This is a genomic window from Ktedonobacter robiniae, assembly GCF_016587375.1.
GTDB classification, from domain to species: Bacteria; Chloroflexota; Ktedonobacteria; order Ktedonobacterales; family Ktedonobacteraceae; genus Ktedonobacter; species Ktedonobacter robiniae.
In genome coordinates this window covers 1,495,397-1,726,082 of the sequence record NZ_BNJG01000002.1, presented here as the reverse complement: position 1 = coordinate 1,726,082, position 230,686 = coordinate 1,495,397, and the positions used below count along the sequence as shown (strand labels likewise).

At 53.0% G+C, this 230,686-nt stretch carries 205 protein-coding genes and 3 pseudogenes (1 of these 208 only partly in view); 107 read left to right on the top strand and 101 right to left on the bottom strand.

Annotation, left to right across the window (positions count from 1 at the left end; all coding sequences use genetic code 11):
* From JMJ04_RS28240 to JMJ04_RS28220, 5 genes are all read right to left on the bottom strand, one after another.
* On the bottom strand, positions 1 to 460 hold the 5' portion of the coding sequence (locus JMJ04_RS28240; protein ID WP_201373750.1) for a DinB family protein. 35 nt of this gene lie to the left of the window's left edge; 460 of the gene's 495 nt are visible here — the first part of the coding sequence; the start codon lies at positions 458 to 460; the stop codon falls past the left edge of the window.
* Between the two features lie 359 nt (positions 461 to 819).
* The gene (locus tag JMJ04_RS28235; protein ID WP_201373749.1) at positions 820 to 2,388 is read right to left on the bottom strand and encodes a flavin-containing monooxygenase; all 1,569 of its coding nucleotides are present in this window, start codon (positions 2,386 to 2,388) and stop codon (positions 820 to 822) included.
* A 71-nt stretch (positions 2,389 to 2,459) separates the two neighbouring features.
* Complete coding sequence (locus tag JMJ04_RS28230) at positions 2,460 to 2,888, bottom strand: nitroreductase family deazaflavin-dependent oxidoreductase (protein WP_201373748.1); 429 nt, start codon at positions 2,886 to 2,888, stop codon at positions 2,460 to 2,462.
* Between the two features lie 34 nt (positions 2,889 to 2,922).
* Positions 2,923 to 3,549: a TetR/AcrR family transcriptional regulator gene (locus JMJ04_RS28225; RefSeq protein ID WP_201373747.1), complete on the bottom strand. Its 627-nt coding sequence runs from the start codon at positions 3,547 to 3,549 to the stop codon at positions 2,923 to 2,925.
* 109 nt (positions 3,550 to 3,658) lie between these two features.
* Positions 3,659 to 4,276 carry a TetR family transcriptional regulator gene (locus JMJ04_RS28220; RefSeq protein WP_236038446.1) on the bottom strand — a complete coding sequence of 206 codons (618 nt, stop codon included), beginning with the start codon at positions 4,274 to 4,276 and terminating at the stop codon, positions 3,659 to 3,661.
* Positions 4,277 to 4,604: 328 nt separating this feature from the next.
* Here JMJ04_RS28220 and JMJ04_RS28215 point away from each other — a divergent pair, with 328 nt between their 5' ends.
* The 5 genes from JMJ04_RS28215 (at position 4,605) to JMJ04_RS28195 (ending at position 10,531) form a co-directional block, all read left to right on the top strand.
* Positions 4,605 to 5,537: an aminoglycoside phosphotransferase family protein gene (locus tag JMJ04_RS28215; RefSeq protein ID WP_201373745.1), complete on the top strand. Its 933-nt coding sequence runs from the start codon at positions 4,605 to 4,607 to the stop codon at positions 5,535 to 5,537.
* Positions 5,538 to 5,960: 423 nt separating this feature from the next.
* Entirely contained in the window at positions 5,961 to 6,911 is a 951-nt protein-coding gene (locus JMJ04_RS28210) for a GNAT family N-acetyltransferase (RefSeq protein WP_201373744.1), read from the top strand.
* Between the two features lie 287 nt (positions 6,912 to 7,198).
* Positions 7,199 to 7,768 (top strand): dihydrofolate reductase family protein, encoded by a 570-nt coding sequence (locus tag JMJ04_RS28205; RefSeq protein ID WP_201373743.1) that lies wholly within the window; start codon positions 7,199 to 7,201, stop codon positions 7,766 to 7,768.
* A gap of 11 nt (positions 7,769 to 7,779) precedes the next feature.
* Positions 7,780 to 8,646 (top strand): LLM class flavin-dependent oxidoreductase, encoded by an 867-nt coding sequence (locus JMJ04_RS28200; protein ID WP_201373742.1) that lies wholly within the window; start codon positions 7,780 to 7,782, stop codon positions 8,644 to 8,646.
* Between the two features lie 637 nt (positions 8,647 to 9,283).
* Positions 9,284 to 10,531: an outer membrane protein assembly factor BamB family protein gene (locus JMJ04_RS28195; RefSeq protein ID WP_201373741.1), complete on the top strand. Its 1,248-nt coding sequence runs from the start codon at positions 9,284 to 9,286 to the stop codon at positions 10,529 to 10,531.
* 93 nt (positions 10,532 to 10,624) lie between these two features.
* Here the strand turns inward: JMJ04_RS28195 and JMJ04_RS28190 are convergent, their stop codons facing one another.
* On the bottom strand, positions 10,625 to 11,263 hold the full coding sequence (locus tag JMJ04_RS28190; RefSeq protein WP_201373740.1) for an NAD(P)-dependent oxidoreductase: 639 nt from the start codon (positions 11,261 to 11,263) through the stop codon (positions 10,625 to 10,627).
* Positions 11,264 to 11,309: 46 nt separating this feature from the next.
* On the opposite strand from JMJ04_RS28190, the gene JMJ04_RS28185 reads away from it, so the two are divergent.
* The 3 genes from JMJ04_RS28185 to JMJ04_RS28175 all read left to right on the top strand — a co-directional run bounded on the left by JMJ04_RS28185 (position 11,310) and on the right by JMJ04_RS28175 (position 14,790).
* Positions 11,310 to 11,519 (top strand): response regulator transcription factor, encoded by a 210-nt coding sequence (locus JMJ04_RS28185; RefSeq protein ID WP_201373739.1) that lies wholly within the window; start codon positions 11,310 to 11,312, stop codon positions 11,517 to 11,519.
* A gap of 305 nt (positions 11,520 to 11,824) precedes the next feature.
* A complete protein-coding gene (locus tag JMJ04_RS28180; RefSeq protein WP_201373738.1) occupies positions 11,825 to 12,964 on the top strand; it encodes an epoxide hydrolase family protein in 1,140 nt (379 codons plus the stop codon).
* 263 nt (positions 12,965 to 13,227) lie between these two features.
* Positions 13,228 to 14,790, top strand: a complete 1,563-nt coding sequence (locus JMJ04_RS28175; RefSeq protein ID WP_201373737.1) for an MDR family MFS transporter — start codon at positions 13,228 to 13,230, stop codon at positions 14,788 to 14,790.
* 93 nt (positions 14,791 to 14,883) lie between these two features.
* Here the strand turns inward: JMJ04_RS28175 and JMJ04_RS28170 are convergent, their stop codons facing one another.
* A complete protein-coding gene (locus JMJ04_RS28170) occupies positions 14,884 to 15,300 on the bottom strand; it encodes a hypothetical protein (protein WP_201373736.1) in 417 nt (138 codons plus the stop codon).
* A gap of 133 nt (positions 15,301 to 15,433) precedes the next feature.
* Here JMJ04_RS28170 and JMJ04_RS28165 point away from each other — a divergent pair, with 133 nt between their 5' ends.
* On the top strand, positions 15,434 to 17,359 hold the full coding sequence (locus JMJ04_RS28165) for a serine/threonine-protein kinase (protein WP_201373735.1): 1,926 nt from the start codon (positions 15,434 to 15,436) through the stop codon (positions 17,357 to 17,359).
* Positions 17,360 to 17,442: 83 nt separating this feature from the next.
* Positions 17,443 to 17,775, top strand: coding sequence for a hypothetical protein (locus tag JMJ04_RS28160; RefSeq protein WP_201373734.1), 333 nt, complete (start codon positions 17,443 to 17,445; stop codon positions 17,773 to 17,775).
* Between the two features lie 55 nt (positions 17,776 to 17,830).
* On the opposite strand, the gene JMJ04_RS28155 is transcribed toward JMJ04_RS28160, so the two are convergent.
* Positions 17,831 to 18,118: a COG4705 family protein gene (locus JMJ04_RS28155; protein ID WP_236038445.1), complete on the bottom strand. Its 288-nt coding sequence runs from the start codon at positions 18,116 to 18,118 to the stop codon at positions 17,831 to 17,833.
* Positions 18,119 to 18,128: 10 nt separating this feature from the next.
* Positions 18,129 to 18,668, bottom strand: coding sequence for a hypothetical protein (locus JMJ04_RS46925; protein WP_236038444.1), 540 nt, complete (start codon positions 18,666 to 18,668; stop codon positions 18,129 to 18,131).
* A gap of 77 nt (positions 18,669 to 18,745) precedes the next feature.
* On the opposite strand from JMJ04_RS46925, the gene JMJ04_RS28150 reads away from it, so the two are divergent.
* The 7 genes from JMJ04_RS28150 (at position 18,746) to JMJ04_RS28120 (ending at position 24,882) form a co-directional block, all read left to right on the top strand.
* Positions 18,746 to 19,114: an ArsR/SmtB family transcription factor gene (locus tag JMJ04_RS28150; protein ID WP_374226822.1), complete on the top strand. Its 369-nt coding sequence runs from the start codon at positions 18,746 to 18,748 to the stop codon at positions 19,112 to 19,114.
* Positions 19,092 to 19,541 (top strand): SRPBCC family protein, encoded by a 450-nt coding sequence (locus JMJ04_RS28145; RefSeq protein WP_201373732.1) that lies wholly within the window; start codon positions 19,092 to 19,094, stop codon positions 19,539 to 19,541. Before JMJ04_RS28150 ends, JMJ04_RS28145 begins: the two co-directional genes overlap by 23 nt.
* A gap of 208 nt (positions 19,542 to 19,749) precedes the next feature.
* The gene (locus JMJ04_RS28140; protein WP_201373731.1) at positions 19,750 to 20,184 is read left to right on the top strand and encodes an SRPBCC family protein; all 435 of its coding nucleotides are present in this window, start codon (positions 19,750 to 19,752) and stop codon (positions 20,182 to 20,184) included.
* 120 nt (positions 20,185 to 20,304) lie between these two features.
* Positions 20,305 to 20,691 carry a hypothetical protein gene (locus JMJ04_RS28135; RefSeq protein WP_201373730.1) on the top strand — a complete coding sequence of 129 codons (387 nt, stop codon included), beginning with the start codon at positions 20,305 to 20,307 and terminating at the stop codon, positions 20,689 to 20,691.
* Between the two features lie 291 nt (positions 20,692 to 20,982).
* Entirely contained in the window at positions 20,983 to 22,557 is a 1,575-nt protein-coding gene (locus JMJ04_RS28130; protein ID WP_201373729.1) for an IS1182 family transposase, read from the top strand.
* Entirely contained in the window at positions 22,505 to 23,080 is a 576-nt protein-coding gene (locus JMJ04_RS28125; protein WP_201373728.1) for an Nmad3 family putative nucleotide modification protein, read from the top strand. The genes JMJ04_RS28130 and JMJ04_RS28125 overlap by 53 nt, the downstream gene beginning before the upstream one ends.
* 941 nt (positions 23,081 to 24,021) lie before the next feature.
* The gene (locus tag JMJ04_RS28120) at positions 24,022 to 24,882 is read left to right on the top strand and encodes a COG4705 family protein (RefSeq protein ID WP_201373727.1); all 861 of its coding nucleotides are present in this window, start codon (positions 24,022 to 24,024) and stop codon (positions 24,880 to 24,882) included.
* Between the two features lie 402 nt (positions 24,883 to 25,284).
* On the opposite strand, the gene JMJ04_RS28115 is transcribed toward JMJ04_RS28120, so the two are convergent.
* From JMJ04_RS28115 to JMJ04_RS28090, 6 genes and pseudogenes are all read right to left on the bottom strand, one after another.
* Positions 25,285 to 26,448 (bottom strand): RNA-guided endonuclease InsQ/TnpB family protein, encoded by a 1,164-nt coding sequence (locus JMJ04_RS28115; protein WP_201373726.1) that lies wholly within the window; start codon positions 26,446 to 26,448, stop codon positions 25,285 to 25,287.
* On the bottom strand, positions 26,408 to 27,058 hold the full coding sequence (locus JMJ04_RS28110; RefSeq protein ID WP_201373725.1) for an IS607 family transposase: 651 nt from the start codon (positions 27,056 to 27,058) through the stop codon (positions 26,408 to 26,410). The genes JMJ04_RS28115 and JMJ04_RS28110 overlap by 41 nt, the downstream gene beginning before the upstream one ends.
* A 170-nt stretch (positions 27,059 to 27,228) precedes the next feature.
* Positions 27,229 to 27,702, bottom strand: a pseudogene (locus JMJ04_RS28105) (COG4705 family protein); the annotation flags it as partial.
* 148 nt (positions 27,703 to 27,850) lie between these two features.
* Positions 27,851 to 29,539, bottom strand: coding sequence for a serine hydrolase domain-containing protein (locus JMJ04_RS28100; RefSeq protein ID WP_201373724.1), 1,689 nt, complete (start codon positions 29,537 to 29,539; stop codon positions 27,851 to 27,853).
* Between the two features lie 101 nt (positions 29,540 to 29,640).
* Complete coding sequence (locus JMJ04_RS28095) at positions 29,641 to 30,198, bottom strand: hypothetical protein (RefSeq protein ID WP_201373723.1); 558 nt, start codon at positions 30,196 to 30,198, stop codon at positions 29,641 to 29,643.
* Positions 30,199 to 30,479: 281 nt separating this feature from the next.
* Positions 30,480 to 31,427: a DUF6220 domain-containing protein gene (locus JMJ04_RS28090; RefSeq protein WP_201373722.1), complete on the bottom strand. Its 948-nt coding sequence runs from the start codon at positions 31,425 to 31,427 to the stop codon at positions 30,480 to 30,482.
* A 454-nt stretch (positions 31,428 to 31,881) separates the two neighbouring features.
* Here JMJ04_RS28090 and JMJ04_RS28085 point away from each other — a divergent pair, with 454 nt between their 5' ends.
* From JMJ04_RS28085 to JMJ04_RS28065, 5 genes are all read left to right on the top strand, one after another.
* Positions 31,882 to 33,318, top strand: coding sequence for an FAD-binding oxidoreductase (locus JMJ04_RS28085; RefSeq protein ID WP_307811750.1), 1,437 nt, complete (start codon positions 31,882 to 31,884; stop codon positions 33,316 to 33,318).
* A 50-nt stretch (positions 33,319 to 33,368) separates the two neighbouring features.
* On the top strand, positions 33,369 to 34,148 hold the full coding sequence (locus JMJ04_RS28080; protein ID WP_201373720.1) for a PIG-L deacetylase family protein: 780 nt from the start codon (positions 33,369 to 33,371) through the stop codon (positions 34,146 to 34,148).
* 19 nt (positions 34,149 to 34,167) lie between these two features.
* Positions 34,168 to 35,325 carry a beta-galactosidase gene (locus tag JMJ04_RS28075; RefSeq protein ID WP_201373719.1) on the top strand — a complete coding sequence of 386 codons (1,158 nt, stop codon included), beginning with the start codon at positions 34,168 to 34,170 and terminating at the stop codon, positions 35,323 to 35,325.
* Between the two features lie 237 nt (positions 35,326 to 35,562).
* Positions 35,563 to 36,357, top strand: coding sequence for a PhzF family phenazine biosynthesis protein (locus JMJ04_RS28070; RefSeq protein ID WP_201373718.1), 795 nt, complete (start codon positions 35,563 to 35,565; stop codon positions 36,355 to 36,357).
* 256 nt (positions 36,358 to 36,613) lie between these two features.
* Positions 36,614 to 37,012 (top strand): DUF3224 domain-containing protein, encoded by a 399-nt coding sequence (locus tag JMJ04_RS28065; protein WP_201373717.1) that lies wholly within the window; start codon positions 36,614 to 36,616, stop codon positions 37,010 to 37,012.
* 84 nt (positions 37,013 to 37,096) lie between these two features.
* On the opposite strand, the gene JMJ04_RS28060 is transcribed toward JMJ04_RS28065, so the two are convergent.
* On the bottom strand, positions 37,097 to 37,714 hold the full coding sequence (locus JMJ04_RS28060; protein WP_201373716.1) for an AAA family ATPase: 618 nt from the start codon (positions 37,712 to 37,714) through the stop codon (positions 37,097 to 37,099).
* A gap of 520 nt (positions 37,715 to 38,234) precedes the next feature.
* On the opposite strand from JMJ04_RS28060, the gene JMJ04_RS28055 reads away from it, so the two are divergent.
* Positions 38,235 to 38,738, top strand: coding sequence for an AAA family ATPase (locus JMJ04_RS28055; protein WP_201373715.1), 504 nt, complete (start codon positions 38,235 to 38,237; stop codon positions 38,736 to 38,738).
* Positions 38,739 to 38,766: 28 nt separating this feature from the next.
* A complete protein-coding gene (locus tag JMJ04_RS28050; protein WP_201373714.1) occupies positions 38,767 to 38,907 on the top strand; it encodes a hypothetical protein in 141 nt (46 codons plus the stop codon).
* A 301-nt stretch (positions 38,908 to 39,208) separates the two neighbouring features.
* Here the strand turns inward: JMJ04_RS28050 and JMJ04_RS28045 are convergent, their stop codons facing one another.
* From JMJ04_RS28045 to JMJ04_RS28030, 4 genes are all read right to left on the bottom strand, one after another.
* Positions 39,209 to 39,817, bottom strand: coding sequence for a transglutaminase-like domain-containing protein (locus JMJ04_RS28045; RefSeq protein WP_201373713.1), 609 nt, complete (start codon positions 39,815 to 39,817; stop codon positions 39,209 to 39,211).
* A gap of 61 nt (positions 39,818 to 39,878) precedes the next feature.
* Positions 39,879 to 40,400, bottom strand: a complete 522-nt coding sequence (locus JMJ04_RS28040) for an AAA family ATPase (RefSeq protein WP_201373712.1) — start codon at positions 40,398 to 40,400, stop codon at positions 39,879 to 39,881.
* Between the two features lie 73 nt (positions 40,401 to 40,473).
* Complete coding sequence (locus tag JMJ04_RS28035; RefSeq protein WP_201373711.1) at positions 40,474 to 41,103, bottom strand: hypothetical protein; 630 nt, start codon at positions 41,101 to 41,103, stop codon at positions 40,474 to 40,476.
* A gap of 104 nt (positions 41,104 to 41,207) precedes the next feature.
* Positions 41,208 to 41,957, bottom strand: a complete 750-nt coding sequence (locus JMJ04_RS28030; protein WP_201373710.1) for a DUF2182 domain-containing protein — start codon at positions 41,955 to 41,957, stop codon at positions 41,208 to 41,210.
* 224 nt (positions 41,958 to 42,181) lie between these two features.
* Between JMJ04_RS28030 and JMJ04_RS28025 the strand changes: the two genes are divergently transcribed.
* The 5 genes from JMJ04_RS28025 (at position 42,182) to JMJ04_RS28005 (ending at position 48,355) form a co-directional block, all read left to right on the top strand.
* A complete protein-coding gene (locus tag JMJ04_RS28025) occupies positions 42,182 to 45,334 on the top strand; it encodes a winged helix-turn-helix domain-containing protein (RefSeq protein WP_201373709.1) in 3,153 nt (1,050 codons plus the stop codon).
* A gap of 192 nt (positions 45,335 to 45,526) precedes the next feature.
* Positions 45,527 to 46,042 carry a DinB family protein gene (locus tag JMJ04_RS28020; RefSeq protein WP_201373708.1) on the top strand — a complete coding sequence of 172 codons (516 nt, stop codon included), beginning with the start codon at positions 45,527 to 45,529 and terminating at the stop codon, positions 46,040 to 46,042.
* A gap of 128 nt (positions 46,043 to 46,170) precedes the next feature.
* Positions 46,171 to 46,989, top strand: coding sequence for an alpha/beta fold hydrolase (locus JMJ04_RS28015; protein WP_201373707.1), 819 nt, complete (start codon positions 46,171 to 46,173; stop codon positions 46,987 to 46,989).
* A gap of 210 nt (positions 46,990 to 47,199) precedes the next feature.
* Positions 47,200 to 47,751 carry a non-canonical purine NTP pyrophosphatase gene (locus tag JMJ04_RS28010; protein ID WP_201373706.1) on the top strand — a complete coding sequence of 184 codons (552 nt, stop codon included), beginning with the start codon at positions 47,200 to 47,202 and terminating at the stop codon, positions 47,749 to 47,751.
* A 178-nt stretch (positions 47,752 to 47,929) separates the two neighbouring features.
* Positions 47,930 to 48,355 (top strand): GlcG/HbpS family heme-binding protein, encoded by a 426-nt coding sequence (locus JMJ04_RS28005; RefSeq protein WP_201373705.1) that lies wholly within the window; start codon positions 47,930 to 47,932, stop codon positions 48,353 to 48,355.
* A gap of 361 nt (positions 48,356 to 48,716) precedes the next feature.
* Here JMJ04_RS28005 and pabB read toward each other — a convergent pair whose 3' ends face one another.
* Positions 48,717 to 50,582 (bottom strand): aminodeoxychorismate synthase component I, encoded by a 1,866-nt coding sequence (gene pabB, locus JMJ04_RS28000; protein ID WP_201373704.1) that lies wholly within the window; start codon positions 50,580 to 50,582, stop codon positions 48,717 to 48,719.
* Positions 50,583 to 50,718: 136 nt separating this feature from the next.
* Positions 50,719 to 51,684 (bottom strand): CPBP family intramembrane glutamic endopeptidase, encoded by a 966-nt coding sequence (locus JMJ04_RS27995; protein ID WP_201373703.1) that lies wholly within the window; start codon positions 51,682 to 51,684, stop codon positions 50,719 to 50,721.
* 440 nt (positions 51,685 to 52,124) lie between these two features.
* Between JMJ04_RS27995 and JMJ04_RS27990 the strand changes: the two genes are divergently transcribed.
* The 5 genes from JMJ04_RS27990 (at position 52,125) to JMJ04_RS27970 (ending at position 57,990) form a co-directional block, all read left to right on the top strand.
* A complete protein-coding gene (locus JMJ04_RS27990; RefSeq protein WP_201373702.1) occupies positions 52,125 to 53,129 on the top strand; it encodes a LacI family DNA-binding transcriptional regulator in 1,005 nt (334 codons plus the stop codon).
* Positions 53,130 to 53,233: 104 nt separating this feature from the next.
* Positions 53,234 to 54,517 carry an ABC transporter substrate-binding protein gene (locus tag JMJ04_RS27985; protein ID WP_201373701.1) on the top strand — a complete coding sequence of 428 codons (1,284 nt, stop codon included), beginning with the start codon at positions 53,234 to 53,236 and terminating at the stop codon, positions 54,515 to 54,517.
* 30 nt (positions 54,518 to 54,547) lie between these two features.
* A complete protein-coding gene (locus JMJ04_RS27980; protein ID WP_201373700.1) occupies positions 54,548 to 55,480 on the top strand; it encodes a carbohydrate ABC transporter permease in 933 nt (310 codons plus the stop codon).
* Between the two features lie 25 nt (positions 55,481 to 55,505).
* Positions 55,506 to 56,339: a carbohydrate ABC transporter permease gene (locus JMJ04_RS27975; protein ID WP_201373699.1), complete on the top strand. Its 834-nt coding sequence runs from the start codon at positions 55,506 to 55,508 to the stop codon at positions 56,337 to 56,339.
* A gap of 307 nt (positions 56,340 to 56,646) precedes the next feature.
* The gene (locus JMJ04_RS27970) at positions 56,647 to 57,990 is read left to right on the top strand and encodes an Nramp family divalent metal transporter (RefSeq protein WP_201373698.1); all 1,344 of its coding nucleotides are present in this window, start codon (positions 56,647 to 56,649) and stop codon (positions 57,988 to 57,990) included.
* Between the two features lie 109 nt (positions 57,991 to 58,099).
* On the opposite strand, the gene JMJ04_RS27965 is transcribed toward JMJ04_RS27970, so the two are convergent.
* Both JMJ04_RS27965 and JMJ04_RS27960 read right to left on the bottom strand, forming a co-directional pair.
* Complete coding sequence (locus tag JMJ04_RS27965) at positions 58,100 to 58,741, bottom strand: hypothetical protein (RefSeq protein ID WP_201373697.1); 642 nt, start codon at positions 58,739 to 58,741, stop codon at positions 58,100 to 58,102.
* A gap of 336 nt (positions 58,742 to 59,077) precedes the next feature.
* Positions 59,078 to 59,566: a hypothetical protein gene (locus JMJ04_RS27960; RefSeq protein ID WP_201373696.1), complete on the bottom strand. Its 489-nt coding sequence runs from the start codon at positions 59,564 to 59,566 to the stop codon at positions 59,078 to 59,080.
* Between the two features lie 236 nt (positions 59,567 to 59,802).
* Between JMJ04_RS27960 and JMJ04_RS27955 the strand changes: the two genes are divergently transcribed.
* From JMJ04_RS27955 to JMJ04_RS27945, 3 genes are read left to right on the top strand one after another with little or no spacing between them, the layout of a single operon-like run.
* The gene (locus tag JMJ04_RS27955) at positions 59,803 to 60,348 is read left to right on the top strand and encodes a ribonuclease FAU-1 family protein (RefSeq protein WP_201373695.1); all 546 of its coding nucleotides are present in this window, start codon (positions 59,803 to 59,805) and stop codon (positions 60,346 to 60,348) included.
* A gap of 34 nt (positions 60,349 to 60,382) precedes the next feature.
* Complete coding sequence (locus tag JMJ04_RS27950; protein WP_201373694.1) at positions 60,383 to 60,988, top strand: HAD-IA family hydrolase; 606 nt, start codon at positions 60,383 to 60,385, stop codon at positions 60,986 to 60,988.
* Between the two features lie 55 nt (positions 60,989 to 61,043).
* Positions 61,044 to 61,352, top strand: coding sequence for a nucleoside triphosphate pyrophosphohydrolase family protein (locus tag JMJ04_RS27945; protein ID WP_201373693.1), 309 nt, complete (start codon positions 61,044 to 61,046; stop codon positions 61,350 to 61,352).
* Between the two features lie 42 nt (positions 61,353 to 61,394).
* Here JMJ04_RS27945 and JMJ04_RS27940 read toward each other — a convergent pair whose 3' ends face one another.
* Both JMJ04_RS27940 and JMJ04_RS27935 read right to left on the bottom strand, forming a co-directional pair.
* Positions 61,395 to 62,432, bottom strand: coding sequence for a Gfo/Idh/MocA family protein (locus JMJ04_RS27940; protein ID WP_201373692.1), 1,038 nt, complete (start codon positions 62,430 to 62,432; stop codon positions 61,395 to 61,397).
* Between the two features lie 49 nt (positions 62,433 to 62,481).
* Positions 62,482 to 63,015, bottom strand: a complete 534-nt coding sequence (locus tag JMJ04_RS27935; protein ID WP_201373691.1) for an NUDIX hydrolase — start codon at positions 63,013 to 63,015, stop codon at positions 62,482 to 62,484.
* A 304-nt stretch (positions 63,016 to 63,319) separates the two neighbouring features.
* Between JMJ04_RS27935 and JMJ04_RS27930 the strand changes: the two genes are divergently transcribed.
* From JMJ04_RS27930 to JMJ04_RS27910, 5 genes are all read left to right on the top strand, one after another.
* Entirely contained in the window at positions 63,320 to 63,850 is a 531-nt protein-coding gene (locus JMJ04_RS27930) for a MauE/DoxX family redox-associated membrane protein (RefSeq protein WP_201373690.1), read from the top strand.
* Positions 63,851 to 63,887: 37 nt separating this feature from the next.
* Complete coding sequence (locus tag JMJ04_RS27925; protein ID WP_201373689.1) at positions 63,888 to 64,475, top strand: TlpA family protein disulfide reductase; 588 nt, start codon at positions 63,888 to 63,890, stop codon at positions 64,473 to 64,475.
* Positions 64,476 to 64,564: 89 nt separating this feature from the next.
* Entirely contained in the window at positions 64,565 to 64,822 is a 258-nt protein-coding gene (locus JMJ04_RS27920) for a hypothetical protein (RefSeq protein WP_201373688.1), read from the top strand.
* A gap of 131 nt (positions 64,823 to 64,953) precedes the next feature.
* Entirely contained in the window at positions 64,954 to 65,478 is a 525-nt protein-coding gene (gene lepB, locus JMJ04_RS27915) for a signal peptidase I (protein WP_201373687.1), read from the top strand.
* A gap of 1 nt (position 65,479) precedes the next feature.
* On the top strand, positions 65,480 to 67,348 hold the full coding sequence (locus JMJ04_RS27910) for an ABC transporter ATP-binding protein (RefSeq protein ID WP_201373686.1): 1,869 nt from the start codon (positions 65,480 to 65,482) through the stop codon (positions 67,346 to 67,348).
* 39 nt (positions 67,349 to 67,387) lie between these two features.
* Here JMJ04_RS27910 and JMJ04_RS27905 read toward each other — a convergent pair whose 3' ends face one another.
* From JMJ04_RS27905 to JMJ04_RS27890, 4 genes are all read right to left on the bottom strand, one after another.
* Positions 67,388 to 69,637: a helix-turn-helix transcriptional regulator gene (locus JMJ04_RS27905; RefSeq protein WP_201373685.1), complete on the bottom strand. Its 2,250-nt coding sequence runs from the start codon at positions 69,635 to 69,637 to the stop codon at positions 67,388 to 67,390.
* Positions 69,638 to 69,821: 184 nt separating this feature from the next.
* Complete coding sequence (locus tag JMJ04_RS27900; RefSeq protein ID WP_201373684.1) at positions 69,822 to 70,139, bottom strand: AzlD domain-containing protein; 318 nt, start codon at positions 70,137 to 70,139, stop codon at positions 69,822 to 69,824.
* Complete coding sequence (locus JMJ04_RS27895; RefSeq protein WP_201373683.1) at positions 70,136 to 70,912, bottom strand: AzlC family ABC transporter permease; 777 nt, start codon at positions 70,910 to 70,912, stop codon at positions 70,136 to 70,138. The genes JMJ04_RS27900 and JMJ04_RS27895 overlap by 4 nt, the downstream gene beginning before the upstream one ends.
* 47 nt (positions 70,913 to 70,959) lie before the next feature.
* Positions 70,960 to 71,820, bottom strand: a complete 861-nt coding sequence (locus JMJ04_RS27890; RefSeq protein ID WP_236038441.1) for an AraC family transcriptional regulator — start codon at positions 71,818 to 71,820, stop codon at positions 70,960 to 70,962.
* Positions 71,821 to 72,074: 254 nt separating this feature from the next.
* On the opposite strand from JMJ04_RS27890, the gene JMJ04_RS27885 reads away from it, so the two are divergent.
* Positions 72,075 to 72,521 (top strand): hypothetical protein, encoded by a 447-nt coding sequence (locus tag JMJ04_RS27885; protein ID WP_201373681.1) that lies wholly within the window; start codon positions 72,075 to 72,077, stop codon positions 72,519 to 72,521.
* 159 nt (positions 72,522 to 72,680) lie between these two features.
* On the opposite strand, the gene JMJ04_RS27880 is transcribed toward JMJ04_RS27885, so the two are convergent.
* From JMJ04_RS27880 to JMJ04_RS27855, 6 genes are all read right to left on the bottom strand, one after another.
* Complete coding sequence (locus tag JMJ04_RS27880) at positions 72,681 to 73,058, bottom strand: response regulator (protein ID WP_201373680.1); 378 nt, start codon at positions 73,056 to 73,058, stop codon at positions 72,681 to 72,683.
* On the bottom strand, positions 73,048 to 75,294 hold the full coding sequence (locus tag JMJ04_RS27875) for a PAS domain S-box protein (RefSeq protein ID WP_201373679.1): 2,247 nt from the start codon (positions 75,292 to 75,294) through the stop codon (positions 73,048 to 73,050). Before JMJ04_RS27875 ends, JMJ04_RS27880 begins: the two co-directional genes overlap by 11 nt.
* Before the next feature lie 91 nt (positions 75,295 to 75,385).
* Positions 75,386 to 75,649: a hypothetical protein gene (locus JMJ04_RS27870; RefSeq protein ID WP_201373678.1), complete on the bottom strand. Its 264-nt coding sequence runs from the start codon at positions 75,647 to 75,649 to the stop codon at positions 75,386 to 75,388.
* A 142-nt stretch (positions 75,650 to 75,791) separates the two neighbouring features.
* Positions 75,792 to 76,751: an NAD-dependent epimerase/dehydratase family protein gene (locus tag JMJ04_RS27865; RefSeq protein ID WP_201373677.1), complete on the bottom strand. Its 960-nt coding sequence runs from the start codon at positions 76,749 to 76,751 to the stop codon at positions 75,792 to 75,794.
* 47 nt (positions 76,752 to 76,798) lie between these two features.
* A complete protein-coding gene (locus tag JMJ04_RS27860) occupies positions 76,799 to 77,842 on the bottom strand; it encodes a hypothetical protein (RefSeq protein ID WP_201373676.1) in 1,044 nt (347 codons plus the stop codon).
* Between the two features lie 17 nt (positions 77,843 to 77,859).
* A complete protein-coding gene (locus tag JMJ04_RS27855) occupies positions 77,860 to 78,498 on the bottom strand; it encodes a sigma-70 family RNA polymerase sigma factor (protein WP_201373675.1) in 639 nt (212 codons plus the stop codon).
* 296 nt (positions 78,499 to 78,794) lie between these two features.
* On the opposite strand from JMJ04_RS27855, the gene JMJ04_RS27850 reads away from it, so the two are divergent.
* Positions 78,795 to 79,346, top strand: coding sequence for an AAA family ATPase (locus JMJ04_RS27850; protein ID WP_201373674.1), 552 nt, complete (start codon positions 78,795 to 78,797; stop codon positions 79,344 to 79,346).
* A 162-nt stretch (positions 79,347 to 79,508) separates the two neighbouring features.
* On the opposite strand, the gene JMJ04_RS27845 is transcribed toward JMJ04_RS27850, so the two are convergent.
* The 3 genes from JMJ04_RS27845 to JMJ04_RS27835 all read right to left on the bottom strand — a co-directional run bounded on the left by JMJ04_RS27845 (position 79,509) and on the right by JMJ04_RS27835 (position 80,640).
* Positions 79,509 to 79,664: a hypothetical protein gene (locus JMJ04_RS27845; RefSeq protein ID WP_201373673.1), complete on the bottom strand. Its 156-nt coding sequence runs from the start codon at positions 79,662 to 79,664 to the stop codon at positions 79,509 to 79,511.
* Positions 79,642 to 80,016: a hypothetical protein gene (locus tag JMJ04_RS27840; RefSeq protein ID WP_201373672.1), complete on the bottom strand. Its 375-nt coding sequence runs from the start codon at positions 80,014 to 80,016 to the stop codon at positions 79,642 to 79,644. The genes JMJ04_RS27845 and JMJ04_RS27840 overlap by 23 nt, the downstream gene beginning before the upstream one ends.
* 147 nt (positions 80,017 to 80,163) lie before the next feature.
* Complete coding sequence (locus tag JMJ04_RS27835; RefSeq protein ID WP_201373671.1) at positions 80,164 to 80,640, bottom strand: hypothetical protein; 477 nt, start codon at positions 80,638 to 80,640, stop codon at positions 80,164 to 80,166.
* A gap of 216 nt (positions 80,641 to 80,856) precedes the next feature.
* On the opposite strand from JMJ04_RS27835, the gene JMJ04_RS27830 reads away from it, so the two are divergent.
* From JMJ04_RS27830 to JMJ04_RS27820, 3 genes are read left to right on the top strand one after another with little or no spacing between them, the layout of a single operon-like run.
* The gene (locus JMJ04_RS27830; RefSeq protein ID WP_201373670.1) at positions 80,857 to 81,429 is read left to right on the top strand and encodes a PadR family transcriptional regulator; all 573 of its coding nucleotides are present in this window, start codon (positions 80,857 to 80,859) and stop codon (positions 81,427 to 81,429) included.
* Between the two features lie 48 nt (positions 81,430 to 81,477).
* Positions 81,478 to 81,927, top strand: coding sequence for a nuclear transport factor 2 family protein (locus JMJ04_RS27825; RefSeq protein ID WP_201373669.1), 450 nt, complete (start codon positions 81,478 to 81,480; stop codon positions 81,925 to 81,927).
* Positions 81,924 to 82,391 carry a DIP1984 family protein gene (locus tag JMJ04_RS27820; RefSeq protein WP_201373668.1) on the top strand — a complete coding sequence of 156 codons (468 nt, stop codon included), beginning with the start codon at positions 81,924 to 81,926 and terminating at the stop codon, positions 82,389 to 82,391. Before JMJ04_RS27825 ends, JMJ04_RS27820 begins: the two co-directional genes overlap by 4 nt.
* Before the next feature lie 3 nt (positions 82,392 to 82,394).
* Here the strand turns inward: JMJ04_RS27820 and JMJ04_RS27815 are convergent, their stop codons facing one another.
* From JMJ04_RS27815 to JMJ04_RS27800, 4 genes are all read right to left on the bottom strand, one after another.
* Positions 82,395 to 83,024 carry a hypothetical protein gene (locus JMJ04_RS27815; RefSeq protein ID WP_201373667.1) on the bottom strand — a complete coding sequence of 210 codons (630 nt, stop codon included), beginning with the start codon at positions 83,022 to 83,024 and terminating at the stop codon, positions 82,395 to 82,397.
* Positions 83,021 to 84,859, bottom strand: coding sequence for a glycoside hydrolase family 76 protein (locus tag JMJ04_RS27810; RefSeq protein WP_201373666.1), 1,839 nt, complete (start codon positions 84,857 to 84,859; stop codon positions 83,021 to 83,023). The genes JMJ04_RS27815 and JMJ04_RS27810 overlap by 4 nt, the downstream gene beginning before the upstream one ends.
* A 77-nt stretch (positions 84,860 to 84,936) precedes the next feature.
* Complete coding sequence (locus tag JMJ04_RS27805; protein WP_201373665.1) at positions 84,937 to 88,269, bottom strand: GH92 family glycosyl hydrolase; 3,333 nt, start codon at positions 88,267 to 88,269, stop codon at positions 84,937 to 84,939.
* A 459-nt stretch (positions 88,270 to 88,728) separates the two neighbouring features.
* Positions 88,729 to 89,223: a MarR family winged helix-turn-helix transcriptional regulator gene (locus JMJ04_RS27800; RefSeq protein WP_201373664.1), complete on the bottom strand. Its 495-nt coding sequence runs from the start codon at positions 89,221 to 89,223 to the stop codon at positions 88,729 to 88,731.
* 343 nt (positions 89,224 to 89,566) lie between these two features.
* Here JMJ04_RS27800 and JMJ04_RS27795 point away from each other — a divergent pair, with 343 nt between their 5' ends.
* The 6 genes from JMJ04_RS27795 (at position 89,567) to JMJ04_RS27770 (ending at position 95,514) form a co-directional block, all read left to right on the top strand.
* On the top strand, positions 89,567 to 91,030 hold the full coding sequence (locus JMJ04_RS27795) for a catalase (protein ID WP_201373663.1): 1,464 nt from the start codon (positions 89,567 to 89,569) through the stop codon (positions 91,028 to 91,030).
* Between the two features lie 327 nt (positions 91,031 to 91,357).
* A complete protein-coding gene (locus JMJ04_RS27790; RefSeq protein ID WP_201373662.1) occupies positions 91,358 to 92,179 on the top strand; it encodes a MetQ/NlpA family ABC transporter substrate-binding protein in 822 nt (273 codons plus the stop codon).
* Positions 92,180 to 92,299: 120 nt separating this feature from the next.
* Positions 92,300 to 93,280: a methionine ABC transporter ATP-binding protein gene (locus tag JMJ04_RS27785; protein WP_201373661.1), complete on the top strand. Its 981-nt coding sequence runs from the start codon at positions 92,300 to 92,302 to the stop codon at positions 93,278 to 93,280.
* Positions 93,280 to 93,933 carry a methionine ABC transporter permease gene (locus JMJ04_RS27780; RefSeq protein ID WP_201373660.1) on the top strand — a complete coding sequence of 218 codons (654 nt, stop codon included), beginning with the start codon at positions 93,280 to 93,282 and terminating at the stop codon, positions 93,931 to 93,933. Before JMJ04_RS27785 ends, JMJ04_RS27780 begins: the two co-directional genes overlap by 1 nt.
* Before the next feature lie 386 nt (positions 93,934 to 94,319).
* Entirely contained in the window at positions 94,320 to 94,559 is a 240-nt protein-coding gene (locus JMJ04_RS27775) for a hypothetical protein (protein ID WP_201373659.1), read from the top strand.
* A gap of 19 nt (positions 94,560 to 94,578) precedes the next feature.
* Entirely contained in the window at positions 94,579 to 95,514 is a 936-nt protein-coding gene (locus JMJ04_RS27770) for a PhzF family phenazine biosynthesis protein (protein ID WP_201373658.1), read from the top strand.
* A gap of 11 nt (positions 95,515 to 95,525) precedes the next feature.
* On the opposite strand, the gene JMJ04_RS27765 is transcribed toward JMJ04_RS27770, so the two are convergent.
* Both JMJ04_RS27765 and JMJ04_RS27760 read right to left on the bottom strand, forming a co-directional pair.
* On the bottom strand, positions 95,526 to 96,185 hold the full coding sequence (locus JMJ04_RS27765; protein WP_201373657.1) for an HAD-IA family hydrolase: 660 nt from the start codon (positions 96,183 to 96,185) through the stop codon (positions 95,526 to 95,528).
* 107 nt (positions 96,186 to 96,292) lie between these two features.
* Positions 96,293 to 97,252, bottom strand: a complete 960-nt coding sequence (locus JMJ04_RS27760) for an LLM class flavin-dependent oxidoreductase (RefSeq protein ID WP_201373656.1) — start codon at positions 97,250 to 97,252, stop codon at positions 96,293 to 96,295.
* Positions 97,253 to 97,415: 163 nt separating this feature from the next.
* On the opposite strand from JMJ04_RS27760, the gene JMJ04_RS27755 reads away from it, so the two are divergent.
* A complete protein-coding gene (locus tag JMJ04_RS27755) occupies positions 97,416 to 97,946 on the top strand; it encodes a TetR/AcrR family transcriptional regulator (RefSeq protein ID WP_201373655.1) in 531 nt (176 codons plus the stop codon).
* Positions 97,947 to 98,136: 190 nt separating this feature from the next.
* Positions 98,137 to 99,384: an RNA polymerase sigma factor gene (locus JMJ04_RS27750; protein WP_201373654.1), complete on the top strand. Its 1,248-nt coding sequence runs from the start codon at positions 98,137 to 98,139 to the stop codon at positions 99,382 to 99,384.
* Between the two features lie 82 nt (positions 99,385 to 99,466).
* Here the strand turns inward: JMJ04_RS27750 and JMJ04_RS27745 are convergent, their stop codons facing one another.
* Positions 99,467 to 101,743 (bottom strand): DEAD/DEAH box helicase, encoded by a 2,277-nt coding sequence (locus JMJ04_RS27745; RefSeq protein ID WP_201373653.1) that lies wholly within the window; start codon positions 101,741 to 101,743, stop codon positions 99,467 to 99,469.
* Positions 101,744 to 102,229: 486 nt separating this feature from the next.
* On the opposite strand from JMJ04_RS27745, the gene JMJ04_RS27740 reads away from it, so the two are divergent.
* The 3 genes from JMJ04_RS27740 to JMJ04_RS27730 all read left to right on the top strand — a co-directional run bounded on the left by JMJ04_RS27740 (position 102,230) and on the right by JMJ04_RS27730 (position 105,682).
* A complete protein-coding gene (locus JMJ04_RS27740; RefSeq protein ID WP_201373652.1) occupies positions 102,230 to 103,165 on the top strand; it encodes an MBL fold metallo-hydrolase in 936 nt (311 codons plus the stop codon).
* 171 nt (positions 103,166 to 103,336) lie between these two features.
* Positions 103,337 to 105,184, top strand: a complete 1,848-nt coding sequence (gene asnB / locus JMJ04_RS27735; RefSeq protein WP_201373651.1) for an asparagine synthase (glutamine-hydrolyzing) — start codon at positions 103,337 to 103,339, stop codon at positions 105,182 to 105,184.
* Positions 105,185 to 105,205: 21 nt separating this feature from the next.
* Complete coding sequence (locus tag JMJ04_RS27730) at positions 105,206 to 105,682, top strand: MarR family winged helix-turn-helix transcriptional regulator (protein ID WP_201373650.1); 477 nt, start codon at positions 105,206 to 105,208, stop codon at positions 105,680 to 105,682.
* Between the two features lie 28 nt (positions 105,683 to 105,710).
* Here JMJ04_RS27730 and JMJ04_RS27725 read toward each other — a convergent pair whose 3' ends face one another.
* A complete protein-coding gene (locus JMJ04_RS27725; RefSeq protein ID WP_201373649.1) occupies positions 105,711 to 106,055 on the bottom strand; it encodes an antibiotic biosynthesis monooxygenase family protein in 345 nt (114 codons plus the stop codon).
* A gap of 244 nt (positions 106,056 to 106,299) precedes the next feature.
* Here JMJ04_RS27725 and JMJ04_RS27720 point away from each other — a divergent pair, with 244 nt between their 5' ends.
* Positions 106,300 to 108,588, top strand: a complete 2,289-nt coding sequence (locus JMJ04_RS27720) for a sensor histidine kinase (protein WP_201373648.1) — start codon at positions 106,300 to 106,302, stop codon at positions 108,586 to 108,588.
* A 30-nt stretch (positions 108,589 to 108,618) separates the two neighbouring features.
* Here the strand turns inward: JMJ04_RS27720 and JMJ04_RS27715 are convergent, their stop codons facing one another.
* The 7 genes from JMJ04_RS27715 to JMJ04_RS27685 all read right to left on the bottom strand — a co-directional run bounded on the left by JMJ04_RS27715 (position 108,619) and on the right by JMJ04_RS27685 (position 117,479).
* On the bottom strand, positions 108,619 to 109,785 hold the full coding sequence (locus JMJ04_RS27715) for a methyl-accepting chemotaxis protein (RefSeq protein ID WP_201373647.1): 1,167 nt from the start codon (positions 109,783 to 109,785) through the stop codon (positions 108,619 to 108,621).
* A complete protein-coding gene (locus JMJ04_RS27710) occupies positions 109,782 to 111,032 on the bottom strand; it encodes a serine/threonine protein kinase (RefSeq protein ID WP_201373646.1) in 1,251 nt (416 codons plus the stop codon). The genes JMJ04_RS27715 and JMJ04_RS27710 overlap by 4 nt, the downstream gene beginning before the upstream one ends.
* A 216-nt stretch (positions 111,033 to 111,248) precedes the next feature.
* A complete protein-coding gene (locus JMJ04_RS27705; RefSeq protein ID WP_201373645.1) occupies positions 111,249 to 111,389 on the bottom strand; it encodes a hypothetical protein in 141 nt (46 codons plus the stop codon).
* A complete protein-coding gene (locus tag JMJ04_RS27700; protein WP_201373644.1) occupies positions 111,386 to 112,309 on the bottom strand; it encodes a class I SAM-dependent methyltransferase in 924 nt (307 codons plus the stop codon). Before JMJ04_RS27700 ends, JMJ04_RS27705 begins: the two co-directional genes overlap by 4 nt.
* A gap of 25 nt (positions 112,310 to 112,334) precedes the next feature.
* Positions 112,335 to 112,988, bottom strand: coding sequence for a hypothetical protein (locus JMJ04_RS27695; protein ID WP_201373643.1), 654 nt, complete (start codon positions 112,986 to 112,988; stop codon positions 112,335 to 112,337).
* 900 nt (positions 112,989 to 113,888) lie between these two features.
* Positions 113,889 to 114,113, bottom strand: coding sequence for a hypothetical protein (locus JMJ04_RS27690; protein WP_201373642.1), 225 nt, complete (start codon positions 114,111 to 114,113; stop codon positions 113,889 to 113,891).
* A gap of 105 nt (positions 114,114 to 114,218) precedes the next feature.
* On the bottom strand, positions 114,219 to 117,479 hold the full coding sequence (locus JMJ04_RS27685) for an ATP-binding protein (protein ID WP_201373641.1): 3,261 nt from the start codon (positions 117,477 to 117,479) through the stop codon (positions 114,219 to 114,221).
* Between the two features lie 367 nt (positions 117,480 to 117,846).
* Between JMJ04_RS27685 and JMJ04_RS27680 the strand changes: the two genes are divergently transcribed.
* From JMJ04_RS27680 to JMJ04_RS27640, 9 genes are all read left to right on the top strand, one after another.
* A complete protein-coding gene (locus JMJ04_RS27680; protein WP_201373640.1) occupies positions 117,847 to 119,406 on the top strand; it encodes a hypothetical protein in 1,560 nt (519 codons plus the stop codon).
* A gap of 150 nt (positions 119,407 to 119,556) precedes the next feature.
* Positions 119,557 to 121,572 (top strand): hypothetical protein, encoded by a 2,016-nt coding sequence (locus JMJ04_RS27675; protein WP_201373639.1) that lies wholly within the window; start codon positions 119,557 to 119,559, stop codon positions 121,570 to 121,572.
* A gap of 142 nt (positions 121,573 to 121,714) precedes the next feature.
* Positions 121,715 to 123,649, top strand: coding sequence for a hypothetical protein (locus JMJ04_RS27670; protein WP_201373638.1), 1,935 nt, complete (start codon positions 121,715 to 121,717; stop codon positions 123,647 to 123,649).
* Between the two features lie 24 nt (positions 123,650 to 123,673).
* A complete protein-coding gene (locus JMJ04_RS27665) occupies positions 123,674 to 125,323 on the top strand; it encodes a CHAP domain-containing protein (protein ID WP_201373637.1) in 1,650 nt (549 codons plus the stop codon).
* 164 nt (positions 125,324 to 125,487) lie between these two features.
* Complete coding sequence (locus JMJ04_RS27660; protein ID WP_201373636.1) at positions 125,488 to 125,877, top strand: pilin; 390 nt, start codon at positions 125,488 to 125,490, stop codon at positions 125,875 to 125,877.
* 18 nt (positions 125,878 to 125,895) lie between these two features.
* Positions 125,896 to 126,291 (top strand): PrgI family protein, encoded by a 396-nt coding sequence (locus JMJ04_RS27655; RefSeq protein ID WP_201373635.1) that lies wholly within the window; start codon positions 125,896 to 125,898, stop codon positions 126,289 to 126,291.
* 17 nt (positions 126,292 to 126,308) lie between these two features.
* Positions 126,309 to 129,008: a VirB4 family type IV secretion system protein gene (locus tag JMJ04_RS27650; protein WP_201373634.1), complete on the top strand. Its 2,700-nt coding sequence runs from the start codon at positions 126,309 to 126,311 to the stop codon at positions 129,006 to 129,008.
* Positions 129,009 to 129,016: 8 nt separating this feature from the next.
* The gene (locus JMJ04_RS27645; RefSeq protein ID WP_201373633.1) at positions 129,017 to 130,294 is read left to right on the top strand and encodes a hypothetical protein; all 1,278 of its coding nucleotides are present in this window, start codon (positions 129,017 to 129,019) and stop codon (positions 130,292 to 130,294) included.
* Positions 130,295 to 130,732: 438 nt separating this feature from the next.
* Complete coding sequence (locus JMJ04_RS27640) at positions 130,733 to 131,017, top strand: helix-turn-helix domain-containing protein (RefSeq protein WP_201373632.1); 285 nt, start codon at positions 130,733 to 130,735, stop codon at positions 131,015 to 131,017.
* 133 nt (positions 131,018 to 131,150) lie between these two features.
* Here JMJ04_RS27640 and JMJ04_RS27635 read toward each other — a convergent pair whose 3' ends face one another.
* Positions 131,151 to 131,816 carry a class I SAM-dependent DNA methyltransferase gene (locus JMJ04_RS27635; protein WP_201373631.1) on the bottom strand — a complete coding sequence of 222 codons (666 nt, stop codon included), beginning with the start codon at positions 131,814 to 131,816 and terminating at the stop codon, positions 131,151 to 131,153.
* Positions 131,817 to 132,391: 575 nt separating this feature from the next.
* On the opposite strand from JMJ04_RS27635, the gene JMJ04_RS27630 reads away from it, so the two are divergent.
* Positions 132,392 to 132,853, top strand: a complete 462-nt coding sequence (locus JMJ04_RS27630) for a DUF5946 family protein (RefSeq protein WP_201373630.1) — start codon at positions 132,392 to 132,394, stop codon at positions 132,851 to 132,853.
* Positions 132,854 to 132,901: 48 nt separating this feature from the next.
* Here the strand turns inward: JMJ04_RS27630 and JMJ04_RS27625 are convergent, their stop codons facing one another.
* Complete coding sequence (locus tag JMJ04_RS27625; RefSeq protein ID WP_201373629.1) at positions 132,902 to 133,354, bottom strand: DinB family protein; 453 nt, start codon at positions 133,352 to 133,354, stop codon at positions 132,902 to 132,904.
* A gap of 252 nt (positions 133,355 to 133,606) precedes the next feature.
* On the opposite strand from JMJ04_RS27625, the gene JMJ04_RS27620 reads away from it, so the two are divergent.
* Both JMJ04_RS27620 and JMJ04_RS27615 read left to right on the top strand, forming a co-directional pair.
* Positions 133,607 to 134,404 carry a class I SAM-dependent methyltransferase gene (locus JMJ04_RS27620; RefSeq protein WP_201373628.1) on the top strand — a complete coding sequence of 266 codons (798 nt, stop codon included), beginning with the start codon at positions 133,607 to 133,609 and terminating at the stop codon, positions 134,402 to 134,404.
* 231 nt (positions 134,405 to 134,635) lie between these two features.
* Positions 134,636 to 135,496, top strand: a complete 861-nt coding sequence (locus JMJ04_RS27615) for an ADP-ribosylglycohydrolase family protein (RefSeq protein ID WP_201373627.1) — start codon at positions 134,636 to 134,638, stop codon at positions 135,494 to 135,496.
* Positions 135,497 to 135,724: 228 nt separating this feature from the next.
* Here JMJ04_RS27615 and JMJ04_RS48925 read toward each other — a convergent pair whose 3' ends face one another.
* Together JMJ04_RS48925 and JMJ04_RS48150 are read right to left on the bottom strand one after the other, a co-directional pair.
* Positions 135,725 to 136,033, bottom strand: coding sequence for a DUF1294 domain-containing protein (locus JMJ04_RS48925; RefSeq protein WP_420799512.1), 309 nt, complete (start codon positions 136,031 to 136,033; stop codon positions 135,725 to 135,727).
* Positions 136,034 to 136,154: 121 nt separating this feature from the next.
* Complete coding sequence (locus JMJ04_RS48150; RefSeq protein ID WP_268887378.1) at positions 136,155 to 136,283, bottom strand: hypothetical protein; 129 nt, start codon at positions 136,281 to 136,283, stop codon at positions 136,155 to 136,157.
* 571 nt (positions 136,284 to 136,854) lie between these two features.
* On the opposite strand from JMJ04_RS48150, the gene JMJ04_RS27605 reads away from it, so the two are divergent.
* Entirely contained in the window at positions 136,855 to 138,036 is a 1,182-nt protein-coding gene (locus JMJ04_RS27605) for an MFS transporter (protein ID WP_201373625.1), read from the top strand.
* Positions 138,037 to 138,186: 150 nt separating this feature from the next.
* On the opposite strand, the gene JMJ04_RS27600 is transcribed toward JMJ04_RS27605, so the two are convergent.
* Both JMJ04_RS27600 and JMJ04_RS27595 read right to left on the bottom strand, forming a co-directional pair.
* Positions 138,187 to 138,927: an N-acyl homoserine lactonase family protein gene (locus JMJ04_RS27600; protein ID WP_201373624.1), complete on the bottom strand. Its 741-nt coding sequence runs from the start codon at positions 138,925 to 138,927 to the stop codon at positions 138,187 to 138,189.
* Positions 138,928 to 139,104: 177 nt separating this feature from the next.
* Entirely contained in the window at positions 139,105 to 139,767 is a 663-nt protein-coding gene (locus JMJ04_RS27595; RefSeq protein WP_236038440.1) for a dienelactone hydrolase family protein, read from the bottom strand.
* A 236-nt stretch (positions 139,768 to 140,003) separates the two neighbouring features.
* On the opposite strand from JMJ04_RS27595, the gene JMJ04_RS27590 reads away from it, so the two are divergent.
* Positions 140,004 to 141,071 carry a dipeptidase gene (locus JMJ04_RS27590; RefSeq protein ID WP_201373623.1) on the top strand — a complete coding sequence of 356 codons (1,068 nt, stop codon included), beginning with the start codon at positions 140,004 to 140,006 and terminating at the stop codon, positions 141,069 to 141,071.
* Positions 141,072 to 141,093: 22 nt separating this feature from the next.
* Here JMJ04_RS27590 and JMJ04_RS27585 read toward each other — a convergent pair whose 3' ends face one another.
* The 5 genes from JMJ04_RS27585 to JMJ04_RS27565 all read right to left on the bottom strand — a co-directional run bounded on the left by JMJ04_RS27585 (position 141,094) and on the right by JMJ04_RS27565 (position 146,345).
* Positions 141,094 to 141,702 (bottom strand): histidine phosphatase family protein, encoded by a 609-nt coding sequence (locus JMJ04_RS27585; protein ID WP_201373622.1) that lies wholly within the window; start codon positions 141,700 to 141,702, stop codon positions 141,094 to 141,096.
* A 125-nt stretch (positions 141,703 to 141,827) separates the two neighbouring features.
* Positions 141,828 to 142,700, bottom strand: a complete 873-nt coding sequence (locus JMJ04_RS27580) for a carbohydrate ABC transporter permease (RefSeq protein WP_201373621.1) — start codon at positions 142,698 to 142,700, stop codon at positions 141,828 to 141,830.
* On the bottom strand, positions 142,697 to 143,677 hold the full coding sequence (locus JMJ04_RS27575; protein WP_201373620.1) for a carbohydrate ABC transporter permease: 981 nt from the start codon (positions 143,675 to 143,677) through the stop codon (positions 142,697 to 142,699). Before JMJ04_RS27575 ends, JMJ04_RS27580 begins: the two co-directional genes overlap by 4 nt.
* Before the next feature lie 72 nt (positions 143,678 to 143,749).
* Positions 143,750 to 145,087, bottom strand: a complete 1,338-nt coding sequence (locus tag JMJ04_RS27570; protein WP_201373619.1) for an ABC transporter substrate-binding protein — start codon at positions 145,085 to 145,087, stop codon at positions 143,750 to 143,752.
* A gap of 187 nt (positions 145,088 to 145,274) precedes the next feature.
* Entirely contained in the window at positions 145,275 to 146,345 is a 1,071-nt protein-coding gene (locus tag JMJ04_RS27565; RefSeq protein WP_201373618.1) for a LacI family DNA-binding transcriptional regulator, read from the bottom strand.
* A 379-nt stretch (positions 146,346 to 146,724) separates the two neighbouring features.
* Between JMJ04_RS27565 and JMJ04_RS27560 the strand changes: the two genes are divergently transcribed.
* Together JMJ04_RS27560 and JMJ04_RS27555 are read left to right on the top strand one after the other, a co-directional pair.
* Positions 146,725 to 147,270 (top strand): COG4315 family predicted lipoprotein, encoded by a 546-nt coding sequence (locus JMJ04_RS27560; protein WP_201373617.1) that lies wholly within the window; start codon positions 146,725 to 146,727, stop codon positions 147,268 to 147,270.
* A 277-nt stretch (positions 147,271 to 147,547) separates the two neighbouring features.
* On the top strand, positions 147,548 to 148,855 hold the full coding sequence (locus JMJ04_RS27555) for an RNA polymerase sigma factor (RefSeq protein ID WP_201373616.1): 1,308 nt from the start codon (positions 147,548 to 147,550) through the stop codon (positions 148,853 to 148,855).
* Between the two features lie 180 nt (positions 148,856 to 149,035).
* Here the strand turns inward: JMJ04_RS27555 and JMJ04_RS27550 are convergent, their stop codons facing one another.
* Positions 149,036 to 149,779 (bottom strand): ThuA domain-containing protein, encoded by a 744-nt coding sequence (locus JMJ04_RS27550; protein WP_236038439.1) that lies wholly within the window; start codon positions 149,777 to 149,779, stop codon positions 149,036 to 149,038.
* Positions 149,780 to 150,236: 457 nt separating this feature from the next.
* Here JMJ04_RS27550 and JMJ04_RS27545 point away from each other — a divergent pair, with 457 nt between their 5' ends.
* From JMJ04_RS27545 to JMJ04_RS27525, 5 genes are all read left to right on the top strand, one after another.
* Positions 150,237 to 152,450 carry a PAS domain-containing sensor histidine kinase gene (locus tag JMJ04_RS27545; protein ID WP_201373614.1) on the top strand — a complete coding sequence of 738 codons (2,214 nt, stop codon included), beginning with the start codon at positions 150,237 to 150,239 and terminating at the stop codon, positions 152,448 to 152,450.
* Between the two features lie 190 nt (positions 152,451 to 152,640).
* Positions 152,641 to 153,219, top strand: coding sequence for a GrpB family protein (locus tag JMJ04_RS27540; RefSeq protein ID WP_236038438.1), 579 nt, complete (start codon positions 152,641 to 152,643; stop codon positions 153,217 to 153,219).
* Between the two features lie 144 nt (positions 153,220 to 153,363).
* Positions 153,364 to 154,245: a UTP--glucose-1-phosphate uridylyltransferase gene (locus JMJ04_RS27535; RefSeq protein ID WP_201373612.1), complete on the top strand. Its 882-nt coding sequence runs from the start codon at positions 153,364 to 153,366 to the stop codon at positions 154,243 to 154,245.
* A 333-nt stretch (positions 154,246 to 154,578) separates the two neighbouring features.
* The gene (locus JMJ04_RS27530) at positions 154,579 to 156,240 is read left to right on the top strand and encodes an ABC transporter ATP-binding protein (protein WP_236038437.1); all 1,662 of its coding nucleotides are present in this window, start codon (positions 154,579 to 154,581) and stop codon (positions 156,238 to 156,240) included.
* Entirely contained in the window at positions 156,237 to 157,991 is a 1,755-nt protein-coding gene (locus JMJ04_RS27525) for an ABC transporter ATP-binding protein (protein ID WP_201373610.1), read from the top strand. The genes JMJ04_RS27530 and JMJ04_RS27525 overlap by 4 nt, the downstream gene beginning before the upstream one ends.
* Positions 157,992 to 158,041: 50 nt before the next feature.
* On the opposite strand, the gene JMJ04_RS27520 is transcribed toward JMJ04_RS27525, so the two are convergent.
* Entirely contained in the window at positions 158,042 to 159,034 is a 993-nt protein-coding gene (locus JMJ04_RS27520; RefSeq protein WP_201373609.1) for a phosphotransferase, read from the bottom strand.
* 492 nt (positions 159,035 to 159,526) lie between these two features.
* Here JMJ04_RS27520 and JMJ04_RS27515 point away from each other — a divergent pair, with 492 nt between their 5' ends.
* Positions 159,527 to 159,868 carry a cupin domain-containing protein gene (locus JMJ04_RS27515; RefSeq protein WP_201373608.1) on the top strand — a complete coding sequence of 114 codons (342 nt, stop codon included), beginning with the start codon at positions 159,527 to 159,529 and terminating at the stop codon, positions 159,866 to 159,868.
* Between the two features lie 596 nt (positions 159,869 to 160,464).
* Positions 160,465 to 161,718 (top strand): MFS transporter, encoded by a 1,254-nt coding sequence (locus JMJ04_RS27510; RefSeq protein WP_201373607.1) that lies wholly within the window; start codon positions 160,465 to 160,467, stop codon positions 161,716 to 161,718.
* 105 nt (positions 161,719 to 161,823) lie between these two features.
* Here JMJ04_RS27510 and JMJ04_RS27505 read toward each other — a convergent pair whose 3' ends face one another.
* Entirely contained in the window at positions 161,824 to 162,333 is a 510-nt protein-coding gene (locus JMJ04_RS27505; protein ID WP_201373606.1) for a DoxX family protein, read from the bottom strand.
* A 226-nt stretch (positions 162,334 to 162,559) separates the two neighbouring features.
* On the opposite strand from JMJ04_RS27505, the gene JMJ04_RS27500 reads away from it, so the two are divergent.
* From JMJ04_RS27500 to JMJ04_RS27490, 3 genes are all read left to right on the top strand, one after another.
* The gene (locus JMJ04_RS27500) at positions 162,560 to 162,880 is read left to right on the top strand and encodes a winged helix-turn-helix transcriptional regulator (RefSeq protein ID WP_201373605.1); all 321 of its coding nucleotides are present in this window, start codon (positions 162,560 to 162,562) and stop codon (positions 162,878 to 162,880) included.
* Positions 162,881 to 163,179: 299 nt separating this feature from the next.
* The gene (locus JMJ04_RS27495) at positions 163,180 to 163,998 is read left to right on the top strand and encodes a PhnD/SsuA/transferrin family substrate-binding protein (protein WP_201373604.1); all 819 of its coding nucleotides are present in this window, start codon (positions 163,180 to 163,182) and stop codon (positions 163,996 to 163,998) included.
* A 259-nt stretch (positions 163,999 to 164,257) separates the two neighbouring features.
* On the top strand, positions 164,258 to 165,175 hold the full coding sequence (locus tag JMJ04_RS27490) for an aminoglycoside phosphotransferase family protein (RefSeq protein ID WP_201373603.1): 918 nt from the start codon (positions 164,258 to 164,260) through the stop codon (positions 165,173 to 165,175).
* A gap of 231 nt (positions 165,176 to 165,406) precedes the next feature.
* Here JMJ04_RS27490 and JMJ04_RS27485 read toward each other — a convergent pair whose 3' ends face one another.
* Positions 165,407 to 166,396 (bottom strand): universal stress protein, encoded by a 990-nt coding sequence (locus tag JMJ04_RS27485; RefSeq protein ID WP_201373602.1) that lies wholly within the window; start codon positions 166,394 to 166,396, stop codon positions 165,407 to 165,409.
* Between the two features lie 14 nt (positions 166,397 to 166,410).
* Positions 166,411 to 168,126, bottom strand: a complete 1,716-nt coding sequence (locus JMJ04_RS27480; protein ID WP_201373601.1) for an FAD-dependent monooxygenase — start codon at positions 168,124 to 168,126, stop codon at positions 166,411 to 166,413.
* A gap of 348 nt (positions 168,127 to 168,474) precedes the next feature.
* On the opposite strand from JMJ04_RS27480, the gene JMJ04_RS27475 reads away from it, so the two are divergent.
* The 3 genes from JMJ04_RS27475 (at position 168,475) to JMJ04_RS27465 (ending at position 170,519) form a co-directional block, all read left to right on the top strand.
* Positions 168,475 to 168,927: an RDD family protein gene (locus JMJ04_RS27475; RefSeq protein WP_201373600.1), complete on the top strand. Its 453-nt coding sequence runs from the start codon at positions 168,475 to 168,477 to the stop codon at positions 168,925 to 168,927.
* A 354-nt stretch (positions 168,928 to 169,281) separates the two neighbouring features.
* Positions 169,282 to 169,491, top strand: coding sequence for a hypothetical protein (locus tag JMJ04_RS27470; RefSeq protein WP_201373599.1), 210 nt, complete (start codon positions 169,282 to 169,284; stop codon positions 169,489 to 169,491).
* Positions 169,492 to 169,697: 206 nt separating this feature from the next.
* On the top strand, positions 169,698 to 170,519 hold the full coding sequence (locus tag JMJ04_RS27465) for an MOSC domain-containing protein (protein ID WP_201373598.1): 822 nt from the start codon (positions 169,698 to 169,700) through the stop codon (positions 170,517 to 170,519).
* Between the two features lie 79 nt (positions 170,520 to 170,598).
* Here the strand turns inward: JMJ04_RS27465 and JMJ04_RS27460 are convergent, their stop codons facing one another.
* The 9 genes from JMJ04_RS27460 to JMJ04_RS48920 form a co-directional block, all read right to left on the bottom strand.
* Complete coding sequence (locus JMJ04_RS27460; protein WP_201373597.1) at positions 170,599 to 171,498, bottom strand: VOC family protein; 900 nt, start codon at positions 171,496 to 171,498, stop codon at positions 170,599 to 170,601.
* Positions 171,499 to 171,762: 264 nt separating this feature from the next.
* The gene (locus JMJ04_RS27455) at positions 171,763 to 173,541 is read right to left on the bottom strand and encodes a S53 family peptidase (protein WP_201373596.1); all 1,779 of its coding nucleotides are present in this window, start codon (positions 173,539 to 173,541) and stop codon (positions 171,763 to 171,765) included.
* Positions 173,542 to 173,987: 446 nt separating this feature from the next.
* Positions 173,988 to 177,155, bottom strand: coding sequence for a winged helix-turn-helix domain-containing protein (locus JMJ04_RS27450; protein WP_201373595.1), 3,168 nt, complete (start codon positions 177,153 to 177,155; stop codon positions 173,988 to 173,990).
* A gap of 168 nt (positions 177,156 to 177,323) precedes the next feature.
* Entirely contained in the window at positions 177,324 to 178,124 is an 801-nt protein-coding gene (locus tag JMJ04_RS27445; RefSeq protein ID WP_420799529.1) for an ABC transporter permease, read from the bottom strand.
* A gap of 37 nt (positions 178,125 to 178,161) precedes the next feature.
* The gene (locus JMJ04_RS27440) at positions 178,162 to 178,962 is read right to left on the bottom strand and encodes an ATP-binding cassette domain-containing protein (RefSeq protein WP_201373594.1); all 801 of its coding nucleotides are present in this window, start codon (positions 178,960 to 178,962) and stop codon (positions 178,162 to 178,164) included.
* Between the two features lie 7 nt (positions 178,963 to 178,969).
* Positions 178,970 to 179,389, bottom strand: coding sequence for a MarR family winged helix-turn-helix transcriptional regulator (locus JMJ04_RS27435; protein WP_201373593.1), 420 nt, complete (start codon positions 179,387 to 179,389; stop codon positions 178,970 to 178,972).
* 307 nt (positions 179,390 to 179,696) lie between these two features.
* Positions 179,697 to 181,199 carry a PAS domain-containing sensor histidine kinase gene (locus JMJ04_RS27430; RefSeq protein ID WP_201373592.1) on the bottom strand — a complete coding sequence of 501 codons (1,503 nt, stop codon included), beginning with the start codon at positions 181,197 to 181,199 and terminating at the stop codon, positions 179,697 to 179,699.
* Between the two features lie 341 nt (positions 181,200 to 181,540).
* A complete protein-coding gene (locus tag JMJ04_RS27425; RefSeq protein ID WP_236038434.1) occupies positions 181,541 to 183,100 on the bottom strand; it encodes an N-acetylmuramoyl-L-alanine amidase in 1,560 nt (519 codons plus the stop codon).
* Positions 183,101 to 183,624: 524 nt separating this feature from the next.
* Positions 183,625 to 183,717 (bottom strand): hypothetical protein, encoded by a 93-nt coding sequence (locus JMJ04_RS48920; RefSeq protein WP_420799528.1) that lies wholly within the window; start codon positions 183,715 to 183,717, stop codon positions 183,625 to 183,627.
* Positions 183,718 to 183,766: 49 nt separating this feature from the next.
* Between JMJ04_RS48920 and JMJ04_RS27415 the strand changes: the two genes are divergently transcribed.
* Complete coding sequence (locus JMJ04_RS27415; RefSeq protein ID WP_201373590.1) at positions 183,767 to 184,456, top strand: O-methyltransferase; 690 nt, start codon at positions 183,767 to 183,769, stop codon at positions 184,454 to 184,456.
* A gap of 448 nt (positions 184,457 to 184,904) precedes the next feature.
* Positions 184,905 to 185,912 carry an ornithine carbamoyltransferase gene (gene argF, locus JMJ04_RS27410; protein ID WP_201373589.1) on the top strand — a complete coding sequence of 336 codons (1,008 nt, stop codon included), beginning with the start codon at positions 184,905 to 184,907 and terminating at the stop codon, positions 185,910 to 185,912.
* 65 nt (positions 185,913 to 185,977) lie between these two features.
* Here the strand turns inward: argF and dnaE are convergent, their stop codons facing one another.
* On the bottom strand, positions 185,978 to 189,499 hold the full coding sequence (dnaE, locus tag JMJ04_RS27405; protein ID WP_201373588.1) for a DNA polymerase III subunit alpha: 3,522 nt from the start codon (positions 189,497 to 189,499) through the stop codon (positions 185,978 to 185,980).
* Positions 189,500 to 189,863: 364 nt separating this feature from the next.
* Positions 189,864 to 191,339, bottom strand: coding sequence for a GAF domain-containing sensor histidine kinase (locus JMJ04_RS27400; protein ID WP_201373587.1), 1,476 nt, complete (start codon positions 191,337 to 191,339; stop codon positions 189,864 to 189,866).
* 471 nt (positions 191,340 to 191,810) lie between these two features.
* Here JMJ04_RS27400 and JMJ04_RS27395 point away from each other — a divergent pair, with 471 nt between their 5' ends.
* Both JMJ04_RS27395 and JMJ04_RS27390 read left to right on the top strand, forming a co-directional pair.
* Positions 191,811 to 192,446 carry a hypothetical protein gene (locus tag JMJ04_RS27395; RefSeq protein WP_201373586.1) on the top strand — a complete coding sequence of 212 codons (636 nt, stop codon included), beginning with the start codon at positions 191,811 to 191,813 and terminating at the stop codon, positions 192,444 to 192,446.
* Positions 192,447 to 192,451: 5 nt separating this feature from the next.
* Positions 192,452 to 193,240 carry a PhnD/SsuA/transferrin family substrate-binding protein gene (locus JMJ04_RS27390; protein WP_201373585.1) on the top strand — a complete coding sequence of 263 codons (789 nt, stop codon included), beginning with the start codon at positions 192,452 to 192,454 and terminating at the stop codon, positions 193,238 to 193,240.
* Between the two features lie 148 nt (positions 193,241 to 193,388).
* Here JMJ04_RS27390 and JMJ04_RS27385 read toward each other — a convergent pair whose 3' ends face one another.
* Complete coding sequence (locus tag JMJ04_RS27385) at positions 193,389 to 194,387, bottom strand: CHAP domain-containing protein (RefSeq protein WP_201373584.1); 999 nt, start codon at positions 194,385 to 194,387, stop codon at positions 193,389 to 193,391.
* Between the two features lie 281 nt (positions 194,388 to 194,668).
* Here JMJ04_RS27385 and JMJ04_RS27380 point away from each other — a divergent pair, with 281 nt between their 5' ends.
* From JMJ04_RS27380 to JMJ04_RS27365, 4 genes are all read left to right on the top strand, one after another.
* A complete protein-coding gene (locus JMJ04_RS27380; RefSeq protein WP_201373583.1) occupies positions 194,669 to 195,340 on the top strand; it encodes a response regulator transcription factor in 672 nt (223 codons plus the stop codon).
* Positions 195,291 to 196,889 carry a HAMP domain-containing sensor histidine kinase gene (locus JMJ04_RS27375; RefSeq protein ID WP_201373582.1) on the top strand — a complete coding sequence of 533 codons (1,599 nt, stop codon included), beginning with the start codon at positions 195,291 to 195,293 and terminating at the stop codon, positions 196,887 to 196,889. Before JMJ04_RS27380 ends, JMJ04_RS27375 begins: the two co-directional genes overlap by 50 nt.
* A gap of 65 nt (positions 196,890 to 196,954) precedes the next feature.
* A complete protein-coding gene (locus JMJ04_RS27370) occupies positions 196,955 to 197,914 on the top strand; it encodes an aminoglycoside phosphotransferase family protein (protein ID WP_201373581.1) in 960 nt (319 codons plus the stop codon).
* A 155-nt stretch (positions 197,915 to 198,069) separates the two neighbouring features.
* Positions 198,070 to 198,294, top strand: coding sequence for a hypothetical protein (locus tag JMJ04_RS27365; RefSeq protein WP_201373580.1), 225 nt, complete (start codon positions 198,070 to 198,072; stop codon positions 198,292 to 198,294).
* A gap of 52 nt (positions 198,295 to 198,346) precedes the next feature.
* Here the strand turns inward: JMJ04_RS27365 and fgd are convergent, their stop codons facing one another.
* Positions 198,347 to 199,360, bottom strand: coding sequence for a glucose-6-phosphate dehydrogenase (coenzyme-F420) (gene fgd / locus JMJ04_RS27360; protein ID WP_007915232.1), 1,014 nt, complete (start codon positions 199,358 to 199,360; stop codon positions 198,347 to 198,349).
* Positions 199,361 to 199,613: 253 nt separating this feature from the next.
* On the bottom strand, positions 199,614 to 201,407 hold the full coding sequence (locus JMJ04_RS27355; protein WP_201373579.1) for an N-acetylmuramoyl-L-alanine amidase: 1,794 nt from the start codon (positions 201,405 to 201,407) through the stop codon (positions 199,614 to 199,616).
* Positions 201,408 to 201,936: 529 nt separating this feature from the next.
* Here JMJ04_RS27355 and JMJ04_RS27350 point away from each other — a divergent pair.
* On the top strand, positions 201,937 to 203,310 hold the full coding sequence (locus JMJ04_RS27350; RefSeq protein ID WP_201373578.1) for a C39 family peptidase: 1,374 nt from the start codon (positions 201,937 to 201,939) through the stop codon (positions 203,308 to 203,310).
* A gap of 179 nt (positions 203,311 to 203,489) precedes the next feature.
* Here JMJ04_RS27350 and JMJ04_RS27345 read toward each other — a convergent pair whose 3' ends face one another.
* A complete protein-coding gene (locus tag JMJ04_RS27345; protein ID WP_201373577.1) occupies positions 203,490 to 204,707 on the bottom strand; it encodes an FAD-dependent oxidoreductase in 1,218 nt (405 codons plus the stop codon).
* 287 nt (positions 204,708 to 204,994) lie between these two features.
* Here JMJ04_RS27345 and JMJ04_RS27340 point away from each other — a divergent pair, with 287 nt between their 5' ends.
* From JMJ04_RS27340 to JMJ04_RS27330, 3 genes are all read left to right on the top strand, one after another.
* Positions 204,995 to 205,210 (top strand): dodecin family protein, encoded by a 216-nt coding sequence (locus tag JMJ04_RS27340; protein WP_201373576.1) that lies wholly within the window; start codon positions 204,995 to 204,997, stop codon positions 205,208 to 205,210.
* 240 nt (positions 205,211 to 205,450) lie between these two features.
* On the top strand, positions 205,451 to 205,747 hold the full coding sequence (locus JMJ04_RS27335) for a hypothetical protein (protein WP_201373575.1): 297 nt from the start codon (positions 205,451 to 205,453) through the stop codon (positions 205,745 to 205,747).
* 443 nt (positions 205,748 to 206,190) lie between these two features.
* Positions 206,191 to 206,640 (top strand): hypothetical protein, encoded by a 450-nt coding sequence (locus tag JMJ04_RS27330; RefSeq protein WP_201373574.1) that lies wholly within the window; start codon positions 206,191 to 206,193, stop codon positions 206,638 to 206,640.
* A 127-nt stretch (positions 206,641 to 206,767) separates the two neighbouring features.
* Here JMJ04_RS27330 and JMJ04_RS48145 read toward each other — a convergent pair whose 3' ends face one another.
* The 3 genes from JMJ04_RS48145 to JMJ04_RS27320 form a co-directional block, all read right to left on the bottom strand.
* Positions 206,768 to 206,893 carry a hypothetical protein gene (locus tag JMJ04_RS48145; protein ID WP_007915245.1) on the bottom strand — a complete coding sequence of 42 codons (126 nt, stop codon included), beginning with the start codon at positions 206,891 to 206,893 and terminating at the stop codon, positions 206,768 to 206,770.
* Positions 206,894 to 206,932: 39 nt separating this feature from the next.
* Positions 206,933 to 208,120, bottom strand: a complete 1,188-nt coding sequence (locus JMJ04_RS27325; protein ID WP_201373573.1) for a cytochrome P450 — start codon at positions 208,118 to 208,120, stop codon at positions 206,933 to 206,935.
* 212 nt (positions 208,121 to 208,332) lie between these two features.
* Positions 208,333 to 209,628, bottom strand: a complete 1,296-nt coding sequence (locus JMJ04_RS27320) for a Gfo/Idh/MocA family protein (RefSeq protein ID WP_201373572.1) — start codon at positions 209,626 to 209,628, stop codon at positions 208,333 to 208,335.
* A gap of 220 nt (positions 209,629 to 209,848) precedes the next feature.
* On the opposite strand from JMJ04_RS27320, the gene JMJ04_RS27315 reads away from it, so the two are divergent.
* Positions 209,849 to 211,012, top strand: coding sequence for a L,D-transpeptidase (locus JMJ04_RS27315; RefSeq protein WP_201373571.1), 1,164 nt, complete (start codon positions 209,849 to 209,851; stop codon positions 211,010 to 211,012).
* 209 nt (positions 211,013 to 211,221) lie between these two features.
* On the opposite strand, the gene JMJ04_RS27310 is transcribed toward JMJ04_RS27315, so the two are convergent.
* The 3 genes from JMJ04_RS27310 to JMJ04_RS27300 are packed head-to-tail and all read right to left on the bottom strand — an operon-like array spanning position 211,222 to position 214,068.
* Positions 211,222 to 212,130, bottom strand: coding sequence for a PhzF family phenazine biosynthesis protein (locus JMJ04_RS27310; protein ID WP_201373570.1), 909 nt, complete (start codon positions 212,128 to 212,130; stop codon positions 211,222 to 211,224).
* Position 212,131: 1 nt separating this feature from the next.
* Positions 212,132 to 213,535, bottom strand: a complete 1,404-nt coding sequence (locus tag JMJ04_RS27305) for a pyridoxal phosphate-dependent decarboxylase family protein (protein ID WP_201373569.1) — start codon at positions 213,533 to 213,535, stop codon at positions 212,132 to 212,134.
* A gap of 14 nt (positions 213,536 to 213,549) precedes the next feature.
* Entirely contained in the window at positions 213,550 to 214,068 is a 519-nt protein-coding gene (locus JMJ04_RS27300) for an NADPH-dependent FMN reductase (protein WP_236038619.1), read from the bottom strand.
* Between the two features lie 257 nt (positions 214,069 to 214,325).
* On the opposite strand from JMJ04_RS27300, the gene JMJ04_RS27295 reads away from it, so the two are divergent.
* Positions 214,326 to 215,747 carry an aminotransferase-like domain-containing protein gene (locus JMJ04_RS27295; protein ID WP_201373568.1) on the top strand — a complete coding sequence of 474 codons (1,422 nt, stop codon included), beginning with the start codon at positions 214,326 to 214,328 and terminating at the stop codon, positions 215,745 to 215,747.
* Between the two features lie 145 nt (positions 215,748 to 215,892).
* A complete protein-coding gene (locus JMJ04_RS27290) occupies positions 215,893 to 216,714 on the top strand; it encodes an inositol monophosphatase family protein (protein WP_201373567.1) in 822 nt (273 codons plus the stop codon).
* Between the two features lie 50 nt (positions 216,715 to 216,764).
* On the opposite strand, the gene JMJ04_RS27285 is transcribed toward JMJ04_RS27290, so the two are convergent.
* Both JMJ04_RS27285 and JMJ04_RS27280 read right to left on the bottom strand, forming a co-directional pair.
* The gene (locus tag JMJ04_RS27285) at positions 216,765 to 218,621 is read right to left on the bottom strand and encodes a protein kinase domain-containing protein (RefSeq protein WP_201373566.1); all 1,857 of its coding nucleotides are present in this window, start codon (positions 218,619 to 218,621) and stop codon (positions 216,765 to 216,767) included.
* A 128-nt stretch (positions 218,622 to 218,749) separates the two neighbouring features.
* Positions 218,750 to 219,130: pseudogene (locus JMJ04_RS27280) on the bottom strand (AraC family transcriptional regulator).
* Positions 219,131 to 219,264: 134 nt separating this feature from the next.
* On the opposite strand from JMJ04_RS27280, the pseudogene JMJ04_RS48915 reads away from it, so the two are divergent.
* Positions 219,265 to 220,052: pseudogene (locus JMJ04_RS48915) on the top strand (aldo/keto reductase); the annotation flags it as partial.
* Between the two features lie 370 nt (positions 220,053 to 220,422).
* Here JMJ04_RS48915 and JMJ04_RS27265 read toward each other — a convergent pair.
* A complete protein-coding gene (locus JMJ04_RS27265) occupies positions 220,423 to 221,013 on the bottom strand; it encodes a TetR/AcrR family transcriptional regulator (protein ID WP_201373563.1) in 591 nt (196 codons plus the stop codon).
* Positions 221,014 to 221,208: 195 nt separating this feature from the next.
* Here JMJ04_RS27265 and JMJ04_RS27260 point away from each other — a divergent pair, with 195 nt between their 5' ends.
* Positions 221,209 to 222,183 carry a zinc-binding dehydrogenase gene (locus JMJ04_RS27260; RefSeq protein ID WP_201373562.1) on the top strand — a complete coding sequence of 325 codons (975 nt, stop codon included), beginning with the start codon at positions 221,209 to 221,211 and terminating at the stop codon, positions 222,181 to 222,183.
* A gap of 230 nt (positions 222,184 to 222,413) precedes the next feature.
* Here JMJ04_RS27260 and JMJ04_RS27255 read toward each other — a convergent pair whose 3' ends face one another.
* The 3 genes from JMJ04_RS27255 to JMJ04_RS27245 all read right to left on the bottom strand — a co-directional run bounded on the left by JMJ04_RS27255 (position 222,414) and on the right by JMJ04_RS27245 (position 225,845).
* Positions 222,414 to 223,193 carry a L,D-transpeptidase gene (locus JMJ04_RS27255; protein ID WP_201373561.1) on the bottom strand — a complete coding sequence of 260 codons (780 nt, stop codon included), beginning with the start codon at positions 223,191 to 223,193 and terminating at the stop codon, positions 222,414 to 222,416.
* Positions 223,194 to 223,500: 307 nt separating this feature from the next.
* Positions 223,501 to 224,787: a chromate efflux transporter gene (gene chrA / locus JMJ04_RS27250; RefSeq protein ID WP_201373560.1), complete on the bottom strand. Its 1,287-nt coding sequence runs from the start codon at positions 224,785 to 224,787 to the stop codon at positions 223,501 to 223,503.
* 191 nt (positions 224,788 to 224,978) lie between these two features.
* A complete protein-coding gene (locus JMJ04_RS27245) occupies positions 224,979 to 225,845 on the bottom strand; it encodes an alpha/beta fold hydrolase (RefSeq protein ID WP_201373559.1) in 867 nt (288 codons plus the stop codon).
* Between the two features lie 467 nt (positions 225,846 to 226,312).
* Between JMJ04_RS27245 and JMJ04_RS27240 the strand changes: the two genes are divergently transcribed.
* Entirely contained in the window at positions 226,313 to 226,930 is a 618-nt protein-coding gene (locus tag JMJ04_RS27240; protein WP_201373558.1) for a hypothetical protein, read from the top strand.
* Here the strand turns inward: JMJ04_RS27240 and JMJ04_RS27235 are convergent, their stop codons facing one another.
* The 4 genes from JMJ04_RS27235 to JMJ04_RS27220 form a co-directional block, all read right to left on the bottom strand.
* Positions 226,931 to 227,554 (bottom strand): FMN-binding negative transcriptional regulator, encoded by a 624-nt coding sequence (locus tag JMJ04_RS27235; protein WP_201373557.1) that lies wholly within the window; start codon positions 227,552 to 227,554, stop codon positions 226,931 to 226,933.
* An 86-nt stretch (positions 227,555 to 227,640) separates the two neighbouring features.
* Positions 227,641 to 228,231 carry a hypothetical protein gene (locus JMJ04_RS27230; RefSeq protein ID WP_201373556.1) on the bottom strand — a complete coding sequence of 197 codons (591 nt, stop codon included), beginning with the start codon at positions 228,229 to 228,231 and terminating at the stop codon, positions 227,641 to 227,643.
* A 245-nt stretch (positions 228,232 to 228,476) separates the two neighbouring features.
* Positions 228,477 to 228,824, bottom strand: a complete 348-nt coding sequence (locus tag JMJ04_RS27225) for a hypothetical protein (RefSeq protein ID WP_007915336.1) — start codon at positions 228,822 to 228,824, stop codon at positions 228,477 to 228,479.
* 162 nt (positions 228,825 to 228,986) lie between these two features.
* A complete protein-coding gene (locus JMJ04_RS27220) occupies positions 228,987 to 229,727 on the bottom strand; it encodes an SAM-dependent methyltransferase (RefSeq protein ID WP_201373555.1) in 741 nt (246 codons plus the stop codon).
* Between the two features lie 134 nt (positions 229,728 to 229,861).
* Here JMJ04_RS27220 and JMJ04_RS27215 point away from each other — a divergent pair, with 134 nt between their 5' ends.
* Positions 229,862 to 230,554, top strand: a complete 693-nt coding sequence (locus JMJ04_RS27215) for a polysaccharide deacetylase family protein (RefSeq protein ID WP_236038432.1) — start codon at positions 229,862 to 229,864, stop codon at positions 230,552 to 230,554.
* Positions 230,555 to 230,686: the final 132 nt, after the last annotated feature.

Genomic DNA, 230,686 nt, shown 5'->3' with positions numbered 1-230,686 from the left:
GTGCGAAGGAGAGTTCACCGCCATGATGTATGTCATGCTCGATCAGGTGCCAGATGACCCACTGTCGCGTGAAGGTTTCCTCATCTTGAGTGTCCTCGTCAACATCGCGCAAAATCTCTTGCAGGTCGGCGGGCGTCCAACGTTCGAGTGCATTTTGAAGCATCTGCCAGGTTATCTCCAGACCGCTCACCAGTTCGGCGGCAGACCTTACAGGCTGAGTGGGACGATCCCACTCTCCAATGGTGCGAAGCCGCTCATCACCTATTTGCAACACATAGTAGGACCAGCGGGCACGAGCGCCAATAATGTGGCGCATTAGCGTGTCTATATCACGCAGGTGAGGCGCGACACGCAGGGCAAGCTGCTCAGAGGTGAGCGGGGCAATGGCTTTGACAAGGTGTTGCTGGTAGACATCCCAGCCCTGGTAGAAAGGTGCAAGCGTAGAAGGGTGCTCGATCATCTATGATTCTCCTCACATTTTCATGGCGTAGTTTGTTACGCACAATTAGCATGTATGATTGTGAATTGCTTGTTACAAAAATGGAGGATGGTACACCTTGGGGACATTCAAGCAATGGGTTTGATGAGCAGAATGAAAGGCAAGGTGTACGGCCTCCACGAGATGTGAATGGTATTCATACAATTCCCCTCCTTTCCTGTTTGAAGAACGACGTTTCATGCTAATAGGATAGCATAGTTTCTTTCTCAGTTTCAAGCCGTGCGAGGGAATCTTCGCGCCTGCGGCGCTCAGAGAATAAATGATATGCATAGACAACGGACCGCAGGCCTGTTGCTCATGCATATCATTTACCTAATCTTTCAAGTTGTGAGAGGAATATATTGTGGCAGCAGGTCGTAGTTTTGGCGGTCGAAGCGGCGCGTGCGGCGGCGGAACTCAAAAGTGAAGCCGGGCCAGAGCGTGGTATTGCGCCCCCTGGCATCCAGGTACCAGCTTACACAGCCAGAGGCCCAGACCGTCTTCTGCATCCGCTGCTGCACCTCGTCGTTGTAAGCGGCCTCGACCTCGGACCGGATCTCGACAACCTGCGCCTGCTTGCGCTCCATCGTTTTGAAACAGTCGAGCAGGTAGCTGAGCTGCGACTCGATCATGTAGACCATAGAGTTATGGCCCAGGCCTGTGTTGGGACCAATTAGCAGGAAGAGGTTGGGAAAACCAGGAACAGCCGTACCCATGTAGGCATGTATGCTCTCGCTCCAGGCGTCAGCTAGCGTCTGACCACCGCGCCCACGCACACATTGAGGCAGCCGTGCATCAGTGACATGGAAGCCGGTGCCGCAGATGATGACATCGACCTCGTGCTCCTGGCCGTCCTCAGTGATCACGCTTCGGGTTCGGACCTCGCGAATATGCTCGGTGACAACCTCAACATTGGGTTGAGCGACCGCTGGATAGAAGTCGTCTGAGACCAGGATACGCTTGCAACCCATGGCGTAGTGAGGTGTGAGTTTCGCCCGTAGCTCTGGATCGGCTACCTGCCGCGCCAGGTGCTCGCGGGCAAACTGCATCCCTTTCTCCATCGCCTTCTGATTGTAGACCATGCCCAACGCGGTCAATTCCTGGCGCAGGTAGATGCGAGTGCGTACAAAGCGCTGCGTGAAGGGGAGGAGGCGATACAGACGCTTCTTCTCCTCTGAGATGGGATGATCCAGGCGCGGAACGATCCAGGGCGGTGTGCGCTGAAAGAGGGCCAGGTGCGCGACCTTCGGCTGAATCTGGGGTACAAACTGAATGGCCGAGGCTCCGGTACCAATTACAGCTACGCGCTTGCCTGTAAGGTCCAGGTCGTGGCGCCACTTCGCTGAGTGGAAGATCTCACCCTCAAAGTTCTCAATACCAGAGATATGTGGGAGCGCAGGCTCGCTGAGTGGACCATTGCCGAGAATGAGGATATCGGTAGTAAACTCGCGCTGCGAGGTCGTGATATGCCAGCGTTGCTCATCATCGCTCCACGAAGCGTCGCGAAGCTCGTTGTTCCACCAGATATGCGGCAGAATGCCAAAACGCTGCGCACAGTCGCACAAATACGCCTGAATCTCGCGCTGGGGCGAGTACATATGGCTCCAATTTGGGTTGAGGGCAAAGGAGAAGGAATACAGGTGCGAAGGGATATCGCAGGCACAGCCCGGATAGGTATTGTCGCGCCACGTGCCGCCAATATCCTCCGCCTTCTCCAGCACAACAAAATCTTTGTACCCGCGTTGCTTCAGCCGAATGGCCATGCCTAATCCAGAGAAGCCCGTACCAAGAATACAGATGTGCACATGCCGGACCTCGCCGTCAGCCGACTGGTCCGGGACGTCTGTACGCTGCTGCTCATCGTCAGCATACTTCTTGCGAGCGCCACTGCCCGCGAAAACCTGGAACATACTCGCTGCCTCCAAGCATCAATTGACTGCTCGTCTGATACATCTTGAAGAAGAGTATACCATATCGCTTATTATGATTTTACAACAGGTGCAGGAGCATTTGAAGTACCAGGCATAGAGGCAACCGACTTCATGTAGATAAAATGGTGCAGGCCAGCCCGACGTAAAACCATTTTGAAAAAACCAGGGAAGGCTGTCAGGGCGGTTTCGGTATCAAGCGTCTCCGGGTTCTCAAGCGTGTAGTGCTTTCTATGCCAGAACACAGTACAGCCTCTCGCAGCTTGCACATTGCGGTACCAATCTACCTTTGGACCATAGGTTAAGGCAATCACGAACCCCTCATTTAGCGGCCAGACCATAATCACTATCTCATAAGACTTTCCGCTTCGACGCCCAACATGCCTAAGAAGCGCGAAAGGGCCAAAGGGAAGGATTGCAAGCCCACGCAGGACGCGATTTGTGACATATTTGTTAAATACGCGTATCCGGTCAGGAAACATGATATCCTCCTTGAAAAAGTATCAGGGCTAACTTTTATGGCCTTAATGAACACATGATAACCTCGATGATGGCGTTAGCGTGGTCAGATGACGAGTTCTGCGCCTCCTCGCCAGCCAGCAAACGGTGCATTACGACATAAGTCAGCAGGCCACCAAGTAACGTATACGCCACGGCATCTACATCGATATCCGCGATAATTTCTTGCGCTTTGGCGGCTTCTAGCTGCGCGGTAATAATACTGATACCTCGTTGGGTAACAGTCGAGAAGAACAGCGTGCCAAGCTGGGGGAAACGCGGCATCTCCGTAATAATCATGCGTAGCAGAGGGAGATAGCCGGGCTGACTGATTATAGTCAGTATCTCGTAAGCCAATGTCGCCAGAACCTGGCGTAGTGATGCGAGATCATGAGCAGGTGGGAGAGTTTCAAGCTTCTCAGAGAAACTCGGCATCTCCATCGTCAGGTGACGCAGGACATCCACAAAAAGCGCCTCCTTGTTGGCATAGTGGCGATAGAAGGTCTCCTTTGAGGAGATTCCCGCCTCTGCCAGGATGCCTTCAATACTTGTTCCCTGGTAGCCTTGCTGAAGAAAGAGTTGGTGCGCGGCGGCGCGTAGCCGCTCCCGTGTCTTCTGAGTACGTGTGTTCTGTCTCTGCTCCATTATCGCTCTCCCTGTAATCGTAACGTACAGTACGTTACGATTATGCCACAAAGAGCCGTGAAAATCAAGGGCATATAAGGGCCTATACGGATACTAGTGATCTTTTCGTCTAGGCATGGTGGGGAAGCGACGAGAAGGCGTCCAGGTACCCATGAAGCAAGGAAACCAGATCTCCCCGCGCTTCTTGCTCCAGCCACTCCTCAAGAGCCACACGTAACGCTGTCATGTAGATGGCTACCAGGAAGCGAATCTCATGGCGGTTTGGGGCAGATTCCAGGCGGGAGCAAAGCGCGTCACAGAGGGCTGGCTCTGTTTCCATCAGGGCATAGAGATAGACAGAGGCGATCGAGGGGGTCTGCACAGCCACCTGATAGCGGAGCAGAAAACTGGCCCGCTGCTGCTGATACCGGCTGGCCAGGTACTCAAAGGTCGCTCTGAGTGCTGCGTGCGGTGACTCCGTTGGCGCAGTGTGCTGCAGAAAGCGGAGACCATCACTCAGGGCCGCGTGCATTGGCCCAAAGAGCACCTCCTCTTTAGACGCAAAATAGCGAAAAAAGGTGCGCGGTGACATCATCACCGCCTCAGCAATGTCCTGGATGGAGGTGCGCTCGTACCCCTGTTGCTGGAAGAGTCGGAGCGCCGCCTCCTCAATGGTAGCCTGAGCCAGACGTTTCTTGCGTTCTCGCAAACTCATCTGCTGCGATTCGTCATGTAGTGAGGATGCCATGCCATTCATTTCTATTTTTCTCTTATTGACTTTTGCTGTTCAGTGACATTACAATTCAAAATAGACACATATGACAACTGGAGACAGTATACACGTTGTGTTGATTTCTTGAAATGACGATTTTTGAAGGATGGGGCTTCAGTTTTTTTTGAGAAGCTCAAAGCGAACCTCAGTATGTGTGATTTGCCAGTGATTTTGTCCTCTAGGTATGCTATATGGTTCATATGACGTAGGCACGCCTCGCTTCCACATGGTTCTCTCCGACAAAAAAGCTCCTGCTCTTCTCAGCCGGATGCATGCGATGCACTAGATACAAGGAGTCCTTTTGATGTTTGCCCTGCCTGAAGATTTTCTCCAATTTATGCGCGATGTGTACGGCACAGAGGCGGCCAATGCCTGGTTTCAACGCCTCCCATCTTTTTTGGAGGAATGCGAGGAGCGCTGGCAACTGAAGCTCTTGCCCCCGTTTGAGAATCTCTCTTTTCACTACGTGGCGCCGGCTGTACGTGCAGATGGCACACCAGTTATCTTGAAGACGTGCGAGTTTTCCGATGAGTTTGCACATGGGCTGGCCGCGTTGCGCCTCTTCAATGGGCGAGGCATTGCTCGTCTCCTGGAGTCTGATGAGGAACAAAAGGTAATGGTGCTGGAGCGTTTGCAACCGGGAACCATGCTTGCGTCACTGGTGCCGGAGCAGGATGAGCAAGCCACATCCATTCTGGCCGGGGTCATGCGTCAACTCTGGCGACCAGCACCCACAGAGCATACCTTTCCGACGGTTGAACAATTGGGGCAAGGATTGACGCAGCTCCGCGCACGCTATGCTGGTGGATATGGTCCGTTTCCGCCGCGCCTGGTTGATGAGGCGATGGATCTTTTCGTGACGTTAAGTGCTTCGGCTCCCCAGACCATGTTGCTACATGGCGATCTCCAGCACCATAATATCTTGCGTTCGGGTGATGCATGGCTGGCTATCGATCCCAAGGGCGTGGTTGGTGATCCTGGGTATGAAGTGGGAGCCTCGTTCTATAACCCCATGCCTCGCATCCTTGAGGTGCCCAACCTGGAGCAGATGCTGGCCCGGCGCGTCGCTCAACTGAGCGAGGAATTGGGCATGGAACGGGCACGCATACGTGGCTGGGGCCTGGCACAATGCGTGCTCAACGCGTGGTGGTGCGTAGTAGTGAATGATCGGTTGAGCATGAACCCACCGCGCGGAATACTCAGATGCGCGGAAATCCTTTCTCGTCTCAAAGTTTGATGCTCAGCGCCGTTGGACGGGATATGCATCACCAGCGAGGACAAATAGACTGTCAAATCATAGTATGGTATTATTCATCTATGTGCTTCGATTTTCCAGAACACATAGAGGCCTGAAAACTTTTTGATAGCAAAGGAGGGCATTGACAGACATATGGCTAAGGCGAAAGATCACCACCACTATGCACCCAACGCTTGCATAGTCGCCCAGGGCCTCACTATGTCCTTTTTCAGGTTGATCATCTCCTAATTTACATAGTTGACTAATTTTGTCCGTGGGCGTCCCTCTCCACTACACGCTCGCGGCTTTTTTGTTATCCGCCAGATCGACTCTTACCTCTCACGGCAAAGCCTGCTCGCGCCGGGTGAAGACACGCCCTCAAAGCTACTCTAGAGTAGCAAACCTATAGAATGGAGTTTCTTTATGTCCAGTATCCTCCTTCCCCCAGGCTTTGTGACACGCCCGGCAACACTTCAGGATGCCGAGGCTATCGCGGCCATGAACGTTGAAGTCGAACTCGCACTGCTGGGCGTAAGCGAGAGCGCAGCCGTTGATGTGCTGGAGTTCTGGCAGGACCGTGATGTCAACTTAGAGAGCGACACGCTGGCAGTGACGGCGCCCACAGGCGAATTCGTTGGTTATACCAGTGTGGCCCGAACGAGACGCGGGATTATGCTCGACGCCAATACAGCCATACGCCTCTCCTATCAGCAGCAACCTATCGGCGCCTATCTACTACAATTCGCTGAGGAGCGCGCATGCACCTTGCTCGACGCTTACCCGGAGACGCCTCGCACCTTCTACACGTGGAGTTTTACCCGCGATATGTCTCACCTACTCACGCAAGCGGGCCTCAAGGTCGAATCCAGCGATTACCGTATGCGTATCCTCTTTGAAGAGCCGCCTATGGCCCCCCGTCCTATCGAAGGCGTTATCATTCGCCCCTTCATTCCAGGTCAGGAGGAGCGAGCCATTTATAATGTCGTTGCTGAGACCTTTCCCGATATCGATGGCGAGCCATATCGCCTCTATGCGGACTGGTACGAGGGTATGTTTGAGAAGAACTCCAGCGCCGACCCATCTATGTTCTATGTAGCTATCGCCGATGGAGAAGTGGTTGGCGTCACGCTCTGCCGCATCTATCCCCAGGAACATAGTGGACATCTCTCGCAGGTCGGAGTACGCCGTCCCTGGCGCAAACGAGGCATCGCCCTCGCCCTGCTCTCTACGGCCTTTAATGAGTACTACCGTCGCGGCGTCCGCGAGGTCCTGCTCGACATGGACTCCACCAACCAGACGGGAGCCTGGAACCTCTACCATCGCGCCGGTTTGCACGTTCGCTCCCAGGTCGACTTCATGACAAAGAGCATATAGAACCAGATTGCATTGTAGGGTCTCCTACATTTTCTCAGGGGGAAGAGTGTGGTGCTCATTGGCAGCCAGTGGCTGCCAATGAGCACCACACCTCATACCAAAGTTGTCATTTCTCTCCAAGGCAAACAGCAAGACAACTCGAAAGACTCTCCTGGGAGCCAGAATACACGCATGGTAGAGACGTGCAAAACAGAGCAAGATGAGAGAAGTTTCTTTTGATCTCTGGTGGTAGGCTGATCATACTTGTAATTTGCAAGCAAAACGTTCTCATACAAGAGGAGAATAGGATGAGAAAACTCATTGTCAGCGCATGGATGACGCTTGATGGTTTCGTTGCTGGCCCAAACGACGAGATGGAGTGGCTTCTAGTAGATGAGGCCATGAACAACTATGAGAGCAATCTCATGCGTACGGCTGATACCCTATTTCTAGGGCGGGCAACTTACCAGGGTTTTGCAGGACATTGGCCAAAGGTAGCTCAAGACCCCACTGCCGTAAAAGAGGAAGTTGCCTATGCCCATCAAGTGAACGCGATGCACAAGATCGTTTTTTCCAAGACGCTCAAGCATGTTGAATGGATCAATTCGCGACTGGTAGAGACGCTTCGTCCAGAAGAAATCAGAGACATGAAACAAGAGCCTGGACGTGACATGGTGATCTATGGGAGCCTGAGTATTGTGCGAACTCTTATGCAGTTTGGCTTGATTGATGAATATCAACTTTTAGTCCATCCGGTTGTTTTAGGCAGCGGCAAGCCTCTATGGCCTGATGTGAAAGAGAAGATGACACTCAAATGCATCCAAACCCAGCTGTTCCCTTCAGGTGTCGTTCTCCTTTCCTACCAACCGGTCAAGTAAAGGAGTCTTCTATGTACTCTGGTCTCGTGGTCCCAACTATAGGGAAATATAGTGATGCGCGGTTACTTGCTGAGCTGGCCCACGCTGCAGAAGAGGCAGGATGGGACGGTTTCTTTCTGCCAGATACCTTGCACTTTGGCAGTTACTCAGGTACCGAAGCTGGTCTGACCTGTGATCCTTGGATTGCCTTGGCTGCGATTGCCATGCGAACCAAACGGATCAAAATTGGCCTTCTGGTGACCGCTGTCCCACGTCGTCGACCCTGGAAAATGGCTCGGGAAACCGTGACGCTGGATCATCTCTCTCAAGGGCGCCTCATCCTGGGTGTGGGTATTGGTGCTGTCTACGATAGAGGCTTCGATGCCTTTGGAGAGGAAACCGATGTGAAGAAGCGTAGCAAGATGCTCGATGAAGGTTTAGCAATCTTGCAGGGCTTGTGGAGTGGGAAACCATTCAGCTACAGTGGCCAGTACTACCGCGTCCAAGAGATTACGTTTGTTCCCCCACCACTTCAGGCTCCCAGGATCCCAATCTGGGTGGCAGGAATTTGGCCCAGAACAGGGCCGATGGCGAGGGCTGCGAGGTTCGATGGAGTCTATCCCGTCACCCTGACGGCTTCTGGAATCCCAACACAACTCACTCCTACAGATATAAGCCAGATCAAACATTGGATGAATGAACGTCGTACCCAAAGTTCACACTTCGATATTGTGGCCAATGGACCGATCTTTGATGCTGTTCACAATATCCAAGCTCGGGCAACGCTCAGGGCCTACGCCGAGGCCGGGGCGACCTGGTGCCTGCAGGGCATCCAGGTTGAGCAGGAGATTGATGCGGCACAGGTATTGATTCAACGAGGTCTCCCATCCCTGCAATAACCCTCTTCTTTCTCCTCTAGCGTGGGCCTGGCAATCGTTCTGCATGTCTATCAATGCGCAAGCATTTGAGGGAAGGCAGCAGCCTCGGCTAGTGGGCGAAACTCGCCAAAAGGAAACTGGCTCTACCCAGCGTCGGAGCCTCAGCCAGTTTTCTTTTCCCTCATCTGTTTCTTGCAAGAAACCAACGGTCTTGGCACAAACAGATGAGCTTTTTCTCAGGAGTCCTTATCTTCCTTTTCTGAGCAAAAAGAACGAGGTGTTTAACGATCAGGGATCAATCGGATTTGGTATCATCCCCAGGCGAGCACCACGGGTCCGAGAGATCAAGCCAACAATCTACTTATTGAGTTGGCTATATATTGAGAACAAATAGGTCATATGCCCCATCTATCTTTATCACTTTTCCCCTACACTAAGGACAGACAACTTGTATAAAACTTTTCTTACTTACAGGAGTGACGTCATTATGTCCTGTCATACGTTCGTATCTTCGAAAACAAACAGGCATCCAATTGTTCTCAGCAGTTTGTTGTTACTGGTTCTTTGTTTCTTCTTCGCGGGCTGTGGCTCGAAACCAACATTACAGGAGCAAACTTCCAATCAGAAGATACCAGACAAAACATCAGGAGATTGTATCATGGCACCTCCGCCTTCTTCCCAACCGGGGACTATTCAGTATGCTGTGAGCTGGGATGCGAATCCACAAGAGGCGGATAACAACCAGGGCATATCCAGGCTCCATGTCACCGCCTTTGACACCAGCACCGGGCATATACGCTGGAAACGCGAACCACTCAAAGTGAAAGATATGTATCAATCGAGCGAGCAAAGAATTGTGGATGGAGTACTCTACATCGCTAGCAGCAGCCAGCACAGTGCCCTTCTCCTGGCGCTCGATATCCGGGACGGCCATTTGCTCTGGCAGCGCGAAACCGAGGAAACAGGCTTCAATACTATGCAGTTCTGCAAGGGAACGATCTATCAGAGTACAGAAACGACCGTTCAGGCCCTGCAAATAAGCAATGGACAGGTACGCTGGAGCTATAAGAGTCCAGCTTTTCTCTCCGGGCTTGTCACGACGAGCACGGCGGTATACATTGTCGAAACAGAAATAAACGCGCAGAGCCAGAATGGCCAGCGCAGGTTCGCCACGGCGCTTGATACCGCTCAAGGCAAGGTTCTCTGGCGGAAAGCCTACACGACCGCGAACGATAGCAATACCTTCAAGCTCATAGCCACCAGAGAGGCCGTTCTGGCTATCAACCAGGTTGCTTCTAACCCCTCCACGAGCAGTCCTATCACCAGCGTGCAGGCCTTGCAGCCCGAGACCGGGAAAAGCATCTGGACGCTTCCCATATCAATGTTCAACCAACCGTCATCCGTCACGGCGCTTGGTGATACACTGTATCTCAATGGGCAGAATCAGCTTTACAATCCCAAAGCCCATCCCGCCTCAGAGTCACACCAGGACATGCTCTTAATGGCGCTCGATGCACACACAGGTAAGCTACGCTGGCAACGCGAGCACAACTATGAGCAATTTACCTTTCTCTCAGAGCAAGAGTTATATGCCTACAAAGGCTATCGAGGAGATGGCAGCACAACCCAAAAGACTCTCTGCGCCCTTGACACCGCCACAGGCAAGGATCGCTGGTGCATTGACAGCTTACAGCCCAGCCTGTTTAGCCTGAGTGCCAATAAAGACACGCTTATCGTCGTGGATACGCTACAGCCCTCGCCCCTCTCCCTTCAACAGAACCTCTACGCCATAAACAAGCGTAATGGAAAGATTCTCTGGCATCAACCCTGGCAGAGCAGCGCCCCATCGCTGGTCACCCTGACCCTTTGCACCGTTGCTTCCGACCAGAACACAAATCGTTTTTAGTCTAAGCCTCCTGAAATAGCCGTGTACGCCAGTAGTTGGCTCGCTACTAGCGTACACGGCTATTTCAGTCTATGCAAGGCATGGACCCTGCGTTTAATACGCAACGGTAAAGCGCTGGCGGCTGAAACGTGGCTTCTCGACTTCGTCGATGATGGCGATGGCGAAGTCCTCGGCAGAGATACGGCTCTCGCCTTTGTCATTGGTTACAAGCTGATCTTTGCCAGTGCGGTACTTCCCGGTGCGCTGTCCAGGCTCGATGAGGGCTGCCGGGCTGATATTCGTCCAGTCCAGGTCTTTCTCGCCAAGGTACATATCGAGCGCATCGCGATGCGCACGCGCAATCCCTTGCAAGGCGGCGGGAAACTCGGGCGTATCCATCAATTGCACGCTCGGGGCGACCTCCAGGCTGCCCGCGCCACCTACGGCGATCAGGCGATGCACGCCCGCACGCTTGACGCCATCGATCAGTGTCCGCGTCATCTCGACAAAGGACTCGGGCGGCACGCCATGCGCGGGACCCAGCGCGCTGACTACGACATCATGACCCGCCGCCACCTTCGCGACACTCTCAGGATCGCTGGCGTCCCCCTGAGCAACCGATAAATTTTGTAGACACTCAGTGAAGCTCGACGGATTGCGCACGATAGCTGTAACCTGATGCCCGCGCTCCGTCGCCTCACGGGCGATACGCTGGCCAATCATACCATTGGCCCCAAATAGAGCAATTTTCATTGTATACTACCTTTCTGAAATTGCAAAAAGCTTACAATTTCATTGTATGTGTAGCCAAATCAGTATAAGAGTACAGGGACAGGAGCAACGCGTACTACGCCTGCTAGTTGCTGGACAGAAGTATAACGAAATAGCGCAGGCATTGATTGTCTCCCACAACACGATCAAAACTCAGGTCAGCAACATTTATCACAAGCTTGGTGTGAACCGCCGCGCCGAGGCCATCGCGTTGGCCCGGCTGCTGCTCTTGCTTTAAAGCTCTCCCCATCTGGCCAGCATCTTTGGGGAGATACTGGATATCCCCATCTATCAGCACCAATCACCCTACTCAATCATACATCTGGGTGATGTTCCCCTACTTGCAAACCTCTATACTTTGTTTCAAGCAACGCATCACACTCCCAGCAAAGGAGAAACGCGTATGCACGTACAGATCTGTGTAAAAGCCAATCGTAGGACAAAAACACCAGAAACGAGGGCCGATTGTGCCCTCCTTCGAGGTTATACTCTCTTTGTAAGCAGAGATGAAGCAAGAGGCATTCAAAAAGGAGCGAAGAACGCATGAGCATGCAACCATTCAAAATCGCCATTTCCCAGGCTACCCTTGATGACCTGCGCGAGCGCTTAGCCCGCACACGCTGGCTCAGTACTGCCACAGAAGCCTCCTGGGCTTATGGCATCAGCCTTGAATATATGAAAGAACTCGCCAACTACTGGCTGCATGAATACGATTGGCGCAAGCACGAGGCGGCCCTGAATAGCTTTGCGCAATTCAAAACCGATGTTGATGGCGTGGGCATCCACTTCATCCACGAGCGCGGCAAGGGACCAAACCCGACGCCGCTCCTACTGCTCCATGGCTTTCCCGACTCATTCTATCGCTATCACAAGGTCATTGAGCGGCTAACCGATCCCGCAAAGTTCGGCGGCGATCCCAACGCCTCCTTTGATGTGATCGTGCCATCTATCCCAGGCACAGGCTTTTCGGATCGCGTTACGGTGGACGACGATACCAATGCCGATCTCTTCGCGAAGCTGATGACCCAGGTGCTCGGCTATGAAAAATTTGTCTCGGCAGGCGGCGATCACGGAGCCATCATCACCCAGGCCCTGGCGCGCAAGTATCCTGAGCTGCTCATCGGTATTCACCTGACCGATGTGGGCTACCCTGATCAGAATACCGATTTCTCAATGCTTACGCCCGCCGAAATGGAGATGGCTCAATGGGTCCAGAAGTGGTTTATGGAAGAGGGTATCGGCGTAAACATGATCATGGCCACCAAGCCGCAAACCCTGGCTTATGGCCTCAACGATTCACCTCTCGGCCTGGCCGCCTGGCTGATCGGCTATGGCAGCAGTGGCGAGAAAGGCAAGGATGAGTTCAAAACACGCTTTAGCGCCGATGAACTGCTAACCAATGTCACAATCTACTGGATCACTGAGACCATCAACACGGCGGCAGGAGCCTATTATGCCAATGCACACGTCGCCAGTGGAGGCAATCTCGGTAAGAGTACAGTAGTTCCAGCCGCAGTGGCTCATTGCCCCTATGATCCGCCACTGCCTCGCGAGTGGGCGGCGCGCCAGGTCAATCTGGTCCATTTTACCGATTTTCCTCGCGGCGGTCACTTCATGGCCTGGGAAGAGCCTGAACTCTACGTCGCGGACCTTCAGAGTTTTGTGCGCCAGATCTTGAAATAGTCCAGGCTAGCCTGGACCCTATACATTGTTAGATGTACCGTTTGTAGGGGCCGTGCTAGCTTGGACTCTCTCGCCAAGGGATCAATCGATCCTGGGAGGGAGAGCCCAAGCTAGCCTGACCCTACAATTACAATTTGTTGGATTGCGTTCAGAGAAATCTTCAAAACGCTGACCCCTCAGCCTGACAAATCACGTGATTAGGGCTTCTTTTTAGAATATAGATAAACAATAACATTGACATAGTATGAAAGAGAAAATATTCGATGAGTACTGCATCCATGACTGACACGACATCCAGCCAGGTCCGCCTGCGAGGTTTCGCGCTGGCTAGCGTGCTGATCGCGCTGATGCTCTCTCTCTTCCTGGAGGCTCTGGACCAGACGGTTGTAGGGACCGCCATGCCGCGCATCATCGCCGAGCTGCATGGGTTAGATCGCTACACCTGGGTTGTGACCGCCTATGTGCTGACCACGATGAGCATGGTGCCAATTGTAGGCAAGCTCTCCGACCAGTTTGGCCGCAAGTGGTTTCTGCTTGGTGGGACCGTCCTCTTTCTCATAGGCTCACTCCTGGCTGGGGCCTCACAGACGATGAATCAATTGATCTTCTTCCGCGCGCTCCAAGGAATGGGCGCGGGCATTGGCATGGCTCTGGTCGCGACCGTGGTTGGCGATCTCTTTCCACCAGCCGAGCGGGCTAAATGGTCAAGCCTCTTTGGCATCGTGTATGGTGTCTCCAATCTCTTTGGTCCAACGCTTGGCGGCTGGCTTACTGAGCATGGGCCACTCATGGGAAACTTTGTGACGACAAGCAGCCGCTGGCGCTGGGTTTTCTATATCAACCTGCCTATAGGCTTAATCGCAGTCATAGCGCTACTCTTCTTCTTGCCAGCCCATCTCTCGGTCCGCACCAGTGAGAAAACGGGCCTGGCGGCGATACGGCATATCGATTTCCTGGGCGCGGTTCTCTCTACAGTCGCGACCATCTGCCTGATGCTGGGACTGACCTGGGGCAGTTCACAAATGTATGCCTGGAACTCACCTCAGGTCCTTGGCTTGATGGGGATTGGCGTAGTCCTCTTTCTCCTGTTTGCCCTGGTTGAGCGCAGGGCCGCCGAACCCATCCTGCCCCTAGACCTGTTCCGCAATCAGGTCTGGAGCTGCGCCGCGCTTCTGACCATGCTCCAGATGATGGTGTTGATAGGCCTCTCACTCTACCTACCCCTCTACTTGCAGGGCGTGCTCTCCGTCTCGCCCACCATCAGTGGGCTGGTAATGACGCCCCTCTCTATAAGCATGGTGGTTGGCGCGATGCTAGCGGGTCCCATCATCGGCGCGCTCAAGCGTTACCAGCTTGTTACCATCGTCGGCGCGCTGCTGATGGGAATTGGTACCTTCTTCTTCACGCTGATGACGCCCTCAACCAGCCTGTGGCAGGCCATCGGATTCATGATCCTGGCGGGTATTGGCACAGGAACGTTCTTCTCCCTCACAGCGGTCTCGCAGAACGTTCTGCCAGCCAGTAGCCTGGGCGTTGGCACAGCGGCAAACAGATACCTGGGGCAACTGGGCGCGACGCTGGGTATCGCCATTGTGGGAACCGTAGTCAATAGCTCCGCCTCCAGTGATATGATGCGCAGCCTTCCGAGTACCGAGGCCGGTAAGCTCTCCCTCGCCACCGCCCTCCAACACGGCTTCGTAGCTGTGCTAACCTTCACGATTATCGCGCTGCTCGTGACTTTCTTCCTCAAAGATGTGCCCTTCGTTACCGGCTCGCCAGATCAGGCAACGGAGCAATCAGAGGAAACTCCTGTCCCCAGTGCATAAGTAGAATATTGCGCCTGGCACGACGCTACTAAAGTACACGTCTACATATTACGGGTAATATGTAGACGTGTACTTTAGTAGCGTCGTGCCCTCTCACTTCTCCGCGGTAGCGTTCAACACGCGTTCAATCAGCGAAGCTATCATGCGTCCATACCCATCATCCTGTAAGAAGTGCGCGGCTCCCTGTGCTCTGGTTGCATACACACGAGCCTGTTCGCGATCACCGAGGCGCAGGCAAACCTCTCCCAGGTTCGCGTAAAGCGAGGGGAAAAATCCCTGCACGCTTTCGTCTCCTACGGCCTCAGCAGCCTTCAGGGCGCGCTGGTGCCATAGCAACTGCTCTCCTGGTTCAGTGCAGGCATGGGCCATAAAGTGAGCAACAACGCATGCCTGGTACAGATCCTCAGTACGCAATGCCTCATTCCACATCTCAAGATAAAGTCGCTGCGCACCTTCTTGGTCCCCATTCAGTACCTGACTCTGGGCATGATCAATTTTTTCGAGCATCATGTCTTCCTTCTTTATTACTACCTATTTTCACTTTTTTACCTTTTAACCGTTGCGTAAATACCTGTTATTTGGTAAAGTAAAAAGAGGGTATTTGGATAGTTATATTTATTTTAAGGGCCGCCAGGGATAAGAGATGCCACTCGACGGATTACAGATACATAATTACCGTTTGCTTCGAATGGTGGGAAGTGGGGGCATGGGAGAGATCTATCTCGCGGACGACATACGCCTCGCGCGCCAGGTCGCGGTTAAGGTCGTTCATACAGAAGAAGATGAGGATGAGGGCAGCGAGACAAGCAGCAAGGCGTTGCGCCTCTTTCAGCGTGAGGCGCGAACAATTTCGATGCTTGATCATCCTCATATTTTACCCCTCTTTGACTATGGAGAGACCACGCTGAACACCGCCCAGCTAACCTATCTCGTGATGCCGTATCATGCCGAAGGCTCACTCGATATCTGGCTGCGCAAGCGCCGCCGCGCGACGCTGCTGCCCCCTCAGATGGTTGCACAGATCGTGCGCCAGGCCGCGGACGCCCTTCAGTATGCCCATGACCATCATGTCATCCACCAGGACGTGAAGTCATCGAACTTCCTGGTCAGTAATAGTCATGTGCAACCTGACGTCCCTCACCTCCTGCTCTCGGACTTTGGCCTGGCTCGCCTGCGCCTGGGCAACTCCAATTCAAGTAAGCATGCACGTGGCACACCAAATTACATGGCCCCCGAACAGTGGCGAGGGGAGGCCGTCCCCGCCAGTGATCAATATTCCCTGGCAATTATGACCTATAAGCTGCTCACGGGACAATATCCCTTTCAAGGTGATGCCGTTAGCATTCTTTACCAGCATATCCAGGCCACACCGCCCGATGCCAGCCAGCTTAATTCACAGGTCTCTCCCGGGGCAAGCGCTGTTATTCAGCGCGGTCTGGCGAAGAAGCCCGAGGAGCGTTATCCGAATATTGCCGCCTTCGCTCAAGCCTTTCAGCAGGCCATCGATGGTCCAACAGAATCAGCCGAACTGGTGCTTGAGCACTCTACCTCAGAGTTCAGTGTTGAATTGCCCAGTCAGCTTTTCCGCACCCAGTTTCACTCCGCTTCACAGGGCGCCTCATTCCATATCGCAAACACTCCCCAGACGCCCTCAAGCGCATATGGTACACCATCATCACCCATGACAGAAGTTGATTGGCCAGAACCCTCGCGCCATACAAGCGAGCCTACTGGCCCCGGCGGCGCACCGGAAGCTCCCTTACCACTACCAGGCAAGATTCAACTGAAACAGGCATCTAGCAAACTCGAACAACCCGGCTCAGCCTCTATATTCAAGCCAGCCCATAAAAAAGACGATGAGCAAGAACCCTCTCTCCCCACCTGGAACACAGGCAACAATAATAAAGAACGGAAAGGGAGGCGCAGGCGGCTTCTCCTGGCCGTGGTCATTCTCCTGATCCTGCTTGTCCTTCTGAGCACCTTCGTACTAAACACGGTCCTCAATGGGCATGCCTCGACACTTGTGCCTGGCATCGCTCTAGACACTCAGACACCAATCGCGACAGCCAGTCCGGCTACTAGCAATACGCCTGGAGGCGTTCGACCAAGTCCAACACACTCTGGGGTTACAGGAGCGACCACTCCTGTCTCAAAAGCTGGGGCGACCAGTACAGCCACATCGCTCACACCCACCCCAACCGGGACGGCTACAACCAATCCCTTCCAGGTACAGGGAATCGATATCGCATTCGATCCCCCTACCATCTCGACCTCCTGTGGCGGCATCGCCACCGTCACCTATATCGCAACAGTTACTGTCAGCGACAACAGCCCTGGCGGCGAGGTCAACGTCAAATACTCATCCGATAACGGAGCGAGCTATAGCACCATCACGCTCACCTTCGCCACGGGTGAAACCAGCCAGAGCTTTAGCTTTAGTCGCCAGCTAACCATCTCGCTCAACCTGCTCAACCTTATAAAGCTCGACGTTGAACACACTGGCATCGTCACCACCACCAGCCCAAATGTCATGACAAAGAGCGCCGCCCCCTCAGAGGGCTGCCATTAAATTCTTTTATATCTATGCAAAAGGTGATATACTTCTTTTTAAGAAAAACGTGGACAAAATAGAGCATAAAAACGGTTACATCTATGATGAGGGATTTTCATCAATTTGTGGCTTTTCTGCTGGGCCTGAGTGTTGGAGCGCTCCCCCTGGTGGACTTCCTCCTGCTCATGGGCTTTATTCGCTTTGTCTTTCCCCGCCGCCTACACGACCTCTCAAGGCTCCTCTACGACTGGATTCTCCCCCTGATTACCTGCATTCTTGCCGCGGGCATCTTGCTCTGGGGCATGTTCTATGCCTACTCTGGCTCGCTGGGACGCATTACCTTTAGCTTTGGCATCTTCCTGGCGCTACTCCTCTCAACCCTCCCGGCCCCCCTGCTCTTCATCTACTGGAGCCAACACCGCTACCAAGAATAATTAATGTGATGTATGTTGTATTGCGAGCTTAGCTCGCAATACAACATACATCACATTAATTATTCTTGACATCCTTGCGCGTGATTGTCACATAAGCGACAAAGGCAATAATCAAGATTGTCAGAGCAAGGCTGACCCAGCCTGTACCCAGGCCCGCTCCACCGGCACTTGGCTCCTTTCCTGCCCAGTCCGCAAATGAGGCACCAAGCGGCCTGGTCAGAATATAGGCGAGCCAGAAGGCGACGATTTCGTTCAGGCCAAGTAGCCAATAAGCCAGGGCTGGCAGAGCAATCAATACGATGAACAGCACGCCCGAGGCAAAATACCCCAAATGGGCGGTCATCGCGGTCAGATCACCTACGGCGGTACGACAGAGGTTCCCAGTTGGTATATGACAGTTTTCCCTCTATATTATGCTCTCGCATAAATACGAGGTCAGAGTGAGAACAGTTTACCATCCAACGCGGAAAAGTCTCTTTCTTCCGGTGTTCATTCTTCTCACCTTCATTCCTGAAGATACGTCTTGCCATCTGAAGGATGCTATCCCAGGTTTTATTTGGTAGCAATGCCATAAGTTCCATCCTAGGCATAGAGAGATAATGATCTCTTATAATCTTTTTTTCTTCATCCCTCCATTCCTTGTTACCTCCTACTCTGCGGTGATAGAACATTTCTTCGCGTCCCCATTCTTCGTGGAGCCAGAGGACTTGAACTCGTAGCCAGTGAGTTGACATGCTATCAATGGCCACCTCTTTAATAAGAAAGTTAATGAGAGTTCGTCTCTTCCCAAAATCGTACTCAGCCCATAATGCCTCTAGAGAACCGGTCAAGTAATCAAGATCCGGAGTGCTCCGTGACAGGGCAAGTATCCCGTCCAGCACCAGGCGTAACATCCACACTTCCCGATCTATACAACCGACGTGGAACGTGACCCTTGACACTGCTTCACCACCTTTGTATACTTAACGATATGGTTAACGATTCGCCAGAGCAACTCAATACCGTCTTTTTTGCCCTCGCAGATCCCACACGCCGGGCCATCTTAGAACGCCTGGCCCACGGTGAGGCTTCGGGAACGGAACTAGCACGGCCTTTCTCTATCTCTGTGCCAGCCATTTCCAAGCATTTACGCGTGCTGGAACACGCGGAGCTGATTTTGCATCGCAAGGAGGGGCGCACGCACCTGTTTCGCCTCGCTGCTCGTCCCCTGAAAGAGGCCGCCACCTGGCTTGAACATTACCGGCAGTTTTGGGAAACCCAATTCGATGCATTGGATACCTACCTGCACATGACATCAGAAGAGGAGCACGACCCCGATGATCCCTCCCGCATCTCCTAACGACACCACTCTCGTCCTGCGACGGACATTTCTCGCCGAACGCGCACGTGTGTTCCGCGCTTGGATCACACCAAAGGCGTTGGAGTCCTGGTTGAGACCCAGGGGCATGAGCATGACGGTGCGTTCGCTCGACGCGCGTGCTGGTGGGTCCTTCTGTTTCGATTTAGAGAACGGCGGTTCCATCGCTGGCACCTACCTGCATATCATTCCCCCCGAAAAACTGGTCTTTACCTGGTCAGGCGGAGCGATACCGCAGAGAGAAACTGTGGTCACTCTGGAATTTTTCGACCAGGGTCCGGTGACCGAAGTTGTGCTGACCCACGAACGGCTGAACACTCCAGAATTACGCGCGCTGATTGGAGGTGGCTGGCCCTCCATGCTCGATGCGCTGGCCTCGGTACTCTCCTCCCCCCATCTCGACCTGTAACGCGCTGCCCCGACTTCACAGCGCGAGATCCAGGCAGAGCAGAAAATCTGGAGGCAAGCCCCCCTTGACAGCATTCCCTTTTTTCAACTATACTTAACCCACCAGTTAAGTATAGTTGCATAACACATACAACCTTTCATTTTATCTCAATACTTAATCTATAGGTTAAGTATTGTCATATACCGGCATTCAAGGAAAGGGAACAACGATGACAGCTATCGTCGAGGAAATTACGATAGAAGCCGCCCCGCAGCGCGTCTGGGACGCTATAACTCAGCAGGACGAAATCATTCAATGGTGGGCTGACAAGGCACGACTCAAACCAGAGGTAGGCTCGCTGGCGGAATTTCGCTTCAGGCCCCCTGCTGGTGTTCTTCAGTTTGAGGTGGCCGGACTGGAGCAGGACAAAAAAGTGCATTGGATTTCCAGACAAGGCCCTCCACCATGGGCAGGGACCAGCGTTACCTGGCAACTCACGCCAGTCCACAACGGAACCACATTGGTCTTCACGCATGAGGGGTTCACTCAAGTAGATGGGGGCTATGAACAGACACGCAGAAATTGGAAATACTTTCTGGACAGCCTGAAATCTTACCTGGAGACGGGGCAAGGCACCCCTGGGCTTCCTCCCTCTGTCTCGTAAGGCGATGGTTTCGTGATGAACGATGTCCTGTTCCTGTGCTTTTCAGAGGATTTGCCTGCGAGAGAGTGTTTTTTGAGACCATTTCAATGCAACAGTTACTTCCACGTTAAGGAGATACAGATGACCAGCGTATCGTTGGGCGCGAACTCAAAGATGGTTGTTCTCGCTTCAGAGCGGGAAAACATTCAGCGTTTCTATCGTGATGTTTTAGGATGCAAAGTGGACAGAAAGCCGCAGGCGGATCTTATCTGGCTTCGTCCTGATTTCTACCTGGGAGTGGTGTACGAAAATTCCGCCTCAAGTGTGTCAGATATGCTGAAATCACTCTGGTTAGAGCTTCGGACAGACCGCCCAGAAGAACTGAAACAGCAAATTCTCAACTTTGGCCTCAAGGAAATCGAGTATCAGGATAAGGCGCATTTTTATTTTCAGGCTCCAGGTGGGCAAGTGTTTCGTTTGGCAAACACGGCCGAAGACATGAATCTCTACCGCCCCCATCTTGAATGAGCCTTGACGAATTCAACCAGAACTATCGCTGGAGTAATCGGCGTGGCTGGCTTGGCCAGTTATCCTACGCAGATGGCTCCGACGCCATGGGAGGTCAAGTGTCAATCGCGCCCTGCTGCTGGCGAAATCTGGAGGACGTTCCTGTTCCCGAACGGTCCTCCCAGAGGTTCTGAGAGAACACATCTCAAGAATACTTCTGCCATGCATGACCAGCAGCAGGGCGCGATTGACACGTTTCCCCAAGGGAAAGTTTTCCGTTCAGCATACAAAAGCAGAGCGAAGGAGTACCACATGCGTCCTTCATCCTGGCAACCTCCGATTAAGCCATCATCTGTTGAGCAAAACATCATCATACACATCAAACGAGCGAAATTATTTGTCTTTCTCCGTCATCACCGCCATGAGCTCTTTGATGACGCGTTTCAAGAAGAATTGGCGGCGCTCTATGCGCCGAGCCTCCGTGGACAACCTCCCGTTCCGCCTGCGCGATTAGCCCTGGCTACCATTCTGCAAGCGTACACGGGCGTCTCGGATGATGAGGTCATTGAGGCGACGCTGATGGATCGGCGCTGGCAATTGGTGCTGGATTGTCTGGATACCGAGCAAGCGCCGTTCAGCAAAGGGACACTGGTAGCTTTTCGCAAGCGCCTGATTGAGGCCCAGAAGGATCGGCGGCTGATCGAACGAACCATCGGGTTGGCCAGCCAAATCCAGGAGTTCGGAGCACGAGCCTTACGCGCGGCCCTCGATAGCAGCCCGCTATGGGGAGCAGGCCGAGTCGAAGATACGTACAATCTCATCGGGCACGCGCTCAAAAATATTCTGGGGGTAGTGGCCAAACAACAAGGAAGAGAATTGGTCGAAATAGGGCACGAGGCAGGAGCAGACGTGGTCTGTGGAACGAGCTTGAAAGCGACGCTTGACCGGGATTGGGATCAGTCAGGGCAGCTGGAAGAAGCGCTGAACCTGGTTTTGAAGGTGCTGCAGACGGTGGGAACATGGGTACAGACCTTGCAACAGGATGAGGTGGAACTAGCCGAGCCGTCGCTAGAAATCGCTCGTCAAGTGAAAGAGCAAGACGTGCAGATCGACGAGAATGGGAAAGCACGTTTGATCAAAGGTGTGGCAAAAGATCGGCGCATCAGCGTCGAAGACGCCGAGATGCGTCATGGTCGCAAAAGTCGATGTGTGCGTGTCGATGGATACAAGCGACATGTGCTCCACGATTTAGATACTGGCCTTATCCGTGCGGTCGGGGTCACTCCTGCCAATGTTCCTGAAGCCAGCGTGACCGAAGCTATCAGCACAGATTTGGCTCGACAAGCTATTTGTTTGAAGGAACTGCATATCGACCGAGCCTATTTGAGTAGCCATCTCGTCCGTGAGCGCAGCCACGAGCTGGAAGTCTATTGCAAAGCCTGGCCCGTGCGCCAAGGCAAACGCTTCTCGAAGCAGGCATTTCTCCTGGACTGGGATCGGCAGATCATCCGTTGTCCAGCAGAACAAGAGATGCCCTTTGTGCCTGGCGGCGTGGTACATTTTCCCAAGGATACCTGTGCTCGGTGCCCGTTGAAAACGCAATGCACGACCAGTGCCAAAGGGCGCAGTGTGAGTATTCATCCTGACGAAGCGTTGCTTCTCGAGTTACGAGAGCGCCAACTGGCGCCAGAAGGACGGGCCAAACTCCGTGAACGGGTCGCCGTTGAACATACCCTGGCCCATGTTGGTCGGTGGCAAGGACGACGTGCCCGCTATCGCGGGCTGCGCAAAAACCTCTTCGATCTGCGTCGGTACGCGGTCGTCCACAATTTGCATGTCCTGGCTCGTTCCCAGTCCCTTCAAGTTGATTTTCAGGAGGCCGCGTGATTACTCGACCGGTTCTCTAGTAACGTATGCTTCGGGAAAGTATAGGTATGTCAGTACTGCTCCCGACCTCCATGTTATCTTTGGGTGGCTTCAGATTGAGCAACACCTCGCCTCCAACGATTTCGCAACCATTCCTCTCTGGGCCCGTGATCACCCTCACTGCAAAGCTGACACATATCGCAACCTTGATTTCATGTATCTTTCTCCCAACCGCCTGCACATACCAGGAGTTGAGATTGAGAAGGCTGGCGCTGGCTGGTTTCCCCACTTCATGCCCGAACTATGCCTGACTGCGCCCAACCAAACAAGAAGTGTGTGGCAGTTGCCAGCCTGGTTTGCTCCCGGAACATCGACGGTGGGGTTTAGTTATCACCGCGATCTCGCTCGCTGGAAACGGGATGGATGCTCGATTTTTTTACGTACGGTCGGACGCGGTCAGGAATTCGTGTTGGATACAGAGGCGTATCCAGAAGCTCTCCAGTGGCTTTGTCAACTCCTTCGCATGAACCTCACTATTCCATAGACGCCACTATCTTCTTCTCTATGCCTCTCAATCACTGCTGTATACACGCACACTGAGACTAGGAGAGTGCATAATTGTATATCAATGCGTCGTCTGTATGGAGATATAATAAATTATTGCATCTCGATACAGGCTTAGAGAGTCATAACTCCTGCACGTCTATTGTAGGGGCTTATTCCTGAGCCAGAATCTGAGACGAAAAGCCATCTGACTACGGCCAACTCAGAAAAGCTCTATTATTTTAAACAAATTATACATGTCTCGAATGGTGGTTGCCACCTTGAGATCATAATTGTGCGGAATGAACCTCATCAAGAGCAATAACCTTCTCCCAACACTCTTTGAAAATTGGAACGTGTTCGTTTGTGAGATTCAACCCTTCCCAAGTGTTCTTGCCTAGATAGATTACTCGATAATGCTCATCTACTTGATACTCTTATTTTGCTTGCCCCACAAGCAGGTGAAATGGTAGGGGGTTGCGATACCGCTACGTCATTCTCAAAAAGGGAACGGGAAGATATTGCTGTGTTTGTGATGCGTTCTGGTTTTCTTGTCTTCCTCAGAATATACCGAAGCACATCTATCAGAGGATGAGGATCAAACAAGGTGCAAATTTGGGAAGGTTGGTAAAGTAAGATCTTTAGTGAGTCAATTCGGATAAAGATGTATCCACCGTTTAGCCGAGTGTGCCAGTAGCGAGCTCCACCAGGTCCTATCTCGCGCCGCTCATTTTCTGTTTTAACTGCCTGTATGTTAGAATAGAAGCTAAACTGGCCCCGATAGATCACTGCCAGCGTTCAACGGTTCTTACCTGGCCTTTGATTTGCCGATGCGGTTATCTGCATAGCTTTGCTCACCAAATGATGACCGTAGATGATGACATGCTAAAAATGATCAATACATATATATAGCACTATTGTCGTTAATAGGAGAATGAGCATTTGAGTAAAACTATACCACCACGTGAGCCGGAGACGGATTCCGCATTCCCCAATCCCTCCCTTGCACCCACAGGTTATCAGTCCATACAGAGCAATGCCGTCCAGCCCGGGCAGCGCGCCTTACAATTCCTGAAAAAGGTTCCTGAGGTCACGGTCTATTTCTGGATTATCAAGCTGTTGACCACGGCCATGGGTGAGGTCACTTCAGATTTTCTTGTGAATCACCTGGCGTCAGAGATCGCGGTCGGCCTTGGCTTTATTGGCTTTGTGGTGGCGCTGGTATTGCAGTTCGTGGTGCGCCGCTATGTACCCTGGATCTACTGGCTGGCCGCCGCCATGGTGGCCGTCTTTGGCACGATGGCCGCTGACGTGCTGCACGTCGGGCTAGGGGTTCCATATACGGTATCCAGCACGCTCTTCCTGGTCGCGCTGGTCGTCATTTTTGCCGTCTGGTATCGGAGCGAGAAGACGCTCTCCATTCATAGCATTTACACACGTCGGCGCGAGCTCTTCTACTGGGCCACGGTCGTCGTGACGTTTGCGCTTGGCACTGCTGTGGGCGATCTCGCCGCGATGACCGTTCATCTAGGCTATTTCGCCTCTGGTGTGCTGTTCGTCGTCTTGATCGCCCTGCCAGCCCTGGCGTACTGGCGGCTTGGTCTGAATGAGATTGCGGCCTTCTGGCTGGCCTATATCCTGACCAGGCCGCTTGGGGCCTCATTTGCCGACTGGGCAGGCAAGGAGCCGAGCGCTGGCGGCGCTGGCCTGGGTACGGGCTGGGTTAGCCTGGCTCTGACCATCCTGATCATCACCTTTGTGGCGTATGTGACCGTTACGCGCAAGGATGTCAAGAGCGCATAAGATGCAATGGTTCATCTCTCCTGCCGAAGAGCAGTGGAGATGAACCATATTTTGAGAGGTGACCAGTGCTCTTTTAATGAATCGATCTTGATCTAAGAAACATTCCTCTCTGGCTCTGAGTCCACCACGGTTTCGGTGTCCTGGTGGCCTTGATCGGTGGCCCTGGACTCGGCCTTCGCTTTATCCTTCAACCATACATTAGCAAAATCGCAGTTCACATGAGCAGCCTTCGCCAGTGCGCCCACTGATATTTCTTTGCCCCTCTGCAAGCATCGCCTGATAGGTTGCCTCTAGAAGTTCTGCTCCGATTTTCATATGCAAACGTATGCTTGCATACGTTCACACCGAATTTCGTTGTTCCTGTTTCATCCGTAGGTGCCTCCGGGCCAAAGCCTTTTGGTCTTACCCCGCGTCCGCAGGCAAGTTTGCGTCTTCGTCCGAGCCAGTACCGGAGACGGCTTGATCAAGCAGCCCGATCAAGCGAAGGGCTTCCCGTAACACATTCTGACCTGCGTTGTGATCTCGATCCTGCGGAAACTGATCATACGGGCAAGCAGGATTCTGACACACAAAGATACGATCCTTGAGCCTCATCGCTTCCCACCTCCAACCGCAGCAATGACAGGTCTTGCTGGAAGGAAAGAAACGGTCCACCTTGATCACCTCTCCCCCACGTTGCGCCACTTTGGCCTCGAGCAGACGTCTGAGGGTGCCCAGCGAGGCGTCAGCGAACGAGCGAGCGAGACGGCGATTCTTGAGGAGTCCCTTGAGGTGCAGATCTTCCACCCCGATGATCCCGTAACTGTCGGCCAGCTTGGTTGTGAGCTTCTGCAGGACATCCTGGCGCAGGCAGGTGATGCGATAATGCAGACGGGCGACCTGTCGGCGCGCTTTCTCCCGATTCTTTGATCCCAGTTTTCGGCGATGCAGCCGTTTGTTGGCCTGACGCAATTTCTTGAGGGCGGTTTTGAGGAAGGCTTGGTTTTCGACTTCCTCTCCTGTACTCAAGGTGGCCAGGCGGTTCAGCCCCACATCGATACCCACGGCGGCTGGTTTCTTCACCACGATGGTATCAGGGATCTCGACCTGGATGGACACAAACCACCAATCCGCTGTTTTGGTGATGCGTGCCCCTTTCACGCGGCCCACAAACCGGAGCTTCTCAGCCAGATTGACCCATCCGAGCTTGGGTATCCACATGCGATGGTCCCCCAACTCGAATTGATCGTTGGCAAGGTAAAAGGAGGGTTTGCTTGTTTTCTTGCTTTTGAACTTGGGGCGTTTGGCTTTGCCTTCAAAAAACGCGGTGAAGGCTTTTCCTAGATCGAGAAAGGGCTGATCTGAGGCGTTCTTCGTCACCTCCCAGGTCCAGGGGAATTGCACCTGCCGGATCTCGTTGAATTGCTTCTTGAGTTTCAAGGCAGTGGGTTTCTCCCCGGCCTCATATTGGCGGTTCCATTCGGCCAGCGCCCAATTCCACACAAAGCGAGCAACGCCTGCGGCACGAGTAAGGTAGTTGGCCTGCTCAGGTGTGGGATGCAGTCTGATCTTGTGAGTCTTGATCATCCTTGATATCTTTTCCCAAAGCTGCTGCTCGAATCAAGTTTTTGTGCGAACGCAGGCCGGGGAGCCGGGCGCTGAAGACGGTCACAATGGCCATCAAGTCCCGCACCAGTTCTTCTTCGGGGGAGAAGGTTTCGCCGTTGACAACCGTGATCTGGGTTCCATGCCGTTCACAAAACTGCTCAAACCAGTCATAGCCAAAGCGCACGAACCGATCCTCATAGCCGATAATGAGCCGAGCGACCTGTCCTAACTCAATTTGCTCGATCACCTGATTGAAGCCTTTACGTTTGTAGTTGAGCGCAGAGCCAATGTCTTCGATCCACTGGTCCACTTTGATCCCATGTTCCAGGCAGTAGGCTCGCAGAGCTTCTTTTTGGAAAGCCAGGTCTTTTTTCTGCGAGGGGGAAGACACACGAGCATACGCGATCACCAATCCCTGCTCCGAGGAAATCAGCCCACGATACTGCAAGTATTGTTCATGTGTGTAGTAGCGCCGATTCGTCGGACTCCGAAACGCGGGTAAAATCCCCTTGCGATCCCATTTTTGCAAGGTATTGACGGATTTTCCAATCAGTTTTCCAAATTGTTTTGGTGAATATGTATGCTCCATACATACATTCTAACATGACTTCCCTGCTTTTTCAATACTGCTGAAGACTCTTTCAGCTAGCATGTGTTCCTCTGCCTGTAACTCTCTTCGATGGGTTATTCTTGTTGAGCTTTCGTAGAGCAATAATTGTTTCTTTTATCTGTCGCGGTGATATGACAACTAGATCATTCAGTGCCAAGCGCAAACGTCGCCATGACCGCGGCCCAGTAGAATAGCTCACGACGGCGCGTGTAGATGCTATGGATGGATAGCGTCTTCTCGCTTAGATACCAGACGGCAAAAATGACGACCAGTGCGACGAGAAATAGGACGCTTGATACGATATATGGAACACCTAACCCAACATGTAGTACATCGGCGGCCATCGTGCCAAATACAGCGACCATGGCAGCCGCCAGCCAGTAGATCCAGGGTACATAGCGGCGCACCACGAACTGCAATACCAACGCCACTACAAATCCAATGAGCCCGAGGCCGACCGCGATTTCCGGAGCCAGGTGATTCACAAGAAAGTCTGAAGTCACCTCGCCCATGGCAGTAGTCAACAGTTTAATGATCCAGAAATAGACCGTTATTTCAGGAACCTTTTTCAGGGCTTGTAAAGCAAGCTGCCCGGACTGGACAGCATTGCTCTGCGCAGGCAGATAATTAGTGGGCGAAAGGGAAGGGTTGGGGAATGCGGAGTTTGTTTTCGGCTGCTGTGGTGGTATGGTTTTACTCAATGCTCATTCTCCTACGAACGACAATACATGCAATATTTATTCATTGACATCATTAGTAATTATTATGTAATTACCCTACGCGTTCAAAGCGCAGACGCTCACAGGCATCCCCCCTATGGCTGCGAAAGACGAAGGCGCGAATAGTACCTTCGGGATTCCGCTGAAACTCGATCACTACATCATCAACCCAGGGATCATATTTGTAGCAGAGATCACCTATGGTAGGCTCGAAGTCGAGGTCCAGGCCGCAACGGTGGCGATTGTGATTGCGCAGGCAGACGCGTCCATCCTCGATGTACACATCATAGGTGGTAGCAAGTTCCTCACAACGGTATATTCCCGCGTAGGCCTGCACTTCAGGCTCGCTCAGGGGTAAAGAGCGGAAAGGAAGAAAGGTCCAGGTGCGCCCGCCCCGGGAGACCTCCAGGTGAGCATACACACCACTTTTCCCGGGAATGGCCTTGACCTGGTAGCTTCCATCAGAGATCTCAAAGGTGTGCTTCTCACGCGGCAACAGCTCGACCTCATCAAGGCCGTTGACGGTAACACGCAGGCGGCCATCTACATCCGCTATTTGCCAGACATAAGTATTCTCGGGACAATGATAGGAACCTGTCACACACGCACGCTCCGTCTTGCTCAGTACATATGACGATACGCTTGCGACAGGTGTGGATGGTTGCTCAGGCTCATCGCGCAAGATAGCCCGCAGGCGCCCGGTATACTCCCAGGGCTGCAAGCACGAGGTGTTGGAGAGGATAAAGAGGGAGAGGCGCTCTTCGACATAGTACTCACAAACCGCAACATAGCCACAGGTCCAGCCTCGATGATCAATGAAAGGCGCGCCATTCCTGGTCCCCACACATAGCCCATAGGCATAGCCCGTGCTTGTCCCATCAAGCAAACGGCCAGGAGTCAGATAGCGTTCTATAAGCTCTGGTCTGCCCTGTCCCAGGCGGTTAGCTGAGAGATTCTGGTACCAGAGCGCCAAATCCTCGATGCAACTCCACACACCATCATCACCAGTCAGCTCTAACTCGTTGGTACAGGTAAAATGAGTTGCTTCACCCATATCAAACTGGTCGCTTCCTGGCTCTTCATTGCGCAGGGAAAAGCGACCATAACCAGTCGCGCGATGCTTAATAAGTAGAGAGTGATTCTCGCGGAAACAGGTACTCTGCATGCCCAGCGGCACAAAAATATGCTTCTGGCTAAACTGGCCCAGGGTCTGACCCGTAATGTGCTCAATCACCAGCGAGAGTAAGAAGTAATTAGAATTCGAGTAGTGAAAGCGCTCGCCAGGCAGAAAAATCAGCTCGCGCTGCGCCAGAATAAGCTCTAACGCCTCGTCCCGGCTCAAATAATCGTGAAATTTGACGCCCGCCAGGAAGAGCGCGAGCACATAGTAGTCGCGAATGCCGCTACACTGGTGCAGCAGATGAGCCAGCGTGATACGTGGACCATAATCGGGAAACTCCGGCAGGTATGTGCGAATATCATCCTCAAGCGAGAGGCGCCCGGCCTCCTCCAGCAAGGCGATGCACATCCCTGTAAACTGCTTTGCCAGCGAGGCCAGGCAGAAAACGGTACGCGGCGTAATCGGCACATCATGCTCCAGGTTCGCCACTCCATACCCCCGCTTAAAGATCAGCTCTCCATCGCGCAAAACGCCAACTGCGCAACCCGGAGTATCCTCCTGATTGTATGTCTGAAACAGGGCATCGATCTTCTCCTGAGCCTCTTGCTCTAATGCTGCCATAACGTTTTGTACTCCTAACGTTCTTATCATCGTGCCAGGACCCTACATTTGGCCTCTTGCTACCTTCAATTTGGGGGGATATATCGGTACAAATACATATTTTATGCGAGATGAGGAGCGTAACGTAGAATGTCTTGTCCAAGCGCTGTCTTCTGCCAGGAAGGCGAAGAGGGTAGAGCTATCTGCATGCGCGTATCTTTGGGATCGGTAATCTCGATAGGTTTATTTGGAGAGGGGGCACCCACAATGGCGGCCTGCTGCTTGTACACCGCCTCCTCAACTGTCATAGGCATAAGCACCTGTTTAAGCCAGATAGAAGGAGGAGTCTTATCATGTTGCCCCTCAACCCTGCCGATATTCTCCCAGGGAGTATAGAGAATATACTGCCCCGAGAAATAAATCAGTCCCTTACTCCCAATAACATAGTGAGGAGATGGTATTAGAAGCCATGTTAATGATGGATACACCAGTCCCCACATAAGGCCTGAGAAGATACAAGTTAAAAATCTGGCAACATCATGAAAGATCAAATATGCAATCAAACCAATAACAATTGAACACCCCAAAGCAAAACAGAAACCATACAAAAAGTGCTTTCGCTTATCAGAGTACACCCTGGCTTCGCCCAGCAGGTAAGCATACCAATTCGTTGTCTGCATATTCAGTTTTTCCTGGCAAATAAACTTCTCCTACGCCTGCTTACCAGTGTACACGAACACATCCTGCCTAACAAGAGAGTAGCCGCGTACGCCAGGACGCAGCCCCAGTAGCCGCGTACGCTAGTAGCGGGCTAGCGGATGCTATTATAGACCGCCGCCCAGTCGATTGAGCTATTATCTGCCCTCAACCATACAGTTAGGCCAATTAGGCTGGTATGGGCAGCGGGCAGGCATAAAGCACGGCCCATACCGGCCTTTTCGCTTTAGCGAATTACGGCAGATCAGGAAATCTGTCGTTTCTCCGCTGAGAAGAAGTCGCGTGACACCTGAGGGATCCATTGCAACGTGGCGCAGGACAGAATCATCAGGATCATGAGAATCTGGACAAAAACAGCGTAAATCCGTTGATTGGGAGCCAGGACTGCCGGGACATCCGTCGGCGAGAGCCATTCGTAGCATATTTCCAGAACCACAAGGCCAACTACAACGCTGCTTGCTATGCGTACCCAGTTCTTTCCTGTGCGAATCAGGAAGGCAAGGCAGGCAGTGCAGGTGCCAAAGAAGAGGTGTGCTCCTACGACGATCACCTGGATCGAGAACACTGACCCGTCGATCTCACTCTGCGAAAAACCAGGGTTCAGCGCTTTGACAGCGTTGACGACATCATTGCGATTGAGGAGAAAGAGTGTGAGGACACCCACGCTGATAAGCGTGTACAGGAGGTAGCCTCCGGTCGCCAGATTGATCTCCAGCGGCACCTGATGACGGGGGAGCACGTCATCAGGAAGCACTTTTGCTGTCTGTGCTTGTTCCATTTCAGGACTCTTCTTCCCTATCATTTGCCATCCTTGAACGATCAGGATCACGTTCAGACCAAACAGCAGCATGGCGTTAGACGGATGCAGTGCGGCCAGAAACGGAACGCTTCTGGCGAAACCTGCCAGTGTCACCTGGAGCAGCGTCAGTACGAAAAGCGCCGCACTCCAGATGGTCATTTTGCCAGGCAATCGCGCCAGCAATGCCGCTAGTGGTAACAGCAGCGTTAGCAGCAACAGCAGCAGTCCCAGTGCACCGTGTGTTGCTCGTCCCCAGGTCGTGCCCGCAAATATCGAAGTTCCAATGAGAAAGCCTTCTATCAAGATACCCAGTAAGATCAGTCCAGCCAGTGTTAGATAGAAAAGTAGCATTCGGGAGTGTGTCACAGGCGTTTTTTTGTGCGATACTTGCATAACAATCTCCTTTACCTGATAAAGCGAAAATATCCCAAATTTTATGCATTGTCGTATTCCGTATTCTCTTCACGGAAATGGAGGGTCAGGTGACAAATACACTACATTCATGTCCTCTGGTGCTGGCGCATAAATTTTGTGATATGTCTGATGGATAATTGTGCCTCGGGTAATGCATTGTTTTGAGATACTGTAGTATAGTGCCTGGAAGTGACGGGAAGATGAACATGCTCTCCTTTTTTTGTCATCGTTCTGTCATCTTGCTTGCTTCTGGAAGTCTACAGTAGCGCAAGCGAAAACTCTTATGGTCTCTAAAGCGGAAGATAAGATGAGGCATTTATGACAAATCTATGACAAAACAGGGTGGCAAAATTCATGGGCTGGTCATCTTTTGTCTCTATACTGTGTTTGTTCCCGCAGATTACGAGTGAGCGAATATTTCGGAAAAACGTAAATGAATAGATTAGATGCAAAAAATGAAGCTAGTGATACGGCTCTGGTGTGGAAGCAGGCTTCCTTCGTGAGCTGGAGTATGACGAAACAGTCCCCTTGTTATGTCTGCAAGGTGAGGGATGTCGCTGAAATCATGCAAGCGCTCACTATTGCACGCATGTATGGCCTCTCAGTAATTACACATGGCGCAGGACATAGCTATACAGATGCGGCTCTGAATACAGATGGGGTGATCATCGATGTAACAGATATGCGACGCATCCTTTCCTGGGACCCTCAGCAAGGGATCATGCAGGTTGAGCCAGGGGCGACCTTGCGCGACATCGTTCGTGTTGCCACGCCAGATTGCTGGTGGCCGCCTGTTACTCCTTCTACGGCCGATGCTACTATTGGTGGCTGTGTTGCTATGAATGTACATGGAAAAAATGCCTGGAAATATGGTTCTTTCGGGGAGCATTTGCTATCTCTTACGGTATTGCTGGCAAGCGGACAGACACTCACGCTTTCGCCCATAAGCCATCCTGAACTTTTCCGCGCTTTTGTAGGGAGCGCCGGTTTATTAGGTATCATTACCAGTGTTACGCTACAATTGCAACGTATTCCTTCTGGATATGTCGATATATGTGTACAACCAGCTGCCTCATTAGGCGAGATCTTGAGGATATTCCAGGAAGAGCAGGCGGCGGATTACCTGGAAGCCTGGGTGAATGGCTTTGCCAGTGGCTGCTGTCTAGGCCAGGGAATCGTCACTTCTGCCACATATAGTGCTGTGTATGATGACGCCAGTTTGCAGATTCCAGGGCCTCATCTACCAGAACAATTCAAGGGGAGATTGGCCCGCTGGATCGGTACAATATATAGGCCAGCTGTGAAGGGCAGTGTGCGCACTGCGAACGGCGTGATGTATAAATGGAGTAAATGCTGGGGAAGAAAAGTAATTCGACAAAGATCGCTGTTTCGCTCTACTTATTATCCACCTGCTGTGTTTACAACCTATCGGGCTCTTCTTCCTCAAGGTACGGAGACATTTCAGGCATTTGTCCCGTCTGCTCTGGCAGAGCGTCTTTTCAATGAAATTATACGACGTTCGCAGGAGAACAACTTTATCCCACTCTGGTGCATCATGAAGCGACATCGCCAGGACCCCTTCCTCCTGAGCTATCAGGTTGATGGCTTCTCTCTGGAGGTCAATTATCAGGTTGATCCTCGGACAGCGCAACAGTTACGTAAGATGTTGCTGGAATTGATGGACCTCGTGATCGCAGCTGGAGGAAGATTCTATCTTGCAAAAGATTCTCTGCTCACCGATATTCCCTATCGGAGGAGTGTTGGAGATACTGCCGTTGAAACATTTCTCCATCTCAAGCAGATGTACGATCCTGAAATGCTGTTCCAATCGGATCTGTTTCATCGCGTGTTCCAGACATCTCTCCGGTGAATAAGGAGGGATATATCGTCGTTTAGAGAGGAGAGAGCAGGAAGAGAACAATGTGGACCCTCTTGATAATTTTCCTGATCATTCCCATTCTCTGGGTTGCAGGATTTCTTACTGTTACGGATTTTTCGATTCCTTTAAGAGATGCGCGGCCATTTCACCATATACTCGTGATTTTCCCTCATGCGGATGATGAGGCTGTCAGTTGCGCAGGTTTTCTCCACCAGATAGCGAGAAGCGGATGTGCAGTAACGCTGGTGCTTTTGACCGGGGGAGAAAGAGGAACATCGAATGCTACTTTGAGTCTGGGGCTCAAAGACATTCGCGTACGAGAAGCGCGGGCAGCAGCAACAATCCTGGGAATTTCCAGGCTTATCCAGGAGGACTTTGGAGATGGAACATTGCACGCGAAAAGGCCGGAACTGACAATGTTCCTTGATACGCTTATCCAGCAGGAGCAACCTGATCTTCTTATTACTTATGATCTCGCCGGCTTCTATGGCCATCCGGATCATATTGTATGTGCAGAGATTATCACCGCGTTGAAAAAAAGCAGATTTCGAGAGATTCCTTTATGGTATGTAACATTTCCTGAGATCGTGCTGGCAAGAGTCCGTCTACCAGAACATATCGGCACAAATTCCCAGGTGCGAGAAAAACAGGCATTGCCCACGCATAAAATATTCATTGGGAGCAGTGTGTTGCCAAAGATCAAATCGTGGTATACGTATAAGAGCCAGCGAGCCTCTTTGACAAAAGGCATCGGGAAGCTTCTCCCTATCTGGTTTTTCCTTACCATGATGCTTTTTGAGTACTTTGCCGAGGCGAATTAGTGCAAAGGGAAGGACCTATATGGAGAGAAAAGAACAAACCTCGCGAACTGGCGGCACTGCCAGCAAGCTCGCGCTACCACTCGTATCAGAGTTTCGCTTGAAGCAAGCAACGCAGCCCCTGACAGATGCATGGCAACGCCTCCCCATCGAACCTCGTCATTCCACGTTGCTTGGCATAAGCTTTCGCTTGCCACAAATTGCGGCGTTCGGCTTAGATGCGCGCTCCACTCTGCAAACATTGCTTGGCTACCCGTTTCAACTCATTCGCCTGGGAGCCTATTGGAATCGCATCGAGCCCGAACCAGGAGTGTTCTCTCCTGATGAGCTCGATTGGCAGATCGATGCTGCCGAACGGGCGGGAAAGCAGATCATTTTATGCGTTGGCCCGTTAAAAACCTTTGGCTATCCCGAGTTCTTTGTGCCTGCGCATCATTTGAGCTCCCCTTTCCCTGAGCATACTCTCATCAAACCATCCGCTTATCCCTCACTTCTCGAAGCTGCTACTACATTCATCACCCGTCTCGTAGAGCGATATAAGCAGCGGAAAAGCATTGTCGCGTGGCAACTCGAGCACGAAGCCGTTGATCCGCTTGGCATAGAACATAGCTGGCGTCTGGATGCCGCCTTTGTCGCAAAAGAAGTTGAAGCACTCAGAAAAGCTGATCCCGACAGACCAGTTATGATGAACGGCTTTTTGCCGACCTCTTTGCTGGTATATCTCTCTCAATGGTGGCAAACGCGTGATCAGGGTGACTCACTTGCGGTGGCGCAGCATCTGGCGGATATTGTTGGGATCGACTACTATCCGCGTCATGCTCTGCTGGCATTTGGCACCAGAACTCTGTATCTGGATGGAAGCCGGAGTCCCTGGCAGCACCGCAGACGGAAGCAATTGTTCACAACGGCCCACGCTCATGGACAAAAGCTGATGATTGCTGAGGGGCAGGCGGAGCCGTGGGAGGCGGTGACGGCACCGCCCAGCCCATCCAGGCAAGGCATGTATAGTTGTTTGCCAGAGCAGGTCATCGCCAACTACAACACCTGCATACGCAGGTCCCAGCAAGAAGCTCCCCTGTATGCGTATCTCTTCTGGGGAGCAGAGTATTGGCTGCTCCGCGAACAATGCGCTGACTCAAGCTATCTCCAGGCATTTGTGCGTATCCTCGAACAGGCCTGACGCGTTCCAGTCCACGTACCCCACCGGCCCTCTCGAATACCTCAACCTTTCTTCGAGAGATTAAGGGAGTATCTTCGGTCTCGCCCTGTTTTGCTACCGCCTCGCTTAAGAAAAGTAACAGGCTTAAACATACTTTGGCTCTCTAAGCAAGTCCATTTGGCTGTAGACGAGAAGGCTGCTTCCCACTACAATGGCGGATAATCCGGTAATAAAAGAAGAGATGAAGGAGAGAGACAAATGAGCCTTCCCGTATTTTTTGTGGATGCCTTTACAAGTACCCCCTTCGCGGGCAACGCGGCGGCGGTCGTAGTACTGGATGGACCTCGTGAGGATGCCTGGTTGCTACGCGTCGCCAGCGAGATGAACCAGGCCGCGACCGCCTTTATCTATCCCCAGGATGATGGTTACAACCTGCGCTGGTTCTCGGCAAAAGTCGAGCTGGAGCTGTGCGGACATGGCACCCTGGCTAGCGCACACACCATCTGGGACCAGGGCTATCTGGCAAGCGATGCCCAGGCCCGCTTCCACACCAGGGCTGGCCTCCTGACAGCTAATAAGGTTGGCGAGTGGATCGAGCTTAACTTTCCTGCCAAGCCCGAGGAGCCAGCGGAGATCCTACCTATCTTCGCCGAGAGCCTCGGTGCGACACCACTCTATGTCGGCAAGAGCCAGCTCGACTATGTTGTCAGGCTCGAATCTGAAGCAATCGTGCGCGACCTCCAGCCAGATTTTGTGCGCCTGGTGACTATCCCGGCTCGCGGCATCATAGTCACCGCGCAAGCCGATGCTGGCCATGAGTATGACTTTGTCTCGCGCTTCTTCTGCCCCAGCGTAGGCATCAATGAAGATCCCGTGACGGGCTCGGCCCACTGCGCACTTAGCCCCTTCTGGAGCAAGCAACTGGGCAGAGACCAGCTTACCGGCTTCCAGGCCTCGACACGTGGCGGCGTTGTCCGCGTCCAGTTGGATGGAGAACGCGTGCGCCTGGGAGGCCAGGCTATCACCACCCTGCGCGGCGAACTACTTTCTTAATCCCCTAACATGAGGTCAGTTACCCTCTTAATTCCCTAATACTAATAAGTATGTGACGGGCCATCGCATTCTCGATGGCCCGTCACATACTTATTTACCCTGCAAAGCACCATAGGCACTGAGAATTCGCAAGAAGCCAAAATAACTGTGAATAAAGGACCAAAGCTTTCCTAAACTGGTGTTACTCTAAAGAAGACCGTAATACTCGACATCAGGCGCATTGCCAGCACACAATAACGAGGAGAGGAACACTAGCATGAGTACACACGTCAGATCAACGTTTAAGGTTGCCTCCTGGGAACAGGTCCCCTACGAAGAACCCGAGCAGGGCGCAAAGCTCTTCCGGGCCGAAGTAAAAAAGATCTTTAGCGGTGATATCGAGGCTGAGGGCACTGCCATCCTGCTTATGTGTCAGGGAGAGAATGATGGAGGTGGCTACGTAGCTACCGAGCGCATCACCGGGCGCATTGGGGAACGTACAGGAAGCTTCGTCATTCAGCATGGAGGGGCGATGGCAGACAATGCTGTGACCGATTCCTTTGGCTACATCGTGCCCGGTAGCGGCACCGACGACCTCAAGGGCTTGCGCGGACACTGCACCTTTCAGCACGATGATAAGGGTGCCACCTTTACCCTCGACTACGAGTTTATCTAGCCATTCGCCTCTCCTGGTGTATGCACCTATCTGCCATGTCGCAATAAGGGCATACATCAGGAACGAGCTCTAAATGTAAGGCTGCTATACGCTGGTAAGAAATGTGATTAGGCGCTCTCGATCAGTATTGTTCCGGACAACAAAGACACGCTCCCAATGCTTCTCAAGATAGACACGCATAAAGGCCGCTGATAGCGGCACCTTCTGCTTACACATATCCAGGCGCTCAATCAAAACCTCCGCGCCAGCGGGTTCAGCGCTCGCTTTAACCTCTTCTCGATACATTTGCACAGCCTCGAACACGATTGGATCAGCGTCAACCGTGTCGACGCAATAACGATACGTATTTTTCATAAAGTTGAAAAGCAGCTTTGTGGGATAGGGATTGGTGCCACGCAGAGTCTTGGAGATATGGCGACACAAAACGCGCCAGGCCGCGATATACCAGGGGACCTCAAGCAACACAATATAATCAGCCTGGTAGGCAAGGTGATCAGTCGAGATAATATAAATCCCCTCAGCGATCCATGCAGACTGATCCGCAATAATGGCAGTATCCTCTATCCAGGCCTTCATATCCATGCCATGTTTCCAGCCCAATTTATCCAAGTCGTGGTGTGGTATAGCAAGCCTGCGCGATAAATCCTGCGCCAGGGTCGTCTTGCCACTGCCAGGACCTCCAAGGATAAAAATTTTCGCCATAAGTCTCTCTTTCAGTGCATATTAATCTGCAAAATTACAAAATCCACAAAACAAGGCGGGAAAGGATACCTGAAATGCACGCGAGAGACAACCACCGTCTTATGCAGCAATCAATAGGGAGACAACTTCACATGAGGGATCGGGTTGGAGGACTAAAGGAATGTGTGAGAGCCGCCGCCCCTGGGAGAAATTGCTAACGCCCTGCCCTACTTTTTATGGTAGACAAAACAAGCCCTTGCCGCACCAGGCAACAGTGGCATTCCTTCGTCATACATTCCAGGCATACGTTAGCAATGAGTGGGCATAGTAGCTCCTTCATGAAAAAAATATATTTACCCGGCCAGTATATACAAGGCAGCAGAAAAAGTAAATGCCAGCGTAAACATGCTATTCTTTGCCAGCTTGTTTTTATCCTCAATGTACATTATGCTCTTCTGAGGACCCATCGTAATCACAATATGATTCCTAAGTGTTTTGCGGAGGTTGCACATTCTGTTCTATAAGAAGAGAGGATATCATCATGAAGCGGATTCTTCTGACAGGGATGTCTGGAACCGGTAAGACCACGGTAATCAGTGAGCTTGCCGCACGTGGGTATAAGGCCGTGGATGCGGACTGCGATGAATTCTCAGAGTGGGGGGAGGTCACCGGCAACGCTGCCACCTTAGATTCACCAGTGGAAGTGGATAGAGACTGGGTGTGGCGAGAGGACCGCGTTCAAGGCCTCCTGTCCACTGAGGAGACCGATGTGTTGTTCCTGAGCGGATGCGCGGAGAATATGCAGAAGTTCCTTTCCCAGTTCGACCACGTCGTACTGCTGAGCGCGCCCGCTGATGTCATCGTTGAACGCTTGCGCACAAGGACAAACAATCAGTATGGGAAGCATCCCGACGAAATCGCTCGTGTGCTTGGCCTGGTAGAAACGGTCGAGCCATTGCTACGACGTGCCGCGGGACACGAGATCGATACCAGTGCTTGTCTCGAGGATGTCATAGCGATCCTGCTCCGACTGGTGCAGCCATAGAAATGATGCTCACTAAAGGAGTTTTCAAATGAATTGGGCGACATTTGCCATAGAAAAACTACGGGAAGGACAACAAGCACAGATCAAGCCACGGGGTCATTCGATGACTGGGAAAGTCAACGATGGAGATCGCGTTACCCTCCAACCGTGTTCTCCAGAGCAGTTATAGGTAGGCGATATTGTTCTGGTGCAGATCAAAGGGAACGTCTATCTGCACTTAATTAAGGCTATTGACCAAAAACGATTTCTGATTGGAAATAATCGCGGAGGCATTAATGGTCGGGTTGGTCCCCATGCCATCTATGGGCGGGCAGTTCAGATCGAGAGACGTTAGAGGAATCTCGCTAACCCGATGGGTCAACGGCCTACCGCTGGTAGGCCGCTTTTCGTACCCAAGAGAGGTAATGTGAGACATGGTCACTGTGAGACATGGTCGCCTGCCAAACTCTGCGAGCAGGGGGTCTGGCTGCTCACAACCTCTCAGGCAAACAATGCTGGTACATGTACAGGCTATCGCTGTGCTGTTGCAAGGGCGCGACAACTCTGGGATGCGGATGACTGTAGATAGTAGGATAGTCTATTTCGTCTAGCTCTGGGCGCACAGGAAAGGCTAGTTTCTCCTGCTCCAGTGAGAATTCCGCCTGTACTCCTGGCTTATTGCCACGTGCATCGAGGCGTATCCAGCGTTGAAGCGATGGGAGATAGGCAGCGTTTAGCGCATGGACCGCGTAGCCCGTCTCGGGCGTGTCCCCCAGCGTCAAGCGCTGGTAGCAAAAGCCTGTGGGGATACCCTGCCCCCGCAGGAGAGCAGCTAGTAGATGGGATTTAGCATAACAGATGCCTGTCTGATGCTGTAAAACCTCGGAGGCGGTACATGTTACCTGAGGATTTTGCGCATCCCATGAGTGAGGAATGGTATCGCGCACAAACTCAAATGTCCGCTGAACGCGCTCTACTTCCGACTCGGAAGCTAGCTGTAACTGCTGGATTGCCTGGCGCACCAGGGGATGCGAGTAGTTTGCAATTTCATCTTCGCGAAGATACACATCTATCTGAGAAATCTCACACTCAAGTTGCATGTTATTTACCTTCCAATAGTATTACGTGGCTTCTCTACCTGCTTGTGACAGCTCTTGATTGCTAGCGTATCTGGCCCAGGATTTCCTCAACGATCTCTGCAGGACGCTTCTCGTCGGTCGGGATATGCGTGGCGAAGGCGGGCGACTCAAAGGCGGTGACACAGCGTTGGAAGCGCTCACGAATCCAGGCCAGGGATTCCGCCGTATGCTCATGTTGTCGCTGCTCTAAGCGAGCGTACAGTGTCTCCTCGCGCGCCGTGAGGCAGAAGTGATAGAGGTGTGGATCTACCTGACGCAGGCCAGCGGTAATCTCCTCAAAATAGGGCCGGTGCCAGATAGTCATAGGCATGACCAGCGTCCGCCCATAGACCTGTTTGAGCACACGCGCCGTCTCGACCACCAGGGGACGCCACGCCGTCAAATCCTGAAAATCTTCAAACTTTTCGATAGGCCTCGCGATATGCGCGAGGCCAGCCCCTACAATCTCTGGATCATAGAGCATACTATGATAGAGGCGTGGCACCAGCAACTCAGCGGTCGTCGTCTTCCCCACCGCGAACGACCCATTTATAAGAATTATCATATATTTGAGGCATCCTTTACCAAAAAGTAGAACATAAATAAAGCATATCAGAGAGCAAACATGCAAATTTTACTCAAGACGCGAAATCAAAGACCAGCCGGACATCACTTGTGGAACCATATACCTCTAGGAGGCCATTCAATATTTCTGTCAGAAAAGGTTCCACAGCCTCTGCATAAGTTGATGTCCAGATTGCGTTGCAATACGGACTACCTTTGCCTGTATGGTGGTAACTGATTGGAATATCTTCTGGCCAATCATTCCAGGCGGGAGAACTATCTGGATGGAAAATGTGCTTTACACGCTCATCTACACGGGCATAAAATTTTTTACGCTTACCATGCCAATCAAAGCACGCCAACTCCTCCAGTGTCAACCAGCTTGTCTCAAGCCCATCTGTATTGAATTTGCCTGTTTCTTCATCAAAGAGCACATAGTGATACCACACCTGCAACTCAGCCGAGAGATCATCTGGCAGCCCTCTAAGGGGCGCAATTGGCTCAAATGGCTCTTCCTGATCATTTCTCACACCAGCAAGAACTGCAAAGAGGTAGTAGTGTTGCCTGTCATAAATCGATTCAGGGCGGTACTCCAGGGGGTCATCTGAGTCATACTTGTGCATTTCATTCTCGAGCATTTGCCCCACGTAATACCATTCGTTGCCGATGCGCTGCTCTACGTACATTGATATATAGGTCCCCATGCGCTTCTTCCCTTAACATAAGCCATCCACAGGCTCAGCTTAAATACTCATTTTCGCCTAGTGTAGCACATGGGCACAAGTAGCCGCGTACGCCAGTAGCGGGCTCACAGCACAGGATAGAAGAAAGCCAGAATACCCGTGAGGATCAAGCAGGCTCCGACCATAACGCTGAAGCGTCCACTCTGCCCCCATGTCTTCAGACAGAATATCAGCGTGGTCAGGCCTAGCATCCAGGGAATATTCATCAGGCCGACGACAAGCATAATTAGCATCAGCCCTCCACAAGCCCCCAGACAGTAGAGACCATTTCTAAGCCCTAAACTGACATCAGCCAGTCCGACTGACGTTACAGGCATGGCACAACCAGTATCCATACCAGGCTTACAGTGGCTGAGAGAGTTTCTCGCCAATGGTGTCTGCTGATAAGCTCCAACGGCTATAAGCAGAATTGGGCCTAAGATGGTTAGTGATGGCGAGTGTGTTGCAAGATATTCACTGGCAAGCGAGAGTCCGTAGATGGGGATGCCAGTGAGGAACCAGGCAAATATGTACCCGAGCAGAAAACTAGAGGCGCGTATAACTGGGCGAAACGTCACCTCGCGCTCCATATGCAGCGACTCAAGGTACCAGGAAAATGCAGGCGAGAAGGAGGGCAACATCATCGCGATCATCATGATGGTCCAGTACAGCAGGAAGGCAAGAAAGGTCAGACCCATCGGGCCGTATTGATGGCCTGGAGGCATACCCCAGGCATGTACTAATGTGGGTATCCAGGCCAGAAGAGCCAGAAAATGCGTCGTCATCCAGGCATGCGCATGCTTCGACGCTTTTGGTAATGTCATCACCTCAGCCATTACTTGCTCCTCTTCTTTTGCTGGCTACAGCATCCTTTACTTCAATTATAAAATGACATGCTCCTAAATACTATTCTTATTTTTATTGACATTCCGGTCACTCTACTGTTTGCATACTCATCCTGGCTTATGTTACACTTTTCAAGATTGAGTAATTGAGACTTAATAATAGATGTTATCGTCCTCTGAGGCGCTCCACGAGGGGCTAAAACAGTTAGGGATTTATGCCGAAGTCATCTCTCCATGCAATTACCTGGTCAGAAGAGCAGAAGCGCTATGAACTTCGCACGCAAGGCGAACTACAGCAATATTTTGGTTCTGAAAACAACCAGCCATGGCAAGACTGGCTGGTTGACCAGACCTCCTTCGCCTTTCAGGGACGGCTTGGGCATATGAGCGTGGTGAAAGAGGCACGAGCCCGGGGAAATGGCTACTGGTATGCCTATAGCACACTTCAAGGGCAGACACGCAAGCGCTATCTTGGACAGACAAGTGGCGTCACGCTAGAACGTTTAGAGCAAGTAGCGCAGGCCTTCGCGAACGAGCACCGCTCCGTATCCCAAACGGGTCAACAGATTACACAGGCGAGTTCTGACTCGCTAAACCTTGCGCATCAGAGCCACATACCACTCATCGCAACCAAGCATACTCATCCTCAACTTCCCTCTATGCTAGTGAGGCGCGAGCGCTTGCTACAAGAGATGGATGAAGTGCTTACTCATCGCTTGCTTTTGCTCTCCTCCTCGGCTGGGAGCGGGAAAACGACGCTGCTGAGCACATGGGCGTCACGTTCGCCGCATACCATAGGCTGGCTCTCGCTGGATGAGGCCGATAATGATCCTACGCGCTTCTGGGCCTCGGTCATTACAACCCTGCGCATCTGCCTACCCGAGATCAGTGATATCGCCCTGGCGATGCTCTATACGCCTCAGCCACCCCCGCTTTCAACTATACTCATCACCTTTATCAATGAGATTCTCAGGTCCTCCAACGAGATTATCCTTATTCTGGATGACTACCATGTAATTGAAGACCAGGCCATTCATGAGGCCATGCTCTTCCTGCTCGATCACCTCCCCGCGAATATGCACCTGGTTATCGCCAGTCGCGTTGATCCGCCGCTCCCTCTGGCACGCTGGCGCATGCGAGGCCAGATGAGCGAGATTCGCGAGCCAGAGGTACGCTTTACGCCAGTAGAGGCCCAGGCCTTTCTCAATGAGGGTATGACGCTCTCGCTTTCTGAGACAGAAGTACAAGTGCTGGAGAAGCGCACAGAGGGCTGGATCGCGGGACTACAACTGGCCGCGCTCTCACTACGCACACACAAAAAGCCTTCTACCTTTATCGAGCACTTTACGGGCGAACATCGCTTCATCTTCGACTATGTACAGGAGGAGATTCTTCAACATCAAGCGCCATCTGTGCAGCAGTTTCTACTCCAGGTCGCGGTACTCTCGCGCATGAACGCCGCCCTCTGCCAGGAACTGACGGGAGAGCCTGCCAGTCAGGAACTATTGGAGGTGCTAGAACGCCATAATCTCTTTATTGTTCCGCTGGACGAGCAACGGCAGTGGTATCGCTTGCATACTCTCTTTCGTGAAGTACTCCTGGCACGCCTGCAAGCTACCCAACCAGAACAGGTAAACACGCTACACCAGCGCGCCGCCCGCTGGCACGCGGCCCAGGGTTCTATCCATGAGGCGATGTCCCACGCACTGGCTGCTCAAGACTATCCATTCGCGGCCGCAACGTTGGAGCAAGGCGCAAGACAGCTATGGACGCAAGGCGAAGCCAGAATGATCGCGACCTGGCTACTGCAGTTGCCTGAGAATATCCTGCTCGAACACCTGGAATTTGCCCTCACCTCGGCCCTGAACTTGCTTTCCAGTACGCAATATATGCCGGAGCAGCAGCGTGTGCAGGCTCTAAGCCAGAGTGAACAGATTATCGCGCGTGTAGACCAGATATTGTCCAGCGAAAGAACCACCTCCCTCGCTCCAACAGAGGTGGGAAAAATTGAGAACCGCATCTGTCTCTTGCGTGAGTTTATCCTGATGAGCGAGGCTTTCCGCAAGGGCAATATGCAACAGCTTCGCCTGATCGCCCAACGCATACAACCTCTCACTGTAAGCGAATCAGTTGCCTGGAAATGGCTCGCGCTCCACGGCCTCTTTGTCAGCTCTCAAGTCGTAGGTGATTCTGTTCTCTTGCTGCCAGAACTGCTCGCTTTGAAGCAGCAGGCTCTTCAGGAGCAGGACCACGCCATAGCGATTGTTGTCACATGCTGGCTTGCGGCCGCCTTTCTCTATGCAGGCCAGCTTCACTCACTCCACCAGGAATGCCTACAGGCTCAGGATCTCCTCGCTCAGCTAGGACAGAATGTCTCGGTCACGGCCTATCCCGCTTTTGATCTCTCCTTCCTCTACTATGCCAGGAATAAGTTGGAGCAGGCAGAAGGCAGCTTACAGGTAGCCTTGCAACATGCCGCGCGCTGGCAAGATATAAATCTGCTCATCTGGGGCCATGCGACTTATGTAAAAATCGCCCTGGCATCCGGGAAGATTGCGGACGCGGAAGAAGCGCTGGAACAGGCCAAAAACCTGATCCAAAGCACTGGCTTTACAAACTATGCACATGATGTCTCAGCCGCCCAGGTAGCACTCTGGCTCGCACAGGGCAACTTCACAGCGGCAGAGGACTGGGTGGCTCGCTATGATTTCAATCCTCAGACTCTGAGCTTCCTTTATATTGATGAATATATAGCACTGGTCAATATTCACCTCGCGCAACAAGAATATACACAAGCTTTGCACATCCTGATTCCACTGCTCAGCAGAATGGAGCAATGTAAGCGCACCTGGGATATCATTCACCTGCTGGCACTACAAGCCAACACACTCTACGGGCTAAGAGAAATGGAACAGGCCCAACAGATTGTCGTACACCTCCTGAACTTGACGGAGCCTGAGGGTTATATTCGTGTGTACCTGGACGCAGGCAAACCTATGCGCCAGCTACTCCAGAATCTGCTCAAAAACCCACCCAGGCAAGAGTTATCTCCCGCCTGCGTCTCCTACATCTCCACCCTGTTGACAGCTTTTGTCCAGGAGGAACAGAAACGCACACAGCAAGCAGCCAAATTGCAAATCGAAGGACACACGCCACAGGCTCTAGAAGGACTCTATGAACCCCTGAGTCCTCAGGAGCAACGCGTCCTAAGCCTGCTGGTCGCAGGGCAAACTTACGCCGAGATCGCGCAAAAGCTGGTCGTCTCCCCCAATACCATCAAGACTCAGGTTAGCAGCATCTATCGCAAACTGGATGTCAGTCGGCGCGCCGAGGCTATCGCTGTCGCCAGGCGTCTCCATCTCCTCTAACTTAAAGCCTCTCATCGAAGCGTTGTGTGCCAACCCACAACTACCTATCTCACCCAACGCTAGATACTAATCACCTGCCCAATCACCAGGACAGGTGAAGTCACACCCCATGCTTTCCAGCTATACTTTGCACATCAAGAGATGAACATACACCTACCTCAAACAGGTGAGAAAAAGAAAGGTAACTACATTATGAACGCAACGACACTTCTACGCGAGCAGATTCAACAGGCGCATGGCTTCCTGAATGCCACCCTGGAGGGCATCACGACCGAGCAGACTCACTGGGCGCCTCCCGGAACCGCCAACCCCATCGCCGCCACCTATGTACACGCTATCGCGAGCGAAGACCTGGCCATCAACATGGTGCTCAAAGGCGGCGCGCCCCTCTATGCAAGCGAGTGGGCGGAGAAGACCGGCATCAGCGAGGTGCAGCCTCTAAGCACAGCAGAATGGACACGCCGTGTCCGTATTGATCTACCTGCTATGAGCATCTACACCCAGGCCGTCCACGCAGCCACCGATGCCTACCTCGCGACCCTGACGGATGAAGACCTGGCCCGTGATCTCGACCTGACGGCCTTCGGACTGGGGCACATGACGGTTGGCACAATCCTGAACCGTATGGTTCTAGGACATGTCGACAACATGACAGGTGAGATCTCGGTCCTTAAAGGACTCCAGGGAGCCAAAGGTTACCCTATCTAACCTGAATTACTTACGACACCATGAACCAGCCAGCTATCAACGAACCAGTGCCAAACTGGCTGGTTCTCCTACCACATAAAAAGAACTCCATATACATTCGGAATACATTTTTTGGGGAGGTTATAGCCATGTCATTCTTTACAACTAACGACGGTGCGCGTCTCTTCTACGAGGATTGGGGCCAGGGAGCACCCGTGGTCTTTGTCTCCAGTTGGGCCTTGAATGCCGATATGTGGGAGTACCAGGTCCCTGCCCTGGTTGAGCAGGGACTTCGCTGCATCGTTTATGATCGCCGTGGGCATGGACGCTCCGACCGAACCGGGCATGGCTACGACATAGATACCCTCGCCGATGACCTGGCCGCGTTGATCACGCACCTCGACCTGCGCAACGTCACGCTGATAGCACACTCGATGGGAGGTGGCGAGGTCGTGCATTACCTGGCTCGCCACGGGTCCGACCGCATTGCCAGAATCGCGCTTATCTCAGCGATTCTCCCCTTCCTATGCAAAACAGACTATAACCCCGAAGGAGTACCCGAGGCTATCTATAAGTCTTCCTCGGGACAACTGCGGGAGGATCGTGTGCAATATTTTACTCAGAGAGCACAGGCATTCTTCGCCACCCACCTGGGCAACAAGGTCTCACCAGAGCTTGTCCAGTGGACAACCGAACAATGTCTCTATAACTCTCCCATGGCTCTGCTCCAATGCTGGCGCACCAACTTTTACACCGATTTTCGCGCTGAGATGCAAGAAATTGTGCTGCCAACGCTGATCATCCATGGAACGGCGGATGCCTCCGCCCTTATCGACGTGACCGGACGACGCTCCGCCAAACTGGTGCCAGGCAATAGCTATAAAGAGTACCAGAACGCGGGACATGGCCTCTTCATTACCCATAAACATCAACTCAATAACGATCTGCTGGCTTTTATCCAGGGTTAAGAGCGCTACTGGCGTACGGGGCTACTGGTGAGTAGCAAATCGACATCATCATATGAGGGATAGTAAGAAGATTTCTGGGCGAATGACCAGAAATCTTCTTACTATCCCTCATATGAGCGCCGCAGGCGCGAAAAGTTAGCTTGAAAAAGGTCGGAAGTGCCTGTATCATGTCCTCGCGACCAGCAAATAACAGCACAATGAGGAGCATCCATGTTTGACACTTTAACGTATGTTACTGGCAACCCCGGCAAAGTGAAACGCTTCAGCCACTATATTGACTATCCACTACTGCACAAAGACCTGGATCTACTTGAAATTCAATCACTTGAGTCAGCAGAAATCATCGAGCATAAAGCCAGGGAGGCATATAGACATATTCAAGCGCCTGTACTGGTGGAGGATACCTCGCTGCAATTCCTGGCCCTGGGGAAACTACCAGGACCTTTCATCAAATGGTTCTACGCAGAGCTAGGCACAGAAGGGCTATGCAAGCTACTCGCCGATTCGCAGGACAGATCCGCTCTGGCTTCAGTACACATTGGCTTATATGATGGTCATGCCCTGCGCATCTTCTCCAGCGCCTGTGAAGGCACCATCGCGCCCACCCCTCGTGGCAATGGCGGCTTTGGCTGGGACCCCATCTTCATCCCCAACGGGTACCACCAGACCTGGGCCGAGATGCCAGAGTCCGAGTATCTAGCAACCTCTATGAGCACTCAAGCGCTCCAAGATCTCGCAACCTATCTAAAAACGCCACGCTAACAAGTAGCCGTGTACCTTTGCAAAGTGGCGGGGGAGAGGAGCCAGCAGGTTGATCTTGAGATGAAGATGAGATATGCTTTCAACAAAAGAGACCTCTCCTTCGAGACGTCTGCTGACACACCCTCGTCGTTTGATTTCTCTGCTTCAGATCCAAAGAATAGAAAAGAATGGAGATCTCATGCCTCAACTACCAACCAAACCAGCACTCACTCTTGCTGCGGCCAAAGCTATTGCGGCAGCGGCTGAAAACGAAGCCATCAAAAATGAATGTTCTGTAGCTATCGCTATTGTCGACGATAGTGGTCGTCTGCTCTATTTCCAACGGATGGATGAGAATGCCAACGCGAGTGTGGATATGGCGGTTGCGAAGGCCGTTCATGCCGTGCACTTTCGCCGACCGACCAAATTCCATGAAGAGCTTCTTGATAAGGGAAATATGACCGTCCTAGGGGTGCCTGGCATGGTCCCTGTTGAAGGAGGACTCCTCTTACGCGTTGGGGAACAGGTGGTTGGAGCCATCGGGGTGAGCGGCGCGCGATCCAGCCAGGATGGGATCTTTGCCCAGGCGGGAGAACATGCCTTGCATACCTACCTGTCAGCGTGAGAGAGGCCAGATTTCTGGTTCTTCTCTACGTCTGGCCTCAATGTACTGAGGACCTTTGCGGGAGATACCCGCTTCCGCAAAGGTCCTCAGTACACAGATTGGTCAAGATCTTGGCCCTATCTCTTCCACAATGAATTTACAACAGTCGAGTGCTGGAAACCGCTTCCGAAGCCATGTTCTGGCGACAATGGATGATTCCAGCTCACGTTTGAGGGCAAAAGTCGCTCACTTTTCTTCACGTCATTTACCAATAGCTTCAAACGATGAGTTTAAAGTGAGACGAAATCCCACGTCAACAAAGTACTGGTAAACGAACACGCGCTACTGGCTACCCCAAAGGGCACAAGGTACACGGCTACTGCTAGTGTGGCTCAGGGAGGTAAACGACCTGGACCTGGCGCAGGCCACGGATGGCATTACAGATATAGACTTTTTCTGCTGTCAGGAGGTCGTGCAGGGTGAGAATGACCTCCTGCGCGTTGGGGTACTCCTCCAGGATGCACTGGCGCGCGATGCCTGGCAGCAAACCACAGGTTACGGGCGGGGTAAGCAAGCGGCCATCAAGCTCAATGAAGATGTTGCTTATGGCGCCCTCGGTCACTTCACCGCGCTCATTGAGGAAGACTATATCGGCATAGCCATGCTGATGGGCAGTCTGAAAGGCCCGCTCATAGAGGGGGCGCTGCGTGGTTTTATGGAAATACATGCGGTCCTGCGAGTTGATCCGTTCGGTGCTGATGATCACTCGCACTAGCTCCTCTCGTGGCTTTTGAACCAGTACACTCTCGCAGGTGAAGGCACCGCTACGCTCTAGCAGCACGCGCACTTTATAAGTATGCTCTGGCAACATCTCGCGGTTCTGCCTATATAAGAGGGCCTGGAGACGTTCCTCATCCCAGGGATAACCAAAATAGCGGGCCGAGTCCTGCATCCGCTTGAAATGCTTCTCCAGGCGTTGATAGCCAGCGTCCCAGAGAATGGACTCCAGAAGAGCAAACTCTTGCGCTTGTGTGGTCAGGAAGCGAGCCTTGATCGCGCATTCGGCGGCCTCTTCAGCGGCACACGAGTCATAGATAATGCCACTACCAATGCCCATCATCCCCTGTCCATGCTCAAACTCAATGGTGCGAATAGCCACGTTGAACATAGCCTGGACTGGACCTTGTCTCGATGGAGGCGCGATATAGCCAATCGACCCGGTGTAGACTCCCCTGGGCGTCTCCTCCAACTGGCCAATAATCTCCATGGCCTTGAGCTTGGGCGCGCCCGTCACCGAGCCACAGGGGAAAAGGCTGGAGAAGATCTGCTCAAGGCTGGCATCACGTCGAAGCTGGCCCGTAACGGTCGAGGTCATTTGTAACACGGTCTCATAGCTCTCAACCTCTAGCAGGCGTGGAACTGTCACCGAGCCAATCTCGCAGACACGCCCCAGGTCGTTGCGTAAGAGGTCCGTAATCATGATATTCTCCGCCCGGTTCTTGGCGTCGCCGCGCAGCCACGAGACCTGCTGCTTATCCTCTAACAGCGTGCAGCCTCGTGGGGCCGTCCCCTTCATAGGGCGAGTCATTATACGCTGTCCATTCATCTGGAAAAACAACTCCGGCGAGAAGCTCAATACAGCTCGCTTGCCTATACGCATATAGGCGCTATAGAGCGTGCGCTGAACCTGGCGGAGGCGCGCATACAGGGCCAGGGGCGAACCCGCAAAGCGAAAATGTGTGCGCCCCGTCAGGTTAATCTGGTAGACATCTCCGGCGCGAATATGCTCCCGTACTCGCTCGACCTTCTGGCGATACGTCTCCTCGTCAAGATCAAAAAGTACGTCCTGGACCTCACAGTCCATCTCATCCTGGTGATCTAAGGCATAGGCTTGCCAGGCAGCCTCTCTGAGAGCGGCATCAATTCGATATGGCTGGCGGTAGACCCCAAACCACGCCAGGGGCGAGTGTTCATCCCTATAAGCGAGCTTGCCCAGTTTCTCCAAAAAGTAGCCACATTCATAGGCAAAGTAACCGGCGAGGTAGTAGCCTTCCTGGACGTATTTCTGCATCGTCGCAAGCAACGGCAGAAAGTCACTTACCTGGTGGATCTGTAGCGTATGCACCGGGTCGACAAAAAGGTAATCCCACCCATCTCCCTGCCCTCCCAAAGTATTCTCAAGCAGCACTACATCACTGCCTGCCTGTAACAAATGCACAAAGTCTGATGCTGAATCGAGGGAAACCATAAAAACCGCCTGACGCTTGCCTCGCTCCATAGAACTGGAGCGAGAACTTCGGATATGCGTAAGGCATGGTATAGCAAATAGCTAGCAACCGTCAAGACCGCTACTGGCGTACGCGGCTACTGTAGAGATAATTCTCTCAGAGAGGCTGGGTGACGCGCTTGGCGAGAAATTCTGGGGTGGCAAGCGCTTGCTGTCTGAGGCAGATCAGGGAAATGCCCAGTACAAGGACAAGTGTGACAACTAAGCCGCCTTCAGGTCCAAAGTCGCCGCCATTGAGCAGGGTCGCGTAAGTGTTCTGGAAGAGGAACAGATTTCCACCGTGATACTGCACGCCGCTTACGGGCAGGGCAAAGATATGACCCTGCATCCAGTTCCACGCGGTATGTAGACCAGCCACGCGCCAGATATTGCCATCGGCAAGGACACAGAGAGCACAGAGCACGCCGAATAATGTGAGATTGAACAGGGCCAATAGATTAACGTGAGGATTAAGGATGTGCGCAAGCGCAAATACCAGGGAGGATATCATAATACTGAACCAGCGACCATAACGCCTGGTCAGTCTGGAGAGCAGCCAGCCTCGGTAAACGATTTCTTCTTTTGGTCCTTGAGCCATCCAGCCAATCAAGGTAAAGAGAAGGGCGGCCACGCCACCTCCCTCTGCTGAACCCGCCAGTTGTAGTATTGCGGTACCGGAAGAGAGCAAGATGCAGACAATCACACTCATCAATACGACACCAAGGAGCAGACCTTGTAAGTAAGTACGCAAGGCCTGCCATCTTGGCAATCTAAAAGGCCAGAGACCTCGCCGCTCAACAATACACATCCAGATCCAGAGCATGAGGAAGGTTGAGCATGAAGCGATCAGCCAGTAGAGGGTAAAGCCCAGCGCAGCAGGAATAGTCTTCGGACTATGAGACAGATTAGCAATTGCTTCACCTGCTGGCAAATCTCTAAGTAACTTATAAAAGAGAGGAATGCTACTATAGGCTGGTAACAGCGTAAAAAGCGTGGCGAGAAGAGAGGCCAGTAACCACCAGGTATAAAACGTTGCCTTCTTCTTTATTTTCATACTGTTGTTATTATTACATAATGTCTGCATTTCAGTACCTCACCCTTTTTAATATTCCAGGCTCACAGTCACAGGAGTATAGCAGTAATCTCACTTTAGCTATCTGAATTCAAAACATGTCGTCACTATGTCTGCACGACAAGACAAAGGGGATTTGGTTCAATCAGTTTTTAGGATGCATCAAGTAACATAGTTACATGTCAATGTATATCAAAACGCATCAATGCAAGAGAAAGTACGTCTATAATTATTATCGTAAAAAGCTTGGTTTTGTCACGCGAAAAAGGGATGAGTTTATGGTAGAGAGGACAGGCAGATGCGAAAGCCAGCGTTGCAAGCCCCCTTCGATCAATCTAGTTTCATTATCAGCATGCGCTTCCTTGACATTAACCGCAATATATGTTAATTAATTGTAATACTATCTAGTTTATCGATTAACTACAAGGCTTCTCCAAAGATGAAGGAGCGCCATGACAACTATTTATGATATCGCCAGGGCAGCAGGTGTCACAGCGACAACGGTTTCAAATGTCTTCTCGGGCAAAGGCTCAGTGAGCGAGAAGACGCGCGCACGTGTACTTCAGTACGCGCAGGAACTGGGCTATAGCCCCAATCTGGTCGCGCGCAGCCTGATCAAGGGACGTACCAGCATTATTGGCCTGATTGTCCATCCCGTTGATAACCCCTTCTTCGCGGAAATTGTGTACACGGCGGAAACGCTGGCCTATGCCGCTGGCCTACGTATCTTTGTCACCACTCTTACCGACAATGACGAGATGACACAGCTTATGCTGAAAGACCTGGTCGCCCGGAAAGTTGATGGCATTATCATCACCTGCGCGCTCTCGCCACAGACTGTGCGAGAACTTATACCACCCACCCTCCCAGTAATTTACTGCCTCTGGGAAGGTGAAGATCTCCCCGACTATGAGACTGTCCTGTTTGACTTCTTTGAAGGAGGCAAACTCGCAGCGGAACATCTCTTTACGGCCGGACATAGACGGATTGGTATAGTCACACATCTAGACAACAACAATTGCGACCACCATGCCATACGCACAAACGGCTTTAAAAGTGTTTTCATAAAGTATGGCGTCTCTATTGATCCAGAGTTCATAGCAGGGGGAGCATCTAAACTGGAGTTGGGAAAGGCGGCGGCCTACGAACTCCTTAAGCGCCCTGAGCGGCCTACCGCTATTTTCACAACCAATGATCTCATGGCCATTGGGGTCTTGTCAGCAGCCTGGGATTTAGGCATACGTGTTCCAGAAGAACTCTCAATTGTTGGCATCGATGACATCAACCTGGCCAGGTATACCAGTCCTCCATTGACCACCGTCAGAATCGATAAATATAAATTAATACACCAGGCCCTGCACACTTTACAACAAGCGATTGAGCACCAACCCATAGTCTCAACACACGTCCTAAAACCAGAACTTATCATACGCCATTCGGTGGCACTACTTCCTTAGGTATTCCCTTCATAGGTTTTGTTACGCGAAACCATGATGTGAATAGATCGCAATGTCGCCTATCCCCTGACGTTGGGGACATTCTCAGGAAAGTGGGGTTCATTATGATCCATGCCTCTGGTCTAGCTTTGCGCCGGCGCAAAGTATGGCTCAACACGTTCTTTTGTCTCCTTGCCCTCCTTAGTACCGCTATGGGCCTGGCCGCCTGCGCGGGCAGCGATGACGGCAAGATTCACCTGACCCTCTGGTACTGGAACCGCTCTATTAGCGATAACCTGATCGCGCAGGTGAATAAACAATTCCCCAATATTGTCCTGGATGCACAGAAGATTACGGATTATGACAATAAGGTGCGTACCTCGATGGCGGCCCATAGTGGTGTGCCCGACATCATGGGTATCAACTCGAACATCTCTACCTATTTTCCCGACGAGGATCAGTTTTTTGATCTGAACTCCCTGGGCGCCAACGATGTGCAATCACAGTATCTAGCCTGGAAGTGGAACCTGGGTATTGCCCCCGATGGCAAGATGATTGGCTTTCCCATGGACACCGGTCCCACCGCCCTCTTCTATCGCACAGATCTCTTTGAGAAAGCCGGGTTGCCAACCGATCCCGAGCAAGTCTCAGCACAGCTCAAAACCTGGGACGACTACATCAACGCTGGCGCCAAATTGAAGCAGGCAACTAACAACAAATCCTTTATGTTCGACAACATTGGCACCGTGTATGGCCAGATGCTTGGACAAAGTGCCAAACAATATTTTGATAAGAGCGGCACCTATCTGGGCGACCAGTCTCACATCAAGGCCATGTGGGACGAGGCGATCAAGACCTACAAAGCGGGTGTGGATGGCAAAGTTCCCATGTGGGGGACCTCATGGAACCAGGGCGTCAGCAACGGCTACATTGCATCATTTGTAGGCGCGGTCTGGATGAAACAGGTTTTGCAGGACGCGGCTCCCGATACCAAGGGGAAATGGCGCATCGCTCGCGCTCCGGGCGGCGACGGCAACTCTGGTGGCTCCTTCCTGGCGATTACGAAATACTGTCAGCATCCTAAAGAGGCTTTCGAGGTCATCAAATGGCTCCAGTCGCCCACGAATCAGGTTGCTGGGTATAAAGATCTCCAGCTCTATCCCTCGGCGTTAGATTCCCTCAATGATCCCGCTTTGCATCAGAAAGAGGACTTCTACGGCGGTGAGGATACGCAAGACGTCTTCGGCGTCGCGGTAAAAAATGTTCCTTCATTCTACTCAGGGCCATACGACGGTATCGCCGGAACCGCCATTACCGACCAGCTCAGCCTGGTGGAATATCAGGGGAAGGACCCTGGCCAGGCCTGGAATGACGCCCAGGCGGCAACACAACGCGGTCTCTTACGCTAGTATGCCTATGCTTCAAGGAGGAAATATTCGATGAGTGCAACACCTGTGAGTATTGCCGAGAAGATTGAGAAGCAACAGACCGTCGCGCGGAAGAGCAATCTGCGCAAGTACCTGCCCATGTATCTCTCGATTGCGCCCTTCTTTATTATCTATCTCTGCTTCGGCATAGCGCCAGTCATTTTCTCGCTCTACCTGGCCTTCCAGCGCTGGGATGGCATCGGGCAGATGAACTTCATTGGCTTGAACAACTTCGCGTTCGCCTTGACCGATCCTATCTTTGGCCAGGCTATTCTCAATACCTTTGAAATCTGGATCATCTCCACCATTCCCATGCTGGTGCTAGCGCTACTACTGGCCTTCCTCTTAAATATGCGCAAACGCTCCAAGTTTGCCTACCAGGTGGCCTATCTCCTGCCAAACATCACCTCGACGGTGGCTATTGCCTTGATCTTTGGCTCTTTCTTTGGCGATCAGTATGGACTTATCAATCAGATGCTCGGCACGATGCACCTGAACACCATTGGCTGGCTTACCGATGCCTGGCCAATGCGTTGGGCTGTCGCTCTGATCACCATCTGGCGCTGGACCGGCTATAACGCCCTGATCTACATGGCTGGCTTACAGAGCATTCCCAGTGATTTCTATGAGGCGGCGCGTATCGATGGCGCCAATACCTGGAGAACGTTCTACCACATCACGCTCCCACTGCTCAGGCCAGTAATCCTCTTCACCGTCATTTCCTCCACCCTTGGTGGTATGACGCTCTTCACTGAGCCTCAGATCCTCTTTGGCAATAATGGCGGCGTTGGTAATTCCGGCTTAACGATGTCACTCTACCAGTACTGGCAGGCCTTCGCCTCCTTCCACTATGGCTTCGGCGCGGCGGTCGGCTGGATCATGTTCTTTATCCTGGTCGTCTTCACCTTCGTCAACTGGAAAATTGTACAGGGTACAGAGCGCTAAGGCTACGGCAAGAAGGAGAAAAGCAATGATACAACATGAATCACGCTGGTTGCGCATTATTGTCGAGGTCGCTCTGTTGCTGGGGCTGATTATTTCGATCTTCCCCTTCTATTGGATGATTGTCATGGCGACCAATACGACGAGCGATATCTACCGCGTCCCACCCAAGTTGATCTTTGGCAGTCAGCTTCTGACAAACATCGCTCACGTGTTGCAGAGCATTGACTTCTATCGCAGCTTCCTTAACACCGTCCTGGTCGCGGGCAGCGTCACGCTGCTGGTACTCTTCTTCTGCTCCCTGGCGGGCTTTACCTTCGCCAAGTTTGAGTTTCCAGGGAAAAATACGCTCTTCGTGATCCTGATCGGTACGATGATTCTGCCCTCCGCAGGTTCTCTGGTGGCCTCGTTCGTCATCATGTCGAATCTGCACTGGATTGGGACCTTCCTGCCACTTATCGTTCCAACCATGGTGACGGCCTTCGGTATCTTCTGGCTGCGCCAGTACTCTCTTGGCGCGATTCCAAATGAACTGATTGATGCTGCAAAGATCGATGGGGCAGGACACTTCCGCGTCTACTGGAATGTAGCGCTACCCGCTCTGCGCCCAGCCCTGGGCTTCCTGGGCATCTTTACCTTTATCGGCTCCTGGAATGACTATCTGTGGCCATTGATCGTACTCAATGACCCCAAGATGTTCACCCTACAGGTCGCGGTCGCCAATCTGAATGGCGTCTACAACACCGATTACAGCATGGTCATGACCGGCACCCTGCTGGCGACTATCCCACTCATTATCATCTTCTTCCTGGGGACACGCCAGTTCATCGCCAACATCTCTGCGGGCGCGATTAAGTTCTAGCTCCGCTCCATCGTCACCTACCCCAAAGCCATGGTGCCTTCTCATAGTGGGAAGACACCATGGCTCTTTACTTTCTCGCGCCCCTCCTTTTATGTTTCATCTCCTTCCCCAATGGGCAGCAACTGACCAGTGAATGAATTGCTACCACCCTACATTTCCCCGTTTTTCGACGTTCTATAATCAAGCATCCCTTGACAAAACTTTTATCTCCAGGTATTCTATTTTTTAGAGTATTAAAAATTTTTTTTACACTCTTAAAAACTGCGTCGTTCTGCTCTTATTAAAAATCGGGAAATGGAGTTCGTAGATGTCTTCTAAGCCACTGAATAAGTTGGGGGGGAACTTCTTCTCGCGCTGCCTCCCGCCACCATCCACGGCCTCAGATGATGCCACTGTACTAGCCGCGCAGAAGGTACTCAAGGGTAAAGGAAAGCCCGCATTAGGTGATCTCCTCCCTTTTCTTGGTCCCGCTTTTATCGCCAGCGTTGCCTATGTCGATCCTGGAAATTTCGCCACGAATATTCAGGGTGGAGCGGAATTTGGCTATTTGCTCGTGTGGGTCATCATCGCCAGCAACCTTATGGCGATGCTCATTCAAGCGCTCTCGGCAAAATTAGGGATCGCGACCGGGCATAACCTGGCCGAGATGTGCCGCGAACACTTTCCTCGCCCCGTGGTATGGGGCATGTGGGTTGTGAGCGAAGTTGTCGCCATTGCCACGGATATGGCGGAGTTTCTTGGCGCGGCCCTGGGCTTCACGCTGCTCTTCCATATTCCCTTGCTCATCTCAGGCCTGCTTACCGCCATCTGTACCATTCTGCTGCTCAGCTTGCAGAGGCGAGGCTTCCGCCCATTAGAGGCCGTGATTACTGTTCTCATCACTATTATCGCCCTTTGTTATCTGCTTGAGAGCATCATCAGTCGTCCCGATTGGGGCCAGATCGGCCTGAGCGTTGTCACTCCCCGCCTGGATGGTACAGAGAGCCTGCTGCTCGCAGTCGGTATCCTGGGCGCGACCGTGATGCCACATGTCATTTTCCTGCACTCATCTCTGACGCAGAAACGCATTATAGTCGACGATCCCGCGCACCAGAAGCGCATCTACCGCTTCGAGATCATCGACGTCATCATCGCCATGGGTATCGCTGGCCTGGTCAATATGGCGATGCTAATCATGGCGGCTTCGACCTTTCACACCAATGGCCTGACCAATGTTGCCTCCATCGAGGAGGCTTACCGCACGCTCAGACCGCTGCTGGGGAACGCCTCCAGCAAGATCTTTGGCATCTCGCTACTGGCCTCGGGCCTCTCCTCCTCGGTGGTGGGGACCATGGCGGGACAGGTCGTCATGCAGGGCTTCTTAAAACGCAGCATCCACATCTGGATTCGCCGCCTGGTTACGATGTTGCCCGCGCTCATTGTGATCGCCATCGGCCTCGATCCAACGCGCACGCTGGTCATCAGCCAGGTGGTCCTGAGCTTCGGTATCCCCTTCGCCCTGGTGCCCCTGGTCATCTTCACCAGCCAGCGCAAGCTCATGAAAAATCTGGTCAACCATCGCATTACGACCGCCGTCGCCTGCATCGTCGCTGGCCTGATCATCGCCCTCAACCTCTACCTGCTCACCAGCGCCATCCAATCAATTTTCTAATGGGAGTGCAGGGAGCCTTTGCCCCTGCCGGGGTGTGGGGTGTCCCGCTTTTCTCCCTCAAATAAAAACACAGGTACCGGGCAGCGCACGCTGCCCGGTACCTGTGTTTTTATTTATACACTCCAAAGAGCCAGAAGATAATAAGGGCCACCACCACGGCCAGGACAGTTCCGGCGCTGGCCTGAGCGATAGTGTGAGCGTAGACCTTCCAGCGCGCCCAGGCGACAAGTACGACCAGCGGAGCCAGGCAGAAATAGAGTGCTCCCAGCACCAGGCCAAAGGTCGTCACGGCGCCCGCCATCCCCACCAGGTGCAAACTGATCTTCCAGCGGCGCGTGATGATGGTCGCTATAGCTCCCGCAACGAGTCCACCCGTCACAGTAGCCAACAGCGCACGCGAGGCCCCAAGCACAAGGAGCAACACAAAGACGGTTCCCATACAGAGAACGCCAAACAGGAGAGGCACGAAGCGCTGCTCACGCACGCTCACATGGTGATCGCTGTAGTGTCCCAGTCGCACGCCACGCCGGATAAACAGCAGCGGCGCCAACGTAATCCCCAGCGAGGTTACAAGCCACCAGAGCAAGGCGCGCTCTACGCTGGGAGCGGTCGCCAACGCCACCAGCAGAAAGGTTGGTAAGGCGATATACAGCGGGTTTGTTATAGAGGAGACAATCTGCGCCAGTCGCGTCCAGCGATCCCCTGTCAGGGCCATTTGCTCCGATGGCTGCTTCTCTCGTACGTTATGCATACTCACTTCTCTCCAGGCCTTATTTCCACTAGCTCCTGCGGCACCAGGCTCACAGCCCAGAGAAACTCGTCCGCGCTCGTCCGCAAACCCTCTTGAAACTTCTTTACCAGTTGCATACCAATCCTTCTATATTCTGGAAAGCTTAATCTCTGCTTGTATTATATGCTCTCGCAGACTAGGCCAGCCACAAATCGTACATTATGAAGAGCCAGATCCCCAGGAATAGCAACCAGAATATGCTGAAGCTAATTGAAAATAGTATCAATGAGCGCCATTGCCCAGCGAAGGCATGGCCTGCGGGATTCTTGGGGTCATAGAAGGCACTCACCTTCGAGCTCACTTTGGGCATAATAAACCAGCCATGGCTGGTAGTTTGGTAGCCAACTGGGGGATCACTTCGTGTCTCAAACTCAATAACCGGTTTCGCCAGAAAGAGACGCTCATGGAATCCGAAGTATAGTTGGCGCGCACGAGGACCGCATGAGGCGACTTGAAGGGGGTATACCAGCAGGCATATGTGCGACCAATAGCATAATTTTGCAAAACGAGATCAGAGTTCTCCTCCTGGGCACCAAACTTCCACCCATCCCTCACCCATGGACCCTTGTAACCTGTAGCGATCTCTCGATTTCCATCAGGCAAGCGAGCGCTGTACGTCAGGGATGGCTCCTCGAACCAGATATCACCAGAATAGTCATGAATGATTTGCTTGCTAAGAATAGTGCATTGCGCGGGCTGATAACTGGCATAAATAAGGTTGCGGATCGCGATACCCACACAGGCAGAGAGCAACGAGAGTAGCAAGCCACCTAAAATAAGTGACAAAAAAGCTTAGATTTCTTCTTGAGATACTTCTCCCTTAGACACTTCTTGCACACTTCCTCAGGCGAGGAGAGGGGCGTGGAGCAGTGAGGACACTGCACGGTTTCCATATATCGATGCGGCTCCTTATCGGCAGACTTTGTCTTCTTACTGTTGAGGACGCTGAATTCTTTCAACGATAAAATATGCCCTCAAAATATGATATGCTGTGTTTAAAAAGCAAGAGGCATGAGGATTCAATGAAGCAGAAGCGCGCGGATATGAGCGGTTGGCATCACGTCATCAAGAGCAGGTTTTTGCAGCTAGAAATTAATGATGAGATATTTCAAGGGTATGCAAGCCTATTCTACTTTGATGAGGTCGATGCTCCATTATGGATGCCGATAGCTGGAGAGCGAGTCTGCGTGGTCAATAACGGCTATTCACAACTACAACTCTTTCCCCAGGGATCAAACCATGTCGCTACGATTACATTCGATGCCCAAGACAGAGCTCATCATTGGCATATCGATATAAGCAAACGTACATACATGGACGAACAGGGCATGTTGTGCTATGACGACCTGTACCTTGACCTGGTCTTTCTCCCTGGAGGAGACGTTGAACTGCTCGATGAGGATGAATTGAATGAGGCCTATGCGCAAGGCATTATCTCAACCAATGAGTATAACCTGGCCTGGAACGAGACCAGAAAGCTCATGACGCAGCTCGAAGAACAAAGCTTTCCCTTACTCCCACTGGCTGCGCATTACAAAGCTCGCCTGGAAACACAAATCAGCGTATAGCATAACGAATTTTATGTGTAGAGAAGAGAAATATATGCGTAACAAACCAAAAATTCTACTTTTCGACGTTGATGGCGTGCTGGCCATTGGCGATCACTGGGGCAAGCATCTGGAGCAGGATTATGGCATCTCCAAAGCTATGACACAGGAGTTCTTCACCAACAAATTTGGCGCATGCATTATTGGCAAGGCTGATCTGAAAGAAGAGCTTACGCCATACCTGAAGCAATGGGGCTGGAGAGGGACAGTTGATGATCTCATAGCGTACTGGTTTCGCGCGGAGCATAATATCAATGAGCCACTCCTGGCCTATATCCAGACGCTCAGGGGTCAGGGCACAGCCTGTTACATTGCGACAATGCAGGAGCAGTATCGCACCGCCTATATCCTCCAGGAGATGGGCTTCGAGAAGCAATTTGATGGCATATTCTCATCGGCTTTTATCGGCTATAAAAAGACCCAACCAGAGTTCTATGCTCACATTCTCAAGAAGCTAGATGTAGCGCACGCCGAAGAGGTCCTTTTCTGGGATGACAGTCCAGCGAACGTAGCCACAGCCCATAGCGTTGGTTTGCAAGCCGAGGTGTACTCTGACTTCGCTGGTTTTACCGAGAAGATGCAACTCTACTCTGACAAATAAGGGGCATTGTGTAAGATAAAGCTACACTAAAAGCACATAGAAAGCGAAAGAGCCAATGGACTTAGAACAGCTCTCCTCAGCGGTAGAGAACGTATCGCAGACCTATGCCGAACGTTTCAATATTGAGCGTGACGCCACATGGTTTGTCCTGAAGCTACAGGAAGAGGTTGGCGAGCTCACGCAAGCCTATCTCATGCTCTCAGGCCAGGCCCGCACCAAGGGCAAGTCGCCCGAGGAAATCCAGGCCGACTTCCGCAAAGAGATCGCCGACGTCCTCTGCCAGACGCTCCTGCTCGCCAGGCACTACGACATAGACCTGGAACACGAAATCGAGGAGAAGTGGCTACGCTGGACCAAAGTTTAGCAAATAAGAGGAGTGTTCCCAGATGGGAACACTCCTCTGTACTTAAAGCAGGCTGGCAATCTCAATGGGAAGCCCCTGTTGCTCGGCAGATGCGATGGCCGCGAACATGAGGGCCAGGGTCTTCAGGTTATCTCTTCCCGAGGAGCCTGGCTCGCTTCCTGTCTGTATGGCCTGGACAAAGGCAGTAAGGCTACCCGCAAAGTCGGTAGGCGCCAGGGCTGGTGGCTCGACTGGGGTAGGCTCCTCACCGAGGCGACGCACAAAAATATTGTTCGCCACCCCACCTATCTCGCTGCGATCATTCCAGATCAGCTCGCCATCGGTAAACTCCATGTGCCAGTCACCAGTCCAGGATGTTGGTTGACCAGGGCTGACCCAACTTCCACGATAAGTGACGACCGCACCACCGTCAAAACGAATAGTGGCCGCAGCGGCAGGCGGCTCCTCAAAGCGGCTCCAGGCTGGATTCCAGCTTGTGCAGGAGATACTAACCGGCTCTTGCTTCAGGACATAGCGCATCAAGTCAAAGTGGTGAATCGACATATCCGCCAGCAAGGGCTGCCAGATATGATAATGACGATTGGTTTCTACAGGCGCTCTATTGGCATAATGGCGGAAGTCGACGGTGATAGTTCCCAGCTCTCCAAGGGTCTTTTCTTGCACATACTGCCTGGCCGCCAGCGCTCGTGGGAAAAAACGATAATTCTGACTAATCATCAGGACACGCTGCTGCTCCCGCGCCAACGTGACAAGCTCGCGTGCCTCCTTTATAGTTGGCGCGAAGGGCTTCTCCATCAAAACATGCTTTCCCGCCAGGAGTGCCGTCCTGGCGCTTGGCACATGTCCAGCCAGGCTGGCGGTGATGAGCACAGCATCCGCTTCATACGCTTCTAGAGCCGCCTCCAATGAGGAGAAACAGCGCTCCTGCGGTAGCGGCCACTTCTCAATAGCACGCTGCAATGCCTCCTCTACAATCTCTACCCAGGCCACTACCTCGACCTCTGTATTTGAGTTCAAAACTGTGCGAAACCAGTGACCACCAATCCCTCCCAGACCAACTTGAATTAGACGCAAAGCCATACCAGGTCTCCATCCTCTCTAAAATAGAGTAACAAACATCATCATAAGTTCAGAGCAGTTGTAGCTTCTCCAGGCCCATATAAGCGCCCGCAACATCCGTCATTTTGCCACCTCTCACATGGCTCCTGAAGTCCTCCAGAGGCATCTCGACTACCCTGACGAACTCGTGCTCATCGAGCGCTGGTTCCTGAACCTTGACGCAGTTGCGCGCGACAAAGTTATGCTTGAACATCGTCGAGTACGCACAGTGCCAGCACGTTCCCGCCAGTTCAAGTTCGCCGCGATAGCCTGTTTCCTCCAGCAGTTCGCGGGCGGCCGCCTGCGCGGGATCCTCGCTCGGCTCGACCCCTCCACCAGGCAGTTCCAACAAAATCTCTTCCGGGCCGGGACGAAACTGCTGTACAAGGAGCACTGTGTTGTGTGGTGTTAGTGCCAGGACACAGACCGCGTGAGGCTCGTGCTTAATCTCAAAATCGGTCTCGGCCCCATTGGGAAGGTGATACGTCCTACGGAGAATATGGCGGAAACCAGCAAAAACCCTGGTCTCTGCACGCTTTTGCCACGGCTGGATATTCAAAAGCATAACCTCGCTTTTTTGCCCTGATTATACCATCTATACCGCCTCTCTTCCGTCTTAGTTCACAGGCTTGCTGTAGGATGGATAGGCATATGGCGCCGGCGCCATACGCCTATCCATCCTACAGCAAGTACTACAGGGGCGAAAAGTAGTGCAAAGGGGCACGATGCTACTAAACAAGTGTAATTGTAGCGTAGTGGCGCGTGTATAGCGCGTGTATATAGCTTGTACATTGTGTGTCATACCGCTTTTCTTCATCTCAGGCTATACTCTTGGCAGACATATTTTTCCCGCATAGATAAGGTAGAGCATGGTTGAATTGTATTTGCTGGCATTCTGTCGCGTAGTCATCGGGCTGGTCTTCGCAACTTCGAGTTTTGGCAAGGCTCGCAACATTCCTCGCTTTCAACAGGCAGTTCGTGACTTTCAGCTCCTTCCACCAGGCTTGAGCAAGCCAGCTGCCCTCCTTTTCCTGTGCGGCGAGCTTCTTGTGGTGCTACTCGTTGCCATTGGTGGTCCCTTTCTTCTTCCCGGTTTCGCCCTGGCGGCGCTCCTGCTGCTCATGTTTTCGGGCGCGCTGACCTGGGTAGTAACCAGGAGGCTGCAAGCTACCTGTAACTGCTTTGGGACAAGCAACAAAAAGATTGTGCCTGCTGACATCTGGCGCAACCTGGGCTTCCTGCTGTGCGCCTGTGGTGGCTGTAGCGTCCTGACCTGGACACAGCACATGCATGTCGAACTGGGCGCTATTGAATGGTTACTGGTCTCGCTGGCAGCCTGCGTATTTGTCCTGATCTGGGTACAGCTTGGAGAAATCGTCCAACTCTTTCGCCTGAATTGAGGCCTTACTCCTGGTTTTGCACAAAAGGAGATATAGCTTGGAAACTGTTTTGATTGTAAGCTCTGTGCTGCTCTGGCTGATCGTATTATGCAATATCCTCCTGACTCTGGCCCTGATACGGCGCGTCAACGCAAACAACGCCAATCAGCAGGTTCCAGATGTAGGCGGATTGGCTCAAAAGAGCGAGGCTCCAGACTTTCACGCAGAGACCCTGACTGGTCAGTCAGTAGACCTGGCAACATATACCCATTCAGCACAAAGTACGCTTCTGCTCTTTATTTCAACTCATTGTGATCCCTGCCACAAAGTGCTGACTATGCTCAAAGAGATGGGACCCGGCGCCTTCCCGCCAGGAGTTAGACCGGTGGTGGTGAGCGGCGATGAACACGAGCCTAGTGAGGCCCTGGTTGAGGAACTTCAACTTCCCTGGCCTGTCTTGATCGCACCACGCGCCACCAACTCATTTTTCACTGACTACAACATCTCCGCCACGCCTTCCTACTGCTTCTTCGATGCCGAGGGCAAGGTCCAGTCCAGCGGCATCGCAAGTATCCAGCGCGAAGTATGGAAGGCATTGATTAATAGCTGGACCACCAGGACCCCCATACTCAGCGAAAGGAGGTAAACCTCAACACACTCTATCTTTGGCAATTTATTGTGAACACTCGGACGCTGTTCACAGTCACATCAACATATATTGAAAGGATTTCACAAATGCAGACATTCACCGACTCAATCCTCAACACACTCGACCGCATCAGCAAGAAGTCCAGCCTCCTCGACCGCCTCACTGAGCGCCTGCTTCCCACAACTACCGCTCAGGCCTGTGGTGGCTATCTCTGCTACGATACCTGCGCGAACCTCCGCTGCGGTCACTACGATACGGCCTACCGCCAGTTCTGGGCAACGACCATCAGCAATTGCAACGCAGGCAATTATTCGTGCACTAGCAGCGTCTGCGGCGGCTGCTAAACAACAGGATGTAGGGTCCATGCTGGCATGGACTCCGAGGCTCGCAGGCCGATACTCTGCTGCTAGGGAGATCGCTGCGCTCGGGGTCCAAGCTAGCTTGGACCCTGCAGGTTAATTTGGGGGCAAAATGTATGGTTCTCTCCGCAACACTCTTGATTATCGGTAGTTTGCTGCTCTTGCTAGTTTTGCTCCTCATCCTGGCACGCTTGAGTTTGCTGGTCGTGACGGTCCAGGGGGAGAGCATGACCCCCACCTTGTTGTCTGGAGAACGGGTTCTGGTCTGGCGTCTATGGCCTGTCTTTCGGCTGCGTGAAGGGCAGATTGTTCTGATAAGTCAGGAAGATAAGAGCTTCCAGGCCGCTCCCTATCTCAAACGTATTCTCGCCCTGCAAGGAGAGATACGCACGCTTCGCCCTCGCCTGGAACACAACAGCAACAACGCAGCCGATCATGTAGAACAAGAGCAGGCCTGGCAGATTCCTGCGGGCTATGTCTTTGTCTGTGGAGATAACCTGGAGCATAGCATCGATTCACGCGTATGGGGACCCCTTCCCAGGCAGCGCGTTATGGGTGTTATGTTAAAAAAGCTTCGCGTAAACGAACCTGCACAAGAGCTGCCTGAGACCTCTGTGTCTGAACAGATAGGAAGGGCGTGATATGCTACTACGCGTGGAAGAGCAGGGGAAACAGAAAAAGAAGAGTAAGGTGAGGCTCTGGGTCAGCAATGGAAGCGATGCTGTGAAGGCCATGGGCCAGATGAGCCTGCTGGCACTGCGCGCTCAGCCGCTCTGCTTCCTGGTGCTTGTCCTTCTTCAAGGCCTACAGGGTTTCTTTCCCCTGATTACTGCCTGGATCGCTAAGATTGTCTTCGACCTCCTGGCCCAGGGCATCCAAGGTCACGCCTCCCCATCTATGATGCAGAGCCTATGGCTGGCGCTCGCCACGCAGGCCCTCGTGCTAATCTGTGGCGCGGTAATGAGTCCGGCAAGCCAGTATCTCAATGCCGAGCTGACGCGCAAGCTTACACTGAGCATGAAAAGCACGATCTACCGTAAGATCAATAGCCTGGTGGGACTGGAATATTTTGAGAACGCAGAGCTACACGATACCATTCAGGTCGCAACCAACAATGCCCAGATAGGCCCCCTCCAGGCTGTAAATACTTTTACAGCCCTGCTTCAAGGCTTGATTACGCTTTTCTCCTTCCTGGCAGTGCTCTTAGCTTTTAATCCACTATTAGTTGCTCTCATTGCCCTGGCGGTCATTCCCCAGCTCTACGCGCAATTTAAGCTGAGTCAGAAGCGCTTTAACACTGTGATGACGAATAGTCCCAGGGAGCGCCAGGCCTCCTATTATGGACAGGTGCTCTCCATTGCTCAATTTGTCAAAGAATTGCAGCTATTCAATCTCGGTGGCTACTTTCTCCGCAAGTTTGTCGCCACCACCGAGACTATCTACCAGGAGCAGCGGGATGAGCAACAACAGGCCTTACGCTGGCAGGTTCTCCTCGCCCTGCTTGCGGGAGGCATCTCTACGATTGCCTTTGTGCTTGTCGTGACGCAGGCCTTTGCGGGAAACTTGAGCCTGGGTGATGTCGCGCTCTATACCAGTGCAATTGCTAGCATCCAGGCAGCCTTGACGGGCCTGGTCCTGGCCCTCTCGCGCAGTAATGACAGCGTGCTCTTCTTTCGTCAATATACCAGCTTGCTCTCGCTCGGGTCTCCTCCAACCAAGCATCACACCTACAAACCACTAGAGCCTCTGGCCTCTGGCATCACACTGCAAGATGTCTCCTTCCGCTATGGCGAGCAGCATCCCTGGACCCTCCGGCACGTGAATCTCTTCTTGCCTGCTCAGCAATGCCTGGCGCTTGTGGGTCTCAATGGGTCAGGCAAAACCACACTGGTAAAGCTGCTCACGCGCCTCTACGATCCTACCGAGGGCCAGATTCTCTGGGACGGTATCGATATCCGCGAGTTTGATCCAGTCGAACTCCGTCAGCAGATGGGCGCGATTTTCCAGGATTTCACTCGCTATGATCTCAGCGTCCAGGAAAACATTGGCCTGGGCAATGTCGAACACGTCGAGAATCTGCACCTTGTAGAGCAAGCAGCCATGAAGGCGGGAATGCATGAGCGCATCGAGGCCCTGCCACGAGCCTATCAAAGCATCCTCAGTAAGTGGCTGGCCCCCAAAGATGAGGGCGTAGATTTTTCAGGAGGCGAATGGCAGAAACTGGCCCTGGCCCGTATGTTTATGCGCAACTCGCAAATGCTGATCCTGGATGAGCCAACTGCGGCCCTGGATGCCGAGGCAGAGTATGATCTCTACCAGCACTTTAAGCAACTTATGCGTGGTCATACCTGCCTGCTTATTACCCACCGCTTTAGCACTGTACGCATGGCCGATACCATAGCCGTCTTAGAGCATGGTCAGATCACCGAGGTTGGTACACACGCTGACCTCCTGGCACGCGAGCAAACCTACGCTCGCTTCTACACTATGCAAGCCGAAAGCTATCAATAGAGCATCTCTTTCAGAGGCGTCGTAAATGTGGTGACTCTGTTATTTGGAGGCACGCAGCGCCTCTCCCTGCTCATGGGTCGCCTGAATGCCTAGAGCACGGCGTTGCAATTTGGCTGCCTCATCATTGCGTCCCATGGTACAGAGCAGGCTCGCGTAGTTCTTCAAGACCTGGGCGACGTAGGGATTGCCCGCTCCCAGCGCTTGCTCATAGGTTGTGAGGGATTGCTGAAAGAGCCGTTCGCCTTTGTAAAGTTGGCCCGCCCGTACATAGAGTCGGGCGAGATCGTGCAAGGCAAGCGCCACGAGCGGATGCTTTTTACCAAGCTTTCTTTCGCGAATCTTCAGAACGCGCTTAAACAGAACTTCGCCTTCTTTATATTTACCCTGCAAGCCGTAGAGTCTGCCAGTAAAATTGAGGGCGCGGGCAAGCTCAGGGGCCATGGGATCAGGCAGTTGCTCACAAATGTGAAGGGCGCGCAGGCACAGAGGCTCCGCCAGGCTAACCCTTTCTTGTTCGATGTAGAGCGCGCCGAGGTTTAAAAGGCTTTCAACGACTTCCAGGTGTTCGCTCCCCAACACCTGCTCACGCATCGCCAGGGCACACAGATGAAGCAGCTCTGCCTGTCTGAATCTCCGCTGGTATTGGTAGAGAACTGCCAGGTTGTTGAGGCATTCAGCCTCAGCCAGTGGCTCCTCCAACTGCCTGCGCATCACCAGCAACTGTTTAAGCAGCTTTTCGGCAAGGTTACACGAGGCATGCTTCCAGACATAGGTTGCGATCCTTGAGAGAAGATTGGCGGTCTCCGAAGATGCCATATTCCACTGCTCGATATAGAGAGTACAATTGAGGGCCTGGTGAAGATAGCGCTGGCAGAGCTCCCAATTTTGTATATCCTCGGGGTCAGGAAAGAGCCGACCGACGATTGTTACTACCAATTCAGCCAACTGACACTGCTGGTTGACCGTGGCTCTGTTTCTGAGAACGGTTTGCACCAGGCTGTGCATAGCAAACGTCTGCGTACTACCATTGCGCTTCACGAGCGAGGAGGCGCGCAAGGACACCAGTACCTCGTCTAATAAGCGAGGGTTGTCTGCCAGGGGTTGAAGGCCTGGCTGTAGGCTGGAAGCCTCAAGCAGAAACTCCTGGGGAATGGCATGCGGATGAAAAAACGCGCAGAGATGCAGTAGTTCTGCGGCCAGAGGATGCTGCTGCTCCAGGCGCTCAAAAGCAAGGGCAAAGGTGGCTTCTACAGAATTGGGATGATCAACGCTGCTAAGTCCTCGGCGAGCCAGCAACTCTGGACTCTGGACGCGATAATGCGCAAGATACTCTTCGAGGCTGCAACCTGTCTCCTCAATGTAGGCCCCTGCCTGGTCGAGCGCAAGAGGAAGGCCATCCAGAAATGCCGCAAGCTCCAGGGCCAGGGGATACCTGCTGAGAGCAGCCTGTTCCGGTAGCTCCTCCCTATCAATATGCTTAGCGCGCCGCAATAGCATGAGAGCTCCCTCTACGTTCCCCAGTTTTTCAAGATGTACACAGTGGGCAAAGCATCCAGTGAATTGTGTTCGCGTCGTCAGCAGGACATGCCCCAGGGGTTGAGTGGGTAATATCGCTTGAAGTAAGGAGAAGTCCTCTACATTATCCAGAATTACAAGCCAGTTCTCATGCCTCTGTAGCCAGAGCTTGAAGAGCCCTATCGCATCTTCCTCCTGTCCCCCTCGGTAGTGCGGAGGCCGGAGAAGATCATTGAGAGCCATACAGCTCGAATTGAGATCATTATGTGTCTCCGCCTGAAGCCACAACACTGCGTTATAAGCATCGCGATAGCAATAGGCATACTCCACTGCCGCCTGGGTTTTTCCCATCCCACCAAGGCCAGTTATGGCCTGGATATAGGAAAGAGAAGATCCTTTGCGCTTGAAAAAGGTGTCATAGAGGTCACTGAGTAGCGCCTCTCTCCCTGTAAAGAAGGGATTGCGCTGATAGGGCAGAAACCAGGGCTGTATAGCGACACTCCGTTCGTGTTCCGGCGAAGAGGGCATCAATACCAGGCTGGGAGGCGTAGGTATGGGAATATCGAGAAACCCCAGTTCTTGAGCGTCTTTTTGAAATAAGGTGCAGAGCCGCTCACGATAGTAAGGGCTGGGAAAGGCCAGGCCTTTTTCCCAGCGATAAATATAGGAAGGCGCGGGAGCATGTATCTGCTCAGCAACATACCCCTGAGACCATCCCCGTAGCTCACGTTCGCGTCGCAACACATGATTAGGGACTGCTTTGGCACTTTTCATTAACCCGTTTCCTCCACATATTCTAAAAAAGGCATCTTTGCGAGCTTGAAATGTGAAGTACATCTATAGGCCAGTCCACACGAGCATGGCGCTATAGATGCGAATAAAATCTTTCCTTCAATTGTGCACCAAGCAGCCAAATAAAGCAAGAGAGACAATAGTCTCTCTATACGGCAGGTAGAGACTAGCCGAAGAGCGCCTGGAGGCCCCACAGGGCGAGCATCCCTATCACAATCGTCAGAAAAACGTTGCGCGTTCGCCAGGCTATAAGGGCAGCAAGGAGGCCCGCCAGCCAGCGCGGATTGTGCAGAGAGAGATCTACGACCCCACCCGGGAGCAGAAGCTGGGGTACAATGATAGCCGTGAGCACCGCTATCGGCACGAAGCGCAGGGTCCTGAGCGCCAACGCGGGCATCTCCACCCGTCCCAGGCCCACGATAAAGCTCAAGCGCAACCCGTAGGTCAGAAGACCAATTCCAATAATCAGCAGCCAGGTCATCATGACTTCAACTCCTTGCCGTCTCTCTCCTCCAGAGAGGTCGAGGGGGTATGTTCACTCTGCTCCACGCTCTCCTCAAGCGGAGCTTTCCTTTTCATCTTTGTCTCAAGCAGGAGGCCAAGCAAGATGCTGGCAAAGGTAGCCACCAGCAGGCCGGAGTTAAGAGGCAGGTGCGCCGCCAGCACCGCGACCAGCCCAGCAGCCAGCGCTACAATGACTTCCACCCGCTCTTTGAGCACCGGGACCACGAGGGCGATAAAGGTCAGCGGCAAAGTGAAGTCCAGCGACCAGTTTGCCGGAATGTTGGCCCCCAGGAGCATGCCTACCGCTGTACCTGCCTGCCAGGTGCTCCAGAGCGCCAGCCCGGCTCCCAGGAAATACCAGTGCTTATGCGGGCTTTCGTCTTGCTGCTGAAAACGCGTAATCGCGATAGCGTAGACCTCGTCGACCAGGAGATAGGCCAGCAGCAGTTTCCAGCCTGTGCTCAGGCGGCGCAGGTAGGGCGCGATGGATGCGCTATAGAGGGCATGGCGTAAATTGATGATGCCAGCCGTCAGCAAAATAATACCCGCTGGCAGGGCGGCCGCCAGGAGCTGGACCGTCACAAACTGAGCCGAGCCAGCGAAGACGATAGACGACATGGCCTGAGTCAGGGCCAGCGAGAGACCCGAGCTGCGTGCGGTGACGCCATAGATCAGGCCAAAGGGTACTGTCCCCATCAGGATAGGGAGCGTGTTTTTGATGCCTGCGAAAAATTCGGAATGTGATGTTTGCATATCCCTATTTTAGGGCATATGTTGGGAGACCGTCTTGAACGTTCTTGCTATCGCTGGCAGGCGCGTGCATACTGCCCCGGCGTCACACCGACCAGGGCTTTAAAGTGGCGCGTCAGGTGGCTCTGGTCGCTAAAGCCAACGGCACCCGCCACCTCCGCCAGGGGCATCGAGGACGCGATAAGGCGCTTGGCACGCGTCACACGTAGCTGAGTGAGATAGCTATGGGGAGGTAGACCCACCGTCTCGCGGAAGACGCGCAGCAGGTGAAAGGGGCTGAGCTGCACCAGGCCCGCCAGATGGTCCAGCGAGACATTCTCTGTAGCATGCTCCTCAAGGTAGGTCCGCACATGCTGAACAATCGAGCGACCCCCCCTGGTGGGACGCTCGATGAGGTGTGTATCCGCGTGGCGCATCACCAGGTGCGCAAAGGTCCAGGTCAGCCTGGACTCCCTTTCCAGGGTGGAGGGCGAGTTTGCCAGCGCCAGGTGAAGCTGAGAGAGCATGCCAGCCAGCATAGGGTCATGGATTACAGGAGAGGGGAAGAAGGGAACATCCAGCATGCGTGTCTCATCCGGCGAGGCGGCCCGCTGGACCAGCGAGACATCAGGATAGAACATCCGATAGCTCCAACCCCGCTCAATGGCCGCCGCACCCGTATGGACCTCGCCCGGATTAACCGCGACCACGCTGCCCTGGGGGGCGAGATGCGAGCTACCGCGATACTTAAAGCGCTCGGCACCCGACTCAATCACGCCAATGGCATAGCCCTCATGCGTATGCGGGGCAAAGCTATGCGTCACATACGTCGCCTGCAACAGCTCTAGATCATTAAATGCCGGATCGCGCCAGAACATCGCCTTTTCTTCCAGGCCCGACCCGGCCCCCTGGCGTCTCTTCTCCACACGCATACTCCATCCTAGAAGGGAAAACAGCATCTTTCTTCTAGAGCAAGTATAGCAGCAAAAGCGGACAATCTCACCCCTGATTAGAGGCAATCTTGAGTGGCGCAACTGTTGCTCATATTTAATGTATTAAATGAATTTAATTATCTCATATTTTTTATTGGCAATAACAGTAAGATACGTGTATACTCCTTATATTGGTTATATAATGAGTTTTCGCCAGAAGTGCACTTGAGCTCTTAAGAACAGGAGAAACAACCATGACAATGCAACCTTCCCCAAATCCTAGCCAATTGCTTCAGGGGGCAGCAGCATCCCTGTCTTTAACAGATCAGCAGCTTCAGCAACTAGAAACGCTCAAAGCGAAACACCACCTTACCACATCGCCTCTCACATGCCAGAAAGGAACATATACAGCTTCATTGGTCAACGGGACATTTACTAAAAGCGGCTCATATACGGTGCTCTGGGCGCATATTCACGCGGAAGTAAAGATTACTGCTCCTCAAGACAGCTCTGTATATGCCGTCGAAGTGAAAGATGGAGACCAAGTAGTATACTCTGCGCAGGACATACAGGTGGGGCAGGCGCTCACCTTTGACTATGATCCCGGCTTCTCTATAGATGGGAGCATCACGTTGCAGTGCACGAGTGATCCGCAGAAAACTGCTAACCTCACCATTGAAGGCGAAGGGTGCCTCAGATAGAGAGTTAGCAGAAAAGCAGTGTCCAGATGCATTGAGCTGTGCGGTGGCACGACGCGTACTTTAGTAGCGTCGGTCGATAGCCCTAAATCAACCTTTCTGTACACTGCTCTAGCAGTAGCGTCGGTCGATAGCCCTAAATCAACCTTTCTGTACACTGCTCTAGCAGAGGAAGTGCGCGATTTTTGTGACTAAGATATCCATATCAAAAGGTTTTTCGATGAAAGCATCGGCGCCCGCTGCCTGCACAGTCGCTTTCACATTAGGGTAAGCCGAAAACATGATGATAGGGATCGCCCTGGTCTCCTCCTGGCTTTTCAGGTGTCTGGTGACCTCTCGTCCATCTCGACCCGATAGAAACACATCCAGCAGGATGAGGTCAGGCAAGGCATTTTGCTGCAATTGATCCAGTACCTCTGTCTTCGTTGTGATGAGCACTCGATAGCCCTCCATGGAAAGCAGGTCGTGCAAAAAGTCGAGAATGTCGAGATCGTCATCAACCACCAGGAGCGTTTTCTGTTGACTTTGTCTACTCTGCATTTGGCTGCTTCATCCTTTCACGCTCTTCCTCCTGAGAGAGTACCTGGCTTTCTCGCTGTATAAGGGGCAAGCTTAGAGAAAAGATGGCTCCTTTGTTGCGCTCACTCTCGACCCAGAAGCGTCCTCCATGTCGCTTGATAATTTCTTGTGAGATGGTCAGGCCAATCCCCATACCTGGATAGGTTTTCTCCTCTTGATCGGTGACCCGATAGAAACGCTCAAAAATTTTCTGGTGATGCTCTTTGCTAATGCCCAGGCCAAAATCCTGAACGCGGATCTGCACCTGCTCCTCAGTTGCGTCCAAATGAATAAGAACGGTGTTGGCGTTGGGCGAATATTTAATAGCATTCTGGAGAAGATTTATCAGCACTTGCCCCAGGCGATCCGGGTCTCCAAAGACAGCAGTTCGCGTCTCTCCTTGCACAAGCAAGCGATGCGTCTGCGTCGTCTCCTGCACGTTCTCCACAATCTCTCGTACCAGGGTATCCACCTCTACCTGCTCTTCTCGGTAGATCAGTTGTCCTGCCTGCATCATGGAAACATCCAGCAGATCATTGATGAGTTTGGTTAATTTCTCGATTTGTGCATCCATGCGGGCAAGATATTGCAGAATTTTTTCATTTCCCTGTTGCGAAAATTCCTTTTGTGAGAGGAGTCGTTGTACCAGGCCCAGAAAGCCCTTCAGACTGGTCACCGGGGTTTTGAGTTCATGGGAAGCCATGCCGATAAAGATGTCTTTGCGCTGCTCCAAGGCTTTGCGTTCACTGATATCGAGCACGAAGCCGATACAGGTCTGAGTGTGCTCGATGCAGGTCAGGGCCATAAGTATCGGGAGAGCCTTCCCACTTTTATGCAACAAGATGGTTTCCTGCGGGTCGGAGGAGCCATTTCCAGCGTGTGCAGACTGAATGAGTGGGCGAAGGAACGAAGCCAGAAAAGAGGGAGACGTCATGGCAAGAGGCGCTTCTGCCTGCCACTCATCTTGGGTATAGCCCACCAGATCCAGGAAGGCTTGATTGGTTTCCAGAAGCCTTCCCGTCTCATCCGCGACAAAAATCCCGATCAAATTAGAAGCAAAGAGTCGCTGCGACTTCGCTTCTAAGCGCCGCTGCTCCGTGATATCACGGGCGATGGTCGAGGCACCAAAAATCACGCCGTTTTCATCTTTGATGGGAGAGATCGTAACGGAAACCAGGAGTTCCTGGCCGTCTTTGCGTACACGTCGGGTTTCAAAGTGATCTACTGGTTCACCAAGGCGAATCTTCGCCATGATCTGCTCAAATTCCTCGTATTGATCCGGCGGGAAAATCCGGGTCACATGCGCTCCAATCATTTCCTGGGCCGTATAGCCATAGATGCGCTGGGCTGCGCTATTCCAACTGGTGATAATGCCTGAGAGAGTTTTGCTGAGGATAGCATCATCAGACGACTCCACAATGGCTGCCAGGGCCCGGAGCCGCTCTTGTGCGGCCTGGCTTTCCGTGATCTTGACCTGTAAGGTGTTAGCCTTCTGTTGCAGCAGTGTAAAGGTCCGTAACCGTTCCTGTTCAGTGAGCTGGGTATAGCTCGTAGGGGGAACGAGCTGGGAGTGCAACTGGCAAATGTGAGTGAATGCTGCCTCATGCTTCCTTCCATCAAAGTCCTGGAGTGGGTACGCGCAGAAAAGGGAAAAGGTATACCTCTGACCTAACGCGTTCCAGAATTCTTCCAGGCGAATGGCTGCCGCCTGCTTCCCCTGTGCCCACAAGAGCGCGACCATTTCCCCAAAGATACGCACGCGGCGGCCTCCCTGCGTTGCTTGTTCGATGAGCGGTCCTATCACCTCTATGAAGCGGGTCGAATCTGGCTGCCCATCGACGAGGAAGCGCGCCATAGTTGTAGCGGCATCTAAAGGGATATAGGTCCCAGTGGCCACGGCCTGAGCCAGATCGAAGCCAGTAGCTTGCAAGTGCTGCTCCAGGTGTTCGTGGTGAGAGGGTGTTGCGACGACGATGCAGTTGTCCCCTGCCCGTAAACCATCACCGAGAAATGCGCTGAGCATGGTGATGAGTGAGGCATCGTGCTCACTAAAGCAAACAACATGTGTATGGCCTGCGAATGTGTGCTCAGAGAGAGTATTCTGTCCTGTTGATGGGATACTCAGAGGAGTGAGAGCCCAGTCCTGTTCATGCATAAGGCGTGACTCCGCGCCGTTGTCTTGCTGGGGCGTACTCATTTGATCTTGTAAGTCATCCATTCATATTACTCTCTTCCTGCACCTACTCAGAGGGTCTTCTCGTCTGAGCCTCTGAGTAGGTGCGAAAAGAGCACAGAGGCGGATAATATGTTCACAAAGACGAGGCGTGAGAGGTGGTTTGCTCCTGATCCTCAGCTTGATGCTCCTGTTGTTGATACAGGAAGACCAGAGCAGAGAGGCGTTTAGCAAAGGAAACCACCGTTCCATCTTGACGCTTGAAGGCTGTCGTTCCAGGATGCACAGGATCATGCAGATGGACACGAACAGGAAAATATCGCCCATCCTGACGCAGAATATCATAGCCATCAGGGGACGGGATCGCCGCTCCTCGGGGAGCGCGCATCGTCTGGTTCATCGCAACGCCTCCTGCTTCTAGGGGTCAAATATAACTCCTACTTTTTCTACGTAGAAGTAGGAGAAAAGGTAACAGAAAGTGGCATTGTCAACTTATCAATAAAATGGCATACACTCTTCGCTAGATTCACCAGGCCCTCAGGCTATTTCTGCTGAAGGTAAGGTGACATCTTCAACATCTGCCTGCGGACCAGCGGGCGCAGGAGCGGCAGGATAAGGGCCACGGCTCCTTTGGGGCGGGTCGCCTCCGCCACGTCGCGCATGATCTCGTCAAAGGTATGGCGTTGGTATTGTAAGAGCGCCTGGCTCTCTTCAGTATCGAGCCAGTCGGTACAATAGGGCTTGCTATCGGGCGCGAAGGCTTCGTCTGGTGGAGGCTGAATACCAATTTCGCCAAGTGTATGATAGAGGTAGTCACGATAGCGAATCTGGCACTTAGGACCGCCACCAATCAACCAGACCTTGCCCCAGATGGGACTATGCATGCCATTGGCGATTGCCAGGCCCACATCATGGGTGTGAACCACCTCCAGGCGTGTGTTCAAGGGAATGGTATACATAATAGGATGCATCTGACGTGTCTCTAACGGAGGCACATCGCCAAAGCGGTAAATTGCCCATTCCAGGTTAGAGGTTCGCAACATCTCTTCGCCCTCTAGTTTATGCCTGGTATACTCGTCGGTCGCTATAACGGGATCGGTCAGGCGGCGCGGCGGCTCCTGATCCTGCGTAGGCCCAAAGACATCCAGGCTGGAGCTAAAGAGGACCTTCGGTGGCTGGCTCTGTGCTTTGGCCGCCTCGATGACATTGCGTGTTCCCCCAACATTCACCTCCTGGGCCAGTTGAGGGTTCTCATCCACAGCAGGTGGAATGATATATGCCAGGTGAATGACAGCCTCTTGCCCCTTCACAGCCTCAGCTACGGCCTGGGCATCGCGGATATCGCCCCAGATAATCTCGGCTTTTCCCTCAACAAGGTGGGCCTTCTTCTCCGCCCCCTTCGACTTCAGATCAAAGCAGCGAACCGTTTGCCCCTGCTCGATGAGCGCCTGTACAGTGCTAAAGCCAACGTTACCAAAAGCGCCAGTAACCAGAATACGCATAAATATACTGCTTCCTTCTCTTGTTATTTTCACAAATACTGTTGTTGCTAATGCTGTCCTAACGTGTTCCCATAGCGAGACTGAGAATGGGACGTAGCACTACGAGCTACGTTATTGAGTTCGATGATAACCGGATCAAGCGGAGTACCAGTGGTGGGTAGATGAACATTATTAATCGTGCCCATCGTGACAGCCTGGTGGAGCACATTCGAGACCTGATAGGCAGCCTGGCGCGTCGCGATAAGCATGTCCGCGTCGCTCTTCATGCGTTGCATGCGATTCAGAAGATTATTGAGTGAACCAGCGACATTCCAGAGCATATGCCCCTCACTCAGATTCACACGCACACTCAGATCACCATTGCTGATACGTGCATGCGTCTCCGCGATCTTCTGAAAGCCTTCTTCAAGTTGCTGCTTCTGCTGCACCTGTGTCCGTACATGTAACGCGAGCTCCTGCTGCAACGAGACAATCTCTTCTGCGCGGTCAGCACGACGAATAGTATTGATCAGGTTACGCATAATGACATAGGTCATAACGCTGATCATGAGCTGTATGCTGACTGGCACAATCAGAGTAACGGTAAAAAGGCCTTTATCGAGCATTTGCTGATATGCAAGTGTATGAGGAACGAGCTGACTAATAAGAGCGATGTCCAGGCAACATAACACACCTACGACTAGAGATGCGACAGGTGGCAACAGAGCCCCAGCCATGATGACTGAGACAGAAAAGATGCCAAAGAGCGGTAAAAGCGAAGGATCCAGCGGATTCGTTGCCATTACGGCGCTAATACATAATATGTTGTATGCGACAATGAAGGCAGCGCTAATGTAGTTCCACCCCGCTTTTCCAAAGCCAAACGCGCATGCAAGTAGTATAAGGGTACCAATGCCGATAGGCGGTGATGAAGGACTATTCGGGGAATCAAATATCATAATCGGTGCAAGTGGTAGAAAAAGCGCACAAATAAGTAAAAGAAATCCACTTGTTAACCGCGCATAGCGAGAACGCTCACGCTCACCTGGAGTTGTGTCTGGTCCGCGCTTTGGCATCGAGAACGCATACCACCAGGTCATAAATCGCTTCATATGCCATTCCTCCTAACTTATTCAATAATATTACGCGCGCGCAGATATGCCAGCGCGCTTTCGACAGTTTCTGGGGAGAGTTGTAACTGTGCCTTGATCTCTTCTACGCTTCGTACTCCATTCACCTTTGTCAATACCAGGCGTAGTACGACGCGTTGGCGCATAGGAAGAGCCGTAAACTCTTCTTCCATCATATTACGCCTCATTCTTGGGTGCCATCCAAGCACGAAGCCAGGTCCGAGCACAGGCCATTGTCCACTTGTCGTGGTCGGCCTCGTCGCAGGCCATTGTCCGCTCGAGATACCTGGTTTCGTCGCAGGCAATTGTGCATTTGGTCGCATCATGGGCAGAGATGGGCTATTGAAGGATGATGGAGGATCTGGTGGGGACATCAACGATTGTAACGGGGCCTGCTCATTCTGAAGCTGTACCTGCCATTCTGAGAAACGCGCTAGCGCCTTAAAAGCTTGCTCTCCCTGCAGGACAACTCTTTCCCCCTCTCGAATATAGCAGGAAATCATAGATCCAGCGCTCACTTCAACGTAGCCAGTCTGCCCCCTCTCCTTGAGGGTCTTGCTCAAAAGGCAAGACTCTCCATGCACAGAGAGATAGTCAAGCAAAGTTTGCAGGTCAAGATAGTAGACCTTTCTATTCATCACGCTCTCCAAAATACAAATGCACGAATATACATTAGCGACTGGCAGCTTTCTGCGGGCTAGAACCTACTATGTGCTATTCGTGGCGGTACAGGAGCCATTCTATCATCATTTATCAATATAGGTCAAATAAATACTTAAAAAGCACAGGACAACGCATCTAAATAAACTCATCAATTATGATGTTGTACCGTTTTTCTCTCTGTCACCATACCCTCTCTTATACTTCGTGTTAGAGGATAGATAAGAGCATGTCTTGCCGGCACCCATTCTGGAGCGTGTAAAGGAGGAGAGGCATGTCGCGTCATCCCATAGTAATTCTATCGGCCCTACCTGCTGGGGGGAAGAGCACTCTTGCCAGAGAGCTTTGTGAGCAGTATGAGAAGGGCGTGCATATTGAGACTGACGCCCTGCGTCACCTGGTGGTCAAGGGCTTTGTTCCGCCACGTCCATTGAATGAGGAAGCGCATCACCAGGCTCAAATTATGCGTCAAAATGCCTGCGCTATCGCTTTAAACTATCAAGTGAATGGCTTCTTTGTTGTTATCGACGAAGTTCTGGCTGATCCTGCCCCTTATCTGCATTATTTGCACAATCACTTGGTGGTAACAGTATTTATTAAGCCTGAGCTTGAGCATTGCCTGAAGCGCAACGCTGAACGAGTCAACAAGGATCCAGAGACACGCCTTGAACTGGATGCTTTCATCAAAGATTTTTATGGTGAGACCGAGCAGGAGGATTTTACGCGGCGTTGGGATGTGGTTATTGATAATACTGGCTTGCATGCTTCGGAAACGCAAGAGAAGATTATGCAGTGTATTCAGCAGAAATATCCTGCCAGCTTGTAAGTTCCTGCTACTTCGCAGGATAAGCTCTATAGACCACTTTCGAGAGGCACGAATACGAATGACCGCACCGGTGGAGCTGGTGCGTCCGCACCAGCTCCACCATACCCTTTGACCCAGCAAAGCATTTGAGCATTGCTTTCTTCGTTGAGTCTTTCACAGGCTCTAGCCAGGGAAATCAGCTGGAACCCCATGCATGCCGAGGGTGAGCGAGAGTTCGCCGCCGTGATGCATATCATGCTCCATCACATGCCCGACGACCCAGGCGCGCGACAGGTAGACCTGTTTGCCGTCCAACTCATCGGGGAAGGTTTGTTGCATGTCGGCGGGACTCCAGCGAGCCAGGCAATCCTCCATGAGTTGCCAGGTGGTGGTCGAGACCCTGAACCAGTTCGGCTGTGGTTGGGATAGGTGTCCCCTGTCGCAACGCAACCTCGTTTCGCTTCAGGTACGCACTCATCTCCTCGCCAAACTCTTCTCCCAGGGTTATGATGAACCAGCCGATACGGGCACCGATGATGTGCATGGTGTTCTCGCCAACGGAGCGCAGGTGAGGCGTGGCACGCAGCACAAGCTGTTCAGCGGTGAGCGGAGCAATCGCCCCTTTGATGTGCTCCTGATACTCTTTCCAGATAGTGTAGTATGTCGTGAGCGTAAAGTTGTCTTCAGCCATAGAATAGGCTCCTTTTTGCTTCTTTTCTCTTAGATTACCACGGGAAGCGGGCAATTTATGCCCGCTTCCCGTGGGTTCTGACTGGAGAGCTGAAAACTCTCTGGAAAGGATCAGAAATAAGGCATTGAGCATCACTTCTTGTTACTACTAAAGGTTTGCGCTCGTCGATACTCTGACTCTGCGATGGGCGTTGAAGTATTTTACGAGCAAGATGATAGCGGTAATAAAGCTAACCAGCAGGATGACGCTCAGGGGTACACCTATCGCATTCAGGATTCCCTCTTGCTGATCAATAGCCTTATTTTTCTGCTCTACAATAGCATTTATGCGACCATCACTTTGTATCTTCTTCTGCATGTCATATGTTTTGTCTATTTTTGAGGTCGTGCCGTTGTAAGTTATGCTGAGTTGACATATCTCGTCAGTTTTCATGGGCTTGTCATTACAGGTGACAGGCGCATCTGGCTGGGGATCGACCAGGCCTGCACTAGAAACATGTGTTAATTGGTTAGCCTGGATTGAAAGCGGTATTTCTGCAATCGCACTGATGAGAGCGATAGATAGAGCAATTAAACCCCACACGAGAAGCTTGCGCGCTTGAGAATATCCATTCTGTGCTTGCATCCTTGCCTCCTCATTGATGCGTAAGAGGTATTATCGAATTTATTGGATGTTAAGTGACTGCTCTGGGAGCCTTTAGCATACTCTATCGCATGGGTTTATGCAATTGCTTTAAGCGTGAGTAGGTCAAATGTGGCGAATCCTGTAGTTCCTTGAAAAAAGAGCTATGCCTTGGTTATAGTATATGCAAATACATATACATGCGAGTACGGATAGGTCATGTCATTACCCCATCTGATTCTGGGCATACTCAAATATGGCCCTCAGTCTGGTTACGACCTCAACAAGGCATTCCAGGCATCGGTAGAGCATTTCTGGAATACCGAGCAAAGCCAGATTTATCGCTCGCTCGCCAAACTGCACGAGGTGGGGTGGGTAGAAATCGAACGGGTCGCTCAGGAGAAGCGGCCCGACAAGAAGATATACCATATTACGGAGAAGGGACTTGAGGTGCTACGGGACTGGTTAGCCATGCCTCAGGGGCTTGCATCATCGCATGAGGCGTGGCTGGGTCAGGTCTTCTTTGGTATCGAATTGAGCAAAGGACAACTCAAACAGGTCCTCGAACAACGCATTGCTGATCTCCAGCAGCAGCTTGCGCATTTTGAGCAGACGATTCCCACCAGCGCCGCGCTGTATGCGGAAACCTACCATGCGGCATCCGACCTGCCCTACTGGCTGCTTACATTAGATTATGGCTTGCAAAAGCTCCACTTTGATTTGCGCTGGGCGCAGACCGCTTTAGCTTCCCTTGACCATCTTCCTGAAAAGAGGGAAGAGCAAAAGGAATAGAAGAGGGAATGTCAGGCCGCGCATGCTATGAACAAGGAGGTCTATTTCATGTATCACTTCATTCTCAAACAGATACTGTGTAAGAACTTTAAAAGCCTCAGCCAGGGGGATTATGAGTCAGTGCTCGCAAGGTTTGCTCCCGATGTTCATTTTGTCTTCCTGGGAAAGCACGCCCTTGGTGCCAACTACCGTGATAGAGCGCCTGTACGAGCATGGTTCCAGCGCTTTTACCGGCTTCTTCCCGGCATTCAATTTCAACCGCATACGATGCTGGTGAATGGCTGGCCCTGGAATACAGTTGTGGCGACTCACTTTTCGGTGGAGACGACATTGAGCGATGGCAGGCTCTACCACAATGTTGGGATGCAGTTCCTCCGCCTGCGCTGGGGACGCGTCGTTGAGGATTATGTGTACGAGGACTCCGAGAAACTCGCGACTGAACTTCAGCGTATGGCCCAGCAGGGAGTAAGTGAAGCTGCTGCTCCCACTCCGTTATGAAATTAGCCGAAGCACTCGTCATCCGCGCAGACCTGCAAAGGCGCGTGGAACTCCTTCGTACGAGACTGGTTGGAAGCGCAAAAGTACAGGAAGGCGAAACGCCACCCGAGAATCCCGATGTTCTATTTCGCGAGCTTGAACAGTCTTTTGCTCAATTTGTCACTCTCATCACGCAGATCAATCGCCTCAGTCTTCAGACGCAACTTCCCGATGGCAGAACACTCACCAAGGCTATTGCTCAGCGCGACATATTCTCGCTCCAGCAAAGTGTCTTGATGAGCATCATCGAAGCAGCATCCACGAAATCAGAGCGCTATAGCCACAGAGAACTTCGCTATGAAACAACGGTCTCGGTTGGTCAGTTACGCCAGCAATATGATGATGGGCTAGGGGCCTTGTACTGCTGCGAAAGCGGTGGGAAGATGTATGCAAGCATACGTCTTCCCACCGCTTTCTTTGTTTAGGCTCTAGCCGTTCGTCGTGAGAGTAATAGCGACGATCACGATGTTTGAGTTGTTGGGCAGGGTGAGGCTTTTCACCGCTTTGCCGCTGTTGAGTGCGATGGTGTAATCAAAGAGGTGGATGTTGCCATATTGCGTTGAGGAAGGTCCCCAGCGGGTATCCTGGGCGACGGCGAAGCGCTCATAGGGCTGGGGCGCGGAGGCGAACCAGTCCGAGAGGGAGAGATTTTGCGTGGCCGTTGTGTTGTCGGTATAGGTAATCGTAAAGGGCTGATTCACCTGGTTCCCGTTGATGGCTGCCCCCAGGATGTGGACCTCCCGATAGGCGTTGTTCGGGAGATTGACGCTCACATTGGAGCCGCCCCGCAAGACGTTGTTGGCGCCCGCCTGCGTTGGCCCAATCGAGTAGCGGTGGTAGTTGGCAAAGACAGATGTACCAATGGTGGACTTGAACGCGTCGCCCACGCCATCCAGGTTCGCATCGCCCGCGGAATTACCGATACCTCGCGTATTGTAAGGGAGAGTAACGCTCGTATCATGGATGGTCGGCTGGACATACACACCGCGTTCGGTCAGGCGCGGAGCGCTGGAGCTATAGTCCCAGAAGACGCGAAACTCGTAGTGGTGCCCACTCACAGCACTAAAGTTGAGGGGAACAGCTGGTAGAGCGTATTCGGAAAGTTGTTGCGCAGGATATTCTGTGAGGCGACCACCTGGCCCGTTTCATTATCGCGCACATCAATAGTGGCCACTGTTGATGTGTCAAGATTGAAGTTGTCCACCTTGAGTTCAAATGACGCCGTGTAGTTGCCTGCCCCAGGCATGGCGGTATAGGGTCCCCAACTTAAGAAATCAGAGTGTGTATCTCTGGTGGGATCGACTTCCCAGGCGTTGAGACTATCGAGACGCCCAATATTGTGATTGAGGTTACTGGCAACCCAATTGGAGGTTCCACCATCCACGACGATATCCGAGGCGGTCAACGTTGGTGCGCCGGAAACATTGTTCCAGTAAATGCGGTACTCGACGGAGTCGCCAGGTGTCGCATTCGTATATGTCAATGCAAAGTCCTGCGCGGCATTGGCGGTCGTGAAGACATTCCAGGGCACGCTGCTGCTCGCGAGCGTGTTGCCATTATTTGCATCTCGCACGTCCAGTGTTACCAGGCTTGCGGTCACGGAACTGGTGGCATTAACACTGAGATGGAAGTGGACCGTATGCGTGCCAGGCGGCAGATACGAGATATATGGCCCGTACACCATATGGTTCGCGGTCGTACAGGTACTGGCGCTACAGGCCCATCCCTGTGAACCAGCCGCGACGCCCAGGTTATGCCCAAAGGCCGGATCTTGCGCTCCCCGCGCGAACGCGGCCCCCTGCGTCCATGGTTCGGCCAGCACACTCATAGGAATCATAGCGGAGCTTTGTTTGGCCGGGGTTGCCGAGTCGAAAGGGCCATTCCAGGCCAGGCCTAGCTGATTACTGCTATTCCTGTCATTGGCCCAGATTGAGTTGGCATTGGTGGCGAGAAAATGAAAGTATGTCTGCTGATGATCCACGTCATAGAGGTAGGCAAGGTTGCGCATAAAGAGACCCTTGAACTGCTCTTGATCGCCATTACAGGAGGGTTCACAGGGTTCGCGCAAGGTACCCGCCGACGAGACCAGGTTGCTGATCGCCGCGTTAGCGATAGACTCGGCCTTCGTGAGATAGCTAGTATTGCCGGTTATCTTGTAGAGGTCCGTCAGGCCACCCAGAATGATGCCCTGATTGTAGGTCCAGGTCGTCTCCTGGTTGTTGGCGCACGCACTGGAGAGGCCATCATTGATCAAGTTTGAAGCGTTGATCATCCCACTATTGCTAAACCAGGTCCATTCAGTAGTGGCCCAATTGAGATAGCTGCCACTCCCACTATCGCCAGCCGTGCGTTGATGCAGGCGGGCAGCGATGGTCAGAAAGAGTTCGTTGGTAATGGCATTTTTATACGTTTTGGCCTTATTCCACCACATGCCACCACCACAGACCGTCGTGTCCCAGCCATTGCTCGCCATATCGTTAAAGATCGTTCGCGCCATGGAGAGGTAGCGGCTATTGCCAGTGACATCATAGGCGCGAATCCAGGCCAGCGCCCACCAGCCCTCATCATCATAGCCAGCGTCATTGATAAAATTACCGCTGACGTTCTGATCATACGTATCACTCAACCCGTAGCCATACTCCATACCGTTTGTGCGCGTATAGGTATTCTCCAGGGCATCAACCGCATTGGCCCATTGCCAGCGGTTTAATGAGTTCCAGTTGCCGGCATTGATGTTATACCAATTCTGTAGGGCCGTGACAGCCTGCTCATCGTTGGCATTGTAATCGGTCGTCACGTTTGAGGCCGCCTTTACCAGCCCGGGCCTCGGCAGCAGCACGACAAGGCACATACTTAACATGACGAGCGCAAACATCCATGGTCGTTTTCGCATTCTGGTCTCCCTCCACGAATAGAAACAGCGTTGTATGGTCCATGCATGTATGGACCATACAACGCTGTTTAACGCTGCTACTGGATTACGATGTCATCGACGTAGCCACGGTAGCCCCCGCTACTGTTGGGCTGGTCGTAGCCAAGGTTAATACTGGTGATCGTTCTGCCCGTGGCAAGCGATCCCAGGTTGATGGTCACCTGGTTCCATGTATCCAGCGTCAGGTGGTTGCATTGATAGGCGGGATGGCTGCGATTCCCATTCTGGTCGACGATGCCGGAATCCCGCAGGTTGGTTCCGTCGCTGAAGATCAGGTCTAACGCCACGCAGGTACTGTTACTGCCGCTGACCAGGTTGCTGGTCGCCGTGCTCTGCGGGTAGATCCAGTACGTGAGCGTGGTGTTGGTGTTTACAGCAATATTGCGTGAGCTAACGTCAAAGAGCTTCATATACGCGTATTCGCTTGAGGCTCCCTGGGTGAGACCGGAATACATCAGGGCCACGTTCCCCGTATGCTGGGTTTCGCCACTACGTATATCCGTCTCTGGGCCAGTCAGGCTACAACAGATGCCCGTTACGTTGCTGCTCCCGCCATGGGGATAGCTGCCAGTGTCAACGGTATTTGTCCAGGTCAACTGCGGATCGCCGCTTTCGAAACCCGTTGAAAATAAGGGCGCCCCCGCCCCCGCGCTATAGACTTCTAGCTCATAAAGCCGGGTCGCGGTATCGGTAGTGCTGGTGGGCTTGGTGACGTTCAGCTTCACATAGCGAGCACTGCGCGGCGCAATGGTGTTGTACACGCGACTGGCTTGATTGCCACTGACATTGACCACCGTTGTCCAGTTACTGTTATCGGTACTCAACTGGATCGTGTAGGCATTGGTATTCCAGGACGTGACCTCTCCGCCCAGGCCAGCGTTTTTGAGTACAAAGGAGCCAACCGTCTGGGCCGAACCGAGATCGACCACGAGCGAAGAGGGAGTCACGCCCGAACACCATTTACTATTGCCCTTCAAGGCGCCATCGACGGCATTGGCTGCCCCTTCGCTACTGGCACAGGCAGTGGAACCAGTCGTGGCTTTGTTGAGGGCCAGGTTCGTCCCCAGGGCCGGGGCCGCAGGTGGCGGAGTAAAGCCATCGTTAAAGGAGGGGGGAGGCGTCCCACTGGCGCCCCAATTGGAGGCGCTATTCCCCATGGTGAAGTCGAGGGTTGCGCCATTGGCAATATCGCTGTAGTGCAGCCATGCCTGATTGCTTGCAACGCCATTCACATTCAAGCTCTGCACATAGGGGGCGCTATCACTGGCGCCAGAGCCATTGATTTGCAGCACTTTGCTGCCTGCTAGCTGGATGGTCTCGGAGCTAAAGAGAGGTCCATGCAGGACTAAGGTATCAGCACCAGGGGTGGCTGGATAGAGACCCAGGGCGGCCCAGACATACCAGGCAGAGGTCGCGCCCAAATCATCATTTCCAGGCAGGCCTCCGGCTGCGGAGGTAAAGGCGCCCGTCATCACGCTACGAACCGCTGTCTGTGTCCCCGCAGGATAGCCGGAAAAATTGTAGAACCAGGGCGTGGCGAATTCAGGCTCATTGCCAATGTAGTAATAAGGCTGGCTGAGACCGGCATTCACCTGGGTGAAGAGATGGTTCAAGCGCTGAATCGCCGTGGCGTTACCACCCATCAAATTAATCAGGCTCTGCGCATTGTAGGTCACATTCCAGGTGTATTGGGCCGCATTCCCTTCCGTAAAGCCGGAGCCGCTCGCCGGGTTGAGAGGAACCGCCCAGGTACCATTACTATTGCGAGGCGTAATGTAGCTGGTGGTTGGATTGAAGACATTCTCCCACCACTGGGCATGGCTCATATAGGTGTTATAAGCACTGGTATTGCCCAGCGCCTTCGCGAATTGGGCGATGGCAAAATCCGAGGCCGAGTACTCCAGAGAGTCCGAGGCATCGCCAGCCACATAGTGTTGACTGAGATAGGAGCCGAGATTCCCACGAATCGGGCTTCCCTGCGTGGTCGCATTGACATCACTGCCCACCTTGTCCATCAAGGCAAAGGCGCCTGCCGTATCGAAATTACGCACACCAAAGGCGTATGCGCTCGACACAATAATAGGTCCGGGATCGCCCGTCATGATGAAGTCTTCGTTCGTCTCCTGCGACCACTTCGGTAGTTCACCCCCCTGCTGGCCGTCGAGCACCATCGACTTCACGATATCCGTCATCTCGCTGGGCGCGATCATGGAGACCAGCGCGGTCCACGAGCGATAGATATCCCACCCTGAATAGTTCTGGTAGACCGTCATAGAGCTCGCCGTATGCACCGCGCCATCAAAGCCCTGGTACTGGCCGTTCACATCGCTGGCGACGTTCGGACTCTGAACCGTATGATACAGCGCGGTATAGAACTCGGTCAGGTCAGTTGTTGAGTTCCCACTTACCTGCACACGATTGAGCATGGCATTCCAGGTATTGCTCGCATTGCTCTGGACGCCAGCGAAATCCCAGCCCGCATTCTCGCTGGCAAGATTTTGCTGAGCATTCGCAATGCTCACATACGAGAGAGCGACCTTCATCTGCACAATGGCGTTTCCGCTTGTATTAAAGGTCAGGTAACCACCCGTATTGGTACCACTTGTGCTTGTAGAACCAGCGGAGATAGTTCCTCCCGACCAGGTGCCTACGCCCGTGGGAGTCTGGTCAAACTGGATCGCGAAATAGATTTTATAGGTCTTGCTCGATCCACAAAAGCCGCCAGCGGTCACGCTACCAGTCACGCTGCTGCCGCTGATCTGCACGGAACCACTACGACTACCCGTCGCACTACGACTGGTATTGAGCAGAACCGTCGCCTGGCTCGTGCTGGGATAGGTAAACCGGGCCATGCCAGTGCGCGTCGTCGCGGTCAGCTCGACCTGGGTATTGTATTTATCCAGCTTGTTTTTGTAGTAGCCAGGGGATGCGCTCTCATTGCTTTTGGTATAGGTAGAGCTATAACTGGTCCAGCTGCTACCAGGCGATGCGCCAAGGGAGCCAGTAATGGGAAGGATGGGAAGGTCATCATTATTGGCACAACCAGCTCCATCGAAATGCGTCACGCTAAACTCTTGAATGGTGTTATCGTTATAGGCATAGCCAGAGGGGGAGCCATTAGGCGTATCAGGGCTGAACTGAACCATGCCGAAGGGAACGACTGCACCAGGATAGGTGCTACCACCGCTCCCTCCTGGCACCGGATTAGGCGCATTACTACTCGCGGTACCTATAAAAGGGTTCACATACTGCACGAGATTCTGGGTCGCCAGCGCATGAGCATGAGCAACTGGCGCTTTAAAGAGCATAAGACTCTGCGCGACTAGGAGACTCAGGATAATCCCACAAGGAAGAACAAAGCGGCGTAACATCAGATCCCTCTTTCCTTGTCACCCGAGACCAGGCTCAGCATGACAAAATTGAAATTCCATTTTCAACTATTGTCGAACACTTAGACTAACATCATGTGGTCTAGTTGTTCGATACTATAAAAAGATACGGAAAAGAATGAGGAAGTGACTTCTCGCCCCGGCGCGACTCGCCGGGTAAGGGGTGCGTGGTGGCTGCAATGAGCAGGGGAGTTTGCGGGAGATAAAAGCGGAAGGGTTGAGCATTCCTTGCATATTCGTATCCCTGCATCCTTGCATTGGACGAACAAAATTCATGTTTATGCTGCTGAAACCGGTTTCACATTTAAACTATAGCCAACAATTCTCTCATTGTCAAGAGGCACTTCATGATCGACTCTGCTGGCATACCTCATCAGGTTGCTCGAACGGGCATCCACGATTGAAGTGGTTCTACGTAATGTCTTGCATCGACCCTGCATTTCACCCGATTTGTTCCGGGGTACAGCTTTGAGTGGTGGAGAGTTCGTTGCTGAGCGTGAGGGTTTCGGCCAGGTCGCGGAGTTGTCCGCGCAGGTGGGCGAACTCGCTAGCCTCCAGGCCAACGCGACAGTTGAACTGGCCTGGGACGGGGAAGGCCTGCTCTTTGAGAGCCTGCCCAGCCTCGGTCAGACTGATCTCGACGGCGCGCTCATCGCGTGCGCTGCGTGTGCGATGGATGAGGCCAGCCGCCTCCAGGCGCTTCAGGAGTGGCGAGAGCGTACCAGAGTCCAGGTAGAGCGTCTGTCCCAGATCTTTGACCGTACTCGGGCCTACCTCCCAGAGCACCAGCATAACCAGGTACTGGGGAAAGGTCAGGCCTAGTTGCTCAAGCAGACCACGATAGGTGCTCATCATGGCTCGGGTAGCGGCATAGAGAGCAAAACAGAGCTGGTTGTCGAGCTTTAAAGCTTCCTCGGGCGATGTCGATGGAGTCATTAGAACCTCTTGAATAAGGACAAGAAAAGATCAGCTGTGCCGACGCTGCTAAAGCACGCGTCTACATATAGACTGGATATGTAGACGCGTGCTTTAGCAGCGTCGGTCCACAGTATTACATTTCATTGTACACAATTAAATTGACAAAAATATACTGCCATGCTATTATCATATCATACATTTCAATTGTATGCTATTCAATCGTGCGAGCGAAACTAACCGCTGTGAAGCGGCATTCACGATTGCATTTTCATGGCTAGCAGGCCGGACCCTCCGGCACAGCTAATAAGCTTAGTTGGTCATGTTCCACACATGGCCAGTTTGGAAAGGTGTCCGCAGAGACATGACGGAACAAGATAAGCGTTTTCTTACGACTGATTTCGGTATTCCCGCTCCAGATAACACCAATTCACTTACCGTGGGCTATCCTGGCCCCACGCTGTTAGAAGATTTTCATCTCGTTGAGAAGCTGGCGCATTTCAATCGCGAGCGCATTCCTGAGCGCATCGTCCATGCCAAGGGCGCGGGCGCGCATGGTTATTTCGAGGTCACGCACGACGTTAGCCAGTACACAAAGGCCGCGTTCCTCAATACCGTTGGCAAACAGACGCCTGCCTTTGTGCGCTTCTCCACAGTTGGTGGTGAGAAGGGCTCGGCGGATAGCGCCCGCGATCCACGCGGCTTCGCCATTAAGTTCTATACTGAAGAGGGCAACTACGATCTCGTTGGTAACAATACGCCCGTCTTCTTCCTGCGCGACGCCATCAAATTCCCTGACTTTATTCACACACAGAAGCGCAATCCACAGACCAACGCCAAGGATCCCGATGCCTTCTGGGATTTCGTCTCGCTGACGCCAGAAGCCCTGCACCAGATCACGATCCTCTTCTCCAGCCGTGGCACGCCCAAGACCTACCGTCATATGGATGGCTTTGGCTCCCATACCTTCAAGTGGATCAATGCCGAGGGCAAAGCGGTCTGGGTCAAGTATCACTTCAAGACCGAGGCCGGCATTGAGAACTGGACTAACGAAGAGGCTACGGCCATGGCGGGCATCAATCCTGATTTCGCGACCCTGGACCTCTTCGAGCATATCGAGAGCGGGAAAGAGGCCGCCTGGACCTGTTCTGTACAGATCATGCCCATGGAAGAGGCGGCGAAGTACCGCTTCGATCCCTTCGATGTAACCAAGGTCTGGCTGCATAGCGACTATCCACTGATCCCGATTGGTCGCCTGGTGCTTAACCGCAACCCGGAGAACTACTTCGCCGAGGTCGAGCAGGCCGCCTTCGCGCCGACGAACATCGTTCCCGGCATCGGCTTCTCGCCTGACAAGATGCTCCAGGGCCGCATCTTCGCCTATCCAGATGCCCATCGCTATCGCGTCGGCACCAACTACGCGCACCTGCCCATTAACCGTCCCCAGGTTGAGATCAACAACTATCGCCGCGACGGCTCCATGCGCTTCGATGGCAATGGTGGCGCGACCCCCAACTATCAGCCCAACAGCTTTGGTGGTCCTAATGCAGCCCCCGAGTTCTATCGCGGCGATCACCAGGACGCCTTCAGCGGCAACGCTGAGCGCTTCGCCTATGAGCTGACGGATGATGACTTCGCGCAGCCGGGCGCGCTCTATCGCTTGATGAGCGAGGAAGAGAAGACCCACCTGGTCAATAACCTGGTTGGCCATATGCGCAACGTCAAGAACAAGGAAATCGTCGAGCGCCAAGTGAAGCATTTCTACCGCGCCGATCCCGAATACGGCCAGCGCGTCGCCGCCGGCCTGGGCCTGGAAGTGACTGCCTAGTTTCTCCACTGTAAGCAAATGGTATAAGCAAAGGCCATAAGCGGCCCCGAGAAACCTCGGGGCCACTTATGGCCTTTGCTTTAGCAGCGCTGTAGGGCAGGGTGTAAGAGTCGATGAATTTTAAGGGAGCCTGCATTTTACAGGCCATGATGTTGACATTATAGATCAACATTGTTATATTTATATGTAACAAGCAAGTAGGCGCTGTTGGCTGGGATATACAGCATAAACCACTACTCCCTGTTTGTCCAGGCAGGCCGCTGCTTATGCTTGGGGAAAATGATCAGCCATAAGATATTCTGTGGTTTTGGAAGGGATTGTTTTGCTATGCGTTTCTTTAAAAAGCTATCCATTTTATTCCTGAGTGTCTTTCTACTCTCACTCCTGGCGGCCTGTGGCGCCAATAGCGGTGCGGACGCTAATTCCGATACGATTACCGTTGGGGCATCCCCTGTTCCACACGCAGAAATTCTGCAATATATTAAAGATAATCTCGCCGCTAAAGAGGGCTTGAAGCTGAATATTGTGCAGTTTAATGACTATGTGCAGCCCAATACAGCGCTTAAAGATGGTTCCATCGATGCCAACTTCTTCCAGCATGTGCCCTATATGCAGGAGTTTGGTAAGGAGCATGGCATCGATATGGTCGCGGTGACGAAGGTTCACATCGAGCCACTGGGCATCTACTCTCACAAGATTAAGTCGCTCAATGAGGTGTCAGCCCAGGCCGTTGTGGCCATCCCCAACGATGTCACCAATGGCGGGCGCGCCCTGCAACTGCTGGCCCAGAATGGCCTGATCACCTTAAAGGGAAATGTCGGCACGAGCGCTACTGTGCATGACATTGCCAGCAATCCAAAAAACCTGCAAATTAAAGAGCTGGACGCGGCCCAACTCCCACGCTCGCTCGACGATACGACCCTTTCGGTCATCAACGGCAACTATGCCCTTACTGTTGGCCTGAAGCCCAACAAGGACGCGCTGGCCCTCGAAAAGGCCACCAATAACCCCTACGCGAACGTCCTCACGGTATTGAAGGGCCATGAGAACTATGCTGCCGTGAAAAAGCTGGCAAAGTTGCTTAATTCTCCCGAGGTGAAGAAATTCATCGAGGACAAGTATCAGGGTTCAGTTATCCCCGCGTTCTAAGCAAAACAGCGGTATAGAGAATGTGATGGCAGGCTGGCAGAGCCAGCCTGCCATCACATTCTCTATACCGCAAGCCATGAAATAGCAAGAGGTCTCTAGATTGAAGGGTCTGGATAGAAGATGATTACAATTGAACATGTACGCAAGATCTATGGGCGCGCTCCGAATGAGGTCGTAGCTCTTAAGAATGTAAATCTGGAGGTGCCAAAAGGCGAGATCTTTGGCGTGCTAGGACAGAGTGGCGCGGGCAAGAGCACATTGATCCGTTGCGTGAACCTCCTGGAGCGCCCGACCTCAGGCAGAATTCTCGTGAATGGGCAGGAGATTACAGCCCTCTCCGGCGGCGAGCTGCGCAAGGCCCGCCAGCGCATCGGTATGATCTTCCAGCAGTTTAATCTCCTCAGCTCACGCACGGTCGCGGACAATGTGGCCTTTCCTCTAGAGCTCATGGGCCTGAGCAAGACAAAGCGCCAGGCGCGTGTACTTGAACTACTCTCACTAGTCGGCCTTGAGGATAAGGCCAATACCTATCCCGCGCAGCTCTCGGGCGGGCAGAAGCAGCGCGTAGGCATCGCGCGCTCATTGGCTAACTCGCCCGATATTCTGCTCTCGGATGAAGCCACCTCGGCCCTTGATCCCCAAACCACACACGCCATTCTCGATCTCCTGCGCGACCTGAACAAGCGCATGGGCCTGACAATCCTCCTCATCACGCACGAGATGAATGTGGTCAAGCAGATCTGTCACCAGGTGGCGATCCTCGAAGACGGAGCTATAGTTGAGCAGGGACGCGTAAGCCAGCTCGCGGCCCTGCCCTCCTCGCGTCTTGCCCAGGCGCTCTTCCCTCGCCCTCAAAACTATAGTGTCCAGCCCGGCGCCACCCTGGTCACAATAACCTTCGCGGGCGATAGCGCCAGCGAGCCGGTCTTCTCAACGCTGGCGCGCCGTTTCATGCTTGACGTAAATATTCTCAGTGGCAATATCGAAGCCTTTGGCGAGGAGCGCATCGGCCAGCTCCAGGCTGAGTTTTCTGGCGAGCAGGTCGCGCCCGCGCTGGCCTATCTACGCGAGCTGGGACTACATGTGGAGGTGCATAACTAATGGATATGGCGATAATCCCCGACCTCTGGCAGGCAACCCTGGATACCCTGCGCATGGTCCTGGTCTCAACTCTCTTTACCATCCTGGTTGGTCTGCCGCTAGGCGTGCTCCTGGTGGGCACGGACCGCGATGGACTCTTCCCTATGCGCGTACTGCACCAGGTCCTCGGCATCATCGTAAACATTGGCCGTTCACTACCCTTTATTATTCTGCTAGTGGCAATTATGCCTATCACGCGCTTCATCGTTGGCACCAGCATTGGCACCGACGCGGCGATTGTGCCGCTGACCGTCGCGGCGATCCCTTTCTTCGGGCGTGTCGCTGAGACCTCGTTGCGCGAGGTAGATTCTGGCATCATTGAGGCGGCAAAGTCCATGGGCTGCACCAGCTGGCAGATCGTGCGCAAGGTGCTTATTCCTGAGGCGCTCCCCTCAATCATCCTCGGCATCACGATTACCATCATCAGCCTGCTTGGCTACTCGGCCATCGCGGGCGCGGTCGGCGCGGGCGGCCTGGGCGACCTCGCCATCCGCTATGGCTACGAGCGCTTTGAGACCGATGTTATGATCATTACCGTCGTCCTGCTTGTCATCCTCGTGCAGGGTATTCAGCTACTCGGCAACCTAATCGCCCGTAAGTTGACCCGGCGTTAAGAAGGGATGATAAGAGCGCTACTGACGTACGCGCCTACACTGGGGAACGCCCATGCTTCCGGGGAAGGTATTTGCCCGCCAGCATAGGCGCGTACGTCAGTAGCGCTCCTCTCGAATATTTTCTACGCCACCTGGTTAAGCCTAAACAAATACCTGCATTCCATTTATTATTTTGCATACAATAACCTTTAAACTTCTTTCACAATTACTTCATAACATATTATCGCTCCAGCATGCAAAATGTGCCATTTCCCCAAATCAGAGAAAGTCCAAGCTAGTTTGAACCCTACAACACTGGAAGAAATAACTCTTATATCCTATTCATGTTTGATGTCGAGCCAAAAGCAACGTACTATATTTAGAGAACAAGGAGAATTGAGTACTATATGAAAACTATTAAGCCCTGTCCCGAATGTGGCGGGAGACGTGTGCAGACGATAACTGAAATAGCCGGAGATGACCAATGGCTTAACCCGCCCTACATCCGCATTAAGCAGCCCGAGCGCAGGAGTAACTGGTTCAAGGGCAAGCTCAGAACATCCGAGGTAAGCACTACCACCTGCCTCGACTGCGGCTACACAGCCGTCTTCGCCACTAACCCAGAAAATCTCACACCTGACGAGTAATACCGATATGGATAAATATATGCACAGTAAAAATTCGCGCCCCTACCACTTCCGCGTGGTAGATGTCTTTGCCGATCATATCTTTGGCGGCAACCAGCTAGCCGTGTTTCTAGACGGCACAGGCCTTACCGAGCAAGAGATGCTTGCCATTACGCGTGAGATGAATTTCTCGGAGACAACCTTTCTCTTTCCGCCATCTCAGCCTGGCTCGCATGCCCGGGTCAGAATATTTACGCCCGCTGGCGAGATTCCCTTTGCTGGTCATCCCACGCTCGGCACTGCTTTTGTGCTCGCTAGCAATGATCTTCTTCCGGCGAACACACAGCAGATCGTACTGGAAGAGGGCGTGGGACCTATTACCGTCCGCCTCTCGGGCGAGCCGTCTGCTCCCGAATTTCTCTGGACCACGCTCCCTCCCCTGACCTTTCAAGCCTCCTTTGAGAACCGCGAGGCTATCGCGGAAGCTCTGGGCCTACGCGCCACTGATTTCCTCACAGAGGCTCCCATCCAGCTCATCTCGACCGGGAACGCCTTCGTCTATATTCCCCTGCGCAGCCGCTCCCTGGTGGAGCAGGTCGAGGTCAATATGGCACAGCTACGTACAAGTTTCGCGGGTGTATCCTCGCTCAAGCTATACATCTTCGCCCCTGAGCCACAGGCCGACGAGCAGGGGAGATTTCACGCCTTCGCGCGTATGCTCAAGCCTTACCAGGGCAGCATCGTCGAAGATTCCGCGACTGGGAGCGCTGCCGGTCCCCTCGGCGCCTACCTCGCCCAGCATGGCTTGGTCCCCTGCCAGGATGAGGCAGAGCTGGTCGTAGAACAGGGAACGCAGATGGGACGCCAGAGTTTTCTGCACGTCCATATCCGGCGCCAGGATGACGCGCTATCCGTTGACTTCGGCGGCAGTGTCGTCCCAGTCTACGAGGGCGTTCTACGCCTTTCGCCGCGCTAGCATGCTCACCATCAACTATATAATAACGCCTGCAAATCGGCAATCGCCTGTTTGCGTGTCTCGAAGACAACGCCGTGCATGCCACAGGCTTGCGCGGCGGCGACGTGCGGAGGATAATCGTCGATAAATACGATGGATGCGTGAGGCAGTTGAAGCCGCTCAGCCGCCAGGGCATACAACTGTGAATCAGGCTTCACCAGCCCCTCTTCGTAAGAGAGAATCATCATATCAGCGAGCTTTGCCAGGCCGAAGGTGTTGCCAAAACTATGCCGGGCGTCGGGCCAGGCATTGCTCAAAAGCGCGATCTTCCTGGCCTGGCGCACCTGCTGTAGAAATTGCATAAACACGTCATCGACATAGTCACCACCTTCAAAATCATCTCTGAAGGCGCTCAATTCTGCATCCGTCAGCTCATAGGTCTGCTGAATCTCGCGCCAGACATCCTCGACGCTCGCCTGCCCCACCATAGCACGCTGGCTCGACTCACAAAGCCAGATGGCGAGCGGCAGTCCCAGCGACGAACTCGCAAACCTTGGCTCCCACCGCTGCAACTCTGGCGACCGCCGCTTATGGATAAGCACACCACCAACGTCACATAGAATGGCACGAATACCATTCGGCGTACCTGCCGATGCATCAAAGCTTATAATTTCACCATCTTGAGAATGCATATTTCTAGCTTCCTCTGCTCTAATACCGCCTTCGTACTCGAAAGCAGAACTTATTTCTTCTCAAGTATACCTGGTTGCTCTGAGCATCAGCGCCTAAAGCATTACACTCACAATTGGCCGATGAGCCGTGCCAGTTGGATTTCTTCTTGATTCGCGTCAGAGACCGGAACAAGACCAAGGGTCAGCTCATCAATTCCTGCCTCAAGTAGTTCCTGCAAGCGGTCTCGTATCTTGCTTTCATCGCCAAAGACCAGTAGGCTTTCAACGAAGCTATCCGAAACTGTATCGATCTCTTGTTGCGAGAAACCTGCCGCAACAAACATATTACGATAGGCCGGGCGCGTATGGTAAATACTCATCGCCTGACGCCCTATCTGCAAAGCGGTGGCACGATCCTTTGTAAAGGCTACCTGCACATGAGCAACGACCGGAGGCCGAGATCGCCCAGCTGCGTCCGCCCCTGCTCTCATGGCTGGAAGGGCCGTATTAAGCAAGTATGGAAGCGGGCACATAACGGAGAGAGCACCATCCGCAACCTCGCCAGCGAGGCGAAATGCTCCTGGTCCAAGCGTTGCGATAAGCAAGGGAAGCTGCGCTGAAGCATGCAATGAGGCATCAGTCGTAAAGTAGCGCCCCTGATAATGAGCCTCGCCTTGATAGAGCAGCGAACGCAACACCTGAGTATATTCTCGCAGGTAGGAGAGAGGCCGCTCCATTTCTACGCCGTACACACTTTTCGCGAACTCTGGCGAACTTGTACCAAGACCTAGCCGCAGCCTATCTGGAGCCAGGGCATTTAGACTTAAAGCCTGCTGAGCCAACAATACAGGATGGCGTGAAAAGACCTGCACGATGGCAGTTCCTAATTTGAGATGCGTTGTGCGCATCGCCGCCGCCGCCAGTGTCGTGAGCAGATCTGGATTCCAGGGCGGACCGCCTACCCAAATGTGGTCAACTCCCGCCCCCTCAATCTCAACAAGCCTTTCGACAAGCGTTGCCGGATCAGCGGGCACAACCGATAGTCCAATGCGTTCCTGTAGAAAACGAACTTTTGTATTCTCTTCCATTTAGACTTTCCTTCTGTACTTCCTTCAGAAATTTCTCTAAAGCTAAACATTGAGGCGTTGCTTATCCAACAGAGTGTTGCATAAACAGCCTACCAGGAGATACAATGATGCGTCAATCAGCAAAGAAACTTAGAATGTTGCATATGCGACAAAGGAGACGAAAGTGACGCAAAAGCCAGAAGCACTAGAGGATTTACGCGTCCGCCGCACTCGCAAACTGCTCCAGCAAGCCTTCATCGACCTCACGGTAGAAAAGGGATTTGCTACGCTCACAGTGCGAGATATTACGGAACGAGCCATGGTCAACCGCTCGACGTTTTACCGTCATTACCTGGACAAATATGACTTACTCGAACAGTATATGAACGAGATCTATGAACTAACCGAAGACCAGAGCTTATTAGCAGAGAAACAAGAACAGACCTCCCCTGGCCCCCTTAATCTGCTCAAGCATATTCAGCAATACGCTGACTTCTATCGTGTGATGCTCAGCGCGAAAGGTGACCCCCACTTCACGCAACGCTTTCGCCAGAATACGGAGAAACGCTTTCGCTCTTTTTCTACCCAGACCCCCACAGAACCAGAGGCCGACGCGCCTCCAATCGATCTAAGACTCAGTTGTATCGCCTATGCAGGAATTGGCGCGACCACCTGGTGGTTAGAGCAAGAGCAGCCCTGTCCCCCGAGCAACTAGCCAGGTGGATGAGCCAGATCAGCAGTGCCATCGCTGGCCCTTCCCTCAAGCCATAGACTTCCATCAGTTTGCCAAAACATTTGCTTACCACAAGACATAAAAGTATGTCAGGTTTTGCCACATGCTCGCGATAGAGTAGTGTACGCCATGTGGCGGACGATTCTAAAAATAATGAATCAAGGAGAGACACGTGTTATCACACCTCTACGAGGAGACCGTGGCACTACCACCAACACAGCGGGCAGGAGCAAGCAATCAGAGTATCGACAGTCTTTTAACCAGCGAGCGAGCATGGCTAGTACGTAAATGCGCCATGATTATAAGGAACGCGGATGCCGCCGAAGACCTGGCACAGGATACGCTACTGGAGGCATGGCGCAATCGAAAAAAATTGCATGATCTTGGCGGCGAGCAGCAGGAGCAGAGAAGAAGATGGCTGGCAGCCATCGCACGCAATGTCTGTCTGCGCTGGCTGCGCGAGGATCACCACGAGCGCGCCCACCGGCTCATGCAGCCATCCAATATAACCGTTAATCCTGGAACAATGAATTCACAAGAAGAAGAGTGGAGCGTTGATCTAGCCCCGGCACCCGATAAGTATGGCGTTGAAATGGAACTTGAACGCGCAGAACTGAGCGCCTTATTGGGTGAAGCCCTCGCTCATCTGTCAGAGCCACTCCGCACAACGCTAGTCGCTCGCTACATCCAGGGCGCAACTCACGCTGAGATGACGCAGCAGTTTCAGGTAAGCGAGGCCACCCTGGTACAGCGCATCTACCGGGGAAAACAGGCCCTGCGCTCGGTCTTCACCACGCACTTGAACCAGGAGCTAGCGAGCTATGGCATTTACCAGCCAGACACACAGCCAGGAGAACTGGTCACCCGCATGTGGTGTCCCTGGTGTGGCGATGATCACCTTGTGCTCAGTGAAAATGCGCAGAGCAGTAAGCGCCTCTTCCGCTGCCGAAGCTGTGACACAACCTCTGGCGGCAGCAGCAAAACAAGCCAGTGGCAGAAGATTAGTAGCGCCGCAGCAAAATATACGCAGCTCATTAAGTGGCTCTATAGCTATTACTGGCAGACCATTGACCAGGAGCCAATCTGCATCTCTTGTGGGGGGCCGGCCATCCTGACCGTAAAAGAGGCTCCAGATCTCCCCGCCAGGTATCATGGCATTGGCGACCAGCCAGGCATCGCCATCGCCTGTTCCCAATGCCAGCGCACGCACTATAACACCCTCTCGCACCTGACATTCGATCTCCCCCAGGTCCAACGCTTCTGGAAGGCTCAGAAACGCATCACCTGGCATCAAGGCAACCAGATCGAACACGCAGGCATCTCCACCCTGGTCAGCACCTTTCAAAACAAAGACAGCGCCAAACATATCGATGTGCTCGTAGAGCGCCAGACATTCCGCGTCCTGGCCATCAACGAGTAGCCGAGTACGCAAGTAGCGGGCGGCCCGCTACTTGCGTACTCGGCTACTGGGGCTGCGCCCTGGCGTACGCGGCTACTTATCCTTATTTGTCACCTTCCAGCAGGCGCTCTAGCAGATAGATGGCGCCGGCTTTGTCAAGGGGACGATTCTGGTTGCCGCATTTGGGCGACATGATGCAGGCATAGCAGCCACTGGTACATTCGCATTTGCGCAGGGTGTCCAGGGTGGCCTGGGCCAGGGCGTGCCACTGCCTGTAGGCCTCTTCGCTGTAGCCGATGCCGCCGGGATAGCCATCGTAGATGAAGATGGTGGCCTTGCGCGTCTGCGGATGAAATGGCACGATGCTGACGCCGCCGACGTCGCGGCGGTCACCTAGGACGAAGAGCGGGAGCAGCGCGATCATACCGTGTTCGACGGCGTGCAGCGAGCCAGCCGGGTCGAGTCGCCGCTTGATGAGAGCATCGATAAATCCGTCTTCGATAAGCATCCAGAGGGCTCTGGTCTCCAGGGGCGCGGAGAGCGGCTCCTCCAGCTCGCACTGCTCAAGAACGGTGCGGTACTGGTTATGCTTCCTGTTAAAGCCCTGCACCTCGCGTGTGACCAGGACCTGCCCGGAATACAACTCAAGCTGCGGGCGCTGCTGGTATTGCTCGCTCTTAAGGATCTCGACATCCGTCTGGACGATAGGTTCCGTGTAGAAATGGGTCTCATTGGGTAAGACCTCGATGCGACCCTGCGAGAGGTCCAGCCGCTGCACCTCGTAGGCGGCTCCCTGGGAGTAGTAGATGGCTCCTGGATGGCACTCGCTGATGGCGTGATAGATGTCGGTCTCTTCGAGCAGGCGCTCCTTCCCGCCGCTGCCCAGGCTCATGATGGGGAGGCGCACGCCCACCTGGCGCAGCGAGACCTGAAATGCCACACTCTTGCGTGGATCGCGCAGGTGATAGTAGTCCCCACGCCTGACGAGCCTCTTCTCCTCGACGAGCAACTCCAGCGTACGCGCGGTGGCCGCGCCAAAGAGCTGCTGATCTGCCAGGGAGAGAGGTTGCTCGAAGGCTGCACAGAGCAGGTGCTGCGGAAAGATATAGGGATTGTTGATGTTGACCAGGGCACGCTCGGCAGGCTGATCCAGCAGCATCGATGGATTGGCAGCGAAGTACTGGTCGAGGGCGTCCTCGCGCAGGACGAAGATGCTCAAGGCACTGCGATTACGTCGCCCGGCGCGTCCCGCCTGCTGCCAGAAGCTAGAGATACTCCCAGGGAAGCCCGCGACGATTGAGACATCCAGGTCTCCCACATCGATACCCACCTCTAAGGCGCTGGTCGAGATGATACCCAGGATCTCCCCCTGGGCCAGCTGGCGCTCGATCTCGCGCCTTTGCTCGGGAGTATAGCCCGCGCGATAGGCCAGGACCTTGGATTGTAGATAGGATGGCAGCTTGTTACGGGTATAGCGCACCATACGCTCGACCGTCTGGCGAGCCTGGCCAAAGAGAATTGAGCGCACACCCTGAGTGATAAAGAAGGCCAGCAGGCCCGCCGCCTCCTCGACATAGCTCTGAGCATCGGGCGGCTGCCAGAGCAGGGTGAGACGTCCACCCGACGGCGCGCCGTTCTCGGTGATAGCGCTCACATCCTGACCGATGAGCTGGATGGCGTGATCCTCGGGATTGCCGATGGTGGCCGAGCCGAAAATAAAGGTAGGTTGCGCATCATGTAGAGCCAGGACACGCTTGAGCCGCCGCAGGATCAGCGCGACATGGCTGCCAAAGACGCCCCGGTACATATGCGACTCATCAACGATAACATCTTGCAGGCGTGAGAGGAAGCTCGACCAGGAACGATGATAGGGCAGCAACCCCATGTGCAACATATCGGGCGTGGTGATGACGGCCTGGGCGCGCGTACGAATGGCGGCGCGCTCGGACTGAGGCGTATCGCCCGTGTAGACATCCACGCGCAGGTCCGCATCCCAGGCCTGAAGCCGTTCCTGCCACTGCTGGATCAAGGCCCGCGTTGGCGCGATACACAACAGGGTCGCACCCTGCTGGCGATGCCGCCGCACTCGCGAGGGCAGCGCCATGGCATAGGTCTTTCCAGAAGCGGTGGCGGTGGCGATGGTCACATGCTCGCCATCCAGCGCGCGCGTCAGCGCCTCGTGCTGGTGGATATAGAGCTGTGTGATACCGGGAGGGAGCAGGGCCTGTACCTCATCCGCCACGCTGGCATGCCGCGCTGGTCTGGGCATAATCTGATGCTCGGCCTGGATACGCTCTTTATAGTCCGACCATTCCGTGAGGCGGGTCAGCAGTTGCTGCGCGTAGCGGTCGTTTATCACCTTCTCATCACTCGCCATCATCAAATCCTTTCATTTCACTTTACATATTATAACTGCTGCGAGGGGAACCCGCTACTTGCGTACGCAGCTACCGTTGGGTTTCAGGAGTAATTTGTAACGCTGCACGCCATTCCCGACGTGACATGTATGTACAAAGAGCGCGCAAACCAAAGATGCATAAAGTACAAGTAAAGCATAATAAGCATCAGTCTCCTTTCGGCAGGAACCCGCTTTAGCGCGTCCAAAGGCGATTCATCGCTTGTAGGCGCAGCCTAAAACGTTCCATAGCACGATGCGGTCGCTGGAATGCCTGTTGCCCGCTACAAGGTTTTAGCTTGCGCCACACTGCCATTAATGGCATTTGGACGCGCTAAAGCGGGTCCCTACCAAAGTTGGCATTTGGACGCGCTAGCGCCCCGATTCATCGTGAAGGTCCCTACCGAATTAAGAGCGGACCGCAACAGTTTACAGGTATTTCCCATCAACTATAAATGAGGAGCACAAGCTATGAGCAGCAAAAAGAAGGAAAGTGATCAGAAGCGTATTGCGTATGTTCATCGCGTTGTGCTACCTGCGACACAGTCGCCCGTACAATTAGAGCAGGGGTCGATCTTTTTTGTTGGTACAGCGACGGTGCTGGTCAAGTACGCTGGCTTTACCTTCCTGACCGATCCCAATTTCCTGCACCGGGGGGGGCATGTGCATCTCGGTTATGGACTGCGCGCAAAACGCCTGACCTGTCCGGCGCTGAACCTGGAAGAGTTGCCACGCCTGGACTTTGTGCTGCTTTCGCACCTGCATGAGGACCACTTCGACCGCCTGGTGGCGCGCAAGCTTCCCAAGAACACGCCCATTGTGACAACGCCAAAGGCCGCGAGCGCGCTGGCAGAGAAGGGCTTTATAACCACCTATCCCCTCAACACCTGGGAGACCTTCGTTTGGGAGCGTGGCGCGCAACAGCTCGCGATCACGGCCATGCCCGGCAAGCACGCTCCAGGGCCACTCGCAAAACTCCTGCCTCCAGTCATGGGGAGCATGCTCGAATTCCAGCAAACCAGCGGCGAGACACTGATGCGCATGTATATCAGCGGCGATACCCTCTATATCAAAGACCTGGCGGAGATTCCTCGTCGCTATCCTAATATCGACCTGGGGCTCTTCCACCTCGGCGGCACACGCGTCATGGGCTTGATGGTTACGATGGACGCGAAGCAGGGGCTAAAAGCCGTAAAGCTTATCAATCCCAAGACCTCCATCCCCATCCACTACAATGATTATACTGTCTTCAAGTCGCCCCTTGAGGACTTCAAGCGCGCCGTCGAAGGCGCAAAACTCACATCGCGCGTCCACTACCTCTCACATGGAGACTCCTACACCTTCCAGGTTCCCTCCGAAAGAAGGAGCGCTACTGACGTACGCGCCTACGCGAACCCCAAGGCATAGATGTTACGAAATGGGTAAAGGGGTATCGTGGCAGGCGGGCGAGGCCCGCCTGCCACGATACCCCTTTACCCATTCGATACCTTGATGTCATCAAGTATATTTATAGTATCAAAGTAATTTCGATATACACATATAGCAGAGGTAAAACCCCCTGGAAAGTGAGTTTCTCTTATGTGCGGTATCACCGGTTGGATCGATTGGGAACAGGACCTCTCGCAGCAGCAACCTGTGCTGGAGCAGATGGCCTGCACGCTAAAGGAGCGTGGGCCAGATCGCGAGGGCTACTGGTTCTCTCCCCGCGCCGCCCTGGCGCACCGTCGCCTGATCGTTATTGATCCCGTTGGCGGCAAGCAACCTATGCTCTTTACCCAGGGTGAACAGACTTATGCCCTGACTTATAATGGCGAGCTCTATAACTTCCGCGAGTTGCGCGAGGAGCTGCGCGCGCGCGATCATGTCTTTCGCACCCATTCCGATACTGAGGTTTTATTACATGCCTATGTTGAGTGGGGCGAGGAGTGCGTCAATCACTTTAATGGCATCTTCGCCTTCGCCATCTGGGACGAGGCGCGTCAGCGACTCTTTATCGCCCGCGACCACCTGGGCGTAAAACCGCTCTTCTACGCTCAGGTAGGCAACGCCATCGTCTTTGGCTCAGAGATCAAGGCCCTGCTGGCCCATCCGCTGGTCGAGCCTGTATTGGATGATGAGGGCATGAAGGCCATCTTTGTCTCGCTCTTTATGTCTGGTGGTGGCATCTTCCGCGATATTCATGAACTACGCCCCGCCCACTGCGCAACCTTCACGCGTGAGCGCACGCATATTCGTCCCTACTGGCAGTTGGTCAGTAGGCCCCATACCGATGACCTGGAGACGACCGCCGAGTATATTCGCTCGCTTCTGAAGGATACCGTCAAGCGCCAGCTCATCGCCGATGTACCCGTGGTGACACTCCTCTCGGGCGGACTAGACTCCAGTGGCGTGACCTCGCTGGCGGCGCGCGAATTTCAGAGCGAGCACAAGGTGCTTGATACCTATGCCATCAACTATGCCAATAGTGAGGAGCACTTTGAGGGCAACGCTATTCGTCCAAGCATCGACCGCCCTTATGTTGAGCAGGTGGCGCGTTACTTACCGACCAATCATCATGATGTTGTGGTTTCCACCGAGGAGCTGCTTGAGAACCTGCTCGTACCCATGCGCGCCCATGATCGGCCCAAGATGGGGCAGATCGAGACCTCACTGTACCTGCTTTTTAAGGTCATCAAACAGAACGCGACGGTCGCGCTCTCGGGCGAGTCGGCCGACGAGGTCTTTGGCGGCTATCCCTGGTTCCACCAGGAGCATGTGCTTAATACGCCGACTTTTCCCTGGATCGCCGCGCGCATGACTCCCAGGGGCGATAACCAGTTTATGAATATGGGTACGCCCTTCCTCTCGCCAGCCCTGGCGCAAGAGCTCCATCCACATGAGCATATGCAGCGCCTCTACCAGGAGGCCCTGGCCGAGGTTCCGCGCCTGGAAGGTGAGTCGCCACGCGACGCCCGTATCCGTGAGATCTTCTACCTGAATATGACGCGCTTCCTGCTCCTGCTGCTGGACCGCAAGGACCGCATGAGTATGGCAACGGGCCTGGAGGTGCGCGTCCCCTTCTGCGACCATCGCCTGGTACAATATGTCTGGAATATTCCCTGGGAGATGAAGACCGTCGATAATATCGAGAAGGGTATCCTGCGCCGCGCCTTTAGCGGCCTGCTTCCCGAGGAGGTGCGTATGCGGCGCAAGAGCGCGTACCCAACCTCGTTCGATCCAGCCTATACCCAGGCTGTGCGCCGTTGGACGCTGGAGATCCTCAATAATGCTAACGCGCCAGTAAACTCTTTCGTCAATGTAGAGTTTATCCGCCAGCTCGCGGAGCATCCCGATGAGGAGACGCGTGGGGAGAATGCCTACTTCCTCTTTGACTACTTGATTCAGGCCAATGCCTGGTTGCAAGAGTATCATGTCGTAACGCCATAAAACAGAAGGAGGAGACCCTACATGCCAGCCCATCCTCCGCGCGCAACACAGGAAGAGGAGGCCCTGCGCTATTACCTGGAAATTCACCGGGCGCTCTGGCACAGCCTGGCAACGACCTGGATGGACCTTGATCTCTCGCTTGCGCAGTTGCGTACATTACTCTTGCTGGCGAATCATAGTCCGCTCCAGGTTGGTCACCTGGCGCGCCATATGGAGATCGGCATTCCCACGGCTGGTCACCTGGTAGAGAAGCTGGTGCAGGCGGGCTTCGCGCGGCGTTTCGAAGATCCCGCTGATCGCCGTCGCTGCCTGGTCGCGCTCACTAGCCAGGGCGAGGAGCTTTACGCGCGCTTGCTCATTGGGCGACAGACCATCGCCGCCTGCCTGCATCAGCTTGGCGATGAGGACCTCTCTGCCTATCTCCAGGGCGCTCAAGCCCTCGCGGACAAGCTCGCGTCACAACTTACCACAAACGCAACGCAGGTCCGACGCTGCTAATGCACGCGTCGGACCATACACGGTTCCTCTAGCTATGGAAAGCCTGGCTATCGAGTGGTGCCTGCTCTCGCTCAAACATACCATAATCTCTGACAACACCAGCGATACGCAACCGGTAGTCTTTGAATATATCGGCTCTGCCCCTGGACTGCGCCGCCCGATGCTCTTCCATTTGCCTCCATGCCTGGATCGCCTGTTCATCCCTCCAGAATGAGAGCGATAGAATCTTCCCAGGAGTCGAAAGGCTCTCGAAACGCTCTATAGAGATAAAGCCATCGATTTCATTAAGCAATGGACGAAGAGAAGCAGCGATATCGAGATATTCCTGCTTCTCTTCCAGCTTTGGAAAAACTTCAAATATTACAGCCAGCATGGTTAAAGTTCCTTCTTTCTATTTTATAAGTGTAATGAGGCTCGCTACTTGCGTACGTGGCTACTTCCGGAAGTAGTCACGTACGCAAGTAGCGAGCTTCATTACTCTGAAGTCCTTCCTGAATGCCCGGTTGGCACGGTTAAGCATCTTTCTCCGTATTCTAAACAGAGGTCCTGTCTTCCCAATTTTTCTGCTATCATGTATTATATGTTATCCCCCCAGGACCCTACAAAGGAGAAAGCGTATGGACCCGCGCAATTATATCCATGAGGGGACGCAAGAAACCGATAAATTTGCTAAACCAGACCCGGACACGGATGAGTTTCTCTCTCCTTCACGTCCCCTGCCACCATCGGTTCCCCTCACCAGGGGGCAGCGCATAAGGCGCTTTTTGCAGCTCCATACCTTTGCACCCGAATTCTTTCCTCCACAACTACAACACGCCGCTGTTGGCTATGTTTGTGCGGTGCTCCTGCCTATACTGGCAACCCTCTTTCTCTTCTCCATATTGCGCATGGCGCCCTCATTTCACTTTATTGAGACTCCCATTATTCTCATGGTTGTTATCATCTCACTGGGTTGGGGAACGGTCCCAGGCATTCTGGCAACCCTGGTTGGGACGCTTATGCTCGCCTTTGTGCTACAGTACTCTCATGCCACGCCTATGCTCACAAGTAACACCTTCGCGCTCACACAATCTGAAAATATCTTTGGCCTGGGCCTCTTCGCTATCATCGGCCTGAGTGTAAGCCTGGTCACCAGCCAGACACAACACGCCAGGCGAGCGGCAACCCGCGCTCACCACCAGGTAGAAAGCCTGCTTATCCAGACAGAAACAATTTTCGAGAATATCAATGACGCAATCACGGTCATGGATACCGATGGTAAGATTATCCGCTTTAACCAGGCGCTCCAGAAACTGCTCGCCTTTGATGAAGACTATCCCTCGCTACCACCAGCCCAGCGTGGCGCCCAGGCGCTACCGCGCGACGAATATGGCAATCCGCTTACCATCGAACAGTGGCCGCTCAGGCGTATTCTACAGGGAGAAGAACTCTCCAGTTCTCAGCCCGCCGACATTATCCTGCAAACCCTGGATAAGCGTACAATCCATGTCAGCATCACCGGAACACCGATCCGCAGCCAGCATGGGCGCATCATCGGCGGCGTCCTCGTGCTGCGCGATGTGACACAACGCCGCGAGCAAGAGCGGCGCACACATGAGGCTCTGGCCTCCATGCTCATCATGGCCGAGGCCCTGGTCGGCATCGCAGACTCCACCACAAGCGAGGCACTGGCTGGCAAGAGTAATCGCGATGTCTTTCACCGCCTGCTCAAGCTCGCTTGTGACCTGCTCGGCTATCGCTCTGCCAGTGCCGTCACCCTTGATAGCCAGACAGGGCAACTTCAACCCATCGACATCTATGGATTCCCATCGCATTATGAAAGCCACTGGTGGCAGCATGTCTCTGGCGTCAGCCTGGACGACTACCTCTCGCCACAACAAATCGCCCAATTGGGAGCCGGCCAGGCCATCAATTTTCACTTGAGCGAGCGCCGCAAGCCAGAGGCGCCCACCTATGGCCTTCAATCGGTACTCCTCGCACCACTTCGCATCGGTGACCGCTTTATCGGCGTTCTCTCCCTTGACTATGAGGGAAGCGGGCGCAAATACTCGCCTGCGGAAGAGCGAGCCATTGCCTCGGCGGTAGGGAAGCTTACGGCCTTGCTTGTCGAGCGCGAGTACCTGGTCCGCGAGCGAGCCGAGGCGCGCGCCCGTGAGCTTGCCGCCCTGGAAACCACGCGCATGATGGATGATTTTATCGGCATCGCGGCCCATGAGCTACGCACGCCTATGACGGCCATCAAGACCAGTGTACAACTGGCACGCAGGCAGGTCAGGCGCATCCTCAAGCAACAGAATCTCCTCTCTGAAGAGATGGTTGAGTTGGTTGCCTCCGTGCAGAGCTTTCTTACTCGCACCGAGCGGCAGATCAATACCCAGATGCGCATGATTCGCGACCTGCTGGATGTCTCGCGTATCCGCGCCGACCAGCTCGAACTTCAGCCTGAAAACTGTAACCTGGCCCAGGTCGTACGCGAGTGTGCCGAAGATCTGCGCGACATGGACGCCAAACGTTCATTCACTCTCAACCTGCCAGGGAAACAGAGAATAGCAGTCATCGCCGATGTGGACCGCCTGCGCCAGGTTATCATGAACTACCTTACAAATGCCCTGAAATACTCGGACGCCAGCCAGCCTATCACACTAACCGTCGGCCTGGAGAGAGACAGGGTGCGTGTGGCAGTCATCGACCATGGGCCCGGCATCACCAAGGAGCAACAGAGCAAAATATGGGAGCGCTTCTACCGCGATCCAGATGTCGAGGTGCGCAGCGGTTCCGCCGTGGGCCTGGGCATTGGCCTGCACATCAGTCGCACCATCATCGAAGGGCTGGGAGGCCAGGTTGGCCTGGAGAGCCAGCCAGGTGAAGGTTCAACCTTCTGGTTCATCCTCCCCCTGGCCCGGTAACCGCCTGGCCAGGGGACACACGGTTCTATGTTACTCGGCACGGCGACCCAGGGCATCCGTTGGTACTGGCGCCCGCAGAGCGGTACTATCCTCGCCGACTACCGCGTAGTCCAGGGTCTCTTCTGGCAACTGAAAGTTCTCAATAGAGGCGTTCCATTGCTGCGCGAGTTTCGCCAGGGAGTGAATATGCTCGGCAGTTTGGAGAATAGAGGCGCTGGATTGATGAATGCGTTGCGCGATGGCATACAGATCGGAGATCATAGATTCTGCCAGGGTGGCATTGGCTTGCGCGGAAACGAGAAGCTCATTGAGCAAGGCTTCCAACCGCTGGGTATCTGTATTGATGCGCGTCAGCAGGCGCGTCTGTTGTTGCGCATCTTCCAATGACTGCGTCGTATTGACAATCAGCGTGCTCTCACCCGAACCCTTTTGCAGCTCTGGACGTTTCAACAGCATCGCTCGTATCTCATGGATAAGTTCGACATTGAGCTGAAGAGTACTACTCAAGCGCTGTATGAATGCAACAAGCTTTTCTACAGTTTCGGTAGTATCAGAGAAGCGCGTGGTTTGTATCTCGGAGGTCTGAGCCAGTTCAACCGAGCTAGAGAGCAGGCTTTGTGTCTTAGACATCACTTGCTCAGAAGAGTAGCGCGTCCACTTCGCCAGGTTTGCCAGCTCTTCGATAAGCGCGTTACAAATATCCGCAACCATGCCAAGCCTACCAGCAGGCACATTGGCTCGGACACGCAAATTCCCATCCATGATAGGCTTGATATCAGTCACAAGCTGGCGAATTTGTAGCTCCAGTTGCTGGGCATCATTAGTCGCTTTACCAGTATACTGAGCCTGCTGAATACCGACATTGACATTATCGAGAAGGGCATTGAGCGTCTGGGCAAGGGGAGAAAGCGCGTTGTTTCTCAGCAGAGGGGCACGCCTCTCTCTCTGGCCAGCCATATACGCCTGGCAGACCTCTACTAGCTGCGCATATTGATTTTTCGTCGCGCGTTGCATAAAGCGTACGAGAGCGATCTCAGCGAAAAAGACCGCGATGGCACAGGCAAAAAGCACGCCTAAAAAAAGGCTGACACCTGTATTCTCGCGCTGTTCCAGTCCAACAACACCAACAATAAAAATTGCGGTGACAGGCAACATGGCAGCGAGAAGTAATTCCAGGCGGAAAATATTTGACTTCATGGCTTGGGACTCCTTATGGGAATACTGCCTGGGACCGACGGGCCCTGCGGCTCAGATCGCCAGGCAAGTAAGAATGTCTCGTTTGGATCAGATACGACATCAGGAAATGATTGAGACGCTGGCTCAACCCTCTCTGGCTGTTGTAAGGAAGCACGCGTCAACCTATTCTCACGCGGTTTGGGTGCTGTCATATCGGTAGAAATGGCGCTCTGCCCTAGATTGGATGAAACAACCTTTTGTTCCTGCGGCTGAGGAGCTGGCAGAGACACGGGAGGCGGTATGGCAGGACCCGCCAGTTCACGTATCTTTTCGATTCTCTGTGCAATTCCCACTTGTTTTGGCGTATATAAACGCTCATTCAGCACATGTGTATAGGCCGTCACTAGCTCTCTGGCCGTCTGGAAGCGCCGTTCTGGATCGCGATGCAGTGCATGGTTAACCACCAGCTCTAGCGCGACTGGAATAGCTGGCGCGATCTCATGCAATGACGGGAGAGGCTCAGTAATATGTTTGCGCGCCACTTCTAGATAGCTACTCCCCGTAAAAGGCGGAGCCCCACTCAACAGTTCGAAGAGCATGACACCAAGCGAATAGACATCAGAGCGAGGATCACCCTCGGCTCCTCGCACGATCTCTGGCGCAAGATATTCGGGCGGACTCAGGTAATTGCCGGCAACATTTTTCAGGTGTTCGTACATGGTAGTCTGCGTAGCGCTCTCTTCAAGCCCTCTGAGGCGCAACATAGCGATTGTACCCAGATCTATGAGTTTAACATCGGCTTTATTGAGAAGGAGCACATTGCTAGAATTGAGATAGTGATATGCTCGCCCTTGCTCATGAATAAAATCAAGCAGATCCGCGATTGGGTTCAGGATCGTAAGCACTTCATGCGGCGTCCACTGTCGCTGCTGTTTTAAACGCTGAGCCAGCGTCTCACCTGAAAACATGGGATGAATGTGATAAAAGATGCCCTCTTGTACCCCATAGCCATAGAGCGGGAAGAGATGAGCATGACGGAATGTGACGAGTTGCTCTCCCTCACGTTCAAATCTTGTTTGAAAATTCCTCCTCGTACTGTGTGGAAGCGCTTGAGGAAGGAGAAAAATGGTGATGAATAGTTCGGGAACCAGCCAGAGTTCACGCGTACGAGCATGATATGTTACAGTCATATTTCCACGGTTACGCAGCTCTTCCAGGCGATACCCGCGAATTTTTCTCCCTAGAAATGGATCTTTTGCTGTATCCATAAGTCGAGATTCCTTTCTATGCCTACCGCTACCCCATCTCATATTAGCTGGTACACACTTTATTTAAAATATCACATATATGATTCATACATACTATGAAATACCTCATAAATTACTGAAGGAAGGAGGGATACGATGGTGAGATGCAAGTTGGCAACTTACATCTCATCATCGTATCAGGCAGGCATCGGAGGGCCTCTCAGGTCTTCCCAGGTCTTAAAGGCCGGGCATAAAATGTGGTGCCAGCAAGAGCGAACCCAGGCTTGCTAGACAGAGGATAATCAGCAGCCACAGCCAGAGTTTAAAATTCGCCTGGTGCTGCTCATCATCTTGCTCCTCGTCTCGATATCTACTCATTTCACATCCTCTTTTTCTGGCTCCTGGGATGGCACATCTACCGTGCTGCTTTCCCCCACCGTGCTTTCTTCCGCAATGCGTTTGAGTAAGACAAAGCCACCTGCGGCTGGATCAGGCTTCTTGCCACCTAAGAAGAGCAGCACACGTATAAACCAGTTCAATTTGATAGGCAATCGCAAACGCAGGATCTCTTGTAGCGGCCCATGGAACTCCTCGGACTGCCAGCCAAAGCGCTGGAAGAAGGCCAGGCCCCCCTCGGGGGCGAAACGCGTCTTGACGCTATCAGCCACGAAGGTATTCCAGTAAGCATCATCGCGTTTGAGGGCAAAGGGTGAGATATACTCGGTCAACCACCAGCCGAGATGTTCACACTCCTGGATATCTTTCGCCAGGGCCACGACCTGCTCAGGATATAAGTAGATGAGTAGTCCCTCAGTTAAAATGAGTGCTCGCTTAGCGTCCTGGTTGACACGTTGGAGAAAAGTTTTGCGTGCCTGGTAATCAGTAATATCGAGCGCGACGCGTTCCAGGGCACAATGTGACTCTTTCCCCTCCAGTTGCGCCTCTTTATAGGCTATCACATCGCTGTGATCAACCTCGATCCAGCGTAGCGAGGGCGGTAGCGAAAGGCGATACGGTCTCGTATCCAGGCCAGCGGCCAGGTTGACGACCGTATCGATCTCTTCCTGCTCAATGAGACGCTGGATAATTTCGTCATACACATGTGTACGTACAACCAGCGACCATTTCTCCTGCTCGCCACGCGGCAGAGAGTGCATAACCTCGGCTCCACGCTCACCCGCCAGTTGTCTGGCATACTCGTCCTTAAAGAGGCCGCCAGGGCGCTCCGTTTCTAAGGCGCGATAGTAAGCAGTCAGGCGAGCCGTATCAAATGTATCTTGAATAAATAAAGATGACATAAGGTAATTCCTTATAACCTGGGTCTTATTGTCCAGGCAGGGATGGTAATGACAAATGCGGTAAAAATGGAATAGGTACCTTGAGCCATAAAAGGGCCAGGAGACCAACAATAGCCACAATGATGAGCAAGAGAAAGAATTGAGCGGACCCTATCATCGCCGAAGTCGAGACAGCCCCTTGGACCGTATGGTTATAGGCTCTCCGTATATAGATGGCTCCTCTACGCCCTCTTTTTCCCCAGATGGAGATTGTATCTCCCAGTGAGACATTGGCACCACGCAGATAGCCATGTATACGCGCATCCTGTGGCTGGCCATTCTCTGTACGCACACGTATCGTCGTTATCATAATTTTTTCTTGTTCCTTAGAGCGTACCTCATTCGGAACGGGCCAGAGAACATCGCGTAGCAGGCGTAGAAAGAAGCCTAAACCAGCTAGAGGGGGATTCTCCAGCTGTGATTGTACCAGTATCACCTTGCCCCAGAGCTCTGGCGGCCTGTGGGGAAAACCCGTAGGCAGCTTATCAACCTGCCATGGAGGCTGTGAAGAAGTCAGCGCTTGCAGTCCTCGCTCCTCACGCGCAATAGCATACATATCTTTTGAGGAGGCATCGTAGGGCGCCAGGGATGGATCCACAACCGCGTAGGGTGATATATCCTGGCGAGGTTCAAGTCCCATAAGCTCCCTCAAAACAAGCGGAGGCTGTGAAGGTTGATCTATAGGCACTGGTAAGAGCGGCTGTGTTGAAGCAGAATGCTTCGCAGGAAGCAAGGGTGCCATGCCTGGAGAGTCCGCCTGTTGCACTATAACTACATCCGGTGCAAATTCTTGTGCCGCTGCCTGCCTGAATGACAGGGGTGAGCCACAATTGATACATACTTGTGACCCACCAGACGACTTATTACGGTATCCACAGGTATCACACTTTATCAACGGCACGTTTCTGCCTCCTTGCCAGTTATGATTCACCCTTCAGGGTGTGGGTGTAGTGTGTACTGACGGCCTGCGGCCGCCAGTACACACTACACCCACACCCCGGGCGAGCGAACTTACTACTTTGCCGCGGTCTCTACAACCCTCATGCCTGCTCCATATGTTTTTTCCATAAGGTTTAAACCAGAATTGGCGAGCTTCGCTGCTTCGTCCACCATCGTCTTTATTGCATTTCCCCAATCTCTCTTCCCAGCGCCACCCGCCTGTGCCGCTGGCGCTGGATTGTTGATAGTAATATTGTTGGTAACATTATAATGATTATTAACCTGATTAATATTAACCTGATTAATATTAACCTGATTAATAACTTGATTATAAATATTAATCGTAGGGCCCCCCGAAGGAGACGGGGGACTGGCGTGATTCCCGCCAGGCCCTTGCGGGGGGGGGGATTGGCCGCATTCCCGCCAGGCCCTTGTGGGGGGGGGGGACTGGCCGCAGGCGCGCCAGGTCCCGGCGCGGCATTTGGCTTGGCCAGATTCGCGCCAGGTCCCGGCGCGGCATTTGGCTTGGCCAGATTCGCGCCAGGCCCCGGCGTGGGTGTGGGCTTGTTCAGGCCTTTTCCGGCTGCCCCTGGATGGTTGTTTACCATGCCCCCCGGGACGGCATACGCATATTAAAGCCTTTGTTTAGTGCCGGACCAGCTGTGATTGCCTTGGGCGCGGGAGCCGCTGTGAGCGCCTTAGGAGCCGGACTAGCCGTGAGCGCCTTGGGTGCCGAACCCGATGGAAGAGCTTTAAGCGGGGGTTTCGCCGTGATCGCCTTAGGTCCAGAATTTATACCAGGGGCTTTAAAACCAGGATTTGGCATCTCAATTACTCTCCTATTGCTTGCAAAAACTGTAAACAACTTCTCCATTGTTGAGTAATGAAACATCCCATCACACATCCCCCTCCCGAATATAGGCGCCGGGTATTATTCTTCTTCTACATCCTGATCCTGCGGCGCAAAGTAGGCTTGTAATCCGTCGCTGACGATAACACGTTCATATTCGCTCATGTCGGCGTTGGCGATAGCATGTAAGACCATGCAGTAGCCTACGCCCACCAGAGCATCATTAACCTCCTCACTTGCTAGCCAGCTTTGAGCAAGGCTTGTAGCCGCCTGCATTACACCCACATTTCGCTCCTCCACTGTTGTATGTGCTTCATCCAGAAGCTCGCCATGCAACCTCTGGATATCCCTGGGTGTCAACAGGGTGCTTACATCGCTGCGATACAGGCACCTGGCCTGGCAGATGGCGCATCCGTTAAAGGGTCCATGTCTGCGCTGTGAGAGCTGGGTATATTTAGCGATAAATTGATCCAGGTATTCCCCACCCTTTTCAAGTTCAGCCTGAATCTGCTGTAATTGCTCTTCAGAGGTGGGCGCACCTTCCACGCTTAACGTTTGATAACCATTGGACATTATCACAAGCCCATAGGTGAGCGTTAAACGTAATTCTTCGGTTACAGGATACGACCAGCCAAATTTAGCACCTCGCGCCTGGATGGCCTGCGCGCACCCCTGGACAATGACCATCCGCAAGAGTTCGTCTTGCTGCTCTGTAGAGAGATAGGTCATTTCAGTCTCTATACTCTCAATAAAACGCAAAAGTACTCTCAATAAGCTCTCAGGATTCGCGACGAGGCGTAGCAGAAGATTGGCCCAGAGCCACTGGGTCTGCTCCATATCCAGCAGTCTGGTGGCAGCCTGGTAGAGGGTAGGATTTGGGCCTCCCATCAGGGTCAGCGGGATCTGGTAAGCATCATAATCCACGATAGCCTGGAACGGCTTGACCGAGGCATATTTCCGGCTGATACGCTTGAGGTCAGAGTCGGATAATGGCTGCAAGTTGCGCTTGTAGTTTTCCATGCGCACCAGGTAGGAGTGGTCCGCGCCCTCCGCGTAGACCACGGCCTGGCCGGGCGTGAGCACTCCCAGGTGCATCTGCTGCGCGGGCGTCAGGTTCATCGTCTGCCCCAGGCTCTTCCGGTCATCCTGCGCGATCAAACGGTGAGCAATCTTGAGATTGGTATTCTTCAATACATCGGGTGCGAGCTTGCTGGGAATCTGTTCCGCGACCAGCACTCCCTGGCCGTAGGCACGAATTTCGGAGAGCATGTTGGTAAAGACCTCGACGGCCTGGGCGCGCGGGTTCGCCGAGTCGGGATTCGAGGGCATGACCGGGCCGGTATTCTGGAGCAGGCGATGGGCCTCCTCAAAGACGATCAGGTGACGTAGCCCCTGCCCAGTCAGCTTATTGCCGCCATTCACGCTATCCGTCTGGAGCCGACGATATTCGTACAAGCGGGAAAGCAAGAGGCCCATGATAAAGGTCTTCTCGTCGTCATTGCCGATATGCTCAAGTTCGAGGATCGTTGGGCGCGCTAGCAGTTCGGCCATGGGGATACCGCGTGCGCAGTCGAGCATCAGACCCTTCGCGCCAATGCGCAGCGAACCGATACGCGCTTTGAGCGAGGCCTTAATATGCGCATCCGCCTCGGGATTGTACTGGAGGCGATCAGCGACAACCTGGGCCTTGCGGTCGAGATCGGCCAGCGTCGGGAAGATAGGGTATTTCTGGCGCTCCGTCCACCTGGTCAGGCGCCTGTTGGTGCCGCTGGTCACATCCCAGCCTTTATCTTCATAGATTTCGTAGATCGCAGTCTCTAAGACCTGGGGCAAGGGCGCATACATGGGGAAGGCCGCGGTAAAGACTGCCTTCAGGAAATCGATATGCGTCATCAGGGCGCCGCTACCAGGCTCGTCTGTCACCTCAAATTCGAAGGGATTGAGGCGAAAGGGCGCCACCATTTCATTACCGAGCGTATAGATGCGCAGATCGGCTCGATCACCAAGGGCACTACGTAAGGCGCGATACTCGGTCTTCGCCGGTTCAATCACCAGGAATGGCTTGCCTGCCTCTACCGCCTGGTCGAGCAGGTTCATCACAGTCGTCGTCTTGCCGCTACCTGTAACGCCAATGACGACCGCGTGCTTGGTCAGGGCATCCAGGGAGATATCGAAGGTCTCCTGTGAGTCATGCCCATTATGCTGGATCTTGCCAAGGGGCAAATTGCCGCTCTCAGGTGCGTCGAAATCGACATCGAATTTGACATAATCGTGGATCGCGTACCCGGGCACCTCTTCCCGTGGAAGCTGGATCAGCGTCGCGACCTCCTGTGAACTCAGAAAGGTATAGTACTCTTCCAGAGAGGCTCCATACTTCTCACAGGTGAAGGCACGCAATGGCTCTGGACGCGAATCGGTACCGGCCAGAGTTCCCAGCAAGAGTGAGGCCAGGCGCTGGGCGTCATCAGCCGTGCTAGCCCCAAAGTAGGAATGGACAATCCACTGTCCGGCCGCGGCCGCCTGGTCCAGGCGCTCAAGCTCACGCTCTAACAATTTTTTGAGATACTGGGCGCGATAGTTAATCATATCGCCACTGAAGCTTTTTATCTGTGCACCCGAATCAATGGAGGTAAACTGCTGGTTCTCTTGCTTTGTGGATGACCATTGAACATGTGAACGGGTCGTGATCTGGGTCAGCAGGTCGACGGTACGCATACGCTCCTCGACAACCTTCTGCCGGGGTCGTGGGTGAGCCTGGACCATATAGGCCCAATTCGCGCTATGCATACCCCGGATGACGCGCTCCAGTTGAGACTGGTCTTTAGCCCCATTCACGGCATGGGTTACATTCTGCGCACCCGACTCACTCTGGGCAGAGGGACGATCGGGATCGAAGGCCTTCCGACTGGGGATGCCTGTCAAGATTCCCTGGGATTTAAATGGGAAGCGTAGTAAAGCCGCGAGATCCTGAGTAGCCACTGGCTCTAGCACAATTCCAGGGAAGACGCCCTCAAGAATACTCCTGGTCGTCTTCTCAGTTCCTAACGATATATACACAGCCAGCTTTGCTTCCGTCCCTAGCAAAAGAAAGCTTAAATCGGCATGGCGCTGATGATGGGCACCCATAACGATGTCCACCACATGATGCGCGAAGTCCATTTCCTTGTTCTGACTCCAGAAGTTTGTCAAACTCTTTACCTGGAAGAAGGCCTGTTCCCCCTCTTCCAGTAGATCTACGGCATCAAAAGTCTCTGGCGCGGACCCCTCTAAATTATATCTTTCAAGCCCGGCGATGAGCTTCCCTAGCTTGTTCAATGACTCAACATCAAATCCGGGAACCATAGAAGCAACCTTTCACGAAGAAGACTGGCTCGCCACATAAAAGCATCTTGTACTTATACCTATACAATTGCCAGAATAGCATAAAAACATTGTTTTTCCTAGGTATAAATGGGGAAACTTTTTGTCCCTATTTACCCCTACCTGTTCGCAGCAAATTGCTCTATCATTTAGCTAATACACAGTCATATGTGAAGGATTGCCGCGACTCTAGCCTGCTCTGGTCAACTTACATATTCAGTGCTATTCATGCATGTATACCAGAATAGCCATTTTCGGCCAGAGCTTGCCATTTTCTAGCAGATGTGCTTATATACACGAAACGATATGCATGAAATTAGGTCGCATTATGGGAATAAAAGAAAAGCGTGTGCCAAAGTCAAAAGCGGGGCCACGAAAAAAGCGTCGCTGGCTCTCATATCTTGATCTCATCATTGTATTTGTAATTTTCAATATCGTACTGATTCTGATCTTTTTGCTGCCCAGGACACCTGTTTCTCCTGCCCAGGCAACCCCTTCACAAATGAAGCAAGGCAGGCAGACAAGCCTGGCTATTCCAGCCATACCCAATAGCACCCAGGACGTAAAACCACCACCACCTTCACAGGATCCCCAGCCCAGCCCCCAGTGTACAACTGGAGAGCACCTGGATGGGAGTTGCCTGGAGGGTATTTTCGATGATAATGGGGATACCTATAAAAATAGCGTAAAGGACCCAAATAACAAATCGCCTGTCCTGAATCCCCTCGCTGATAATAGCGCCTTATTTTTCTATACCCCCTACAAAGACACGGTCGATAACCCCCAGGTACACGAGCTATGGACAGGCATCTTGATGATAGTTGATGTTTTTATTGTGCTTATTCTCATGCTCAATGGCATCAGGGTCATCTTCTCAGGTATGGTTTTCCGCTTTGACAAGGCCGTTGAGGAACTGCCTGGCATCTTCCTCGCGATTATCGCAGCCCACCTCAGCATAACTTTTATCATGGCCATACTGGGCCTGAATAATATCCTCGTTTATGATACCTACCAGTGGGCGGGCAAATACATCTTTCAACAGAATGGGGTACCTGTAAGCGAGGGTAACACTCCATACACGGTCAATATTGTTATCGGTAGAGGGCATGATAATACGCCCGAATACGATAACCTTCCAGATGATATTAAAAAAAATAATTGCCATTTTTACCTGGATAAAGGAGAAGTCCTTGCCGCGATTGGCACGGCAACTGGCAACCCACTACTCGCGGCAGTAGGGTTTTTCGATGAGTTATTCATGAAGAATCACCATTGGTTTGGGGCTTATTACTGCAAGAATGTTCCAACTGATATGCTCGTACGAACCATATTGCTGCAAAGCGATCTCAATTTCACCAGCCTCTTTGATAACCTACAGGACTTAGGCAATGGACTAAAAATAATCCTGAAGATTATGGCTTTGATGCTCATGGCTCAGATGGTCATCCGCCTTTTCTTTATTATTTTCTATATCGTTACGGCGCCGCTTGGATTAGCCTGCTGGGCCTTGCCTGGCAAGGTTGGTCAGTCAGTAACCAACCAGTGGCTCAAAGGATTTATCTCAACCGTCATGGTGCAATTTGTCATGGTGGTCGCGCTCATTGTAATGCAATTGATGGCTGCCGCAGTACTGCATTTCATCTCGCCTACAAACGGCACGACGAACACGACCATTGGGCCGGGACAACTCGATACCTTTACGCTCTTAAAGTTGATGTGCCTCTGCTTTTTCTGGTTTCTTATTCGTATCCCCTCTCTCCTGGGGACGGCACCCATGCGCTCTATGGTCCTGGCGGGACAGGGAATGGCCCAGGCCGTTGGCGCTACAATAGCGATCCAGGTCGCAGAGGCCCAGTTTGTCATACAGTCAGCATCAAGCGTGGTCTCTATGGCAGCTTCTGCCCGCTAGATGACCTATTAAGGAAAAGTGGGGAGTGCAGAGGGGCTGACGCCCCTCTGCGTCCCTTTCCCCTACCGCCGCAGGCGGTAGAAATCCCTTTCAAACGAAATTGAACAGAATACTAAACATGCAAAGAGAAAACGACAACGAGTAATGCTTATGAATATAAAACGATTGCTCTTGCCTGGCACGAAGTCGCAACGGAGGCGGCGATGGTGGCATTTCCTTGATCTGATTATTGCGCTAGTCGTGGTAAATATGATCCTGGGCTTTCTGGTCTTCTCTTCGCATTCAGCATCTTTACCAACTGCTGCCCCTCTTCAAGGAAAGCAGGTCCCTCTGGTTGGACTGGCAACCCTGGCGGCGCCCTTTGAGCATCTTCTATCGCTTAGTGATACGCCAACCGATCCCTGCGGGGGTATACAGGATGCCACTCAGTATACTCAGTGTGTACAGAATATCGTGGATCATTGTAAAAATGATCCCACCGCCCAACCATGCACTGATCTTGCCCAGGCCTGTAAACAGTCTGTTCAACAACTTCAGCAATGCCTGGATAATATCAAGGGGAGAGGCACCTATACGCCACAGAATTCAGATCCCAAAATTCAGAACCCTATCGCGAAAGGAAGCCTTCTCTTCTTCTTTACGCCCTACGAAGTCAGTATCGCCAATCCCCAGATAAACTTGCTCTGGGGGTCGATCCTGGCTATTGTCGATATTCTCCTTGTGCTAACGCTTATGCTCAATGGCCTGTATGTCCTTATGGCGGGAACAACTTTTCGCTATTCGCAGGCGATCGAAAACCTCCCAGGAGTCCTCCTGGCCATTATCGCGGCCCATGTCAGTTTAGCCTTCATACTTGCCATGCTCACTCTCGGCAATTCACTGACACTGGGCATCTATAACTTCACGCAAAACAGCTCCATTCTTCAACGCTCGCCCTCGGGCTTTAAAAATGGTGGCAAGACCCAGGATTTGTACCTGCACGTGCTCTTTCCCACATACAATGAAAGAATGAGCTCAAGCTTTAACAAAGATCCCAACCTTACCCCACAAGAGGCCGCGAAACAGTGGGGAACGCCTCAGACAGATCAAGACATGAAGCAGTTTAAGGACCTGGTCTGCACCTGGGAGTGGACAAACTTTGATAGCAATTTAAGGCTGCAAATATTTGGCCCCAATGGCGACTATCAAAATGGTGGTTTATACAATCTATTTAAACAACGCAACGATGATCTAAAAAAATATGATGGTTCAAAGGTTCCCGATGGCGTACAAACAGCACTGGACAGTATATTGACGGGCATCGATAGAGATATGCAAGAGCTCAGCAGCGGCAGTGATCGCCTGGCCTGGTATAACGATGCCTTTGTAGGAACTCCATCCCAGGAATCCTGGGATAAACAGATGGACGATGCCTGGAATCAATATGGTCAGGATATACCACAGGCCGAGAAAAACCGCCTGGGGGATGATCGCTATGGTCGCGGCGGCGAAGGCGTGCTACGCGCCAATATTCACAAGCTACTGCAAGGTGTACCGCCGCACGAAGGCGATATGCTTGAGTATAGCTGCCAACACGATGCGACAGGAGATAGCTTTCAGCTTGTGCCAGATGACCTGAACTTCAAGGATCTTTTTAAAAATTTACAGGATCTCATAAGTGGCGTATCGGTATTTAGCAAGCTAATGGCCTTGATGTTATTGGGAATGATGATCGTGCGCCTCTTCTTCATTAACCTGTATATCGTTACGGCGCCACTCGGCATCGCTTGCTGGGCCTTGCCGGGCAAGATAGGACAATCGGTGACCAGGCTCTGGCTGCAGGGCTTTCTCTCGACGGTCCTGGTGCAGTTTCTAATGGTAGTAGCTCTGATCGCGATTCAGATCTTGTTAGGAAATGTGCTGGCCTTTGTCGGAAGCGATCCCAATCATCCCATAGGCAACCTGTCAAACGACACTCTGAGCGAGATTATGCGCATCGCCTGTATCTGGTTTGTCATGCGCATGCCTTCGCTCTTTGGTAATGCTCCCATGCACATCATGTCAATGGCGGGAGAGATGATGGGACAGGTGGCTGTAACCACGGTACAAGGACAGATAGCACGCGCGCAAATGGTCATGCAAGCGGTCACCAGCGCTGTCGGAATCGTAGCCTCATTTGCCCGTTAGGGCAGCTGTAGGGTCCAAGCTGGCTTGGACTCGCTCGGCCCGCAGGCCGGTCCCAGAGTGGGGAGATCGCTACGCTCGGAGTCCAAGCCAGCTTGGACCCTACTATTGAGTCGGTCAGCTTGAAAAAAAGATGAGCTTACATATGCTAAAGATAAAAAGAACAAGCCCGCTCAAACGCGGACAGCAGAAGAAACGCTGGTGGTGGTACCTGGCACTGGCATGTATTGTGTTAACAGCAAATATGGGCATGCTCTTTTTCAGGCTGCTCCCTACCTTCCAGTACACTATCACCACTGCCACGCCACACCTACAATTGCCAGACACCATAATGGGAGTCAACGCCATCTCGGCTCCCTTTGAGCAGGCCTCTCATCTCACGTCTGATAGACCTAATCCCTGTGCCATTACCCCTGTTCCTGGTACCCCCGTACCATATGATAAAAACTGTCTGGAGGGAAATGAAAACCCTGGGACCTACACAGGCGATAACAAGATCCAGAATCCTATCTCGAAAGGGAATGCGCTCTTCTTTCTCACTCCTGCCGATATCACCGTCGATAATGGCAGCGTCAGAGCACTCTGGCAATTGATGCTCGTCCTTGTAGATATGCTACTCGCGCTCATTATCGCGCTCAATGGGCTGAAATTGATCTTCGCGGGCAGTGTTTTTCGCTATTCCAGCGCGATTGAAAACTTACCTGGAGTATTGCTCGCGATCATTGTAGTGCACATCAGCCTGGTATTTATGACCATGGTAATCGGGCTCAACAATAACATGACCGAAGGCATTTACACATTCGCACTAACAAATAAGAATATTCATCGCACAGGCTCTGGCTTTGGCGCTGGCGACAAGAAAGATCTCACCTTACGCCTCTTTTTCCCCCGCCCATACCGTGATGAGGAAAGTAGCTTTGAACCTAACGCTGGCAATGCCTCCTGGCAAGATGCAGTAAAAATGTGGAAAGGTCCCGAGGCGCTCGTAGACAATGGTAAACCAGTCACCAGTTCAACAACCATTGATGCCAAACAATTCAATCCAGACATGCACTGTAGCATAAAGCAGGTAAACTTTGACACGACCCGCCGGTATAATCTCTTTGGCAATGGCGATGGTGCTCCGCTTGTTAACCATCTCAAGGCTCATACCAACTGGATGATCAATCAATATAACCAGGGTCAGGAGAATATCACGCCCCAACACCTGGCCGATCTCAAGCAAATGCCAGACAAGATGAAAACCGACATTGCCAACATGGGACTCGACGCATTGAAGTGGTATGACGACTGGAAAAAGTTCAATGCAGAAATAGATGATGTCTACAAAAATGATTTTAAATATACACATGTACCTTTGCAAGATTTTGAGTTGACGCGAAATGACTTAACTCAAAATATGAACACCCTTTTCTTTTTGGGAGGTGTGCTTCCTGATTCGAATGGTGGACCTGACAATATGGGAGATGCCATCATTTACTCATGTGAGAATGATGCCACTGGTACCACCTTTCAACTTGTACCTGAAAGCTTAGACTTCACGAACCTCTTTGACAATCTACAGAAATTGGGCGATTTCACGCAAATGGCGGCAAAAATCCTGGCTTTGATGTTCCTGGGCCAGATGATCATTCGCCTCTTCTTTATTAACCTGTATATCATCACTGCCCCTCTTGGCATCGCCTGCTGGGCCTTACCCGGCAAGGTAGGACAGCCCGTCGCGCGCCTATGGCTTCACGGCTTTATCTCGACCGTCATGGTGCAATTTCTGATGGTGGTGGCCCTGATTGTGATTCAGGTCTTATTGGGGAATATGTTGGCCTTTGTGGGCGGCGATCCACAGCATCCCATAGGCAACCTGTCGGACGGAACGCTGGGAGACATTATGCGTATCGCATGCCTCTGGTTCGTCGCGCGTATTCCCTCGCTCATAGGAAATGCTCCAATGCGCACTCTGACGGCAACTGGACAGATGATGGGATATGCCGTTGGAACAACCATCTCAATGCAAATTTCACAGTTCCAGATGATCACCCAGGTGGCATCTAGCGCGGTATCCGTCGCTGCGGCAGTCCGTTAGAAAAGGAACGAGAGGAAGGAACCTATGAGTAACAGTAGAGGCAGTAGTGCCCTGGGACTGAGGAGCCTGGGTGGGGGTGGCGGCATACTAGGCTCCCTTGGAGGCGTGGTAACCGCGCTGGGCCTGCACGTGTTCGCATTCCTCGTAGGGGGCATCTTCCTCCTGGGGGGCATTGGAGGTTGGTGGACAGCCAATATGAAGACTGCCTATGACAGCGAAATGAACCCACCCGCAACCTCTAGCGACACGCTCGATGGCGACCTTATGCAGATGATCAATTCTAAGAACGCGGTCCTGGTGGGTGTCGCCATTGAGCGTGTCTTGAAAGAGAACTCAAAGGGCAGCCTCAATGTCATTGACCGCAGCAACCCGGTAATGCAGGTCGTGATAAACAAGTTGAAGCAGCAAGGTGGCGGTTCAATACCGGACGAACCGGACTTCGATCCCATGCAGTGCGCCTACTTTATCCATGCAACGTTCCTGGTGGCAGGCGTCGACCTTCCAGGACAGCCAACTGCGCACGAGTACTGGACAAATCGCGCACCCTATGAAAGCCGTGGCTGGAATTATATCCCGAATGGCACGGGTATGCCGTCTCCTGGCGACCTGGTGGTGCTCGCAGGTCCCAATCCCGCCGGGCATATCGCCATGGTCGCTGGCGTCGATCCCCCCCAGGGCGGAAAAAACGGCTATGTATATATGGTCCAGGCCAATGCCCCCAACAACTATACTAAAAACGCGGCTGACCACCTCACCTTTATGCGCTGGTCAATCAACTCTTCTGGCCTGATGCAGTCTGGATGGAGTTCATATACCATTGAGGGCTTTATCCATAACCAGGCCCTGAGTCAGAAGTGGGGCGATCCCTTCCATGCATCGAGTGATGGTTCTGATATTCGCGCTAAAATCGTAGCGGCAGCGCGTTCGCGGCTTGGCGATAAAGAGTGGGGAAATAATTGCAACCACTACGGCCCCTGTGAGGAATGGTGTGCCCTTTTCGCAACCTGGACCTGGCGACAGGCCGGTATCGACTATAGCACAGCCTATGTTCCTGATTTCATGGATTATGGAAGGAAACATGGCACCCTTCATCAAGGACTGTCGAACCCACAGCCAGGGGATGCTATTATCTTTAGCACCGGCGAGGGTCCGCATGGTCATGTCGGAATTATTGTCGAGGTGAAGCCAGACGGTAAAGTCATTAGTATTGAAGGGAACTCCAGCAATAAGGTTTCGCAAATTGGCCCATACAGCCTACATGGCGGGCGCGACACAACTGCGATCGTTTCTCCCGACATCCCGGCGGGATCGTCGGGAGGTGCAAAATGCGACAAAAACGCACCACCGCTCTCGGATGCGCAAGCACGTGCTCTTGCCGCGCAGGCGGGCTTTACCGGGCATTCGCTCCTGGTGGTTGTAGCAATCGCACATGCCGAGAGTAGCCTCAATCCCAAGGCCTGTCTAAGGAATACTGATACTCACCATACCTTAGATAGAGGCATCATGCAGATCAACAATTATTGGCATAGCGAAGTAAGCGATGCGTGTGCCTTTGACCCTAAATGCTCGTTTGAGCAGGCCTATCGTATCAGTAGCAAGGGCACAAGCTTTCATCCCTGGGCAACTTATACCAGTGGTGCCTATAGAAAGTTTATGCCAAATGGAGAGGCGTGAGGAAGGAACACAACAATCTACAAATTCTCGTAATTTGTTACGTACTTCATAGAATCTTAGCTTCTGTATGGCTAATATGCACTGGTAGATTGCTTTTTGTCTATATAGAAGTTAAGATGCAACGGTAGGGTATTACTCATCAAAGAGAAAGGGACGGCGAGCTTATGTTCTTGCTTCACATCACCCAGCTGATGATTGATCCGCACCTGGTTTTGAATCAGGTGCATGGGATTATTCCTGTATTCAATAATATTTCTTCGACCCTCCAGCACCTGGCGCCCCCTCCAACACCTGGAGATCCTAAATCAACTGGTGATCCTTATAAGGATATTGTCAATTTCGCAAATAGTATCAGAAGCCTTGTCTATGTACTTGGCTTTACGATCTTCCTGATCGGTATAATAGGCGCGGGCATTATGCGTATACTCTCCTTTGGTAGTGATCGGCGCGTGGCTATGTCGAATATGGCCTTGACGGCGGCGGTTATTGGCCTGATCATCATCTTACTAGGGGCTGGCCTCTCCACTCTTCTCCAAAACGCATTCCAAAAGTAATTGCATTGGAGTTTACTGATGCAAAAAGAGGAAATTCCAACTTTTCTTAATGAGCAGCCAAAGGTGATATTTGGGCGAACCGGGCGGGAACTGCTTATCATCGTATGTGGCATCGTAGGTGGATACTCCCTCTGGGGGAGTATCTCCCCCTTGCTGCCCGGTGCTTTGTGGGGCGTGGCAAGCGTGATTATCGCTTGCATCCCCGCCCTGCTAGCGCTTGTGATCGCGATGGTCCCTATCGCGGAACGTCCGCTGGAGGAGTGGGCCATGTGCTGGCTCCTCTATATCGGTATGCCCAGGGTTTTTATCTATAAACCGCTAGAGGATGATGATACCAGGGAGAACCCCGCGTTGGCGGAGACACAGAAAAAGACGAAGCAGCAAATAAACGAAGAAGAAGATCTTCTCGAATAGCGCAAGGAGTTCCTATTATGCTAACGGTCCCGCAGACACCTAGTCAGATGATAAGTGGAACCGGCAATGTGATCAAGACATTCGTGCGACTGCGTGAAGCTGCGGGCGATGTGGCGTGTTTAAGCTTCGGCAGGAAGGTCCGTGAATACCGTTCCATTCTCAAGATCCAGACCGTCAATTTTTCGCTTATGTCTGAAGAAGATCAGGATGCGCTGATTGAGGGCTTTAAAAGCTTTCTCAATGGCTTGTCATTCCCTATTCAGATCCTTATCAAAAATCTGCCACATCAACTCGACAATTATCTGCGAGGCCTGGAAAACACCCAGGGCGACCTCGCGGACGTCATGCATGACCACGCCCACTTCGTGCGCCAGTTGGCATCCAAACGCGCCCTGGTAAAACGCAACTTCTATATTATTATTCCCGCGGACGCCACCATAACCAGAAATCAAGCCGAGGCCCTGGTCAACGCCCAGACACAGCTCAAATTACGCTCAGAAGAACTCTTACGCCAGTTAGAGCGTCTGGGACTCTCCGGGCGCCGCTTGAATGATAAAGAGATTATCGAGCTCTACCAGCAGTGCCTTCTCTCGGAAGAGGCTCGCCAGTTCCCCATGAGCGATAACCTGGTGAACGGGGCAAATAACCTGATGGGCTCAGCGCGCGAACAGACGCCGTTCAATCCAGGGACATATTCGCTTGAGGAGTTAAACGAAGAGGCCGCCAGGGAGGAAGAACAACAAGGCAAAAAGGGAAAGAAGGGAAGGAAGCGCGAGAAAAAGGCCAAACAGAAAGTGCCTGATTTTGTGAGCGTTCCTGAGCTTATCGCGCCCAGTAGCATCGAGGTCTTTCCCTGGTATGTGCGCATCGCGGGCGAGATGGGCCACGAGTTTGTGCGCACCCTGGCTTTTGTCAATTATCCGCGTAGTGTCTATCCTGGCTGGCTTGATGCTATCATCCAGGTCGATGAGCCACATGTCGATTTTAGCATTCATATCTCGCCCCTCTCGCCTCAGCAGGTCACGGCGCGCCTGGGCAAGAAGGCGACGGAGTTCCGTGGCTCGATTCTGGCCTCGCAGCGCCAGGGCAGATCCGCCGATCCCACAGATGCTATCGCGCTTAATGATATTGAGGCCCTGCGCGAAAAACTGGCACGCGGGGATGAGCGCATCTTTACCATGTCGCTTTTCGTACAGGTACGCGCGCGCACCCGTCGCGAATTGAGCGAGCGCAATAACCGCCTCATCTCGGCTATCCGCAGCCTTGATTTTAGAGCCCTGCCCGCCCACTGGCAGCATCACGCCGGACTCTTAAGCTGCCTCCCTGATGGCGATAATCAACTCGGGCGCGCGCGTCTCTTTGGCACAGGCTCTGCCGCGACCTTCTATCCCTTTACTGGTAGCGATATCAGCATGGATACGGGAGTCATGTTCGGCATTCACCCTAACGGAAGCCTGATCATTCTCAATCCCTTTAATAGCCAGGAGTTGGAGAACGCCAATATGGTGGTCTTCGCCAAATCTGGCGCGGGCAAAAGCTTCTTCCTCAAGACAGTGGCATGCCGCCTGCTCCCCACGAGCAATGTCTATGTCATTGACCCTGAAGCCGAATATAACAATCTCTGCAACCAGGTCAATGGACAATATGTACGCCTCTCCTCTGAGTCGTTACAGCTCAACCCTTTTGATCTGTATAGCGCTGCCGAGCGCCCAGGCCAGACCGAACAGGAGGAGCAAGACGATGAGGGCAATTTCTTCCGCGAGAAGTTACTCAACCTGGTCAGTCTCCTTGAGCTACTGCTCTCCGATAGCGGTATCCTGACCCAGAAAGAGAAAGCCTTCCTCTATAGGTGCTTGACCAAAACCTATGAGAACCGGGGCATCACCATGGATAGCGCGACCCATCATCGGACTCCACCCAATATGCAGGAGTTCTTTGTAATCATGTCCAGCGCCTCACGTGGAGATCAGCGCTTCGGAGTGGGCGAGGATACTTTCGGCCTGAGCGAGCGTCTTGAGCGTTATCTGCACCTCTTTCCGGCTCGTACACGCATCATTCTGGATAATCGCTTTGTCGACTTCAATATTCGCGAGTTAAATGATACGCTGAAACCCATTGGCCTCTTTCTCATCACTGAGTTCCTCTGGACTAAGATGCGCCAGGCTCGCGAAGGAATGATGGATCGCAATACCATTATCTTGATCGACGAGGCCTGGCTGCTCATGCAGTTCCCGCAAGGCGCGAAGTTCCTCGCAGAGTTTGCCAGGAGAATTCGTAAGTATGGTGGCGGCCTCTGGTGTACAACCCAGAACTCCGACGACTTCCTGGGCACGGAAGAGGGCAGGACAATTCTAGCCATGGCGACCATGAAGTTCTTGATGAAGCAGGATTCTTCAACCATAGAATCGGTGGTACGCACCTTCCGTTTGAGTCGAGGACAGCGCAACTTCTTGCTGGCGGCCAGGCGTGGCGAGGGGCTTTTCGCCACCAAAAACTGGACACCTATGGAGGTCGTGGCCTCTCCCAAAGAGGCCGAAATGGCGAATACAACCCTACAGGCAAGCACGGCTCACGCGAACAATATCGAAGATAGCATTGAACAGCTAGAATATCTCGCGAATGGGCATGCTTCGCAGAAAAATGGGCGCAGGCCACCAAATGGGCAGACAGTAGTGCAGGGATCGCTTACGCCTATCGACCAGAGTCGTAGGGACTGAGGAATCATATGCAGGCATCACAGAGCAGGTCAAAACCAACATACACGCCACGACAAAAACAACTTGTGTATCGCTGCCTCCCCATCGGGGTGACAGCGATACTCATTCTCTGCCTGGAAGGCTGGCCCCCAACAGCCTGGGTACAGTTCACACGTGTCTGTGTGCAGTGGAATAGTTTATGGTCCCACCCGCAGGCAACACTGCTGTTGCCTGCCTTCTGGCTATTCCTCCAGTCAATTCTGCTCCTGGCGGCATGGATACTCTGGTTCAGGCTGGCTTGTGCTGAAATTTTGGCTCTTGTTGCACTCTCTCAATCGAGCAAAGCTCAGCCCGGCCTGCCAGGGCAAGAACAGCCATATTTCAGGCCAATGAGTGAGGCACAACAGCCAGTCGCGAATAGTCAGCAGTGGCCCGTCGCTCCGCTGTATTCGCCACCTCCAGTCACCTCAGCAGAGCAATACAAACAACAGGCGGCGCCAGCGCAGGCTATGCAGTCCGGCACCTGGACACAGCAGGAGAGACAGCCTCTCCCGCCACCACCAACACCAATACCTGTAAACCAGGACTACAGCCAGGAAGTGGGATCATTGCTCACGTCCAGTCCGACCCCGAGTCAGGCTCCCCAACACAATCTCAAGCTCGCCAATCCCTTTGAGGAAGAAGTGGAGACACACGCACCCTCATTCACGCCAGAAGCGAGGCCCGAACAGGCTCCCACTACCGAAGAGGCTGAAGGTGCCCAGGCAGAGGAAGAAGCTTTGCTTTCGCCTCCTGTCACAAGTGTGATTGAGAACCCCTTTGAAGAAGAGGAAGATACAGCTAAGCATCAACGGATCGCCAGGTCCGCTCGCAGAAAGCGGGAGGCTCAGCCAGCCAACGAGCAAGAGCAGACAGCAGTCTTACAAGATCTCGGATTTTTCCAATCCGAAGCAGGCGCGGAGAAATCAGGCAGCGAAGACACAACAGAGCAAACAACAGAGAAGCACAACCTGGCAGAAATCGAAGCCATCGCGCCAACGCGGGCACAACCAAGCGCGGTCGCCAACCCCTTTGATGTGCAGAGCGATTTAATAGACCTCTTTCAAGAGAGTAGCACGATAGAAGAACAGGACGAAAACCTGGGTATAGAGGAGACATCCGACCCTGAGCAACTCTATGTGTATGGGAACCCCTTTGAAGGACCACTCCCCGACGTCTTTCACCATGATAAGGATTTACAGCGCGTAGTACGCGAACTCAAATCGCCCGAAGAACAAAAGGGAAGCCAAAAGAAGAAAGAGAACTAATTACCCCATTACCCTTGGGAAATGCCCAAAAATTGTGAAGTAGTTCAAAGCGCAAAGAGCAAGCAATCAGGTACTATAGTATCTGTGAACTTGCTCTTTTATTTTTTAGAGATTCTGCATCCTCTACCCTAACGAAGCGTCGCAGGCGCTGAGAACTCCTCGTGCAGTAACGAGTTGAGTAGTTGCACATATGCAAACACATATCGGTTAAAGCAGTGTCCAGATGTATTGAGCTGTGTGGTGGCGACGCTGCTAACCCCCGAATGGGGGTTAGCAGCGTCGGTCGAAAGCCCTAAATCAACCTTTCTGTACATTGCACTAGGAAGGAAGCACTCTACATATGACAATCTCTAATCGCTACTTTAATTCAATGGAAACCTATAAGCAAAAGGGGGACGAGCGAAAGATATGGCATGGGATCTAGAAAAGGGGGAACGAGTGAAAGATATGACATGGGATCTAGAAAGGCGGGCGGTAACAATTGGCGATACCACGATTATGCTGACATCGACTGAGTACCGTTTACTCTTCTCATTACGACATGGCAACCCGGTCACCTACGCCAACCTGGCTTCAATGGCCTATAACTGTAAAATGGATGCCAAGGTCCGTATGATGATGGACAAACACATAGATCGTATTCGAAGCAAGCTCAGAGGCACAGGCATTTATGTGTATTGCGTCAACACCTATGGCTATTTATTACTTCCAGAGGCCTTCTAAATGGCCTGTCTGTAGGGTCCAAGCTAGCTTGGACTCCGAGGTCCGCAGGCCGATTCCCTGACGCAGGAAGGTCGCTTCGCTCGCAGTCCATGCCAGCATGGACCCTACAGGCTCTCCGGCCCCTTACCTGGTGTCAGTGCTGCCTACTTACAAGGTAATGCAGGTATCCATCGCCTTCATCAGTGCTCAGCAGGGAGAAGCCAGCCCCGGTAAACCAGTTGCAGACCTGCTCATCGCTGGGGTAATAGTGGTAATAGCCTTCGTGCCCATGCTCGCCATAGACGAGTGGTAGCTGCAACTTCTTCCCCTCTTCAAAGGCATGGCGCAGGTTCTCCTCACTCTCCAGTTCTACTGTGAAATAGAGAAAGCCATAGGGGTGGAGCGCCCGGGCGAAATTAGCCAGAATGCGTGGCCAATCCTCGGGGAAGACATTCTCCATCGCATCCAGGCAGATAATCCCATCAAACTCATCCACGAAATCCAGTTCCTGCATACCCACATGCCTTACTGCAACTTCTGGATGCTTCCCTTGCGCCTGCTGTAACATCCCCTGAGACTGGTCAACTCCCACAACGGTAAAACCACGCTCCAGCAAAACTGGCCAGTATTTTCCCGTGCCACAAGCCGCGTCCAGCACGCTCCCACCCACCGGAGAGGCATCCAGCAGCCGGTTAAGCATATGCAGGTGTGTCCCGTTGATATAGCCGCCCCAATTCTCATCATAGATAGGAGAAATAAGCGTGTCCATCCGCGTTTCGTTGCGCTGGCGGCACGCCTTAAGCCACTCCGCTCGCTCCATTAGTACAAACTCCTCTACATTCGCATAAACAAATCTAACAGCCGAACAAATGCCTCTCCTCAAGGGTTGCAATCTCTGATTCCCACGAATCTAGTATAAGCGTATTATCATCAGATAACAAGCTTTTCACAATATTTTGCTATTTTTTGTAGGGACACATGCGCTACTTGCGTACGCGCCTACACAGATGAAAAGAAGATAGAATAGATAGGCATTAGTTGGGGTGACATTACCCAGGCATGAATCGTGTAGGCGCGTGGGTGTGCGTCATCTTTTTGCACAATGTCTCCCATAGGCACCCGATGTATCGCGTGCAAGGCGATGTATCGCGAGAATACAGCATGAAGAGCATCTTGCCAGAACACTCTGACGCCCTCGGGCAAGCCACATTACGCTCTTCCATCGGTCGCAACTCTGTACCCCTGCGATACATCGCCTTGCGCGCCGTAAACGGGGCGCCTATGGGATTAGAAGCGCTCTTGCAAAATGTTGACGCACACCCTAGGCGCGTACGTAAGTAGCGCTCTTCCGCCAGGATTGGTTATACTGAGTAGGAAAAAGAGGAGGAATGCATAATGGAGACGATACAATGCTGTCCTGAATGTGGGGCAGAGATACAGGAGGGGCAGACGTGCCAGGAGAATTTCTACCAGATGTTGGGTTGGGAAAGCGAACAACCGGCAAACTGGGCGGTACACCACCTTACGGTGCTCTGCTATCACCTGCAACACCCGAGCCTCTACTCACCAGAAGGGCTGCGCGCAGGTTTCACCCTGCTCACCGACTTTTTGGAGCGTGGCACGACCCCCACGGAGGTGCGCAAACAGCGAGGCGCGCAGGTCGACTCAGGCGCACGCACCTGGAAGATCAAGGGGACACCCGAGTCACATGGCGCCTACGATCCTCCAGTAGTATGGAGCATAACCACCAACCAGGTCATCGCCGCAGGCATCGACAACTACTGCGATAGCGTACGCGCCTGGGCCAACTCAACGCTCATATCCCTCAAAACCTCTGGCTATATCCCGCTCCAGTAGCCATATATGCCAGGGCGTCGCCCCAGTAGCCGCTACTGGCGTACGCGGCTATTTGCGCCACGCCTGGATCTCGTGGGTATGTTCTTCAAAGTGACCGTAGGTGCAGACCTGTGTCCAGCCGCGCACAAAAACGTCCCATTGCTCTGGTTGTAAGCGATTAAGCAGGCCAAAGAGACGATAGTGAGCGGTTTCAAAGAGGGTTACGACCTCGGAGAGCGAGAGTGTACGCAGCTCAGACTCCCAACGATCATTAAAGGCCAGGAATTCCTGGCTGTAATTCTCAGTTGGCTCAATTCCCTTCAGATGATCCTGAATCACCTGGTAACAGACCTCTTCCCAGCGCCCAATATGGCCCATAATCTCTTTACACGACCAGGTACCAAAGGCGCTGGTATCCGTCAAGCACTCCTCGCTCAAGCCATACAAGGCGGAAGTGAGCGCGACGCGCGCCTCGATGATATGCTCAAGAATCTCATGTGGGGCGCGTGTGTCTCTTGCCATGATCTCCTCCTATCACAGTCGTCTCATCTAGAAGCGTCCGCATAAACGCTTGCAAATATCACAATAGCAGAGTTAGACAAGAAACACAAGCTGTTTGTACATAGCCAGAAACGCCATGCGCTGCCTTAGCAGCGCATGGCGTTTCTGGCAGATTCTGAGCTGGTGTATCATGCAATGTTTTCCGGCATCTGGACCGTATGTAGAATGAAGGTAGAGGCATGATGAGAAGTTAGTATGTGGAGGGCTTTACCTATGTCAGATATGGCGAATCAGGAGTATCTACTTAAAGATCAGTATCGCGATGCGACAAACTTCACGCTGCGCGTGGAGACCTTGCAGCGGATGGGCGTTATGCAAGGTTCGTGGTATCGCTGGATCTTTGATCATATTCAGATCCCAGAGCAGAGTCGTGTGTTAGAGCTGGGCTGCGGACCCGGCTTTCTCTGGCGCGAGAACCTGGATCGTGTGCCCCAAAGCTGGGAGGTGACGCTTTCGGACTTCTCGCCGGGTATGCTGGAGGCGGCCCGCCACAATCTGGAAAAAGGTGGTGAGCACTTCGCATACCAGGTCATTGACGCCCAGGCTATTCCTTATGAAGCAGGCCATTTCGATGCCGTGATCGCTAACGCCATGCTCTATCATGTTCCCAACCTGGCCCAGGCGTTCTCCGAGGTGCGGCGCGTGCTGAAGCCAGGCGGAAATTTCTACGCTACAACGATCGGAGATAGGGCCATCGCGGAGTTGGGGACGATCATGCAGCAGGTTGGCTATGGCACCTGGCTGGGCAGCCCTTTTGGCTTTAGCATCGAAAATGGGGGCCAGCAACTTGAGCACTGGTTCACGCACGTAACGCTAGATCGCCTGGAGAAACAGCTATTGATCAATGAACGCGAGTCGCTCCTGGGCCTGGTTCGCTCCGGCATGAGCAAGCAGGAGCAACAGGATGCCACAAAGCTGCACGCCGCCCAGGAGGCTGTAGAGCGCCTGCTGCAACAAGACCAGGAACTCACCATTACCATGGACTTCGGTATCTTTGTGGCTTCAAACTGAGTGCCACGTAGGCACGGGCTGACTAAGAATACACTAGTGCCTCTATATAAAGACGAAACCGGATTCATACAGGCGCAGAAGGCCCGGCAAAGCTAAATCCGGTATAAGCCCGCTCCTGCCGTTGACAGGCAAGCATGCACATGATATTGTTTCTTCAAGAAAATCTGCTTGTGCACGCTTGCTTCACGGAATTACGCAGCTTCTCCCCTTTATCTAGAAAGCGACTATTAGATGTTACTCGAACTCGCCATCGGCGATGCCTATGGAGCTGGCTTTGAATATGCGGATATAGGGATGATTCGCCAGCACAATAACCTAACCCGCTATGTACAGCATCCCCGCCACAATATTCGCCCCGGCGCCTATACCGACGATACGCAAATGACCCTCGCTATCGCCGAAGCGATGGTCTCAAACATCTCCTGGGAGCCGCTCGCGCTGGCGCAGAAATTCGTCGAGGTCTTTAAGCGTGATCCACGCCCAGGGTATGCCACGGGCTTCTACCACTTCTTACAGCAGGTACGTGATGGCGAGCAGTTTCTTAAGGAGATCAAGCCGGTCAGCGATAAAAGCGGAGCCGCCATGCGCGCCGCGCCCCTTGGCATCTATCCATCCATTGACCAGGTAATCGAGCGTTGCACCTTTCAGGCCACCCTCACGCATAACACGCCCGGCGGCATTAACGCGGCAGTGGCGGCCTCGCTTATGACGCATTATTTCCTCTATGACCTCGGCCCCAAACAGAATCTCGGGGCCTTCCTGGAAAAACATGTACCCGGTCGCTGGTCCTCGCCCTGGCGAGGTTCTGTAAAGTCTCAGGGATGGATGAGCGTCCAGGCTGCCATTACAGCTCTTACCCGTAGCGCATCTATGAGCAACCTGCTTAAAGCCTGCATTCAGTTCTCTGGCGATGTGGACACGGTGGCAACTATTGCCCTGGCCGCTGGCTCCTGTAGCCATGAGATCGCCCAGGACCTTCCACCGCACCTGTTGAACACTCTGGAGAATGGCCCCTACGGTAGAGATTACCTGCGCCAATTGGACGCCAGGTTGCTGAGCCTGCTTGAAACGTATAAGTCAGGATACAACTAGAGATCCACGATATCAGCAGGCGTGAAGGCCCCTCGTGGCAAGGCCGTGTAGAACAACTCGTAGACTACTTCACCGCGTGTGATGCCGATCTTCGCACCGGTCTCAGTTGCAGATATACGGCAACGATGACCCGTGTACGTGGCTCGATGGGCGAAAGAGAAGGACCAGGGAAATCAAAGAATATCTAAAAAAGTAACTATCTGGATCTCTTTGACAAACGAATGAAAACTAAGCCTGTCCACGGAAAGATAACACAATATAGAGAAGCAAAACACATATTTGCACGATGAGTATAAGCCGCAGCCTTGTGATGAAGGGGCGTTTGATTGTTTTATGCCTAAAGTATTTTCGTGCAACATAGGCGGCAGGGGTGCCGCCAGCAAATGCGAGTAACAATAAGACGTTCTCTGGAACTCTTCGTCCTCTATTTCTGGCTGAATGCTTATCCAGGCCATAGACGACAAAAGTCAGGATGTTAAGTACAATAAAGTAACTAATAATTAATTTCAAGTTTGCCCTCGTCTCTTTTTGCAACATACAAGCAAAATCAGCTTTACTTGTATATCAATATCATATAACATATTGTGAGCTTGAGGAGGTCGGGAAATCCTGCCTCTTGAACCAAACTGATACGCAGCCGCGTCAGATCGCGTAACTCCTACTGCTCCCGACCTGGCACAAAGCTAGCAGTGAGCAAGCCGTGCTGCAACAAATCGGCAATCCATTCCGCGTCCTGAACGTCCGTCTTGCGACCTGGCACAGCCTTCATATACTGTGCATTCGCCACGACCAGCTCAAAGAAGCTGATCCTGCCGCCGATAGACCTGCATCCTGTAGATTCCCGTGCTTTCCATATCTATGTGTGCGTATCCTTCTTGCTGCCAGGCACGTAAAGCAAGCAGATCAGCGATTTCATTGCGGATTCAATCCTTTTTCATTGGGAGTGGTGCGCCTGCGGCGCATGACGTTTCTTAGTGGGGTTCTATCCTAAAGGGAATTCTGGGGGTAAATAGGGAAAAATTGGCTCATCTGGCACAGTAAGATCATATATAATATTTAGAATACTTCGGGTATAGTTCTGTTCTCCCCGAAGCTTACCTGAGGCACTCAATCTCGCTGAGCTATTGCTCGCAAGGGAGAGGAGGCATGGGCGAGGTAATTTGTCAGGGGGAAAGACCTGGCAAAAAGAGAACACCTGACCTGTGTCTTGCGCAGGGAGCGTGTCTCCCTCTGCTGCAGCATAGACAGCGAACTTCGTGATAGCGTGGATTGCTTATTCAAGGCGAGAGAAAGGATGTGCGCGGAGAAATAGAGAGTGGACTCGAGTTGGAAACGGGTAAATGTGGAGAGTGGGTGGAATGAACGTTCCGCTGAGCCTGCGGATACCAGCGTTCCGCTGGTTCGCCGTTTGGCAGCTAGTCTCCCAGGTGGGGGAAGCGGCCCAAATGGTCGCCATCAATATGGTGGCCTTCGGAGGGAACCACAAGGGTGCTCTGGCGGCTTCGGTGCTGCTGGGTTTCGCTCCTCAGGCCCTTGCGGGCCACTGGGGAGGTCCCATCGTGGACAAGTTTCCACGAAGGGTACTCATGATCGGCTGTTTGGGGGTCCTAACGCTGCTAGCTTTGGGACTCTCAGTGCTCCAAAGCCAGCATGAGCTGGCCCTGTGGGCACTAGATAGCCTCCAGGTGCTCGTTGGATCCACAAAGGGCCTGTACCTGGTCGCGGAAGACGCTCTGGTGCAGGAGATAGTACCCAAAAAAGCGCTTTCATCTGCTCAGGCGCTCAACTCGGCGTTGGTAAACTCGGGCCTGATGCTGGGCGGATGGCTATCGACGCTGGTGGACCTGTCCCAGCTCTTCGTTATCAACGCGGGCAGCTATCTTGCGATCATGCTCTTTCTGCTCCGGGTAAAAGCCGGGCGAGAGGTGCAGCTGAGGCGGGGTATGCCTGCATCGATGCGGGAAGCCAGGGAGTACCTAGCGCGCGCTGAGAACGCGCAAGCCCGGTGGGCTCTGCGCCTCTGCGGTATTGTGACCTTGTTCTTTGCGAATGGGCTGGTCACGAAACCGCTCGTGGGGGCTGACCTGTTTGGCGGTGGGAATGCCTACGGGCTGCTCACGGCAGCCAACGGTATTGGCGTTCTGATTGTGATGGCCTTTCAGGCACTATGGCCAACGCCTGCGACCGTGCACTGGTTGTTTATCTGGAGCGCTCAACAATGCCTGTTTTTGATAGGCTATGTTGCGGCCCCTTCTCTGCCCATGTCGATGGCCTTCCTGGCGACGGCCTGCCTGGGAGGAGGAGGACTGACGAACATATCCAAGGTAATGGTCGTGAAGGGTGCGCCCAGTGACATATGGGGTCGCCTTTACGGGATTGTCCAGATGGTTTACCTGGGCAGCCTCCTTTGCAGCAATTTGGTTGCGATGGGGGTTGCAGCTCTCTGGGGCACATACGCCATGGGTGTTGGTATCTATGGCGTAGGGGGTATCCTTGTGGGCGTCTTGTGGGTATTCTACACCTCCAGGTCGCCAAAGTGACCACGTTAATCCTCGCCGCCCCCGGTGAGCCTGCCATGTGATATGGCAGGCTCACCGGGGGCGTTTGTTTACAGGGCTTTCCTAATTTTAATAAGTTGACAGTACCTTACACATAGCGCCTGCTTTAAATTCCTCAACAGCACCAATTGCCTAGTCATAATACGCAGGTGATTTCTTGAGTGTGCGCCATTGTTCGCCGTCGTGGCCGAAGACAGTGAGCGTGACATGCTCACGCTCGACTATATCCAGCAGTTTACGTGTGCTGGCGTGAAGCTGCTCCTGATCTTCATCGGTGGGCCAGGCTGTGCGCTCAGGTGTGAAGAGACGTTGCATGACCACGGCGTCTACGGCCAGCAGCACGGGACCAGTCTCGGGCAGGCGCAGCAAAACCGATTGATGCCCGGTTGTGTGTCCACTGGTCTCTATGAGCGTGATCCCCGGCAGCAGCTCGGTATCCCCGTCCAGCAGGCGATAGCGCAGGGCAGGATGATCCCAGTGAGAGCGAGCCTGGGCGAAGCGCGGATGCCCGCTCCGTGCTAGTTCGTAGTGCGACCGCTGCACAACAAACTCGGCCTGGGGAAAGGCATCGTGATAGCCCGCGTGGTCTACGTCGAAATGGGTGGCAATGACAATTGAGATATCCTCCGGACGCAGGCCAAGCGCGTCCAGGTGCTCCAACACGTTCTTTGCGTCCTCGGCTGGCGGCATCCCTGGAGACACAGGTGCATCGGCTGGCATACCACTATCAATCAGGATATGGCGCCCGTCGCTTAGCTCCACGAGGTAACAACCGGAGACCATGGAGAGTGTTCGCCCCGCCCCGACAGGTACTGTCGAGGTCGATAACTGGAAGGGATATAATCGGCGTGGTGTCACACTACCTGTTGTCATACTGTCAGTACTCCTTATTGCTTGGTGCATGCAATAATCTTTATACGCTGGCAGGCACTCGCCTACCCTCTGGTTGAGTATACCCGAGCGCCATCAGCATAAACTGTAAGCGGCATTACTGACAAAAGACGCGAAGTGTGCTACTGTATGGTCAAAGCACACGCTTCCCCATTAACCCTATCTCTGCAAATGCTGATTTAAAAAGCTAATGGTGCGCTCCCAGGCCAACTGGGCCGCCTGCGCATCATACTCGGGGCGATCCTCCTCAAAGAACCAGTGACGCGTTCCTGGGTAGAGGTGGAACTTCACCTCCTTACCTCTCGCCCGCAGACTCTCTTCGAAGAACTTCATGTATTCGGCGGACTCATACTCATCGTGTTCAGCAAAGTGGCCGAGAAAAGCCGCGTTGGCTGTAACCTTCTCCGCATCTGAAAGCCCATAAAAGGTCACGATCGCCGTGGCCGGGTCTTCCAACAAGAGTCCCCAGGCACTGCCCAGGGAGAAGCCGATGGCACCAATGTTCTCCCCACGCGTCTTTTCTTGCACCTGGAGATAGCTAATAGCTGCCATAATATTCTGATATGTCTTGCCCTCATCCAGTGAGTCGCGCAGTTGCTCAGCTTCAGCAATAGTCTTTGCCACACGGCCATCTTGATAGAGATCAGGTGCGAAGGCCACAAAGCCAGCCTGTGCCAAACGCTCACAGACTCCCTTAAAGATATCATTGAGTCCCCACCAGGCATGCAACACAAGCACACCTGGGCCAGCCCCCTGCTCGGGCACCGCCAAATAACCCGGCACTTGGCGATCATCCACCTTGAAAGTAACCATCCCTGTCATAAATACAATCTCCTTATTTACCAACTGCTTATAAAGCGCCAGCTAGAGCATAACTACTACTAATTCTACAAGATAAAGCGGAGAAGATTGTTCCTCATTAGTTGTAGGGTCCATGCTGAGTAAGCTTATGACCCGCGAGGACATGCCAGCACATCCTCCTTTTCGCCAACGCTTGTCTATTACCGCCCGCCGTGCATATAATTTAAAGAACATATTCATGAAAAGAGATCTTTTACATGACGACAAACACGCTACCTATCTTAGACGGACACAATGATACCTTGCTGCATCTCTACTCGCAGGAACGGGGAAGTGGGCGGAGTTTTTTTGAGCAGAGTGAGTTGGGGCATATCGATCTGCCACGAGCGCGGCAAGGAAACTTTGCGGGCGGCTTCTTCGCCATCTTTTGTCCCGCACCAGGGAAGACGCAGGCGATGAAAGAGCGCATGATCGTGACGGAAACAGGATATGAGGTGCGTCCCTTCCCGGCGATTGAGCATGCCTACGCTCAACGAATGACTGGCGAGGTCATAGAACTCCTCTACCACCTGGAGGCGGAGTCCGCGGAACAGATTAAAGTTGTGCGCACGGTTGATGAGCTACAGGACTGCATGCAGAAAGGCATCCTGGCCATTATTCTACACTTTGAGGGGGCTGAGGCCATCGCGCCTGATCTCGATAATTTAGAGAGCTTCTACCAGAGGGGTCTGCGCTCCCTTGGCCTCGTCTGGAGCCGCCCCAATGACTTCGCGCATGGCGTCCCCTTTGGCTTTCCTCGTTCGCCCGATACGGGTCCAGGACTGACAGCGGCTGGACGCGAGCTTGTACACGCCTGCAATCGCCTGGGTATCCTGGTGGACCTCGCGCATCTCAACGAGCAGGGCTTCTGGGATGTGGCGCAGATCTCTAACGCCCCGCTGGTCGTGACACACACTGCTGTTCATGCCCTCTCTCCCTCCACGCGCAACCTCACTGATCGTCAGCTAGACGCCGTCAAAGCATCAGACGGCATCGTCGGCCTCAATTTTGGTGTTTCCGACATGCGAACAGACACCAATTCCGATCCCAACCTGCCGCTGACAGTCATGGTACGCCATATCGATTATCTCGTCGAGCATCTTGGCATCGACCGCGTCGGCTTCGGCTCAGACTTTGATGGCACCACGGTTTCGCGAGAAATTGGAGATGTACGTGGACTCCCTAAACTCGTCAGCGCCCTCCGCGAACATGGCTATGATGAAGCCGCCCTGCGCAAATTAACCCATGAGAACTGGCTTCGCGTCCTACGCCTGACCTGGCCATAGGCACTATGCCAGTAGCGTTCTATCATAAATGGTGGTAGTCATTATAGCGCTCAAGAATCCACTTGGGTGCGCTCGCGGGTTGATACCAGTGGGTAATAGAAGCGTTCTTCGTATCCAGGCCAACCCGCGAGGGCAGTGCGGCACTCAGACCAAAGAAATAACTAAATGCCGTGCCGATAACACCCCCGTGGGTGACCAGCACGAGCGTTTTCCCCTGATGTTCTTGCAGAATGCGATTAAAAGCCGCTTGCACACGTCCGGAAAACTCCAGAGCCGTTTCATAGCCAGGCATAAAGCGATAGAAAGGCTTTTGTGCCTCAGATACCTGCTGCCAGCGCCGAGAAAACTCCTCGGGAGTCAAGGTGCCATCATCGCAGACCCACTCTTCAAAGTCTTTCTCAAAGAGCACTGGCTGGTCCCACACAGGCGCCAGGAGTGCTGCCGATTCTCTGGCGCGTCGCATAGAGCTACTCAAGAGCACATTGGCATTGATCTCGCCCGTTCTGGCCAGGCGCTCACGCAGAGCCTCCACCTGCCTAACACCCTCAGGCGAGAGACCTAGATCCTGGTATTTACCATCCTCCAGGTCCTCAAGATAATCGCCATGGCGTATCAAATAGAGATTCGTCACTTTACAGTTCCTTCTACCTTGATTTGCAATATATTTGTATCACCTTCGGATATATCCACTTCCGATATATTATATAAAATAAAGGGAACTGTCAAGATGTGCTACTTACGTACGCGCCCTTTGAATCATCCTTTTACGCTGCCAGCGGTCAGGCCGCCGATCAGGTATTTCTGAAACACCAGGTACAAGATGACCACGGGTAGCCCGCTCATCAGAGCGGCGCTCATGAGCTGACCATAGAGTGGCAGCGCCCCGCCTTCCTGAGCGGCACTAAAGGCCTGCAACTGTACGCCGACCGTCTGCGTCTCTTGCGAGGTCAGTACGCTAGCAAAGAGCACATCGTTCCAACCTGTCAAGAACGAAAAGACCAGGGCGACTACCAGGCCGGGCAGCGCCAGGGGTACAATGATACGCCAGAGGGTTTGCAGCCGCGTGGCCCCATCGATCATAGCCGCCTCCTCGACATCAAGGGGAATATTGGCGAGATACGTCACCAGCAGCCAGGTTGCGAAAGGCAGTGAGAAGGTCAGGTAGGTAATAATTACCCCAGTATAGCTCCCAACCAGTTTCACTTGCAAGAAGCTTTGCAGGGAGACGAAAAGCACAAAGAGGGGCAGCAGGAGCATGATGCTTGGAATGGCCTGCAAACCAATAAGGGAATACAGGTAGGCGATGCGACCACGAAAATGAAAGCGCGTAATCACATACGCAGCCCCAACGGCCAGAACCACCGCAATCGTGCTCGCAACCAGCGAGATAAGCACGCTATTGAAGAGGCCCTGAGCAAGATTGATCGTGGACCACATTTGCACATAGTTTTCAAAGGCCCAGTGGGATGGCAAGAGGTGCTCACCATTCACCTCGATATCCGGTGTCACGGAGAGCAGGAGCATATATCCAACGGGGATCAGGACAAAAATCGCCAGCACCACGATCAGTAGCCAGCGCACCCATGGCGGTAAAACTTCCTGCGCATTGTAATTGTTGCGGTGCCTCATGATGCCTTCACCTCACTCAAGCGCAACGAGCGGATATAGAGGAATCCGGGGATTAACACAAGGATCAGCGTAACCACCGACATGGCGGCGCCACCGCCGAAATTAAAGAGCTGGAATGAAGAGGCATAGATGTTGAGGGGGAGCACATCAGCCTGAATGGGAGGAGGCGTCCCAAACATGACGAAGGGCAGGGTAAAGTTATTGAAGTGGTTAAGCGTGGAGAGCAATACAGCCAGCGCCAGCGTATGGCGCAAGTGGGGTAGAACAATGTATAGCATCTTCTGCCGGAAATTTGCTCCATCTACCGCGGCTGAGTCGTAGACCTCGGAGGGGAGGGATTGTAATCCAGCCAGGGTCAGCATATAAATAAACGGCCACGAGGCCCAGGTATCAGCGATCACCATCGCCCAGAAGCTATTCGCGCCAAGCAGCCAATAGGTATTGACGTTAGCAACATGAATAGCCGCCAGAAAACGATCAACCAGGCCCGTCCCATTTAAGAACATCATACGCCAGATCAGCGCCGTGACAAAGGTAGGGATGACATAAGGGATTAGATAGAGAATGCGCACTAAGGCTCGCCCGCGATACGGCGTGTTCACCGTCAGCGCCGCCAGGATGCCAATAGGCACAATGAACAGCGTAGTAAGCAGCGAGAAACCCAGGCTGACGCCTAGCGAGACAAGCAGGGATGCCCCAACCACGTTCCCATTAGTAAAGGCGGCAAGGTAGTTGCTCAAGCCGACCCATGGAGCTCCTAGCCAGCTACGCAGGCTATATTGATCGAGGTTGAGAAAGCTGATATAGAAAGCGATCAGAAAAGGAATGCCAACGATAACCAACAGCAGCACGAGCCCCGGCCAGAGCAGCCACAAAGGGCGATGGCTGCCAATGCCCTTGCGCAGCAAACGCTTATTTAACGCGCCGGTCGTGCGAATTGGGGGTGGCATCTTTTCTGGTGTAGAACTAATAGACATAGCTACCACCTTTTCGGTCGCGGGATTCGCCTGCACAATACAGGTGAATCCCGCACAGAAGAAGAAATTTCTCTAGTGCAGTGAGCCTTGAATCTGCTGATTCGCCTGGTCAAGCAAGGGCTTGATCGAAGAAGGCGAATATTGATTCGTAGCGACCAGGTTGGCTACTTTGGAACAGACGCCAGCCATGGAAACCTGGATAGAGGCCCAGGAGCCAGAGAAAGGTGTCGGCGTAGCTCCAGCCTCAGCCTGGATAAACGCGGCCGTTAGAGCGTCCTGGCTAGCTAACTGATTGGCGGCTGCGGCATTAGCCGGGAGGTCGCCAAACGTCTTATGCCAGTCTAGTTGGTGCTGATTATCGGTGAGCAGATTGATAAGTTTCAAGGCCAGGTCTTTTTGATTCGAGTACTTAGCAATAGCCAGCATCTGGCCCGAAACAATCGAGGTCGCGGCAATACCATTGGCGGGCCGCTGCTGCATACCATATGGGACGGTAGGCATGGGAGCAAAGGCATAGTGGCCAGCCAGACCAGACTTGTCGAGGGTCGGAATGATCGATGTGGAGACCATGAGCTGCATGCCCACTTTGCCACTACCAAAGGCGCGCGTGGCATCTCCCGATTTCCAGGACATGGCATTTGGATCGGTGATCTTGTATTTTGTCGCCCAATCAAACCAGAATTGGAGAGCAGTCTGGGCCTCAGGACTATTTAACTGAGCGGTCTTGAGATCTGGCGAAAGGAAATCCTTACCCAACTGTTTGCTGAGGGTCCAGATAACCTTCCACGTATCGAACGAGTCCGAGGGGTCGATCTCGGTGCCATACACTCCCGCCGAGGGCTGGTTTATCTTCTGGGCATCCTGAATGAACTCGGTCCAGGTCGTAGGGGGAGTGGTAATACCCGCCTTCTGGAAGAGGTCCTTATTGTAGACCATCGCAAAGGGCGCCATGATCCAGGGAATTCCAATCGTCTGATCGGGAGTCTTGCCTGCCATGGTTAGCTGCTGGGGGAAGAATTTGCTCTTCCCGCCGACCTGCTGCCAATCAGCATCGCTCAGCGTCACAAAACCGTTGGTAGCTTGCGCGGTTGGGACAAAGGTTGTCCCCAGGCTAAATATATCGGGACCGTTGCCGCTAACAATCGCGGTTTGCAGCTTGGTCTGCTCCTCGCTTGAGCTACTATAGGTATCCCAGGCAATCGTAGACCCGGTGAGCTTGTTAAATTCTGTCCCAATTTGTTGCATCCATTGTTTCTGCTGGGTGGGATACGTGGTATTGGCGCCCACCAGCACATGGAGCGTCTGGCCAGAGGTATTTCCGGAAGAAGTGCCGCCGCACGCGGTCAGCATGAGTAACAAGACGACGATCAACGAAGAATACAGGGGGGTGCGTCGCAAATAAGTTTTCACAACTTTGTCTCCTTTGCTTTTTCCTTGCACATTGCTCATTTAGAAGAGCTTCTTTACTCTTCTTAAGAAACATTCCTCGCTTTTATGCTCCTTTCTTATGTTTTTTGGCCTGAGAGGCCGAGTCATTCATTTTTTTGTGATGTGATGATTGGCTGGCAGAGCCAGCCAATCATCACATCACAAAAAATTAGAAAAATAGTTCAGAGGGTTCCGGGTTAGAGCCACAGGACTCACGTATCCGCATAGCAAAGCTGAGCATCACTTTTTGTGCTGGCAGCAGTTCTTTGACGGCAAATTGCTTCAAGAGAATTTGGGCCGCAATTTGGCCCGCTTCAGCGACCGGATGAGCAAGTGTCGTCAATGCTGGGGTCATATGAGCTGTAAAGGAGGTATCACCAACATTAACCAGGGCGATATCCTGTGGAACACGAACACCAGCATAATGAAGCGCCCTTAAGACGCCGATGGACATCTCCTCATTGGCAACAAAGAGCGCGGTTGGCAACTTACTCTTTGATCCAGCCTGCTTAAGAAGCTGTGTAGCGGCTACATAGCCTCCCTGACAGGTATAGTTACCATCAAATATCCAGTCGGGTGAAACCGTGATTCCCTGCTCCGTCAGGGCTTTCTGCCAACCCTCATGGCGATCAAAGGCACTTTGCCAATGAGGCTCTCCCTGGCGAGGCCCACTGATTGTGGCAATGAATGTGTGGCCCAGGTTGAGCAAGTGCCTGGTCGCGAGGTAGCCTGCCTCCCAATCGTTCCACTGAATCTGATTGAAGTCATAGGCCTGTACGCGCGGACGATTGATGACAACAAAGGGCACCTCTTCTTCTTTGAGGCGCTGGAGATGGGCTGAATCCGCCACGGAGGTCATCGAGACAAAAATAAACCCATCGACCTGGCGATCTTGTAAAGCCGCAATCGCCTGGATCTCACTCTCGATATCGGGAGTATCGGCCAGAAAAATAGTGTAGCCCTCCGGTCTCAGAACGGCCTGCGCACTCTTAATGGTATGTATAAACAGGTGATCAACCACCGAGGTGAAGATCATTCCCACGGTCCCCGTCCGCTGCTTCACCATGCTCCTGGCAATCGCGTTCGGACGATACTGTAGCTCTTCAGCCGCCTGTAAGACACGCTCGCACTTATCTGCGCTGACATAGCTATGATTCCCATTTAAGACCTGAGAAACAGTACTGACCGAAACCTGGGCACGCTGGGCTACATCGCGTATGGTTACCGTTTTGCGGCGCATCAGGCCGACCTCCATTTTACCAGGGAAAGAATACAAAAACGTTTTTGAAAAACGTTTTTGTAAGTATACCCGGCAATGAAGAGAAAAGTCAAGGTCGATATTTAGCCCTCTAACACTTTAGCACTTTAGCACTTCAGACCCTGCTGAGAGCAGACTAATGCAAAATGTGAACTAGCTCACATTCCTCATCATATGGGTCATATGACCCATATGATGTAGCTTGCTCGTATGGTATCTTTTGTTCAAGTCGGTGAACACAGTGGAGAGGATAAAGCTTCTCTCGTGGCTGCTTCAGCCCATCCATAAGTTTTGGAATGCCTATGTGCCCAATGAAAAACTATGTCAAAAAACCATTTATGAACACAGGAGAAAAAACACTATGCGTTTGAAAAACCTCGTTTTTAGCCTGGGCCTCGCCCTGCTGCTAGTCGGAATTCTGGCGGCCTGCGGTCCCACCGCTTCGACGACTGGCGCCAATACACTCGCCACAACACTCAACACGTCTACCACGCAATCGACTACCGCAAATGCATCACAAAAAACCTCGTCTTCAGTCGTAGTATCCGTAGGCCAGGTTCCATCCCATCAAGCGGTGGGGAGCACGTTCACCGTTCTGACGACCACCAAAGGCTTCACGCTGTATGTCCATGAGTGGCAGGGAGCAAGTGGCTTTAGCTGTGACGGCGCATGCGCCAAAACCTGGAAGCCCCTGCTCTACAATAGAACGGGCACACCGACCTCTACCACCAAACTTCCCGGTAAACTGAGTGTGGGCACCGATTATATGGGACGCCAGGTCGTCTTCTACCAGGGCTATCCCCTCTACACCTACGTTGGTGACAAGAAGCCCGGCGACTTCAATGCACCCCTGGCCGATAACTCGCCCTGGCAGCCCGCCACCCCCAGCATCCCCACCGGTCTATAAATAGCCCTCTACAGCAATAATACACAAAGCCCCTGGCGAGATATCGCACCAGGGGCTTTGTGTATTTGTAGGGTCCATGCTGGCATGGACTCTTGCACCCACAAGCCGACATCCAGGTGTGGGAAAGTCGCTGCGCTCGGAAGCCCATGCTAGCATGGATCCTACACTCTGTAACGCCCGCCTGTTATATATATATGGAAAGGTGAGCAGAGAGGGAGATACAAAAGCAGTCATGGAAATATCCTTTTCAGAGAGGGAGAGGCAGCGATACACACTCATGGAAGCGATCTTCCGTGAGCACTATGTCGAAGTTCACGCCTTTATCCTTCATAAGGTGCGGCGACCCGAGATAGCGGATGATTTGACCAGCGCGGTCTTTCTTAAGGCGCTGCGCTGGCTCCTTGAAGACAGAGGCATGCGGCAAGTTCGAAGCTGGCTTTATGCCGCCGCTCGTACCACGCTTGCCGATTACTGGCAGGAGCAAGCGCAGGGTGCGGCTCTTCCTCTTGAGGCCCTGGAGGAACACGCCATTATTCCCCAGGAGTTAAAGCAGGGAGAGGCACAGGTACGCGTCCAACGCCTGCTCTCGCTGCTCCCTGAACGTGAGCGCCAGGTATTACTCCTGCGCTATATGCAGGGTTATACGGCGGCAGAGGTTGGGCGAGAATTAGGCCTGACCCCTGGACATGTGCGCGTACTACAACTGCGTGCCTTGCGCCAGGCTGCTCTTTTTGAAATGGAAGAAAGGAAGCTTTCACCAATGCATGAAATTGTGCTTCCCTACACTAAGCAGGGACAACATGTGCTTGAGCTGGCCAGAGAAGAGGCATTGGCTTTACAGCACTATTATATCGGACCCGAGCACCTCCTGCTGGGTATCCTGGCCGAGGGGAGTGCCGCGGCCCCCCTGGCCGAACAGGGCATGACGCTTGAGCATGTTCGCTCTGGCTTGCTTTTCCTTGTGGGCAGAGACCAGGGCGGGACCAAAGACGAGACTACCTTCACTCCGCAGGCGCGCCACATTCTGGCCGGAGCGGAACAACAAGCCCTGGCGGACGGAGAGAAGGCCATCAGCCCACACTACATCTTGAGCGCCCTACAAAGCGCAGAGAGCGAGTACGGGATCACGTATGGGCTGCTTCAATCCCTGGGGGTCGAGCGCAGAGCAGCAGTAAGACCATCCGTTGATGAACAGACCAACGAGAGCACCCTGGCCCTGGCGGATTATCTACGCGACCTCACACCCACGCTCAGCCCGGAGCAAGAGCGGCAACTGGCGCATACAGTGACCCGGTCTGAGAGGGAAAAGAAGCGCGCCGAATACCGTAGCGTACAGCCAGATAGCCAGGTCATTGAGGAGGGCAAGCTCGCCTATTATCAACTCTTCATGGCATGCCAGGAGCAGGTATTCACCATCATCAAGGAGTACCTGGCTCCCGGCAGAGACGTAGGTAAGCTGCTAGACGCAGCCAACAGGGGTCTCACCTATGCCATCTATAAATTCGGCCTGAAGCAGCAGGTACCATTCCGCGCCTACGCCTCCCACTGGATCCACCTGGAGATCATGGAACTGGTGCTGGAGTAATAGCACATTCATTTTTCATTTTCACAGCTCACGCCTGCGGCGCTCGCTCTGATTGATGGTGTGGTGCTGGTTGGCAGCTGCAGCTGCCAACCAGCACCACACCATCAATCAGAAGTTTAACTACATGTGCAAATTGCTGAGTATGCAAGTTGCGGCAGACCTATCATGCAGAAGAGACAGTCAGGAGGGGAGCCCGGCTGCATAGAGGATTCCACCCCAGAGGTGGGCACGGAACAGGGGCTCAGCGAAACTCGCGGACGTGTGACCCATGGCAGTGTACCAGGCACGTCCACCATCAAAGTTGTGATACCAGGAAATGGGATGATCACCGTTCATCTCGCCACCTTGATAAGAAGTCTCGTCAATGGTAAGCAATACATGCACATGACTGCGAGGATTCGATCTGAAGTTATACCATTCATCGACACGTGTCCAGGATCCGGGGAGCTTCGCAGTCGAGGAATGATATCTCTCCTCAACCATGAGACGTGCCAGTTGAAGGCGCGAGGGATGATTTTTGAAATACGCACCAACCAGTTGTCCATACCAGGGCCAATTATACTCAGTATCACTGGCCGAATGGATACCAACATAGCCGCCCCCCGCTCGTATGTAGCCCTCAAAAGCCCCTTTCTGCGCAGCATCAAGGACGTTTCCGCTCGTGCTTAAAAAGATGATAGCTCGATAGCGCATCAGATTGGCAGGTGTAAACGTCGAGGCATCCTCTGTTGCATCGACAGCCACCTGCTGCGCCGCTGCCATTTGCTTGATACTGGCAATGCCATCGGGAATGGAGGCATGGCGGAAGCCTGTCGTGCGCGAGAAGATGAGGAGGCGAACTTGCGAGCTGGCTGGAGTGCTCCCGCTGCGGCGATTCTGCTGCAAGGATGTTCCGCAACTCGTCAATACAATGAGACTCAGCAAAATACAACAGAGACTTCTCATGCACGCATACCTCTCACCTGGCTACCAGGACATTGCCTCTCAATCAGAATGCATCTTTGTTATAACGCACATTGACGCTTGTCGCAAGAGAAAGCACTTTATAGGTACAGAAGCATATCCACTAATAGAAAAGGCAGATATGAATGAGCCAATGAACACCAAGAACACTTGAGCTTGACATGCAGACGTAGAAAAGATTTCAATGGGAATACATAAGTATATCTTGCTTGTTCCTTATATATATTCCACGTATATATTCCACCATTCTTACTGACCTCGGCATAGATGACGAAACTCGCATTCCCTAAAACAAGCAGGGAATGGCGAGCAGATCTGCGATTTTTACGCTGAGAGTCGTAGTTGACTTCTTGATGTCAGTGTTAGGGAAATCTTCCTCGCCAGGGATGGGGCCATGGGAAAGGGAGAGTATTGCTATATGCCAAATTCTTGGCAAAACGATCGAGACGTGCTTCCGTCTCATGAAACACTTATCACTATGCTTAGAGCACTTCCAGGTGCCTTTTTTTTCATCGATGACACTGAGACCATTGTGTATGCAAATGCGAGCGCGCAGGCTATCACTGGAGCTACGCTAGAGGAATTGCGTGGAACTCCCTTCTGGCGTGGAGCTCCACAACTCGTGAGCAGCGTACTCTATCATGCAATGCTTCAGGCCAGACAGATCCAAGTATTCACTGAAGTGGAGTATTGTTCTCCCGTGACCCGGACCTGGCTGCATGTGTATCTCTCTCCGACCGTTGGGGGACTCACGTTGCAGTTTCACGAAATAAAAGCACCAGCTCAACACGAGCGCGAAGACGAGTTTCGCATGCTGGTTGATGCCATCCCCCAGTTCGTCTGGATTGCAGGTCCCGATGGATATATTACCTACAACAATCAGCGCTTAATCGATTATCTGGCAATGACCCTCGAACAAGTCGAAGGTGATGGTTGGATGGTGAGGGTACATCCTGATGACCACCAACGTGTAAGGCAGGCCTGGCAGGCAGCTATCCAGACCGGCACGCCCTATGAAATAGAATATCGCTTGCAAGACGGCACCAGCGGAGTGCATCACTGGTTTCTAGTACGAGGCATGCCGCAGCGAAATGCAGAGGGCATGATCCTGCACTGGGTTGGCACCTGCACTAACATCGATGAGCAGAAACGAACCGAGCAGCAGTTCAAAGAAAGCCGAGAGAACTTTCGCGTGCTGGCCGAAACGGTGCCGCAACTGGTCTGGACTATGTGGCCCAATGGTCGTCTTGACTACACCAATCAGCGTTATCGCGACGTGACGCAGGCCAATCTTCGCCTCGAAGGAGATGATCTCTGGCGTCAGTTTATACATCCAGAGGATATTGAGCGGACACTGAAGCTCCGACACCAGGTGCTCAAAAACGGTAACATCTACGAGAACGAATATCGTATCAGGGATGGACGGACGGGAGAGTATCGCTGGTATTTAGCCCGTGCGCTCCCAGTCCGCGATGAAGTTGGTCAGGTTGTCAAATGGTTTGGCACTGGCACTGATATTGATGACCAGAAGCGCATCGAGGAAGCCTTACGCCAGAGTCAGGAGCAAGCAAGCGTCCTGATGAACTCCAGCATTATCGGGATCAATATCATCGAAGGTGAACAGATTGTGGAGGCAAACGATACCTTTCTGCGCATGACCGGCTATACTCGTGAAGACCTACGTGCCGGGAACATACATTGGATGCGCATAACACCTCCAGAGTATCGGGCGCTTACGCAGCAGGTCCATCGGCAACTTACCGTCAAGCAGTATATAACGCCCTACGAGAAAGAATATGTGTGTAAAGATGGCAGCCGCCTTCCGGTGCTTGTGGGTGCTGTCGTCTTACAGCATCGCCCAAATCAGGCAATCGCTTTTGTGTTGGATAACTCGGCCCGCAAGGAACTCGAACAGCGCAAGGATGCCTTTATCAGTATGGCGAGCCATGAGCTCAAGACACCGCTCACCGCGTTAAAGATGCAGGCTCAACTGGCGAGAAAACGCCTGGAACGGCAGTCTCCTCACGAGGCTGCCACAGCACTTTCCAGGGTCGAAGGGCCAATCCAGCAACTAGAACGCCTCATCGGCGAGTTACTGGATGTATCTAAGATCCAGGCAGGCAGATTGGAGTACCTACAAGAGACGGTCGATCTTGATATGTTGCTTCACGAGGTGGCAGATACCATGCAGCAAATCTCCACTACTCATACCGTTGTCGTGCGTGGCGCGACTCTTTGCTCTCTGGAAGCGGATAAAGGTCGGCTCGAACAGGTCTTCATAAACCTGATCAGCAATGCCATCAAGTATTCTCCCGATGCAAAGACGGTTGAGATTGACCTGAGCGCCTCCCCTGAGGCAGCTACTATCAGAATACGCGATCATGGCCAAGGCATTCCCCAGGAGCTGCGCGACAAAATCTTTGAGCGCTTCTATCGCGTCTCTGGGGAGAACCAGAATGCCATTCCCGGTCTGGGGATGGGCCTATACATTGTCGCGGAAATCGTCAAGCATCACGAGGGGGACATAACGGTAGAGAGCGAAGTCGGAAAAGGCTCCACCTTTTCCGTGACGCTTCCTCTGGAAAGATCGCTCAAACCAGGGAGTACTTCAGTACCAGAAACGTTAGGCTAACATGAACGCATTTATGACCGGGAAGACCATCGGACAAGAGGCTATATAATGCGGAATTTGGGCCAATTGCTGTCAAATAAGCTGTCATATGGGATATTAGGGAGTGCTCAGAGTGCTCTACAGGCGGTATGTGTTAGACTAATTGTGCAAGATGCATTCTTGCGGCACAATTAGTCCACATGTACATGTATTGCTCCTGGGAGGTGTTTATGATTACGATGTCCCGTATGATGCGCGTTGGCCGGAAGAGTTTCTTGCGCTGACGCGTCCGCTACGAGCCGCCCTGGGCGAGCTGGCGCTACGCATTGATCACATTGGCTCAAACTCCGTGCCGGGTTTGGCGGCAAAAGATATCATCGATATCCAGGTTACCGTCAGAGATTTTACTTGTACACCTGAGCTAGTAGAGAAGCTTGGCTCACTCGGCTATACCCTGGCGCCCGAAATTACGCAGGACCATCTGCCACCGCTCTACCAGGGGCCAGAAGCCGATTGGGAGAAGCGCTATTTTAGACCCCCAGCCAGTCTGCGCCCCATGCACCTGCATATCCGCGCCCTGGGGCTACCCAATCAGCGCTACCCTCTCCTCTTTCGCGATTACCTGCGCGCTCATCCTATGGCCAGCGCGGCCTATGCTCAAATCAAGATGGCCCTCTCTCGACGCCAGCCCGACGATGTGGAGTTCTACTATGATATCAAAGACCCGCTTTGCGATATCGTCATCGAAGCCGCCGAAGAGTGGGCGCAAGCGACCAATTGGCAGATATAACCCCATCAAGAATTGTTTCTTGCCAAAAGCGCGTCCTCTAAGGTAGGATAACTCTGGCGACCCTTATCGGGAGAGCATACAACAGAACAGATATTGCCTCAAGATTAAGTTCTAGAAAGCAATCTTATAAAAAAGGAAATAGTAATGCAGAAAATTCGTAAAGCGGTGATTCCTGCGGCAGGTTTTGGAACACGCTTTTTGCCACAAACGAAGGCCATGCCCAAGGAAATGCTTCCCATCGTCGATAAGCCCGTCATCCAGTATGTGGTTGAAGAAGCCGTCGCTGGTGGCATTGAAGATATTGTGATTGTGACTGGTGCACTAAAGCGGGCCATCGAGGATCACTTCGATGTTCCTAATGCAGAACTCCTCCAAAACCTTGAAGCAGGCGGGAAAACCGATCTCCTTGAGAAAATCCACGCTATATCCGAGTTAGCAAACTTCGTCTATATTCGCCAAAAAGGCTTATATGGGAACGGTACGCCTGTGCTCTCAGCTGAACCCGTGATCGAGAACGAAATGTTTGCCGTCATGTGGGGAGATGAGTTCATTTATAGTAATCCACCCAGGCTCTCCCAAATGATCAAAGTCTACGAGAAATTTGGCGGAGCCGTTATTTCAGCGGTCAGGATTCAGAACAAAGGCGATCTTAAACGCTATGGTATCGCGGATGTAGAGCCAGTTGAGGGCAACGTCTACAAAATCAAAAACATCGTTGAAAAACCTCATCCCGATAAAGCGCCCTCCAACCTGGCAGCACATGGAGCCTATATCTTACCACCAGAAATCTTTAATATTCTCCGCCAGCAACAACCTGGCACAGGCGGCGAAATCTATCTACCGGAGGCTATCGCCGAATTAATCAAAACCGGCTATCCCGTCTACGCCTGCGAGATCGAGAACGGAAGATACTACGATACTGGCGACAAACTTGAATATATGAAAACCGTTGTCGAGCTAGCCCTGCAACACCCCGACATCAACGGCGACTTCCGGAAATTCCTCAAAGAACTCAATCTAGACTAATTTTTGCAAATGAGCAGGAGGGCTAAGCGGCCCTAAACGACGCTGCTAAAGCACGCGCCTACATATCAGTACGGAATTCACCGTATTGTGATATGTAGGCGCGTGCTTTAGCAGCGTCGTCCCCAATGTCAGGCTATGTACGTCTTCACTCTTCACCACTTGACAAGCTCTGCCCTCACGCTTTATTATATCCGCAACAGATATATCAATAATAGATGTATGCCCTCGATATGTTTAAAAATGAAAGGGTTATGGATGAAGCTTTCGTTGAGCCACTATATATCCCTCTTGCGTATGTATCTCCGCCCTCAATGGCTTAAGGTATGCCTATTAATGCTGCTCCTCTTCAGTAGTATCGGGCTTGATCTGTATAATCCCCAGTTGCTAGAGCACTTCATTGATTCGATTCATGAAGGCCTGGATAGCCTGCTATGGATCGCTCTCCTCTTCATTGGCCTGGTCTGTGTCGACCAGGTTTTGACGACGCTCGCTAGCTACTTGAGCGAGGCCATTGGCTGGCAGGCGACAAACGAGTTACGCTTCGACCTGGCGCTGCACTGCCTCAATCTGGATATGTCATTTCATAAAGAGCATACGCCGGGCGAGCTGCTAGAGCGCGTGGATGGGGATGTGGCCCAGCTCTCCGATTTCTTCTCGCAGTTCATCTTCTATATGCTTGGTCGGGGCCTGCTGCTAGTAGGCATTCTGGCGGTGACGTTCTGGACGGATTGGCGCATTGGACTCCTGCTACTCGCCTTCACGGCGTTGGTGCTGACCGCCATCCGCTCGCTTCAGGGCATCGCGGTCCCCTACTTTCGCGCCTCGCGCCAGGCCAGCGCGGAACTGTCTAGCTTCTTTGAGGAGCGCCTGGTGAGTGTCGAGGATATAAGCGGCAATGGCGCGCAGCCCTATGTGCTCGCACGGCTAAATCAGCTCTCGCGACGCCTGTTGCGCTTCACGCTCTTGAGCAGCGTCACGGGGCGCTTCTTCTCCAGTGCCGTTGAGATCAGCGTGGCCCTGACGATGGCGGCGGTGCTGACGCTGGGAGCATACCTGCTGCGCAATGGGCAGATGAGCCTGGGAACGATCTACGCAACCTATGCCTATACCTCCTTGCTCTCAGGAAGTCTGAGCATCATTACCTTCCAGATCAATAAAATGCAGGTCGCTACGGCCAGCCTTCAGCGCATCACCGAACTGCATCACACGCCCAACGCCATTCTTGATGGTCCCGGCGCGGACCTGCCAGAGGGCGCGCTGGCGGTCAAGTTCGCACAGGTCGGCTTTGGCTATAACCCTGAGCAGAGTGTACTACGAGATATCTCGCTGGAACTGACACCAGGGCGCACGCTTGGGCTGCTGGGCCGGACGGGAAGTGGTAAGACAACCCTTACACGCCTGCTCTACCGGGCCTATGACGCCTGCGAGGGTTCGGTCCTGCTGGGCAATATCGATGTGAAGCAATACAAGCTTGCCGAGCTGCGCTCACGCATTGGCGTCGTCACACAGGATGTACAGCTCTTTCAGGCCAGTATCCGCGATAACCTGACCTTCTTCAATGCGAGCATCTCAGATGAGCGCATTCTTGAGGTGCTGGGCCATCTCAGGCTCGCTCCGTGGTATGATTCTCTGCCAGAGGGACTCGACACCATGCTAGCAGCAGGCGGCAAGACGCTCTCATCGGGTGAGGCACAGCTGCTGGCCTTCGCACGCGTCTTCCTGCAAGATCCCGCGCTCGTTATCCTCGACGAAGCCTCTTCACGTCTCGATCCAGTGACAGAGAAATTGATCGAAGGGGCCGTTCAGCGCCTGCTGGAGGGTCGCACGGGAATTATCATCGCGCACCACCTTGAAACCGTGCGCCACGTCGACGACATTCTAATTCTTGACGAGGGCCAGGTACAGGAGTATGGAGCACGCCAGCAACTCGCAGCCGATCCCACATCTCACTTCGCGCACCTGCTACAAACAGGCCTGGTGGAGGTACTCGCATGAAAACCTATCAAGCTCTCTGGCGGCTCATCCGCTTCACGCCGGGACTATATGCTATTGACCTCTTCTTTCAGCTCTTCCGCAGCCTGATCCTGCTCCTGCCCGGCGTGCTTGTCTACAACATGTTCAACATCATCACAGCCAATCGCCCCATTGGCTGGGACCTCTGGACGCTGGGCGCACTCCTGGTGGGGGCCGCTATCGCACGCGTTGTCTCGATGCTCAGCAGTACGGGCATGGACGCCATCTGTGGCGAGCACGGCAGTGCCCTGGTCCGCCGCAACATCTTTGGTCAGTTGATCTCCCGCGTTGGAGCGCAGGAGCTGCCGGCCTCGCCTGGCGAACTGGTGAATCGCTTCGACGCGGATACCGCGTCGCTGACCAACACTATCGCTTACACCTTCATGAATATTGGCTCGCTGCTCCAGGCCCTGGGCGCGCTCGTGATCATGCTGATAATGCAGCCTTTGACTACGCTTGTGGTCTTTATCCCACTTATCGGTTCAAGCCTGCTCATGACCAGGCTCAGCAGGCGCATTCAAGAGTATCATCGCGAGAGCCGCAAGGCCTCAGGCGCGGTCAGCTCGTTTATGGGCGAGATGTTTAGTGCACCCCAGGCCATCCAGCTCGCCAATGCTCAGCCGCGTGCGCTGGCTCACCTGCGCGAACTCAATAACACACGGCGGCGAACCACGCTGCGCAGCCTCTTCTTTACCAGCGTGGTGCTGAACAACGTCGCCAGTAATACCGCGAACCTGGGCACCGGCCTGCTTCTCCTCATGTCGGCCCAGGCCATCCAGCATGGCACCTTTACCGTTGGCGGGCTGGCGCTCTTCGTCTCCTATCAATCTTGGGTAATCAGCATCGTCGCCTCACTCATCCAGAATCTGACCTTCTACAAGCAGGCGGGCGTCTCCCTGCAACGCCTGCAAGAGGCCCTGCCAGCCGGAATTCCGAGTGAGACCGTGGTCGCACACCAGTCTGTTTACCTGCGTGGAGCCTATCCCGAAATCCGCCTGCCCGAACGAGAGATGCCAAAGCTAGAGCACCTGGAGATCAACGGGCTAACTTACCTCTATCCCAGGTCCAGCAATGGAGTAGCGGGCATTAATCTTACGCTCAGGCGCGGCACCACGACCGTGATTACGGGTCGCATCGGCTCGGGAAAGAGCACGCTGCTGCGTACGATCATGGGGCTGCTTCCCCAGCAGGCGGGCATGATCCGCTGGAATGGCGAGCCTGTATCGCGTCCTGAATATGTCTTTGTGCCACCACAAAGCGCCTATACGCCCCAGGTACCGCGCCTCGCCAGCGAGACGCTCAGGCAGAACATTCTCATGGGCTATCTCGAAGAACCTGTACATCTGGAGGCAGCGATACACACCGCCGTCATGGAGGCGGATATCACCGCACTTGAGCAGGGCCTGGACACCATCGTCGGTCCCAAGGGCACCAAACTCTCGGGAGGGCAAATTCAGCGCGCGGCCGCTGCGCGTATGTTTGTTCGCCAGCCCGACCTGCTGATCTTCGACGACCTCTCCAGCGCCCTCGACGTCGAGACCGAGCAGCAGCTCTGGCAGCGCCTCTTCACGCGAGGCGACTGCACCTGCCTGCTCGTCTCTCACCGACGCTACGCTCTCCAGCACGCCGACCAGGTCATCGTGCTCAAAGATGGGCACATCGAAGCCCAGGGCAAACTTGAAGATCTACTAGAGAACTGCGCCGAGATGCGCGCCCTCTGGAACGGGGAATAATAAGGTGATGTGGCTGGGCTGGCTCTGCCAGCCCAGCCACATCACCTTCACTACTCTTCGGTACCCAGGAAGACCTGGAGCCAGTAGGGGAAGGCGTCGGCGTACTCTCCTCGCTGCTGGGGCGTGAGGTGCCCGAGGATATGTTGCCAGGAGAGAGCGCGGCAGAGCTTAGCCAACCGCAGGGCTAGCGCGAGCGCCTCGTGCAAACGCTCCAGAGGTTCATACTCGGTCCAGCAAGATAGGTAGGCGGCTGTGATGCGCTCAAGCGTTTCCTCGCCGCACTCAAGGACCGCCTCCGCGTAACGCAAGACAATCATTAGCGTGAAGAAAGGGTGCGCGACCGCGCTATCAGACCAATCGAAGAAGAGGCAACGTTCGCCATTGACCAGGATATTGCCCGCGCCCAGGTCATCATGGTGCAGTGTTTCAGGAATATGATAGACCGCCAGCGCCTCGCACATCTCATACACCTGGGGCGCGAACGCGTGAAGCTGCTCCAGTTCGCCCTCGCGCAGGCCTCCTTCGCCAATCAACAGCAGTGGCGTATTCTCCAGCGCCTCAGTATAGAGCTGTGGTAGCACGTGTAGGCGTCGATCAAAGATGCCTGTTGCCAGCAGTTGCTCTTTCTGAGCAATCATCTGGATTTGCAGACGCGCGAGATGGCGAACCATCCCCTCCCAACGCGTCATGTCTCCATCGGCCCTCGTAACGCTCTTCAACGTTTGGCCGCCATCTCCGAGCAGCAGCCAGTTGCGCTGTGTATCCGCGACAATCACTTCGGGTACAAACGTGGGCGCGATCTCGGCCAGAAGCGCCGTGAGCGGGACTTCGTGTTTGAGAGAGGCTGTAACGGCCTTAAAATAGTAATATCCTGTGCTGGTTGGAACCTTCGATACATAAGACCAGATTGTGTTTTGAACCTCCTCGATTGGCCCCATCAGGACATTTCCTCTGTGTGTAAGCTCTTTAGTAATCCACTCGTTTGCCTGATCCTTCCAACTAGCCTCAGACCATGGATTATTCTCAATAGAAAATTCCGCCATAAGTTCATGCTCCTTATTGATTGCGCCCACTAGATTATGCAGGCAAAATAGACAACAAAAAGGCCGTGGGTGCTGCTCTTCTAAGCACCCACGGCCTGCCGCTACAAGCGAAACGCTTATGCGTTCATCCTAAAAAATGGCATAGTACGGCCCTGGGCGACGGTGCATGCTTCACACAGTCGCCGAAACGCCTCATTCTCAGTCTGTCGGGTCACTATGCCAATCATAATATAGCAATCTTTCTCAGCTCTTCTGTAGAGGATTACAGAGTAGCACATGCATATGTATGGCGTCAATCAGCAGTTGTCCCTTCACGCCTGCCACTCAGCCCATCCCTCCTAACCCTGGGAAGCTTGTGAGTCAGAATGGAAGAAAAATGGTCTCCTTACTTTATATATAATTGGATCTTTAAGAGGGGCCATTATTATGCTATACTTACTGCTAACAAGAAGAAACAATATTGACTACAGATAATATGAAAGGTAGCTAAGTATGAGCGATATCATCTCAAGGGAAGAGCTACGCATCAATGAGACCGCCTTCCGCTTTCAAGGGGGCGATTACGGTGATGTGCCAACTTCATTCTTCTGGGTATTAACCCCTCCAGGACGTGGCCCTGGTCTGCACGTGCATCCATACCAGGAAGTTTTTATCTTACAGGAGGGACAGGCAACCTTCACCATTGGCGATAAAACACTTGAACTTCATGCAGGCGAGATTACTATCGCGCCCGCCAATACACCGCATAAATTTGTAAACTCCGGTGTAGCGCCACTGCAAATGGTCTCGATCCATCCCAGTAAACAGGTCATTCAAGAGTTTCTTGAGGATTAAGGCTTCGCAAAAATTTTGCTTCAGGCTGAGCCTTTCGCGCCTGCGGCGCTCAGGGGTACAAAGGGTGGGCGTGGGACACGGGCTTTAAGCCCGTGTCCCACGCCCACCCTTTGTATTCATCCGGCGAGCTTGCGAGCTGGAATAGAAAGAGCAGCAGGCTCTTGACGTATATCGAAGAGTATGGTATTTTCCTATCATGAATAACGCAGCGGAAATCATCATCCTCATGGAAGACATGGCCGTATAAGCGCGATAACGCCAGGCTTATGCGGCGGAAACATAGGCGTGCCATCATATGTAGACGCGTGCTTTAGCAGCGTCTGGCATGCATTTCCATCTATTGTCTACTTCTTTGTTTTCCTCACGCTTCTCTGGCGGTGTCGCACTATGGACACCGCTCGTCTCATGAACCCTCTTCTACTCCAATAAGCAGAGATATCCCACGCGACAAACGGTGTCCCCTCTTTCAGTTTTTCACCTTCTTTACAGAAACTCTTATTCCGAAATCCAATGTCACTCTCGTGACTAGCGCTTCCCCCATTCGGGGACACGCGCGCTCAGGTTTTCGGAGAAGTAGTAAATGGAGTACCGTTTGTATGGAAACAATACAACAACACGTCGATAAGCCGGGAACACGCCCCAGGCCGCTCTGGCGCAATATGCATTATCTTTTGCTCGCGGGCGGGCAGGGCATCTCTTCACTTGGCACCTATACCTCTAACTTCGCCATTCCGCTCCTGGCACTAGCGGTTACGGGATCAGCGGCACAGGCGGGTTTGCTCATCGGAATTCGCAGCCTGGTTATGAACCTGCTAAGCCTGCTGGCTGGCGCACTCGCGGACCGCTGGAACCGCAAGCGCCTGATGGTCATCTGTGAATGGGGCAACTCCATTGTCACGGGAAGCATTCCCCTGGCCTGGTGGCTTGGACACCTGACGCTCATTCATCTCTACATAGCGGCGACGCTTCAGGGCGCGCTCTTTGTCTTCTATCAGATGGCCGAGAGCGCGGCCTTGCGTCGGGTCGTGCCGCGCGATCAGCTCGCCAGCGCCAGCGGGCAGAACGAGGTCATCAACTCACTGGGGATCATGGTAGGGCCGCTCATCGGTGGTCTGCTCTACAGTCTCCGCCCGATGCTGCCCTTCGTACTCGACACAGCCTCGTTCGTTATCTCAGCCATCTCGCTGCTATGTATCCGCATCAACTTCCATGAAGAGGCTATCGATGTGCCTGCGCAAAATATTGTGCAGGATATTAAAGAGGGCCTGAACTGGCTCTGGCATGAGCCGCTGGTCCGCTTCCTGGGCATTCTCACAGCGGGTCTAATGGTTCCCTGCGCTGGCTATTCGCTCCTGATGGTTGTGTTTGCACAAAGCTTACATGCCAACACAGTAGAGACAGGGTATGTCTTCGCCGCTGGCGGTCTGGGAAGCGTTCTCGGCGCGCTGCTGGCCGCTCCCTTACAGAAGTGGCTGGGCTTTAAGCGCCTGATCATCTGGTCGGCGTGGATCTGGGCTGGCTTCTGGCTGATCTACATCATCGCGCCCAACCCATTGATCCTGGCCGCAATGAACTGCGTGGGATACGCTATTGTGCCTATCTATATGGTGGCGCAATATAGCTATCGCGTGGCTAGAGTACCCGACCGGCTCCAGGGACGTGTCAATAGCGTTTTTCGCCTGGTCGCCTTTGGCGGTCAACCCCTTGGCATCGCCATGACCGGAGTCTTGCTGCAATACCTGGGACCAATCACGACCATCTGGATTACCTTCGTGCCACAATTCGTCGTGGCGCTGGCCGCGACATTTAATCGCGCTCTAAGCCAGGCGCGCCCCATTGAAAAAGAGTAACACAAAAAAGTTCCTCGCCAGGGTGTATTTCTCTGGCGAGGAACCGATGCGTTTGGAGGCACACAACCGTAAGTGACGGGATCTTGCGGCTGTCAGGAATTTTTCTTAGGCGGCCTGCGTCTGTGCGGCAGGCTGACGGCTGGTGGCGAGACCAATAAGGTCGACGACTACCGCCAGGACAACCAGGATCCAGTAGTAGAGCGCGGGCAGCGAGAAACCAATCAGGGCATCGATGGAGTAGTTACCACCACCAACACTACCAACAACCAGGGCTACCAGGGCCAGCACCAGGGGATATTCATAGCCGCCCTTCTGCGACCAGAGACCAGCCTTCCAATGGATTTTGATGACCGCCATGAGCATACTGGCGAAGATGGCTATTGCACCCAGGGGCGTCAGGAGGCCCAGCACGAAGAGCACTCCACCGCCGACCTCACCCAACGTGGCGAGCAGCGTCCAGAACACAGCGGGCTTAAAGCCTATGGACTTAAGAAAACCAACAGTCCCAGCGAAACCATGACCACCGAACCAGCCAAACATTTTCTGCGAACCATGCCCGATCACGAGCAGGCCCACAACGATACGAATGATGAGAAGCGCAAGTGAGATTTCCATGTATGTGACCTTCTGTAAAAATTTTGTTTTCAACTAAATGAGAGTTGAAATAAGGGTAATTAAAACAATCCCTAACTTCTCTTTTCGCTAATACTAACTTATTGTTAGTATTTTTTATTCCGAGATGGATAATAACATACTGGCTTCCTATTGTCAAGCTACTATTTTTATGTTAGTTTATAATTGTAAGTAATTTGAGACGCTGGAAATAGAGGAGCGAAGAACTATGTCTGCCTGTCACAACGTATGCTCGCGGCAGTATCAGCAGGCCGCCAAACTGATTGGAAAGCGCTGGGTACCTTTGATCCTAAAAGTGCTCTTGTCGGGATCGAAGCATTTTACGCAGATTGAAGAACAGATCGAGGGCCTCAGCTCACGTGTGCTTTCGGAGCGCCTCAAAGAACTTGAACAGGAACGCATCATTGAGCGCCGGGTCTTCGCCGACATCCCTGTACGCATTGAATATTGCCTTACAGAGAAAGGCTATGCTTTAGAGGAAGTCATCACAGCCATCGAGCATTGGAGCACAAACTGGCTCCCCAGTTAATGGGTGTGATGGCGGCCTGGCGGAGCCAGGCCGCCATCACACCCATTAACCTATACGATACTCTTCTTCTTTTTTTCGCGCGATTTTATCGTTATAAACGACTTTTAGCAATTCGGATTCTGGAAGAGGCACTTACGTTGTAATGGGCAAAATTACCTTGACACTCACTCTTACCACAACCTATACTCGAAGAGGTTGACCTTAAAGTCACCGACAATATTGGCTTTGTGGGACAAAGAAAACCCTGGTATACGCTTACCTCTTAACGGGCACTTACCAGTAGGGGGGAATACAGAGACATGCCAAGCTCTACCCTTATCTTTGAAGCCATCCTTACTTCCTCTTGCGATAATACCTACCATTATCTCGCCGAGTATATCGAGCGTTGCGTAAAAGTACCCACTTTGCTCGTCCGGGGAGAAGACATCGAGGACTTCGCTACCTCACCAGCGGATATAGGTATTATCAGCGCACCCTACTATTTAGGCTTACTTCGCCAGTCTCCTCGTCCAGTAGAGGCTATCGCAGCCCCGCTAGCGCTAGATGCACAGGAGCTTAACCTTCCCTTTTTTGACATTGTTGTCCGCCAGGACAGTCCCTATCAGCAGGTTGATGATCTCTATCGCTGCATATGGACCTGCCACAACCAGCTTGTCACACTCTCAGAAGATGAACTTGAGAAATTGGATCTGCCTGAGATCAGCGCACGCCAGGTCAAAGAGGCCCCATCTCAAGCGCAGGCCTTGCGCATGGTAATCAATCGCGAGGCGGATGCGACCTCCATTGATTCATTTCTGCTCAATCTCGTCATTCATAATAGTCCCGACATGACTGCGAAGATCCGCAGCCTTGGCTCCTATAGTCTGTCGACAACACCAATTGTGGTCATAGGAAGACATGTTCCCAGGCCCTTGAAGCAGTGCATTCAGGACGCGCTCCTGAGCGCTCACAGGCATCCTTTTCTCGCGCCACACCTGCGGGACGCTCAAATCGCGCGCTTCCTTCCTCTCACCCATATTTACAACCGGAGCGAGCACTGCTGGGAGCGCGAAGTCGTCCATGCTCAGCCGTCACAAGACTACAAACAACCTGAGACCAGGGCACGCCTTGTGCGCTAGGTGAGCATGCCCGTGGTGGACCGACGCGTGCTTTAGCAGCGTCGGCCATCGCACATCATTTAAGGAGTACACCAATGTACCAGCATTATTGACGTTGACACACACTCACAGCACTTTATATCTACAGTCAACGCCTGAATGATTTCAGGTGGCGCTTCTTCTTGCCTTCGATCCGCGCCCCTCCTTACGTTTCTCCTGCTCGATTGCCAGGTCAAAAAATAACCTGTTAAAATGATGTTCATTAGGAGAAACAAGATAGATGATTACAATTCCACCCGCGTTTCAGCGTTTTATGTTCGAGCTTCATGAGGAAGAGGGGCAGGCATGGTTAGAGCGGCTTCCAAGTATCCTTACCACGTGCGCAGAGCTATGGGGTCTTGTCGTTGAGGAACCCTTTAGCAACCTCTCCTTTCACTATGTCACGCGCGCACGCCGCAGGGCAGATAACACGCCAGTTGTACTCAAGGCTTGCTCGCCAACGGGCGAGTTTCGCATGGAGGCCGCGACTATCGCGCATTACGAGGGACACGGCATGGTACGCCTGCTTGACACCTTTCCCGAAGGCGAGGTCATGCTGCTCGAAGCTCTCACGCCCGGCAAGACCTTGAACACCCTGACGGATGATGAGCAGGCCACGCGCTATGCAGCTCGGGTCATGCGCCAGCTCTGGCGGCCCGCCCCTGAGCAGCACGACTTTCCTAGCGTGGCAGACTGGGGACGCGGCTTCCAACGCCTGCATCAGCAGTATGGCGGGGGATATGGCCCCTTTCCACCACGCCTGCTCGACGAGGCCGAGCGCCTCTATGCCGAGCTAACCGCCTCGATGGCAGCGCCCATGCTGCTACACGGCGACCTGCACCACGATAACATCCTCCAGGCCGAGCGCGAACCCTGGCTAGCGATTGACCCCAAGGGCCTGCTCGGCGAACCAGCCTACGAGACGGGCGCGCTCCTGCGCAACCCGCTTCCCGATCTCTTACACAGGCCCAATCCTGGGCGCATCCAGGAGCGCCGCGTAGCCATCCTTAGCGAAGAGCTAGGTATTGACCGCGCCCGCATTCGCGACTGGGGCCTCGCCCAATGCGTTCTCTCCGCCTGGTGGACCATAGAGGATACTGGCCACTATCCAGCGGATACCATCGCCTGCGCCCAGCTTTTGGCTGATATTAAAGCTTAATAATTTATAGGCGCCCCGTTTACGGCGCGCAAGGCGATTTATCGCACGGATACCGAGTTGTAACCATCCCATAATGGCCATGGCGTCACCCATGCACCGTATAGAAGGCTGCTATGCGATACCAGGCCATATAAGGCAAAGCAAGCTTTATGGGAAGATATCCATTATTCTGTATTCCTGCGATAAATCGCCTTGTGCGCGATAAATCGGGCACCTATTTAGTCTATGGTACTACCGCGCTTCCGCGGGGCGGACGACCAGGAGGGGCATGGTCGAGCCTTTGATGACGCGATCCGTGGTGCTGCCGACAGCCCAGCGCTGGATACCTCCACGGCCATGGGTGGCCAGCGCGAGCACTCCATAGCCACCACGCTCTTTATGCTCCAGGCCTGTCCCCTGCTGAGCGGCACGGATAAGCGCGTCGGCGACATCACGTTCCTGGAGGATCGACCAGGTAATAACAATATCTGGCAGGGCTTTGTTGGATTCTTGTTGCTGCCCAAGCTTATCTGTAAGCGCGCCAAGATACTTCTCTGCCATGGCCACACGCTGACGCTGGGCCTCTTGCTCCTCGGAGCTACCACCCTCATCAATTGGGCGAACGACCTGTACCAGGTGCAAACGCGCGGGGCCGCTCAGTGAGAGGGCCTGAGCCAGGGCAATGGCGGGCGCAAGGGACGCTTCGGCAAAGGTCGAGCCATCCAGGCCAACCAGGATCGGAGCCGTATTGGCGACACTTGAGGTCTGGAGCGAAACCAGGCGCGTATGCTCTTCACGCAACACAAGCACAGGACAGGCACTATGGCGCACAACCTTCATCGCCACGCTTCCCATCGTACCATGGCGAAACTCCCCCGAACCGCGACCACTCATGACCATAAGATCGGCTTGCTGGTCGCGCACGGCATCGAGGATAGTAGGAGCTTCGGCCCCATTAAGCACAAGATTCTCGACCTGGATATCCGCAAGATCCTGCATCTGGTGCAAGATATCCAGGTAGTTGCGCGCCTTATCAGTTTCTTCGCGTAAGACCTCATCGATAAAGATTGGCGTCTGGGCGATATAGGACTCAAAGAGATAGAGCCCATACTCGCGTGGCACATTGGCGACGCGTAAGAGTACCAGCGTTGCATCGCTGGCCCGCGCGATCAGGGCCGCGACCGGTATAGCCTGCTCGGATCGCGTAGACCCGTCCAGGGGAACGAGAATGCGCTGAAACATAGCCAGACTCCTTCCTATTGCTCGCGTGTGGCAGATTGGCGCACTACCCCTATGGGGCGAGGCTCAGATACAATAAAGATGCGATCAAGATAGGACCAGAGCCGCTCTAGCTCTATCGGACGACATAAAAAGCCAATATAGCCATCGGGTCGCACAAGCACCAGTCCATCCTCGGCGATACCATATGCGGTATACATAGCCTCGCTGGCATCGTAGATGGTTCGCGTTCTACCGCTCTCGCTTGCATCCTGAGAACGCGGCAGCACCAGGTAGGCATCTACCAGGTCGCTAAACTCACGCCTGACCAGGCCATCTATCTCCTCCCAGAGCTTCATGCCGCGCTCCGGATCGTGGCGACGCGCGAACACAAAGAGCACATGATGTGTCCCCAGACAGATTGTATGCACGCGCATAGGCGTAATGCCCAGGTGGGTATTCACATCCGGCGCGCGCTCACCGGCATGGAGTTCACCTGGCAGCAAACGCTGCTCGCTAAGAGCCTCATACAGGCGACCTGGCTGGTGCTCGCAGATCACAGGGCTACGCCGATAGGACACGCCAAGCTGCGAGATCGTCGTGGCCAGGAGATTGCGCACCTGTTTACTGTTGGTAACCAGGTGAGCCGCGCCATCGCGCAAGCGCGATGGAAGCGAGTTGTGCAGAAGCGCCAGGCGTGTGATCAGGTCGGTCACACGCAGAAGCTGCCGCCCCACGCGCTCGCGCTCCTCCTCGTAGCTATCGAGTAACGCTGGATGCGCCTTCTGCTTACTCACCAGCGCGAACTTCCAGGCCAGGTTAAAGGCATCTTGAATGCCTGTATTCATCCCCTGCCCCCCAACAGGTGAGTGGATATGACAGGCATCTCCCGCCAGAAAGACCGCACCCTGGCGATAGTGTCGCACCTTGCGCTGATTAATTTGGAAGCGTGATGACCAGGACATATCATGTATGTGTGCATCCTTCAGCCCACACTTCTCAAGCGCCTGCTGCACCTCCTCCAGTGTAACGTCGCCCTCGGGGGCAGCCTTAGGCCTGTATGCGATTATGATGCGGTGCAGGCTATCAGGTAAGGGGAAGCAGGCAACGATATCTCCCTCCTGCAGGAAGAAGGCCGCCTGCTGATGAGGCAGATACCAGTCCATAAAGACATCGGCCAGGGCGAAGGACTGCGCGAAGGTCCGGCCCTCGAAGTCCATCTTCAGCAGATGGCGCACCGTGCTATGTGGGCCATCGCAGCCAGCCAGCCAGCGCGCACGCACCCGCTCTTGCTGACCATCAGCGTGCTCAAGCAGGGCCTCAACGCCGCTATCATCCTGGCGCAATGCCACCAACGCCACCTCATGCTCGATCTCGACCTGTTGCCGGGCCAGGTGATCGCTCAAGATGCGCTCCGTCTGCCACTGAGGAATAGAGAGGATAAAAGGATAGTGACTGGGAATGCTCCTGGTATCGAGCTGGGCAATGCGCTGGTGATGGCTATAAACACTCATCCCCTTGATCTGCACCCCATACTCCAGCATCGCCTTAGCGATGCCCATCCTCTCAAACAACTCCAGTGTACGCGCCTGAACCCCCAGCGCCTTCGACTCCTGGGAGCCATGCGGCAAGCGATCGATAATGCGACATCGTACCTCATGCCGCGTCAACTCGCTCGCCAGCACCATGCCAGTCGGGCCTGCGCCCACGACCAGCACCTCAGTATCATAGTGGTCTGCAACATTCTGCACCATATTAACAGACTCTCTTTCTCGCCCCTATTCATACCCATTGTAGGGTCCATGCTGGCATGGACTCTCCTGCGCGCGGAAAGTCGCTTCGCTCGAAGTCCATGCCAGCATGGACCCTACAGGCTCTTTAGATACATAGAAATACTCTCTATACGCCACTATACACACTCGCACATACACATCTCATCTCTCACATAATGACGCCTTTCCTTCAGCAGACCCCGAAAAAATACGCATTTATAACCATTTTTCTACTTGACTTTTATTGATAAGTTCAACTATAATAACATTCGCAAAAGGTAGCATAGGCTATCTTTAAGCTCCTCAAGCATTATTTGGAGGTCTATTATTATGGACTATCAAGCACAGGAATCAGCCCAGGCGGCCCCAGCGCAACAGTACGCTGGCGTAGGCAGCCGCTTCCTCGCCTTCTTGCTCGACGGCATTATTATTGGTATTGTATTTGGTATTATTAACGCCATTCTTGGAACTGCCCTTAAAGACAGCTTCGCAACTGCCATAGGTTCAGTTGGCAGTATCGAGGGTCTCCTGGTATTCGTCTATTATCTCTACATGGAAGCCACTCAGGGTGGCACCTTCGGTAAGAAGATTCTCGGCCTACGCGTTGTGAAGGAAGATGGTTCTCTCATCAACTGGAGCGAATCCCTCATCCGCAACCTGCTGCGCATCATTGATGGCATTCCCGGATTCTACCTCGTTGCCGCAATTCTGATCTGGACTTCCTCACGCAAACAGCGCCTTGGTGACCGCGCCGCGCACACGGTCGTCATCAAGACCCGCTAATCATCCCGCTATTTTCTTTCGCATCTCTAAAGAAGAGCGCCGCTGTGAATATGTCACAGCGGCGCTCTTCTTTAACTTTCCCTATCACCTGATAGGTGAAAATAGTTCGCCTGGTATTCCAAGATTATGTTTTAAAAGAGTATTAGCAGCGTAGCCCCCACAACCCCATCCTCAGAACTCCCGCTAGAAATACCACCGCCGACACGGTCAATTACCACTTTTGGTAGATCTCACTACCACCGCTCATCGCCTATACTTCAAACATCATCAATCAACAAAGTAGTGCTCACAAATAAAGCGGACACCTGATAAGCCAGTTTATATCATTCAGCAAAACAGAAAAGAGTTTAACATATGCAGTTTCAGCCTTATAGCAGCCTCAAAATCGTTCATGATCAGCGGATTCAAGAAGCTCTGGAGCGCCACCGCCCTGACGCGGGGCATACAGCACCAAAGCCAGAATGGCACCAGGTGTTTGGAAAATTGTTTGCGCGTTTCCATCACCAGCCTGATTGCCAGCCAACAGGCTCCTTAGCCCTGGCGAGAAAACCCCAGACCTGCTAAGGAAGTAACTTTTCTCTACTCATAGTTTACTGATAGGGGTGTAGTGGGAGGCTGGCTAAGCGCTAGCCTCCCACTACACCCCTATCTTATTACTTCACGCCAGCCTGATGCTAGACAACTATCAAAAGCTTCAGGAAGAACGCTCGACGCAAGTCAATATGCATTATATACTGGCAAAAAGAATTTAGATCAGAAAGGTATCTATCATGTCTGATTTCTTTCTTCGTCGTATTCGTATATATCCCATCAAAGCGTGCGCTGGCACAGATATACAGAGAGCATATGTAGATATGCGTGGCCTGCGCTATGATCGGCGCTGGATGCTCGTTAATGAGCAAGGTAGAGATCTACATCAATTTGATCATCCACGTCTTGCCAGCGTCGTTGTTACACTCGACGACGATGGTCTCTTTATCCAGGCTCCTGGCATGCCATTGCTCCATATTCCTTTGCAGCCTCAACATTCCACGTCACGTACTGTACAGTGGCACCAGGGAATTTGCGAGGCACTACCCGTGAGCGACCAGGCAGACGAGTGGTTTCAAGATTTCCTGCATGTCCCATGTCAGTTAGTTTTTATGCCCGAAAACGCGCAGCACCCTGTTGAACCCGGCTATGAAGTTGGGCATGATCTTGCAAACTTCACAAGCTTTCACTACCATCTGCTTGGTGAGGGATCACTAGAAGATCTTAATCAGCGCCTAGAAAAGCCAGTTTCTCTGGAGCGATTTCGTCCAAATCTGGTAATTGCAGGCACACCAGCTTTCGCAGAGGATAGCTGGCGTACCATTCGCATTAATCAACAATTATTTCATGTGGTGAAGCCATGCGACCGTTGTGCCATTACGACAGTAGATCCGGTGCTAGGTGTTATGACCGGCAAGGAACCAATGACAACATTAGCGCGCTATCGCACTTTCCATAAGAAAGTCTTATTCGGACAATATTTGCTTTCGCAGGATGCCGGTATGCTTCAGGTAGGCGATAGGGTGGAAGTCGTGGAGCAGCAAACCCCATTGATGATCTAGCAAAACCAATGCTTATCCCCATAGATACCATTATTGATAACGTCTATGGGGATAAGCGTATTTAACCCATCAAAAAGTATTACTGCAGACCAGCCTGCACAGCTGCCAGGGTGGTGATGGGCGAGCTGGTGACGAGTAAGCCATTGCCGAAGGGGTCACGCAGGGCGAGCGTGTGGGCGTCGTTGCGCTCTACGAGGTAGCTGGTGGTCTGGAGGCGCTCATAGATACGCTCAAGCTCTGTGTCATTGGGGAGCTGCAGCGTGTAGAAGCGCAGGCCAACAGCGTTAGAGGGCGGGGGTGGCGCGCCCTGGCTCTCCCAGGTGTTGAGGCCGATATGGTGGTGATAGCCGCCCGCGGAGACGAAGAGCGCTCCACGCCAGCTCTGCATGATATCAAAGCCTAGCAGGTCGTGATAAAACTCCTCGGCCTTCTGGATATCGGCGACGCGCAGGTGCATATGGCCCAGACGCGTGCCAGCGGGCAGGCCATTCCAGGGACGGTTCTGGCTCTGAGCCTCAGCCAGCAGCGCATCAACGTCAATGGGAGCATTGGCCATCTGGACCTCGTTCTCCTTCATCGGCCATTCCGAGCGTGGGCGGTCGCGGTAGATCTCAATGCCGTTGCCATCGGGATCAGAGAGATAGAAGGCCTCGCTGACAAGGTGATCGGCCATGCCTTCAACGGGGGTGCGAGACTGGGCCAGGTGCAGCACGACATAGGCCAGATCTTCGCGTGAGGGCACCAGGATCGCGAAGTGATAGAGGCCGGTGGTATGGGGTGGTTGTGGCTGGGCCTGCTCTTGCTCTACAAGTGCCAGCAGAGCGGTATCGCCCGCGCCCAATAGCGCCGACTGAGCGCTCTGCTCAAGAACCTGGAAGCCCAGGCTCTGCTGGTAGTATTCCAGGGATCGGTCCAGTGACGAGACCGCGATGGTCACCAGGCCGGTGTGGGTCTCCGGTGACAGCGTGAGTTTCTCCATCTTTTCTGTCTCCCTTGTCGTTGACTTCTCGCCACTATGTGGCTCGCAGAATAAAAAATGATAGATGGTGGTGGAACTGGCTGTCGCCAGTCCACCATCTATCATATCTCCTGTAACGTATAATGGCTACCTATTACATGCCTCCAAAAATTGTAGGGTCCGTGCCTGGCACGGACCCTACAATTTATTCGAGCAGAAGGGTTGGCTCTCCTGCCTTGCCGGAGGAAGGTATTACAGCCAGTAGCCGCGTACGCCAGTAGCGGGTTACAACAGGCCCTCTACGGTTGCGTAGAAGTCTGTCAGATTGGGTGTGCCCAGGCCGGTGGCGTAGTCCCAGCCTTTGGTCGCGGGATAATGTAGGTTATTCCCCTTTGTGATGTCGTAGAAGGGGTGCCCCTTGCTCTGATTCGTGTGCGCTACTTCATAGAAGAGATCTGTACTAAAGACATGCATCTTATGTTTGACGATCAGCTTCTGGTTCAGCAGTGCCATGCCCGCGGCCCAGATTGGAGTGGCCGCGCTAGTACCCATGAAGTTGTACCATTCGCCTTTGTAGAATACGGCCAGGTTATAGGCGACGGCAGCAATATCAGGCACCTGGCGATGACCATTGGAGTAGCTATTTTTCAGACCAAGGGTATCTGCATACTTTGGCTGGTCGAATTCGCTGCTCAAACCGCCACCGCTGCCCCACTGGTTTTCACACTTGCTTTTATCTGAGCCATCCTGCCAAACGACCTCGCTGCTGCGATTGCCCTGCCCATCCACGGTCAATTGTGTTCCACCTACCGCTGTCGCATAGGGATCGGAGGAGGGATAACCCACACCTAGCTGGTTCCACTCACCCTCCGCGAAGGCGCCACAGTCCATGCTAGCGGCAAAGACAGTCATATGCTCGGCATCAGTCAACAATTGCAGGTTGGTGCTCATGGCGTTATAGACTTCTGGAGTCATATTTGCCTCTGCCCCACCCCAACTGATACTCACCACGCTCGACTTCCTTGAATGTGCGTTGTCATCGGCGATCTTGGCCAGGATATCATTGAAGACGTTCCAGGAGCCAACACCCTCCTCGTCAACGCCCTGGTAGACGTTTATGTCCGCGTAGGGGGCCAGGCCCGCCACCATGTCAATATCGAGGGTCGACTCACCAATGCCCTTACCGGCTGGTGGTTCCTGACCGACATTGATAACATTAAATTTGCCTTTATAGCCGACGCAATCGAAATAACCCTGCGCGTCGCTCTGATCAAAGCTCTCTAGTTCCACCAGGTCGACAGTCATGCCTTTGCCCGAGAAGCCCTCTTTCCAGAAGCTATCATAGCCATAGGCGTGCGCGACCTGCTGGTTATTCAGGGTCCGGTCATCAAGGAAACAATTGTCGGCATGTGCCGTCTGCTTGCTAGTGCTGGTTAAGGGGCTGGCCTTCTGGAGACTCGCATGCCCGGTTGGCGCCTGGCTGTAGTTATCCAAGCCATTGATTCCAACAATGCGATCCTTCATAAAGTCAGGAATCTTAGGGGCCGTCTCCGGCGCGTAGAAGACGCGGCCATTCTTGAGCTTATGCTGCACAAAGCGGGTCTGCAAGAGGCGCTCGAGGAGGCTGGCCTTGGCATCGACGGTGAGGTTAGTATGCAGTGTATCCAGGCTCAGGCTCACGCCATCGACGCCAAGATACTGCTTAATCTTTGCATACTGCTCATCAGTAATACCAATTTTATTCGCTTCCTGCTTAAGATCAACACCCGAGTCAGCCTTGTCCTTGAGTGCTTTCAACTTCTTCAATTCATCTTGATTGGCCTTGAAGGTGATTATAACGTGCAGCTTTGTATCGGGTGGCAACGGGCCAATGGTTGGAGAGTTGAGCCCGTCGGACGGAATATGCAAATCATAGTCTACATATTGCACATCGGTTGGGGTTGGGGTAGGGTTCGCTGTCGTCTTGTCGCCGGAACTACATGCCATGAGCAAGACGGCCAGCAGACTCAAGACTGAAATCGTGGTAGAGAAACGTTTCCTCGCGCCACTATAACATCCTTGCATAGGTTCATTTGCTCCTTAATTTCATAGTATATATAAAGTGTCACAGATGCTTATGAATCCGCGGCAAGAGGACAGAAGTCCCCTGGACCCGAGGATAAGAGTGCACTGGAGTGCAAAGTATGAGGGGACTTTCACACTTTACACACCATTACATTCTCTACCCGCAGCCATATGTAGCCCTTAAGTAGGGTCCATGCTGGCATGGACTCTCCCGGGTGAGCAGAGTCCATGCCAGCATGGACCCTACTAAGCAGATAAGAGTACATAGACGAAAAGTAGTATAGTTGAGAATATAACAGAAAACATCACCCTTGTTGGTGATTCATTTCACAATTGCGAAAATTTCAGCAGAACACGGAACCCAACCACACCCATCATATGGAAACGTGTGCGCTTGCCCCCGAATGGGGATTAGCAGCTTCGTCCCCAGCTTCGTCCCACCCACCCTAGCATAAAGGAAGGCGCTGGGCCAGAGCCATGGCATCCAGGCGTCGGTTGACACCCAGCTTGCGATAGATACTCGTAACGTGTGTTTTAATTGTGTTGCGCGAGACGATCAGCGTCTCTGCCATTTCCGCGTAGGTCTGCCCGGCTATCAGCAGACGTAACACTCGTTGCTCCTGGGTTGTGAGCGGTTCAAGAAGAACCTGGGAGAGCGGCTTGTCACCTGGTGTGAGCATATGTGTTGGCTCTACCTGAGACGCTTGCTCCATCTTCTTGCGCGCTCTCCGGGCCTTCTCTTCTTTGAAGGACTGGAGCAATAGCGAGACATATGAGATAGAGAGAGTGGGAAATACGTTGGCTGTATCTTCCATACCAGGCGTGTCGTCGAGGAAGCTCTGAAGCACCTGTTCCATGGCTTCTCCGGCATCGAGATATGGGCGAATATGCCCCTCTGACTCTGTTAGCATTAGCAAGCGAGCTGCAATCTGCCTGGCCTGAGAGAGGTCGCCAGAGCCATGGAGTGCCGCGACCTGGAGTGCCAGCAGGGGGATAATATCCCATGCTCGCTGGCCCTGTTCCGCGTTTGCCAGGAGGTGCGCCAGGACGTGTTGTGCCTCTGCATATTGCTTCTGGGCAATATAGGCTCGAACCAGCGCCATGTGCTCCCATTCATCGTTGTTTTCTAGCGCTCCTGGTTCAAAGACATACGCGGAGCTCCAGGCCCTGGTGGCTGTAAGATTCCCCTGCGCCAACCAGAGATCCACGCGTGCAGCCGTTACTTTGACGCGATGGATTTCAAGCTTATTGCGCCCCAACAATGCCTCGGACTCCTGAAGCGCCTGTTCCGCCTCCGCCAGGTCTCCCATCGCGATAGAAACCATAACCTGAGAGTAATATCCCAACATGAAGAGGTCTAGATTCTGCCAGGAGCGGGCGTTCTGCAACAGGTGGTGTAGATGTGCTTTTGCCTCCGCCAGGTTATTCCACACCAGGTGCAATTCAATCAGAGTGAGGTGTAGGTAGCCGCGTGTCGTCATCTGCCCCCCCATCTGATCCAGCAACTCAAGGGCATTCAAACACTCCTGGTGAGACAGATGCATATGACCTGTCACCATGTAGGCATTCGCCAGCCACTGCATCATCTTAATAAGCATATAGCTATCCTGAGCCTGCTGTGCCAATGCCTTCGTTTTGTGCAGAGAGGGCACAAGCGGCGCGAAGTCGCCAAGCAAATGGTGACTCAGGACCATGCTGACTGTTGGTGGTAGTTTCCAGGCCACTTCGTCATCTTTTACCAGTTCTTGCATCTCCTGGCTGAGCGCGTGCAATCGCTCGCCATCGCCTTCTTGATACACATCTCTCATGGCTTGCCACCCGCGCAACAGGCGAATGCGATTGGAGAGCCGAATTCGTTCTCTCTCTGGGAGCAGGTCTTGTTGGCTGCGCTGGAGCATCTGCTCTACAGCGGAAATTGTCTGCTCTACCTGGAGGCGCATTTTCGCGCGGTGGTTATCTGCCATATAGAGTGTATTACGCAGGAGATGCAGAGCGGAGGAGAGCGCGAGCGCGGCATGCCCCTGTAGCACCGCCTCGGGTAGGTCCATGATCCAGGTATGTAAGGTTTGTGCTTCTCCTCGCAGCCACATCTGGTCAGCGACGCGCTCCATGAGAGACGCGGCATACGTGTAGTCTTCTGCCTGCAAGGCATAGGCAATGGCCTCTCGCACATCCCCATGCTGCTCATGCCAGCGAGCCGCGCGTTGCTGGAGCAGCGGTACCATCTCTGGTTGTGTGGCCCGTAAACGAGCTAGCAACGCCTCACGAAAGAGAGCATGCACACGATACCAGCGCAGCTCCTCATCTAGAGGCACCAGGAAGAGATTAGCGCGCACACCTGCCTCTAGAAGCTCCCGACTATTGGCCTGAGCGGTCACAGCCTGGCAGAGAGAGGCCGTCATCTGATTGAGGATGGAGGTGTGGAGCAAAAACTCCTGCAAAGCCTGTGGCTGGCCAACCAGGATTTCCTCCTGTATATAATGCAACAGGTGACGATGGCCGCCGGAAAATGTCTGTACAAAGGTAGAAGGGTCCACATGGTGACGCATAGAAAGCGCCGCCAACTGTAAGCCCGCGACCCAGCCCTCAGTGCGACTCGCCAGCGTCACTATCGCTGCCTCCTCCAGCGAGAGTGCCATTGTGTGCGTCAAGAAGTGCGCCGCCTCTTCGGTCTGAAAGCGTAGATCCACGTCCCTCAATTCTAAGAGCTGGTTGCGAACACGCAGGCGCGCGAGCGGGAACGGTGGGTCGACTCGGCTGGCAATCACAAGATGTACATCTACTGGCAGGTGCTCAAGCAGGTAGAGGAATGTATCTTGCACGGATTGCTCACCAATCACATGATAGTCATCCAGCACAAGCACGATTGGTTCGGCCAGGGCGCTCAACTCATTGAGCAGTGTCATCAGAATGGTGGTAAGTGGAGGAGGTTGTGCTGCACGCAGCATCGCCAGGACCGTCTTGCCCAACCTGGGCAAACTGGTACGCAACGCCGCGAGTATAGAGATCCAGAAGCGCGCTGGATCATTGTCCAGCTCATCCAACGATAACCAGGCAATAGAGCAGTTAGAGCGGGCCGCCCACGCGGAGAGGAGTGTCGTCTTGCCCCAGCCAGCCGAGGCGGAGATCAGCGTCAGAGGATAGGAGAGAGCAGTATCAAGCTGATCCAGCAGGCGTTCGCGTGTTACCAGTAGAGCTGGCAAGCGGGGATGAGAGAGCCTGGTCTCTACCAGTTGCAGCATTTGCCCCGTCTCAGGCGGTGGCGGGATTAGCGTAGGCGTGGCAGGCACCTGCTCGCTATTGAGAGCTCTGGCTACCTCTTCCAGGCGCGCGAACGTCAGGTTGGCTCCTCGTCCGATATAGCGCTTATGTGTATGATTAGCAACAGTATGATAGGCATACCAGTACCCTGACCCTCGTGACCGGCCCTCTTTCAGCATGCTCAGGTGGCCATACTGACCTTGAAAGGTGAAAGAAGTGTGCGTTGAAAGCCAGTCAAGCCTGCGCTTTTCCTCGCCTGGCACTAATAGCTGTGGTGGATTATCAGGCGTATGAAGGATATAGGTGTTGTTCTCGGAGGACCATGTAAGGGCATGAGTGGGTGATTTTGGCATGAATTCCTTTCACAAAGCATATTTCATCCCCAACTCCCCCAACACAAGCTGAGTATAGCAAAGACAAAGCATAGAAGCAAGCAGTAATGTAAGGGTATGGGCGGGTGGCGCGGGCAGAATACCCGCGCCACCCGCCCATATGTATACTTCTTGAGTACCGCAAGCGTGCTACTGGACGATGCGTGGATAGAGCTGCGCGCCGATAATGATCAGGATGGTTGTGACCACAAAGAGGATGCCGAAATCGGCTAGCAGGGCAGGAGCACTAATGCCGTCACCAATCATGAGCATGCGGACACCATCGACGAGATAGGTCAGCGGATTGATGCGCGCGATAACCTGAAGCCACGAGGGCATAATAGCGATAGGATAAATGGCATTACTGGCAAAGAACATGGGCATGGTAATTACCTGGCCAATGCCCATGACGCGATCACGCGTCTTCAGCAGACAGGCGATGATCAACGAGAGAGTTGAGAAACAGGCCGCGCCCATCATGACCAGGACCAGGACACCCAGGATCGCCAGCGGATTAATATACATATGCACGCCTAGCAACAGTGCCAGCAGGTAGATGACAACGGCCTGGGGAAGCGAGCGAATGCCAGTAGAGAGAGCTTTGCCCAGTACAAGCGCGCCACGTGGCGTCGGGCTGGCAAGAAACTTATGGATCACACCCAGGTCGCGCTCCCAGATGATGGCGATGCCAGCAAAGATCGAGATGAAGAGCACGCTCTGTGAGAGAATACCGGGAGACATAAACTCCAGGTAACTAATCTTGCCCGTTGGGATAGCGCGAATGCGCGTAAAAACTTCACCAAAGACGAGCAGCCAGAGGGCTGGCTGGACCGCGCGCGTTATCAGGTCAGTGAAATCGTGGCGGATCTTGCGCACCTCCCACTCGGCGATGGTAAAGGTCTTGCGGAAGAAGTTGGATATGACCGCTACAGGTGAGTGTTGAAGCGCGATAGTGGTCGCGGGTTGTTGCGCCAACGATAGCTGTTCGCTAGCCAAGTCTTCGGGCCGTGCGTCTTGCTCGTGAAGTTTCACGGTAACTCCCTCCTGATTCCAGGGCATCGCCCGCGTAGTAGACAAACACATCGTTAAGATCAGGATCTTCGCCATCCACCGTCGCCTTGAGCTCGTCCGGCGTGCCGATAGCGGTGATCTCGCCCCGGTGCATGATGCCAATGCGCGAGCAGAGGCTATCGGCCTCTTCCATCGAATGCGTGGTCAGAAAGATGGTCATATCATTTTCCTGCCGAAGTTGCATCAGGTGGTCCCAGATGGCCTGGCGCGCCACGGGATCGAGGCCCACTGTCGGCTCATCCAGGAAGAGCACGCGTGGCTGGTGCAGCAGAGATTGCGCCACCTCCAGCCGGCGAATCATACCACCAGAGTAGTTGCGCACCAACTGGCCACTGGCATCAGTAAGGCCCACGAAGGAGAGCACCTCTTCAATACGCTCCTTGCGCCGAGCGCGAGGAAGGCTATACAACTTCGCGAAGATGAGCAGGTTCTCAAAACCTGTCAGATTACCATCGGCTGAGAGGGCCTGGGGAACATAGCCGATACTACTGCGTACCGCGTTAGTCTGGTGGATAATATCGAAGCCGTTGACTGTCGCGCCTCCCGCTGTGGGCGAGAGCAAGGTGGTCAGCATCTTAATGGTCGTGCTCTTACCCGCGCCGTTGGGTCCAAGCAGACCAAAGACCTCGCCTTGTTCAACCTCAAAGCTAATGCCCTTGACCGCCTCGTGATCGCCAAAGCGCTTCACCAGTTGTCGGACCTGAATGATTGCTGTCATGCGTATCCTATTCTCCAAATCCCTGGGCTTCCGCGACCTCCAGCAACCGACCTATCAGGTGCTGGAGCTGCTCCTGTTCTTCAGCGCTAAGCTCGCCTAGCAGGCTCATTAGCACCGTACGCCTACGTTTGCGCCCCGCTTCAATAAGGGCCTCCCCCTGCTCCGTAAGCGCGATATGCACTACTCGCTCATCGTCTGTGCGGCGCTGGCGCGTGATAAGCTCAGCCTTCTCCAGGCGCTTACACGCTGTAGTCGCAGAACCTGGACTGATACCCAGTCCATGTGCCAGTTCGCCCAGACTTGCGGGTCCGTGCTTGTCCAGGTAGCGCATCAACCAGTACTGCTGCGGCGTCATCTCGGCGGTACGCAGTGGTCTGATTATACGTGTCAGGGTCAACAGCTCTTCCGCGAGGTGCTCTGTCTCCATATACGTGTGTACTGTATCCTTCCGCATTTGAATATCAAACGTTTTGATATTCAAATCAATTATACGTAGGTTTAGTTGCTTACGCAAGGGGTCGAGAGAAAGGCTACCTGACAGGGCAAGGTGCATAGAGTCCCCCACCATAGGCGCCCGATTTATCGCGCGCAAGGCGATTTATCGCAGCAATACCAGGTTGCAACCGAGCATATAGCCTGGTGATGTTTGTCATGCAACATTCTATCGTTATAGGAAAGCGCTCATATTTCTGTATTCGTGCGATAAATCGCCTTGCGCGCCGTAAATGTGGCGCCTATGGGTTGGCGAGTTGATTTAGGGGGAGAATGAAGTAGAAGGTGGAACCCTGGCCAGGTTCGCTTTTAACGCCGATCTCGCCACCGTGAAGTGAGATGATTGTCTGGCAGATATAGAGCCCCAGGCCCAGGCCCATAGAGCCGCCGGGTCCACCCTGGATACGCCTGCCGGGCACCTGGTAGAAGCGCTCCCAGACGCGTTTCTGCTCCTCCGGAGTAAGGCCGGGGCCTTCGTCATGTACGGCAACCTTGACGTGTTTGGCATTCACTTCGACATTGATTTTGACAGGTTGATCATCAGGCGAATATTTAATGGCGTTTGCCAGGATGTTATCGAGAACCTGGCTAATACGCATGGCATCCACAATAACCGGGATATATGACTCTGCGGGAAACGTCAGCTCGAAACAGCGTTCAGGATTGGTGATCTGTGCATCCCCTATGACCTGGCGCACAATACAGATGAGATCGAGAGGCAAGGGATTAATGGCCAGTTGCCCCCTGGCGATACGGTTGGCATCTACGATATCGTTGATAATACGACATTCAGCGGTCACCTGCTGTTCGGCGCGCTCCAGGTTTTTTTGCAAGCGGTCTGTGATCTCAATAAACTTCTCTGGTTCTTCGGGTGCCAGTAATTTTAAGCGCTTACGCATCATCTGCAAACTTGTACTGATGCCGGTCAGCGGGGTGCGCAGTTCGTGACTGGCCATGCTCAGAAAGGTATCGCGAAGCTGCTCCTGGGCCTTCTGCTCATCAATATCGTGCGCCACGATATAAATCACGCCTTCATCCAGATTGGGGCGCGCCGACCAGGCGATCCAGCGATAGGTTCCGTCTTTCGTGCGGTAACGATTCTCTGATGCTTGTATGGTTTCTCCACACTGCAAGCGTTTCATCTCAGTACATTTGATCTTTACATCATCGGGATGCACATAATCTAGCGAATCGCGCCCAATAACGTCCTCTGGTTTATAGCCAAGCAGTTTCTCAAAGGCAGGATTGACCTGGATATAGCGACTCTCCAGATCAATCACACTGATGATATCCAGTGACATCTCAAAGATGTGGTATAGCTCTTCTTCTTTACGCTTCTGCTCTGTAATATCAAAGGCCTGGTGAACAATCTGTGTCACCATTCCCTGTTCATCAATAATAGGATTCAAGATATAGCTACTACAACGCTCCTCGCCTTCCACTGTGTGGTAGCGCACGCTTCCTCGTATGGAATGCCCTTTCGCGGCCCTGGCAATTTCGCCCTTTATTTGCTCCTGTTCATGGGGAAGTCCATTCCACCAGCCCACCTGCCATAAGGGTACGCCGATCTGCTTCTCTTTGGGGATAGATGTAATAGGCAACCAGGTCTCGATTACATCTATAATCACACCTTCAAGATCTAAAACAACAAGATAACCTCGTGCATGGCGCAAAATGGTATGCAGATAATCTTCTTGTGTTTGCGTTATCACAGCTTGTTTTTGCAGCTTTGGGAGCGGGAACATATATATACTCCTCCATAGCAGACGATGAGTAAGCATCCCTACTAACTCCTGTCTCCGCGTAAAAAAGGCACAGTTACTTTCATGTTGAATATATCATAGAAATTTGTGTAACACAAACTGATCGATTAAACAATTAGTGTGCATCGCGTCTCTTTATAAATAACGTGACTGAATACGCTTTTTCTATATTGCTCTATTTTGCGCCTGCGTAGCTTAAAAAGCTGGTGGAGTAGCAGTGAGCGGGCATCAGCCTGCTCACTGCTACTCCACCAGCTTAGGAATATAAGGTGCGCCTCAGTAACCGCGTACCATGTGCCCTTTAGGGTAGCCGGTAGCGGGCTCTATTTTCCAGCCTTGATTGATTGGACTGGGGTAATAGCGCTAGCTGGCACCCAGGCCTGGCGATGATTATAGTTAATCTCGTACCAGAGGTTGGTAGTGCCATCTTCAACATAGGTATAGCCTGAGACAAAGACAGCGTTGCTAGGCGCCGTCGCAATGACTGTGGTTCCTGTCACGGGCCTGCCATAGATGGGAACTGTGCCACTGGGATCGTTCAGCGTCACCGCTGTCCCCTGTCCCTCTACCGCAGCACCAGGAGGTACGGCGAGCCAGGCCAGGTGCGCCGACTGCAAGAGGCTGGAGGGCGTGCTATGCGCCTGGTCGGATTCACCATACCAGATCTCATAGAGTGTATCCCCTGTTCCCGCAGGGTCTTTAACTTTCGCCAGGTAGTAGTAACTGATATTCGTCTCGACGTTGTTGGTCTCGTCCGTTACATCAGTTGGGTCGCCCAGTTGGGGGATGCGCGCCGATTGAGTACTCGGCCCGGTGTAGAGATAGAAAAAGTTAAAGTTAGCGGGCGTCTCTGTCCCATTCTTACCAAGGGGCTTCTTATCCGTTGAAGGCTTGAGCGTAATGATATGTGAATCCTTACTCTTGGCCGTAAACGGAGCACCCGACTCCTGTTGTACCAGGTTGAGGTAGTAGGTCCAGAGCCAGTAGGGACCTGGATCGACATGGTTGGTGGAGAGACTTGGAGATGGGACCGTTCCATGCGAAACGATGTGATCATGGTCCAAAGGAATATTGTATTTATTAACCAGGTAGGCAGTCAGCTTGGCCGAAGCGAGATACTGCGCGGCGTTATACCAGAGGAAGCCCGTCGCATCATAACCAACATGCTCGATACCAACGGAATGCTGGTTGTACCAGTAATTGCCTACATGATACGCGAAATCCTTGTCATGCACAAGTTCATATACCGTTCCATCAGTATCTACAATATAGTTGATACTGACGCCCGATGTATGAGACTGGAAGACGTTTAGCGCCCCCTGCAGACTTGTTTCGGTATCGTGAATAACCACGTAGTTCACGCTCAAATCGGTAGGACGATTCGCGCTCTCATATGTACAATAGGGATAAACCGCCGGTGGGGGAGTACAATCATAGGCGTTAGGGTCCAAAATACAGTCAACGGCGCCTGGATAGTCGACATTGGCATCGACCTGGCAACCCGAAGGTATCGTAGTCGCAGCCTTGATATTGCTCGCAGTTGCCTTGTTGACCTTCACGCTCTCAGGAGCAAGCGTGACGACCTCTCCGGTTTCATTAGGAGCACTAAAGCCGTTCTGCACAATTTTAAACAGCGCATCTGCATACATCAATGCAGTGGAGTGCGTTGTAGCATGGCTGTATGCCACAAGCGTGCCATACCAATCGCCCAAATTCCCTGGTAGCGTGTGGCTGGGCGAGAGCTGAATGGCCTCATCGTGCAGCACGGCTGCGCCTCCACGAATATTGGTCGCGCTATCGCTTTTTAACTGCTGTGGATCTACATGTAGCGCTTTAGCTGCCTGGGTAAGCGTATCACCGCGCTCGTTTTGAATCAAGTGCATACATCCATAGCCTCCATCAAGGCTAGGATGGCCTCCGTGATTACTTAGACGTCCCTCCATATAACAGAGCGCCTTAAGAATCGAGATGGGAACTCCACTCTCCTGAGAAGCTTGCGTAAAAGCCGTGTTCAGACTAGTGGTAGTAGAGACATTGGCTCTAGCTGCGCCTCCACTAAAACCAGTCAGAACCAGGGCACTTAAAAGTGCCGCAAGCATGGGGAGGGCGAAGGACACAAGTGATTTTTGGCGTCGCATAGTGCAACGTACCCCCAATCATGTTTTCAGTAGAACATTAGAAGGAAGGAAAGAAGCCGATCTATCTCACTGTCGGCTTGAGGGTGCATGAGCATTTATAAGGAACTATCCCCGAAGAAGCTTTGTAAATTGCTCAGCCACTTGTAAGTATAACATATCAATAAGTAAATATGCGCGCTCATAGCCAGCCAGGGTTACCCATTCACGAGATAGCGCCTCAGCTGAGCAGCCGAGGCGCACGATGACAGGGTGAAAGAGGGTTGCACGACTCATATCTCTGGTTGCCAGACCTGAACTGAGCCATCAGAACTGCCTGAAGCAAGATATTTTCCGTTGGGAGACCAGGCAATATCGTAAACTATGCGATAATGGAAGAAGATATCTTACAGAGAAGGAGTTTTTTCACCTGTTATGACCATTTCACCATCGACTCAGGGGCAGATGAGCTATGATCCAAGAGAACGGGCTGCGATCCTCCGGGAGGTGGAGGCACGATTTGCTCCCGAGGATCAGGTGTTGCGCGATTGTGTAGCACACATGGAACATCCAGGCGGGCAAATTTCGCCATCGCAGGGTAAATTGTTTCAGGTATTGGCTTTGACGTGTGGAGCCCGCAAAATTTTAGAGATCGGTGCCTACGCTGGCTATTCCGGCGTGTGGCTGGGAAGGGCACTGCCCCCTGAGGGCAAACTGATCTCGCTCGAGATTGATCCGCACTATGCGGAGATAGCGAAAGCAACCTTTGCAGCAGCAGGACTTTCAGGGTGCGCTGAGGTACGAGTGGGAGCAGCGCTTGATCTGCTGCCAGAGCTTGTCTCCGAGGCTCCCTTTGATATGATCTTTCTCGATGCCGACAAAATCAATAACTCGCGTTACTTGGAGTGGGCTCTGACCCTGAGCCGCCCCGGAGCGCTGATTATCGCGGACAATATTGTGCGCCATGGACGTACCTACCAAAATCCTCCGCCAGATGCCAGCTCCGCTGGAGCCGCTGAATACACGCGCAAGATCCTGGAACATCCACGCTTAGTGAGCGCAGCACTGCTCAATGACGATATCTACAATGGCATCGACGGATTTTCGATTTCGGTTGTCAAATGAGAAACAGCAGCAATGGTGTCTCTTACCTGGCTGATGCTACTCTGGTCGATCCAGAGTCGGGAGGACATTATCATTGGGCGTTCCCCTGGCAACAGGTGAAACTCATGAGATATAATTGTGTTTAATCCAGTGCTCTAGTTAAGAGCCGTCCTCTACGCGCAGGGCGGCTATGTGGTGCATCAGGCAAAAAGGGCGAACTCCTATACGGAAACCTGAGCGCGTGTCCCCGAATGGGGACGAAGCGCTAGTCACGTGAGTGACATTGGTTTCCGCATAAGAACTAAGCAGGAAATGAGAGCCTTTATCTTTTCTCTCCCGACTGTGCGAACGTTCCATATACCTGTACCTCTTACAATGGCGTAGACACAAGCACTGGCGACCATTGGATCGATCCGGTAACACTGGCCTGATATCCACTGGCCACACCACAGCAGGAGGAAGAGACCGTATGCCTTTTAACTTGTTTAACAAGAGCCTACTCACGCTGAAGGATTTCTCGGCAGAGGAAATTCACTATTTGCTCGACCAGTCAGCCGAGCTGAAGGCCGCCAGGGCGGAGGGACGCGAGACACAACGTTTGCGCGGCAAGAATATCGTACTGATATTCGAGAGGGATTCCACGCGTACACGCACCTCATTCGAGGTCGCGGCCTTTGAGCAGGGCGCGCAGGTCACCTATATCGGTCCCAGCGGCTCACACATCGGCTATAAAGAGACAATCCAGGATACCGCGCGTGTGCTGGGACGCATGTATAGCGGCATCGAGTATCGTGGCGCCAGCCAGCAGAATATTGAGGCCCTGGCCCGCTACGCTGGCGTCCCGGTCTGGAATGGTATGACCGATGAGGAGCATCCCCTCCAGGTCCTGGCCGACCTGCTTACGATGCGCGAGCATACATCAAAGCCACTCAGCGAGGTCGCCTTTGCCTTCCTGGGACATGTTGGTTTCAACATGGGACGCTCGCTCCTGCTGGGCGCGGCCAAACTGGGCATGGATATCCGCCTGGGCGGCCCCAAGGCCTATTGGCCGGATGAAAGGAGCCTGGATTATGTGCGGACTCTGGCCCTGGAGACAGGCGCGCGCATTACGGTAACCGAAGACCTGGAGAGCGCGGTCAAGGGCTGCGACTTTATCCACACTGATGTCTGGCTCTCCATGGGCGAGGACACCAGCCAGTGGGGCGAGCGCATCCAGCAACTCCTCCCCTACCAGGTCAATAGCCACGCCATGGCCCTGACTGGCAATCCCGACGCCAAATTTATGCACTGCCTCCCCGCCATCGCCAATAAGGAAACAGTGCTGGGTCAGAAGCTCTACAAAGAATATGGGCTGGATGGGGCCGAGGTCGTCGACGAGGTCTTCGAGTCCAAAGCATCCATTGTCTTCGACCAGGCCGAGAACCGCCTGCACACCACCAAGGCCGTCCTCGTGGCAACTCTCAGTAAGTGCTTGTAGATAGCCATAAGAGAAAACAACGACCCGGTCGCGTTCCGCGACCGGGTCGTTGTTTTCTCTTATATTTAATCCATGACGGTGACCTGGATGGAGTCGCTGCCGAGCATACGGGCGACTTGGCTATGCAGAACATCGTTGTAGTTCATGGTGTTGTTGTGTGGCGTCAGGCGCACCATCCATTCGCCGTTGCAGACGCAGATCTCGTAGTAGTCGCGACCCGGCTTCTCGCTCAGGCAGCGATGGAGGTCCTGCACCTTCATGATGTCGTTGGAAACGGAGATGTCGTCATCGCCACTGATATTGACAGTGAACCAGACCTGGTAGCGCTTGCGGTTCATCTCCTCCTCGGCCTTCTTGAGCGGCTCGACGTTGTCGCAGAGGATGCCGGGCTCGTCGCGGCGCACCTGGACGGTTCCCTTGACGAGTACGATGCTTCCCTCCTGCCACAGCTCTTTGGTCTGCTCATAGGTGCGGGGAAAGATAGTGATGCCCAGGGTACCATACATATCCTCAAGCTGCACGACGCACATATCATCACCCTTCTTGGTCGTGATGCGCCGCGCCTCCTTGATCATGCCGCCCACGGTGACCTTCTTGGTGTCCAGTTCCTCCGTCACCTGGTCGATGGTGTGCGTCGCTCCACGCTCTACAAAGATATCGCTCAGGTAGGCCAGGGGATGCTTGGCGATATAGACGCCGATCAGCTCGCGCTCCCATTCCAACAGTTGCTTGCGCGGAATCTCCTGGGCATTGGTCGAGAGACTAAACTCCAGCGAACTACTCACCTCCTCAAGATCACCGAAGAGGCTTACCATACCACGCTCCTTGGCGGAACGCTCGCTCTTGCCATACTGGACCGCGCGCTCAACCGAGGCCAGCAGGATATGGCGCTGATTCTCGCCCGGCGTGAGGGAGTCCATCGCGCCGACCTTGACAAGTGTCTCAATAGCTCCCTTACCAACCGCGTGAGCATCGACGCGGGTACAGAAGTCACCTAGCGATTTGAAGGGGCCGCCCTCGGCACGGGCCTGGATGATACCGTCGATTGGGCCATCACCGATACCCTTGATGGCGAGCAGCCCAAAGCGAATGCCGCCGTTCTCGATGGCGAAACCCTTCTGGCTCTTATTCACGTCAGGACCAAGCACCTCGACGCCCATGCGCTTACACTCGGCGATGGCGTTGGCAATCTTCTTGGCGTCCGCGGCCTCAGCGGTCATGGTCGCGGCCATGAACTCGGCGGTATAGTTGGCCTTGAGGTAGGCGGTGTAGAAGGCCACGACGGCGTAGCTCGCGGCGTGGGCCTTGTTAAAGCCGTAGCCACCAAAGGGGAGGATCTGCTCGAAGAGCGTCTCCGCGACCTCTTGCTTCACGCCATTCTTGACGCAGCCCTTCAAGAAGTCGCCCTTGTAGCCCTCGACCTCGTGCATGATCTTTTTACTGAGTGCCTTACGGAATTTGTTGACCTTGCCCCAGGAGAAGCCTGCCAGGTTCACAGCGATGAGAAGCACCTGGTCCTGGTAAACGATGACGCCGTACGACTCCTCCAGCCATTGCGAGAGGCGCGGATCGAGATAGGTTACCTTCTTGCGTCCATGTTTGGCGTCAACGAACTCGGGAATACTATCCATCGGACCCGGACGGTAGAGCGCGACCATAGCGGTGATATCCTCGATGCAGGTTGGTTTGAGCATCTTGATATACTCGCGCATCTTCGCGCTTTCCAACTGGAAGACGCCGGTGGTCTCGCCTGCCGCCAGGAGTTCATAAGCCTTCTGGCGCTTACGGTCAAGTTCGGGATCGCCAGTGGGGTCCAGCGGCAACTTCTCCAGATTGATGTCCTCGCCCCGTGACTCTTTAATAAACTTCACGGCATTATCGAGAATGGTCAGGTTGGAGAGGCCCAGGATATCATATTTGATCAGGCCGATCTCTTCCAGGTGAGCGTGCTCGTATTGGGTCGAGATTCGACCCTCACGTTTCTGGAGCGGCACAAAATTGACCAGCGGCTCATTGGCGACCAGCACGCCCGCGGCATGCACGCCCGTTGAGCGTACCGAGCCCTCCAGCTTGAGCGCCATATCCAGCAGGTCCTTGGCCTCGCCATCGCGCTGGTAGAGGTCGTTCAGGTCGCGCACATCGTTGAGGGAGCCTTGCAGCGTAATCTTGGGACCTGTGGGAATCAGGCGCGAGATCTTATCGCCGAGGTCCTGGCGTCCCATCGAGCGCGCCACATCTTTTACCGACTGCTTGGCGGCCATGCTATTGAAGGTCACCATCTGCGCCACGCACTCGTGCCCATACTTCTCGCCCAGGTAACGGATGACCTCTTCACGCCGGTCATCGGGGAAGTCCATATCGATATCGGGCATGTCGTCGCGCTCAGGATTGAGGAAGCGCTCGAAGAGCAACTGGTAACGCAGAGGATCAACGTTGGTGATACCCAGTGTAAAGGCTACCAGGCTACCAGCCGCCGAACCTCTAGCCAGGCAGCGAATGCCCTGCTCACGCGCCCAGCGCACATAGTCCGCCACGACCAGGAAGTAGGGTACAAAGCCTTTTTGCACGATGATGCTCAACTCATAGTCAAGCTGGCGCTTCAACGGCTCGGTCAGCTCGCCAAAGCGATAGCGAATGCCTTCCAGACACTGAGCATAGAGGAACTCGTCGGGCGTGCTGTACTGGGGTGGAATATCGACTTTGGGCAGTTGCGCCTTGTAGGCCAGGGGATCGACCTCGCACTGCTCCGCCAGGCGTACCGTGTTGAGCAGGCCATCATGTAGCTCGGGGAAGAGATCGAACATCTGCTGCGGGCTACGCAGGAAGTATTCATCGCTATCGAAGGCAAAGCGGTTGGGGTCGCTGAGGGTGCTACCCGTCTGCACACAGAGCAGGACCTCGTGCGCGTGCGCGTCCGTATCCTGAACATAGTGCAGGTCATTGGTGACGATCATGGGCACATCCAGCTCTTTGTGCAAGCCATAGAGCATCTTATTCAGCTTGCCCTGGGGAGAGGGTGTACCGTCCTTCTCGTGGCCATGATGTTCCTGAATCTCTAGATAGTAGTTCCCTCGTCCCAGCACATCCTGGTACCAGCGAATAATGTTCTTGGCCTCGTCTTCCTTCCCCTCCAGCAACAGTTGGGGAACCTCGCCGCCCAGGCACGAAGAGGTAGCGATGATGCCCTCGGCATATTGAGAGAAGATGTTCTTATCGATCCTGGCGTGGTTGGCGTACATGCCCTCGGTATTGGCGATGGTCATCATCTTCATCAGGTTGCGGTAGCCAGTGTTATTCTTCGCCAGCAGGAGCAGATGAGTGTAGTCACGCTGACCACGCTTCTTGGCCTTGACGTTCATATCCTCGGTCAGATACGCCTCGACACCCAGCACAGGACGGATATCATTAGCCTTGCACGCCTTGTAGAACTCCAGCGCGCCATACATCGCACCATGATCGGTGATCGCCAGGTGCTTCATACCCAACTCTTTGGCCTGTTTCACCAGCGTCTTGATGCGGCTAAAACCATCGAGCAGGGAGTACTCGGTATGGACATGCAGATGCGCGAAATCAGTAAAATTTTGCATTAAAAATATCTTCCCGCTAATATATCAATAATTATAATCAGTGACAGAGCTTCTCATTATCCGCAATTGCTCGTTGTGATGGTGGTATGTGCCTGCTCGTGGTAAATACCACGAGCAGGCACATACCACCATCACAACAACAATGATACCTCTTTCAACACGAAGTTATGCCAGGCTTGGGAGAAAAGAGGGACCTTTTGGCCTTCTTAAGTATACCAGATCAAACATCCGCTCGGACGTTTCCTTATCGTGATCGAGCCTGAACACATCACAAAGATGGGTAGAAAAAATAGTGAGAGGTGATATGGCTGACGATGCCAGCCATATCACCTCTCACTATTTTTTACCCGGTTGGTGGGGGCGCCTATTTGGAGAGGGGGAGAGAGAACCAGAAGATGGAGCCGATGCCGGGGGTACTCTCCAGGCCAACCTCTCCTCCATGAAGCTCGACCAGACATTTGCAAAGGTAGAGAGCCAGGCCCATGCTCAGGTCAAGCCGATGCTGCACGCTGAGGCCCTGGGAGCGATAGAAACGCTCCCAAATATGCTCCTGGTCCCTGGATGATAATCCAGGTCCTCGATCCTGAACCTGAACCTGGACCTCACTCCCCCTCTTGCTCACACATACATCAACCGCGCTCTCCCGCGAGGAATAGGCCAGGGCATTCTCAAGAAAACAATGCAGCACCTCTTTGATGCGGTCCTTATCCACGCAGACCGGGTAGTCGGCCTCCGAATCAGCAAAAAAGACGCGGATAAGACGCTGAGGATAGGCGGGCTGCATCGTTTCTACCACATCATGCACAATATCAGCCAGGTTATAGAGGTGTTTCTTAAGAGTAAGGCTATTGCTCTGTAACAGAGAGTCGTCGACCATGTAGTTGATTATGTGCTTCTGTTGATGCGCGCTCTCCAGCGCACTACGGAGCACACTTTCAACGCGGTCTAACTGCCTCTGGACTCCGGGCTGATTCTGCTGACTTTTCCGTAAGCGCTGCAAGCGATGCTGCGCCAGTTGAATGCTTCCAATCTCGGCGGTAAGCGGCGTATTAAGTTCATGGCTTGCCAGGTTGATGAAGTCATTCATACGCTGGTTGGTTTCTGCCAGCACCTTTCCGCTAGCGCTGACCTCCATCCATTTTTGCAGCGCTAACAGGCGTTCGAGAACCAGCACAATTAGGGTCGCGATAGCCTTCACCAGTTCAATATCTCGTTCAGAAAAAGGCTTTTCTTTATCTGTCCGGCCAACGACCAGGTTACCAACCAGGTACTCTTTGGCGTAGAGGGGAGCAATAAGCATGGCTTGTTCGCTAAAGTCGTTAGCGTACTCGGGAGGTAAGTGAATTTGGGAGCGCGATAGGATGATAGCTTCCTGGTTATGGAGACGCTCAATAATGTCCTGGTTAAAGTAATCACTCAGCCTGTATGTACCAGATAATGCACAGCGCTTGTGAAGTTGTTCCTCTGAGAGGCCAGACGCACTAAGTAAAAAGGCATAACCCTCGGGAAAAGTATGGGTATATAACAACACCTGGTCGCACTTCATCTGCTGCTTTACAAGTTCTACCAGGTGTTGACCAATATCTGCCATTTGCGTGAGCGAGATCCACGCTTCCTGTGGTAAAGACAGCGTATTGCAAACAGGCAGGGTAGGAAGCGTCGCGACAAACTCCAGGAGTGCGTGATTGGCTTCGACAAGCACTGCTTCCTCTAGCCTTGCCTTATTTTTACTGGCTATGTTCGAGGCCGCTTTCTCAGCTTGCTTCTCCTCATGCGGTGGTTTGACCTGGGATATCGGAGATTCGCTGGTCTCTGACTCTCGTAGTTCCCGCTCCTTCATAGCATACTCTTTATATATTTGCTAGCCTGACAGAGCTTCGTCGAAGGCGCTCGATTTGGCAAAAGTACCCTTCTACATTATTATCTCGCTATCAATCAAGCTAAGCTACACCTATTTATGACTATGTTGATAAATTAACTCAATATTATCTTGACAAAAGGAAGGTTAGCCTTTTACAATACGAATAGCTTCACTTTATCTGAGAGTGCTGCCCTATTTATTCTTTGCGAGGATGGAATTTTGTATGTGGATAAGACAAAACGCAATTACTAGCCCGCGTTCCTCAACCCCTCTACCACTCTTCTGCTGCTCTTCTATGCGCCGCCTCTGTTGTTGTCCTCGCTAATACTCCCTTTGGTCTTGCCTGAAAGAAACGTGTAAACGAGAAAGCACTTGACGTACATTTGTACTATCATGCTGATAGCATGATGGCTAGAGGCATATGCCTTTTTTTTAAGAGGAGGTAAAGCAATGAGCACTACCCTCAACTATGTACAGCCAGCACTCTCTAAGTCAAAGAACATTATTAAGAAGAACCGGACCGACCTCTTCGTCCTCAACTTTATGCACACGCGTTTGCGTTGCCTGCTAGAGCAACCCATACTTGAGGAAGATGAGAAACAGCCCTGGCTGCACACACTTGTAGAGCCAAATAACCGTGCGCATCGGATCGCCATCTATCGACCAGATGTTCTGAAAAGCGCCCCTCAGCTCTCCTTCGTTGGCTTCGTGAGCCAGCGGCGTTCACAACTTCCGCCCTGCCTGGTTGACGAGATCAGCCGCATAGATCAGGAGCTACTGGTAAACGTGGCTAATGTACCGAGTCTGGTGAGCTACTCCTCGTTCGCGCTACGTCCTCGCCTCTGGTATAACCTGGTGCTTTTTCAAGGTTCGGGCCTGGGTACACACCTCAAAGGGATGGCCGGGCATACCTATGCGGCATATGAGCTGGCGCCCGCTTACTATGACTGGATTCGCCTACATCAAGGCATGCTTACGCCTGCTTCACAAGATGCCTTACAACTACACACCAGCCGCTATTATCTCTTCGAAGGCATGCAAAAATCAGTGGTGGAACTGGTGACACTGAGCGGGAAGGAGCGGTGAGGAATATGACTGACCATCAAGAGCTACGAGTCGCGACCTATCTTTCGCCGCTGCTCTATGAGACCTACGCCTATATTACGCGCTATCTCGGCGAGCGCCTGGGCCTGGTCGCCACACTGCGTACCGGCGAGACCCTGGAAGAGCTGATAGCAGGCGAGCACAATATCGCCTTCCTCTGTGGTCTCCTCTACGTACGTCTTAGGGACAAGCCGACCTCGGAGGTCGAGTTACTGGCCGCGCCCACGCTCCACGGCGAGCGTTACCAGGGTAGGGCCATTTATTTCTCCGATATAGTAGTCCACCAGGAGAGTCCCTACACCACGTTCACCGATCTCTATGGGTCGAACTGGGCCTATAACGAGTTTTCGTCCCACTCGGGCTACAACCTGGTGCGCTATAACCTCTACCAGCGCGGACTGGACCCCAGTTTCTTTCGTAGCGCCCTCGCGACTGGCTCACACCTGCAATCGCTCCAGGCAGTGCACGATGGACGCGCCGACGTTACGGCCATCGATTCGCATGTGCTCGACGTTCTGCGCCTGCAACGGCCAGACTATGTGGCACAGTTCCGCATCATCGACGCGTTTGGTCCCTCAGGCGTACCGCCGCTCGTTATCTCAACCCGCCTGAAGCCACAACTCAGGCAAGAGATACGCGCGGCATTGCTCTCAATGCACCTGGACCCCGAAGCGGCCCAACACCTGCAAGCTGGTCGAATAGAGCGCTTCATCCCGGTCGCCGACTGCGCCTATGACGACATCCGCCACATGTTCGCCCTGGTGACAAGCAAATAAAATATCCTCCACGCATAGGCGCGGGGCGGCAATGCCGCCCCGCGCCTATGCGTAGTTCTGTTGGGATTTTGGGAGATGGGGAGCCCTTTCGCGTCATGGTGAGTAGGTTTCCACCTCATACACTTTAAACAAGGAATGTACCAATAATTTATGGCAAGGTGATGAAGGAGACGCCAGAGCCGGGATAGAAGGTCCAGTAGGAGAGCCTGGCGAAGCCACCGCCATTGTTATACCAGTTGTAGTTGCTGGTATAGACGGATCCGTCGGCATTGATGCTCTCGACATACGCCACGTGTCCAACACCGCCCGCTCCCTGCACTCCCGGCTGGAGAACAATGATTGCGCCCACACTCGGTTTAGAGGAGACACGCCAGCCATACTGGAGCGCTCCAGAGGCCCATTCCCAGGCATTGCCATACCAGGGCACCCAGACGCCAGTCACAGCATGAAAACGCATTGCAGCCCAGTAGGTACATTGCCCATAAGCTCCATGATTAGAGGAACCACCGGCCACCGAACCACCCGAACCGTTATCTGAGTAGCTAACATCATTATTGCCGTAAATCGAGACCGCCGTTGCCGTCGCTGCCTGGGAGAGAATCGAACTCTGATTGGGATCTTGCGAATCAGAGAGGTTAGTGGAATTGTTGAGGCCCAGGTTGGCGGGATTCGTGATGGCACTACCACTGGTGGGACCTCCCAGTGTATTTACCGCGAGCAGGCTTCCAACCATAATAAAGAGCATCAGGACCGCGACCGAGATCTGGATAACTGCGCGCCTCCCCTGTGGGGGGCGAATACTTGTTTCGCGTTTCCCTTCGCCCTTGATAAGCAGAGGCTCGCGTAGAGCGGTCGTCTTGCTCTTGCCCAGCATCCCGGTTTGGGCCTTATTTTGGGCATGATACGGAAGCGGCGTGGTAGGATTGGGCGCCAGTAATGCCCTGGTCGTGTTGGGCGACCCGAGCGGTCCCGTCTGCCCATACTCTGGAGTAGGCGCTATAGGAGTAGGCGCGCCACCCCCGGCATTGTGGGCATTAGGGGCATTATAAAAAGCTTGCTGATCACCAGTAAACACACCGGTTCCACTGTAAGGGCCTGGACCATAAATAGGTTTTAGATCCGTCGGTTCTCGATCCATCGCAGACATGCAAATACATCCTTCAAAAGCTCTTGAAAAGCAAATATGTGTATAGCCGTTAATGCTAGATTTTTCTCTTTAGAGATAACTCTACAGAAGATGCTATTCGTGGGTCAAGCTTTGCATCCACAAATAGGAGTATATGGCTGTAAGATTGGTATGTAGAATATAAAAATTGTGTGTTTATGGCGGTGTGGGCGTTGCCCACGCCGCCATAAACACACAATTTTTATATTCCTATTAATCACTCAGTTATACCTGAAATAGGAGAAAAAGGAAGGAGATGCAAGATGCGGATACTGATCGCCGAGGATGATCTCTTCGTCGGAGAAAGCATGAAGACGGGGCTGGAGCGCCAGCGCTATGTTATCGACCTGGTGAACAATGGCAAACAGGCCCTGGCGCTGGGAGGCTTAGAGCCCTATGACCTGGTCATTCTGGATGTCTTACTCCCCGACATGGACGGTTTTGACATTTGCCGGACCTTGCGCGAGCAGGGGCAGACCATGCCCATCCTCTTTCTCACAGCGCTCGACGGTGTCGACTATCGCGTGAACGGCCTGGATATCGGCGGGGATGACTATCTGACCAAGCCCTTTGCCTTTCGCGAGTTGGAGGCGCGTGTGCGGGCGCTGCTACGGCGCGAGGGACCCAGCAAGACGTCACAACTCAAATTTCTGGACATAACCCTTGATACTATCAACCATCAAGTGTGGAGGGGAGAGCGCAAGGTCAATCTGACACGCAAGGAGTATCTCCTGCTAGAGTTCTTGATGCACAATCCCAGGCAGGTCATTAGCCGGACCATGATTGCGGAACATATTTGGGAGAGCGACGCGGAAAACCTCTCCAACGTTATCGATGTCTATGTACGCTACGTGCGGCGCAAACTATGTGAACAAGGAGAATCCGATGTTATTCACACCATCAGAGGCTTCGGTTACCAGCTTAAAGAGCCATAGCAAGTACAGGCATGCATGGCCGCTAGGCATACGCGCCCAGGTAGCCCTCTGGACGAGCATGGTCTTTGTGCTCCTCTTGCTGCTCTTTGGCACGCTCTTCTACATGCAATTACGTGCAACCCTCAATCACAACATAGACACCTCCCTGCTCGTGCGCGCACAACATATTACCAGTGGGCTAAACTATAAGAAAAAGATGGAACAGCAGGCCAGTGGACAGAGCCCAATCTACGAGCAATGGCAGGAACACAAGAACGAGGCTATCGAGATGATGCGCCTTCAGCCCAACCTCGCCGTGGACATGGAGGGACCCGTGCGCATCATTGGGCCGGACAACACCGAGATCTACAGCTCGCCAACCTTCCAGGTGCTAAAATTGCCGGAAGCCATTGAGCAAAACACCAGTAAAGGCAAGGCCTGGATTGGTACAGTGAGCGCACGCGATGGACAGGAGGTGCGCCTCTATAGCCTGCCCCTGATCGACCATGGCAGCGTCTATGGCCTGGTACAGGTGGGTACCTCGCTGGCCGCGCTGGACGCTACCCTCAATAATGTCATATACGAACTCGTACTGCTTGGTCCCCTGGTACTGCTCCTGGGGGGATTCGGCAGCTACCTGCTAGCCTGCAAGGCCTTCCAGCCTATTGGGCGCCTGACCAGTGCCGCGCGTACCATCGCCGTGGGCGACCTCACGCAGCGCGTGCCCGTCCCACGCGCCCAGGACGAGGTACAGCGCCTGGCTCTGACCTTCAACGAGATGCTGGCCTCACTTGATGCCATGTTCGCGCGCCAGCGCCGCTTCACGGCAGATGCCGCGCATGAGTTGCGCACCCCCGTCGCCGCCATCCGCAGCCTGGCGGAGGTCGCCCTCTCTGAGCGCAGTGAACCCGAAATGTACATGCATGTCCTGCAAAACATCACCAGTGAATCCGAACGCCTGGGCGAACTGATTCGCGACCTGCTGGTCCTGGCACGAGCCGACGAAGGACAGGCAAGCTTTGAGCACGAGCCTGTACGCCTGGACCTCCTGGCTCAGGGCGCGGTCGCGACCATGGAGCACCTGGCACAGGAGCGGGCCGTGCATCTCAGTGTCCAGGCAAGAGAGCAGGTACAGGTCATGGGCGACGAGGCACGCCTGATCCAGGTCGTCCTCAACCTGGTCGAGAATGCTCTTGTCTACACCAACCCGGGCGGCAACGTCACAGTCGAAACAGGCATAGAGCAGGAGCGAGCCATACTCCGCGTGCGCGACACGGGGATTGGCATCGCGCCAGAGCACCTCCCTCATGTCTTCGAACGCTTCTACCGCACCGACAAAGCCCGCTCCCGTGCGGCAGGCGGGACCGGCCTGGGCCTCTCCATCGTCGAATGGATCATCCACACGCACGGTGGCACTATCGACGTCCAGAGCCAGCCTGAGCAAGGCTCACTCTTCAGCATCAGCCTCCCCTTAGCCAGGCAAACAGAGACACATAAGGGAGAGAACGCCGCAAATTACCCTAAAAAACAAGTAAGAACAAGTGCTAAACTGGCCTGTTCCCCCTTATGAGCTCCTGAGGCTTGGAATGATAGATACTCAGCCAATAAACCTTTCTGTGTTATATAATGTGCGGCATGGATACAACTGAGAATGGGAAGAATATAGTGGTGCCCAATCGGGTTCGACAAAGGGCCAGCCAATCGGGCCCGCAAACCGAGCGGTGGCTGAGAGACCTGCCTCAACTCATCGTCGACCTTGAGCGACATTGGAAGCTTCGCATTGGCCAACCACTCTCCGGGGGGTCATCTGCGTATGTTGCTCGGGCAAAGACTGCTGATGGGAATGACGCAGTGGTAAAGTTAGGTATGCCTAGCGATGATTTTGCGGAAGAAATAGATACACTAGCCCGAGCGAGGGGCCGAGGCTACGTCCGGATACTGCAGTTTGATTATGATCGACGAGCTATCCTTCTGGAACAGCTAGGACCATCCATGGTGGACCTGAAGCTACCGCCAGAGCGTACCATCGCACTGCTCTGTACAATGCTCAAGCAAGCCTGGCTAACGCCGCTGGCTGCAGGCCAGACAATCGCAGCACCCGATTATAAGGCGCAAACTCTGGCGCAGCTTATAACCGATCTGTGGGAGAAGCTTGAGCGGCCATGCTTCGAGGGACTGACCTCTCAAGCGCTCAAATTTGCGCGTCGACGTATGGCTGCCTTTGATCCTGGCCGGTGCGTCGTTGCGCATGGGGATCCCCACCCGGCAAATGCTCTCCAGGTCAGCACTCTACGTGTTGGGGCGGAGTCAGGATTTGTATTTGTAGATCCTAATGGTTTTCTTTGTGAGCCAGAATACGATCTTGGTGTGGTACTACGTGATTGGTGTTCAGAGTTGCTCGCGGCACCCGATACAGTTGTACTCGCACGCAAGTATTGCCGGTTATTGGCTGACGAATCGGGTTTCGATGAAGCCAGCATTTGGGAGTGGGGCTTTATCGAGCGCGTCTCGACTGGCCTTTATATTTCTGCCTATGGATCAAGAGAACTGGGACAGCCGTTTTTTGAGACAGCGCAACGTTTACTTGATGGGTAGTCACTTTCCCCTTTAAGGCTGAATTTATAGAGTAAAAGTGATCTTGGATTCACCCTCTAAAAGCGGCTTCATCATATTCTCATAAAAACTCGCTATATTGCATATGTAACCGAAATGGACACGGCGAAATAAATATTATAGGGAGGAACAACGCCATGACTCACTACACAAACAACTATAACCGCTATGAGTATGGCAGCACGCCTGCATATGCATATGTAGAGCACATTAACCACACACATCTTGAGATGGAGACCCTCAAACGCCTGTGCCGCCAGGATGCGGACACGATCCTGCTCGACCTCTCCAGCGAGTACGACGACTACGCAGACTATGGCTCCGGCGGACCCGCCCAGGCCTACCTTTCCACCAGGTCATAAAAAAGCAGCGGTCGGCAAGCCTGTGGCTTGCCGACCGCTGCTTTTCCATCTTTTATCCCCAGCGCTGACGCAGGCGGGGAAGAATCTCTTTGGCGTAGAGCTGTAGGAAGCGCGACTGATCGTCGCCGGGAGCGTGGAAGATCAGATGCGTAAAGCCCAGTTCGATGTAGGGACGAATCTGCTCTATGTGCTCATCGGGATCGCTGGAGACGAGCCAGCGGCGATGGGCCTGGTCCTCAACGCTTTTAGCCTTCTCCTCCATCTCACGGGCATCGTGAATGCTGACCTTGTCCTCGGCGGGAAGCGCCAGGGCAGCCCAGATACGCGTATCCTTCAGGGCGCGATCCTTGTCGGTATCGAAGGAGACCTTGACCTCAATGGTACGCTCGACGCTCTGCGGATCTTTGCCCGCGGCCCGCGCGCCCTCCTCCATGGCTGGCAATAACTTGTCGCGATAGAGCTCATCGCCCTTGCCGGAGGTACAGATAAAGCCGTCACCCTCACGGCCCGCGAACTTGGCAGCCACCGGGCCACCCGCGCCGATATAGATGGGAACAGGCTGCTTGGGCTTATCATAGATAGTCGCGTTCAGCGTATGGTAATATTCTCCGTTAAAGGTTACCATATCTTCCTGCCAGAGCTGCTTGATCAGGCGTACCGACTCACGCAGGCGCGCCAGGCGCTCCTTGGCCTCAGGCCACTGCATACCCGTGACCGCGACCTCGTTTAGCGACTCACCAGAACCAACACCCAGAATGAAGCGTCCAGGATACATCAAACCCAGCGTGCCAAAGGCCTGGGCGACAACGGCGGGCTGATAGCGGAAGGTAGGCGTCAGGACACTGGTGCCCAGGACGATTTTTTTCGTACGCTCAGCCGCCGAGCCAAGCCAGGAGAGCGCGAAGGGCGCGTGCCCATTGGTATGGCGCCAGGGCTGGAAGTGATCACTGATCCAGACGCTATCAAATCCCAGGTCCTCCGCCTCAACCGTGAAATCGAGCAGTTCGCGTGGACCAAACTGCTCCGCGGATGCTTTATAGCCAAACTTCAAACGAGAAGTACTCATCGATATATTTCTCCTTCTAGTAAGCAAGTGCCTACTGGCAGTAGACGATATTTATTTTGCCTCTGTCAACCGTTTTGCCGCGTATAGATGAGCCTTAAAAACCTGTTTCCATTATATGCACTGGCATATGAATAAGAACACGGGCAAGGTGAGCATTTATGCCCAGGCCTGAAACATGTGACAAACATAGTGAAGCACGCGCTTACACATAAGACATATGTAAGCGCGTGCTTTAGCAGAGCGGCACCTCGCGTTAACTGACGATAGTGACGGCACTGGCAGGCACAAAGGCCTGGCGATGGTTATAGTTAATTTCATACCAGAGCTTACTGGTACCATCCTCAACGATGCTATACGCGGAGACAAAGGTCGCGCCAATTGGTGCATCCCCGATATAGTAGGAGTTGCTGGTGGTTGGTCGACCAGAGACCTGGATCGCTTTGCTACCTTTGCCCGTCAGCTTGATAACATGCGCGTTGGCACCGGAGATCGTGCTCTCAACCGCAGACCCGGCTGGCACGGCGAGCCAGACCTGTTTGGCATGCGCGGTGTGAGCTGGCGTGAAGCCTGGGTCTTGCTCGCCATACCAGATCTGGTACAGTGTATCACCCGTGCCCGCGGGGTCCGTTACCTTGCTGGTATAGGCATAGCTGATCCTGGCCTCAACATTGCTGGTCACGCCTGTGGCAGAGCCATTATCGGGATTGGGAATGATGCTTGAGGCGGTACTGCCACTTGTGTAGAGCGTGAAGAAGTTAAAGTTGGCACTTGTCTCGGTCCCATTTGTGCCATATGGCGCCTGACCGGTCGCGGGATCGACAGTGACAACGTTCGCCTTGTTGCTAGTGGGTGCGGCGGCAATGCCTTGCTGCTGAATCAAGTTAAAGTAATAGGGCCAGAGCCAGTAGGGACCTGGATCTTCATGGTTAGGGGTCGTCCCCAGAGTTGGCGCGGGAATGGTCCCATGCGAAACAATATGATCGTGCTCCAGAGGAATATGATACTTATTCAGCAAGTAGGCGACCAGCTTGGCCGAGGCCAGGTACTCGGTCGCGTTATACCACTGATAACCTGTGGCATCAAAGCCCGCGTGTTCAATACCGATTGTATGCTGGTTATACCAGTAGTTGCCAGCTTGATAGGCGATATCCTTCTCATGCAATAATTGATAGACGGTGCCATCGCCTCCCACAACATAGTGAATGCTGACACCACTATTGGGATCCTGGAAGACATTTAATCCGTCCTGCGCGGTCCCCTCAATGTCGTGAATCACGATATCGGAGATGCTATAGGAGCTGGGGCGACTAGCAGATTCATAGGTACAGGGGCTGCCATTAGAGACCACGTTACAATCAAAGGTCGTGGGACTGACGATACAATCGATGGCGCCAGGATATTCGACATTGGTGTCGCTGCTACAGCCAGCGGGAATCGTGGCGGTCGCAAGGGAGTTTGTCCCCAGGTGCGTAGACGTTACGTTTTGGGGCGCGAGCGTTACCAGTTCTTGGTTGTCGGCCCGTGCCTGAAAGCCCTGGCGTAAAATGCGATAGGTCTCATCAACGTACATCTGCGCAGTCGAGTGGGTCGTCGCGTTACTATAAAGGGCGATGGCATCGGCCCAGCCAGACAGCGTCCCGGGGAGGGTATGCGTCGCTGACAGCTTTAAGGCATCCTGCCGCAGAATATCGGCGCCACCGCGAATGTTTGTGGCCAGGTCACTTCGTAGCTGCGCGCTGCTGACATGCAGATCTTGCGCGGCCTGGTCCAGGGTATCCTGCTTCTTGCTTTTTACAAGGTGCATGCATCCATAACCCTGATCAATGCTGGGTGTACCGCCATGCATGCTTAAACGCCCTTCCATATAACAGAGGGCCTGTAAAAGCGGGACAGGGACATCCGTTTCATGAGAAGCTTGCAGAAAAGCCTGGTTAATCGAAGGACTGCTGGCTGCATAAGAGTGGGAGAAACTCAGACTGGTGAGGGTAAGAAGAAGGGAGAGGCCCATGAGCGTCTTCAGTAAAGCCCATAAAATACGTTTGTTCAAGGCAGAATCCTTTCACTTATCCTTGCGCGCTTCCTAAATAAAGCAGGCAAGGATTGCCTCAAGCAGAGAAATAATGCTCAAAACGTATGTGCAGGAGATATCCTTTGGGATTTGTTGATAGCGAGTTTTAGGGAATAGATAGCACCTCCTCCAAATAAATAATAAAGCAGCCTTATACATTTAATTACCACAATGTACCGCAAATTACAATATTTGCGAAGGCTGGGAATGTTTACGGCCCGCGCTGCTAATGCTCTTTTAAGAAATAACCCGAGAATGTCCGTGGGAAGCTGCGCTGCTAAAGCACGCGCCTACATATCATGGGACGAAGCACGCTGTACCATGATATTTCAGATTAATTTTTAAAAGAGCATAAGCGCGCGTCATCTTGACTTTACCTCCTTTTCTTCCTACACTTTATCCATACCCATCTACTTACCGCTCTCACATTTGTAGCCTGGCAAACAACTTAGGTATAACCTAAGCTTGACCAAGTTGCGCGTCCTCTATTTCACAGAAAGGGATTTCTATGCCTCTATCTCAGACATCCCATCGCCTATCCTCCTATTTGCGTCGTCTGGGTATCGCGACGTTGCTCGCGCTCTTTTGTCTGACGCTCACCCTGGGGCAAAGCACCCATGCAGCCACAGCCAAATCAAGTAAAGGGCAGAGCCAGTACGATGAATTCTGGCAGCAGAGCAGTTCCAGTGACTTCTCGACCTGGACCCTCAATGGCGTCGCCGTCTCCTCCAGTGGGGCAGTCACCCTCTCGCCGCATGCAGGCTTAAGCTGCACCACAGACGCGACAGATGGAGGCAGCACCAGCTTTGATGCGACATCTCAGCTCTGTCAGGGCCAGGACCCATATGCAGCTGGAGCCTACAACGGCAACAACTACTACAACGGTGGTTCATTCTACTACGGCACTATTACCTCGCCAACACACACAACTGCGCAAACCTTTACCGATCTCGTCGCCTCCTGGAATGCCACAACGCCCACAGGAACCTGGATTGAGACCCATGTGCGCGTCCTCGAGAATGGCACCTGGACGCACTGGTACAAGCTCCCCGTCTGGGCCAGTGACTTCAGTACCATTAAACGTCACAGCATCAACGGGCAATCCGACACTACCGGGAATGTGGCAACCGATACCTTCCAAACCGGTTCGCAGCCCGCCAGCGCGTACCAGCTCTCCCTCACACTCTTTACGACCTCACCTTCGACGACCTTGAGTTTGCGCCGTGCCACCGCTATGGTCTCCCATAACTCCACGACTGCGCCCACTGTCAACCCCGACCAGAGCGTGTGGGGAACCAACCTGAATGTGCCTCAGCGCTCGCAGATGCTGCCCGAATACCAGGGCCTGGGATATGGTGGCGGTGGTGAGGTCTGGTGTAGCCCAACCTCAACCAGCATGATCCTGGCCTACTGGTCTACTGTCCTCAATCAGCCAGACCTCAATCAGACCGTGCCGGACACCGCTCGCGATACCTATGACTACACCTACCAGGGCACGGGCAACTGGCCCTTTAATACCGCCTATGCCGGCTCGCATGGCTTGCATGCCTATGTTACACGCATGTACTCCATGAGCCAGATCGAGCAGTGGATCAAGGCCGGCGTGCCTATCGCGATCAGTATTGCCTACAAAAAAGGCGAGCTGCCTGGCACACCCATCCCCAGCTCCAATGGTCACCTGCTGGTAGTCCGTGGCTTTTCCTCGACTGGTGACGTCATCACCAATGATCCCGCCGCCTCCACCGATGCCAGCGTGCAGATCACCTACAGCCGCTCCGCGCTTCAGAGCGTCTGGCTCAAATATTCATATGGCACCGTGTATGTCATGTATCCTGAGAGCTGGACGACTCCCACAACCAACCGCCTGACCAACTGGTCCTAAATCTTAGGAGGGGTAGTCTCTACCGCTCTCTTTAACGTCCGGCGCTTTCATCTCTCCCCGCTTGAGGGAAGAGATGAAAGCGCCGTTCCTTTGGAAAGTGGATAAAAACAACAAAAAGTTCTCCTCCTGGAACAAGGCAGCCAGGAGGAGAACTTCGGCCTTCATATTAAAGGAAGAGCTTATGCAGTTAGCGATACCGTAGCTCGCGCCATCAAACTGGCAATATGCTCGGGGGCGAAGAACTCAGCAACTGGTACTGTGCGCTGTAGGACACCGAGATAGCGAGTTGACTCTTCCGGGTCAGCGGCAATAACGCTCAATAGAGTTTGCATATCAGGCGGTGGTGGTGCCAGAGTGGCAAACTGTATTGCGATCTGATACTGTGGCAGGCAAATTTCATTGCGCTCCCGCTCATACTCTGCCAGTGCCTCCTCCATTATTGTCTCTCCGGACAGGCCACGCGTAAGTGCTTTTGCCAACATCGCAGCATCTTCAAGGGCATCAGCAATACCCTGACCCAGGATGGGATCTTTGTGATAGCCAGCGTCACCCACCAGTGCCCAGCCAGGACCGTATGGCTTATGGAAGAAATTGGGAACGTGCCCGGTACCGATGAAACGACCCACTTGCTTTTCTCGACGCACCTGTGTAGCTAGTTCTGGTATCTGGCCCATGAGTTTGTAGAAATGGGTGGGTACATCGGTACGGATACGCGCAAAGTCTTCAATCGGCCACTGAGCGCCAACCAGCATCAGATTATCATTCGTGGGAATGCATACGGCGAAACGATAGGGACGGATATAGGCTTTCGGTCCTGGAACGGTGACATCACGGAAGAAACCATAGTAGCCGCAGGACAGGATTGGATTCACATGATATGCTTCTGGCTTAACAGTGCGGGCAACAAATGAGTGAACACCATCGGCACCAATCACGATACGCGCCTTCTCAGTCACGGTTGTTCCCTGTGCTGTACGGGCGCGAATGCCAGTAATACAACCATCTTCGTCCATGAGCAATTCTTGAACTGTGGTGTTATCACGGAACTCTGCCCCGGCCTCCACCGCTGCGGCTACCAGAATAGGGTCCAGCAAATACCGCCGTGGGGCACATGTAAAATCGACTTCATCAACCGGGTGAAAGCTGGCCTTCAGTTCTATTGGACCCAGATCGAACGTCGCTGAATGTAATTGCGGACAACCGGTTGCCAATACGTCATCTAACACACCCCAACGCTTCAACAAAGCCGTGCCTCGTGGATGGACAAGTAAACCGGACATAATATCAACCGGAAAACGAGCTTTATCGACGAGTAATACGCGATAGCCTTGACGAGCCAGCAACATAGCAACTGGTGCTCCAGCACAACGGGCGCCAATGACAATTGCATCATACATAGGGATTTTTCCGTCTCCTTATCAGCAAAAACTCTTTTCATTCAATAGCGTTTCCTATTCGATATATCAACGCAAGCTCAACTTTTTTTTGGCGCATAAAAATGAGAAAACCTCTACCTTGTAGCAACAGATAAAATTCCATCATCAAAGAGTGCTCAGTCATGATTCTCGTCAGGCCCTTTGGCTATTTCCAACTATGCCCGCTCTAGAGAATGGCTGTTTCTTTCCTGCTTTTTGTAACGTGATTGGGTAAGAGTAATTGACCTTCTCAAAGAAAGGAGACAGTAATGGCAGAAAGTGTATATAAGGTGATTCAACTGGTAGGCACCAGCAACGAATCATGGGAGAAAGCTGCCGCAGCCGCTATTGAACAAGCCTCACAAACCTTACGAGATTTACGCGTCGCGCGCATTGTTGAGCAAGACATCCATATCGAACCCGGGAAATCTCTAACCTACCGGGTCAAGATGGAACTCTCCTTCAAGTACGAGGAAGGCGCGTAATCAGTGATTAGATAACCTGCTCTGGCTAATTACTGGACAACATTGGCCAACTATAAGGTTGGGTGGTCCACTGATCAGATTAGTGGACCATCAAAGAAGACTACAACTCACAGCACTTGAGTGCTCCTCAAAATACACACGGAGGGTCGCCTCCAGGTGAGGCTTATGGTATGCTCTTACCACTAGGATGAGTGCAGTTATTCCAACGCAAACGTCGTTATGAAAAGCAAGGAAGACATCATGACCAGCATGAATGCGACCCTAAGGCAGCCCAGTGCTTATTTGCCGGTAGCTATGTCATTAGTGGCCCTGGCCCTGGTGCTAGGTTACGTTGCGATATTCGGCGTTACCCATGAGGCCGATGAGGGGGCAGCCGCCCATATTTGGCAACTACTCATGGTTCTACAGGTACCAATCATAGCATTCTTCGCCATCAAGTATTTCCCGCGACAGCCCAGGCAAGCGTTGCTAGTTCTAGCGCTCCAAATTGTCGCCGCACTTGCTGCCTGTGCCCCTGTTTTCTTCCTCAAACTATAGCTTCACCCCAAAGCATATCTTCTGAATAACTATAGAAATCATGACTATATGAAATACGCACAGGCATTCTTTGCCCTTCAGCTGGTTTTCGCAGAAAAGATGGCGGAGCTTGGAGGATATCCCTTCGCCGAAAGTGTACGGTGCAATACAGCCATGTACCGTATCCTGGGGCTGGACCGGGATCGAGATCCCAGTCTGTAGAAAATTACTTTCTCTTGCTCATTTAGCTATGACATCCGACAACTCATAAGCAATCGAGCATAAGGTCAGCGCTCTCCTTTTTAAAGCTAAGCACTATTTACCTGGATTTGATATTACCTTATAATATCTCTTGCTTCCACATCTTTAGCTTAAAATCAACATGCATCAGCTTATAACGGGCATTTGCAAAAGAACGCGAACATAATATTATTCAGTGCCTTTGGCAGGAAAGGTAAGTACTAATGAGTCAATTTGATGACGGCGACGAAGATTTGCATTGGGATGAAACAAGGCGTTGGGCAAATTTGCATTGGAATGAAACAAGACGTTGGGCAGAATACAACCAGATGGAAGAGTTACGCCAACAGGAAGAGCTACGCCAACAGGAAGAGCTACTCATGGAGGAGCAACGCAAGCAAGAAGATCTCTACATGGAAGAGGAGCAACGCAAGCAAGAAGATCTCTACATGGAAGAGAAAAAACATACCGATGATGAATATTATCGATCGCTAGCGCATATAAGATATGATGAAGCAAATAATGAATCAACCGGAATTGAAAGTTTTTATTTTGCGAAGCGGCCTCAAAGATCAGCAAGGGCAGCGAATGATGGTAGCCTCATTTTTCTCCTGGTTGCGGTGCTTGTTGGCCTGTTTCTCTACCTCATGTATACAGGGTCACTCCATTTTTAGAAATCAAATTATGATAGGAAACGGTAGTAACTGGTGAATTCACGTAGTGTGTGTGTAGCATCCCCATGCCGGCATAGGGATGCTACACACTACGTGAATTCACCACTAAGACTTTGCCTCTAAGCCTTCAGGCATGATGTCGCCAGCTACGCATCGCCCAGATCAGCGCACCAAGCAGGATCAGTAAGAGGTAGATGTGGTAAGCATAGGTGACGAAAAAGTCTACCAGTGCATGCTCAACATTTAGCATCATGTACACCTCCCTTGATTTGCCCGGCACTCGCAATCTGCGCTAACTCAACTCCACGAACAGGCGCTTCATGCCGAAAAGGAGGCTGTTACGCACCTGCTCAGGGAGTTCGTCTTCGGCGATGTGAATGGCTTTGATGCGCTGGGCAAGTTTTGTGAGAGCGATTTTGGTCTCCAGGCGGGCCAGGGGCGCTCCAATACAGAAGTGAATGCCATGGCCGAAGGATTGATGGCGATTGGGGTTGCGCTCGATGTCGAAGTGCTCAGGATTAGGAAAGATTTGTTCATCGAAGTTGGCCGAGAGGCGGTTGATCTGTACATACTCGCCCGCCTGGATTTGCTCACCGCCGATCTCGACATCTCGCTTTGCCACGCGCCCGAGAACAAGGTCATTGGGGCCAGCGCGAAATGGCGGCATATAGCGCAGGATCTCTTCTACGGCGCTGGGAACCAGCTCGGGTTGCCCGCGCAGGCGTTGGAAAGTCTCGGGATGCGCGTCGAAACAGAGAAAGGCATTGCCCAGGATATTCGTCGTCGTAATATTGCCCGCGATAAAGAGGGTAAAGCAGAAGCCGATCAATTCGTCATGGCTGAGATGCTCGCCATCGACCTCTGAGTTGATCAAGAGGCTGAGAATATCCTGGCGTGGCTCTCGTCTCCGCTCCTCAATTGAGCGCTCAAAGTATTCAGTGAAGAGCTTGTTGGCCTGCTCGGCCTCTTCATCGTCGCTGGTGAGCGCGTCATTCCAGGCCTTAAACTGGCGCCACTTCTCGCGCGGCATGCCCAGCATATCGGAGATGACCATCACGGGGAGCGGATTGGCAAAGCTATCCATCCAGTCCACGCGCTTACGGGCAAGCACTTCGTCGAGCAGTTCATCGACTATATGCTCGATCTGGGGCGCCATCTCGGCAATGGTACGAGCCGAGAAGCTTGCCGTCAGTAGGGAACGCATCTGGCGATGGCGCGGCGGGTCCAGTTCGATGATGCTTGGCTGGTCTCTTCTGGGTCCCGGCCTGCGATCGCGATTGAGGCTGCGCTCGGAGGAGAAAGTGGCATAGTCGCTCTGCACACGCACCACGTCCTCATAGCGGAAGACGAGCCAGCTCTTGCTCTCGTCATCAAACACGACCGGGTGAGATGCGCGCATCGAACGGCACCATTCACGCAACTGCTCATGATAGACTCTAGGCTCGATACTCAGGTCATCGATAAAGGCAGGAAGACGCATAAAACCTGTTCCCCTTTCTTATGCCAACAAGACAAAGCAACTGAGAACCTTGTTTCATTATACGCCTGCATGTATCAATACCTGCTTGCTATGCGCCGTCTTCAGCAGCCATGTTATATCTGCCTACCACGCGCCAGCGCCCCGGAAGCGCACCCAAACCACAGGCATTCCAGGACGCTCCATTCATTCTGTGAACCACTAGCCACTGAACGCTAAATTTCATTTGCGACCAGGCGCTCGAAGCCCCAGCGGCGTCCATACTCGTCCATCTCGATGACACTGTGCTTGAGACGGGCCTCCTCGGCAGCGAAGGCCAGCAGGTGGCTCTGGACAGAGGTCGCCGCAGCCGTCAGGCCAGTCTCTCGCCCCTCGCTACGGACCAGGCGCAGGAAGTCGCGTATGATACCAAAGTCGCCGCCACCATGCCCCTGCGGGCCTCCCTCATTAGAGAGGGTATAGACCTTATGTGTGCCTGTGCCGAACTCGTTGACCTCGATCTGGTTAGTGTCGCGCGCCATGGTTCCCCACATCTCGCCCTTTGTACCCATGAGCTTGATCTTGCGTGTCACGTCATCGGTAAAGGCACACATGGTGAAAGCGGCGGTGACATCGTTGTCAAATTGGAGGTTCACGACCTGGTGATCTACGACATCGTTGTCACAGTGATAGACACAGCGGCCATATGGTCCCTCCTCTAGGGCTTTCATCAGGGCCTGGCGGCTGGTATCGACACTGACAACCGAGGCAGGCCAGCCGTCCTTGCCTGTCAGATAAAACTTTGGCGCATAGTAGGCACAGGTATGCGCCGCCGGACAGCCATCGGTACAGCGCATGGGCGCTCCTGGAGGTGCGTTCTCCAACTTAAAGTGGGTCAGGGTGCCGAAGGAAGAGAGCCGCGTACAGTTGGCGTCCGCGAGCCAGAGCAGGATATCCATGTCATGGCAGGACTTGGCGAGGATCATGGGGCTGGAGAGCGCGGTATTGCGCCAGTTGCCACGCACATAGCTATGGGCATAATGCCAGTAAGCAACATTCTCGCTATGCTCAATCGATATCAAGCGACCAATCGCCCCTTCATCCAGCAGGCGCTTGAGGGTGCTGAAAAAGCTGGTAAAGCGCAACACATGGCAGATCGAAAAGACGCGCCCGACCTCAGCCGCGTATGCCCCCATCTTCACGCACTCCGCCGGGTCCGGCGACATAGGTTTCTCCAACAGAACATGGTAGCCCGCCTGGAGAGCCGCCATGGCGGGCTCAAAGTGCATACGGTCCTGTGTGCAGATCAAAACAGCATCAGCAAGCTTTGGCTGGCTTAACAGCTCACGCCAATCGGCGAAGACACGCTCAGCGGGGAGATTATGCAGTTGCTGAAACTTCGCTCTACGGCCAGAATTGATCTCGGCCACGGCCACAAATTCAAGCTCATAGGAGTTCTGTAAGGCATAGCTACCATAGCTCTCCATTCCTCGTGAACCCGCGCCAATCAACGCAATAGTTACCTTCTTCATAAAGATCCTCCTTGCAAATAGCATCCACAGTTACCAATGACTATACCACCTTCCGCTACTGTTTAAGACTGCACCACATAGAATTTCGTGACAAAAGCATACACATGTAACGATATAGCGATTGCTCCGACGAAGTATATGGAAGACCCAGCAAGCAGCAGGGTGGCTACTTGCACATGGAATTTGGATATACCAGTCGCTACTAGATAGGCTAATAGATATGCATAGACGCAAACTCACACGACCAGAGGTGAGCAGCAACGTTCTTCATAAAAAGAGATTGCCATGCTCCGCGCTGGCGCTGTTGATAATTGCACTCTTACTACAGGCCTGCGCGGCAAGTAGCCAGGGCACGGCTTCCAGGTCGTCAAATAACCAGTATAAACAGTATGCCAGCAGACATGACGCTATCGAGCCACAAGTGCTCTCGCCAATCACGCCCACAATGCTACAGGCAGCGCAGACAAAGCTTACCATCCTGAAGAGCAAGATTGATCAACTCAAAGTCCCAGGCAAGCAGCAAGACATCTATCTCCAGCATTACCGAGCAGAACAGGATGCCCTATATCGAGTCAGTTCGAGCCAGGATTATATCCAGGTCCTGATCCAGATTAATACAAATATCACTGAGGTCGAGAGTGAGGCCGCCCAAGGAAATAGCTATACACTCGTGGCAACTCTCCAGCAGGAGGCCCAGGACTGGGGTGACGCACATAAATGGCATGATGCATATGATCAGAAAGGCTACCAGCTTGATAGCGGCTATCTGAGCCTGGAACGCGGCTATGGAGCCGTGCCATATCTTTACAGAAGATTGGCCAGCGTAGGTTCTGCAGCTTATCCAGAAGTCAAAGATACCCTCTTACACCTCGCAATGCTGGAGGCAAACTTTGCTGATCCTACCCCCTATAATCAGGTTCACGCTACAGATAAGTACCTGCTAACGTACTATCATCTGCAGGACAGCTTGGTATTCGTGGTCTCTATGACCGAGCAAGCCATGCGTGTCTACCAGAATGGGCAATTGATACGTTCCTTCCTGGTAACCACCGGGCGCTATGATAGGCCCTCGCCTCCTGGACTCTGGAGCGCAGGAAACCACCTGACGCATGTGCCTTTTATCTCCTACGAAGCTCCAGGATCGCCCGACTACTATGATCCCATCATGGTAAATTACGCAGTCCAGTTTCGCGCGGATGGCTATTTCTTCCATGATTCCTGGTGGCGTAAGGATTATGGTCCGGGAACACAGTTTCCCCACCAGGATTCAGGCAAGAACAAAGACGCCAGCGTAGGCAGCCATGGCTGCGTCAATCTGCCAACAAACGAAATGGCCTGGGTCTATCAACAGGCCAGGGCTGGCACCAAATTTATCATCTACTAAGGGCACTACGCTGCTAAAGCACGCATCTACATATCATGGGAGGGAGCAGACCGCGTCCCATGATATGTAAGGGCTTGGCGAGGTTGCCAAGCCCTCCTGGGTCTCCCGCACTTTCGATGATTCAGGGATGTGTTCAGTACTCGGCCTGGTAGAGAGGAAAAGGAAGAGACATCAGCATACAATTCCTTGTTTTGAAAGAAAGAGAGCTTCTAAGGCTGTAGGCTCACAAAGGACCGTTCGTCTGGGAGGACGTGCAATATTCCCTGTCCAACTAGTGAGACATCACCGCCTACCAACACGGACCGCACATCGTGCGGTTGCCCCTCGACACGAATACGCATCTGACTGGGCCTCCCTGTAAAGCGCCCCTGTTGCAGCAGAAACTCCTGTCCAGGCTGGATGTAAGCGTGTTTCGCCAGGTATGCACCAACTGTCCCAGCGGCGCTCCCTGTCGCAACATCTTCCAGCAAGCCATCGTTATTCCAATGTCTGCCTTCACGCGTTGGAATATCGAGGACGTAGGCAAATTGCGCGCCCACTTGAGCCAGGAGGCTCTCAAACGCTGGATAAACGATGCGGGCGCGTTCCAACCCTTGTTTAATGGGTACAATCAGGTAGCGCAGTCCGGTACTAACAACCTCTAACGGAAGATTGGCATAGAGATCATCCGGCACAAGATTCAGGGCCGAGAGCAATTCACCAATGTCTTTCTGCGCCACTTCATTGAGGAATTTGGGCTGGCCCTGGTCGAGCAGCGCCCGATAGTGCTCCCCGTTTTGCTCAGTTGTCACCTGCACCGTTTTTTGCTTCAGCACGAAGCTCCATGTGCGCGTTCCTGATGCGCCACGCAGGGCGTGCAAGACACTTGCCGCTCCTAACAGAGGATGGCCAGCAAAATCAAGCTCTTCATGCAGATCAAAAACCCGCGCTCTAATGGTGGTTCCTTCCTTCGTTGGAAAGAGGAAAATCGACTCGAAATGGTGCATCTCCTGGGTAATGCACAGCATCTGCTCGCTACTCAGGCTGTCGCCTTCTGGAAAGACGGTCAAGCTATTGCCAGTAAATGGTCGAGCACTGAACACATCGACATGATGATAGCCAAGATATTGGATATCCATACTAATCCTCTCTGCTGTTTGTGGTGTGGAACGTAATCTGTAAGGCACCGCGCTCTAATGCTTCAATCATTCGTTGTACGTCCCGTTCGGTTGTCGACCAGTTAACAAATGCTGCACGTATCGCCGGTTTGCCAGCAAAAAGGGTGGGCGTGAGCACCACCTCACCATCACGTTTCAGTGCCTCTAAGAATCGATCACGCTGATCTGCATCTGTTTTACGTAAAGCAAAGCACACAATATTGAGGGATACCGGGGCTAAGAGCTCAAAGTGTGTGGATTGCTCGATACTTTGTCCCAGTGTCTGGGCGAAAAGACAAGATTGTGCGACCAGCGCTTGATAGCCGGAACGACCATAGGCCATCAATGTCATCCATGCAGGGAGCGCGCGGAAGCGGCGAGAGTTCTCAGGCGTGCGGTGCAATAAGTCTGGACCTGCTCCTAAATAAGCGGCAACGGCCTTGAAGACTTGTTCTTGTAACGCGACATGGCGGGTAAAGATGAGGCCTGAGTCGTAGGGGACATTCAGCCACTTGTGCCCATCGGTAGTGATCGAATCAGCCGCATTCAAACCACGCAGTAGATGAGATCGGGAGGGATCACAGGCGGCAAAGAGTCCAAAGGCGCCATCCACATGCAACCACGCGCCATAGGTCTGACACAGCGAGGCCAACGTCTCCAGGTCATCGAAGTCACCTGTATTCACTTCTCCAGCACTGGCGATCACAATGGCAGGTTTACCGCCGGTAGCAGCGAGACGCTGAGCCAGGGCGGCAGGATCGATGGCCTGTCTCCTCGGCAAACAAGGCACATATTCGACGGCTTTCCGACCCATCCCCAGGATCGAGAGGGCTTTGAGGATGCTGGCATGCGGAACACAGCCAAAGACCGGGATACGAGGCATATTCCATAAGCCCTCCTCTGAAGGATCGTGCCCGAGTCGCTGGAAAGCCCATTGACGCGCGGTCGCCAGAGCCACCAAATTGGCCTGGGTCGCACCGGAGACAAAGACACCGTCAAAGTCATCGGACAGAGCAAAAAGGGTACGCAACAACGCAAGCGTTTCGCGCTCCACAGTGGTGGCAATGGAATCTCCATCATTACTCACATTTTGATCATAGGATGAGACAAGCCAATCTCCTGCTAAGGCTGCCGGGGTACTTCCGCCGGTTACAAATCCTAGATAACGTGGTCCGGCTGATCCAGAAAGTTGGGCCTCGTATTTACGGCGAAAGCAGGCGAGGGCTTCTTGTGCCCCCAATCCTTCCTCTGGCAATGCATCGGGTGGAAGAGGCTCGGGAGTATGACCAGCAGGGCGTTCCGCGAGACTGTGCAGAAACTGGAGTGCGGCGTTGTGAGCAGCGTCAAGAATACGCTCTAGCTGCTCACGATCTTGATGGAAACGCATATCATTGTTCCTTTCTATTCCTTCATGAGAGCCTTGTGAAAAGCCCGTTGCGAGTGTTCCTCAACGATCCAGTGCGCGGCAAACATCGCACTTGCCCGTGCCACCTCGGCTCCCAGACGGCGTAACCTCTGATCGATGGTGGGATTCTGAGCCAGTCCGGTTTCATCGAAGGCCTTACGGCTTCCGGGAATAGCAACCATCGTAGGCGCGACCCAGGCACCCATAGCACGGGCCGCCAGCAACATGGTGGTGAGGGTATTCATGCCCGAGCCGGAGGTACCGCCCTGTGCTGCTATGATCCCGGCTACCTTCCCTTTCATCCCCGATGCGTGCGTAGTGTACAACAGCTCCAGAAAGTCCAGGGCATTCTTGAGCGAGCCACTGATGGCGTTGTGATAGACCGGGGAGGCCAGGATGAACCCCTGTGCCTCATAGACTGCATCAAACAGCGTCGTAATCACCTTGCGTTCCGCAGGAGTATACCCATCGAGGGTATAGGTCCCATCGAATAAAGGGAGCCGCAAAGTTGCCAGGTCGATCAGGTGGATTCGTACTCCTGCCTGTCTTGCGCCGTCCAGCGCGATTTGCAGGCCAGGGTAGCGGTAGAACCAGTACGTGGACTCCCTCCCAGGCCAAGAATAGTGACGGTCATGTGTCCTCCAGAAAGGAGAATGCGGGTAAGCTTATCCTGAAGAGAAACGCTGCACTCTTGACAAACTCTCTTGCTATCCAATATAAAAGAGAATAGATTGAAAAAATAGATCCAATTCAAATATGATTGGTATGAAAAATGGATAGTCAGCAGTTTGTACTTCTTCTTGGTCCCTGGACGACGAGACAGGGACCATTGTATCGTCGTCTGACCTCCGCTCTGCACACGCTCATTCTGCGCGGGGATATTGCACCAGGAACACGACTGCCTGCCGAACGTGTGCTGGCTGAAGCGCTGGCGGTTAGCCGAAGCACGGTGATTGCGGCCTATCGACTTCTGGAGCAAGAGCACTGGATTGAGCTCATACAGGGAAGCGGCGCCTTTGTCTGTTCACTGCCATTCGGTCGAACCTATGCCTCACCTGTTCCTCCTGCTTCGTTCAAGGCTCCCTGGCATCTTTCTCAAACACAAGAAGAGCAACTCATCGATTTTTCTGTGGGAACTCCTGGCCCTCTCACAGAAATGCCTGCTTCTCTGTTTCACCTTTCTGGCCCCGACATCGAGCAAATGATGACCCAACGAGGGTACACCCCTCAAGGTTGGCGGCCTTTGCGCCAGGCTCTTGCCTCTTACTATCGCCACTGGAATCTGCCAACGTCGGCAGAGCAGATCCTGGTGACAACTGGAGCCCAACAAGCGATCTCGCTGATTGCCACGCTCTATCTGCAACGAGGAGAGCGCGTCTTGCTCGAAAATCCCACCTACTTTGGGACAATTGATGTGCTACGAGCGCTGAGAGCGCAACTCCTCCCGCTTGCGATGGACGTGACCGGCATCGATCGATTTACGCTCCGCAAGCAGGTGAGGGAAACCTCCCCACGCTTACTGATCGTCTCTCCTACCTTTCAGAATCCAACTGGCATGTTGATGCCTTTCAGCGTTCGGCAGGACATCGCTCAACTGTCAAAGGAGACGAAATTACCCGTGCTGGAGGATCTGACTTTTGCTGATGTCTTGCTGGAACAAGAAAGCCCTCCTCCCATTGCCGCCTATGAACAGAAGGCAACGATCCTCTCCGTCGGGTCCCTCAACAAACTCTTTTGGGCGGGCTTGCGAATTGGATGGGTACGTGGCCCTGAGCCAATCATCGAACGGCTTACCCATCTCAAAGAGACCAGTGATTTAGGCACTGGTTTGATCTCTCAAGCACTGGCGTTACAGGTTCTCCAGCACCTGGATTCTCTTCGGCGAGCTCGTCAAAATGAATTGCAACAGAAGCTCAAACTCATCACGGAGCTCGTTTCCACATCATTCCCCACATGGACCTGGCGACCACCTGAAGGAGGATATTTTCTCTGGCTTCGGTTGCCAGACGGCAACGCGCTTGAGTTTGCTCAAGTCGCGCTTCGCCATGGAGTCGTGATCAGCCCAGGAACACTGTTCTCAGTCGATAATTCCCACCAGACATATATCCGCTTGCCCTTTCTTTTCGATGAAGAGACGCTCCGCGAGGGAATGAGAAAGTTGGCTCAGGCATGGGAAACCTATACCATGTTTTAATCCAATGGAAACGGGAAAACACTCTCCATCTGGTATACCCCGTGTAGAGCGTAAATTGCGTTCTTCTTTGCAGACTGACCAGTTGGTCAGTTGAGCGAGACAACGCTTACCAGAGGCGCAGAGGGAATAGAAAGGAAAGACATAGATGGATTATCAACTGTTTCTCATGAGGACGCTCGCAGACGCTTCCCAAATAGCGCTTGACCATTTTGGAAGCGTCACACCAGCAATAAAGGATGGCGACACAAGCCAGGTGGTCACTGAGGCTGATATAGAAATAGGAAGGATGATAAGCGAAGAGATCAAACGAACCTATCCAACCCACAATATTCTTGATGAAGAGATGGGTATCGTTGACAAGCACTCGCCCTACACCTGGGTCATTGATCCCATTGATGGAACGAGTAATTTTGCGCAGGCAAGCCCGCTCTATGGCTGTATGCTAGGACTCCTCAAAGACCACAAACCCATCGCTGGTGGTTTCGCGCTTCCTGCTTTCCACGAAATCTATACTGCTGAGAGAGGAAAAGGGGCGTACTGTAATCAACAACGTGTGCGGGTGCAAGATCAGAAGGAGTTGCTTTCAGCCCTGGTTGCTTATGGAGTAGAGGGGCATCAAGAAGATCCGAACAGAACGAGAAAAGAATGCGAACTGTTAGCAGAAATCGTCTTAGCATGCAGAGGCGTACAAACAAGCAGTAGTGTTTTTGATGCTGCAATGGTAGCCAAAGGAGTGTATGGAGGCTTTCTTTATCAGAATTGTAAAATTTGGGACAATGTGGCACAACAGATTCTACTTGAGGAAGCAGGAGTTCTCTATACCGATTTTTTTGGCCAGCCCATCGATTACAAACATCCTTTGACGAAAGCGACAGAAATGTTTAGTTTTTGCGCGGCTCCCCCAGCTTTACATGGTCAACTCCAGCAAATTATTTCCACCTGGAAGATGAAGTGCACTTTTTCATGAGAGGCATGAAGTTTCATGCCTGACACTCCGTCCTCTCGTGTGCCTTTCATCTAGTACGGACCCAACTGGGAGGACCAGCTAGACAGATAGCTGCCATAGGCTGAGGCGGTCTCGCTGGCATTATCCTGGACCATGCCGGTATAGCAGGAGGTCTGGCCCGGCGCAACATACTTGTTGCCGCCAGTATCACAGGTAAAGGCCTTGCCATCATTTATACGCACAATTTTGGCATTCCCATATTTACCTGAGGGGAGAGCCTTATCGAAGACGATCTTGGCCCAGGCAGCATGACAGGTGACGCTAAAGCGGAAATAGATTGTAGCGCCCACGCCTCCTAACGTGACATGCCTTGAATGTGAGTTTGAGAGTGTCTGATCACACGTTTGCCCATTAACGGTGTACGTGGTCGGATTCTTGCCATCAACTGCCGCGATTATAGGTTTGGGCGTAGGTGTAGGTTTGGGGGCTGGTGGAGAAGCACTTTTTGTTGTAGAGGTTGGTGTGGGCGAAGGCTGTGTCGTAGAAGTTGAGGTAAGCGAAGGCCACGGCGTAGAGGTCGAGGTAGGTGTAGCCTGCGAATGATTGTTGGTGTTAGAGTTATTCTTCGAAGCTGGCGTAAGGGAATTGGTGGGCGTGGCAGTGCTATCAGGAGCACCCTGACGGTCACTGACAAGAGATGCTCCTCCTGTTGCAAGTTGATTCTGTAATAAACCTATGGGCAGAGCGAGAGCCTGTATGCCAACAACAGAACCCGCCACTAGAACGCTGCCCAGCAATATCAGCATCACCAACCCGATACTGGCAAGCGCGAAGTAGTGCTTCTTACCACCCTTACCAGTGTGCCCCGCAATGGATGTTTCTGGGTATGTTGCGAGCTTCAGGGTATTGGAAGCAAGCTCGGTAGGTATAAGTGTTCTGCCCTCCTGGGAGACATCTTCCGTTTGTGTCGGGTCCTGGAGAGAAATGCTCTCATCGGCAGAAGCATCGTTCTCCTGGTTAGTGGTTACTGACATAGATTCATAGGGGTCGATGTCCTTAGTTGTTATGATCGTCGCCCCAGTAGAGGCAACAGACTCAAACGTGTGTTCATCCTGGCTGGCTAATTGTAGCGCGGCGGCAAACTCCTGCACGCTCGCGAAACGCTTTTGCGGGTCACTGGCAAGTGCTCGCTGCACGACCTGCTCTACCTCCACGGAGAGGCGAGGGGCCAGCGCACGCAGAGACGGAGGCACGCCCTCATCTAACGCGCCCTGGAATGGCGACTTGCCACAAAGCCATTCATAAACCATGACACCGAGCGCGAATTGATCGCTGGCCGGACCAGTCACACCAGTACGCTGTTCGGGGGTTGTATACACAGAGTAGGAGATAGCATCCTGTTTGGCAGCCAGCACATTAAGATATGTAGTATTATCGATCAAAGTAGCGAGTTTAAAATCACTGAGCAAGACCTTGTCATCGGCATCAAACAATATGTTTCCTGGTTTGATATTGCCATGTACCACACGCTGATCATGCGCGTACTGTAAAGCCGAGGCAAGAGGCATGATATAACACAAAACCTCTTCGAGCGATAGCTGCAAACCTCTGGTGTGCCGGTTACGCAAGGTGCCATGTGGCGCATACTCCATTACCAGGAACGGCAGCGATACAGGATCGCTACCAATACCACAATCTAACAGCGGCATGAGATGGGGATGTTCCAGTTTTAGCGCCTGCACCTCGTCGAGGAAAGCCTTCCGATCTTCCTCTTTCGCAAGATTGACATTAAATACTTTCAGCGCGACCTCGGGCTGGTTCTCAACGTGCTGCCCAAGATAAACATCGCTGGTCTGCCCTCCGCCAAGCCAGCGAGACAGGCGGTAATCACCAAGTTGCTGACCAGATAGATCGATATACTTTGTCATTGCAAGCCTTCTCCAACACCTTGACACAAGATGAGACAGATCAAAATAAGTTATCTAAGAGCAATAGATGCGTCTATTGTATAGACAATTAATGCAATGCGTCAAGCAAGTACTACTTCTTTCTAGTACTACTCTGTTAGTTCGTGTAGTAAAATGGAGGCATGAACAAGACCCAAGTCCAACACATTTCCATCTAACAAACTGACATCAATGGCTCTTGCATCTGCCTGCTTTCTCGGAGAGGTGTACCCCGCCTCCAGCAGAACCGAACTCACGACGGTGGGAGGGAGTTCCAGGCGCAAGCTCAGGTAGGGCTGGGCTTTCGAGGCTTCCAGAACCTGGCTGATGCTGGGAAGCCCGATGGTGGTCAGCAGATAATGTCAGGAATCGTAGCGATAGCGGCTCTCGCTGAGCAGAACCTCTTTGCTGCCCTGAGCAACTACACACATAGATGGAGTGGATACCCCATGTAATGGCTCCGTTGGTGCGGAGGCGCGGGCCAGGTGCAACCCAGGGAATGGTTGGACCGTCCCATCTTCGCGGACGACCCGCAAAATGCGCTCAAGCAGCTCCTCGTGGTTGCCTGGATGCGTTGGACTTCGCGCTCAGCGGGCTTGTGGATCATCGTATTCATCGGAACCTCATGCAGGACGCCGAAGAATGCGAACGCAGCGTCTACGACGCCATCCGCACCGGCTATCGCCTGATTGATACGGCGGCATCCTATGGCAATGAAGAGGCCGTCGGCAAAGCCATCAAGCGGAGCGGTGTGCCAAGGGAAGAGCTGTTCGTCACCACCAAGCTCTGGATTCAGGATGCCGGGGAAGAACGTACCAAACCAGCGTTTGAACGCTCATTGCAGCGGTTACAACTGGAGTATCTGGATCTCTACCTGATTCACCAGCCCTTTGGGGATGTGTATGGCGCATGGCGCGCGATGGAGAAGTTGTACCAGGAAGGCCGGATACGCGCCATCGGGGTCAGCAACTTCTTACCCGACCGGCTGATGGACCTGATGGTACATCACCACGTCGTTCCTGCCGTCAATCAGGTTGAAACCCATCCGTTCAATCAGCAAATCGAAACCCAGACCTTCTTGCAGGAAACCATGTTCAGATAGAATCCTGGGGACCGTTTGCCGAAGGCAAACACAACATTTTCGAGAACGAGTTGCTGCATTCCATCGCAGGCAAGTATCAGAAAACCGTGGCGCAAGTCATTCTGCGCTGGCTGACCCAAAGAGGGGTCGTGGTAATTCCCAAATCAGTCCGTAAGGAACGAATCGTGGAAAACTTCACCATCTTCGATTTCGATCTGAGCCCGGAAGATATGGCGGCGATGAGGACGCTGGACACCAAAACCAGCAGCTTCTTCGACCACCGTGACCCCAACATCGTGAGGAGGTTGAGCGAAGCAACACGTCCGACCTAAACGGACGTGCGGCCCGTTTGCATCTGGCCCGTCGGAGCGAAACGGACGCGCAAGAGGAAGGGAAGACGTTTCGCTTTGGGGGCTCGCAGACGCGATGGCTCTTCGATGCTTGTGCGGTTGCGATACACGGTCAGCACAGATGCCGCGAGAGGTTTGGAAAGAGGTCAGCAGGCAACTTGCGTTTGCGAATGATTTGCAACTGTGCCATCTTTTCAAGCATGGTGGCCAAGCCCACGCGTCCGGGTCCATACGCAAATAACGGAGGGGGTTCGTGAGTTCTTCCTCTCTGCCTAGCTGCGGCGGCGGTACAGACTCCTCTGGTGATACTGGCGGCACTTCCGGGGCCTCGATTATTTGGGCGTGTAAGCAGTCATTGCCAGGTGCTCGCTTCCTTGAAGAGTGCAGAGGCAAGCAGCGCGCAGCGTGTAGCTACCTCTTTGGGAGTATAGGGTCTTCCCTGCTCAAGCCACCAGATGATGGCTTCGACAAACATGGTAGACACCAGGTTTGGCACAAACTCATCTGGGAAGGTGTAGACGGGGCGATCAGAGGTGTTCGGCCTGCTGGGAACGCGCCCATGCTCTTTGACCATGTCAGCCAAAGACGCATGCATCTTCCTCACAAACCAGAGGCTTCCCTTCCTGCCAAGCAACGCTCGATAGAATCGTTCGTATTCCGCGATATGCTCGAAAAACTTCACCCAGACCTGTGGAGGACGTTCCATCCCCATCTCTCCAACCGCGTTCAGCAAGACGCTCATCGCTTCCTCAAAGATTTGCTCCGCCAGGTCATACTTATCCTGGTAATACCGGTAGAACGCAGACCGACTGACCATCGCACGCGCAGCCAACTCTTCCACAGTAATCGCATCAAAACCGCGTTCTTCGATCAACTCAAGCAAGGCATCTCGCAGAAGCTTGCGCGTGCGTCTTGCGCGCAAATCATTGGAGTTTTGAGTCATTTTGCGCTCCCTGTCCTATCTAAGACATATCTCCCAGATTGATTCTTGTTTCCAGCTTTCGCCCAAACTACACTTGGCAGAGGACAAATTGTCCTCTCTCGATCATTGTGTCACGAATTGAGATACGCGTCAAAAATCAGGACAGATTGTTCCAATAAGCGAACACATGAGAGCACAGAGAAAGGATATGCGCGCATGCGTATTGTACAAGTTCACCAGTTCGGCCCACCGGAAGTCTTGATGGCCGAAGAGCAAGAAGAGCCACAGACCGGACCTGGTCAGGTCATTATCGAAGTACAGATGGCTGGAGTCTGCTTCGGAGACACCATCATGCGCTCTGGAAGGTATCCATTGCCACTCCCGTTCGTACCTGGATTAGAGGTTGCTGGCCGGGTAAGAGAGGTTGGACCAGACGGCGATCAGTCGTTGGTGGGAAAGCTCGTCGTCGCACGCACCAAAAATAATACGGGTGGCTATGCGGAGCAGGCGGTCGTCGATGCCACCGATGTCTTCCACATTCCGACAGGGCTGTCAATCGAGCAGGCGGTCGGAGTGTTTCTGTCGGGACAAACGGCTGTTGGCCTGATCAAGGCGGCCAATATCACACCGGGTGAAGTTGTGTTGATTACTGCGGCAGCGGGCAGCCTTGGTTCGCAGTTAGTCCAACAGGCCAGGGCCGCCGGTGCGGGGACCGTGATTGGCGCAGCGCACGGCAAGAAGAAACTCGATGTCATCACGCAACTTGGAGCCGACATAGCCATCGACTACAATGACGACGACTGGGTGGAGCAGGTGCGCAAAGCCACGGACGGCAAAGGTGCCGATCTTGTGCTGGACGGCGTTGGAGGAACCATTGGACACCAGGCATTCGAGGCCACGGCCAAAGAGAGCGGGAGACTCGGGGTCTACGGGTTCTCTTCTGGAGCCTGGACCAAGATCGAGACCCGAGAACTGGCGGCACGTGGCATCGCTGTCATTGCACCTCTTTCCATCGCGTTTGCCAAGCCTCCACAGGAAGCACGCATTGATGCCGAGAGCGCGCTGGCCGAGGCGGCTGCTGGGCGATTGACCGCCGTCAGTGGCCCGACCTACCCTCTAGAGCATGCCGCCGACGCTCACGCTGCTATTGAAGCTCGCGAGACAACCGGCAAAGTTCTGCTCATCCCTTGATGAGTCTATCAGCAATCCCGCAACTTCGTGTGGGATTGCTAACAAATTTCCTATGTAAGCCGTTCCAACTCATCTGTTATATATGCTAAAACACCATCAATTTCTTTGCATTAGGAATTGGGATTTATAGTAAGAAGCAGAGGAAAAGCGCCGAAGCGGCTTAAGCCGCTTCGGCGCTTTTCCTCTGCTTCTTAGGAGTGCCAGGCCATTAGACCGAACCACGCACGCAATTAGTAAGTAATCTTTACCGTAGTGCCGATTGGTGCCCAGTTGTAGAGCCATGCCGCCGCGGGAACAGGCATATTGACGCAACCATGTGTACCATAATTAGCACTGGGATTACCACTAGAGTCGTGGTGGGGATACTGAGTACCGGGGCCATAATTATAGCGCCACCAGGAATCGTGCAGAAAGTAGCCGCCATACTGGAACTCCAGGGCATAGTTGATATAGGTTGGCGCATAGTAATACGGCGATCCTACAGGGTAAGGCGAGTAGAACGTGGTTGGATGCAGCTTTACAAAGATGTGGAAGGTGCCGGTAGGCGTTGGCAATTCGGGTCGGCCCGTCGTCACCAGCGTCGTGTAGACCTGTCTGCCATTCTCATAAGCATACAGGCGCTCCTGAGAGAGATTGACCACGATAGATTTTCCCTGCCCAGAGGGAGCGCTACTACCAATCGAGATCAAGCCGCCATAAATGTAGCGGGGAGCGCTATTCGTGCTTGAGATGCGGTACCAGGTACGAATACCACCCCAGACAACCTGGCCATTGACCGCCTGGTAAATGGTGACCCTGGTATTGGGAGCATACGTGGTAACCACACTTGTGCCAGTTGACGTGCCAGCACGTACGTTCGCCCAGCCAGTTGTCAGACCAACTTGTGTGCTTTGCGCAACTGCGTTGTGGTGTGTCTGAGCATGCGCGGTCAATGGAGTAGCAGCTAGCAGCCACGTCCCTACCAGGACAAGCGCACTAAGAACAAAAAATTTTTTCATGAGGGTTTGCATAGAATTTCTCCCTTTTAATGCAATATCGAATTCTCCCCCTAAAGATGAGTATATACATATTTCGCTCTAAATGGAAGTGTTTGATGCTCTTTTAAAAAGAATTAGAGAATAAGTGAGCATCCTCTGAGATCTCTATAAGCACGACCATGCGCGCCTATTTTCTATAATGACAGGACGCCAGCAAAAATCGCACAGAATTGTGGGGAGAGGGAGAAAGTTCGACGCTGCTAAAGCACGCGTCTACATATGTCCTATATGTAGACGCGTGCTTTAGCAGCGTCGTGTTACAAATACCTGTGCTTCCTATCTACAGCAGTTGCAGTCCCGCGCCAAGTACCGCCACCAGCAGGACAACAATCCACGGCGGGAGTTTCCAGAATGCCAGCAGGCCAAAGGCCAGTAGCCCCAGCGCAAAATCTGTAGGAGCGTGAATAGCGCTTGTCCAGATAGGCTGATAGAGAGCTGCCAGAAGGATACCTACTACTGCGGCATTAACACCACGTAAGGCGGCCTGAAAGGGTTCAAAGGCCCGCAGACGATTCCAGAAAGGGAGAATACCAATCACAAACAGGAAGGATGGCAAGAAGATCGCAACAAGAGCAATGAGCGCCCCTAACCAGCCATTTGGCGAGGACTTACTGACCGCGCCCAGGTAAGCGGAAAAAGTAAACAGAGGACCGGGAACAGCCTGGGCCGCCGCGTAACCCGTAATAAACTGGTCATTACTTACCCAACCGCTGGGGACAACCTCGCGCTGTAACAGCGGCAGAACAACGTGACCCCCCCCAAAGACCAGCGAACCAACGCGAAAGAAGGTATCAAAGAGCGCAATAGATTGATTATGCGTGAGTTGTCTTAAAATAGGCAGACCTAGTAGAAGTAAGGCAAAAAGAATCCAGCAGCAGATAGCCAGGCGACGTGGTAGCATCAGAGGCAACTGTGCAGGCTTCTCCTCGCGTACCTGGCGCAAGAAACGCCAGCCAAAGATGCCAGCCAGGGCGATAAGTGAAATCTGCACTATCGCATTAGGCCAGAGTAGGATAGCGATAGCCGCGATGAGAGCCAGCGTCGCTCGTGGGCGATCCGGGCAGAGTGAGGTCGCCATCCCCCACACGGCCTGTGCCACAACCGCAACGGCCACAACCAGCAGGCCATGCAACCAGCCCAGTTGCGCGGCTCCTGGGAGCATAGTCGTCGCATAGGCGAAGAGGGTCAACGCTACCGCCGATGGCAGGGTAAAGCCAAGCCAGGCAGCAAGGCCACCCCATAAGCCGGCCCTGGTGATCCCCAGAGCAATACCAACCTGGCTACTGGATGGTCCAGGCAGAAACTGGCAGAGCGCAATTAAATCGGCATATGCATGCTCATCCAGCCATTTACGCCGTACCACAATCTCCTGACGAAAATATCCCAGATGCGCCGTCGGTCCCCCAAAAGAGGTCAGGCCCAGGCGAGAGAAGACCCCCAGGACCTCTAGAAACGTGCCTCTTGGAGCCAGGTCTGGCGAATCTGCCTCTTTTGCAGGAAGAAGGTCCGCTCCCAACGTTGTCGTGTCAACGGCTCTGTCCTCCTTTGGTTGCCTCGAGGTACCCATGATAGCACTCCTCCTTTATTACTCAAGGCAAAGCTACCATGCATTCCCATAAAAAAAAACAAGCCATAGTGCCTACGTATAGAGACATGCCTTCAATACTTTCCAGGGTAATTTAACAAGGAAGATATCAACTCTCCTCACACCTGTGATGCTTTGCATAGATAAGGGGATGTGGTAGTGAGGAGAGGTAGCTATACAGTCTGGCTGATGGTCGAGGGAGACAAGGCAGTGGAATTAGCCCTCTGCTGGCTTACGTGGCGTAAGAATTGGGTAATCATGGGCATGACAATGCGAGACTGCGTATAAAATGAGGCATGATCTCCACCTTCGATAGCAAAAAGCGTTGCTTGCTTGATTTTACGTGCCAAAAGTTCGGCATCCTCAACGGGCACATCAGGATCATTAGACCCATGAATAACGAGTGCAGGGGCCGTGATATCCTCTAAAGGGCCATCTTTGATGGCAGCAAAGGCGGTATAGTCAGCGTCGTAGCCAACTTTGCGCAGTGGAAAGACCGTGCCAGAACAAAGCATTCCCTCAACGGCATCGCCAAATGGTAGCAAGCGAGCGATAGGCGCAACGAGAAATAAGAATGGCTCAGACACCAGGAGGTATTCAATGAGGTGCGCCTGGGCCTTTGCCCAGAGCGAGGCTTGCGCTAACTTCTCTTGTGGGGCATAGCGACGCACAATGGCACCAATCATAATCAGTCCCTGACAACGATCAGGATGGCGCAGTGCAAATTGAAGTGCCGAAGGGCCGCCACCTGAGAAACCTATCACACTAGCCTGTTCAATACCTAATGCATCTAAGAGGGCAACATAGAGATCAGCCTGAGCTTCGGGAGTAGCCCCGGAAGCCAGGGGGGTACGTAGATAGCCCGGGCGTGAAGGGGAGATAAGTGTGCAAGAGTTCTCGCCCAGAAAACGCGCGAAATATAAACCTTGATCATAGCCACCCGGCGTACCGTGAGCGTAGATGACAACGGGACCGGAGCCTGTAATCTGATACTCCACGGGACCAAGCGCAGTATTGACCACGAGGCCACCTTCTGACACACGCCTGGCCTCTTTGTATTGCCAGGAACGATACGCCTTATGAATGCCCCATGCGGAAATAGCGGCCATTGCGCCTAAGCTTAACCACAGGCTACTCCTACGCTTCTTCTGAAGAAACTCATCTTCACGTACTTGCTGAGAGTTTTTCTTTCTCCTAGAAGGATATTTCTGTTTGGAGGGTCCAAGCATAATTCTACATTCCTTCCACGCGCTACAGGCTGGTTTACTCTATCCTAACGTCTCTGCCCAAGAGGTAGCCTTTATCTGACCGCTTGTGCACATTACAAAGGCTACTCTACCAGACTTATCCCTATCAGACAATTCACCGGGACTCATGGCGAAGTAAAAAGTATGGTCAAAAGCCGAACCAATTTCATTTGAGGCTGGCGAAAGCGTCTACATTAGCGAGAAGATTGAAATGAAGATGAAGAATTGCGCGCAAAACAAGAGTTAAATGGCTAGCTCCGGTGCGTCAAACGCCTGGGCGAGGCTGGTTGGATACCATTGGAGAATATCGCCTGGTTGTAATAACAGGCAAGGACTATACTGAAAAGATGACACCTCTCCTCTCTTTGCTTGAGAATATCTGCCTGGCTGGAGGATCACTATTACTCTATGTGCTCCTCGTGGCCTGGGCATGGCGCTCTTCGCGCACAGAGGCATGGGCCATGCTCATTGCCTCCACATGCATTGGCATACTTATCACGCTCGATGCAACACTTGTCGCCAACCCGTCATGGGTATTCTCACTACCCGTGCTCATCCTGACCTTGCTCTTTGGTGGCTCGGTCTTCTCTTTCCCCCTCGTCCGTCACTATGACTGGTTTATTACACATTATGGCTGGCTGGGAAGGCTTGTCTATGCAGTTGTCATTAGCTTGCTTATTCCTGGCATTCTCGACAGCAACAACAATGGTTCATCAACCTATACCATCTTTGGGCAGGCAGGAGAGAGCATGTGGAGCGCAATCATCCTTATTGAAGGCGTCTTCTGGCTCCCCATGCTTCTCTATGAAAGGCTACGTTGGTACTCCAACCAGAGAGCGAGTACGCGCACAGACCTCATCAAAAACAAGCTGCTCTGATCACTGCGCTATACGCTTACGCATCAGGGCAGCCACTCCCTTGCTAACATCATCCTGAGTCTCAAGCTGGTCAATAACCTGCTCCTGATCTGTGAGTGAGCGATTCTGATTGAGCTTATACTTCCCCTGCAAACGTGTAATTGACATAGTGAATCCAACCACGCCACGGGCCTTTTTACGCATAGCCTCGTTCTCCGGTTGGAGAAACCAGGCAAGCCTATCTGTACCCTCAAACACATGTACCTGGTCCCCTAATAGGGTCATAAGATCATCGGGATCTTCAACTAGTCTGGGAACACCATAGGCATGCACGACAGCGTAGTTCCAGGTAGGAACGCTTATTTCCGGCTCACTATACCACGAAGGCGAGATATAGGCATGAGGCCCCTGAAAAATAATCAAAACCTCCTGCGAACCATCAAACGTTTTCCACTGTGAGTTGCCCAGAGCGAAATGTCCAAGGAGTTGACCATATGGGCCTGGCTCTGCCTGAAGAATTACAGGTATATGGCTAGCGACCGGAACGCCCTCCTGGTTTGAAATGGCCAGAGCGAAAGGGTTACCGCTCATAAAGGCGTGTAGCTCCACCAGATCTTCTTCGCGAAAATGTTTGGGAACGTACATGCTACCTCCTTTTCTCTTTTACAGACAATTAAGAATCCCTTGATGTCGCACTTCATATTACAATCCGTCGAATAAAAAGCCTTTTGCTATAGAGCTTGATTTGATCCCTCTGGAACAAATAGCGGCTGTGCTGCAACCTGCAGGCTCTCAATATTTTCTGGTAGAAGATAGGTTTGAGAGGTATGCACGCAAAACTCCAGCGCAGGACCCATTGTCATTTGTCGCTGCCAGAAGATATCCTGTTGCTCGATGTCAGCAGCCTGGAGCAGGCTATACAATTGAGCATAACTCATACCAGCAGGCTTACCAAACCAGGTAACGGAGCGAATACCAGCAAAAGTCGCGGGAGTAGTCGTCCCGTCTTTCAGGCGATACAGGCCACCTGTTCCATAATCAGCCAGCCGCGCAACCTGATTATGAGGCTCCCGACAGATTCCCGAGACAGCCGCTTCATCCACCAGATCAAGCGCAGCCGAGTTCTCAACGAGATACCAGTCTTCATAAACCTCGCTCCCCTCATGCATCCATGGCAATTGGGGCATTTCTAGAACAATTGACCCCTTGAAGCCCTGTATCCGCCGCTCTTGCAATATCTGATGAAAAGCGACGAGGCGCTTCTGATACTCCACCTTCTCTACATTGCTTGCTCGCTGATGCCAGAACACATAAGCTAACATAAAATATCCTCCCAAATACTATAAGAAATGCATATTTTAGTAAATACAAACCCAGCATTATCTTACACCTCATTTGGACATAAGAAAATGACCAATTTATGTCAAACAAAGCATACCACCTCTCGCTTCCTAAACAGAAGGACTAAATATATACCTTCTCAGCTCATAGAGAAGAAGCAGGCAAGCTCTTTCCGTAGAGAGAGCTTGCCTGCTTCTTCTTTGCTTATGCTGATTTACCGTATGGCTTAGAACCAGCGACGGCGGCGACGAGGGGCACGTGCATAGGTACCACGACGATAGTAATAAGGACGCACGCGATGGTAAGCAAAGCCGCTCCAGATGAACACCAGGATCGCGGCCACAAGAATCGAGCTAACCAGGGGTACACCTGCCAGAAGTGGTTCACCAGCGATGCTGAAGTTTAGGAGGCCAACCACGATAAAAATCGCCAGGAAGCCCAACAAAACGGCTCCAATGATGCCATCAGGAGCACGACGGCGCGCGATAAGTTCGCCAACAACGCCCACAAGCAATGCCACCAGGAACCAGACAAGCAATTTAGTAAAGGTAATAACGAAAGCAGCTAATACCATAATCTTTTATTCCTCCTGCAACTTGATAAGTTGTAGATACAATTGTGCTTATATTACGTTAAGCAGGAGCATTTTGGTTCAAACTTGCGTCGCGATGCGCTTGCATGGGATGTTGGGTTACAGTTGGGTTACACTATAAGCTCGCAAGAGTTTTGATAGCTCTTATTTTTGAAAAAGGTATAAACCAAAACCTAATGTATCGCGCCCCCAACGCACATACGTATCACGCCAAGCACGAATGCGTTTTAGTAGTTCAGGCACATCTGGATCTTCTGAATGCTTTCTGGCATAGAGCTCCATATTGCGCAAATGTAGCCATTCATAACGATCCCACTCATCATCATTACAGACACAGGCATAGAGGGGAACCAAACCTTCTGCGGGACCAGTGGTGACATTTTGGGCATGTGTCATACATTCATCGCGACTACCCCCAAAAGCAGCAAGATATTCGGGCTGAGGTTCCTGCTTCCAATATCCATCGCCCAAGAGGATATACCCACCAGGCTTCACCCAGCTTTTAACCTGCTGGAGTGTGGGCTGAAAACCACCTAAGATGTGACATCCACCCAAACAGCTCACCAGATCCAGAGATTCCGGCTCAATCTGAAGCGTTGTAACATCCTGTTCTAGAAAAGTAACTTTCTTATGGGGAATCCTTGTACTTGCCTGAGCTTGAGCTTCAGCAATGAAAGGAGAAGCAAGATCGACACCCAGCGCCTCAGCGCCATAACGCTCAACCAGGCGAAGCAATAATTCGCCCTTCCCTGAAGCAAGATCTAACACCCGCGCCGTATTTACGAAATTCAACAGATCCAATACAGTCTCAATTTTCTCTGAGCTTAAAGGATTACAATAGCGCATTCCCTCATGAGAGATAACAGTATACTTGAAGCTATCCAAAGGTAAATTTTCCTTCTCTTGTTTTCTAGGATTAAACTATAAGAAAAAAGCAGCATGTATAGGTAAGAAAGTCTGGTATAAAGATGCAACAAGGCGCTCACGATATACGCTGGGGTCTAGTGTGCTGGCTCTTTGTGCTAAGCCTGCTGCCTGGTACAATACAGGCTCAAGCTATTGCTTTTCAAGCACATGTTGCTCATAGCAATATAAACCACCCGCGCTTTTTACTTTCTTCACTATTAGCCTCTCAAACTATAACACGCGGGGATGTTTCTAGCTCAATTGCGTTAACATTCGATGATGGGCCAGATCCAACCTATACCCCCCTCGTGCTCAATGTACTCGCGCATTATGGAGTACATGCCACCTTTTTCTGTGTTGGAGAGCAAGTCCAAGCTTACCCAGATTTAGCACTACAGGAGAGCCAACAGGGCAACGCTGTAGAGAATCACTCCTGGAGCCATATGAACCTCACAGTGCTTCCTCCTGATATTATTCGCAAACAAATACAATCCACCTCTACAGAGATAGAGCAAACTACAGGAATTATGCCAGAACTTTTTCGGCCTCCCTATGGCTCAACAAACGAAAATGTCAATAATATTGCGAGAGAGTTTGGCCTTACCCAGATACTCTGGTCTATTGATACACAGGACTGGCAACAACCAGGCGTAGATCAGATTGTAGAAACAATTCTCACTAAGATAAAAGGGGGTGATATTATCTTGATGCACGATGGAGGAGGGAATCGTGCAGAAACGGTACAAGCACTTGCACTCATCATCAGTGAACTGCAACAACGAGGCTTCACCTTTATCGTACTATAATCAGCACATCTTTTACAGGGCGACCCAGCGTTAACAACTTCGGTTTTCGCGACAAAATTCACTTTAATTGCAAAGTCGAGGACGCCTCCCTGGCAAATGCAGGCTGGGAAATCACGTTCGAAAATGGTGGAA

Bases quoted from the DNA above. Each gene is read 5' to 3' on its own strand.
- JMJ04_RS27690 (WP_201373642.1), bottom strand. From the start codon at position 114,113: ATGCCAAATCCTGGTTTTAAAGCCCCTGGTATAAATTCTGGACCTAAG.
- JMJ04_RS27620 (WP_201373628.1), top strand. From the start codon at position 133,607: ATGTCAGATATGGCGAATCAGGAGTATCTACTTAAAGATCAGTATCGC.
- JMJ04_RS27375 (WP_201373582.1), top strand. From the start codon at position 195,291: ATGTTATTCACACCATCAGAGGCTTCGGTTACCAGCTTAAAGAGCCAT.
- JMJ04_RS27910 (WP_201373686.1), top strand. From the start codon at position 65,480: ATGCTACTACGCGTGGAAGAGCAGGGGAAACAGAAAAAGAAGAGTAAG.
- JMJ04_RS27320 (WP_201373572.1), bottom strand. From the start codon at position 209,628: ATGAAGAAGGTAACTATTGCGTTGATTGGCGCGGGTTCACGAGGAATG.
- JMJ04_RS28200 (WP_201373742.1), top strand. From the start codon at position 7,780: ATGTACTCTGGTCTCGTGGTCCCAACTATAGGGAAATATAGTGATGCG.
- JMJ04_RS27430 (WP_201373592.1), bottom strand. From the start codon at position 181,199: ATGTTCCCGCTCCCAAAGCTGCAAAAACAAGCTGTGATAACGCAAACA.
- JMJ04_RS27745 (WP_201373653.1), bottom strand. From the start codon at position 101,743: ATGATGGCGAGTGATGAGAAGGTGATAAACGACCGCTACGCGCAGCAA.
- JMJ04_RS27920 (WP_201373688.1), top strand. From the start codon at position 64,565: ATGCAGACATTCACCGACTCAATCCTCAACACACTCGACCGCATCAGC.
- JMJ04_RS27435 (WP_201373593.1), bottom strand. From the start codon at position 179,389: ATGGAGACAGAGCACCTCGCGGAAGAGCTGTTGACCCTGACACGTATA.
- JMJ04_RS27315 (WP_201373571.1), top strand. From the start codon at position 209,849: ATGCATAGACGCAAACTCACACGACCAGAGGTGAGCAGCAACGTTCTT.
- JMJ04_RS28230 (WP_201373748.1), bottom strand. From the start codon at position 2,888: ATGTTTCCTGACCGGATACGCGTATTTAACAAATATGTCACAAATCGC.
- JMJ04_RS27845 (WP_201373673.1), bottom strand. From the start codon at position 79,664: ATGCAACAAACCTTCCCCGATGAGTTGGACGGCAAACAGGTCTACCTG.
- JMJ04_RS28070 (WP_201373718.1), top strand. From the start codon at position 35,563: ATGAGCCTTCCCGTATTTTTTGTGGATGCCTTTACAAGTACCCCCTTC.
- JMJ04_RS27460 (WP_201373597.1), bottom strand. From the start codon at position 171,498: ATGGAGAAACTCACGCTGTCACCGGAGACCCACACCGGCCTGGTGACC.
- JMJ04_RS27655 (WP_201373635.1), top strand. From the start codon at position 125,896: ATGCAAAAAGAGGAAATTCCAACTTTTCTTAATGAGCAGCCAAAGGTG.
- JMJ04_RS27415 (WP_201373590.1), top strand. From the start codon at position 183,767: ATGACCATTTCACCATCGACTCAGGGGCAGATGAGCTATGATCCAAGA.
- JMJ04_RS27400 (WP_201373587.1), bottom strand. From the start codon at position 191,339: ATGAAGGAGCGGGAACTACGAGAGTCAGAGACCAGCGAATCTCCGATA.
- JMJ04_RS27885 (WP_201373681.1), top strand. From the start codon at position 72,075: ATGACAATGCAACCTTCCCCAAATCCTAGCCAATTGCTTCAGGGGGCA.
- JMJ04_RS27905 (WP_201373685.1), bottom strand. From the start codon at position 69,637: ATGAAAAGTGCCAAAGCAGTCCCTAATCATGTGTTGCGACGCGAACGT.
- JMJ04_RS28035 (WP_201373711.1), bottom strand. From the start codon at position 41,103: ATGGGGACCTATATATCAATGTACGTAGAGCAGCGCATCGGCAACGAA.
- asnB (WP_201373651.1), top strand. From the start codon at position 103,337: ATGTGCGGTATCACCGGTTGGATCGATTGGGAACAGGACCTCTCGCAG.
- JMJ04_RS27760 (WP_201373656.1), bottom strand. From the start codon at position 97,252: ATGGAAGAGAATACAAAAGTTCGTTTTCTACAGGAACGCATTGGACTA.
- JMJ04_RS27810 (WP_201373666.1), bottom strand. From the start codon at position 84,859: ATGCGAAAACGACCATGGATGTTTGCGCTCGTCATGTTAAGTATGTGC.
- JMJ04_RS27980 (WP_201373700.1), top strand. From the start codon at position 54,548: ATGAGTGCAACACCTGTGAGTATTGCCGAGAAGATTGAGAAGCAACAG.
- JMJ04_RS28170 (WP_201373736.1), bottom strand. From the start codon at position 15,300: ATGATGCTCGAAAAAATTGATCATGCCCAGAGTCAGGTACTGAATGGG.
- JMJ04_RS28140 (WP_201373731.1), top strand. From the start codon at position 19,750: ATGACAGCTATCGTCGAGGAAATTACGATAGAAGCCGCCCCGCAGCGC.
- JMJ04_RS27390 (WP_201373585.1), top strand. From the start codon at position 192,452: ATGACTGACCATCAAGAGCTACGAGTCGCGACCTATCTTTCGCCGCTG.
- JMJ04_RS27605 (WP_201373625.1), top strand. From the start codon at position 136,855: ATGAACGTTCCGCTGAGCCTGCGGATACCAGCGTTCCGCTGGTTCGCC.
- JMJ04_RS27660 (WP_201373636.1), top strand. From the start codon at position 125,488: ATGTTCTTGCTTCACATCACCCAGCTGATGATTGATCCGCACCTGGTT.
- JMJ04_RS27310 (WP_201373570.1), bottom strand. From the start codon at position 212,130: ATGGATATCCAATATCTTGGCTATCATCATGTCGATGTGTTCAGTGCT.
- JMJ04_RS28150 (WP_374226822.1), top strand. From the start codon at position 18,746: ATGGTTAACGATTCGCCAGAGCAACTCAATACCGTCTTTTTTGCCCTC.
- JMJ04_RS28195 (WP_201373741.1), top strand. From the start codon at position 9,284: ATGGCACCTCCGCCTTCTTCCCAACCGGGGACTATTCAGTATGCTGTG.
- JMJ04_RS27875 (WP_201373679.1), bottom strand. From the start codon at position 75,294: ATGGATGACTTACAAGATCAAATGAGTACGCCCCAGCAAGACAACGGC.
- JMJ04_RS27870 (WP_201373678.1), bottom strand. From the start codon at position 75,649: ATGAACCAGACGATGCGCGCTCCCCGAGGAGCGGCGATCCCGTCCCCT.
- JMJ04_RS27350 (WP_201373578.1), top strand. From the start codon at position 201,937: ATGCCTCTATCTCAGACATCCCATCGCCTATCCTCCTATTTGCGTCGT.
- JMJ04_RS27900 (WP_201373684.1), bottom strand. From the start codon at position 70,139: ATGATGACCTGGCTGCTGATTATTGGAATTGGTCTTCTGACCTACGGG.
- JMJ04_RS27780 (WP_201373660.1), top strand. From the start codon at position 93,280: ATGGATATGGCGATAATCCCCGACCTCTGGCAGGCAACCCTGGATACC.
- JMJ04_RS27795 (WP_201373663.1), top strand. From the start codon at position 89,567: ATGACGGAACAAGATAAGCGTTTTCTTACGACTGATTTCGGTATTCCC.
- JMJ04_RS27635 (WP_201373631.1), bottom strand. From the start codon at position 131,816: ATGGAGCGAGCGGAGTGGCTTAAGGCGTGCCGCCAGCGCAACGAAACG.
- JMJ04_RS28020 (WP_201373708.1), top strand. From the start codon at position 45,527: ATGAACGCAACGACACTTCTACGCGAGCAGATTCAACAGGCGCATGGC.
- JMJ04_RS27580 (WP_201373621.1), bottom strand. From the start codon at position 142,700: ATGAGGCACCGCAACAATTACAATGCGCAGGAAGTTTTACCGCCATGG.
- JMJ04_RS27225 (WP_007915336.1), bottom strand. From the start codon at position 228,824: ATGGTATTAGCTGCTTTCGTTATTACCTTTACTAAATTGCTTGTCTGG.
- JMJ04_RS27805 (WP_201373665.1), bottom strand. From the start codon at position 88,269: ATGTTACGCCGCTTTGTTCTTCCTTGTGGGATTATCCTGAGTCTCCTA.
- JMJ04_RS27495 (WP_201373604.1), top strand. From the start codon at position 163,180: ATGCCAAGCTCTACCCTTATCTTTGAAGCCATCCTTACTTCCTCTTGC.
- JMJ04_RS28215 (WP_201373745.1), top strand. From the start codon at position 4,605: ATGTTTGCCCTGCCTGAAGATTTTCTCCAATTTATGCGCGATGTGTAC.
- JMJ04_RS27625 (WP_201373629.1), bottom strand. From the start codon at position 133,354: ATGGCAAGAGACACACGCGCCCCACATGAGATTCTTGAGCATATCATC.
- JMJ04_RS27790 (WP_201373662.1), top strand. From the start codon at position 91,358: ATGCGTTTCTTTAAAAAGCTATCCATTTTATTCCTGAGTGTCTTTCTA.
- JMJ04_RS28135 (WP_201373730.1), top strand. From the start codon at position 20,305: ATGACCAGCGTATCGTTGGGCGCGAACTCAAAGATGGTTGTTCTCGCT.
- JMJ04_RS27970 (WP_201373698.1), top strand. From the start codon at position 56,647: ATGTCTTCTAAGCCACTGAATAAGTTGGGGGGGAACTTCTTCTCGCGC.
- JMJ04_RS27530 (WP_236038437.1), top strand. From the start codon at position 154,579: ATGCTGCTCCTCTTCAGTAGTATCGGGCTTGATCTGTATAATCCCCAG.
- JMJ04_RS27475 (WP_201373600.1), top strand. From the start codon at position 168,475: ATGGACTATCAAGCACAGGAATCAGCCCAGGCGGCCCCAGCGCAACAG.
- JMJ04_RS27465 (WP_201373598.1), top strand. From the start codon at position 169,698: ATGTCTGATTTCTTTCTTCGTCGTATTCGTATATATCCCATCAAAGCG.
- JMJ04_RS27665 (WP_201373637.1), top strand. From the start codon at position 123,674: ATGAGTAACAGTAGAGGCAGTAGTGCCCTGGGACTGAGGAGCCTGGGT.
- JMJ04_RS27840 (WP_201373672.1), bottom strand. From the start codon at position 80,016: ATGGCTGAAGACAACTTTACGCTCACGACATACTACACTATCTGGAAA.
- JMJ04_RS27590 (WP_201373623.1), top strand. From the start codon at position 140,004: ATGACGACAAACACGCTACCTATCTTAGACGGACACAATGATACCTTG.
- JMJ04_RS28005 (WP_201373705.1), top strand. From the start codon at position 47,930: ATGCCTCAACTACCAACCAAACCAGCACTCACTCTTGCTGCGGCCAAA.
- JMJ04_RS27685 (WP_201373641.1), bottom strand. From the start codon at position 117,479: ATGGTTCCCGGATTTGATGTTGAGTCATTGAACAAGCTAGGGAAGCTC.
- JMJ04_RS27510 (WP_201373607.1), top strand. From the start codon at position 160,465: ATGGAAACAATACAACAACACGTCGATAAGCCGGGAACACGCCCCAGG.
- JMJ04_RS27560 (WP_201373617.1), top strand. From the start codon at position 146,725: ATGCGTTTGAAAAACCTCGTTTTTAGCCTGGGCCTCGCCCTGCTGCTA.
- JMJ04_RS27965 (WP_201373697.1), bottom strand. From the start codon at position 58,741: ATGCATAACGTACGAGAGAAGCAGCCATCGGAGCAAATGGCCCTGACA.
- JMJ04_RS27600 (WP_201373624.1), bottom strand. From the start codon at position 138,927: ATGACAACAGGTAGTGTGACACCACGCCGATTATATCCCTTCCAGTTA.
- JMJ04_RS27730 (WP_201373650.1), top strand. From the start codon at position 105,206: ATGCCAGCCCATCCTCCGCGCGCAACACAGGAAGAGGAGGCCCTGCGC.
- JMJ04_RS27855 (WP_201373675.1), bottom strand. From the start codon at position 78,498: ATGAATAGAAAGGTCTACTATCTTGACCTGCAAACTTTGCTTGACTAT.
- JMJ04_RS27335 (WP_201373575.1), top strand. From the start codon at position 205,451: ATGACCAGCATGAATGCGACCCTAAGGCAGCCCAGTGCTTATTTGCCG.
- JMJ04_RS27645 (WP_201373633.1), top strand. From the start codon at position 129,017: ATGCAGGCATCACAGAGCAGGTCAAAACCAACATACACGCCACGACAA.
- JMJ04_RS27830 (WP_201373670.1), top strand. From the start codon at position 80,857: ATGTCATTACCCCATCTGATTCTGGGCATACTCAAATATGGCCCTCAG.
- JMJ04_RS28015 (WP_201373707.1), top strand. From the start codon at position 46,171: ATGTCATTCTTTACAACTAACGACGGTGCGCGTCTCTTCTACGAGGAT.
- JMJ04_RS27725 (WP_201373649.1), bottom strand. From the start codon at position 106,055: ATGCTGGCTGTAATATTTGAAGTTTTTCCAAAGCTGGAAGAGAAGCAG.
- JMJ04_RS27520 (WP_201373609.1), bottom strand. From the start codon at position 159,034: ATGGCGGAATTTTCTATTGAGAATAATCCATGGTCTGAGGCTAGTTGG.
- JMJ04_RS27395 (WP_201373586.1), top strand. From the start codon at position 191,811: ATGAGCACTACCCTCAACTATGTACAGCCAGCACTCTCTAAGTCAAAG.
- JMJ04_RS28165 (WP_201373735.1), top strand. From the start codon at position 15,434: ATGCCACTCGACGGATTACAGATACATAATTACCGTTTGCTTCGAATG.
- JMJ04_RS28145 (WP_201373732.1), top strand. From the start codon at position 19,092: ATGATCCCTCCCGCATCTCCTAACGACACCACTCTCGTCCTGCGACGG.
- JMJ04_RS48925 (WP_420799512.1), bottom strand. From the start codon at position 136,033: ATGTTGCAAAAAGAGACGAGGGCAAACTTGAAATTAATTATTAGTTAC.
- JMJ04_RS28130 (WP_201373729.1), top strand. From the start codon at position 20,983: ATGCGTCCTTCATCCTGGCAACCTCCGATTAAGCCATCATCTGTTGAG.
- JMJ04_RS27880 (WP_201373680.1), bottom strand. From the start codon at position 73,058: ATGCAGAGTAGACAAAGTCAACAGAAAACGCTCCTGGTGGTTGATGAC.
- JMJ04_RS27490 (WP_201373603.1), top strand. From the start codon at position 164,258: ATGATTACAATTCCACCCGCGTTTCAGCGTTTTATGTTCGAGCTTCAT.
- JMJ04_RS27455 (WP_201373596.1), bottom strand. From the start codon at position 173,541: ATGCAAGGATGTTATAGTGGCGCGAGGAAACGTTTCTCTACCACGATT.
- JMJ04_RS27865 (WP_201373677.1), bottom strand. From the start codon at position 76,751: ATGCGTATTCTGGTTACTGGCGCTTTTGGTAACGTTGGCTTTAGCACT.
- JMJ04_RS28050 (WP_201373714.1), top strand. From the start codon at position 38,767: ATGAATTGGGCGACATTTGCCATAGAAAAACTACGGGAAGGACAACAA.
- JMJ04_RS28175 (WP_201373737.1), top strand. From the start codon at position 13,228: ATGAGTACTGCATCCATGACTGACACGACATCCAGCCAGGTCCGCCTG.
- JMJ04_RS27290 (WP_201373567.1), top strand. From the start codon at position 215,893: ATGGATTATCAACTGTTTCTCATGAGGACGCTCGCAGACGCTTCCCAA.
- chrA (WP_201373560.1), bottom strand. From the start codon at position 224,787: ATGGGTACCTCGAGGCAACCAAAGGAGGACAGAGCCGTTGACACGACA.
- JMJ04_RS27525 (WP_201373610.1), top strand. From the start codon at position 156,237: ATGAAAACCTATCAAGCTCTCTGGCGGCTCATCCGCTTCACGCCGGGA.
- JMJ04_RS27485 (WP_201373602.1), bottom strand. From the start codon at position 166,396: ATGTTTCAGCGCATTCTCGTTCCCCTGGACGGGTCTACGCGATCCGAG.
- JMJ04_RS27555 (WP_201373616.1), top strand. From the start codon at position 147,548: ATGGAAGCGATCTTCCGTGAGCACTATGTCGAAGTTCACGCCTTTATC.
- JMJ04_RS27260 (WP_201373562.1), top strand. From the start codon at position 221,209: ATGCGTATTGTACAAGTTCACCAGTTCGGCCCACCGGAAGTCTTGATG.
- JMJ04_RS27850 (WP_201373674.1), top strand. From the start codon at position 78,795: ATGTCGCGTCATCCCATAGTAATTCTATCGGCCCTACCTGCTGGGGGG.
- lepB (WP_201373687.1), top strand. From the start codon at position 64,954: ATGGTTCTCTCCGCAACACTCTTGATTATCGGTAGTTTGCTGCTCTTG.
- JMJ04_RS27650 (WP_201373634.1), top strand. From the start codon at position 126,309: ATGCTAACGGTCCCGCAGACACCTAGTCAGATGATAAGTGGAACCGGC.
- JMJ04_RS27800 (WP_201373664.1), bottom strand. From the start codon at position 89,223: ATGACTCCATCGACATCGCCCGAGGAAGCTTTAAAGCTCGACAACCAG.
- JMJ04_RS27565 (WP_201373618.1), bottom strand. From the start codon at position 146,345: ATGCGCCGCAAAACGGTAACCATACGCGATGTAGCCCAGCGTGCCCAG.
- JMJ04_RS28180 (WP_201373738.1), top strand. From the start codon at position 11,825: ATGAGCATGCAACCATTCAAAATCGCCATTTCCCAGGCTACCCTTGAT.
- JMJ04_RS27535 (WP_201373612.1), top strand. From the start codon at position 153,364: ATGCAGAAAATTCGTAAAGCGGTGATTCCTGCGGCAGGTTTTGGAACA.
- JMJ04_RS28045 (WP_201373713.1), bottom strand. From the start codon at position 39,817: ATGCAACTTGAGTGTGAGATTTCTCAGATAGATGTGTATCTTCGCGAA.
- JMJ04_RS27990 (WP_201373702.1), top strand. From the start codon at position 52,125: ATGACAACTATTTATGATATCGCCAGGGCAGCAGGTGTCACAGCGACA.
- JMJ04_RS28220 (WP_236038446.1), bottom strand. From the start codon at position 4,276: ATGGCATCCTCACTACATGACGAATCGCAGCAGATGAGTTTGCGAGAA.
- JMJ04_RS27710 (WP_201373646.1), bottom strand. From the start codon at position 111,032: ATGGATACAGCAAAAGATCCATTTCTAGGGAGAAAAATTCGCGGGTAT.
- JMJ04_RS27890 (WP_236038441.1), bottom strand. From the start codon at position 71,820: ATGCGTGTGGAGAAGAGACGCCAGGGGGCCGGGTCGGGCCTGGAAGAA.
- JMJ04_RS48145 (WP_007915245.1), bottom strand. From the start codon at position 206,893: ATGATGCTAAATGTTGAGCATGCACTGGTAGACTTTTTCGTCACCTAT.
- JMJ04_RS28185 (WP_201373739.1), top strand. From the start codon at position 11,310: ATGTGTAGCCAAATCAGTATAAGAGTACAGGGACAGGAGCAACGCGTA.
- JMJ04_RS27700 (WP_201373644.1), bottom strand. From the start codon at position 112,309: ATGTCATCTTTATTTATTCAAGATACATTTGATACGGCTCGCCTGACT.
- JMJ04_RS27370 (WP_201373581.1), top strand. From the start codon at position 196,955: ATGGATACAACTGAGAATGGGAAGAATATAGTGGTGCCCAATCGGGTT.
- JMJ04_RS27765 (WP_201373657.1), bottom strand. From the start codon at position 96,185: ATGCATTCTCAAGATGGTGAAATTATAAGCTTTGATGCATCGGCAGGT.
- pabB (WP_201373704.1), bottom strand. From the start codon at position 50,582: ATGGTTTCCCTCGATTCAGCATCAGACTTTGTGCATTTGTTACAGGCA.
- JMJ04_RS27985 (WP_201373701.1), top strand. From the start codon at position 53,234: ATGATCCATGCCTCTGGTCTAGCTTTGCGCCGGCGCAAAGTATGGCTC.
- JMJ04_RS27575 (WP_201373620.1), bottom strand. From the start codon at position 143,677: ATGTCTATTAGTTCTACACCAGAAAAGATGCCACCCCCAATTCGCACG.
- JMJ04_RS28115 (WP_201373726.1), bottom strand. From the start codon at position 26,448: ATGATCAAGACTCACAAGATCAGACTGCATCCCACACCTGAGCAGGCC.
- JMJ04_RS46925 (WP_236038444.1), bottom strand. From the start codon at position 18,668: ATGTTACGCCTGGTGCTGGACGGGATACTTGCCCTGTCACGGAGCACT.
- JMJ04_RS28095 (WP_201373723.1), bottom strand. From the start codon at position 30,198: ATGCAGACAACGAATTGGTATGCTTACCTGCTGGGCGAAGCCAGGGTG.
- JMJ04_RS27975 (WP_201373699.1), top strand. From the start codon at position 55,506: ATGATACAACATGAATCACGCTGGTTGCGCATTATTGTCGAGGTCGCT.
- JMJ04_RS27295 (WP_201373568.1), top strand. From the start codon at position 214,326: ATGGATAGTCAGCAGTTTGTACTTCTTCTTGGTCCCTGGACGACGAGA.
- JMJ04_RS27365 (WP_201373580.1), top strand. From the start codon at position 198,070: ATGACTCACTACACAAACAACTATAACCGCTATGAGTATGGCAGCACG.
- JMJ04_RS27340 (WP_201373576.1), top strand. From the start codon at position 204,995: ATGGCAGAAAGTGTATATAAGGTGATTCAACTGGTAGGCACCAGCAAC.
- JMJ04_RS28090 (WP_201373722.1), bottom strand. From the start codon at position 31,427: ATGCAAGTATCGCACAAAAAAACGCCTGTGACACACTCCCGAATGCTA.
- JMJ04_RS27255 (WP_201373561.1), bottom strand. From the start codon at position 223,193: ATGCAAACCCTCATGAAAAAATTTTTTGTTCTTAGTGCGCTTGTCCTG.
- JMJ04_RS27615 (WP_201373627.1), top strand. From the start codon at position 134,636: ATGTTACTCGAACTCGCCATCGGCGATGCCTATGGAGCTGGCTTTGAA.
- JMJ04_RS27505 (WP_201373606.1), bottom strand. From the start codon at position 162,333: ATGGAAATCTCACTTGCGCTTCTCATCATTCGTATCGTTGTGGGCCTG.
- JMJ04_RS28085 (WP_307811750.1), top strand. From the start codon at position 31,882: ATGAATAGATTAGATGCAAAAAATGAAGCTAGTGATACGGCTCTGGTG.
- JMJ04_RS28030 (WP_201373710.1), bottom strand. From the start codon at position 41,957: ATGGCTGAGGTGATGACATTACCAAAAGCGTCGAAGCATGCGCATGCC.
- JMJ04_RS27930 (WP_201373690.1), top strand. From the start codon at position 63,320: ATGGTTGAATTGTATTTGCTGGCATTCTGTCGCGTAGTCATCGGGCTG.
- JMJ04_RS27425 (WP_236038434.1), bottom strand. From the start codon at position 183,100: ATGCACTTGATTCAAAACGAGCGCGGTGATACGCTTACCCAGGCAGCT.
- JMJ04_RS27515 (WP_201373608.1), top strand. From the start codon at position 159,527: ATGAGCGATATCATCTCAAGGGAAGAGCTACGCATCAATGAGACCGCC.
- JMJ04_RS27740 (WP_201373652.1), top strand. From the start codon at position 102,230: ATGAGCAGCAAAAAGAAGGAAAGTGATCAGAAGCGTATTGCGTATGTT.
- JMJ04_RS27945 (WP_201373693.1), top strand. From the start codon at position 61,044: ATGGACTTAGAACAGCTCTCCTCAGCGGTAGAGAACGTATCGCAGACC.
- JMJ04_RS28025 (WP_201373709.1), top strand. From the start codon at position 42,182: ATGCCGAAGTCATCTCTCCATGCAATTACCTGGTCAGAAGAGCAGAAG.
- JMJ04_RS28210 (WP_201373744.1), top strand. From the start codon at position 5,961: ATGTCCAGTATCCTCCTTCCCCCAGGCTTTGTGACACGCCCGGCAACA.
- JMJ04_RS27480 (WP_201373601.1), bottom strand. From the start codon at position 168,126: ATGGTGCAGAATGTTGCAGACCACTATGATACTGAGGTGCTGGTCGTG.
- JMJ04_RS28190 (WP_201373740.1), bottom strand. From the start codon at position 11,263: ATGAAAATTGCTCTATTTGGGGCCAATGGTATGATTGGCCAGCGTATC.
- JMJ04_RS27705 (WP_201373645.1), bottom strand. From the start codon at position 111,389: ATGAGTAGATATCGAGACGAGGAGCAAGATGATGAGCAGCACCAGGCG.
- JMJ04_RS27265 (WP_201373563.1), bottom strand. From the start codon at position 221,013: ATGACTCAAAACTCCAATGATTTGCGCGCAAGACGCACGCGCAAGCTT.
- JMJ04_RS27545 (WP_201373614.1), top strand. From the start codon at position 150,237: ATGCCAAATTCTTGGCAAAACGATCGAGACGTGCTTCCGTCTCATGAA.
- JMJ04_RS27720 (WP_201373648.1), top strand. From the start codon at position 106,300: ATGGACCCGCGCAATTATATCCATGAGGGGACGCAAGAAACCGATAAA.
- JMJ04_RS27785 (WP_201373661.1), top strand. From the start codon at position 92,300: ATGATTACAATTGAACATGTACGCAAGATCTATGGGCGCGCTCCGAAT.
- JMJ04_RS27670 (WP_201373638.1), top strand. From the start codon at position 121,715: ATGCTAAAGATAAAAAGAACAAGCCCGCTCAAACGCGGACAGCAGAAG.
- JMJ04_RS28110 (WP_201373725.1), bottom strand. From the start codon at position 27,058: ATGGAGCATACATATTCACCAAAACAATTTGGAAAACTGATTGGAAAA.
- JMJ04_RS27380 (WP_201373583.1), top strand. From the start codon at position 194,669: ATGCGGATACTGATCGCCGAGGATGATCTCTTCGTCGGAGAAAGCATG.
- JMJ04_RS27860 (WP_201373676.1), bottom strand. From the start codon at position 77,842: ATGAAGCGATTTATGACCTGGTGGTATGCGTTCTCGATGCCAAAGCGC.
- JMJ04_RS28040 (WP_201373712.1), bottom strand. From the start codon at position 40,400: ATGATAATTCTTATAAATGGGTCGTTCGCGGTGGGGAAGACGACGACC.
- fgd (WP_007915232.1), bottom strand. From the start codon at position 199,360: ATGAGTACTTCTCGTTTGAAGTTTGGCTATAAAGCATCCGCGGAGCAG.
- JMJ04_RS27385 (WP_201373584.1), bottom strand. From the start codon at position 194,387: ATGTCTGCGATGGATCGAGAACCGACGGATCTAAAACCTATTTATGGT.
- JMJ04_RS27895 (WP_201373683.1), bottom strand. From the start codon at position 70,912: ATGCAAACATCACATTCCGAATTTTTCGCAGGCATCAAAAACACGCTC.
- JMJ04_RS27330 (WP_201373574.1), top strand. From the start codon at position 206,191: ATGAGTCAATTTGATGACGGCGACGAAGATTTGCATTGGGATGAAACA.
- JMJ04_RS27630 (WP_201373630.1), top strand. From the start codon at position 132,392: ATGGAGACGATACAATGCTGTCCTGAATGTGGGGCAGAGATACAGGAG.
- JMJ04_RS27345 (WP_201373577.1), bottom strand. From the start codon at position 204,707: ATGTATGATGCAATTGTCATTGGCGCCCGTTGTGCTGGAGCACCAGTT.
- JMJ04_RS27770 (WP_201373658.1), top strand. From the start codon at position 94,579: ATGCACAGTAAAAATTCGCGCCCCTACCACTTCCGCGTGGTAGATGTC.
- dnaE (WP_201373588.1), bottom strand. From the start codon at position 189,499: ATGCAAAATTTTACTGATTTCGCGCATCTGCATGTCCATACCGAGTAC.
- JMJ04_RS27715 (WP_201373647.1), bottom strand. From the start codon at position 109,785: ATGAAGTCAAATATTTTCCGCCTGGAATTACTTCTCGCTGCCATGTTG.
- JMJ04_RS27450 (WP_201373595.1), bottom strand. From the start codon at position 177,155: ATGCCAAAATCACCCACTCATGCCCTTACATGGTCCTCCGAGAACAAC.
- JMJ04_RS27325 (WP_201373573.1), bottom strand. From the start codon at position 208,120: ATGCGTCTTCCTGCCTTTATCGATGACCTGAGTATCGAGCCTAGAGTC.
- JMJ04_RS27230 (WP_201373556.1), bottom strand. From the start codon at position 228,231: ATGTTAGCTTATGTGTTCTGGCATCAGCGAGCAAGCAATGTAGAGAAG.
- JMJ04_RS28055 (WP_201373715.1), top strand. From the start codon at position 38,235: ATGAAGCGGATTCTTCTGACAGGGATGTCTGGAACCGGTAAGACCACG.
- JMJ04_RS28235 (WP_201373749.1), bottom strand. From the start codon at position 2,388: ATGTTCCAGGTTTTCGCGGGCAGTGGCGCTCGCAAGAAGTATGCTGAC.
- JMJ04_RS28155 (WP_236038445.1), bottom strand. From the start codon at position 18,118: ATGACCGCCCATTTGGGGTATTTTGCCTCGGGCGTGCTGTTCATCGTA.
- JMJ04_RS27440 (WP_201373594.1), bottom strand. From the start codon at position 178,962: ATGACAGCAATCATTCAGGTCCGACAACTGGTGAAGCGCTTTGGCGAT.
- JMJ04_RS27955 (WP_201373695.1), top strand. From the start codon at position 59,803: ATGAAGCAGAAGCGCGCGGATATGAGCGGTTGGCATCACGTCATCAAG.
- JMJ04_RS28100 (WP_201373724.1), bottom strand. From the start codon at position 29,539: ATGGCAGCATTAGAGCAAGAGGCTCAGGAGAAGATCGATGCCCTGTTT.
- JMJ04_RS28205 (WP_201373743.1), top strand. From the start codon at position 7,199: ATGAGAAAACTCATTGTCAGCGCATGGATGACGCTTGATGGTTTCGTT.
- JMJ04_RS27820 (WP_201373668.1), top strand. From the start codon at position 81,924: ATGAAATTAGCCGAAGCACTCGTCATCCGCGCAGACCTGCAAAGGCGC.
- JMJ04_RS27950 (WP_201373694.1), top strand. From the start codon at position 60,383: ATGCGTAACAAACCAAAAATTCTACTTTTCGACGTTGATGGCGTGCTG.
- JMJ04_RS28060 (WP_201373716.1), bottom strand. From the start codon at position 37,714: ATGGCGAAAATTTTTATCCTTGGAGGTCCTGGCAGTGGCAAGACGACC.
- JMJ04_RS28065 (WP_201373717.1), top strand. From the start codon at position 36,614: ATGAGTACACACGTCAGATCAACGTTTAAGGTTGCCTCCTGGGAACAG.
- JMJ04_RS27235 (WP_201373557.1), bottom strand. From the start codon at position 227,554: ATGTACGTTCCCAAACATTTTCGCGAAGAAGATCTGGTGGAGCTACAC.
- JMJ04_RS27595 (WP_236038440.1), bottom strand. From the start codon at position 139,767: ATGACAGGGATGGTTACTTTCAAGGTGGATGATCGCCAAGTGCCGGGT.
- JMJ04_RS27935 (WP_201373691.1), bottom strand. From the start codon at position 63,015: ATGCTTTTGAATATCCAGCCGTGGCAAAAGCGTGCAGAGACCAGGGTT.
- JMJ04_RS27695 (WP_201373643.1), bottom strand. From the start codon at position 112,988: ATGGGACTTGAACCTCGCCAGGATATATCACCCTACGCGGTTGTGGAT.
- JMJ04_RS27940 (WP_201373692.1), bottom strand. From the start codon at position 62,432: ATGGCTTTGCGTCTAATTCAAGTTGGTCTGGGAGGGATTGGTGGTCAC.
- JMJ04_RS27305 (WP_201373569.1), bottom strand. From the start codon at position 213,535: ATGCGTTTCCATCAAGATCGTGAGCAGCTAGAGCGTATTCTTGACGCT.
- JMJ04_RS27825 (WP_201373669.1), top strand. From the start codon at position 81,478: ATGTATCACTTCATTCTCAAACAGATACTGTGTAAGAACTTTAAAAGC.
- JMJ04_RS27995 (WP_201373703.1), bottom strand. From the start codon at position 51,684: ATGCAGACATTATGTAATAATAACAACAGTATGAAAATAAAGAAGAAG.
- JMJ04_RS27500 (WP_201373605.1), top strand. From the start codon at position 162,560: ATGTCTGCCTGTCACAACGTATGCTCGCGGCAGTATCAGCAGGCCGCC.
- JMJ04_RS27775 (WP_201373659.1), top strand. From the start codon at position 94,320: ATGAAAACTATTAAGCCCTGTCCCGAATGTGGCGGGAGACGTGTGCAG.
- JMJ04_RS27835 (WP_201373671.1), bottom strand. From the start codon at position 80,640: ATGCAAGCACAGAATGGATATTCTCAAGCGCGCAAGCTTCTCGTGTGG.
- JMJ04_RS27675 (WP_201373639.1), top strand. From the start codon at position 119,557: ATGAATATAAAACGATTGCTCTTGCCTGGCACGAAGTCGCAACGGAGG.
- JMJ04_RS28225 (WP_201373747.1), bottom strand. From the start codon at position 3,549: ATGGAGCAGAGACAGAACACACGTACTCAGAAGACACGGGAGCGGCTA.
- JMJ04_RS28080 (WP_201373720.1), top strand. From the start codon at position 33,369: ATGTGGACCCTCTTGATAATTTTCCTGATCATTCCCATTCTCTGGGTT.
- JMJ04_RS28075 (WP_201373719.1), top strand. From the start codon at position 34,168: ATGGAGAGAAAAGAACAAACCTCGCGAACTGGCGGCACTGCCAGCAAG.
- JMJ04_RS28160 (WP_201373734.1), top strand. From the start codon at position 17,443: ATGATGAGGGATTTTCATCAATTTGTGGCTTTTCTGCTGGGCCTGAGT.
- argF (WP_201373589.1), top strand. From the start codon at position 184,905: ATGCCTTTTAACTTGTTTAACAAGAGCCTACTCACGCTGAAGGATTTC.
- JMJ04_RS27470 (WP_201373599.1), top strand. From the start codon at position 169,282: ATGCAGTTTCAGCCTTATAGCAGCCTCAAAATCGTTCATGATCAGCGG.
- JMJ04_RS28125 (WP_201373728.1), top strand. From the start codon at position 22,505: ATGTCCTGGCTCGTTCCCAGTCCCTTCAAGTTGATTTTCAGGAGGCCG.
- JMJ04_RS27285 (WP_201373566.1), bottom strand. From the start codon at position 218,621: ATGACAAAGTATATCGATCTATCTGGTCAGCAACTTGGTGATTACCGC.
- JMJ04_RS28010 (WP_201373706.1), top strand. From the start codon at position 47,200: ATGTTTGACACTTTAACGTATGTTACTGGCAACCCCGGCAAAGTGAAA.